Source organism: Streptosporangium nanhuense, from assembly GCF_059358815.1.
Genome location: NZ_JCADBG010000005.1, coordinates 114826 through 345511, shown reverse-complemented (window position 1 = coordinate 345511; position 230686 = coordinate 114826). Strand labels below are relative to the sequence as shown.

Genomic DNA, 230686 nt, shown 5'->3' with positions numbered 1-230686 from the left:
GCCGGGAGCCTCGCCGGGGACCTCACCGGCCGCCCCCGCGAAGCCCCCCGGGAGCCCCACCGGCGACCCCGCCGGGAACCGGGGCTCCGGTGATCGTGCCGGAGCCCCGGCCCACCATGCCCCAATTAGGAGAATCACGTGCGTATCGCCCGTATCCAACGCGCCGACGGTGCCGTGTTCGCCGCGCGGATCGACGGTGACCTGGCCGTGCCCGTCGCGGCCGAGGCGCCCCGGTTCATGGCCGACGCGGTGCGCGACCTCATCGCCGACGGCGCCGAACCGTCCGTCCTGGCCCCGGTCGCCGACCCGCTGCCCCTGTCCGAGGTCACGCTGCTCAGCTCGCTCGCGGCCCCGCAGAAGATCGTCTGCATCGGCCTCAACTACGCCGACCACATCCGCGAGACCGGCCTCGACACGCCCGAGCGCGTGCTCTCCTTCGTGAAGACCGCGCACACCCTCGCGGGGCCGTACGAGGACGTGGTGGTTCCCGAGGGGGCGACGGAGCAGCTCGACTGGGAGGCCGAGCTTGCCGTGGTGATCGGCGGGGCCGCGCGGGACGTCGGCGCCGCCGAGGCCATGGACCACGTCTTCGGATACACCGTCGTCAACGACGTGTCGGCCCGCGACGCGCAGTTCGCCGACGGCCAGTGGTTCAGGGGCAAGAACTTCGACGGCTTCTGCCCGCTCGGGCCGTGGATCACCACCCCCGGCGAGATCGCCGACCCGCACGCGCTGGCGATCTCCGCGCGGGTCAACGGCGAGACCGTGCAGGACAGCTCGACCGGAGAGATGATCTTCAAGATCCCCGAGATCATCTCCTACCTGTCGCGCTACATGACGCTCAACCCGGGCGACGTCATCGCCACCGGCACCCCGTACGGCGTGGGCATGGGCCGCACCCCGCGGCTCTGGCTCGCGGACGGCGACGTGGTCGAGGTCGAGGTCGAGGGGCTCGGCACGCTGCGCAACACGGTGAGGTTCGCGTGAGCGAGGCCCGCGCCGGCCGGTGGGGGCTCCCGGCGATCGACTTCCACTGCCACTTCCCCGGGGAGGAGCCCACCCAGGACCGCATCGACGCCGAGTACGAGCACGTCTGCGGCCCGGCCAAGCTCTCGCGGCTGCGACGGAACGCCGCCGGCTACCACGAGCGGGTCCGCCGCGCCCGCACCCTCCCTCCCACCGGCCCCGAGACCCGTTCCACCGAGGAGGTCGCCGCCGCCTGGCGCGCGGAGGCCGACGCGGCGGGCCTGGAACGCGTGGTGTTCATGAGCGGCGGGGGCAACGACCGCCTGGCCGGGGTCGTCGCCGCCCACCCGGACCGCTTCATCGGCTTCGCCAACCACCAGCCCTGCTCACCCGGCGCCGCCGCCGAGCTGCGCCGCGCGGCGACGGAGCTGGGGCTGTCGGGCTACAAGGTCATCGCGCCGTGGGTGACCGTCCCGCTCGCCGACCGGTCGCTCTGGCCGGTGTGGGAGGTCTGCGAGGAGTACGGCCTGCCCGTGGTGACGCACTTCGGGCCGGTCAACGGCGGCGGCGGGATGGGCCACGCCCCCAACATGGACCCGACCGCGCTGCACGACGTGGCCAAGGCCTTCCCCTCGGTCGACTTCGTGGTCGCCCACTTCGGCTGCGGCTACCCCGGGGAGCTGCTCCGCCTGGGCTGGGCCAACGCCAACGTGCACGTCGACACCTCCAGCAACCAGGAGTGGACCCGCTGGATGCCGTACGAGCTGACGGTCAAGGACCTGTTCCGGCGCTTCCACGAGACGTTCGGTCCCGAGCGGATCGTCTTCGGCACCGACTCGTGCGACTTCCCGTGGGGATACATCACGCAGTACGCCGACGAGCAGGTGCGCGTGATGGACGAGCTGAACCTCTCGCCCGACGACCGGCGGCTGATCATGGCGGGCAACGCCGCCCGGCTGCTCGGCCTCGACCTGCCCGGAGTGGCCACCAGCAGAAAGGACGCGGCATGAGCACCGGTACAGGCGACACCGACATCCCCGTGAGCACCGGCACGACCGTGAGCACCGGCACAGACAGCGGCACAGACAGCGGCACCGGCACCGGCATCCCCGTGGGCACCGGCACGGGCATCGCCGACGACCCCGACCGCGCGCCCGCGCGCTCCCACCTGTACGCCATGGGCCTGACCGACGAGGAGATGCGCCGCCCGGTCGTGGGCATCGCCTCCACCTGGACCGGCACCATGCCGTGCAACCTCACCCACCGCGAGCTGGCGGCGCACGTCGCCGAGGGCGTGCGGCGGGCCGGGGGCACCCCGATGGAGTTCAACACGATCGCGGTCTCCGACAACCTCACCATGGGCACGCCGGGCATGCGGGCCTCGCTGGTGAGCCGGGAGGTGATCGCCGACTCGATCGAGCTGATGGGGCGCGCCCACGACTTCGACGCGCTGGTCTGCGTCGTGGGCTGCGACAAGACCGTCCCCGCGGCGATCATGGCGATCGCCCGGCTGGACGTGCCGTCCGTGGTCCTCTACAGCGGCAGCATGATGCCCGGCCGCTGGCGCGACCGGGACGTCACCATCCAGGACATGTGGGAGGCGCTCGGCGAGCGGGCGGTGGGCCGCATGTCCGCCGAGGACGTCGACGACCTCGCGCGGCACGCCTGTCCCGGCGCCGGCACCTGCGCCGCCCAGTACACCGCGAACACCATGGCGGGCATCGCCGACTTCCTCGGCCTGGCGCCGTTCGGCGTCGGCGACATCCCCGCCGTCGCCGAGGAGAAGAACGAGGCGGCCCGGCGCGCCGGGGAGATCGCCATGGGCGCGCTCGCCCGGGGCGCCCGGCCGTCCACGGTGCTGTCGGAGGGCGCGCTGCACAACGCGCTCGTGGCGGTCGCCGCGATGGGCGGCTCGACGAACGCGGTGCTGCACCTGCTGGCGATCGCCCGCGAGGCGGGCCTGCCGCTGCGGATCGACGACATCGGGGAGGTCTGCCGCCGGGTGCCGATCGTGGCCGGTCTCAAGCCCAGCGGCTCGCACACCGCCGCCGACCTGTGGCGCGCGGGCGGCACCGCGCTGGTCGCCCGGCGGCTGCGCGAGGCCGGGCTGCTGCGCGAGGACGTCACCCTGGTCGACGGCCGCACCCTGGCCCAGGTGGCCGAGGACGCCGTCGAGACGCCGGGCCAGCGGGTGGTCGCCACCGTGGCCGAGCCGGTCAAGGGCCCGGGGGCGCTGGCGATCCTGCGCGGCTCGCTCGCCCCGGACGGCTGCGTCCTCAAGCTCGGCGGCCGCCCCGACTTCCGCCGGGAGGGCCCGGCCCGGGTGTTCGACTCCGAGGAGGAGTGCTTCGCCGCGATCCAGGAGGGCCTGATCGTCCCCGGCGACGTGGTCATCGTCCGCTACGAGGGGCCGGCCGGCGGTCCCGGGATGCGGGAGATGCTCTCGATCACCGGGGCACTCGTCGGGCAGGGGCTGGGCGACTCGGTCGCCCTGGTCACCGACGGCCGCTTCAGCGGCGTCTCCCACGGCCTGGTCATCGGGCACGTCGCCCCGGAGGCGCACCACGGCGGGCCGATCGCGCTGGTCCGCGACGGCGACACCGTCGTCGTCGACTCCGCCGCGAACCGGCTGGATCTCCAGGTCGGCGACGAGGAGCTGGCCCGCAGGCGGGCCGCCTGGCGCCGCCCGGACCGCGTCGTGGAGCGCGGGGTGCTGGCCAAGTACGCCGCCGTCGTCGGGTCGGCCTCCGACGGTGCGGTGACTTGCTGATTGGATACAGTCCAGAGGCACCGCGACAGGGGGAACCGACATGAGGGACGGCGACATCCTCGCCCACATCAACGAGTTGATCGCCGAGGAGCGGGAGCTCCGGGCGAAGCTGGGCTCGCACTCGATCTCCTCCCACGAGGAGAACAACCGGATCAAGCACCTGGAGGAGGCCCTCGACCAGGCATGGGACCTGCTCAGGCAGCGCCGGGCACGCCGCGAGTTCGGCGAGAACCCCGACTCGGCGGCCCCCCGCCCGATCGACGAGGTCGAAGACTACCGTCAGTGACCGCCCGCCCCCGCCACTCCCCCTCGTCCGGGTCCGGACTCGGACCCGGTCCCGGGCTCCGGTGACGGAGAGCCTGGAGACGGCGAGGGGGGCGGGGAAAGGGACGGCGAAGGGGACGGGCTCGGCTCCGGGGAGGCCGGATCGGCCTCCCCTGCCGGGCGGCCCTCACAGCGCGGGTCGGCCGGAGCCCGCTGCGAGACCGGGGCGAGCCAGGAGATCACACTGTGCTCGACGTACCAGCCGTGCAGGTTCGCCCACGTCCTGGGCACCTCGCCGGGGTCGGGACAGAGCACCTTCGACTGCAGGCGGTCGTTCCGGATGAACTCCACGACACCGTCGCGCTTCAGGACGGTGGTCATCTGGTCGTCGCTGGCGACCATGTAGCCCACGACCACCTCCGCGGACCTCTCCTCGACCGGCTTCTCCAGGGTGATCTGCATGGCGACCAGCGGCAGGATCGGCGCCCTCATCACGACCACGCCGACCAGGAACGGCGTGAACACCGCCATCCCGATCGCGATGCCGTGGGTCAGCACCCTGGCGGGCGCCTCGGGCACCGGGCCGGTCAGCAGCGCCGCGAACACCGGGGGCAGCGTCAGCAGGATCGCGGTCGCCATGTCCCGCGCGGTGAACGCGGAGACGATGGCCGGCCACAGCAGGACGTACGACAGCACGGCGGCGATCACCGGCAGCGCGTAGCAGAACGTGGTCCGCAGCTCCTCGTGGTCGGGGAACCGTTCGCGCACGGTCAGCCCGAGCAGGGCCAGTGACAGCATCGCCAGCGTCGGCAGGAAGCGCAGCTGCCAGGTGCACACGCCCATCGCGACGGCGAGGACCACCACCCACCCCGGCAGCCGCCGGGCGCTGTGCACCAGCCACGAGGAGCGGCCCGTGCTGATCCAGTAGAGGGTGCCGAGGAGCCTGCCGCCGACCACGACGACGGGCAGCACCCACACCGTGGTCAGCAGGACCGCGCTCAGCAGGCCCAGCGGGCTGATGGTCTGCACGAGCAGGAGCAGCGTCTGGGTGTCCTGCTTGCTGGCGTACCACAGCCGCATCACCAGCAGGACGATCGGGAACACCGGCAGCAGCGTGAGGAACCACTCCTGGTTCCTCGGCGCGTCCCTCACCCGCGCGCCGGGCTTCCAGGGATCGGGTTTCAAGGGGCGGAGGGGCAATCCTGGACGGGGAGCGTCCGCTCCCACGGCCAGCGGCGCACCTCCGGGGGAAGCGCGCACGGCTGCCGCGCCTGTGCCACGTCCACCCCGGGGTTGGCCGCCAGCAACGGCCTGATGTGCTTGTCGTACGCCTCCTCCCACCTCTTGTTGTCCGGATCGGCGTAGGAGCGGTAGAGCGCGAGGTCGACCAGGGTGCGCAGCGCGCCGTTGGAACCCGCGTTGACCGCCCACATCTCCGTCTTCTCCAGCGCGATGTCGTGGTGGCGCAGCTTCCTGCCCGGTTCCGCGACGAACCCGGCCAGCAGGGCCGCGTCGGTGGTCACCGCGTCGGCCACCCGGTTGGCCGGCAGGCCGTCCGCGAGACGGTCGACGCACTTGCTGATCAGGAGCTCGGCGATGGGGTCGACCTTGATCGCCTTCTTCAGCTCGACCAGGGAGGTCGAGGTGCCGAGCGAGCAGACCCTCTCGCCCTCGAGCTGCCCCAGGGAGGTGACGTTGTCGTCGGGGTAGTCGGCCCTGGTCACCACCGACTGCTCGGTGTAGAGGTAGGGCGTCGAGAAGCCGACGGAGGGGTCGGCCCTGCGCTCGGGCGTCACGCTGAAGGTCGCCACCACGAGGTCGACCTTGACGAACGCGCCGCCCGTGTCGCGGGCCTGCATGCGCGCCCTGTCCTCGGTCTCGATGGACAGGAAGTCGACCTGGTCGGGCCGGAAGCCCAGGTCCGCCGCGATCATGTAGGCGATGTCGATGTCGAAGCCGACGAACCCGCTCTCGCCCGGCTTGCGCAGGGCGATGCCCGGGGTGTCCTCCTTCACGCCGATCAGGAGCCTCTCCTTGTCGAGAAGCCCCGCCTTCTCCCGCAGCTCGGCCTCGGTGGGAGGCCCGCTCACCCACGCGACGGACACCCCGACCACGACCGCGGCGAGGACCAGCGCGATCCAGGCGGCCAGCCGGAAGCGGCGGAACCGGCGGCGGCGGGGCGGCCCGGGCGGCCCGGGCGGCCCGGCCGTCGGCACCCCCGGGTAGGCGTCCTCGGGGCGCGCGTCGCGGTCGTACCGGTCGTCGTCCCAGCGGTCACGCTCGTACCGCTCGTCGGGCTCGTACCGGTCGTCGTCCCGGCGGTCACGCTCGTAGGACCCGCGGGACGGCCGCCCGCGCCGGTCGTCGTCAAGCCGCCCGCGCCCGCGCCGGTCGTCGTCAAGCCGCCCGCGCCCGCGCCGGTCGTCGTCAAGCCGGTCACGTCCGCGCCGGTCGTCGTCGGGCCGGTCACGTTCGTATCGGTCACGTTCGTACCGGTCGTCGTCATGCAGGTCGTGCCGGTCGTGCCCGTGGCGGTCGTGCTCGTGCCGGTCGTCCCGGCGGGGACGCTCGTACCGCTCGCCGGACCGCCGGTAGGGCGCGTCGCCGGCCGGGCCGCCGGTCTCCTCACGAGACTCCTCACGGGAGGAGCCGGTCTCCCCGCGGGAAGACCGGCCTCGCCGCTCGGGAAACCCGGGAGACCCGGAAGACCTAGGAGACTCGGGAGACTCCGGAGGGGAGGGCACCCCCTCCGACCGCTTCTCCCCGTCCGCAGGTTCCTTCGCCATGACACCCCCGGACTCCGCTTTTCTGGGCAGGCTATGTCGTCATCACCCACGGCGGGAGCCCCTTCATCAAGAAGTGATCAAATGCAGCCTTCTTGATATGAGAAGTCCGATTCGGAGCTTTAAGGGTCAGACGGCAAGAAGGTGGTGAATTTCCTCCCCACGCAGCTCCTCGGCCGCCCCCGAGTGGACGACGTGCCCGGCGTCGAGGATGAGGAAGCGGTCGGCGAGACGGAGTGCCAGGTCCAGATACTGCTCGACCAGCAGGAGCGACAGGCCCGTGGCGTGCAGCCGCTCGATCGCCTCCTCGATCTCGATGATGATCGACGGCTGGATGCCCTCGGTGGGCTCGTCGAGGATGAGCAGCTTGGGACGGGTGACCAGGGCGCGGGCGATGGCGAGCTGCTGTTGCTGCCCGCCGGACAGGAACCCGGCACGCCGCTTGAGCAGCGGCTTCAGGCGCGGGAAGGTCTCCAGGGCCTCCTCCAGCGCCTCCTGCGGCCCCTTGGCTGCCTCCAGGGTGACCTGGAGGTTGCCGAGCACGCTGAGCTGCGGGAAGGTCTCGTGCCCCTGGGGGACGTACGCCATGCCGAGCTTGACCCGCTCGTGGGGCGGCATACGCGTCACGTCGCGGCCCTCGAAGGTGACCGACCCCGCGGTGGCGGGCAGCACGCCCATCACCGTGTTGAGCAGGGTGGTCTTGCCCACCCCGTTGCGGCCCATCACGCACATCAGCTGCCCGGGCTCCACCTCCAGGGAGACACCGAAGAGCACCCGGGCCCTGCCGTACCCGGCGTCAAGTTCCTGTACCGACAGCATCGCTGCGCTTCCTTCCGAGATAGACCTCCTGCACGCGAGGGTCGTCGCGGACCTGGTCGACCGATCCCTCGATCAGCACCTTGCCCTCGTGCAGGACGGTGACCTGCGAGGCGTACCTGCGCAGGAACTCCATGTCATGTTCGATCACGATCACCGTGTGGTCGTTCGCCACGGACGTCAGCAGCTCGCCGGTGCGCTCCCGCTCGTCCTTGGACATGCCGGCCACCGGCTCGTCCAGCAGGAGCAGCTTGGGGCTCTGGGTGAGCAGCATGCCGATCTCCAGCCACTGCCGCTGCCCGTGGGAGAGCACCCCCGCGGGCCGGTCGGCCAGCTCCTTCAGTCCGGTGGTCTCCAGTGCCTCGGCGACGGCGTCGGAGATGCCGCGCCTGCGCCGGGCCAGCGACCAGAGCGGGCGGCGGAAGGACGCCGCCAGGTCGAGGTTCTCCAGGACGCTGAGCTCCTCGAAGACCACCGACGTCTGGAAGGTCCGCCCGACCCCGAGCCGGACGATCCTGTGCTCGCGCAGGCCGACCAGGCTGTGCCCGTCGAAGACGACCTCGCCGGTGGTCGGCCGGGTGAGGCCGGTGATGACGTCGATGAGCGTGGTCTTCCCGGCCCCGTTGGGACCGATCAGGAAGCGCAGCTCCCCCTTCTCGACCGTCAGGTCGATGCCGTCGATGGCGCGGAAGCCGTCGAAGACCACCGACAGCCCGCGTACCTCGATCATCGGGCTCATCCGACCTCCTCCATGACTCTCGTACCGGGAGCCTCCGCGGGCGGCGGCGGTTCGGGGTCCGTACGGCGCCCCGACCTGCGCGCCCAGGCGTCGCGCGCGGACGCGGCGACGCCGAGGATCCCCTTGGGGGCCAGCGTCATGACGAGGATGAACAGCGCGCCCTGCAGGTAGAGCCAGCCGTCGGCGAACTGCTCGCTGAAGGACGTCTTGGCGTACCCCATGACGACCGCGCCGAGGATCGCCCCGGCCAGCGCGAACCTGCCGCCCACCGCGACCGCGACGACGAGTTCGAGGGAGGGCACCACGCCCAGCAGCGCGGGCGAGATGATGCCGACCACGGGCACGAACATGGCCCCCGCGAGCCCGGCCATGCCCGCCGACAGCGCGAAGGTGACGGTCTTGACCCTGGCCGGGTCGTAGCCGAGGAACCTGACGCGGTCCTCGCCGTCCCTGATGGCGACGAGCAGCCGCCCGAAGCGGCTGTTGACCAGCTGGCGGGCACCGAGGTAGAGCAGCCCGGTGACGATCGCGACCACGAAGTACAGGCCGCGCTGGGTGGAGTCGGCCGCCAGGTCCTGGCCGAACAGGTCGTAGAAGTTGGTGAGGCCGTTGGTGCCGCCGGTCAGGCCCTGCTGGCCGACGAGCAGGATGACGAACGCGGCGGCGAGCGCCTGGGTGAGGATCGCGAAGTACGCGCCGCGCACCCGCTGCCTGAACACCAGCAGGCCCAGCACCGTGGCGATCAGCATCGGCCCGGCGACGACCATGAACAGCGCGAACACCGGGTTGGCGAACGGTTTCCACAGGGCGGGCAGCTGCTCGACCCCGCTCCACACCATGAAGTCGGGCAGGTCGCCCTGGGCGTCCACCAGCTTCAGGTGCATGGCCATGGCGTAGCCGCCGAGCCCGAAGAACACGCCCTGGCCCAGGACGAGCATGCCGCCCTGCCCCCAGGCCAGCCCGATGCCCAGGGCGATGATCGCGAAGCAGAGATACTTGGCCAGCAGGCCGAGGCGGAAGGGCTCCAGCAGCAGCGGGGCGACCACCAGGGCCAGCACGGCCACCACCGCGAAGACCCCGGGCCCCCTGAGGCGTGCGAGGTTCATTGGAATTCCGGGGCGAAGTCCTCTGGCTCCAGCCAAAGGCAGGAGGCCCCTCCCTCCCTTCCGGTATGGTCGCTCGCAGGTTTGCGACAACCAAGCAGACCTTGAGTCGCAGAATCCTCGCCGCCGGGCTGGTGGAGAGGTGAAACGCCTGCGGAGCTGATGTAAGCCACGGCACTCGTTCTGGGTGTCTGCGGTCGGCTGTGAAACAGGAACTCCAATCTGTGAAGGTTGGAATCCCTCCGCTTCAGCCGTGGGGAGAATGTCAAGTCAGCGCCCTCGATCGGAGTACGAACAGGCCCTGCGGCCGGAACTGGAGGAAGGCGATGATCGCGGCGAACACGATGACCTTCGCCAGGCTCGCGTCGCTCCAGAACTCGGCGTAGGAGTTGAGCAGGCCGAGCCCCGCGGCGGCGATGACGGCGCCGCGCAGCTGGCCGAGCCCTCCGGCGACGACCACCAGGAACGCGTCGACGATGTAGTAGGTGCCGAGGGCGGGCCCGACGGGGCCGATGAGGGTGAGGGCCACGCCGGCGACCCCGGCCAGGCCCGAGCCGATGAAGAAGGTGCGCTGGTCCACGTGGGCGGTGTTGATGCCGCTCACCGCGGCCAGCTGCCGGTTCTGCATCACCGCCTGCATCCGCCGCCCCTGGCCGGTGCGGTTCATGTAGGCCCAGATGCCGACGACGGTGACGATGGCCAGGCCGAAGATGAACAGCCGGTTGTAGGGCAGGGAGGCGATGCCGCCCTGCAGCCAGGTGGGCGCCTGGACCTGCACGTTGGGCGCCCCGAACAGGTCGCGGGCGAGCTGCTGCAGCACGAGGCTGACGCCCCAGGTGAGCAGCAGGGTGTCGAGCGGGCGGCCGTAGAAGTGCCGGATCGCGGTCCGCTCCAGGATGAGTCCCATCAGCCCGGCGACCAGGAAGGCGACGGGCAGGGCGACGATCACGGCCATCCGGCCGGTGAGGTCCTGGAGCAGGTAGGCGGTGTACGCGCCCGCCATGATGAACTCGCCGTGGGCCATGTTGATCACGCCCATCTGGCCGAACGTGAACGTCAGGCCGAGCGCGATGAGAAGCAGCACGGCGCCGATGGACAGGCCGATCGGGAGCTGGTTGAGAAACGCCTCCACCGAAGGTCCCCTTCCTACGAGTGTTTGGCTCCGGAGCGGGCCGCGCCGCATTGTGGGTGCGTCACGGTGCTGCCCGTGATCTGGTCGCGGCCCGGTCCGGAGCCGGTCTGAGAGGGGATCAGCCGTTGGCCAGGCCGCTCGCCCAGGGGTAGCCCTTGAGGTAGGGGTCGGGCTTGATCGGCTCGCCGGAGTTCCAGACCTCCTTGATGAGGCCGTCGGGCTGGATCACGCCGATCCTGGCCGTCTTGTACATGTGCTGGTTCTCGCCGTCGATGGTGACCTTGCCCTCGGGGCGGTCCAGGGCTATGCCCCCGGCGGCCTTCCGCACGGCCTCGACCTCGACGGACCCGGCCTTCTTGGCGGCCTCGGCCCAGAGGTAGACCGCGTTGTACCCGGCCTCCATCGGGTCGGAGGTCACCTTGTCGGCGCCGTACTTGGCCTTGAACGCGGCGACGAACTTCTCGTTGGCCGGGTTCTCGGTGGTCTGGTAGTAGTTCCAGGCGACGGGGTGTCCGGCGATGTTGTCGACGCCGATGCCCTTGACCTCCTCCTCGGCGACGCTCACCGACAGGACGGGCATCTGCTCGGCGGTGACCCCGGCGCTGTTGAGCTGCTTGAAGAAGGCGACGTTGCTGTCGCCGTTGAGGGTGTTGAAGACGGCGTCCGGCTTGGCCTGGACGACCTTGTTGGTCAGCGTGCTGTACTCGGTGTGGCCGAGCGGGGTGTACTCCTCGCCGAGGATCTCCATCCCGTTCGCCGCCGCGTACGCCTTGATGATCTTGTTCGCGGTGCGCGGGAAGACGTAGTCGCTGCCGACCAGGAAGATCTTCTTCTTGCCCTGTTCCTTGAGGTAGTCGAGGCCGGGGATGATCTGCTGGTTGGTGGTCGCGCCGGTGTAGAAGATGTACGGCGAGCTCTCCAGGCCCTCGTACTGGACCGGGTACCACAGCAGGGCCTTGCTCCGCTCGAACACCGGCAGCATCGCCTTGCGGCTGGCGGAGGTCCACCCGCCGAAGGTGGTGGCGACCTTGTCCTGGCGGATGAGCTTGGTGGCCTTCTCCGCGAAGGTGGGCCAGTCGGACGCGCCGTCCTCCACCACGGGGATCAGCTTCTTGCCGAGCACGCCTCCGGCGGCGTTGATCTCCTCGATGGCGAGCAGCTCCGAGTCCCTGACGGTGACCTCGCTGATGGCCATCGTGCCGCTGAGCGAGTGCAGGATGCCGACCTTGATGCCGTCCTCACCACCGCCGGCGGAGGCCGCGTCCGTGCCCGAGGGGGCTTCGCCTCCGCAGGCGGCCAGCGCCGTGGCCAGCGCCGCGACGACGAACCCGGAGCGCCACACTGTGTTCCTCAATGACTTTCCTCCTTGCCGGTACGGCCCCCGCACCGATCTATCTGCCGTCAAGGTGACTGAGTGAGGTTTCCCGCCTAGTTCGCGATTGTTAATTGCGGTTTACGCACATTTCACCGCCGTGACAGGACGTGGCGCCGCGAAAACTAGGCACCATTAATACCGACAAATCACCAAATTTCATGACATATGCTCCGGAATGTGTCGGCATCCCGCGGGAAAGAGCGCATCGACAAGCACTTTTCCCCCGTTCGCACCACTCGCGGCACCTGGAAACCGGCACGACATCGACGTGCAACATCATGGAAACCGCCGGTTCCTATGGTCCGGGAATGCGGCTCACACCACACGAGCAGGAACGCCTGCTCATCCACGTCGCCGCCGGTGTCGCCCGCGACCGCAGGTCACGGGGCCTCCGGCTCAACCACCCCGAGGCCACCGCGATCATCGCGTCCTTCCTCATGGAGGGCGCCAGGGACGGGCGCACCGTCGCCGAGCTGATGGACGCGGGCCGCAAGGTGCTGTCCCGCGACGACGTCATGGAGGGGGTGCCGGAAATGCTGTCGTCGGTCCAGATCGAGGCCACCTTCCCCGACGGCACCAAACTCGTCACCGTTCACCAGCCCATCCCGTGAGCCCCGGCCGCCTCGCACACGCCGGGCGGTCCGCCCCCCTGCCGCACCCAGGAACGGTGAACGCCGATGACACCCGGTGAGATCCAGTACGGCGACACGCCCGTCCCGCTCAACCCGGGCCGCGAGCGCGTCACCGTCCGCGTCGTCAACACCGCCGACCGGCCGATCCAGGTCGGCTCGCACTACCACTTCGCCGCGTGCAACCCCGGCCTGGAGTTCGACCGCCAGGCCGCCTGGGGCACCCGGCTCGACGTCCCGGCCGGCACGGCGGTGCGCTTCGAGCCCGGCGTGGAGCGCGACGTGACCCTCGTGCCGATCGGCGGGCTGCGGATCGTGCCCGGCCTCCGTCCCGAGTGGGCCGGACCTCTCGACGGGAGCCCCCGTGTTCATTGAACGATCCCGCTACGCCGCGCTCTACGGCCCCACCACCGGCGACCGGATCAGGCTGGCCGACACCGACCTGCTCATCGAGGTCACCGAGGACCTGTCGATGGGCCCGTCGGGGGCGGGCGACGAGGCCGTCTTCGGCGGCGGCAAGGTCATCAGGGAGTCGATGGGCCAGGCCAGGACCACCAGGGCCGAGGGCTCGCCCGACCTGGTGATCACCGGCGCGGTGATCCTCGACCACTGGGGCGTGGTCAAGGCCGACATCGGGATCAGGGACGGCCGCATCGTCGCCCTCGGCAAGGCCGGGAACCCCGACACCATGGACGGCGTCCACCCGGACCTGGTCATCGGCCCCTCGACCGAGATCCTCGCGGGCAACGGGAAGATCCTGACCGCCGGGGCGATCGACTCCCACGTCCACCTGATCTGCCCGCAGATCCTCGACGAGGCCCTCTCCGCCGGGGTGACCACCATCGTGGGCGGCGGCACCGGGCCCGCCGAGGGCACCAAGGCGACCACCGTCACCGGCACCTGGTACCTCGCCCGGATGCTGGAGTCGCTCGACTCCTACCCGATCAACGTCGCGCTGCTCGGCAAGGGCAACACGGTCAGCAGCGAGGGCCTGCTCGAACAGCTCCGCGCCGGGGCCTCGGGCTTCAAGCTGCACGAGGACTGGGGCACCACCCCCGCCGCCATCGACGCCTGCCTGTCGGTCGCCGACGCCACCGGCACCCAGGTCACCATCCACACCGACACCCTCAACGAGGCCGGGTTCGTGGAGTCGACGCTGGCGGCGATCGGCGACCGGATGATCCACGCGTACCACACCGAGGGAGCGGGGGGCGGTCACGCGCCGGACATCATCCGGGTCGCCTCCTACGGCAACATCCTGCCGTCCTCGACCAACCCGACCCGCCCGCACACCGTCAACACGCTCGACGAGCACCTCGACATGCTGATGGTCTGCCACCACCTCAACCCGTCCATCCCCGAGGACCTGGCGTTCGCCGAGTCCCGGATCCGGCCGTCCACGATGGCGGCCGAGGACATCCTGCACGACATGGGCGCGATCTCGATGATCGGCTCGGACTCCCAGGCGATGGGACGGGTGGGCGAGACGATCATCCGTACCTGGCAGACCGCGCACGTGATGAAGCGCCGCCGGGGCGCGCTGCCCGGCGACGGCCCGGCCGACAACCTCCGCGCCCGGCGCTACGTCGCCAAGTACACGATCTGCCCGGCCGTCGCCCACGGCCTGGACGGCGAGGTCGGCTCGGTGGAGACCGGCAAGCTGGCCGACCTGGTCCTGTGGGACCCGGCCTTCTTCGGCGTCAAACCGGATCTGGTGGTCAAGGGCGGTGTCATCGCGTACGCCCAGATGGGCGACGCCAACGCCTCCATCCCGACCCCGCAGCCGGTCATGCCACGCCCGATGTTCGGCGCCGCCCCGGTCACCGCCGCCGCCACGTCGGTCCACTTCGTCGCCCCCCTCGCGATCGAGGACGGCCTCGCCGACCGCCTGGCCGTACGCAGGCGCCTGCTGCCGGTGGCCGACGTCCGCCGCAGGGGCAAGGAGAGCATGCCGCTCAACGACGCCATGCCCAGGATCGACGTCCACCCCGACACCTTCGCCGTCAGCGTCGACGGCGAGGTGATCGAACCCGCCCCCGCCGAGACCCTGCCCATGACCCAGCGCTACTTCCTGTTCTGAACGGCACCCGGCCACCACGCCGTCCCGCCCAGCAGGTCCCGTCCAGCCGAAAGGAGACCCGTAGCGCATGAACGCCGCGTTGCTGCTCCTGTCCGACTCCCGGCTGCCCGCCGGGGGCCACGGCCACTCCGGGGGCGCCGAGGAGGCGGTCAGGATCGGCGCGATCCACGACCTCCCCGGCCTCGCCGCCTTCCTGCGGGGCCGCCTGGCCACCGCGGGCCTGGTGACGGCCGCCCTCGCCGCCGCGGCCTGCGAGCTCGGCGCGGCCCACCTCGCCGCGAGCCCCCCGCCCCCGGCGGACGGCCCACCGGCGAAGACCTCCGCACACGACCCCGCGCCCGCGCCCGCGAACGGCTCCTCCCCCCAGCCGGAGACGAGCCGTTCCGAGTGGGTACGGCTGGACGCGGAGGCCGACGCCAGGATCTCCTCCCCCGCCCAGCGGGAGGCGAGCCGCACGCAGGGCAGGCTGCTGCTGCGGACCTCGCGCAGAATCTGGCCCTCCCCGGTGCTCGACACGCTGGCCGGAGCCGTGTCCCAGGGCGCCCACCACCCGCTCGCGCTCGGCGCGGTGGCGGCCGTGGCGGGCTGTTCCCCCGCCGAGGCCGCCCTCGCGGCGGCCTACACCTCCGTCACCGGACCCGCCACGGCGGCGGTGCGGCTGCTCGGCCTCGACCCGGTCGCCGTCCACCGCCTGCTCGCCGACCTCGCCCCGGCCCTGGAAAGGGTCGCGGCCACCGTCCCCACCGGGGAGTCCCGTGAACCCGCGGGGTCCCCGGAATCCTCAAGGTCGCGGGAGTCGCGGAAATCGTGGGAATCGTGGGAATCACTGCCCGCGCACGCCGCACCCGCGCTCGACCTGCTCGCCGAACAGCACATCCGCGCAGATCTGAGGCTTTTCGTCTCCTGACGACCATGACGACATCTGGAAGGACGGTGACCCCCATGGGCGCCAACCACGACGACCACCACCACGCCGCCGACCCCCACGGACGAGCGCTGCGCCTGGGCATCGGAGGGCCCGTCGGCAGCGGCAAGACCGCGCTGACCGCGGCCCTGTGCCGGACGCTCGGCCCCTCGATGCGCCTGGGCGTGGTGACCAACGACATCTACACCACCGAGGACGCCGACTTCCTGCGCAGGGCGGGCGTGCTCGACCCGGAGCGCATCGTCGCCGTGCAGACCGGGTGCTGCCCGCACACCGCCATCCGCGACGACATCGCGGCCAACCTCGATGCGGTGGAGACCCTGGAGGAACGGTTCGGCCCGCTCGACCTGGTGATCGTCGAGAGCGGCGGGGACAACCTCACCGCGACCTTCAGCAGGGGCCTGGCCGACCGGCAGATCTTCGTGCTGGACGTCTCGGGCGGCGACAAGGTCCCGCGCAAGGGCGGCCCCGGCGTGACGACGGCCGACCTGCTCGTGGTCAACAAGACCGACCTGGCCCCGATGGTCGGCGCGGACCTCACGGTCATGTCGCGCGACGCGGCGGCCGTACGGGAGGGCAGGCCCGTGCTGTTCACCTCGATCAGGGAGGACCCGAGCGCGCACGCGGTCTCCGACTGGGTCACCGGCCTGGTCTCCTCCTGGGCCCACGAGCACTCCAACGCCTGATCCCATGCCCGTCACCGACTCCGTCCCGGCTCCCGTACCCGTCCACGACGACTCCCCGCCCCCCGCACGGCCCGTGGAGCCGAGGCCGGTCGGCCGAAGGTCGATGAGGGCGCGGGCGGCGATCGTCACCCGGCGGGACTCCGGCGGCCGGACCGTCCTCGCCACGATGCGGTCCGGCCCGCCGCTCACGGTGCGGGCGACCGCGCCGGGCCGGGTGCACCTGGTGTCCACCGCGGCGGGTCCGCTGGGCGGCGACGACCTGGCCCTCGACATCGAGGTGGCGCCCGGTACCGCGCTGGAGGTGCGGTCGGTCGCCAGCACGCTGGTGCTGCCCGGCTTCACGGGGGCCGAGTCGGTGATGACGATCACCGCCAGGGTCGGCGCGGGCGCCTCGCTGCGGTTCGCGCCCGAACCGACGGTGCTCGCGGCGGGCTGCCTGCACCGCATGGTCGTCCGGCTGGACCTGGCGGAGGACGCGCGGGTGTCCTGGCGCGAGGAGATCGTCTTCGGCCGGTACGGCGAGCGGCCCGGGCGGTGCCACTCGCGCTTCGACGCCGTTCTCGGCGGGATGCCGCTGCTCCGGCAGGAGTTCGTGGTGGGCGACCCCCGGATCGACGGCAGCCCCGCCGTCTACGGCGACGCCCGCGGCGTGGGCAGCACCCTGATCACCGGGCGGGCGCCGGAGACCGTGGTCGGGGACGGCTGGGCCGTCCTTCCTCTGGCCGGTCCCGGCACCCTGGTCTCCGCGCTCGGCCGCGACGCCGTCGAGCTGCGGCGGCGGCTCCGGGACGGCGAGGAGGCGACCACCCTTGAGGGGACGGGCTCTCGGCCGTGGAACCACCCCTGAAGCGCCGTGGAACCACCCCTGAAGCCGGGCCGGTGGTCGTAGCGTCCGCCGAGGCGGTACCGGACCGTCCGTCGTGGCACCCCGAGACGGCGCGGCCGGGCCGTTTGTCGGGCACCCCTGAGGCGGGGCCGGGCCGTCAGTCGTGGCACCCTGAGGCGGTACCGGGCCGTCCGTCGTGGCACCCCTGAGGCGGGGCCGGGCCGTCAGTCGTAGAAGCCCAGGCGGCGGAGCTGCTTGGGGTCGCGCTGCCAGTCCTTGGCGACGCTGATGCGCAGGTCGAGGTAGACACGGGTGCCGAGGAGCGCCTCGATCTGCTGGCGGGCGCGGCTGCCGACGTCCTTGAGCCGGGAGCCCTTGTGCCCGATCACGATGGCCTTCTGGGACGGGCGTTCGACGAACATGTGCGCGTAGATGTCGAGGAGGTCGTCGCGGCCCTCCCTGGGCAGCATCTCGTCGACGACGACCGCGATCGAGTGCGGCAGCTCGTCGCGTACGCCCTCCAGGGCCGCCTCGCGGATCAGCTCGCCCACCAGCACCTGCTCGGGCTCGTCGGTGAGCTGGCCGCCCTCGTACAGCGGCGGGCTCTCCGGCAGGCGCCGGACCAGCACGTCGGCCAGCACGTCGAGCTGCTCACCCGACTGCGCGGAGACCGGGACGATGTCGTCGAACTCGGCGAGCTGGGAGATCGCGAGCAGCTGCGCGGCGATCTGCTCGCGGGTCGCCAGGTCGCACTTGGTCACCACGGCGACCACCGGGGTCTTCTTGATCCCCGCGAGCTTCTCCGCGATGAACCGGTCGCCCTTGCCGATGGGCTCGTTGGCGGGCACGCAGAAGCCGATCACGTCGACCTCGGTGAGGGTGGAGAGCACCAGGCTGTCGAGCCGCTCGCCCAGGAGCGTGCGGGGCCGGTGCAGGCCCGGGGTGTCGACGATGACGAGCTGGGAGTCGGGGCGGTGCACGATGCCGCGGATGGCCCGGCGGGTCGTCTGGGGCTTGGAAGAGGTGATCGCCACCTTCGTGCCGACCAACGCGTTCATCAGCGTGGACTTGCCGACGTTGGGCCGGCCGACGAAGCAGGCGAAACCGGCATGGAAATCAGCAGCTGAGGAACTCACGTCAACCATTGTCGCCGATACCGGGCTCAGCTCTGACGCGGCGTCCCGTCGGGACCGGCCACGAGCACGGTCTCGCCGCCCAGATCGCGGACCGCCCTGGTGTCGGCGTCGGAGGGACCGTCGCCCGCCGTGACCAGCGCGGCGGCCTCCAGCGACTCCGCTCCGCTGGACACGGCCATCGCCACGGCGACCTGGAGTGCCGACAGGGTCAGCGACGGCAGAGCCACATTGGTCGCCGAGTAGGTCCGGCCGGTCTCGTCCCGCACGGCGGCCCCCTCGGCGGCACCGTTGCGGGCACGGGCGGAACGGGCCAGCACGATGATCTTCTTGTCCTCGGGATCGAGGCTCGCGTCACTCACGGCACAAGGGTATTCAGCCCCCGGCCCCCACGGCGACCCGGCCTCGCCCATGCGATGACCCTCTTCGACCAGAGGCACCCCTGCGGCCTCACCCACACGGCGCTCCCCTCCGAGCGGAGGCACCCGACGGCCTCGTCCCGGCAGTTCCCGCCCGGGGCGGTGCTCCGGCGGCCCCGTCCGGGCGGCGCCTCCTCAGGACGGTGTCCCGCCGGATGTCCGCTCCCCCTCACGCGCCGACCTCGTCGACCTCGTCGACCAGCAGCCGGGCCAGCTGCCCGGTACGCGTGACGTCGACGTCCCTGACCCCGGCGTGCACCAGCGAGATCAGGGTGTGGCCGCTGAGGGCGAACACCAGGTGGATCTCGTACGGGTATCCGTTCAGCCTGCCGTTCAGCCGCCTGGCCTGCACCCCGTCGCCGATCCAGCCCAGGTCCAGGTCGGAGACCTTCAGGGCCGTGCCGCGCCCCGCGACGGGGGCCCGCGCGACCGGGCAGCCGCCCAGCGCCTCGGTGAGCTCGCCGAAGTGGAGCGCGGCGTCGTCGCCGCCGTAGGAGGCCAGGCCGAACCCGGCCAGTTCCCCCACCCCGTCGCCCTGGTAGGTCACGGCGGCCCGCGCTCCCAGCGCCCGCTTCGGCGGCCTGCCACCGGCGGTGTCCAGGACGAGCCGGCAGTCCTCGTCGACGGGCTGGAAGGGGGCGCGCCAGCCGTCGCGCGGGCGGGCCGAGAACCCGTCCGGCAGGTCCCGCGCCTCGCTGAGCACCTCCCGCAGCCGGCTCAATTCCGCGGCGCGGTCCACGACGCCCTCGGGCCCTGCCTCGTCGCCGCACCCGGCCGAAACAATTGACATAAGCCCACATAACACCGCAAAAACGACAAAATTCGTTCCCCGCGCCATGAGCATTCCCCCGATGTCATGAGCGAGGTGTCCCGTCCCCGCCGACTCGCTTTCTTCCCCGTCGGCAAAAGCGGCAATCATTCAACAAACGCCTAAGGGTGCCCTCAACCGCATTTCACGGTCGAGAACACCCTTGAGCGAGTGACGCAGAACAGCCTCGGAGCTCTGCGTGACTCTGTCTCCCCCTGGAGCCGGTCCCCCACACCGCGAACCCCTCCGGGCGCCGGGACCTTCTCCACCGGCTCCCGCGCGACCGGGTGCCGTGAGAGAAGCATCGCGCGCCCCGCTTGCAGGAGGCTTGCGGACGGCTTGGGAACCGATCGCCCGCCGGGATCACCCACTCCGGCCCGCCCACCGCGGGATCACCCACTCCGGACCACCCGCGCCGGGCGCTTGCCGGGCCGCCGTGGCGGCCCGGAGGCCCTCACTGGTCGGCGGAGGCCGAGACCGAGTCGGGCTCGGCGGGAACCGCCCTGGTGACGAGGACCGTGCCGATCCGGTTGCGGCGCCCGGCGAGGCTCTCGGCCGTCAGGCTGAGCCCCTCCACCACCGCCTGGGAACCGGCGATCGGCACCCGGCCCAGCGCGTGCGCCAGCAGCCCGCCGACGGTCTCGACGTCGTCGACCTCCAGCTCGATGCCGAACAGGTCCTCCAGGTCCCCCACCGGGAGCCTGGCGGTCACCCGGACCGCGCCGTCCTCCAGCGGCTCCACCCTGGGCGCCTCCTGGTCGTACTCGTCGGCGATCTCACCGACGATCTCCTCCAGGATGTCCTCGATGGTGACGAGCCCGGCCGTGCCGCCGTACTCGTCGATGACGATGGCCTGATGGATCTGGCGGGCCTGCATCTCGCGGAGGAGCTGGTCGATCGGCTTGCTCTCCGGCACGTAGGTGGCCGGGCGCATGAGGGACTCCACCGGCTCGGCGCGCCCGTCGTCACCGGTGTCCTGCACCCGGCGCGCGATGTCCTTGAGGTAGGCGATGCCGATGACGTCGTCCTCGTTCTCGCCGACCACCGGGATCCGCGAGAACCCGCTGCGCAGGGCGAGCGACAGGGCCTGGTTCAGCGTCTTGCCGCGCTCGATGAACACCATGTCGGTGCGGGGCACCATGACCTCGCGGACCAGGGTGTCGCCGAGCTCGAAGACCGAGTGGATCATCTCCCGCTCGTCGGGCTCGATGACCCTGCGCTCCTCGGCCAGGTCGACCAGGTCGCGCAGCTCGGCCTCGGAGGTGAAGGGCCCCTCGCGGAAGCCCTTGCCGGGCGTCACGGCGTTGCCGAGCAGGATGAGCAGCTTGGGCAGGGGCCCGAAGATCCGGGTCAGACCGTAGACCAGGGGCGCGCTGGCGAGCGCGATCGGCTCCGCGTGCTGGCGGCCCAGCGTGCGCGGGGAGACCCCGACGATCACGTAGCTGACGACGATCATGACGGCCGCCGCGGCGGTGTAGGCCCAGCCCTGGTCGCCGAGCCAGTCGATGAAGAGCAGCGTGGCGATCACCGTGGCGACCAGCTCACAGCTCAGCCGGAGCAGGAGCAGCAGGTTCAGGTAGCGGGGCGGGTCGGCGACGATGGCCTGAAGGCGCTCCGCGCCCCGGCGGCCGTCACGGACGAACTCCTCCGCGCGAACCCTTGAGATGCGGGTAAGGGCCGTCTCCGCGCTGGCGATCAGCCCGCCGACCACGACGAGGACGACGGCCGAGAACAACCACCCGTTGGCGAAGCTCACCGCTGGGGGCGCACCTCCCGCCACGACTCCAGAAGCTCGCCCTGAAGGCCGAACATCTCCTTGTGCTCCTCGGGCTCGGCGTGGTCGTAGCCGAGCAGGTGGAGGATGCCGTGCGTGCACAGCAGCTCCAGCTCGGCCTCGGTGCCGTGCCCCGCCTCGGCCCCCTGCTTGGCGGCCACCTGCGGGCAGAGCACGACGTCGCCCAGGAGCGCGGGGTCGGTGGGCGCGTCGCCCTCCTGCCTGGCCCCCGCGCCGGGACCGGGGCGCAGCTCGTCCATCGGGAAGGCGAGCACGTCCGTGGGACCCGGCTCGCCCATCCACTGCTCGTGCAGCACCGACATGGCCTCTTCGTCGACGACCAGGATCGACAGCTCGGCGAGCGGGTTGATGCCCATCCGCTCCAGCACGTGCCCCGCCAGCGAGACGATGAGCCCCTCGTCGATCTCGACGCCGGACTCGTTGTTGACCTCGACGCTCATCGTCCGTTCACCGCTCCCCGCCCGCCGCGCGACCGGTTCGTGCGACACGGCCCGATCCGCTTCCCGCGCCGGAGTCGTTCCGTGCTCATCGCTCGCCCACCGCTTCTCGACCGGCCGCCGGCCCGTCCGCTCTCATGATCTCCCCCGGGGGCGCGGCTTGACCACGCCCTTGATCTGCTCCACCGCGCTGCTCTGGCGCTGTGTCTCGTCGTAGCGCCCGTACGCGTCCACGATGTCTCCCACCAGCTTATGCCGCACCACGTCGGCACTGGTCAGGCGACTGAAGTGGATGTCGGAGATGCCCTCGAGGATGTCCTGGACGACCCTGAGGCCGCTCTGGGTGCCGTTGGGCAGGTCGACCTGGGTGACGTCGCCGGTGACGACGATCTTCGAGTTGAAGCCCAGACGCGTCAGGAACATCTTCATCTGCTCCGGCGAGGTGTTCTGCGCCTCGTCCAGGATGATGTAGGCGTCGTTGAGCGTACGGCCGCGCATGTAGGCCAGGGGGGCCACCTCGATCGTGCCCGCGGCCATCAGCCTGGGGATCGAGTCGGGGTCGAGCATGTCGTGCAGCGCGTCGTAGAGCGGGCGCAGGTAGGGATCGATCTTCTCGTAGAGCGTGCCGGGCAGGAAGCCCAGCCGCTCGCCCGCCTCGACCGCGGGACGGGTGAGGATGATCCGGTTGACCTTCTTCTCCTGGAGGGCCTTCACCGCCTTCGCCATGGCGAGGTAGGTCTTGCCCGTGCCGGCCGGCCCGATGCCGAAGACGATGGTGAACTTGTCGATCGCGTCGACGTAACGCTTCTGGTTCACGGTCTTCGGGCGGATGGTCCGGCCCCGCGAGGAGATGATGTCCAGGGAGAGAACCTCCGCGGGCCGGTCGGAGGTCATCCGCAGCATGGCGATGCTGCGCTCGACCGCGTCGGCCGTGAGCTGCGCGCCCCCGCGGACGAGCTCGGACATCTCCTCGAAGAGCCGCACCACGGTGCTGCTCTCCTCGGGACTACCGGTGACGGTGATCTCGTTGCCACGGACGTGGATGTCGGCGCGGAAGGCGCCCTCGATGACGCGCAACAGCTCGTCGCGCGAGCCCAGCAGGCTGACCATCGACTGATCGTCCGGAATAACCACCTTCGCCTGGGTCCGGCTGGCACCCCGGGACCTCGTCGGCGTTCTGCTGGAATCGTTTGTCTCGGACATGAGCGGGCCTTACGGCCTGTTCGCCTCCAGATATAGGCGCGGAACTTCAACGCCATGCTAGCCGCGATCGACAAGATCGCGCCTACCGGTTTTCAGCCGGGCGGCCACTGCAGGCCACGCCCGCCGAGAACGTGTCCGTGCACGTGGAAGACGGTCTGGCCGGCCGCGGGCCCGGTGTTGAACACCAGCCGGTAGCCCGGCTCGGCGATCCCCTCCTGCCGGGCGACCTCGTGGGCGGCCTTGATCACCTCGTCGGCCAGGCCGTGGTCGGCGGCGGCAAGGGCCGCCGCGTCCCGGTAGTGGCCTTTGGGGATCACCAGCACGTGGGTCGGCGCCTGGGGGTTGACGTCGCGGAAGGCCAGCGTTCGATCGGTCTCGTAGACGATCTCCGCGGGAATCTCCTTGGCCACGATTCTGCAGAACAGGCAGTCGGCTTCGCTCACCATGCAGGCACCATACCGCTGAGGACGTTGCGAATCGGTGATGGTTCCCGTCCGCAAACAAAGATCCACCCAGATATGGTGGGTGTGCAAAACTTCAACCACGACAGCCCTTTGCGCGCAGCAATATATGGCCGCCTGGCGAGGACACGACTGGGTCATGCCCCCTAATGAACCGGAAGAGCGTAAACCCTCTGGGAAGGCCAAGCGTCCCACTGATGTGACCACCGAGACCCTCGTGGCCGACAGGTCGCTCGGGGCGGTGCCCGTCGGATGGGATGCCGACATGGCCGTTACCGCGCTCTACAGCGCGCACTATCGGTCTCTTGTCCGTCTCGCCGTCTTACTCGTCCGCGATATGGCAACCGCGGAGGAGGTCGTGCAGGACGCGTTCGTCGCCATCCATGGCGCCTGGCGTCGACTGCGCGACACCGACAAGGCACTGGCCTACCTGCGACAGTCGGTCGTCAACCGATCACGTTCGGTGCTTCGGCACCGGGCGGTCGTCGAGAAGTACGCGCCCAAGGGCATGCCCGACGCGCCGAGCGCCGAGAACGGGGCGATCGGCGAGTTCGAGCGTTCCGCCGTCATCGAGGCGCTTCGCGGGCTGCCCGCACGCCAGCGGGAGGCCCTGGTCCTGCGTTACTACGGAGACCTGTCCGAGGCGCAGATCGCCCATGCGATGGGCATCAGCAAAGGCGCGGTCAAGAGTCACACGGCTCGCGGGATGGCCGCCCTACGAACCTCACTGGAGCAACTGTCATGACCGACTCCCCGGATGAGTACGGCGAGCTGCTTCGCCGCGCGCTCAGCGCGGAGGCGAACTCGGTCGTTCCCTCCCCGGACGGGCTGGAGGTGATCCGCGGCCGCATCGAGCGGCGCGGGATCCGCCGGCTGGTCTGGTGGCGCGCCGGAGCCTCCGTCGCGGGCGCGGTCCTCGTCGCGGCGACCGTCGTCATGGTGGTTCCCCAGTTCCGCGAGGAGGTGGGCCGTCAGGTGAGGTCCGGGGTGGTCAACTTCACCGAGTCGACCCCGCCCGTCGACGGGTCCGCCACCTCACGCCCCCCGGCGTCCGCCTCGCAGCCGCCGTCCGATCATGCCCCGCTCCCGGCCGCCACCAGGTCCGAGCCCGGCGCCACCATGCTCTCGCCGAGGCCCGCACCGTCCAGGAGCGCGGCGCCCAGCGCGCGGCCGACCTCCAGGGCGACCCGGGCGCCCGCGGCTTCCAGCCCGACGCCGACGCCGACCCCCACCTGCCCCACCCCCCTCGACAGCCCCACCGTCGAGCCCAGCGGGATCATCAGGAAGTGCGAGGAGATCGAGGCGACACCGACGCCGACGCGGACGAGGCCGGCCCCCTCGGAGAGCCCGTGCTCGCCCGACGGGTGCGCGCCCTCGGACGACGTGTCGCCCCCCCTGCCCACGGAGGTGGGCACCCCGATCCCGCTCCCCACCCAGAGCTAGCGCGGTGACCGGTCACGGCGGCCCCTGACCGGTTCTCTCGCCGCCCTCCTCGTGGGGCGTGCCCTCTCAGAAGGTCTTCTCGCCCTTTTCGCGGGACGGGTCATCGGAGGTGTCACGCGACGGATCCACCGGGACCGGCGGCCACCGGAAGGTGACCGCCGAAAGACGACGCCGGAGGGTGACCGGCCGCGCACCGGCGGGATGTCACCGGCGGGATGTCACCAGCGGCCACTGCGCGTCTGGAGCACCGCCGCGGCGACGACCCCGGCCGTCGAGGTGCGCAGCACCGTCGGCCCGAGCAGCGCCGGCACCGCCTTGGCCTCGCGGAACGCGGCGATCTCCTCCCCCGACACCCCGCCCTCGGGGCCGACCACCACGACGATGTCGCCGCCGGCCGGAAGGGACAGCCCGGACAGCGGGGCGGCGGCCTCCTCGTGCAGCACCACACCCAGCGCCGCCGCCGACAGCAGGGCGGCGACCTTCGCGGTGGACGCGAGCTCCGTCACCTCGGGCAGGTGGAAGCGGCGCGACTGCTTGCCCGCCTCGCGCGCCGTGGAACGCCAGCGGGCCAGCGACCTGGCCGCCCGCTCGCCCTTCCACTGGGTGACGCACCTGGCCGCGGACCAGGGGACGATCACGTCGACCCCCGCCTCGGTCATCATCTCCACGGCCAGCTCGCCCCGGTCGCCCTTGGGCAGGCCCTGGACCACGACCAGGCGCGGCGAGGGTACGGGAACGTCGTGGCGGCGCAGCACCTCGACCCGGAGCGAGTCCTTGCCCGCCTCGGTCACCACGCACTCGGCGACGGAGCCCGCCCCGTCGGTCAGGTCGAGCCGCTCGCCCGCCCGCAGCCGCCGTACGGCCGCCGCGTGGCGCCCCTCGGGACCGCCGAAGACGAACGCCGGCCTGGCCAGGTCGGCGGGGTCGGCCAGGAAGACCGGGACGGTCATGGGCCGTCGGGGCGGACCCGGCCGGGACGGCCCGGCCGGGCCTGTGAGCGGGCCGGTTCAGCGGCCGTCGAATCAGCGGCCATTGAAGGCGTCGCGCAGGCGGGAGAAGAAGCTCTGCTGGCCGGGGGCGAACTTGCCCGGCGGGCGCTCCTCGCCGCGGAGCCTGGCGAGCTCCTTCAGGAGCCCCTCCTGCTCGGCGTCGAGGCGGGCGGGGGTCTCCACGTTCACGTGGATCAGCAGGTCGCCGCGGCCCGTCTCGTTCAGGCGCTGCACGCCCCGCCCGTAGAGCGGGATCGTCTGCCCCGACTGCGTGCCGGGGCGGATGTCGAGCTCCTCGGCGCCGTCGAGCGTCTCCATGGTCAGGATGGTGCCGAGCGCGGCCGCGGTCATCGGGATCTGCACGGTGCAGTGCAGGTCGTCGCCGCGCCTCTCGAAGATCTCGTGGGGGCGCTCGACGATCTCCAGGAACAGGTCGCCGGGCGGGCCTCCGCCCGGGCCGATCTCGCCCTCGCCGGCGAGCTGGATGTGGGTGCCGTCCTCGACACCGGCCGGGATGCGGACCTTGATGGTCCGGCGGGTGCGGACCCGGCCGTCGCCGGAGCACTCCTGGCAGGGGTTGCGGATGATCGACCCGAAGCCGCCGCACTGGGGGCAGGGGCGGGAGGTCATGACCTGGCCGAGGAAGGACCGGGTGACCTGGGACACCTCGCCCCGGCCGTGACACATGTCACAGGTGTCGGGGTGGGTGCCGGCCGCGGCGCCGGAGCCCGTGCAGACGTCGCAGACCACGGCGGTGTCGACGACCAGCTCGCGGGTCGTGCCGAAGCCCGACTCGCGCAGGTCGAGCTCGACCCGGATGGTGGCGTTGCGCCCGCGCCGGGCACGGGAGCGGGGGCCGCGGCCACCGCCGCCACCGGCCGCGCCGAAGAAGGCGTCCATGATGTCGCTGAAGGGGAAGCCCGCGCCGAAGCCTCCGGCTCCCGCGCCGCCGCCCGAGGCGAACGGGTCGGCCCCCATGTCGTACATCTGCCGCTTGCTGGAGTCGGACAGGACCTCGTAGGCCTGGGTGATCTCCTTGAAGCGTTCCTGGGTCTCGGGGTCGGGGTTGACGTCGGGATGCAGCTCGCGCGCCAGGCGGCGGTACGCCTTCTTGATCTCCTCCGCACTGGCGTCGCGGCGCACCCCGAGGGTGCCGTAGTAGTCGCTCTTAGCCACTTTTCGTTGACCTCTTATGATGCAGCCAGGATCTGGCTGACGTAGCGTGCCACCGCGCGCACCGCGCCCATCGTGACCGGGTAGTCCATTCGCGTCGGGCCCAGCACACCGAGCCGGGCCAGTTGCTTGTCCCCCGAACCGTATCCGGCGGCGACGATGGACGTGCCCTGGAGTCCGGTGTAGGGGTTCTCCGAGCCGATCCGCACGGTCAGCGCCGAAAGGTCCGAGGTCTCACCGAGCAGTCGCATCAGCACGACCTGCTCTTCCAGGGCCTCCAGCACGTCGCGGAGGCCGACGGTGAAGTCGGCTCCCGCGAGGTTGGCGGCCCCGGCAAAAACGATCTTCTCATCATGCCGGTCCACCAGGGATTCCAGCAGCACTGACAGGATAGTGGCAGCGAGCGGCCGGTCCTCCGTGGGCAGCCGCTCCGGCAGGTCGGCGACCTTGTCGGGGACGCTGGTGAGCCCGCACCCGTCGAGGGAGGCGTTGAGCATCGCGCGCAGGTGGGCCACGCGCTGCTCGTCGACGACGCTGGACAGCTCGACCACGCGCTGCTCGACCCTGCCGGTGTTGGTGATCAGGACGAACATCAGCCGGCGCTCGCTCAGCGGCACCAGCTCGACGTGCCTGACCGTCGAGTGGGTCAGCGTGGGGTACTGCACCACGGCGACCTGCCGGGTGAGCTGGGCCAGGAGCCGTACCGTCCGCATGACGACGTCGTCGATGTCCACCGCGCCCGCGAGGAAGCTCTCGATGGCCTTGCGCTCCGCGCTCGACAGGGGTTTCACCTGCGAGAGCCTGTCGACGAAGAGCCGGTAGCCCTTGTCGGTGGGCACCCGGCCGGCGCTGGTGTGGGGCTGGGCGATGTAGCCCTGCTCCTCCAGCACCGCCATGTCGTTGCGGATCGTCGCCGGGGACACCCCGAGGTTGTGCCGGTCCGCGAGAGCCTTCGAACCCACCGGCTCGTTGGTGGACACGTAGTCCTCGACGATGGCGCGGAGCACGGCGAGCTTTCGGTCGTCGACCAACGTGGTCACCTCCCTGCCTGCGTTCAGAGGGAAACACGAGGTTTGGCACTCTGTGTTCCCGAGTGCCAAGTGTACGGCCCCGGTGCGGAAGGCGCGATAAGCAAGAGCTGCGGATGATGACGGCAAGCCGTTGTCAAGTCAACTGCTATCGCGATCCAAGCGGCACCCACCACAATTTGGGCATGTCCCAAGATTTCGGTTCTTATCCGGGCGATGCCTCCCGCAACCCCGGTCACGGCGCCCCCCAGCAGCCGTATGGCCAGCAGCAGTACGGTCAACAGCAGTACGGCCAGCAGCCCCCCTCGTACGGTTACGCGCCCCCCGGTTACGGCGCCCCGCAGGGACCGCCCCCGCCCAGCGGGAAGATCAAGCCTGGCATCGGGTGGATCGTCGGGGCATGGCTGATCGCCCTGGTCAGCATCATCGTCGGCATCGGCGGCTTCGCCGGCGGCCTCGTCGGCGCGGTCACCGACGCGGCGCCGACGCAGACGTTCGCCCCCGGCCAGGCCACGACGGTGAAGATCGATCCCGCGGACAAGCCGGCGATCTACGTCGCCACGGGCGGCCCCACCCAGTTCGAGTGCACGCTGAAGGGCGGCACGGGCACGCCCAGCCTGCAGAAGCCCGACATCCAGCAGACCGTCGCGGGGTCCGACGGCGTCACCTGGGAGATGGGCCTGCGGGTCGGCGTGGACCAGGCGGGCGACTACCAGGTCCAGTGCTCCGCCGAGCCCGCGGAGGGCACGACCTTCGGCCTGGGCAAGGAGCTGGCCGCCGACTCGCTGGTGGGCGGGGTGCTCGCCCTGTTCCTGATCCCCGCCGTCGGGATCCTGCTGGCCATCGTCGTGACGATCGTCGTGCTGGTGAAGCGGAGCAACGCCCGCAAGCGCCGGGCCGCCGCGGTGCCGGTGGGGCAGTGGGGACAGCCGGGACCCTACGGCGGGTGACGGTGGTGTTTGCTAGCGTCCCACCTGATCCCCGGGGAGAGAGGGTGGGCGGTCGGTGATGTACGAGCGTGACGTTCTGGCGGGAGACTGGCGGCGCCCGCGCAGGGGGACGATCCCCCAGGTGCCCGCGGAGCTCGACCTGGTCGTCGAGGACGCCGACGGCGGCTTCTGCGGCGCCGTGGTGGCCTGCGACAAGGAGGCCGTCACCCTGGAGGACCGGTTCGGGCGCCGCCGGGTGTTCCCGCTGGAGCCGGCCGCGTTCCTCCTGGAGGGCAAGGTGGTGACGCTCGTGCGGCCCGCCGCCGCGCCGCGCGCCCCCAGGCGGAGCGCGTCGGGCTCCATCGCGGTGGAGGGCCTGCGGGCCCAGGTCGCCAAGGAGAGCCGGATCTACGTGGAGGGCGTGCACGACGCCGCGCTCGTGGAGAAGGTGTGGGGGCACGACCTGCGGGTCGAGGGGGTGGTCGTGGAGTATCTGGAGGGCGTCGACCACCTGCCCTCGATCGTGGAGGAGTTCGGCCCGGGGCCGGGACGGCGGCTGGGCGTGCTCGTCGACCACCTGGTCCCCGGCTCCAAGGAGAGCCGGATCGCCGCGCGGGTCTCCTCGCCGCACGTGCTGGTCGTCGGGCATCCGTTCGTGGACGTCTGGCAGGCGGTCAGGCCGGATGTGCTCAAGATCCCTTCCTGGCCGTCGGTGCCGCGCGGCGTGCCCTGGAAGGAGGGCGTCGTCGCCGCGCTGGGCTGGGACGTGGAGCCCGGCGTCGCGTGGCGCCGCATTCTCGGATCGGTCACGACATACGCCGATCTGGAGCCCGAGCTCCTCGGTCCCGTCGAGGAGCTGATCGACTTCGTGACGGCTCCCGGCGAGGATGACTAGTCCGTCAATTCTTCAGGAGGGGACATGAGCGAGAACCCCGAGGACCCACCGGGCGACGACCGGACCCGGCGCATCGGCGACCCCCCGCCCGGCCACACGTGGCCCGGCCAGGGCGCCCCGCCCCCCGGCCAGGGCTACGGACAGCCGAACCAGGGCTACGGCCACCCCGATCCGGGACACGGGCAGCCCGGCCAGGGATATGGGCAGCCCGGCCAGGGCTACGGGCAGGACCAGAGGTACGGGGGCTACCCGCCGCCGCCCGCCTCCCCGTACGACGCGGGCGGCCATCAGAGCGGTTACCAGGGCGGTTACCAGCCCGGATACCCCGAGCACGGCGCGTACAACGCGTACAACTCCCACGGCGCCGCGCAGGGATACGGCTACCAGGCGCCGCCCGGCACGTACGGCCCGCGGCCCGGCAGCGACGACACCACCATGGCGATGCTCGCCCACCTGCTGGGCCTGCTGACCTCCTTCGTCGGGCCGCTGGTGCTCTATCTGGCGAAGAAGGACGAGTCGCCCTACGCGCGCGACCAGGCCGCCGAGGCGCTCAACTTCCAGCTCACGGTGTTGATCATCTACTTCGTCTCCTGGATCCTGGCGTTCGTGCTCATCGGCTTCGTGCTGATGTTCTTCCTCTGGATCGGCTCGATCGTCATGGCGATCGTCGCCGCGGTGGCGGCCAACCGGGGAGAGACGTACCGCTATCCGGTGAACATCCGCTTCGTCAGCTGACCCGGCCGGCCGCCGGGACCGGGCCTCAGGTGAGGTCGCGGACCAGGGCGTCGGCCAGCAGGCGGCCGCGCAGGGTGAGCACCGCGCGGCCCGCCTTGAACGGCTCCACCTCCAGCAGGCCGTCGGCCAGCGCGCGGGCCACCACCGGAGGGCGTTCCAGCTCCCGGAGCGGGAAGCCCTGCGCGAGACGCAGCTCCAGCATCAGCCGCTCCACCGCCCTGTCCCCCTGGCCCAGCACCTCGCGCGCGTGCGCGGGCGAGGTGCCCGCGGCCAGGCGCTGGGCGTAGGCGGCGGGGTGCTTGACGTTCCACCAGCGGGTGCCGCCGACGTGGCTGTGCGCCCCCGGGCCGACGCCCCACCAGTCGCCGCCGGTCCAGTAGAGCAGGTTGTGCCGGCAGCGCCCGGCCTCCGAGGTCGCCCAGTTGGACACCTCGTACCACTCGAACCCCGCCTCGGCCAGCATGGCGTCGGCGATCAGGTAACGGTCGGCGGCCACGTCGTCGTCGGGCATCGGGAGCTCGCCGCGCCTGATCCTGGCCGCCAGCTTCGTCCCGTCCTCGACGATCAGCGAGTACGCGGAGACGTGGTCGGGCCCCGCCTCGATCGCCGCGGCCAGCGAGGCGCGCCAGTCGTCGTCGCTCTCCCCCGGCGTGCTGTAGATCAGGTCGAGGTTGACGTGGTCGAACCCCGCCTCCCTGGCCTCTCGCACGGCCCGCGCGGGGCGGCCGGGGGTGTGGCGGCGGTCCAGCACCTGGAGCACGTGCTCGCGGGCGCTCTGCATCCCGAAGCTCATCCGGTTGAACCCGCCCGCGCGCAGCTCCGCCAGGTAGGCGGGGTCCACCGACTCGGGGTTGGCCTCGGTGCTCACCTCGGCACCGGGGGCGAGCCCGAACTCCTCGTCGATCGCCCGCAGGATCCGTACCAGGTCCCCGGCGGGGAGCAGGGTGGGGGTTCCCCCGCCGAAGAACACGGTCTCGACGGGAAGGCGCGTGGGGCCGAGATTGGCCCGCGCCCGCCGCACCTCGTCGACGGCGGTGTCCGCGTAGTCCTTCTGCGACGCGCCCGGGCCGAGCTCGGACGCCGTGTAGGTGTTGAAGTCGCAGTAACCGCACCGGGTCACGCAGAAGGGGACGTGGACGTAGAAGCCGAAGGGCCGCTCGCCGAGCCCGGCGAGCGCGCTCTCCGGCAGCTCGCCCGAGGTGGGTACGGGATCCCCGTCGGGAAGTGTGGATGGCACGCCCCAAGTCTGCCGCTTCCCCGGCGATGCGCGGTACGCCGGAGCTCAGGACCCTCCGTGACCGAATTCCGCCCCCTGCTGCGCGGTACGCCGAGCCCCGGGCACCTCAGCGACCGGCGCTCCCCCGGAACCTCTTCCCCCGCCGCGCGGTACGCCGAGGTCCGACGTGACCGGTGCTCCCGGGGGTCAGATCTCGTGCTCGTCCCGCACCGGCAGGCCGTACCGCCGGGCGAGGGGGTTCCACAGCTTCAGGAAGCCCCGCTTGGCCGTGGTCGCCTCGCCGGAGAAGGCCAGGCCCCGCCGGTAGTCCTCGTCGCCGCTCCAGGCACGGCCGCACCCGGCCTCCTGACGGGTCGCCCAGGCGAGGAACGCCTCGTCGGCGTCGAAGGAGGCGGTCAGGGCCCTGGTGAGGCGCGCCTTGACCGCGTCGCCGCCGTCGAGCTCGCCGGTGCTCAGCGCGTTGACCTGGACCACCTGCTCGCGGCGGGCGGCGGTGATCCGCTGGAGCGTGGCGAGCCCGGTGGCGGTGCCCTCGCAGGAGCGCAGCTGGTCGAGGGCCGAGCCGAGACCCGACCTGGAGCCGCCGCTGTCGGCGAGCAGGGCGTCGAGGACCCTGGCCTGGGTCTCGGCGTCCTGGGGCGCCTGGGGAGCCCGCCCCGCCGGGGGTGTCCCGGTCTCGGCCTCCGCCCGGTCGCCGCTCGTCGCCGCCCCGACGCCGCCCGCCACGGACGTGCCGCCGTCTCGCGGGACGAGCCGGAAGGCCCCGGCGGCGGCCAGCGCCGTCGCAAGGACCACGGCCGTCGCGACCAGCGGCCAGACCTTGCGATCCGCTCGGGGCGGGCGGTCCCGGCCCCGGTTCGGCGGGGGTTGCCAGGGCCGCTCGTCCCGCTGGGGAGGCCGCTCCTCCGGAGGGAGGTGCTGCTGCCAGTCGGCGGGATCCTGCCGCCACTCGCCGGGCGGGACCCGGGTCTCGCCCGGGGGAACGCCGTGCGAGGGCTGAGCCGGCGGGGACTGATTCAGCGGAGGCTGTCCCCCTGTCGACGCCCCGCACCTGGGGCATCGCGACAGCCCGCGTACAGGGGTGCCACATCGGTTGCAGAACGCCTGCTGCTCCATGCCTTACGAAGTTAGCCGAAGCACCCCGCCCTCCACCGGTCAAAACGCCGTTGGCCGTTGACGGCCAGATCACGCAGGTCTACGATCCGTGAAAACTTAAAGGAAAGTTTCCTATAAGTTACTATTCCAAGCAGTGGAGAAGCCCGTGCAGAGACTCCTCCGTAAAGTGATCGCGGCAGCCCTCGCCGCGGGTCTCGCGGCGGTGGCCTTACCGGCCCCGGCCCAGGCCCAGACCTCCCCGGGACACGGTGACCGCTACAAGCGGGTCGCCTACTTCATCCAGTGGGGCGTCTACGGTCGCAACTACCACGTCAAGGACATGGAGACCAGCGGCGCCGCCGCCAAGCTGACCCACATCAACTACGCCTTCGGCTTCGTCAACGCCGGGGGCGACTGCTACTCCCCCGACCCGTGGGCCGACTGGCAGCGCCCGGTGCCCGCCGAGCAGAGCGTGGACGGCGTCGCCGACGCCGAGGGCCAGGCGCTGAACGGCAACCTGAACCAGCTGAAGAAGCTCAAGGCCAAGCACCCCGGCCTCAAGGCGCTGATCTCCCTCGGCGGCTGGACCGGTTCGAAGTACTTCTCCGACGCGGTGCTCACCCCCGAGGGCCGCGCCAAGCTGGCCTCCTCCTGCATCGACCTGTGGCTCAAGGGCAACCTGCCCGGCACCGCGGCCGGCACCGGGGCGGGCGTGTTCGACGGCATCGACCTCGACTGGGAGTGGCCCGGTTCCTCCGGCGAGGTCGGCAACATCATCCGTCCCGAGGACAAGCGGAACTTCACCCTGTTCGTCACCGAGCTCCGCCGCCAGATGAACGAGTTCGACCGGCGCAGCGAGCTGACCGCCTTCCTGCCCGCCGCCGCCGCGAAGATCGACGCGGGCTTCGAGGTCCGCGACGTCTTCAGGCAGCTCACCTTCGCCACCGTCCAGGGCTATGACCTGCACGGATCGTGGGAGACCGTCACCGGCCACAACGGCAACCTGTTCAACGACCGGCGCGACCCCAACCCGGTGAAGTACAGCGTGGACCAGACCGTCCGCGACTACCTGACGCGCGGCGCGCCCGCCAAGAAGATCGTGGTGGGTGTGCCCGCGTACGGCCAGGGCTGGACCGGCGTCACCGGCGGCAGGAACGGCCTGTACGGCACCGCGACCGGCCCCGCTCCCGGCACCTTCGCCGCCGGAAGCGAGGACTACAAGATCCTCGTGAACAAGCCGGGCAAGCGCTACCGCGACCTGCTGACCGGGTCCGTGTGGCTCTACGACGGCAACGAGTTCTGGTCCTACGACGACCCGGCCTCGCTGCTCCAGAAGGCGGCCTACATCCGCCTGAAGGGCCTCGGCGGCTCGATGATGTGGTCCATCGACCAGGACGACAGCAAGGCGTCGCTCACCTCGGCGCTCTACAGCGTCCTGCGCTGAGCGATCCCCTCATACCGGGCGAGGCCGCAGGATCTGGGTCATCTGCGGCCTCGCCCGCACGTTCTACTTCTTGGCCTTGTCCGTGGACGACTCGGTGGACAGCGCGGCGACGAACGCCTCCTGGGGCACCTCGACGCGGCCGACCATCTTCATCCGCTTCTTGCCCTCCTTCTGCTTCTCCAGCAGCTTGCGCTTACGGGAGATGTCGCCGCCGTAGCACTTGGCGAGGACGTCCTTGCGGATGGCGCGGATGTTCTCACGGGCGATGACCCGGGCACCGATGGCCGCCTGGATCGGCACCTCGAACTGCTGCCTGGGGATGAGCTCGCGCAGCTTCTTGGCCATCTCGACCCCGTAGGCGTACGACTTCTCCCGGTGGACGATGGCGCTGAAGGCGTCCACGGCCTCGCCCTGGAGCAGGATGTCGACCTTGACCAGGTCCGACTCCTGCTCGCCCGAGGGCTCGTAGTCCAGCGAGGCGTAGCCGCGCGTACGGGACTTGAGCTGGTCGAAGAAGTCGAAGATGATCTCGCCGAGCGGCATGGTGTAGCGGATCTCGACGCGGTCCTCGGACAGGTAGTCCATGCCCTGCAGGTTGCCCCGGCGGTTCTGGCAGAGCTCCATGATGGCGCCGATGAACTCCGAGGGGACGAGCACGGTCGTCTTGACCATCGGCTCGAAGACCTTCTCCACCTTGCCGGTGGGGAACTCCGAGGGGTTGGTGACGACGACCTCCTTGCCGTCCTCCATGATCACCCGGTAGACGACGTTGGGCGCGGTGGAGATGAGCGAGAGGTTGAACTCGCGCTCCAGCCGCTCGCGGACGATCTCCATGTGCAGCAGGCCGAGGAAGCCGCAGCGGAACCCGAAGCCCAGGGCCGCGGAGGTCTCCGGCTCGTAGTCGAGGGCGGCGTCGTTGAGCTGGAGCTTGTCCAGGGCCTCGCGAAGGTCGGGGTAGTCGTCGCCGTCGATGGGATACAGGCCGGAGAAGACCATGGGCTTGGGGTGCTCGTACCCGCTGAGCGCCTTGACCGCCGGACGCGTCACGGAGGTCACCGTGTCGCCGACCCGCGACTGGCGGACGTCCTTCACGCCGGTGATCAGGTAGCCCACCTCACCGACGCCGAGCCCCTGGTCAGCGATCTTCGGCTCGGGCGAGATGACGCCGATCTCCAGCGTCTCGTGGGCCGCGGTGGTCGACATCATCAGGATGCGCTCGCGCTTGCCCAGGTGGCCGTCCATGACCCGGACGTAGGTGATCACGCCGCGGTAGGTGTCGTACACCGAGTCGAAGATCAGCGCGCGGGCGGGCGCCTCGGCGTCGCCGACCGGGGCCGGGACGTTCGCCACCACGTGGTCCAGCAGCTCGCGGACGCCGATGCCGGTCTTGCCGGAGACCTTCAGCACGTCCTCGGGCTCGCAGCCGATGAGGTGGGCGATCTCCGCGGCGTACTTCTCCGGCTGGGCGGCCGGCAGGTCGATCTTGTTGAGCACCGGGATGATCGTCATGTCGTTGTTCATGGCCAGGTAGAGGTTGGCCAGCGTCTGCGCCTCGATGCCCTGCGCGGCGTCGACCAGCAGGATCGCGCCCTCACACGCCTGGAGCGACCGGGAGACCTCGTAGGTGAAGTCGACGTGCCCGGGGGTGTCGATCATGTTGAGGACGTAGTCGGTGTCGCCGACCTTCCACGGGAGCCTGACCGCCTGCGACTTGATCGTGATGCCGCGCTCGCGCTCGATGTCCATCCGGTCGAGATACTGAGCACGCATGGAACGGTCGTCGACGACTCCGGTGATCTGCAGCATCCGATCGGCGAGCGTCGACTTGCCATGGTCGATATGCGCGATGATGCAGAAGTTGCGGAGCACAGCGGGGTCGGTCTGGCCAGGCTGAATGCGCACCGGGGTCCGTTTCAACAGATTGATGACGATCACACGGCTGGCATGCCAGCCGTCTTCCATGGTGACATGTCCGGGTGATTGCCCGGACCAGAGCACGGCGCGGCCTGCGGTTCCTCGCTATGGTGGCGGCCCTGCTCCTCGCGCTTCCAGGGGTGGCCGTGGCCACCCTCACCCTGCAGTTTACCGGGACACCCGCCCCATGGGCCAAGACGACCGGCCACGACGCCCTGTGGCTGGGCCACGCGTGGGTCGACGGCCGCAAGACGGCCGGCGACGTGCGCGCCCTCGCCGCCCGGCTGCGAAAGACCGGGATCAAGGACGTGTACGTCCACTCCGGCCCGTTCGACCCCGACGGGACACTGCCCGCCGGCAAGTACCCGAAGGCGGCCGACTTCCTGAAGTGGTGGCGCGAGGAACTTCCCAAGGTCAGGGTGTCGGCCTGGCTCGGCCAGAAGGTCGACGGCGTCCTGGACCTCGACGACGCGGCCTCCAGGCAGCGCGTGCTGGACGGCGCCCGCGCGATCACGACGCTCGGCTTCGACGGCGTCCACTACAACTTCGAGCCGATCGGCGACGGCGACACCGACTTCCTCGACCTGCTGACCCGGACCCGCGCGATCGTGGGCGACGGCCTGCTCTCCACCTCGACCCCGCAGATCGAGCCGTTCCCGCTCGTCCGCCCGGCGGCGCGCGCGGCCACCGGCCGCGACAAGTACTGGTCGCCCGGCTACTTCGGCCAGGTGGCGAAGCTCACCGACCAGGTCGCGATCATGACCTACGACTCCTACCTCCCCTTCCCCTCCGTCTACGGCGGCTACGTCGTGCGGCAGAGCTCGCTGGCGCTGGAGCTCGTCCCCGAGGGGAAGACGGTGCTGATCGGCGCCCCGGCCTATCACGACCACGGCGTGCCCTGGGCCGACGAGGCCGAGAGCGTCGAGAACGCGGCCAGGGGCGCCCGGCTGGCGTTGACCTCCTACGGCAGACCGCGCGAGCGTTTCGGCCTGGCGCTCTACGTCGACTTCGCCGCCACCAAGGAGGACTGGGCGGAGTACGAGAAGTTCTGGTTCAAGCCGTGAGGATTCCGGTCCGAGCCATCATCATCACACGCTAAACTGATCAGGCATCCTTCTGCCCGGCCCGTCGATTTGAGTGTCGACCACGGCAGTTGGTAGCCTAGTCAACTGCGTGTGGCGCGCCCTCTCTGCCCGCGCGCCCCATCCAACGACATTCACCGAGGCTTCTTCGTGGCGAACATCAAGTCCCAGATCAAGCGCAACCGGCAGAACGAGAAGGCCCGGCTGCGCAACAAGGCTGTCAAGTCTTCCCTGAAGACGGCCATCCGCAAGTTCCGCGAGGCCGCCGACCAGGGCAACGTCGAAGAGGCCGTCGTGCTGCAGCGCGCCGCCTCCCGCCAGCTGGACAAGGCTGCCAGCAAGGGCGTGATCCACCGGAACCAGGCCGCCAACCGCAAGTCGGCGATCGCCCAGCGCGCCGCCGCCCTGTCGGCCGCCAAGTAGTTCCAGATTTCGCGAACGCCGCACCCTTCGGGGATGCGGCGTTCTTGCGTCTCAGGCTCACTCTCCCCTGCACACCCGGCCCCGCCTCGCGTCTCTTCCCCGCGTGTCTGACGCCCCGTCCCGCGCGTCTCACCCCGGCTCTTCCCGATCCTCCCGGCGGCGCCTAGCGCCCCGTGCGGCTGGCGACCACGGTCTGGACCATGTGCTCCAGCGCGTACGCCGGGTCGGCTCCGCCACCCTTCACCTGGGCGTCGGCGAGGGCGGCGGCCTGGATCGCACGGGCGAGGCCCTCGGGACCCCAGCCGTTCAGCTGCCGCTGGACCCGCTCGATCTTCCATGGCGGCATGCCGAGCTGGCCGGCGAGCTGGCCGCCCCGGAGGTTGCGGGGAGCGCCTCCCACCTTGGCCAGCGAGCGCAGCCCACCGGCGAGCGCGCTCACCAGCAGGACCGGCGCCGTACCGGTCGAGAGCGCCCAGCGCAGCTGTTCCAGGGCGTCGCCCAGCCGCCCCTCGACGGCCGAGTCGGCCACGGTGAACCCGCTGACCTCGGCCCTGCCCCGGTGGTAGCGCGCGACGGCGGCCTCGTCGATCGTCTTGCCGGGGGTGTCGAAGGCGAGCTGGCTGCACGCGGCGGCCAGCTCGCGCAGGTCGTTGCCCACGGCGTCGAGGAGCGCGGCGGCGGCGTCGGCCCCGATGGTGCGGCCGGCCCGCTTCAGCTCCGCCTTGACGAACGCCAGGCGCTCGGCCGCCTTGGTCACCTTGGTGACGGAGACCACCTGGGCTCCGGCCTTCTTGAGCCCGTCGACCAGGGCCTTCCCCTTGACGCCCCCCGGGTGGACGAGGACCAGCACGGTCTCGTCCGCCGGGTGGGCCGCGTAGGAGACGACCTCGGCGATGACGTCCTTGCCGAGGTCCTGGGCCGAGCGGACGACCACCACGGACCTGTCGCCGAACAGCGAGGGCGACGTCATGCGGGTGAGCTCTCCGAGCTCCATCTTCGAACCGGGGAGATCGTGCACCTCGGCGGTCGGGTCGGCGGCCTTGGCCGCCGAGGTCACCTCGCTCACCGCGCGGTCGGCCAGGAGTTCCTCGTCGCCGAGTATCAGGATCACGGGTGCCGGATCGGTTGCCGCCATGTCGAGCAGCATGCCATGTCCCGGTGACCGGATGAGCCGCCGGCAAGTCGTTCGCAATCGGAATGCAGGTGCCGGGAGGCACCCTGAGAACAGCACAGGAGGTGAGAACCATGACAAACTCCACTATTCGCCGCCACGCCTGCCCGCGCTGCGGGACGTCCCTCGACGAGGGCCCGATCATGTACCGTTGCGCGCGCTGCAGCCGGTCGGTCTACGCCGCCGACGTGAACACCGAGTTCCGCCGTCCGGCCAGGATCGGGAGCTGACCCGCGCCTCCCGGCCAGAGCCGGGAACCGCCCCCCACCGCCCGGCCAGAGCCGGGGCCTGACCCCGCACCGGCCCCGTCCATCCGGACCGTCCGCCAGTGGGGCCCCGGGCCGCCCGCCAACGGGGCCGCGCGTCCCCGGGCGACGACGGCCAGAGCCCCCTCACGGACCACCACCGCGAGGTCGCCCGACAGATCCGTCCGGTAGGCGCGCACGCCGAGCCGGTGCAGCGCGGCCAGGGTCGACGAGGCGGGGTGGCCGTAGCCGTTGTCCGCCCCCACGCTGATCAGAGCGGCACGGGCGCCGGAGGCGGCGAGGAAGGCCGGGTCGTACCTGCCCGATCCGTGGTGCGGGACCTTGAGGATCTCGGCGGGCGGCAGGCCACGCCGGAGCAGCTCCGCCTGGGCCTCGGTCTCGATGTCGCCGCTGAGCAGAGCCGCCCCCGCCGCCCAGCGGACGTGCACCACGACGCTCGCGTTGTTGACGGCCGCCCCCTCCCCCGCTCCGGGCGGGGAGGCCTCGGCCGCCGGGCCGATGACGGTGAGCTCCGAGGGCCCGAACCGCCAGCTCGCGCCGGGCCTCGCCGCCCACTCGGCCACGTGGCGCCGGGCCAGATCAGCGCTCAGCCTCACCCCCTCGCGCTCTCCGGCACCGTGCGGGGTCACCACCACCGCTCCCACGGCGCGCCCGCGAAGGACACCGTCGAGACCGCCCACGTGGTCGAGGTGCGGATGGGTGAGGATGACCAGCGGCACCTCCCCGACCCCCATGGAGCGCAGGCAGCGGTCCACCGGCACCGGGTCCGGCCCCGCGTCCACCACCACGGCCCGCCCCGGCCCCGCCGCGACGAGCAGGGCGTCTCCCTGGCCGACGTCGCAGGCCACCAGCAGCCATCCGCGAGGCGGCCAGCGTGCCACGATCGGCACGGCCACCGTCACGGCGAGGACCAGCCCGGCCAGGGCCGCCAGGGCGATCAGTCGTGGCCGCCGGTGCCGCAGCACCAGCACGGCGAGTGGCACGGCGGCGGCCAGCAGGAGCAGCCCGGTGACGCCGCCCGGCCACGGGATCACGCCCAGCGGGAGCGCCGCGGTGTGCTCGGCCACCTCGATGATCCATCCGGTGGCCAGCCCCGCCGGACGGACCAGCAGCTGGGCGAGCCCCATGTGCAGGGGCGCGATCAACGCCACCGCGAAGCCGAGCAGGGTGGCCGGGGCCACGGCCGGGCCCGCGAGCAGGTTGGCCGGGATGGCCACCGGTGCGAGCTGCCCCGACATCAGGACCAGGACGGGGGTGACCGCGGCCTGGGCGGCGGCGGCCACGGCGGTCGCCTCGGCGAGCCATCGGGGCATGCGGGCCGAGAGCCGGTCGCGCCAGCCCGGGGCGAGGACCAGGATGCCCGCGGTGGCCGAGACCGACAGGGCGAAGCCGTAGGAGCGGGCGAGGCCGGGGACGAAGAAGACCAGCCCCAGGACCGTCGCCGACAGGGCCGCGACGCCGTCGCGCGAGCGGCCCGTGCCGAGGGCGAGGGCGGCGACCCCGCCCATCAGGAGGGCCCGCAGCACGCTGGGCGAGGGCCGGGCGACGACCGCGAAGGCGACCATGGCCGCCATCGCCAGCACCGCCCGCGCCGCGAGGGGCAGCCCGGCCGTCCTGGCCAGCGCGATCGCCGCCCCCGCCACGACGGCGAGGTTCGCGCCGGAGACCGCGAGGAGATGGCTGAGACCCGCCGCCTTGAAGTCGGCCTTGACCTGCTCGTCCATCCGGGACACATCGCCGACCACCAGGCCGGGCAACAACCCGCGCTGCGCCGGCGGCAACACGTCGGCCGCCTCCCGCAACCCCGACCTGAGCGCCCCGGCCGCGCGCTGCTCCCAGGAGGGCCCGCTCAGGACTCGTGGTGCCCCCCTGACCAGCACCACCGCCGCGAGCAGCTCTCCGGGGTCAGCCTTGCCGAAGCGCCCCCTGACCTCCACGCGCTGGCTGGGCAGCAGGGAGCGCCACTCCGCGCCGGAGGCGAACAGCACCACCGGGGCCCGCAGCGCCACCCTGCCCGCTCCCGTCCCGACCGACTCGACCCGGGCGGGCACCACGAAACCCTCTCGCGGGAAAGGCCCTCCTTTCTGCCTGGTCTCTCTGGGGTCGTCGGTCACCACCACCTCGGCCGTCGCCGAGGCGTTCCTGCCCGCGAGCTCGGCGACCGGCCCCGTGCCGACCGCGTGCACCCGGAACGCCACCGATCCCGCCACCGCGGCGGCGCACCCCAGGACCGCGATCACCGCGTTCCGCCGGCCCGTCGCCTCTCTGGCCCGGGTCAGGACGGCCACGGCCAGGGCACCCGCGGCCATGAGGCCGGCCGTCACCGCACCGGTCGCGGCCGAGCAGCCCAGCAGGACGAGAGCGGTCATCCACGAGACGGCCGCCGGCAGGACCAGCTGCGTGGCGTGCGCACGCCACCCCTTCCCGGAACCGTCAGAGTCTCCCGAGCCGCCCGGCCCGCCGGACCTTCCAGCCCGTCCGGGCTCTCCGAAGCCTCCGGACCCGCCGTGACCACCGGGGCCGTCCGAGGTGTCAGGGGCGGCGAGTGTGGTGGAGCTCGTCCTCGTGGCCGGGGCGTCAGACACGGGTCTTGTCACGCATCTCGGCGTACTTCCGGTCGCCTATCCCGCTCACGTCGCGGAGCTGCTCGACGGAGCGGAAGCCGCCGTGCGCGTCGCGGTATTCGACGATGCGCCGGGCGAGCACCTCGCCCACGCCCGGTAACTGCTCGAGCTGCTCGGGGGTGGCGGTGTTGAGGTCGACGACGGCGGTGGCGGGATCCGGGGGATTCACCGTGCCGGGCGCCGCCGCGACGGCGGCCGCGCCGGAAAGGCCGACGACGATCTGCTCGCCGTCGACGAGCCTGCGCGCGAGGTTGAGGGAACCCGTGACGGCTGTTCCACGGACACCCCCGGCCTCCTGGACCGCGTCGGCGACCCGCGAACCGCCGGGCAATGTGATCACCCCGGGGCGGCGGACCTTGCCCGTCACGTGGACGGTCAGTTCGGCGACCGGCGCGGACTGCTGCCGCGAAGCGGTGACGGGCGCCGACAGCGGGGACCCGGAAACCGGCATCGGCGGGGCCAGGGGCTCGGGCTCCGGCTGGGAGCGCCAGGCGTACACACCGCCCGCGACGGTGGCCACGAGGGCGACGAGCAGCAGGAGGCGCAGCCCTGGGCGGTCAGGACCGATCGCGGCCTTCTGGGTGGTCACGACCTTGCGAAGCGCCTCGAAGGACGGAGGGATCGGCGCCGAACGCGTACGCGCGAAGGAAGCGTCGTGAACGACCGCGTCCTTTGGCTCGGCCCGGCCGCCGGACCGCGCGTGCCTGCCCGCACACGGCGTGCCGTCCGGACGGCATGGCGGGGGCACCGGGTCGGGTGATCCGCTCCCGGTCAGGCTCCGCAGCCGCGACTCGGCTTGGAACCGCTCGGTGTTCTGGCCTGTGGTCCGCACCCGCAGGACGTTACGGAGGCGGCGGCGAGCACACTTTCACCGAATCGCGTTCTGTGGACAGCGGGCCGCACGGACCGGATCGGGTGTTCTCACAGACCGGTGAACCTCACGGATCGGCGGACACCAGGGGCTCTCCGGCGGAGACGGTGACGCCGAGCATGCCGGGGCCGACGTGTGCGCCGATCACCGGGCCGACCTCGACGACGACGACCTTGGCGAGGGAGGGAACACGCTGTCGCAGTCGTACGGCCAGAGCCTCCGCGCGGGAGCGGGCGGCGAGATGCTGGACGGCGATCTCCACCGGGTCCGTACCCGCGGCCTCGACCGCGAGGTCCTCGAGGCGGGCGATGGCGCGGCTCGCCGTACGGACCTTCTCCAGGGGGACGATCGTGCCGTCGGAGATGTGCAGGATCGGCTTGATCATCAGCGCCGAGCCGAGGAGGCTCTCCGCCGCGCCGATCCGGCCTCCCCTGCGGAGATACTCCAGGGTGTCGACGTAGAAGAAGCTGCGGACCGACTCCGCGCGGCGGCGGGCGGCGTCCGCCACCTCGGTCCGGGTCGCGCCCTTCGCGGCGGCGCTCGCGGCGGCGAGGACGGGGAACCCGAGGCCCATGGCGATGGACCTGCTGTCGACGACGTCGACCGGAACGGGGGAATGCTCCGCCGCCGCGCGGGCGGCCTCGACCGTACCGGACATCTCAGCCGACAGGTGGATGGAGACGATGCCGGCCGCGCCCCGGGCCGCCGCCTCGGCGTAGGCGTCCGTGAAGCGGCGCGGGGCGGGCATGGAGGTCGTCACCTGGCCCCGTTCCCGCAGCGCGTCGCCCACGCTCGTGCCCTCGGTCCGCGTCATGTCGTCGAGCGCCCTGCCTCCCACGATCATCTGGAGCGGCACCACGACGATTCCCCCGCGGGAGACCTCCTCCGGCGGGAGGTAGGCGGTGGAGTCCGTGACGACGGCGACCCGTGGAGACATGTCCAGAGGTTACGGGGTGGAGATCACACGAAGGAGACGGGGCCGGGTTCCTCCCCCGCGAAAACCGTGAACCTCGAAAACCGTGAACACCGCGAACCTCGAACCTCGCGAACACCGCGAGGACCGCGCGAACGGCGAGGACCGCGCGAGCGTTGAGGAACCGTGCGGGCGAGGGCGAAGGCGGATACTCCGGAAAGGGGGAGGTCTACTGGACGGGGGTGCCGCCGCGCCAGACCCGGCGGGGCTTGAGGCCGAAGGACCAGGCGAAGGCGCCCTCGTGGTCGGCGTCCCACTGGACGATGTCGGCCAGGCGGCCGGGGGCGAGAACACCGCGATCGGGAGCGCCGAGGACCGTCGCACCACCGAGGGTGGCGGCCCGGAGGGCGTCGCCGACGCTCATGCCGAAGGCCGCGACGGCGAGGCTGATGACCAGGGACATCGAGGTGATGCCGCAGTGGCCCGGGTTGTGGTCGCTGCCGAGGGCCACGGTGACCCCCTGGGCGAGCATCCGGCGGACCGGGGGCAGGCTGCCACGCTGGAGGGCGGTCCCGGGGCAGACCACGGCGGGGACGCCGTAGCGGGCCAGGATCGCGATGTCCTCGTCGGTGGTGTGGTGGAGCAGGTCGGCGGAGGCGCAGCCGAGTTCGGCGGCGAGCTGGACGGCGCCGCGCCGGGTGTAGGCGCCGGCGTGCAGGCGGGGCAGCAGGCCGACGTTGCGCCCGGAGGCCAGGACCCAGCGGGCCTCCTCCGCGGTGAAGTGGCCCTCGTCGCAGTAGACGTCGACACCGTCGGCTCCCGCCGCGGCGGCGTCGGCGCACCAGGCGCCCACGGCCTCGACGTAGTCGCGCTGGCGGCCGAAGTATTCGGGCGGGACGACGTGCGCGGCCATGAAGGTCACGTGCACCCGCGGCATCATCGGCTCTTTCTCCAGCTCGCGCAGGAGTCGCACGTCGGCCAGCTCGCCGTCACGGGTGAGGTGGTAGCCGGTCTTGGCCTCGATGGTGGTGGTGCCGCTGAGCAGCCAGTCGCGAAGTCGCTCGCGGACGCCGTTGCAGAGCGTCCAGGGGTCGGTGCCGCGGGTGACCGTCACGGTGGAACCGATGCCGCCGCCCGCCGCGGTGATCGCGGAGGGGGTGGAGCCGCTGGAGCGCATCGCCATCTCGGCGTAGCGGTTTCCCGCGTAGACCGGATGGGTGTGCGCGTCGATCAGGCCGGGAGTGACCAGCGCGCCGCCCAGGTTCTCGACATGGTCGACGTCGACGATGTCGTCGACGACGCCGGGCACGCTCTGCGGAAGATCCGCGGCGCGGCCGACCCAGGCGATCCGGTCGTTGTGGACGAGGATCGCCGCGTTGCTGAACACGTCGTTTCCGGTCCAGAGCCGGCCGATGTTGGTCAGGAGGCGGACCGTCATCGCATCACCGCCTTGTGTTCAGGGGAAGACACTCGGAGGAGGAAGGCATCCGGACGGGGCGAGCCGTTCCGGACGTCGCCGGGCACCGTGCCCTTCAAACCCACTGTGAGTCCGGACGGCATCGGGGGTCTCCTGCTCTCATCCGCTTATCTGTTGTGCGGCGACAGTATCGCCGAGATCATGATCGGGCGATTTCAGTTCAGTTACGTTATTTCACAAGTCGGCCCGCTGTACAGGCTAATTGGGAAGAACGCCGCCCCTCCGCGACCGCACCTCACCCGCCGGCTCGACGATCACGTGTGGCGTTGAGCAACTTTCCACAGCTCAGACTACTTCTTCATCGCCCGTAACAGTAGTCACCAGAGCAACTTGCGTCATAACATCTCGCTAGATTTGCCTTATGGTAGCAATCCAAACCTTGGGCGACCACTGTCACTTTTGAGGCTTTTGTACGTTTTCGCGTTCTTGTAGTGCAGCCCTCACGGGCTCCGGAACGCAAGTTTTGGCATTGAAACACCGCTCACCACCACTCTAAGCTGACGCCCGGAAGGCTCGCACCCTCTCGGCTCCCCCTCCCCCGGCCCTCCGCGCCCCCTCCGCGCCCCCTCCGCGCCCCCTCCGCGCCCCCTCCGCGCCCCCTCGGCCCGCCCCCTTCCCAGCCCTCCGCGGCCACCCGCGGCCCTCCTCGGCCCTCCGCGACCACCCGCGCCCTTCCCCGACCCGCCCTGGCCCCCCGCGGCCCCCCGGGGCCCCCGGGGCCCCCCGGTCACCCGCGATCTCCACGGGCTCCGCGCGGGTCACCTGTCCCGGAAAAGACGGATCACCTGTCCCGGAGGACACCCGCGAGGCCCGTAACGTGATACGTCCGACCCGGTCCCCCCACCCTCCTGAAGCTCTGACCACAAGCGGCCCAGCGAACCCCCAAAAAAGGTTGTAAGCAGGACGTTCCATGTAACCTTTCGTGCGAGTTGTCTCCAGGTCGTACGCATGGGAGTTGCCTTGTCCGTCCACGCGGACGCCGGTCGGCGTCGCATCGAAGAACTTTTCCAGGAGCACGAGGCGCGCATCCTCAAGCGCTGGCTTGAGATCGCCCGTTCCTCCACCGGCGGGACCGGCAATCAGGCGGATCGCGGAGGACTCGCCGACCAGTTACGCGAGCTGTACCAGGCGCTGCGCCAGTCGTTCGGCGACTCCGGCGACCTCAGCGATCTGCGCGGCCTGCTCGCCGAGCTCTCCCGGGACCGTGCCCGCCAGGGATTCACCCCGACCGAGACCGCGATCGTGGTTTTCGGCCTGAAGGAGGCGCTCTACGAGATCGTCGAGGAGGACGGCTCTCCGGAGGCCTTGCGAGGTTTCATCTGGTTCTCCCGGGTAATCGACGACCTCGGGCTCTTCACCATGGAGAGCTACGCGTCGGCCAGGGAGAAGATCATCATCGATCAGGCGGAGCAGCTGCTGGAGCTGTCCACCCCGGTGGTCAAGCTCTGGGACGGCATCGTCGCGGTGCCGCTGGTCGGCACGCTCGACTCGGCCAGGACCCAGGTCGTCATGGAGAAGCTGCTCCAGACGCTCGTCGACACTGGCTCCGAGCACGCGGTCATCGACATCACGGGCGTGCCCGCCGTCGACACCGAGGTCGCCCAGCACCTGCTCAAGACCGTGGTGGCGGCCCGGCTGATGGGCGCCGAGTGCGTGATCTCCGGCATCCGCCCGCAGATCGCCCACACCATCGTCACCCTCGGCATCGAGTTCGGCGACATCGTGACCAAGGCCACCCTCGCCGACGCGCTGGCCCACACGCTGCGGGCGAGCGGCGTCAAGTTCGTCAAGGGCGGGGAGTCTCGCATCGCGGTACGGACGGTGGAGGGCTGATGGACCGCGTCCCCATCCTCAAGCTCGGCGACATCCTGATCGTCTCCATCCAGATCGACCTGCAGGACATGAGCGTGCTCGCGCTCCAGGAGGACCTGTCGGAGAAGGTGGTCGAGACCGGCGCGCGAGGGGTGATCATCGACATCACCGCCGTGGAGATCGTCGACTCCTTCATCGGCCGGATGCTGGCCACCATCGCGGCGATCTCCCGCATGCTCGACGCCGAGACGATCGTCGTCGGCATGCGGCCGGCGGTGGCGATCACCCTCGTCGAGCTCGGCCTCTCCCTCGGCGGTGTGCGCACGGCGCTCAACCTCGAGAAGGGTGTCACGCTGCTGAACCAGATCGAAAACTCCGAGCGCTCCACGGCCGCCTGGTGACGATCGCGGAGGAGTTGCCCATCAACGTCAGCGGCGACGTCGTGCTGGTCCGCCAGCACGTCAGGACCGTCGCCGTGAACGTGGGCCTGTCCCTGGTCGACCAGACCAAGGTGGTGACCGCGGCCAGCGAGCTGGCCCGCAACGCCCTGGTCTACGCGGGAGGCGGGCAGGTGAGGGTCGAGGTCGTCCACAAAGGCGTGCGGAAGGGCCTGCGGATGGTCTTCAGCGACAACGGACCCGGCATCCCGGACATCGATCAGGCACTGACCGACGGGTGGACCAGCGGCGGAGGCCTCGGCCTCGGCCTCAGCGGCTCCCGCCGCCTGGTCGACGAGTTCGACCTGGAATCGACTCCCGGTGAGGGCACGTTGATCACGGTGACGAAATGGGCGCGCTGATCCGTTCCCAGCACGACACCTGGGTACGGGCGGAGGACGCCAGCGCGATCGGCGCCCTTCGCCGTACCGCCGTGACGCTCGCGGAGATCCGCGGGTTCAGTGAGGAGGACACCGGGCGCGTCGCCGTCGCGGTGAGCGAGGCCGCGTCGAACCTGGTCAAGCACGCGACCGAGGGGGTCATGCTGATCCGCCCTCATCCGGAGCTGGACTCGGCCGTGGAGGTCCTCGCGATCGACCGGGGGCCGGGGATGGGCGACGTCTCGCGCGCCCTGCGCGACGGCTACTCCACCACCGGCACGCTCGGCATCGGGCTGGGCGGCATCGCCCGGATGGCCAGCGGGTACGAGGTCCACTCCATCCCCAGCCGGGGCACCGTCCTCGGCATGTACTTCGTCGCGCAGGGCGCCCCCCGCCCTCCGTCCCGGGTGAGCGGCCTGACCCGCCCGATCGGCGACGAGACCGTCTGCGGCGACGCGTTCGTGGTCACCGAGGAGGGCGCCACGACGACCGTGATGCTCTGCGACGGCCTCGGCCACGGCCCCGCGGCCGCCCAGGCCTCCCAGGAGGCGGTACGGCTGTTCCTGCGGCACGCGGACCTCGCCCCGGTCACCGCCCTGGAGCGCATCCACGCCGGCCTCGGCCACACCAGGGGCGGCGCGGTCGCCGTGGCCCGCGTCGACGGCGCCGCGGGGACGGTGAGCTTCGCCGGCCTCGGCAACGTCTCCGCGTGGATCGCCCACAACGACGGCCGCCAGGGGATGATCTCCGTCCCGGGCATCGCCGGTCACAAGGCCAGGACCCTGCGCCAGTACGAGTACACCGTGCCGCCGCACAGTGTCGTCCTGCTCCACTCCGACGGCCTGACCGAACGCTGGGACATCACCTCCTACCCGGGGCTCGTCACGCGCCTGCCCTCCGTCGTCGCGGGCACGCTGCTGCGCGAGGCCGGGACCCGCAGGGACGACGCCTGTGTGGTGGTCGTCAGGCCCGGCGCATGACCGGGGACGAGTTGGTCCGGATCCATGTCCGTGACGACCAGGACGTCTTCGCCATGCGCAAGCTGGGCCGCGAGGTGGCGGAGAGCGTGGGGCTGGAGACCCAGGACCAGATCCGGGTGGCCACCGCGCTGAGCGAGATCGGCAGGGAGTTCGTCGAGGCGGGAACCGACCTCTCCGTCTCCTTCCGGCTGGTGCGGGAGGCCCTGCTCGTCGCGGTCGACTTCCCGGCGAAGGCCGACTTCCGCCCATCGGACGGCGTGACGCTGGCGGGGCGTCTCGTCGACCTCATCGAGCTCGATCCCGCAGAGGGAAGAATCAGCATGGTCAAACGGCTCCCGCAGGGCCGCCAGCCGAGACTCTCGGCAGAGGAGATCCGCGCCAAGGTCGCCGGTTCGGCACCCACCACCGCCCTCGACGAGCTTCGCAGGCAGAACCACGAGCTCGCCACGACCCTGGAGGAGGTCCTGCAGCTCAACACCGAGCTGCAGGAGACCAACCAGGGGGTGCTGGCGCTCTACAACCAGCTGTCCGAGGAGCTGGAGGAGACCAACCGCGGCGTCGTGGCGCTCTACGCCGAGCTGGACGAGAAATCCGCGCAGCTCCGGGCGGCGAGCGACGCGAAGAACAGGTTCTGGGCCACCGTCAGCCACGAGCTGCGCACCCCCCTCAACTCGATCATCGGCCTGGTCCGGCTGCTGGTGGGCCCCGGCGGGGATCCGCTCGCCACCGAGCAGCTTCACCAGATCAACCTCATCGGCTCCTCGGCGGAGACGCTGCTGTCGCTGGTGAGCGAGCTGCTGGACATGGCGAAGGCCGAGGCGGGCAGGCTCGATCCACAGCCCTCCATGGTCGACCTGGTGGCCCTGGCCGAACGGCTGCGCATGACGCTGCACCCCACCACCGGCAACGACGGGGTGACGCTCACGGTGGAGGTCTCGCAGGCGCCGCAGGAGATGCTGGTGGACGAGATGATGCTCACCCGCATCCTGCGCAACCTGCTCTCCAACGGGCTGAAGTTCACCGAGCGCGGCGAGGTCAAGCTGGCGGTGAACCTCGACGCGACCACCCAGGATCTGGTCTTCACCGTGACCGACACGGGGATAGGCGTGCCCGAGGAGCACCTGGAACGCGTCTTCGAGGAGTTCTTCCAGGTACCCGGGCCGATCCAGGTGCGGAGCAAGGGGACCGGGCTCGGCCTGCCGTACGCCCGGCGGCTGGCGGAGGCGCTGGGCGGCGCGCTGCAGCTGACCAGCGTCGCCGGGTCCGGCACCACGGTCACCCTGAGGCTTCCCTACCGGCACGACGGGGCTCCCGTCGTCGGGCGGGTGCTCGTCGTGGACGACGACGAGGAGTTCCGCGCCGGCGTACGCCGGATGCTCACCGGGTTCGCCGCGCACGTCGACGAGGCCTCCGACGGACTGATGGCACTGGAGATGATGAAGGAGAACCCACCCGACATCGCGCTGGTGGACCTGCTGATGCCCCGCCTCGACGGCACCGCGCTGATGCTGCGGATGTCGGACGACGAGCGGCTGCGGGAGATCCCGGTGGTCGTCGTGACCGTCGCCACCTCACGCCAGGTCCCCGAGCGGGCGCACATGATGATCCCCAAACAGGGGCTCCGCCGCGACATGCTGCTGGAGGCGATGGAAAGCGCCCTCGGACGCGTCGATGGGTAACAACGGGGCGACGGTGCTGGTCGTGGACGACACCCCGACCAAGCTGTACATCCTGTCGAGCTGGCTGCGGCGCTCGGGGCACCAGGTCGTGCAGGCCACCGGCGGCATGGAGGCGCTCGTCAAGGTCAGGGAGCTCCGGCCGGACCTCGTCGTCCTGGACGTACGGCTGCCCGACATCAGCGGCTACGAGGTCTGCGAGCAGATCAAGGCCGACCCGGCGACGTCCTCCATCCCGGTCATCCAGATCTCCGGGGCGGCGATCACCCCGGCCGACCGGGCACACGGACTCGAACGCGGGGCCGACGCCTATCTGGCCGAGCCGGTCGAACCGGACGAGTTCGCCGCGACGGTCGAGGCCACGCTGCGCTACTACCGCGCCCGGCAGCGGGCCGAGCTGATGGCCCTGCGGCTGGCCGCCCTCACCGAGGTCACGCTCTCGATGAACTCCGCCGAGACGTTCGACGAGCTCCTCGCCACGGCCGTCGAGGGAACCTCACGAATCCTGGGGCGGCACGCGGGCACGCTCGCCCTGCCCCCCGACGGCCGGACCCGCAGGTTCTCCGCGTTCCCGTCGGAAGGCGCCGTCGCCAAGGTCGCGGCGCCGAACACGCTGCCCGGCCTGAGCGCGATGTCCCTGGGCGGCGCCGCCGGCACCCAGGTCTTCACGGTCCCGGCCGCCGACTGGGTGAACCTGATGCCCGACTCGACCCTCGGCCGTGACGTATCGGCCGTGGTCTGCCGCACCAAGCTGGGCCGCCCTCCCGTCTACCTCGGGGTGGTGGCGGATCCGGCGCTCGACACCGACGAGTCCAACGTGCTGCGCCAGCTCGGCCAGGCCCTCGCCCTCGCCGTGGACGCGCTGCGGGCGTACGCCGAGGAGCACGCGATCGCCCTCACCCTGCAGCGCAGCCTGCTGCCGGCGCGGCTCCCCGAGACCCCCGGGGTCGCGATCAGCTGGCGGTACCAGCCGGCGGTCGACAACGTCGAGGTCGGCGGCGACTTCTACGAGGTCCTGCGGCTGGGCCACCGGGTGCTCATCGCCATCGGCGACGTGCAGGGGCACTCGCTGCTGGCCGCCACCGTCATGGCGGAGCTGCGCCACGCGCTGCGCGCCTCCGTCATCGGCACCTCGGACCTCGGCGCGTCGATGGCGCTGCTCAACGAGGTGCTGCGGCGCTACCACCCCGGCATGACCGCCACCGTGTGCCTGCTCCTGCTCGACCCGGCGACCGGGGAGATGGAGATCGCGAACGCGGGGCACATCCCGCCCCTGTTCGTCGCGGACGTCCAGGCCCGCTACCACCGCCTGGGCAACCTCCTGCTGGGGGTGGCCGAGGAGACCTACCGGGTCGACCGGGTGAGCGTCCCCGAGGGAGGCTCGGTGCTGATGTTCACCGACGGGCTGATCGAGGACCGCGACAAGCTGCTCGACGAGAGCCTGGAGATCGTACGGCATCTGGCGGAGCGGGTGGAGAAGGACCTGGAGGTCTTCTGCGACCGGCTGATCGAGCGGTTCGGCGCCAGGGAGGACGACGTGGCGCTGGTGATGTTCCGCCGCGAGGCACGTCGCTGACAGCACCGGAGCGCCAGCGGACGGCACCGGTCGGCACCGGTGCGCGGACGGACCCGACGGGCCGGGAACGGTCGTCTGAAGCGACCGGTGCCGGGCAGGCGAACGGCCACCCGGGGTGACCGGTGCCGTGTCGGCACGGCGGTCACCCCGGGTGGCCGTTGAGGATCAGACTGCGGTCTCGACCGGTTTGGCGGTCTTCTCCAGCTCGGCGAAGAGGCCGGGCAGGACCCTGGCGTGCAGGACCGTGCCGTCGCCGGTGTGCTCGACGCCGAGAACCTCCCCCTCCTTGTGCGCCCGGGAGATCAGGTCGCCGCGCTCGTACGGCACGAGAAGCCTGATCTCCTGGTCGAAGCGGGGCAGCTCCCGCTCGATCACGGCCCTCAGCTCGTCGAGCCCGGCACCGGTGCGGGCCGAGACCACGACGGTGCGGCTCTCCTTGGCGGTCAGCTGGGCCAGCACCACCGGGTCGGCGGCGTCGGCCTTGTTGATGACCACGATCTCGGGGATGTCGCGGGCGCCCTCGATGTCGCCGATCACCTCTCGCACCGCGGCGAGCTGCGAATCGGGGTCGGGGTGCGAGCCGTCGACCACGTGCAGGATCAGGTCGGCGTCGCCGACCTCCTCCAGCGTGGAGCGGAACGCCTCGACGAGCTGGTGCGGCAGGTGCCGGACGAACCCGACGGTGTCGGCCAGCGTGAACAGGCGGCCGTCGGGCGTCTGCGCCCTGCGGACCGTCGGGTCGAGCGTGGCGAACAGGGAGTCCTCGACCAGCACTCCCGCGCCGGTCAGCCGGTTCAGCAGCGAGGACTTGCCCGCGTTGGTGTATCCGGCGATGGCCACGGCGGGAACCTCGCGCTGCGTGCGCCGCGAGCGCTTGGTCACGCGGGCGGTGGTCATCCCGCCGATCTGGCGGCGCAGCTTGGCCATCCGCTCGCGGATCCGGCGGCGGTCCAGCTCGATCTTGGTCTCACCGGGACCGCGACCGCCCATGCCGACGCCGCCCGCGGCGCGGCCGCCGACCTGGCGCGACAGGTTGCCACCCCAGCCTCGCAGGCGCGGCAGCAGGTAGTTGAGCTGCGCGAGCTCGACCTGCGCCTTGCCCTCGCGGCTCTTGGCGTGCTGGGCGAAGATGTCGAGGATCAGCATGGTCCGGTCGATGACCTTGACCTTGACGATCTCCTCGAGCTGGCGGAGCTGGCCGGGGCTCAGCTCCCCGTCGCACACCACGGTGTCGGCACCGGTGGCGGAGACGATGTCGGCGAGCTCCTGTGCCTTGCCCGAACCGATGTAGGTCGCGGTGTCGGGCTTCTGCCGGCGTTGGATCAGCCCTTCGAGGACTTCCGAACCCGCGGTCTCGGCGAGAAGCTTCAGCTCCAGGAGGGAGTTCTCGGCGTCGGTCGCCGTTCCGGAGGTCCAGACGCCGACCAGGACGACCCGCTCAAGCCGCAGCTGGCGGTATTCGACCTCGGTGACGTCTTCCAGCTCCGTGGAGAGGCCCGCCACCCGGCGGAGTGCCTGGCGCTCGGCCAGGTCCATCTCACCGTTGTCGAGCAGGTCGTCGAATCGGTCGATGTCCAGCGGCTCACGAGTGTCTATGTCGTCGCTCCATTCAGATGGTTGGTGCGTATCGTTCTTCCCGTATGAGTGAACGCTCGAACACCCCGGGTCTCTTCCCCTCGATGGTGCCACGGGAACCCCCGCGCCATCACCTGGTTATCACCACTTCGTCCCCACCGGACCCCGGCACCCCCTGATCTGGGCGCCGGAGAACGCCTCGGGCCCGCGGCGTCAGGGCAGCAGGACCTGGGCGTCGCCGGAGCCCGTCCTCAGCGTGACCTTGCGGGGGGAGGCGGGGTCCTTGGTCACCTCCACGGTCTCCTCGCCGGAGCCGGTCTCGGCGGTGACGTCGTAGCCCTGCTGGGGAAGGTAGGCGACGACGTCGCCGCTCCCGGTCTCGATCCGGACTCCCTCCGGCGGGGCGGAGAACCTCGCCTCGACGTCGCCGGAGCCGGCCTCGGCGGTGAACCGCTTGGAGGTGAGGCCACCGGCCTCGATGTCGCCGGAGCCACTCGTGGCGTTCGCCTCCCCGGTCAGCCCGCGCATCGTGATGGTGCCCGAGCCGGTGTCGAGCCTGGTCGTGAGGCTCCTCGGGATCTCGACCTTGTAGTCGACCGAGCAGTTCCTCCGGCACTCGTCGCGCAGGGTGAGCGTGCCGCCGTTCACCGGGTGGCTGGGGGTGGGCTTGTCGCCGCGCCAGTGGATGGTCTCGGTCACGTGGACCGACTCCCGGTCCGACTCGGTGACCACGATGTCGCCGGAGCCGGTGGCGACGTCCAGGGCCGTCAGCTTGTCGGTGACGTCGTAGGAGACGACCTCCTGTTGCCGCTCGCGGAAGTCGAGGGCGAAGTCGCATCCCGAGAGCACGAACACCGACCCCACGACCGCCCCGGCGACCAGCATGTTCTTCCTCATGCGCTCAATCCTCGATTCCCTCGGGGAAGTCTTCGCCTCCCGTGTGCGACCGGCCCGTTCCGCCCCTCCGCGGAGGGTGCTGGTCTCACTGTGTCCGAGTACGCCTCCCAGATCATCGGGGAACTCCCCGAGCGACCCCTGAGGGAGACCCTGCCTTTGACCGGTAACCGACCCTCAAGTAGCGTCGATTCCACAATTCAGAATTACTTTTCCACCATGCGGAAATATGTGAGGAATGAGGACCCATGGACGGTGTGGAGATCGGCGGCCCCATCCAGGACCGCTTCGACGAGATCCTCACGCCGGAGGCGCTGGCCTTCGTGGCCGCCCTCCAGCGCGAGTTCGACGGCCGGCGCCTGGAGCTGCTTGAGGCCCGCCAGGCCCGCCAGGCCGAGCTGTCGGCCGGTGGCACCCTCGACTTCCTGCCCGAGACCAGGCACGTGCGCGAGTCCGAGTGGCGCGTCGCCCCGCCCGCGCCCGGCCTGGTGGACCGCCGCGTGGAGATCACCGGTCCCGTCGACCGGAAGATGACGATCAACGCGCTGAACTCGGGCGCCAAGGTCTGGCTGGCCGACTTCGAGGACGCCAACGCCCCCACCTGGGAGAACACCATCGGCGGCCAGCTCAACCTGCGCGACGCGCTCGACCGGACCCTGGACTTCTCCGCCGGGGAGAAGAGCTACGCCCTCAAGCCGGACACCGAGCTGGCCACCATCGTGGTCCGTCCCCGCGGCTGGCACCTGGACGAGAAGCACCTCACCCTCGACGGCAGGCCGTTCTCGGCCTCCCTCGTCGACTTCGGCCTCTACTTCTTCCACTCGGCGCGGCGGCAGATGGCCAAGGGCAAGGGCCCCTACTTCTACCTGCCGAAGATCGAGTCGCACCAGGAGGCCCGCCTCTGGAACGACGTCTTCGTCAGGGCGCAGGAGCTGCTCGAGATCCCCCAGGGGACGATCCGGGCCACGGTGCTCATCGAGACCTACCCGGCCGCGTTCGAGATGGAGGAGATCCTCTACGAGCTCCGCGACCACTGCGCGGGCCTCAACGCGGGCCGCTGGGACTACCTCTTCAGCGTGATCAAGAAGTTCCGCACCCGTGGCCGCGAGTTCCTGCTGCCCGAGCGCAACGCCGTGACGATGACCGCCCCGTTCATGCGCGCCTACACCGAGCTGCTGGTCAGCACCTGCCACCGGCGCGGGGCCCACGCCATCGGCGGGATGGCCGCGTTCATCCCCTCCCGGCGCGACCCCGAGGTCAACAAGGTCGCCCTGGAGAAGGTCACCGCCGACAAGACCCGCGAGTCCGGCGACGGCTTCGACGGCTCGTGGGTGGCCCACCCCGACCTCGTGCCGATCTGCCGCGACGTCTTCGACGCCGTCCTCGAGGACCGGCCGAACCAGCTCCACCGCCTGCGCGAGGACGTCTCCGTCTCCGCCGCCGACCTGCTCTCGGTCTCCAAGACCCCCGGCGACATCACCGAGGCGGGACTGCGCAACAACGTGGACGTGGCGCTGCGCTACCTGGCCGCCTGGATGGGCGGGCTGGGCGCGGTGGCGATCCACAACCTGATGGAGGACGCGGCGACCGCCGAGATCTCCCGTTCCCAGGTCTGGCAGTGGATCCACAACGGCATCGAGCTCGCCGACACCGGCGCCGTGGTGACCAGGGAGCTGGTCGAGAGGATCATCGACGAGGAGCTCGCCAAGATCGAGGCCGAGCCCGGCTACGACGAGGCCCTCTACGGTCAGGCCACCGCCCTGTTCAAGGAGGTCGCCCTGGACGACGACTTCGCGGAGTTCCTTACTCTCCCGGCGTATGCGCGTATGTCGTGACCTGACCACTCCGACGGTGAGGAATCCTCATCCCCCGGCGGGGATTCCTCACTCCGGGTGGTCGTCGAGGGCGGATGCGGGCGCCGGGCCGAGTGGATACTTTGCGTGCATGAGCGATGACAGGAACGGCGTAGGAGCCGATCGGGGCGAGTACGAAGCGCTGCTCGACGCCGTCAAGCGCGAGATCATCGGCAGCAGGGGGCGGGTGGCACTGCTCACCACCGACACCGAGCTGATCCGGCAGTACTGGCGGATCGGCCGCCACATCCTCGACCGGCAGCCCGACGACGAGTGGGGCAGGAGGGCGGTGCCCCGGCTCTCGGCCGACCTGCGCGGCGCGTTCCCCGAGGCCATGGGGTACTCACGGACCAACCTCCTCTACATGAGGGCCTTCGCGGCGGCCTGGCCCGACTCCATACCGCAGACGGCCCGGCCGATTCCCTGGGGTCACCACATCGTCCTGCTGGATATGCTGGACAGCAGGGCGACCAGGGAGTTCTACGCGCGCAAGACCGCGGACGAGGGATGGGCCAGGGGCGTCCTGATCACGATGATCAAGGGCCGGCTCCACCTGCGCATCCGCCGCTCCCCCTCGGGGCCCGCCCGCACGCCGCCCTCCCCCGCCGACTGCCGGGCATCGCAGCGGGCGGCCGGTGAGCCCCGCTTCGCCGGGCTCGTGGACGAGGGCCCGAGGCACGGCAGGAACGCCGGCGCCGCCGCGCTGAGCGAGAATTCGAGACACAGATGACGCGGACGACACGGGTGCCGTCCTCGATCGGCCGGCGCAGGCCGGAGATCACCGGCGGCGCCGGACCGCCGGGCGCGCCGGGCACGCCGGAGGAGGAACGATGTCGACGAAGACCCTGGACGAGCCGGCCCGCAGGTTCGAGGAACTCCTCGGCCCCGGGTCGGTCATCACCGATCCCGTACGGCTGCGCACCTACGAGTGCGACGGGCTGACCTACCACCGGGTCACCCCCGGCGTCGTGGTGCTGCCGGAAAGCGCCGAGCAGGTCGCGGCCGTGGTGAGGATCTGCAACGAGTACGGCCTGCCGTTCGTGGCCAGGGGCGCCGGGACCGGCCTGTCGGGCGGCGCCCTGCCCCGGGCCGACGGGGTGCTGGTGGTGACCTCGAAGATGCGGCGGATCCTCTCCGTCGACCTGCCGAACCGGCGGGCGACCGTGGAGCCGGGGGTCACCAACCTGGCGATCACCGAGGCCGTCCGCGACCTGGGCTACTACTACGCGCCCGACCCCTCCAGCCAGCAGGTCTGCACGATCGGCGGCAACGTGGCGGAGAACTCCGGCGGCGCGCACTGCCTGAAGTACGGCTTCACCGTCAACCACGTGGTCGGCCTGGAGATCGTCACCCCCGACGGCGACATCGTCGAGCTCTCCGACACCGATCCCGGCTACGACCTGCTGGGCGCGTTCGTCGGCTCGGAGGGCACCCTCGGCATCGCGACCAAGGTCGTCGTACGGCTGAGCAGGCTGCCCGAGGCCGTCACGACGCTGCTCGCGGCGTTCGAGGACATCGAGCGGGGCGGGCGGGCGGTGTCGGCGATCATCGGCGGCGGCATCGTGCCCGCCGCGGTCGAGATGATGGACGCCCTGGCCGTCGAGGCGGCCGAGGCGGCCGTGGCGTGCGCCTACCCCGAGGGCGCGGGGGCGGTGCTCATCGTGGAGCTGGACGGCCCCGCCGAGGAGGTCTCGCACCAGTTCGACGAGGTGACGCGGCTCTGCCGGGAGAGCGGCGCGTTCGAGATACGGGTCGCCGACGACCCGGCGGAGCGGGCCGCGATCTGGCGGGGCCGCAAGTCGGCGTTCGCCGCGGTGGGCCGGATCAGCCCCGCCTACATCGTCCAGGACGGCGTCGTCCCCCGGACCGCGCTGCCGGGGGTGCTGGCGAGCATCGACGCCCTCTCCCGCGAGTACGGCATCAGGGTGGCGAACGTCTTCCACGCCGGTGACGGCAACCTGCACCCGCTGGTGCTGTTCGACGACGCGGAGCCGGGCGCGGGCGAGCGGGCGGAGATCGTCTCGGGGAGGATCCTCGACCTGTGCATCGAGCACGGCGGCTCCATCACCGGCGAGCACGGCGTCGGCGTGGACAAGTCCAGATATATGCAGAAAATGTTCTCCGAGGACGATCTCAACACCATGCAGCTGGTGCGCTGCGCCTTCGACCCCCGCGGCCTGTCGAACCCGGGCAAGATCTTCCCGACCCCCCGGCTGTGCGGCGAGGTCCCCGGGGTCCGCAAGGGCGTGCACCCGCTGGTCGAGTCGGGACAGGCGGAGCACTTCTGATGGGAGCACTCTTGGAGGCGCTGCGCGAGACGGGCGTGACGATCAGGGAGGCGACCGCCGACGACGCGGTGGGCGGGGTCCCGCCGCGCTGGGTGGCCCTGCCGGAGAACACCGGGGAGGTCGCCGCGCTGATGCGCGTCTCGGCCGCCCACGACCTGGCCGTGGTCCCGGTGGGAGACGGCACCAAGCTCGACTGGGGCAACCCGCCCGAACGGTGCGACCTGCTGATCGACACCTGCTGCCTGCTCCTGGGCGACGGGTCCGGGGCCGAGCCGGGGGTCGAGTCGGGGGTCGAGCACTCCTCGGGCGACCTCGTGGCACGGGTCGGCGCGGGTCTGCCCCTCGACGTCCTCGGCGCCACGCTCGCGCGATCGCGGCAGGAACTCGCCCTGGACACCCCCCTGGGCGCCGGCACGGTCGGCGGCACGCTCGCCACCGCGGTCGCCGGGCCCCGCAGGTTCCGCTACGGCACCGCCCGCGACCTGCTGATCGGCATCACGGTCGTGCTGGCCGACGGCACGATCGCCTCCTCGGGCGGCAACGTCGTCAAGAACGTCGCGGGCTACGACCTGGGCAAGCTCTTCACCGGCTCGTACGGCACGCTCGGCGTCATCACCGAGGCCACCTTCCGCCTCCACCCGGTCCCCGCCGACCGCCGCTGGGTCACCGTGGACCTGCCGGGCCCCGCCGCGAACAACGCGCTCGCCGGGCTGGTCGCCGAGCTCGCCGCCTCGCAGGCCGAGCCGAGCGCCGTCGAGCTGGACTGGCCGGACCTCGCCGGCGGGCCTGCCGTCTCCGCGCTCGTCGAGGGGGTGGCGGCCGGCGCGCGGGCCGAGGCCGTGCGCAAGCCGATGGACGAGTACGGGAGCGCGCGGATCACCACCGAGGCGCCCGCCTGGTGGGCGGTGCCGCCCGGCGAGGAGGTGCTGCTGGAGCTGCGGGTCCCGCCCGCCGCGGCGTACCCGGCGCTGCGCGCGGTCGCCGCGCGCGGGCTGCCCGCGCGGGTGCGCGGGTCGGTCGCCTCCGCGGTGCTGCAGGTCGCGCTGCCTACGGGCGTCGGCGCGGCGGAGTTCGCCGGGTTCGTGACGGGCGTGCGCGACGACCTGCGGCGGCTCGGCTGCGCCCCCTGCGGGCTGACGGTGCTCGCCGCGCCCCCCGCCCTCGCGGGCGGGGTCGACCGCTGGGGCCCGTCGGGCGCCCTGCCGCTGATGCGACGGGTCAAGGAACGGTTCGACCCCGGCCGGAGGATGTCCCCCGGCCGGTTCGCGGGAGGGATCTGACGTGGACCCTGAGCTGATCAACGACTGCGTGCACTGCGGGTTCTGCCTGCCCTCGTGCCCGACGTACGTCCTGTGGGGCGAGGAGATGGACTCCCCGCGCGGCCGGATCCACCTGATGAAACAGCACGTCGAGGGCACCCCGCTGACGCCGGAGATGGCCGGGCACTTCGACGCGTGCCTGGGCTGCATGGCGTGCGTGACCGCCTGCCCGTCGGGGGTGAGGTACGACCGGCTGATCGAGCAGACGCGGGCCGAGGTGGAGCGGGTGCACGTGCGGGAGCCCGACGACAGGGCGCTGCGGGCACTGGTCTTCCAGCTGTTCCCCTATCCCCGGCGGCTGCGGGCGATGCGGCTGCCGCTGCGGCTCAGCGCCGGGCTGCGCCGGGCGGTCGCGCCGAGGCTGGAGCGGATCAACCCGTCCCTGGCCGCGATGGCCGACCTCGCTCCCCCGGCCGCCGACAGGGTGCGGCTGCCGGGCAGGGTCGCGGCGCGGGGGACGCGCAGGGCCACGGTCGGGATGCTCACCGGCTGCGTGCAGGGGGAGTTCTTCCCGCAGGTCAACGCGGCCACCGCCCGAGTGCTCGCGATGGAGGGCTGCGACGTGGTGATCCCGCCGTCGCAGGGCTGCTGCGGGGCGCTGTCACTGCACTCCGGCCAGGAGCGGCAGGCCCTGCGGTTCGCGAAGCGGACGATCGCCACCTTCGAGCGGGCGGGCGTCGACACGATCGTGGTCAACGCCGCCGGGTGCGGGTCGACGATGAAGGACTACGCGGAGATCCTGGAGGGCGAGGACGGCGACTGGGCCGACCGGGCACGGGCGATCAGGACCGTCGACCTGGCGGAGTATCTCGTCGCGCTCGGCCCGGCGGCCGAGCGGCACCCGCTGCCGATCACCGTGGCCTACCACGACGCCTGCCACCTGGCCCACGCCCAGGGGATACGGTCCGAGCCCAGGAAGCTCCTGGAGGGGGTGCCCGGCCTGGAGGTGAGAGAGATCGCCGAGTCGGCGATCTGCTGCGGCTCGGCGGGGACCTACAACCTGTTCCAGCCGGAGACCGCGAGGGACCTCGGCGACCGCAAGGCGGAGCGGGTGCTTGCCACCGGCGCCGACCTGCTGGTCTCGGCCAACCCCGGCTGCACCATGCAGATCGCCTCGGCGATCCGCCGCCGGGGCGAGGCCCCCCTTCCCGTGGCGCACACCGCCCAGGTCCTCGACGCCTCGCTGCGCGGGCTGGCGGGGGTGCCGTGAGCGGGGGCCTCGTGGGCGGGCGGCCCGGCCGGTACGGGACCGAGGGGGCCGCATGAGCGCGGTGCAGTCGGTCGACCGGGCGCTGGACGTGCTGGAGGCCCTGGCCGAGCGGGGCGGCGAGGCCGGGCTCTCGGAGATCGCCGCCAGGACCGGACTGCCGTACGGGACGATCCACCGGCTGCTGCGCACGCTGCTCGCGCGGGGCTACGTGCGCCAGGAGTCCGACCGCCGCTACGCCCTGGGCGGCGCGCTGGTGCGGCTCGGCGGGGTGGCCGAGCGCATGGTCGGCGTGTGGGCGCAGCCGTACCTGACGAGGCTGGTCGAGCTGTCGGGCGAGACGGCCAACCTGGCGGTGCTGGAGGGTGACTTCGTGGTCTACGTCGCCCAGGTGCCCTCGCCGAGGCGGCTGCGGATGTTCGCCGAGGTCGGCAGGCGGGTGCTGCCGCACAGCACGGCCGTGGGGAAGGTCCTGATGGCCGGCAGGGCGGACGCCGAGGTGGCCTCGCTGGTCGAGCGGACCGGCATGCCGCGCAGGACCGCCAACACGATCACCGACCTGCCGGGGATGCTCGCCGAACTGGAGCGGGTGCGGGAGCACGGGTACGCGATGGACCTGGGCGAGGAGGAGCTGGGCGTGCACTGCCTGGCGGTGGGCGTACGGGACGGGGCGCGGACGATCGCCGCGCTGTCGGTGTCCGGACCGGCCGAGCGCATCACCGCGCTCGACCGGCGCGACCTCGCCGAGGGCATGCGCAGGATCGCGCACGACTTCGGTGCCGAGCTGGGCCCGGTCATGCCCGCCGGGGCGGACGGCACGGCGTAGGAAGGCCACGGGCACGGGACCGTCCGGCGACGGCCCCCGCCCGACGGGGTTCCGGGCGGAGGGACCGACGGCCCCGGAGGCCACCGCGAACGGCGGCCCCGGGGAACGACGTCGAGGTCAGCGGGTCGGCGGCCCTGAGGGGGACGTCGAGGTCACCGGACCAGCGCCCCCGAGAGGAACGTCGAGGTCAGCGGATCAGCGGCCCGGAGGGGTGATGTTGAGGTTGCTGCCCTGCGGCACCGGGACCACGCTGACCTGCCCCTTCTGGATGGCCTGCCAGAGCACGGCGCCCTGCGGGCCGAGGACCCTGACGAGATCCTTGATCGATTCGATCTCGGTGCGGACCTTGGCGTTGCGCTGGGTCTGCGCGACGTTCTCCGCCTTGGCCGCCTGCTCCGAGGCGAGCGCGGCGACCAGGGCCTCCGGCGGCTCGGGCTTCTGGATGGTGAGGGAGATGTCACCGCACTGCCCGCTGCCCCCGTAGTTCTGGTTGCAGAAGTAGTCGCCCCCGGCCGTCGCCTTGATGAACTCCCTGGCGAGCTGGCCGACCCGCGCCTCCCACGCCTGCTTCACCTTCGGGTCGTTGAACAGCCCTCGCCACTCGAACTCCTGCGAGGCGGCGTCCATCGCGCGGTCCAGCGGCACCCGCATGTAGATGTTGAGCATCCGCCGCCAGCCGTCGGACGACTCGCCCTCCTCGTAGTAGGCGCGGAACTTCAGCCCGATCTTCTCGTGGAACTGCTGCAGCGTCCTGCAGTCGGTGTTCAGCGTGAACGTCGCCACCCCGGACACGGTCATCTCCACGTTGTCCTTCGAGACGACCGACAACGGCTTGGACTCGGCGTCGTCCGCCCCGGAGAAGTCGAAGGTCCGCTGGCCGAACGGGTAGGAGTACCCGTTGTCGCCGGGGCCCAGGAGCGTGGCGCCGCTGGAGGGGTTGATGCACTTCTCGAACTTGATGGCCTCCAGGACGCCGCCCGCGTAGTGCAGGACCACCTCGTCGGGCTGGGTGCTCACCCGCGAGCACGCGCTGAGGGCGAACCCGGAGACCACCAGCAGGGCGACCGTGAGGAGGAACCCCTTCAGCAGCAGCCGTCTGCCGCCCCCGGCCTTCTGAGCGCTCATCATCTCTCCCTTTCGCACCCGTTTCGTGAAGGCGGATCCTAGTGGCGGCCGATCACGGGCGGTGGTACCTCCGGCGACTCGACGCCCAAGGGAGACATATACATCTATGGAACCCGATACCGGTGACCGGCGGAGTAGGAGGTGAGAGCGCGGACGCGCTCCGGTAAGGATGCACCGTGACAACGACTGGACGAAGCGGGTGGTGACACTGGGTCTCCCCCAACGGGCCGACGCCCTCCCGTCGCTCCCACCCGCCGGCGACGCGACCGACGCGACGCTGATCGGCGAGTCCCTGACGGCCCCCGACAGGTTCGCCGGGCTCTTCGACCGCCACGCCGACGAGATCCACCGGTACGTGGCGCGGCGGCTGGACGACGTGACCACGGCCGACGACGTGACGGCCGAGACGTTCCTCGTCGCCTTCCGCAAGCGGGCCCGGTACGACCTCGGCCGCGCCGACGCCAGGCCCTGGCTGTACGGGATCGCCTCCAACCTGATCTCCGGCCACCGCAGGTCGGAGACCCGCAGGTTGAAGGCGCTCGCCCGGCAGGCTCCCGAGCGCGCGGCCGAGTTCGAGGACCGCAGCGCCGAGCGCGTCACCGCCGACCGGCTCAGGCCCGCCCTCGCCGCCGCGCTGGCCGGGCTCGGCGCCGCCGAACGGGACCTGCTCCTGCTGGTGGCCTGGGCCGACCTGTCCTACGAGGAGGCCGCGCAGGCGCTCGGCATCCCGATCGGGACCGTCAGGTCCCGCCTTTCCCGTACCCGGATCAAGATCCGCCGCTCCCTGGAGTCGCACAGATGAACGATGACGAGATCCAGCTGGTGGCCGCGATCCGGCCCGAGGCGCCCGCGTACGACGAGAGGGCGAGGCAGGCGGCCCGGCGGGGGCTGGCCGCGGCCGCCACGCCGCGGGCCCGGGGATGGGCCCCGCGGTGGCGCGGGCCGTACGTGATGGCGGTGGCCGGGGCGCTCGCGGTGGCGGTGGGGGCGACCGCGATCACCCTGACGGGTTCCCAAGGTGGTTCGCGGGGAGCCGTGCGGGAGGTGGTGGTGACGATGCCGGAGATCGCCGAGGTCTCGGCGAGCGAGGTGCTCGACAGGGCGGCGCGGGCCGCCGCGAAGACGGACCTGGCGCCGCGCGACGACCAGTTCGTCAAGGTCGAGTCGGAGACGATGTACGGCTCCTTCAGCGGCATGGGGACGAACGCGGAGACGGGTGAGACCGAAGGGGAGACCCGCTACCTCTACCGGACCAAGCGGGTCATCTGGCTGTCCGCCGACGGGACGAAAAACGGCTCGTTGCAGGTCGAACACCTGGAGCCCAGGGCCTACCCCGGCTGGCCGATCCCCGAGAGGGCGTACGAGCAGACCGGCGTCGAGACGCTCCCGCTGGTGAACTGCGGGAAGACCCCCGAGTACATGCGCACCGACCACGCGGCGCTCAAGAGGCTCCCCACGGACGCCGAGGGGATGCGCGCCCACCTCTACACCGGCGACCGGGGCGGCAACTCCAAGGACGAGGCGGCCTTCACCGCGGCGGGCGACATGCTCAGGGAGACCTACATGCCCCCGGCGCAGCGGGCGGCGCTGTTCAAGGCGGTGGCCACCATTCCCGGGGTCGACGTCACCAAGCGGGCCGAGGACGCGGCGGGCCGCGAGGGGATCGGCGTCGGCAGGGTCGGCGTCGACGGCGTCAGGCAGGACCTGATCTTCGACGCGAAGACGTACGAGCTGCTCGGCGAGCGCGGGATCGTGGTCGACGAGAAGGCCGCCAAGTCGCCCGGGGGCAGCCTGGTCGCCTCGACCGCCCAGCTCTCGGTCACCGTGGCCGACGAGGCTCCGGACGCGGACTCGGCGGAGGAGGAGGCGAGCCGCTGCGGCTGACGGCCGCTCCCGGACTCCCCGGGCGCGGGGTCAGCGGGGTCAGGGGGGTCAGGTCTGGACACGGTGGACGGGTGAGCCGTCGGCCGCGCAGTGGACCTCGACCTTGACCTCGTCCTCCTCGGTCTCGAACTCGACGCGGGCCCGGCTCGCGGGCCCGCGCTCGACGTCGTCGGCCTGGAACCCCTGGGCGGGGCTCCATGACCGGAGGGTGACCAGGCCGTTCTCGCAGCGGGCGATGACCTTGCCGCCCGCCGTCGTGATCAACCGGCTCTTGCCGGGCTCCGCGGCGGGCGCGGCGGGCGTGGCGGTGGCGGTGACCGTGACGGTCGGCGCGGGGGTGCCCTCGGCCGGCGGGGCCGACGGCGGGACGGACGTGGAAACGGACGGGGGGACCGAGGGCGGGACTGACGACGGAAGGGCGTTGGGCAGGGACGAGGCGAGGGCGAGCGCCTCGTCGACCTCGGCGGCGGAGAGCGGCCGCAGCCCGGTGTCCGTCAGCGGCTCGCTGAGCCGGTCGATCACCGCCACCCCCACACCGATCGCGAGGAGCCCGGTGATCAGCCATCCGGCCACGACCAGGGAGAAACGCTTGCGCATGTCCTCACTGTGCCACCGAAAACGATAAGACAACGCTAAGGAGCGGCTAACCCGCTTTTGACGCGGTACGGGAGGGGGCTAACGTGGCGGCAAATGTCGAACGTGCTGCTCATCGAGGACGACGCCGCGATCCGCACCTCCCTCACCCGGGGCCTGCGCGACCGCGGCCACGCCGTGTCGTCCGCTCCCGCCGCTCTCGACGGCCTGCGGCTGGCCGTCGAGGAACGCCCCGACCTGGTCGTCCTCGACCTCGGTCTGCCCGACATGGACGGCCTTGACCTGCTGCGGATGCTCCGGGCGGTGAGCCGGGTCCCGGTGATCGTGGCGACCGCGCGGGACGGCGACGCCGAGATGGTCAGGTTGCTGGACGCGGGCGCCGACGACTACGTGGTCAAGCCGTTCAGCGCGGCCCAGCTCGACGCGCGGATCCGGGCGGTGCTCCGGCGGATGGCCGGTGAGAGCCGCGCCGACAGCGCGGTCACCGTCGGGGGCCTGCGGATCGACCCGCGCACCCGGGAGGCCACCCTCGACGGGACGCCGCTGGATCTGAGTCCCCGGGAGTTCGACCTGCTCCACTACCTGGCGGCCCGGCCCGGCGAGGTGGTCACCAAGCGGGAGCTACTCACCCACGTCTGGCAGATCCCCTACGGCGGGGCCGACAAGACGGTGGACGTCCACCTGTCCTGGCTCCGCCGCAAGCTGGGCGAGACGTCCCAGGAACCCCGCTACCTGCAGACCGTCAGGGGTGTCGGCGTGCGACTGGCCGCCCCCGCATGAGGCGCTGGCTGACCCTGCTGGTCGCGGCGACCACCTCCCTCGTACTGATCGCGCTGCTGGTCCCGCTGGCCCTGCTGGTCCGCACGGTGGCGGTGAGCGGGGCGGTCAGCGAGGCCGAGAGCGAGGCCGAGTCGGTGGCGATCGTGGTCGGCGCGGTGGACACCGAGACCCTGCGGCTCACCGCGGAGCAGGCCGAGCACCCGGTCACCGTCTTCCTGCCCGGCGGCGAGGTGGTCGGCGACCCCGCGCCGCGCTCCACCGCCGTGGAACTCGCCTCCCGCGGCCGCAGCGTCACCGCCGCCGCTCCCGGCGGGCGGGAGATCCTGGTCGCGGTCCAGGGGGCGCCCGGGGGTACGGCGGTGGTCCGGGTGTTCCTGGACGACGGCCGCCTGACCAGGGGCGTGCCCCAGGTGTGGGCCGGGCTGGCGGCGCTCGGCCTGGCCCTGGTCGGGCTGGGCGTGCTGGTCGGCGACCGGCTGGCCCGCGCGGTGATCAGGCCGATCAGCGCGCTGGCCGGAGTCTCGCACCGGCTCGCGGCGGGCGACCTGTCCGCCAGGACGGTGCCCGACGGCCCTCCGGAGGTGCAGGCGGTCGGTGTCGCCCTCAACCACCTGGCCGAGCGCATCACCGGCCTGCTCGCGGAGGAGCGGGAGAGCGCCGCCGACCTGTCCCACCGGCTGCGCACCCCGCTGACCGGGCTGAGGCTGGAGGCGGAGTCGCTGGCCGACCCCGAGGAGTCGGCCAGGATCGAGGCGCGGGTGGACGCCCTGGAACGCGCGGTCACCTCGGTGATCACCGAGGCCAGGCGGCGGGGGCGCGAGCGGGCCGAGTGCGACGCGGCGGCGGTGACCGGGGCGCGGGTCGCGTTCTGGTCGGTGCTCGCCGAGGACCAGTCGCGGCACTTCACCCTCGACCTGGCCCCCGGCCCGCTGCCGGTCGGGGTCGCCGCGGACGACCTCGCCGCCTGCGTGGACGCCCTGCTCGGCAACGTGTTCGCGCACACGCCGGAGGGGGTCTCGTTCTCCGTACGGCTGGAGGCGACCGGTGGCGGCGCGCTGCTGACCGTGGCCGACGCCGGTCCCGGGTTCGCCACACCCGACCCGTCGCAGCGCGGCGAGAGCGGTGCCGGGTCGACCGGTCTCGGCCTCGACATCGCCCGCCGCACGGCGGAGTCGGCGGGCGGCTCGCTGTCCCTGCGGACCTCCCCCGAGGGCGGCGCGAGCGTGACCCTGTTCCTGCCCGCCGTCACGCCCTGAACCCGGGTTCGGCACCCGGCGGGTGGACGTGCCACCGGGCCGCGACGGCCCGCGATCGCCCCTCTCCCGGCGGGAGACCTCGCCGGGAAGGGCTCAGAACTCGTCCTCGTCGTCGACCAGCAGGAAGTCGGGCCGGTTCTCGCGCCATTCGGGGACGTCCATCGAGTTGAGCACGGAGATCAGCTTCTTCTCCTCGTAGATGAAGTGTGTCTGCATGATCGCCGACAGCGCCCCCACCTCCTCGCGCACCTTGGAGGCCGTGGCCGGGTCGGGTTCCTCCGGGAGGGACGCGAGCAGCTTCTGCAGGTTCCCCAGCAGCCAGTCCAGCTGGTTGTGGTCCGTACGCAGGTCGGAGAGCACCTTGCGCAGCTCGGGGAACTCCTCGGCGATCGCCGGGAACGCGCCCCTGTCCTCGCCGGTGTGGTGGCGCGTCAGCGCCGTGCAGAAGGAAAGGCAGTGGGCTCGCAGGTCCCGCGGCGGGAGCCCCCTGCCGTCGAAGTAGTCGTCGACGCTGTCCTGGAGGTCCTCCAGCATCTCGCGGAGCCAGATGTGCACTTCGAGCAGCTGTGTGCCCAGCGCGGTGAGGCGGCCGCTCGCCTCGGAACGTGCGTTCATGCTCTCCCTTCGGATGGATCACTCCGCCCAGTGTCCTCCAAGTCCCGGGGGACGCGCGCGGCGGGCTCCGGTGAATCCGCGGTGGTACGCCACCCGCGGAGCCTCCGAGGGTTCCCATGGTCTTCCGCCCGGTTCGCCCGCCCTCCCACCTCGTCCCCGCGTGTGACCTTCCGCACTTCAGATGATGAAATGTTGCAGAATCTGAAAGTTCTTCCCTACTGTTGACGGCGTGACCAGCGTTGAGAGCACGTACGAGCTCGGCCGGAGAGACCGGAAGAAGCTCGAGACCCGTGCGGCGCTGGAGCACGCCGCCCTGACGCTGGTGGCCGAGCGCGGGCTGGCGGGTGTCACGGTGGAGGACATCGCCACGGCGGTGGACCTCTCCTCGCGCACGTTCTTCAACTACTTCCCGTCCAAGGAGGACGCGCTCGTCGGAGCGAGCCCGGCCTCCGCCGCCGAGCTGTGCGAGAGGCTGGAGGCCGTGCCCGCGCGGGTGCCGGTCCTGGAGGCGCTGCGCCTGATGTCGCGGGTCGAGGCCGAACACGTCCAGCGGCAGCGCGAGCAGTGGCTGCTGCGGCTGAGGGTCCTTGAGCAGAACCCGTCGCTCCTGCCGCGACTGGTCGCCAGCGGCACCGAGACCGAGCAGGCCATATCGGCCGCCGTCGCGCGCAGGACCGGCGTCGAACCGGGGACGACCGGCTATCCCGAGCTGGTCACCGCGGTGGCCATGGCGGCCTTCCGGGCGGCGATGATGCGCTGGAGCGCCGCGGGCGGCCACCCGGCGCTGGCCGACCTGGTCGACGAGGCCTTCTCCCAGGTCGCCGCCGGCCTGCCCGACCCGTGACCGCCCCGGTCACCGTCCTTCTCCGATCGCCCCGGCGAACGTCTCCGTTCTCCCGGCGTCCGCGGAAGTCCCGCGAGGCGCCGGTCCCCGTCCGAGAAACAGAGGAAAGATGACATCCACCAGCACGCAGCCCGAGTCTGTGGCCGCGGCGCCCGCCTCCAGGAGAAAGGTCCTGCAGGCGCTGTCAGGGCTGATGGTGGGCATGTTCGTATCCATCCTGGCCTCGACCGTCGTGGCCAACGCCCTGCCCCGCATCATCACCGACCTGCAGGGCTCGCAGACCATCTACACCTGGATCGTCACCTCGGAGCTGCTGGCCATGACGGCCACGGTGCCGCTCTGGGGCAAGATGGCCGACCTCTACAACAAGAAGCTGCTGATCCAGCTCTCGCTGGGACTGTTCGTGGCGGGCTCGCTGATCGCGGGCCTCACGCCGAACGTGGAGATCCTCATCGTCAGCCGCGTCGTGCAGGGCGTCGGCGCCGGCGGCATGACCGCGCTCGCGATGATCGTGATGGCGGCCATGATCCCGCCGCGTGAGCTCGGCCGCTACGCCGGCATCTTCGGCGCCGTGTTCGGCGTCGGCACCGTGGCGGGCCCGCTCATCGGCGGTGTGCTCGTGGACACCTCCTGGCTCGGCTGGCGCTGGTGCTTCCTCATCGGCGTGCCGTTCACGATCCTGGCCATCGTCCTGCTGCAGCGCACGCTCGACCTGCCGGTGGTGCGCAGGAAGGTCAAGGTCGACTACCTGGGCGCCCTGCTGATCACGCTGGGCGTGTCCACGCTGCTGATCTGGTCGTCGCTGGCGGGCAACCAGTTCGAGTGGGGCTCCTGGTGGACCGCCGGCCTCGTGAGCGGCGCCGTGATCATCCTCGCGCTGGCGGTCTGGGTGGAGTCGCGGGCGGCCGAGCCGATCATCCCCCTCACCATCTTCAAGAACCGCACCGTCGCCCTCGCCACCGTGGCGAGCGTGCTGGTCGGCGTGGCCATGTTCGGCGGCACGGTCTTCCTGTCGCAGTACTTCCAGGTGGCGCTCGGCAAGTCGCCGACGGTCGCCGGCCTGCTGAGCCTGCCGATGATCTTCGGCCTGCTGGTCTCCTCCACCGTGGCCGGCCAGCTCATCACCAAGTGGGGCCGCTGGAAGGGCTTCCTCGTGGCCGGCGGCGTCGTCATGCTCGCCGGGATGGGCCTGCTCAGCACCATCGACGGCCAGACCGGCACGGTGCTGCTCGGGATCTACATGGCGGTGCTCGGCATCGGCGTCGGCATGCTCATGCAGAACCTGGTCCTCGCCGCCCAGAACGACGTGCCCGCCCACGACCTGGGAGTCACCACCTCGGTGCTGACCTTCTTCCGCAGCATGGGCGGCGCCGTCGGCGTCAGCGCCCTGGGCGCGGTGCTGGCCAACCGGATCACCACGCTCATGACGGAGAAGCTCGGCCCGATGGCCGCCGCCGGCGGCAACAGCGACGCCGTCCCCGACATCTCCAAGCTGCCCGCCCCCGTCGTCCGCATCATCCAGGACGTGTACGCCACCGCCACCGCCGAACTGTTCCTCATCGGCGTGCCGCTCACCGCGCTCGCGCTGGTGGCGGTCCTGTTCATCAAGGAGAAGCCGCTCAACACCCTGTCGGGCGAGGAGCGGCTGGCCCGGGAGCAGGCCGCGGCCGCCGGCCACTGAGCGGCTCCCGCCAAGACCGCGCCCGAGGCGGGGTGCGGGGCTAGTCCTGCTCCTGCTGGAGAAGGTTCATCACCATGATCACTCCGTGAGGTGACATGTCCTCGGCGTGCAGGCGGGAGAACTCGACGCTGAGCCGGGCGGGGCGTCCCCTCCGGTTCACGCCGTCCAGGGTGACTCCGTCGTCGTGGCCGTTCCCCGGCTCGGGCCCCGTCTCCAGCATCCGCTGCGCCCTGGTCAGCAGCTCCCCGACGGGAAGGCCGATGTCGAGGGAGGCGAGCCGGCAGCCGATCGCCTCGTCGGCGCGGAGCCCCCACAGCTCCTCGGCCCCCGGGCTCCAGACCAGCACCCGCAGGTCGGTGTCGATCACGGTCACGGCGTCGCCGAGGCTGCGTACCACCGAGGAGACGAGGAGGGTGGCCCGCCTGAGCTCGTCGCTGCGGGAGTTCAAAGTGTCGTTGATCTGCTGGAGCTCGTCGTTGGTCGACTGCAGCTCCTCGTTCATCGTCTCCAGCTCCTCGTTCGTGGACTGGAGCTCCTCGTTGGTGGTCTCCAGCTCCTCGTTCGTGGACTGCAGTTCCTCGTTGGTGGTCTCCAGCTCCTCGTTGGTCGACTGCAGCTCCTCGTAGGCGTGCTCCAGCTCCCGGTTCGTCTGCTCCAGCCGGTCGCGGAGCTGGCGGTAGCGCGTCACGTCGTGGAAGTTGACGCCGACGCCGACCAGCTCGCCGCCCGGTTCCATGAGCGGTACGACGGCGATGTCGAAAACGCTCGGCTCCGGCGTGTTCGGCCGGTGCCAGGTGACGTCCTGCAGCTCGGCGACGCGCAGGTCCAGCTCCACCTGATCGATCACCGAGCGGAGCTCGACCGGCCGGTAGGACACCTCCAGGTCCTGGAACGGCCGCCCGATGTCACGTGGGTTGAGGTTGAAGAGCAGCTCGGCGCGCGAGTTCGCCAGGGCGAGGTTCCTGGAGCGGTCGAGCGCGATCTGCGCGACCGGGCCGGTGGAGAGCGCCGCCGCCTGCAGCACCGTGTGCCGCACGTGCGGGCGGGCCTGCGACACCCCCGCGCCCGGGGACCAGTTGGCGCGGTTACCGGGCGGCGGCGATCCGATCTTCTTGAACAGCCTCATCCGGAGGTTCACCGGCTCGAACTTGTCACCGTGGTTCAGCAACATCTCCGCCTTGCCCAGGAAGAGGAAACCGGGGTCGGAGAGCGCGAAGTGGAACCGGCGCACGATGCTGAGCTGGGTCTCGCTGTTGAAGTACATCAGCGTGTTGCGGGCCAGCAGGAGGTCGACCCGGGAGATCGGCGCGTCTCGCGTGAGGTCGTTGCGACCGAAGATCAGCTGGCGTCGCAGGTCGCGCCGGAACGCGAAACCGGCCTCCACCTGCTCGAAGTAGGTCTCACGCAGCCCCTCCGGCAGGTCGGCGAGCTGCCGTTCGGTGTAGACGGCCGCCCGCGCCGTCTGGAGGGCCTTCTGGTCGAGGTCCGTGGCGTATATCTTCACCCGCTCGCGGAACTCGTCCATGCCGAGCTGCTCGGCCAGCACCATCGCGAGGCTGTAGGCCTCCTCGCCCGTCGCGCAGCCCGCGCTCCAGATCCGGATGACCTTGCCCGGCCCCTTGCTCGCCAGCAGGGCGGGGATCACGGTCTCGCGGAGCGTCTGCCAGGCGGCCGGATCGCGGAAGAAGGCGGTGACATTGATCAGCAGGCTGTCGAAGAGGCGGTTGAACTCCTCGGGCTCCAACTCCAGGTAGTCACGGTATTCACCGTAGTCACGGAGCTCCAGCGCAGCCAGACGCCTGCTGATGCGGCGCATGAGGGTGGTGCGCTTGTAACCCGTGAAATCGAAACCACGCGTCTCCTTCAACATGAGCAGGAGATCGTCGAATTCACGTTCGTCGCCGGGCATCACACTGCCAGCCTAGGCCCGTTACCGACCGCTACGTGAGAGCAAGGCTGTCGCCGGTGCCGTCGATGCGGCTTTGTAGCATTCGCATCGTCTCCAGCGCCTGTCTGGTCTGCTCGGCGTCCTCCATCAGGCGCTGCGACGAGTGCCGCCTTCCCTGCAGCCGCGCGCGATCCAGCATGCGCTCCAGCATGCGCAGCCGCTCCTCCAGCCGCAGGGTCGCCGTCCACAAGGCCCGCTCCACGGCCTCGGCCTGGCTCGCGGCCATGCCCTGCGGGGACCACCCGTGCCCGACCCGGCAGCCGTAGTGGGCCTCGCCCCCGCTCTTCGCCTCGTACACGGGCCCGCCGCACTCCGGGCAGCTCAATCCGGTGAGATCGCCCCCGTACGGGCCGATCTCGCCGGACAACAGGTAGAGGGCGACCTCTTTCTCGATGCTCGGATCCCTCACAACCTCGTCCCCGGCGGGCGTGCCGCTCTGCCGCACGATCCATTCGGCGATCTCCTCCACCGAGAGCGCCTCCGCGCTCCGCGTCGCGGCGAGGGCGGCGCGGGGCATCCCGTCGAACGCGCTCGCCTGAGGGTCCTGGACGGCGACCGCGCCGAGATGGCGCTCCACCACCGCGGCCCCCCTGGCCCCGTCGTCGAGCGTGCCGCTCAGCACGACGGCGAGCGTACGGGAGCCCGCGTCGAGCGCGGCGCTGAGGAACAGCGGGTCGGCGGCCGGCCGGTGACCGTTGTAGCGGGGGCCGCGCGAGAGCCGGATCTCGCCGTTCTGGATCATGAGGTGGCGGTCCGGGGGCGCCACGTAGACCCGGCCGTGCCGCAGGGACTCGCCGTCTCCCGCGGTGGCGGCCTTCAGCGGCCCGGCCCGGTCGAGGATTCCCGCGAGAGTACTCCCCGCGCGGGGGGGCAGGTGCAACACCACCAGGATGGAGGCGGCGAGGTCTCCGGGCAACCGCGCGAGCAGGGCGCGCAGAGCCTCCACACCTCCGGCCGAAGCCGCGACGACCACCACATCACGCCCGCTGGAACCTGCCACATTTAGCTTCTATCCCGTCGGGACCCATTCATACTGGGGAACCGTAGGATTGTCAGCGGGGCCTCTGAAAGACCCTTGAAGGGTATGGCCAATATGGATATGTCGGTGTATATCATTCACCAATATGGTGACACGGCACTGGTGGCCGTTATGGGCGAGATAGACGCCTTCAACTACCGACTGTTGGAGTCGGAGCTGGAGTCACTCATGCTCGGAGGCACGCGACACATCCTCGTGGACGCCGGAGAGCTGCTTTTCTGCGACGTCAGCGGGGCCAGGGCGCTGGAGCGGATCCACGAGGGCCTCCGCGCGGCCGGAGGAGAGCTGTTCGTCGTCCCCTCCCCGACCGTGGTCCGGCTGTTCACCGTGCTCTGGGGAGCGCAGGAGCCCGAGCACCCCGGCCTGGTCGACACCTCCGGCATCGACGACTTCCCCGAGGTCCCGCCGGTCCCCCGGCGGCACTCCCCGGTCATGCGGCGCATCGGCGGCAGGCGCCGCACCCACCGGGACGCCACCCGGCGCACCGGGATCCCCGCCCCGGAAGAGCTCTCCCCGCGGGACACCACCCCGCCGGAGCGCACCGCCGCCTATCCCGAAAGCACGGCCCCCCGGGAGGGCACCACCCCCGTTCCGGAGAACACGCCCTCCCGGGAGCGCACCGTTCCGGAGAACACGGCGCCCTGGGAGCGCACCGCACCCGTTCCCGTTCCGGAGAACACCGCGCCCCGGGAACGCGCCGCCCTTCTTCCCCAGCGGGACGCGGGACACCCGCCCGCCGAGCGCGCGGCGCACCCCGTGCTGGAAAGGGCCGCCCGCCTGCGACGGGAGGCCGCGGCACGCCTGGAGGTCCTCCACCTCCAGACGCAGACCACCTGCGCGACGCTGGCCGAGATCCACGACCGGATGGCCACCCTCCAGGCCGGGCTGGACGTCCACATCGCGATGCGGGCGGCGGTGAGGATGGCCTGCGACGACCACTTCCGCCGGGTGAAGGCGGATCGGGCGCGCTCGCTCGCCCCCTCGTTCCCCACCGGGTCCGGCTGAGTCGCACCGCGGCCGGATCACCGGGCGGATGATCAGGCGCCCTCGCGGTTACCCGTGACCACAGCGGAAAGCATGATGTCACGACTTTTCCGCTTCCCGGAGGGGGCGGAATCCCGCCGGGCCGCTTCAGCGGCTCCACGAAGGGCGAGCCATATGGCCGGCGATCCCGAGATCCACGACAGCCCGGACACCCTTGGCGAATCCCGGGACGAACGTCACGAGGCCCGGAGGCAGTGGGTCGAGCGCACTCGCGAGCGCATCGCCCAGGCCGGCGAGCGAGCCGGGCAGGCCGCCGAGCGCCGATCGGAACTCGCCCGCGGCGAGACCACGCCGACGTCGCCCCCGCCCCCGTCGCTCTCGGCCTCCGCCACTCCCTTGCCCGCCGCGTCGCTCGCGTCGCGCGAGCAACGGGCTGACCGGGCTGACCAGGTTGAACGGGATGAACGGACCGAACGGGCCCACGCCCAACTGGGAAAGGCGCGCCGGCGGGCCGACCAGGCCAGGGAGCGCGCGGTGGCCGGGTACAGATCGGCGGCCCAGGCTCACAGGAACGCGGCCGCGAGCCACGACCGGGCCGCGGCGGCGGGAAGCGGGGACGCGGAGACCCACCGGCTCCAGGCCCTGACACATCGCCATCAGGCCGCGGCCGACGAGCACAGGGCGTCCATGGCCGAGCGGGCGGGCCCCGACCCTGGCCCCGGCCTCGAAAGCGATTCCGGACGGACCGACCCCTGACACGGACCGACCCCTGACACGGACCGACCGTATCGGCCCATGGAAACGCGCCGGAATCCGGTGGCGAGCCGGACTCGCCCCGGATTAACGCTCCCTTAGCGCGCCCCTAGCAAAGTCTCCGCAAATCTTGACACATGACACGAATCACCAGGATTACCGTCGGAACCCTCGCAACCGCCGCTCTCCTGATCGGTGGAGGTGGTATCGCCCTCGCCGCGCAGACGGACAGCGCGGCGATCACCGCCACCGCGACCACCACGGCCACCGGCATCACCGGCACCACCGGTGCGACCGTGACCGGCGCCACGGGCACGGCCGCCGCGCCGGTCACCACCTCGGCGTACATCTCCTCCCGCAAGGCCGTGCAGATCGCCAAGAAGCGCGTTCCCGGCGCACGCGTGAGCAAGGTCGAGCGCGAGTGGGAGCACGGCCAGCGGGCCTGGAAGGTCGAGCTGCACAAGGGCGCCTGGGAGTACGACGTCTACGTGTCGGCGAAGACCGGAAAGATCATCAAGCTGAAGCGCGACTACGACGACTGATCAGCAGGATTTGAGCACGCCCTCCATGGCGTCCTTCTCCCCGGACGTCACCCACAGGTCGTACTTGACCTTCACCTTGATCTGACGCTCGACGTAGGGGCACCGGTAGGCGCGGCGCGGCGGCAGCCAGGTCGCCGCGTCTCCGGCGCCCTTCTGGCCGTTCAGCGGCCCGTCCACGGCCAGCAGGTTCAGCGGGTCGTTGGCGAGCTCCTTCCGCTTCGAGGCGGACCACTGCTGGGCGCCCTTCTGCCAGGCGTCGGCGAGCGCGATCACGTGATCGATCTGCACCGCCATGCTGGTCCGCGTCCCGCGCTCGAACTTGATGGTCTTACCGCTGTACGGGTCCTCGAGAATTCCGGACTGCACGACGCAGCCGTCCTCGCCCTTCCTGAAGACCTCTTCCTTCAGGTCGCGAATGAGAATGTCGTTGCGGGTGTCACAACCGTTCCCGTCGACGTCCGACCAGGCGGGACCGAATTCGTCGCGGTCGAACCCGGTCATCGAGGCGCGCCCCTTGACCTCGAGTTTCCTCAGATCCTTGAGCGCCTCGGACGCGGACTGCCCCCCGCCGGAGGACTGCGTCCCTTCGTCCACACCACCGTCCGGCATCGGGCCGCAGCCCGCCACCGTGAACGCGATCGTCGCGACGACCACACCTCGCACCAGCGCAGCCCGCACCATGCCACCTCTCACGCGCGTCACTCTCTGAAGCGGCAAATTACCCCAGATACCGTTCTCAATCTTAAAAGCCTCAAGCAGTCTTCGGGGGAACGATGGAATTTCCGGCCCATCAATCCACGCCTTGACGACATCTCTCACTTGACCTGCACAAAGGCCATCACGGGTGCGCCACCCGAAGACGAAGGACGCGGATCTCCCGAAAACACGCGCCCTCGAATATTCACTCAGCGCGACTATCGACTACGTAAAGTGATGGTGTTCTAATGACCAGGAGCGCTCACAGGTGGTGAGCAATTCGCTACGGAGAGGATTCGCATGAGGCAGGTCTCATCGCGTCGTCCCCACCTCGTACGAACCGTGACAGGGCTGGCCGGTGCCGCGGCCACCCTGATCCTGGTCTCCGGGTCCGGTTCCGCCGCGGCCTCCTCGGCCTCGGCGGCCCCGGCGGCCTCGGCGGCCGAACCGCGGGTGCCCGCCCCGCCCTCGCGAGTGGTCCGGCTCGACGACAGCGTCGAGTGCGCCTTCAACAGCCTCTGCCTCTACCGCGACTACGGCTTCAACGGGCCGGGATACAGCGTTCCCGCCGGTTACCCGATCGACCTGAACGAGGTGCCGATGCCGGGCACCCCCTCCTCCATCGCCGCGAACAACGTCTCGTCGTGGATCAACAACACCGGCTACTCCGTCCGGCTGATCGACCACTCCGGCACCGATCGCATACTGCCGCCCTACCACTCGCTGGAGGAGTCGCTGGAGACCGACGACACCGTCGACGCCGTCGACTGGCTCCCCTGACGCCGACGCGCCACCGGCCCCCTCCTCCCCCGCGAGGCCACGCGGCCGCGCGGCCTCGCGCCGACCCCCGGGGAGGAGGTCTCCACCACCGCCGCGGCCAGGCGAGCAGGTGATCAGGTGATCAGGATCCCGCCGTCGACCGGGATCACCGCACCGGTGACGTACGAGGCGGCGTCCGAGGCGAGGAAGATCGCGGCGGCGACGAGCTCGGCCGGGTCGCCGGCGCGCTTCATCAGCACCCGGTGCTCAAGCTGCCAGGCCAGATAGCTCTCGGCGTACTGGTCGGTCATCTCCGAGGCGAAGAAACCCGGCTCGACGCAGTTGACCCGGATGCCGCGCCGTCCCGTCCACTGCTGGGCGAGATCGCGCGTGAGGCCGACGACCCCCGCCTTGGAGGCACTGTAGGCGGCCTGCGGCAGCCCGGCGGTCGTCTCGCCCAGGATGCTCCCGACGTTGACGATCGAGGAGCCCGGCCTCATGAGCCTGGCGCAGGCCTGCGCCATCCAGTAGGTGCCGTGCAGGTTGATGTCCACGACCTGCCGGAACTGCTCGGGCGTCTCCCTCAGCGCCGGGACCGCCGAGCCCACACCCGCGTTGTTGATCAGAACGTCCACCGCGCCCAGCTCGGCCACCGCCGCCTCGGCCAGTGCCTGGCAGTCCTCCGGCCTGGTCACGTCGGTGACGAGGGCCACGCACCGCCTGCCGGTCTCCTCGACCAGGGCGCGGGTCTCCTCAAGGCGGTCCTTCCTGCGGGCACCGATCACGATGTCCGCGCCCGCCTCGGCCAGGCCCCTCGCGAACGCGACCCCCAGCCCCGAGGACGCTCCGGTGACGATCGCGACCTTGCCGTCCAGCCGGAATCGTTCCAGCATCCGGATCCTCCTTCGTCCACCCAATGCGCCGAATGAGATTCTAGTGACCGCGACGAGAATCGCCCGTGAGGGGTGTCCCTCACGGGCGACGCGGCGTCCTGTGTCCCCGGTGATCCGGACGGGCCACGGAGGGGTACGGCTTCCCGGGCCACGGGTGGCACGGGAAGCCCCTCCGGAGGGCGGACGGCGCCACGGCCCGCCGGGCGCGGCCGTGGCGAGCCCGTCCTACAGGCCGTACTCCTTGGTGATCCTCTCGTGCCGCTCCACCTCGACGTCGACGGCCTTGGCCAGGTCGAGCCAGGCCAGCGGGTGCACCCAGCGCTCGGTGGCGTCGTCGAGAAGCGCGTCGAGCTCGACCGGGCTGACGTCCGGCGGGACCGCGATCCAGCCGAACACGCCGGGCAGCGGCTCGCCCGAGGTCGGGTGGTTCACGGTGTAGTTGTCGTCGCTGTAGACCCACATCGGCCAGCCGCGCTCGGCCATGACGTCGTTGAACTCCGTCCAGTCGGCCTGGCTGGGAGCGGCGCCGTCGAAGAACCAGCTGGTGTAGCCACCCGGGCGGAGCATGCTGACCGCGGCGAAGGGCGGGACGAAGTTCTCCTGCTCCTCGGCGCTCTCCGGGATCGGCTCGAGCAGCTGCGGCTCGAAGACGACCAGGTCTCCGGCGTTGTACTCCATGCCGGGAGGCTGCGGGATGGCCAGGCGCGCGGTCGCGGGGCCGGTGCGCACGCTCAGGACCTGGCGCTGGCTGCCGTCGGGGGCGGGAAGGATGATGCGCACCAGGCCCATCTCCTCCTCGATCGGCCCCTCGCTCGACTGCAGCGGCATCCCGATCTTGGCGGCACCCAGGCGGACGGTCTCCCAGTCCTCGGCGGCCGTCGCCATGACGACCATCCGCCAGACGTCCTGCTGCTCGATCTCCCCGGAGTCGAGGAGGTCACGCAGGATGCCCGCACCCTTGGCGTTGTCGCCGAGCTGCTGCACCGCGGCCGACCACAGGCGGGCCGCCTCGATGCCGGCGCCCGCGGCGGCCGCCGCCTCGCCCTCGGCCGCCGCCTGCTCCCAGCGCTCCCGCGCGGTGTACAGGCGGCCCAGGACCAGGTGGCGCTGCGCGGCGGGCAGCCGCTCGGCCATCTGCTCCAGGCGCTCGTCCTGGCGGGCCTCGACCAGCAGGCCGCCGAGGTACGCCGCGTCCTGCGGGTCGGCGTTCTCGATGTCGCCGGACTCGACCAGCATGGTCCAGTAGATGTCGGCGCCCGTGGCCGGGTAGCCGAGGAAGCCCAGCGTGGTGGTGTGGCGCCGGGTGGCCTCCACGTCACGGCCGGACAGCGGGGCCAGCCAGCCCACCCAGCGCTCCGGGTCGGCGTTGAAGCCGTCGGCGGCGTCGAAGGCGCCGACCAGGTCGGCCTCGGGGCTCGGGGCCGCGAGCGCGGTGGTGTCGTCCGCGGCGGCGCGCAGCTCGGCGATCCGCTTGGCGACGTCACCGGGGTTCCTGAGCTCACCGGACGCCGACTCCGCCAGGTCGGCCAGGAGGCGCGCCTGCCAGACTCCCTGACGCGCGACCGCCAGGTGTCCCGCGACGAGCGCCAGCTCGACCCGTGCGCGGTAGCCGCCCATCATCGCGAAGTAGTCGATCCACTGCTTGAGCACCCGGCCCAGCTGCCAGGTGTTGGTGATCTGCGCCGTTCCGGCGAGCGCGCGGATGGCGTGCGACCACTCCACCCAGACGCGGGGGTGGTCGCCCACCACGTCGAGGTCGGGCAGGGCGTCGACGGACTCCTGCACGCGACCGAGGGTGGCGAGCACGAGCGCGCGGAGCACTCCCTCGCGGTGTTCCTTGGCCACCGGGTCGTCGGGCTTGAAACCGGTCGCGGCGTCGAGCGCGGTGAGCGCGTCCTCGGCGCGGCCGGCGGCCAGCAGCGCGCGGGCCGAGGCGGCCCCCAGCTCCCAGCTCGCCTCGCGGCCCGCGCCGCCCAGCGCCGCCACCGCGGTCTCGGCGTGCGCGACGGCCTCGTCGACACGGCCCGCGTCGACCAGCGCCGCGACGTAGTGCTCGGCGACGGAGGCGAAGGCCAGCGAGTCCGGCTCGACGTCCAGGGCCGAGAGCGCGGCCAGCCGCTCGGCGGCGTAACCGGGACCGTCGGCGTTCGCCCGCGCGATGGCCAGCGCCACGACGGCACCGGGCACGGCCGGGCACTCCCGCACGTCCTCCCGCTCGGTGAACTCCACCAGCGTCTCGGCGTCGGCGATCGCGACCGTCCCCTGCGCGCGGTCGCCGACGCGGCCGATCAGGTGCCAGTAGCGGGCGTAGAACTCCAGCCAGGGCAGCCGCAGGTTCTCCGCCTGCTGCGCGATGGCGGGCGCGAGCACGTCGAGCTGCGCGTACCGGCCTTCCAGCGCCTGCGCGGGCACATCTCCGATCGCCATAGCCAGACCGGTGTTACCTGCTTCATGCAGTTGCCGCTGGGTGTCGCCCACCCAGGCCCAGATGTCCACGTCCATGAGACGTCAGTCTGCCAGGTCGGGGAGCATGCCCCAAACAGCTTGACGATCCCGTGCAACGCCGAGGCCTCACGCTATGGCCCCGCGCACGTGCGGATGAGCGCGATCCCGCCGGACGCGAGCCCCACCGCGACACCGCGGGGGTCACGGAAGATTCACCCGTACGCCCCTGAGCGTGACCTCGGCGGACACGACGCACCCATGGCGGACACGACCCGTTCACGACGGGCACAACGCGCCCACGGCGGACACGACTCTTTCGCAACGAACACGACGCGCCCGCGGCGAGCGCGACTCGTTCACGGCGAGCGCGACTCGTTCACGGCGACACCGCGCGGGCCGCGGAGAAGCCGGGTTCCCGCGCACGGCCCGGAGCGTCACATCGCCGGACGTGACCGGAAGGAAGGCGAAGCTCCCGCACACGACTCGGGGCCTGAGCCCACCGGACGCGACCGGGAGGAGGCCCGGGTCCGACGCGCGCCTCGGGGCCTGAGCCCGCCGGACGCGACCGGGAGAGGCCCAGGTCCCGTGTACGCCTCAGAGCGTGATCTCGCCGGACGCGACCAGGACGGCCGGGCCGGCCAGGTAGCTGGTGTGCTCGTCGAGGGTGACGGTGACGGTGCCTCCGAGCACCTCCACCGCCCAGGTGCCGCTGGTCTCACCGGTCAGCCGCGCGGCCGCCACGGCCGAGGCGACCGCGCCGGTGCCGCAGGACCTGGTCTCGCCCGAGCCGCGCTCGAAGACCCGCATGACGACCCGGCGCGGGCCCACCGGATTGAGCAGCTCGATGTTGACCCCGCTGGGGAACACCTCGGGGTCGAACGCGGGCTGGTGGCTCAGGTCGAGCTGGGCCACCGGGTCGCCGATGACGCAGGCCAGGTGGGGATTGCCCATGTTGACGTGGAGGCCCTCGTACTCGTGGCCGGCGACGGTCGCGCGGCTCGAACCCAGCACCCGGGGCGGGCCCATCTCGACGGTCACGTCACCCGTCTCCGCCAGCCGCACCCGCTTGACGCCACCCCTGGTCGCGATGCCGAACTCCCCCGGCGCGGCGAGACCCGTGTCGACCAGGTAGCGGGCGAAGACCCGCGTCCCGTTGCCGCACATCTCGGCGACGCCGCCGTCGGCGTTGCGGTAGTCCATGAACCACTCGGCCTCGCCGGCCTGGTCGGACACCTCCGGGCTGAGCTTCGTCCGGGTCACGCGCAGCACGCCGTCGGCGCCGATCCCCGCACGCCGGTCGCACACCGCCGCCACGATCGTCGCGGACAACTCCAGCTCACCGTCCGGGTCGGGGAGGATGACGAAGTCGTTCTCGGTGCCGTGTCCCTTCGCGAATCGCATGGGACCAACTCTATCCAGACACTCCCGGGCCCCCGCCGCCCGCCCGTCCGCGCTCCCTGAACCACCCACCGGCCGCCGGTCCGGGGAGCGGTCAGCCGCGAATCGCGGCGAGCGCGCGGCCGAGGAGATCCGGTTCCCGCTGGGGAAGCCAGATCACGCGGGGATCGCGGCGGAACCACGACTCCTGGCGGCGGACGAACCTGCGCGTCGCCCGTACCGTCTCCTGCCTCGCCTCCTCCTCGGTGCACCCGCCGCCGAGGAAGTTCAGCACCTGCGCGTACCCGAGGGCGCGGCTGGCCGTACGGCCCTCGGCGAGCCCGCGCGCGGCCAGTTCCCTGACCTCGTCGACCAGCCCGGCCCGCCACATGTGGTCGACCCGCGACTCGACCCGGGCGTCCAGCACCTCCCTGGGCACCTCCACCCCCAGCTGGACGCTGTCGTAGACGGCGTCGTACGACGGCATCGTGGCCGAGAACGGCCGTCCGGAGATCTCGATGACCTCCAGGGCCCTGACGATCCTGCGCCCGTTGCCCGGGAGGATGGTCTCGGCGGCCTTCGGGTCGCGCTCGCGGAGCCGCTCGTACAGCGGTCCCGGGCCGCGAAGGTCGAGTTCGGACTCCAGCCGGGCGCGGACCTCCGGATCGGTGCCGGGGAACTCCAGGTCGTCCAGGGCGGCCCGCACGTACAGCCCGGATCCGCCCACCAGGATCGGCACGATCCCCTTGGCCCGCAGGCCGTCGATGATCGGCCGGGCCAGCGATTGGTACTCGGCCACGCTGGCGGCCCTGGTCACGTCCCAGATGTCCAGCAGGTGGTGGGGCACCCCCCTGCGCTCCGCCACGGAGAGTTTCGCCGTCCCGATGTCCATTCCTTGGTAAAGCTGCATGGAGTCGGTGTTGATCACCTCGCCCCCCAGTTCGAGGGCGAGATCCACGGCCAGGTCGGACTTTCCGGCCGCGGTCGGGCCGACGACGGCGATGACGGGTAGCTGAGGCACGGGGTAAGTCTGCCAACTCCCCGGGTATGGATGAGAGGCGATGCGTCCTCGCATCGGAATTGGGGGATTCACCATGTCGATCCTCGACAAGGTCAAGCACATGCTGGGCGGCAACGCCAAGACCGAAGAACTCGCCAAACAGGGCATCGACAAGGCGGAACGGATCGCCAAGCAGAAGCTGGGCGGAAAGCACGCCCGGACCGTCGAAACGGCCGCGCAGAAGGCCAGGGAGATGGCCGACAAGATCGACGAGCCGGACACCGCCCAGCCGGGCGCCACCCAGCCGGGCACGACCACCACCCAGCCGGGCACGACACACGCGCCCGGACGCTCGACGCCCTCCGGCCGGGACGACGGCACCTCCGGTCCCGGCCAGCCCGGCACCACGCCGCCGCCTTACGGACCGTAGGCGACCGGCGAGGCCGGTCCCTGTCAGTCCCAGTCGAGCATCGGCTGCAGGTAGCCCTCCAGGGTCAGCAGCCAGCGCTTCGACTCCACGCCGTCGCCACCGCTGAACCCGCCGAGCCCGTTCCCGGCGACCACCCGGTGGCACGGCACGATGACGGGGACCGGGTTGGCTCCCATGATCGACCCGATGGCCCGCGCCGGAACACCCGTCCCGCTGCGGGCCGCCAGCTCGCCGTAGGTCACCACCTTGCCGTACGGGACCGTCTCGTAGAGCGTGCCGAGCACCCTGCGCTGCACCGGCGAGGTCAGCCGCCAGTCCACCGGCGCCTCGAAGACCTTCAGCCTGCCCTCGTAGTAGTCGCCCAGCTCGCCGAGCACGGCCGCCGTCCTGCCGGGGTCGTCCGCCTCCTCCAGCCCGAGCCGATCGAGCAGGCGGGCCCTGAACCTGGACAGGTCACCCCATCCCACGCTCGCCACCCCGTCCTCGGTCACGGCGACGACCATGTCCCCCAGCCGCGTCGGAACGCTCCCGAACGCCACGCCTCCCGCCATCGCTCTCGTGCCTCCTTCGCGGGTTTCCCACCTCGACCGCCACCGTAGCCACCGCGGCGGATCACTCCGTCCAGCGGGCGGCGAAGTAGCCGACGCCGTAGGGCGCGTCGTCGTAGAGGATCTCGCCGCGCAAGGCACCTCCGCACCCGCCCAGGACCTGCAGGGCCGCGCGGCCCGCCACCCACAGCTCGGCGGCCTCCGCGGGGTCGAGCGCCGGGACCTCGGCACGGGCGAGCGCCTCGACGATCGCCCTGTCGTACGGTTTCGCGCGCGGGTCCAGGTATCCGGGGGACTTCTCGGTGAGGCAGGCCGAGCCGTCGGCCATGACGAGCATCGCCACGCGACCGGCCGTGGCCGCGAGCCGCTCCCCCAGGGCCGCGCACTCCCCCGGGGTCGCGTCGAAGGGGATCGCGTGGAATCCCGAGGCGGCCAGGCCCTCTCCTTCGAGGAGCCGGCGGCCGACCGTCAGGGACAGCGGCAGGACGGGTTCCCCCTCGCCGCTCCGGACGTCGACACCCCAGGGCGCGAGGCTCCCGGCGGCCTCGGCGCCGTACGCCGCGCTCCGGTCCGCGCCTCCCACCACCACGATCTCGTCGGCCCCGGCGTCGCGCAGCGCCCCGATCGCGGCCGAGCAGGCCGTCCTGAGGTCGTCGAGCTCCGAGGCCGCGGCCCCGGCCAGTTCGGGGACCAGCAGCGGGGGATGCGGGCACACTGCCGCGGCGACAAGCACCTCGCCAGACTAACCGAGCCCTCCCCGGGCACCGCCCCGCCGTCCCAGGGCGAGAACGGCCGCGCGGGACGAGGGCCGTACGGGATGACAGGCGTACGGGGTGCGGAAAACGCGCCGGGGCACGGTGATCCTCTCACCGTGCCCCGCGCGCCGGTCGCCTCCGGCGGATCCCGGTCAGTAACCGCCGATGGGCCCCTGGGGATGGACGTAGCCTGCGGGGTCGTCCTCGGGGGAGTCCTGCTGCGGGCCGCTCTGCGGCTGCTTCGACGGCTTGTTCTTCGAGGGCTTCCCGGCGGCCGACTCGCCTCCGGGCTCGCCCTCGTCCGTCCCGCCGGAGCCGGAACCGCCACCGGAGCCGTTACCGGCGCCGGTGTCGTCGCCTCCGGTGGAGGTGTCGTCGGCTCCGGAGGCGGCGTCCGCCCCCTTCTCCGACTCCTGTTTCCCGGGCTGCGGCGGGTTCCGGTCCGGTCCGGCCTCCTGGGAGGCTTCCTGGGCGCTGTCCGGCGCCGGCGGCACCCGGGGGTCGTCGCGTCCGGCGTTCATGAAGGCGAAGACGGCGCCTCCGCCCACGATGGCGGCGGCGAGGACGGAGAAGACGGCTATGGCCAGGCCGTTCATCCGCTGGGGCTTGCGCTTGCGAGGCTTCCTGGGCTCATCGGCGGGGCCGGTGAGGATCTCTGGTTCTCCGGGACTGCCCGGGGATGGAGGGACGTGCATGAGGAAAAACTCCCTGCGGCTCTCGGGGGGAAACCTCCACGGCTTCCGAGGGTGCCGAACCACAGTAGCCACAGCAGGGAAACGCTTGCACATCAATCACAGGCGAATCACGAAATATCATCCTTTGAGGAACCCGTGACGGCGCCGCGCGCATACCCCCTGGCAGGGACGGTGAGACCGCCGAAATCGCCGCCGCCACAAGGGATTCCAGCTGTTCGATCATGGGATGCGCCACGCGGGCAAGCGTCCTCGAACGGCTCCCGGAAAACCTCCCCCGAATCAGAGGAGAAAACCCGGGAGAGGCGTTTCCGGCGGGGCGTACGAGGGGCGGGACCTCAGGAGACGGAGCAGCCCGAGGCGTCGGGGAGCGGGGCGGGACGGCCGATCGAGGGCATGCCGAGCATGACCCCGGGACCGGCTCCGGCCGGGGCGCCCTGGCGGGCGGCCCAGGCGTCGCCCGCGCGGGTGCGGCGCAGCCTCAGCGCGGGACCGTCGGCGACCAGGTGGTGCGGCGCCGCGTACGTGACCTCGGCGCTCACCACGTCACCGGGGCGCGGGGCCTCGGCGCCGGGGGTGAAGTGCACCAGGCGGTTGTCGGGGGCCCGGCCGGACATGCGGTGGGTCGCCTCGTCCTTGCGGCCCTCGCCCTCGGCGACCAGCACGTCGAGCGTCCGGCCGACCTGCTTCTTGTTCTCCGCCCAGGAGATCTCGGTCTGCAGGGCGACGAGCCTCTCGTAGCGCTCCTGCACGACCTCCTTGGGAATCTGGTGGTCCATGGTGGCGGCGGGGGTGCCGGGCCGGATGGAGTACTGGAACGTGAAGGCGTTGGCGAACCGCGACTCGCGCACCACGTCGAGGGTGCCCTGGAAGTCCTCCTCGGTCTCGCCGGGGAAGCCCACGATGATGTCGGTGGAGATCGCCGCGTCGGGCATGGCCGCGCGGACCCGCTCGATGATGCCCAGGTAGCGCTCGGCCCGGTAGGAGCGGCGCATGGCCTTGAGGACCCGGTCGGAGCCCGACTGCAGCGGCATGTGGAGCTGGTGCATCACGTTGGGCGTCTCGGCCATGGCCGCGATGACGTCGTCGGTGAACGCCGCCGGGTGCGGGCTGGTGAAGCGGACCCGCTCCAGGCCCTCGATGTCGCCGCAGGCCCGCAGCAGCTTGCCGAAGGCGAGCCGGTCGCCGAACTCCACGCCGTAGGTGTTGACGTTCTGGCCGAGGAGGGTGATCTCCAGCACGCCCTGGTCGACCAGGGTGCGCACCTCGTTGAGGACGTCGCCGGGGCGGCGGTCCTTCTCCTTGCCGCGCAGGGCGGGCACGATGCAGAACGTGCAGGTGTTGTTGCACCCCACCGAGACCGAGACCCAGGCGGCGTAGGCGGACTCGCGCTTGGTCGGCAGCGTGCTCGGGAAGGTCTCCAGGGATTCCTTGATCTCGACCTGGGCCTCCCGCCGGACGCGCGCCCGCTCCAGCAGCACCGGCAGCGAGCCGATGTTGTGGGTGCCGAACACCACGTCCACCCAGGGCGCCCTGCGGACGATCTCCCCCTGGTCCTTCTGCGCCAGGCAGCCGCCCACGGCGATCTGCATGCCGGGGTTGCCCAGCTTCGAGGGGCGCAGGTGGCCGAGGTTGCCGTAAAGCTTGTTGTCGGCGTTCTCCCGCACGGCACAGGTGTTGAACACGACCACGTCGGCCGTCTCCCCCTGGGAGGCCGGGACGTATCCGGCGTCCTCCAGGAGGCCCGACAGGCGCTCGGAGTCGTGCACGTTCATCTGGCACCCATAGGTACGGACCTCGTACGTGCGGGCGCTCTCCACGGTGGCAGTCATCTCACGACAAGGGTAGGCGCTCCGCCGAACCTTCAGGTACGCCCTCACCCCGTCGGGCTTCGAGTAATCGTTCGGTCACCCACAGTCAATTGCTTCGCTGAGCTGGGGCCCCGAAGCCGCATGCGAGAATTAGGACTCGACCGACAGCTGAGAGTGGTGAGCCACGATGGCGATGCTCGTGCAGACCTCGGAGGCCCCGGTGAAGGCCAAGAAGCCCGCCAAGAAGCCGCGCAAGAAGCCGCGGAACACCGCGGTCCCGGCGGCGGGCATCCGGGAGACCCCCGGCGCACTCAGCGTCGACGAACGTTTCGAACTCGGCGTCGACGAATGGTTCGAGCTCAACTCCCGCGATGACGGCGGCCGCTACGAGCTCATCGACGGGAGCCTCATCGTGTCTCCTGCCCCATCCGCCCAGCACCAGTGGATCGGCGACCGGCTTCGCCGTTTCCTGGAGGACGCCGCCCCCGAGGAGTTGATGGTCGTCACCGGCACCGGGCTGCTCCTCGACTCCCGGCCGGGCGTCATCCCGGACGTCATGGTGGTGGAACGGAAACCGATCCGTGACGGCGCCCAGGTCGTCGACCCCGAATGGGCCCACCTCGTCGTGGAGATCGTCTACAGGTCCACCACGGCCATGGACCGGATCGTCAAACCGGTGAAGTACGCGGAGGCCGGGATACCCCACTTCTGGCGCGTCGAGACGAGGCCGTTCCGCGGGCAGGGCTCCGACGAACTTCCGGTGATCTTCACGTACGCCCTCGACGAGAACGACGACTATCAGCTCATTCACCGTGTCGCCACCGGAACGACCGTGAACCTGACGGAACCGTTCGCGTTCAGGGTTGACCCGGAGGCTCTGAGCAGGATTTGATGATCAAGGTGTGAGCAGGCCGTGATCTGATCGGTACCGCAGGGTTAGCCTCAGGTGCCCTTTACAGAATTACGTTGTCCACCATGACGGAGAACGGGGACAAGACTCCTCTGGTCGTGCTTGAAGGCGTCAACAAGCACTTCGGCAGCCTGCACGTCCTTCGGGACATCAACCTGACGATCTCCCGCGGTGAGGTCCTCGTCGTCATCGGCCCATCGGGCGGCGGCAAGTCGACCCTCTGCCGGACGATCAACCGGCTGGAGGCCATCGACGAGGGGACCATCACCTTCGACGGGCAGCCGCTCGCGGTGGAGGGCAAGACCCTGGCCAAGCTGAGGTCCGAGGTCGGGATGGTGTTCCAGTCCTTCAACCTGTTCGCCCACAAGACGATCCTCGAGAACGTCACCCTCGGACCGATCAAGGTCCGGGGCATCGCGAAGGGCGAGGCGGAACGGCGGGGAATGGAGTTGCTGGAGCGGGTCGGCATCGGCGCCCAGGCGTCGAAGTATCCCGCGCAGCTCTCGGGGGGCCAGCAGCAACGCGTGGCGATCGCCCGCGCCCTGGCCATGGACCCCAAGATGATCCTGTTCGACGAGCCGACCTCGGCACTCGACCCGGAGATGGTCCAGGAGGTGCTCGACGTCATGATCGGTCTCGCCCAGGAGGGCATGACGATGATGGTCGTCACCCACGAGATGGGCTTCGCCCGCCGCGCGGCGAACCGCGTGGTGTTCATGGCCGAGGGCCAGATCGTGGAGGAGAACACCCCCGAGGAGTTCTTCACCAACGCCAAGACCGGCCGGGCCAAGGACTTCCTCTCCAAGATCCTCACGCACTGACGGCTCTGCTCCATCCCTGATATGTCCCTGACGAAAGACGAGGTAGCAAGAATGCGTGTACGTCGTATTGGAGCCGTGGTGATCGCGGCCGCGGCGGCGATGGCCGGTCTGACCGCATGTGGTGACGACGCCGGCGGCGGAAGCGACAAGTTCGTCGTGGGCATCAAGGTCGACCAGCCCGGCCTCGGCCAGAAGCAGCCCGACGGCTCCTTCAAGGGCTTCGACGTCGACGTGGCCAGGTATGTCGCCAAGGAGCTCGGCTACACGGACGACAAGATTGAGTTCAAGGAGGCCATCTCGGCCAACCGCGAGTCTTTCATCCAGCAGGGCCAGGTCAACGCCGTGATCGCCACCTACTCGATCACCGACGACCGCAAGAAGAAGGTCGCCTTCGCCGGCCCGTACCTGGTCACCGGCCAGGACATCCTGACCCGGGCGGACGACACCACGATCAACAGCGTCGAGGACCTCAAGACCAAGAAGGTCTGTGGCGCCCAGGGTTCCTCCTCCCCCGCCCGCCTGGTCGAGAAGTTCGGCGACGAGTGGAAGAGCGGCTTCCTCACCGAGCAGCAGGGCTACGGCGCCTGCCTGCCGCTGCTGGAGAACAAGCAGGTCGACGCGATCTCCACCGACGCGACGATCCTGGCCGGCTTCGCCACCCAGTCCCCCGGCAAGTTCCGCCTCGTCGGCAAGCCCTTCTCCGAGGAGAAGTACGGCATCGGCCTGAAGCTGGACGACAAGGCGACCCGCGACAAGGTCAACGCGGCCGTCGAGAAGATGTTCACGGACGGCAGCTGGAAGAAGGCCATCGACGCCAACTTCGGCGAGTTCGGGAAGTTCTTCACCACCCCGCCGGCTGTCGAGCGCTACTGATCGGTCACAACCTGGGCCGGGGCGTGCGAACGCCCCGGCCTGTGACCTCTGGAGGGATGAGTGCAGGCACTCTTCGAAGAATTCCCGGTCATCCTTGACGCCTTCTGGCTGACCATCCGGCTCACCCTCGCCAGTGGGCTGGTGGCGCTCGTGCTCGGGACGATCCTCGCGGGCATGCGGGTGAGCCCGCTGCCGATCCTGCGCGGGATCGGCACGGCGTACGTGAACGTCCTGCGGAACACCCCGCTCACCCTGGTGATCGTGTTCTGCGGACTCGGCCTCGGCCTGGTCCTGGACGTCTCGTTCTCCGAGAGCCTGTCCGTCAACTACCTGTGGCTCTCCATCATCGGGCTGTCCGCCTACACGGCGGCGTTCGTCTGCGAGGCGATCCGGGCCGGGATCAACACGGTCCCGGTCGGCCAGGCGGAGGCGGCCCGCGCCATCGGGCTCACGTTCGGCCAGAACCTGAGGCTGATCGTGCTGCCCCAGGCGTTCCGCGCGGTGATCGCGCCGCTGGGCAGCATCCTGATCGCGTTGACCAAGAACACCACGATCGCCGCGGCCATCGGGGTGGGTGAGGCGTCCCTGACCATGAAGACGCTGTTCGAGGCGCACGGCGACGCGGTCATCCAGATCTTCGCCGGGTTCGCGCTGGGCTTCCTGATCCTTACCCTGCCGACCGGCCTGCTGTTCGGCTGGCTCGCCAAGCGTCTGGCGGTGGTCCGATGACCGCGGTGACCACCACCGAGCGGCCCCCGGCGCGCAAGCGGCGCGTCGAGAGCTCCGAACGCGTCAGCGTCCTGTACGACATCCCCGGCCCCAAGGCCCGGATACGCAACAACGTGCTCACCGTGCTGGTCATCCTCGCCGTGCTGTTCGCGGTGTACGTGATGGTGACCAAGCTCGGCGAGAAGAACCAGCTCAACGCCGACCTGTGGACGCCGTTCCTGCGCGGCGACGTGTGGATCAACCTGATCCTGCCCGGCCTGGTGAACACGCTCACCGCGGCCGCGGTGGCGGCACTGATCGCGGTGCCGTTCGGGTTCGTCTTCGGCATCGGCCGGCTCTCGGCGAACGCCTGGATCCGCCGTGCCTCGGGCGCGGTCGTCGAGTTCTTCCGGGCGATCCCGCTGCTGATCATGATCTTCGCGGTGATGTTCGGCGGGAGCGCGGTCTTCGGGCTCACCGTGACGCCGTTCTGGGCGGTCGTGATCGGCCTGGTCCTGTACAACGGCTCGGTGCTGGCGGAGATCGTACGGGCGGGCATCCTGTCCATCCCCCGGGGGCAGAGCGAGGCCGCGCTGGCGGTCGGCATGCGTCCGGGCCAGGTGATGCGGATGATCCTGCTGCCGCAGGCGGTCACGGTCATGATGCCGGCGATCGTGGCGCAGCTGGTGGTGCTCCTGAAGGACACCGCCCTGGGCTTCATCGTGTCGTTCGAGGACCTGCTGAACGCGGGGGCGCGCGTGCTGCCCTCCAACTTCAACAACATCATTCCCGCTGTGATCGTCATCGCGATCATCTACATCATCATCAACGTGATGGTGGGCGCCGTCGCCACCTGGCTGGAGAGGCGGAGCCGTCGCAGCAGGAAGACCACGGCGAAGCCGATCGCCCGGCCCGACTCGCCGACGGCGGTCGAGGGCGGCCTCGGAACCCCCACGACCCCGGCACCGTAGAAGCACCGTAGAAGCACCGTAGAAGCACCGCGGTCGAAGGGCGGTCACCGGATCCGGTGGCCGCCCTTTCGCGTACCGGGAAAGCCTGCCCGGTGTCCCGGAGGTCGCGGGATCGCAGACCTTCCCACCGTGAAACCAGCCCCAGATCGACCTACCGTAGAAACCGGACTAACGGCTCTCATCTCACCATTCCCTCCGATCTCACAGCTCGCACGGTTCACCGGCGGCATATCTCGGGTGACGCGAGCGTGATACCGGCGACACGCGACCGGTTATCGGGCAGGATTGCGCCATGTCCCCCGAGCAGGTCGTCCTGCCGTACGCCACCTGGCCGTCGCCGGTCTCCACCTCCGACGTCGCCCGTTCCGGGCTGCGCCTCGGATACCCGACGGTGCTCGGCGAGGAGGTCTGGTGGACCGAGGACCGTCCCGCCGAGGGCGGGCGGACCACCATCGTGCACCGGAGCGCCGACGGCGCCCAGCGCGAGCTGCTGAGCGCGCCGTGGAGCGCCAGGACCAGGGTCCACGAGTACGGCGGGCGCTCGTACGCCGTGGTGCCCGGCGAGGGCGTGGTGTTCGCCAACTTCGTCGACCAGCGGCTCTACCTGCTGCCCACCGGAGGCGAGCCCAGGCCGCTCACGCCGGAGCCCGAGGAGCCGGCGGCCCTGCGCTACGCGGACCTGGTCGTCCGGGACGGGCAGATCTGGTGCGTCAGGGAGCGCCACGACGGCGGCCGGGTGAGCCGGTCGATCGTGTCGATCCCGCTGTCCGGCGAGGGCGAGACGCGCGAGCGGGCCGGCGGGCACGACTTCTACGCCTCCCCCGCCGTCTCCCCCGACGGCGAGCACCTGGCCTTCATCTGCTGGGACCACCCCCGGATGCCGTGGAACGGCACCGAGCTGTGGATCTCCCGGCTGTCCGACGGCACCTCCTGGAAGGTAAAGGGCGGCACCTCGGAATCGGTACTCGCCCCGCAGTGGCGTGACGAGCGGAACCTCTATCTGATCTCCGACTGGTCGGGCTGGTGGAACCTCTACCTGGTCGGGATACACGGCACCTCGCCGAGGGCGCTCCACCCGGAGGAGCGGGAGTTCGCCGGGCCGCTGTGGCAGCTCGGAGCGGTGCCGTACGCGCTGATGGACGACGGAAGCCTCGCGGTCCTGCACGGGCGGGGCGACCTGCGGCTGGGGGTCCTCGACCCGGACAGCGGCGTGCTGAGCGACCTGGACGTGCCCTACGGCGGCTGGGAGGCGGTGCTCGCCACCGACGGGCAGTCCGTGGTCGGCATCGGGTACGGCCCGGCGCTGCCCCGGTCGATCGTGCGGGTCGACACCGTGACCGGGCGGGCGGAGGCGCTCCGCCGCGACATCAACGAGCTGCCCGCCCCCGGCTACCTGCCGGTCGCCAGGGCGGTGGAGTTCGTGAGCCGCTTCGGGCGCGAGGTGCACGCGTTCCTCTACCCGCCGTCCAACCCCGTGGCACGCGGCGAGGGTCCCGCGCCGTACGTCATCTTCGTGCACGGCGGGCCGACCGGGAACAGCGTCGGCGCGCTCGACCTGGAGAAGACGTTCCTCACCAGCAGGGGCATCGGCGTGCTCGACGTCAACTACGGCGGCTCCACCGGCTACGGCCGCGTCTACCGCGAGCGGCTGCGCGGCCAGTGGGGCGTGGTCGACGTCGAGGACGCGATCGCCGCGGCCGAGTGGCTGGCGGCGGAGGGGCTGGGCGACCCGGCGCGGATCGCGATCCGGGGCGGCAGCGCGGGCGGCTGGACGGTCATGGCGGCCTGCTGCGCGTCCGACGTGTTCGCCGGAGGTGTCTCCTACTACGGCGTGAGCGCGCTCGCCGACTTCAACGCGACCACCCACGACTTCGAGTCGCGCTACGTCGAGTGGCTGGTCGGCCCGGAGGACCCCGTCCTGTACGCCTCGCGCGAGCCCGTCGGCCGGGTGGCGGGGGTGAGCTGCCCCATGCTGCTCCTGCAGGGCCTGTCCGACCCTGTGGTCCCCCCGGCGCAGTCTCAGGCCTTCGTCGACGCTCTCGCCGAACGCGGCGTTCCCTGCACCTACCTCACGTTCGAGGGGGAGGCCCACGGCTTCCGCCGCGCCGAGACCCGTAGCGCGGCCCTGGCCACCGAGCTCGCCTTCTACCAGCAGATCTTCCACTCCTGAGCGAGGGACCGGGAAGACCGGTTCAGCGGGTTCGGGGGGTTCAGCGGGTTCGGGGGTTCGGCGGGTTCAGCGGGTTCAGCGGGCGAACTCGGTGGATCGCGATTCGCGGACGACCGTGATGCGGATCTGGCCGGGGTAGGTGAGCTCCTCCTCGACCTGCTTGGCGACGTCGCGGGCGATCACCTGGGCCTGGATGTCGTCGACCGCGTCGGGCTTCACCATGACCCTGATCTCCCGGCCCGCCTGCATGGCGAAGACCTTCTCGACACCCTCGTAGGAGGTGGCGATCTCCTCAAGGCGCTCCAGCCGCTTGACGTAGGCCTCCAGCGACTCGCGGCGGGCTCCGGGACGGCTGCCGCTGATCGCGTCGGCGGCCTGGGTGAGGACGGCCTCGACGGTCTTGACCTCGACCTCGTTGTGATGGGCCTCGATGGCGTGGACGACGTCCTCGTGCTCGCCGTATCTTCTGGCGATCTCGGCGCCGATGAGCGCGTGGCTGCCCTCGACCTCGTGGGTGAGTGCCTTGCCGATGTCGTGCAGGAGCGTGCAGCGCTTGAGCAGCGTCGTGTCGAGCCGCAGCTCGGCCGCCATGATGCCGGCGATGTGGGCCGACTCGATGAGGTGGCCGAGCACGTTCTGGCCGTAGGAGGTGCGGTAACGGAGCTGGCCGAGGAGGGTGACGAGCTCGGGGTGCATGTCGGTGATGCCGAGCTCCACCAGGGCGTCCTCGCCGGCGCGCACGCACAGCTCCTGGACCTCGGCCTTGCTGCGCTCGTGGGCCTCCTCGATGCGCTGCGGATGGATGCGGCCGTCGAGGACGAGCTTCTCCAGGGTGAGCCGCGCGGTCTCGCGGCGGACCGGGTCGAAGCACGACAGCAACACGGCCTCGGGCGTGTCGTCGATGATCAGATTGACGCCGGTGGTCGACTCGAAGGCCCGGATGTTGCGGCCCTCGCGGCCGATGATGCGTCCCTTCATCTCGTCACCGGGCAGGTGCAGGACGCTCACCACGGACTCGGCGGTCTGCTCGGTGGCCACCCGCTGGACCGCCAGCGTGACGATCTTGGTGGCGCGCTTCTCGCCCTCCTTGCGCGCCTCGCCCTCGATCTCCCTGATGATCAGCGCGGCCTCGCGCTTGGCCTGGTTCTCGATCTCCCTGACCAGTTCGGCCCTGGCCTGGTCGCTGGTGAAGCCGGACACCCGTTCCAGGATGGCCTTGCGCTCCTCGGCGACCCGTTCGAGATCCTCTCGGCGGTCGGCCAGCTCGGTCTCGGTCTCGGCGAGCTTGCGGGCCCGGTCGGCCTGGCGCCTGGCCTCCTCGTCGAGCCGCTGCTCACGCTCCGCCAGCCGGTTCTCCCTGCGTTCGAGGTCGGACCGGAGCTCCTTGAGCTCGTACTTCAGGATCTTGCCCTCGGCCTCGGCCTCCTTGCGCATCTCGGCCGCGGCCTCGATCGCCGTCTCCGACTTGCGCAGCAGCTCTCCGGCGTCGTCCTGGGCCTTCGCCCGGATGTCGGCGGCCTCGCGCCTGGCCTCCTCCAGGTGGGCCTGGACCTCGGCCTCCTGCTCGGGGGTGGGGCCCTTCGGAGCCCTGGCTCCACCGATGCGACGCAGCAACACGACCAGCACGGCTGTCATCACGGCGAGAGCCACAACCGTCACTGTCAACATGACGACCACGACCGGATCCATGCGCGCCTCACCTTCCTCGCGTCGCAAATATCAGGCACACGAGGGGTCACACGCACGGCACGGAAAGCTCAAGAGGCGGCACCGTCGGGACCGAAGTGAACCCAGAGGGGATCACCCACCGGCTTTTCCCGCCGGTCCGTCGTCCCGTCTTCATCCGCCAAGCCTGCTTGTCCGTATTACACCGCTATGACAATCCGCGCTGCGCGGAGTAACTCCTCACTGCCGTTGAGATTAAGCGTCAGAGAGGTAACGAGCAAGCAAAGACCCGCTGTCAAGCTGCTTTGGACTAGTCGAGTTGATAGCCCTGATCCTCCGTGAATGGCGATGTTTCCGCCCCTTCGTCCTCCAGCACTTCGCGGATCACGCGAAAGGCCAGGCCGGGACCGTATCCCTTGCGGGCGAGCATGCCGGCCAGCCTGCGGGTCCTGACCGCGGGCTCCAGGCCCCGGGTCGAGGAGAGCTTGCGCCGCACGAGACGGCGGGCGGTCTCCGCCTCCTCCTCGGGGTCGAGCCGATCCACCGCTTCCTTCACGGTCTCCTCGTCCACCCCTCGGTGGCGAAGCTCCGAGGCGAGGGCCTTTCTGGCGAGACCCCGCCCGGCGTGGCGCGAGCTCACCCATGCCGCGGCGAACGCCTCGTCGTCGATGAGCCCGACCTCGGAGAAGCGCTCCAGCACGGCGTCCGCCGCCTCCTGGGGCACCTCTCGCTTGCGCAGCGCCTCCGCGAGCTGGGCCCGGGTGCGCGGCGCCATGGTCAGCAGCCGCAGGCAGATGCCCCGCGCCACCGCCTGCGGGTCGGCTCCGGCCCCCCGGCTCGCGCGAGCCCCCTCACCCGGCCCGTCGGACCTGTCACGCCCGCCCGACCGACCGCGCCCTCCGGACCTGCCGCGTCGCCTACCGGACCCGTCGGATCCATCGAATCCGTCAGACCCGGCTGGGCCGTCGAACCCCTCGGATCCATCAGGGCCGTCGAAGCCGTCAGGGCCGTCGGAGGGAAAGCCCGGGGTGGCGCCCCCGGACCACCGTCCGCGTCGTGAGGCACGCCTCTTCCGGCCTCGTGGCCCGTCACCCGCCGGGTCCGCGGACTCCTCGCGAAAGCCTTCCTCCGGGACGGGCGGAGCGTGGTCGCGCCCGCGCCGGCCCGGTGAGCCCGCCCGAGGTTCGTCGGGCCAGGCACCCCAGTCTCTCGGCCCGACCTCGCCGGCCGGACCGGAGTCAGGTCCCGTGGTCATCGATCAGCCCGGATTCAGGCGTCACCCGGCTTGGGAGCGGCGGCGGCCTTGGCGCCGCGACCGGACGCGGCGGAGGCCGAAGCGGCACCGGCGCGGCCCGACGCGGCGGCCGGAGCCGAGGCCGCGGGAGCGGGGGCCGGGGTGGCCGGGCTGTCGACGCGCGGGCCGACGCCGAGCTTCTCCTTGATCTTCTTCTCGATCTCGTTCGCCATGTCCGGGTGGGTCTTGAGGAAGTTTCGCGCGTTCTCCTTGCCCTGGCCGAGCTGGTCGCCCTCGTAGGTGTACCAGGCGCCGGACTTGCGGACGAAGCCGTGCTCGACGCCCATGTCGATCAGGCCACCCTCGCGGGAGATGCCGACGCCGTAGAGGATGTCGAAGTCGGCCACGCGGAAGGGCGGGGCCATCTTGTTCTTGACGACCTTCACCCGGGTGCGGTTGCCGACCGCCTCGGTGCCGTCCTTCAGCGTCTCGATGCGGCGGATGTCGAGACGGACCGAGGCGTAGAACTTCAGCGCCTTTCCACCGGTCGTGGTCTCGGGCGAGCCGAACATGACGCCGATCTTCTCGCGGAGCTGGTTGATGAAGATCGCGGTGGTGCCGGTGTTGTTGAGCGCGCCGGCGACCTTGCGCAGCGCCTGGGACATCAGGCGGGCCTGGAGGCCGACGTGGCTGTCGCCCATCTCGCCCTCGATCTCGGCCTTGGGCACCAGGGCCGCGACCGAGTCGATGACCAGCAGGTCGACGGCGCCGGACCGGATCAGCATGTCGGCGATCTCCAGCGCCTGCTCACCGGTGTCGGGCTGGGAGACGAGCAGCGCGTCGGTGTCGACGCCCAGCTTCTGGGCGTACTCCGGGTCGAGGGCGTGCTCGGCGTCGATGAACGCGGCGATGCCGCCGCTGCGCTGGGCGTTGGCCACCGCGTGCAGGGCGACCGTGGTCTTACCGGACGACTCGGGACCGTAGACCTCGACGATGCGGCCGCGCGGGAAGCCTCCGATGCCGAGCGCCACGTCGAGCGCGATGGAGCCGGTGGGAATCACCTCGATGGGCGCCCGGGTCTCGTCGCCCAGGCGCATGATCGAGCCCTTGCCGAACTGCCGCTCGATCTGAGCGAGCGCGGTCTCAAGCGCCTTCTCGCGGTCGTTAGCTGCCATGGGAGCCCCCTGAAGGGTCGCGGGTTGGATCGGTTGCCAGAAAGCTACGGGGTGCCGCCGACAATTTCGGGAGGGCACGCCAGGAGTGGTGGCCTGTTCAATATAGCCGAACGACTGTTCGATCGCCGCCCGTTGGCACCATACGTTGCTGGAGTCGCGAACCACCACGAAACGCCCCCGCGCACAGCCGGGCGCAGTCGTCCGCGAACAGCCGGTCACGGCCCCGAGGGTGCGGAACCCATCCGGGAAGAGACATTTCCAAGAATTGAACCGGACCTGTTGTAACCGGGCTGACCTGGGGTGATCCTGAGGGGAAACGACCCGAGGTGCCCGACGTGCCCAACGCGTTCACGCAGCAACGCCTAGCCCATCTCGATTCCCTGGCCACCGAACTGCGACAACGAGGGCTGGCGAGCCGCACCCTCGGAGGCACCGCCCCGGTGCTGTGGGTGTGGCATCCGGACAGCCACCGGCAGACCATCGTCTTCGCCACCCCGGTCAGGGACGGCTGGATGTTCCTGTGGTCGCCGGACGGCGAGGAGAGCGCCGACGATCCCGCGCTGGCGGCCGACTCGGTGGAGAGGCTTCTCGCCCCGCTCACGGAACCGCCCTGACCGGTCCTTCCCCGGCCCTCACTTCCCCGGAGCCCCTCGGAGTCCCTCTGAGCCTCCCGGAGCCCCTCGGGACCGGCCACCGCCTCGGGCCTTGGCGCCTGTCCCTCGGCCCCTCCGGGCCTTCACCGTGCTCCCGGGCTTCCACGTGTCCCCGGGCCCTCCACGCCCTCCGCGCTCGGCCCCTACGCTCGCCGGCCCTCAGCGGAGCTTGGGCGAGACGTCGGTCACCCCGCACACGGCATGCCAGACCTCCTTGGCCCCCACGCCCTCGGCCAGTGCCTGGATCACGGTCCTGCCGCCGAGGTCGGCGATGACGTAGTCGTGGGCCCACGACTCGGCGTACTGGTCGCCGAAGTGTGACTTCATCCGCTTCCAGAACTCCGACAGGCGCATGTTCCAAGTATGGATCCACTCCGGTACGCCGTGAGCCGCCCGGCACCTCACCGGCCGCGAGCACCCGCGTCCCGAGCCCCCGCCCACGCTGGCCGGGGCGGGCCGGGGTGGGGCGAGCGGGAAAAGGATCCTCGCGGGCGGGAGCGCACACGGCCGAGGCGGCCGGGAGACAGATCGTCACAGGCCGGAGGGCGGGCCACCGGGTCGGGGGACGAGGGCGTCAGAGCACGCGGGAGCCGTACATCTCGCCGAGGGGGTCGGCGAGCAGTTCCAGGCGGGCCCCGTCGGGGTCGGAGAAGTAGATGGACGCGCCGCTCTCGACCTGGTGCGGGACGCCCGCCGCCTCCAGCTTGCCCCGCAGGCGCTCCCACGTGGAGGGATCGACGGAGATCGCGACGTGGTGGAGCCCGCCGAGGACCTCCCCGTAGGGGCCGAGGTCCAGGCCGGGGAAGTCGAAGAAGGCCAGCAGGTTGCCGTTGCCGATGTCGAAGAAGAAGTGGTTCGAGCCCCGGTAGTCGCGGTTCTCGAAGATCTCCGTCAGCGGGAACTCCAGGAGGTCCTGGTAGAACGCGATCGTCGTCTCGACGTCGGAGGAGATCATCGCGAAGTGGTGCAAGCCCCTCGCGCTGCTCGGCGGGCGGTGCGCCCTGAGGTGCTCCGCCTTGATCCGCTCGCGTGTCGCCTCGATGGCCTGATGGTCGATGCTCACCGTTAGCTCACCACTCAATGCGTCGTGTGTTCGTCAAAGCCATGTCCGTGACGACCGGGAGCCAACCTATCCCGGACGTCACGTCATGGTGGCGAACGGCCTCCGCCGGGGATACCCCGAGGGTGGGGTCGCCCCGCGGTCCGGCCGCGGCACCGGCGGGCCGTGTATCCGCAGGTGGCGCGCGAGCCGTCCGTTCCCGTCCGGCACCCGCTCGCCGGGCGGGCGGTGACGGGTTCTGTCGGTGGGGCCGTGCAGTATGGGCGGTGACCCGGTTCGTCTGCCTGACCGGGAGCTAGGGGGCGGCGATGAGCGAGACGACGGGGGCGGGCGGGGCGCTCGATCACTTCACCCGGATGACCAGGGAATGGTTCGCCGGGGCGTTCGCCGCGCCGACCGCCGCGCAGGACGGGGCGTGGGCGGCGATCGCCCGGGGCGACAACACCCTGGTGGTCGCGCCCACCGGATCCGGCAAGACGCTCGCCGCCTTCCTGTGGTCGCTCGACCGGCTCGCCTCCTCCGCTCCCGCCTCCCCTCCGGCCGACGGGCCGTCCGCCACGGGCCCGGAGAACGGCAAGGGCGGCAAGAGCGGCAAGAGCGGTGCGAGCGCCCGGGGCGGGCGGGGGCGTTCGCGGGGGGACGAGGAGCCGGTGAGGCGGTGCCGGGTCCTGTACGTGTCGCCGCTCAAGGCCCTGGCGGTCGACGTCGAGCGCAACCTCCGGGCACCGCTGGCCGGGCTGGGGCAGACCGCGCGGCGGCTCGGCCTCCCGGTGCCGGAGATCTCGGTGGCGATCCGGTCGGGCGACACCTCCCCCGAGGAGCGGCGCCGGTTCGCCACCAGGCCGTCCGACATCCTGATCACCACCCCCGAGTCGCTGTTCCTGCTGCTCACCAGCCAGGCCCGCGAGGCGTTGCGGGGCGTGGAGACGGTCATCGTCGACGAGGTGCACGCGGTGGCGGCCACCAAGCGCGGCGCGCACCTGGCCCTCAGCCTGGAGCGGCTCGACTCCCTCCTGCCCCGGCCCGCCCAGCGGATCGGGCTGTCGGCGACCGTCCGGCCGGTGAGCGAGGTGGCCGCCTTCCTGGGCGGGTCGCGCCCGGCGACCGTGGTCCAGCCGCCCTCCGACAAGGAGATCGAGGTCGAGGTGGTCGTCCCGATCGAGGACATGACCGAGCTCGACACGCCCCCCGCCCCGCCCTCCCCCGACGACGACCGCTGGCTGACCGAGACCCCGGCCAGGCGGTCGATCTGGCCGCACGTGGAGGAGCGGCTGTTCGAGCTGATCGGGAGCCACAGCTCCACGATCGTGTTCGCCAACTCCCGGCGGCTGGCCGAGAGGCTGTGCACCCGTCTCAACGAGCTGGCGTGGGAGCGGCGGGAGGGCGGCGAGGAGCCGGGCGGGGAGACGTCCGGTGAGGGGTCGGAGCCGGTGCACTGGGCCGAGGGCTTCCCCGTGCCCCCTGCCTCCCTGTCCACCCCGGCGGCGACGATGGCGCAGGCCGGGGCGGCCAAGGGGGTGGTCCCGGAGATCGTGAGGGCCCACCACGGTTCGGTGTCGAAGGAGGAGCGCTCCCAGATCGAGGACGCGCTGAAGTCGGGGCGGCTGCCCGCCGTGGTCGCGACCTCCAGCCTGGAGCTCGGCATCGACATGGGCGCGGTCGACCTGGTGGCCTGCGTCGGGGCGCCGCCGAGCGTGGCGAGCGGCCTGCAGCGGATCGGCCGGGCCGGGCACCAGGTGGGGGCCGTCTCACGTGGCGTGATCTTTCCCAAGTACCGCGGGGACCTGGTCCAGACGGCCGTGGTGGCCGAGCGGATGAGGAGCGGGGAGATCGAGGACCTGCGCTACCCGCGCAACCCGCTCGACGTGCTCGCCCAGCAGATCGTGGCGATGACCGCGATGGACGAGTGGACGGTCGACGAGCTTGAGGGGGTCGTGCGGCGGGCCGCCCCCTACCGGACGCTGCCCAGGAGCGCGCTGGAGGCGACACTCGACATGCTCGCCGGGCGCTACCCGAGCGAGGAGTTCGCCGAACTGCGGCCGCGCATCGTCTGGGACCGGGTGACCGGCACCCTGCGGGGCCGTCCCGGAGCCCAGCGGCTGGCGGTCACCAACGGCGGCACGATCCCCGACAGGGGGTTGTTCGGCGTGTTCCTGGTCGGGGAGAAGTCCTCCCGGGTCGGCGAGCTGGACGAGGAGATGGTCTACGAGTCGCGGGCCGGGGACGTTTTCGTGCTGGGCGCGACCTCCTGGCGGATCGAGGAGATCACGGCCGATCGGGTGCTGGTCACGCCCGCCCCCGGCCAGCCCGGGAAGCTCCCCTTCTGGCACGGCGACACCGCCGGGCGACCGGCGGAGCTGGGGAGGGCCATCGGCGCGTTCCTCCGCGAGATGTCGGCGGCGGGCGCGGACGCCGAGACGGGCGGCGAAGGTGCCCGAGGCGCGGGGACGAAGACGGAGCCGGGGAAGGCGGGAGCGGGAAACGGGCGGGCGGGGGACGCGAAAGCGGGAGGCGCGAAAGCCGGGGGCACGGCGCGGGAGGGGGCGCTGGCGAGGATCAGGGCGGCGGGGCTGGACGAGTTCGCCGCCGCCAACCTGCTCTCCTACCTGGCCGAGCAGCGGCAGGCGACCGGCTACGTGCCGGACGACAGGACGCTGCTGGTCGAGCGGTTCCACGACGAGCTGGGCGACTGGCGGGTGGTGGTGCACTCCCCGTACGGGGCGCGGGTGCACGCGCCGTGGGCGCTGGCGATCGGGCGGCGGCTGCGGGAGCGCTACGGCGTCGACGTGCAGGCCGTGCACTCCGACGACGGGATCGTGCTGCGCATCCCCGACACGCTCTCCGACCCCCCGTCCGATGTCGCGATCTTCGACGCGGACGAGATCGAGCGGATCGTCACCGAGGAGCTGGGCGGCTCGGCGCTGTTCGCGGCGCGGTTCCGCGAGTGCGCGGGGCGGTCCCTGCTGCTGCCGCGCCGCGTGCCGGGCAGGCGGTCGCCGCTCTGGCAGCAGCGGCAGCGCGCCTCGCACCTGCTGAACGTGGCCGGCCGCTACGGGTCGTTCCCCGTGGTGCTGGAGACGATGCGCGAGTGCCTCCAGGACGTGTTCGACGTGCCGGGGCTGGTCCGGCTGATGCGCGACATCGAGGCGCGGCGGATCCGGATGGTGGAGGTCGAGACCGACAAGGCGTCGCCGTTCGCGGCGTCGCTGCTGTTCAACTACATCGGCGCGTTCATGTACGAGGGGGACGCCCCGCTGGCCGAGCGCCGCGCCCAGGCGCTCGCGCTCGACACGAGCCTGCTGGCCGAGCTGCTGGGCCAGGCGGACCTGCGCGAGCTGCTCGACCTCGATGTGATCACCGACGCCGAGCGGGAGCTGGCCCGGCTGGACCGGCCGCTGCGCGACGCCGAGGACCTGGCCGACCTGCTCCGCTCCCACGGCCCCCTGGTGGCCGAGGACGTCGGCGTGCGCGAGGGCGACCCGGCGTGGCTGACGGTGCTGGAGGGCGCCCGGCGGGCCATCAGGGTGCGGGTGGCGGGGCAGGAGCGGTGGGCGGCGATCGAGGACGCCGCCAGGTTGCGCGACGCGCTCGGCGTGCCGCTGCCCGTGGGGGTGCCGCACGCGTTCCTGGAGCCGGTCGACGACCCGCTGGGCGACCTGCTGGCCCGGCACGCCCGTACGCGCACCCCCTTCCTCGCGGGCACGGCCGCTGACAGGTTCGGTCTCGGCGCCGCGGTCGTCACCGACGCGCTGCGCCGCCTGGCCGCCTCGGGGCGGGTGGTGAGCGGGGAGTTCCGGCCCGGCGGGCGGGGTGAGGAGTGGTGCGACGCGGGGGTGCTGCGGATGCTGCGCCGCAGGTCCCTGGCCAGGCTCCGCAAGGAGGTGGAGCCGGTCCCCCCGGAGACGCTGGCCTCCTTCGCGCCCGCCTGGCACGGCATCACCGGCTCGCCGCAGCGAGGCAGGCCGCCGATCGACGCGCTGGTGGCCGCGATCGAGCAGTTGCAGGGCGCGGCGGTGCCCGCGTCGGCGCTGGAGACGCTGATCCTGCCCTCGCGGGTGCCCGGGTACGACCCGTCGTTCCTGGACGAGCTGACGGCCTCCGGCGAGGTGATCTGGGCGGGGCAGGGGTCCCTGCCGGGCGGCGACGGCTGGGTCTCGCTCTACTTCGCCGACACCGCGCCGCTGCTGATGTCCGGCCCCGCCGACGTCACCATGACGCCGGTGCACGAGGCGGTGCTCGAGGTTCTGGGCGGCGGAGGGGCGCTGTTCTTCCGCGAGCTGGGCGGCCGGGTCGCCACCCTCCTGGCCGATGCCGTCCCGGACGACCGCGCCCTGTCCGCCGCGGTGTGGGACCTGGTGTGGTCGGGCCGGATCACCGGTGACACGCTGGCGCCGCTGCGGGCCGTCCTCGGGACGGGACGCCCCGCGCACCGCCCGGCCCCGACCCGGCGGCGGCGGGCGGTGCTGCCGACCAGGAGCGGCCCGCCCACGGTGGGCGGGCGCTGGTGGGCGCTGCCCGCCCTCGCGGAGGACGCCACCCAGCGCGCCCACGCCCAGGCCGAGGTGCTGCTGGAGCGGCACGGCGTGGTGACCAGGGGCGCGGTGACCGCCGAGCGGCTGCCGGGCGGGTTCGCCGCCGTCTACCAGGTGCTCCGCGCCTTCGAGGAGAGCGGCCGGTGCCGCAGGGGCTACTTCGTGGAAGGGCTGGGCGGCGCCCAGTTCGCCCTGCCCGGTGCCGTCGACCGGATGCGCGCCGCGTCCCCCCCGCCCGCCCGCCCGGACGCGGCACCGGCGCCCGACCCGTGGAGCACGCGCAAGCCGGAGAGGGCGGAGGGGAACGCGCGGCGGGCGGTGGTGCTGGCGTCCGCCGACCCGGCCAGCCCGTACGGGGCGGCCCTGCCGTGGCCCGCCCATCCCGGGGAGGTGTCCCACAAGCCCGGCAGGAAGGCCGGGGCCCTGGTCGTGCTCGTCGACGGGCACCTGATCCTCTACGTCGAGCGCGGCGGCAAGACCCTGCTGTCCTTCTCCGCCGACGAGCGCCTCCAGCCCGCCGTCGACGCCCTCGCGCTCGCCGTGCGCGACGGCGCGCTGGGCAAGCTGACCGTCGAGCGGGCGGACGGCACCGCCATCAACGACTCCCCGCTGGGCGCGGCCCTGGAGTCCGCGGGGTTCCACCCGACCCCCAGGGGGCTGCGCCTGCGCGCCTGAAGGGCCGCACGGTGCGGCGAACCCGCCGAACCCGCTCCCGGGAGCGCCGCGGCCGTCACGTGCGGACGGGCCCCACCGCCCGCGGTGAGACGCTGGTCGATCCGCTGGTGTGAGGCCGGCCCCCGGGGGCCGGACGCGGGATTGCAGCCGGCTACCACTGGCTCGCAACCGTGGGCTGCGACATTCGTCATGTTGTTGGATCGAGAGGGGAGACAACCATGGCGAAGGCCAAGCCGGAGCTGTCCGCGCTGTCCGGGATCGGCACCGAGCTGGACGAGAGCCAGCTCGCGCAGGTCAACGGCGGTTACTACTGGGACTTCTACCACTGGGAGGACTTCGCTCCCGGTGGCTGGGCCTACCGTCCCTGACACCGGGCGCGTAGCCGGATAGACGTGGGAAGACGGGGTGCGGCCACCGGCCGCACCCCGTCCGTGTTCTCAACTTCGTTCGCCCACGCCCCCCCCGGGGGTCCCCCGGCCTCCCCGAGGTCCTTGCCCCGGGGTTCTCCCGGCCCCTCCGGGCGGAGCGGCGGACGGGACGGGGTCACCTCCGGATCGAGATCACCTCCGCGACCGGCTCGTCGCGCTCACGCTCGTCACGTCCGCCTCCCTCACGCTCACGTTCCTGGCGCTCGCGCTCCTGGCGCCGCTGGATGGCCTGGAACCCGACCAGGTCGTCCGGGAGCGCGTCGGGGACGTTCGCGTCGAACCCGGACAGCGTGCGGGTCCGCATCGCGACCAGCACCGTGACCGCGATGGCGACCGCGAACAGCACGTACATCAGGCCGACGCCCCGGCCCCCGCCGGTGCCGAGCACGAGGCCGACCGTGTCGGCCAGCGGCCCCCCGGGGAGCAGCAGCGGCTCGAACAGCGCGCTGCCGTACGGGGCGACCAGTCCGAAGCCGATCGGCAGGGTGGACCAGGCGATGAGCGTGTTGAGCGCGATGACGCGGCCGTGGAAGCGTTGCGGCACCTTGACCTGGATGATCGTGGCGTAGACGCCGTTGAGCATGGTCAGCCAGAACGACATCCCGAAGGCGCCGATCGCGATCAGGATCAGGTTCTGCTGCAGGCCGATGACCAGGCAGAACAGGCTCAGCACGAGGGTGGAGAGCATGACGCCGCGCAGCCGGTGCCGTCGCGGGCCTCCCCAGACGGTCATGGTCAGGCCGCCGAGGAAGACCCCAAGGCCGCCGAAGAAGGAGATCCGGCCGACGTCGTCCAGGGTGGCGAAGCCCAGGACCAGCGGCGAGATGAGCAGGAACAGCGGGGACAGGAAGACGTTCAGCACCGCGAAGAAGAAGAGCATGCCGCGGAAGCCCCGGTGGCCCCAGGAGAACTTCCAGCCCTCGATCATCTCGGCGAGCAGCGACTCCCTGCGCTTCCACGCCATGGTCTTCGGGAAGCGGACGAAGAGCAGCACCCCGATCGCGAAGACGTACGAGATCACGTCCAGGACGAGGATGCCCTCCAGCCCGACCACGGCCATCAGGCCGACCGCGCCCAGCGGGACGACCAGCTGGGCGGTACCGGTGACCATCTGGACCACGCCGTTGGCGTGGCCGAGGAAGCGCTTGGGGACCAGCTGCGGGATGGCGGAGTTGTAGGCGAGGCGCTGGAAGGTGAGCGCGACCGACAGCAGCACCAGGAGCGGGTAGATGTGCCAGATCTCCAGGTTGCCGGTCCACAGCAGCACGCCCAGCGTCAGCTGGGTGCCGAACGCGCCGATGTCTCCGGCGAGCATGACCCCGCGCCGGTCGTGGCGGTCGACGAGGGCACCGGCCAGGGGGGACACCACCATGCCGGGGACCAGCGCGAGGACGGCGAACAGGGCCATCATGGGGAGCGAGTCGGTGGTGATGTAGATCCACAGCGGGATGGCGAACTCGGTCAGCGACGACCCGACGATCGAGACGAGCTGTCCGGCCGCCACGGCGGCGAACCGCTTCATGCTCGGCGGCGGGCCGGAGCTCGCCGGAGGATCCGTCGCGACCGGGTGTCCCGTTCCCGGTGGCGCGCCGCCCGTGCCGGAACCGGGCGGAGTGCCGGGAGCGGTGAGAGCCCGCGTGCGCGCCTCCGGACCGGCGGCCGGTCCCGCACCGGTGACCGCGGGGGCCGCCGTCGCCGGGGCGGTCTCCGCGGGGGCCGGGCCCGCGGTGGCGTCCTGGGTGGAGACGCCGCCGAGCCACCAGGTGGACCGGTCGGTACGGGCCAGCTTGGCCGTGTCGCCGGAGGTGATGGCCCGGTGGGTGCCGGTGACGATGGTGGCCAGCTCTTCCGCCCGATATTTCAGGAAAAAGTGCCCAGCCTCGTCGAGGACGACCACCGCCGTGGAGTCGCTCAGGAGATGCCACTCGCGGTAGCGCTCCTGGTGGAACTCGGTGGCCGGGTCGCGGTCGCCCACCACCGAGATGATCGGCGCCCTGAGCGGCTCGACGCCCTCCTCGAACAGGCGGGTGAAGTAGCGTTCCGCCTCCCTGGTGCCCTTGCGACGGTTGTCGATCACCAGTTTGAGCTGGTCGGGCTCCAGGTCGTCCACCTCCAGACCCGCGGCCCGCAGGGCGTTGGCCCAGATCTGGTCGCTGCGCAGGCGGTCGGTCAGGTTCGACAGCTTGGCCAGCGCCGAGGCGGGACGGGCGAAGGGGAAGACACCGCCGAAGTAGATGGCCTCGATCGGACGGCCCGCCGCCTCGAGGCGGCGGGCGATCTCCACGATCAGCATGACGCCGAGCCCGCAGTGCCCGTACAGCGCGAGGGGGCCGCGGACCTCCTTGAGGATCTCCTCCACGCAGTCCCGCGCGACCTCCCCCACCGGCCGGGTCGCCTCGATCAGCCCCATCTCCTGGCCGGGGACGGCGACCGCGTGCAGCGCCCAGTTCCGCGGCAGCGCGTCGGCCAGCGGCTGGTAGATGGCCGCGCTGCCGCCGCCGTACGGCACGCAGACCATCGTCGAGGTGGCCGTGCGGGCCGGGGTGAGCCGGTGCAAAAGCATGCGCGGGCCGTCGTCGGCCGTCTCGGCGAGCCGCGCGAGCTCGCGGACGGTCCGGTGCTTGAACAGGTCCAGGATCGTGACCTGGCGCCCGCCTTCGGGAATGGCTTTCCGAAGGCGGGCGACCACCTGTGCGGCGAGCAGCGAATGACCGCCCAGGTCGAAGAAGTCGTCCAGCACGCCGACCTGGACCAGTCCGAGCACCTTCGCCCACACCGCCGCGATCGCCTCTTCGAGGGGCGTCTCGGGCGGGACGAACCCGGCCTCCTGGTCGGGCCGCGCCTCGTCGGGTTCGGGGAGCCTGGCCCGGTCGACCTTGCCGTGCGACTTCAGGGGCAGTTCGTCCAGCCAGACGAACCGCCCGGGGATCATGTACTCGGGGAGCCGCTCGCCGAGCCGCGCCCGCAGCTCGCTGACGCTGACCTGCTCCCCGGCGACCTCGCCGACCAGGTACGCGACCAGCCGGTCCGCGCGCAGCTCGACGACGGCGTGCGCGATTCCCGGCTCGCCGGAGAGCACCGACTCGATCTCCGACAGCTCCACCCGGTAGCCCCTGACCTTGACCTGCAGGTCGCGGCGGCCGAGGAAGCACAGGTCGCCGGAGGGCAGCCACCGGCCGAGGTCGCCGGTCCGGTACATGCGGGCGCCGGGCCCGCCGTAGGGGTCGGGCAGGAACCTCTCGGCCGTCAGGCCGGGGCGTCCGAGGTACCCGCGGGCGAGCCGGTCGCCGCCGAGGTAGATCTCGCCGGTCATGCCGGGCGGGACCAGCCGCAGGTGCTCGTCGAGCACGTAGACCGCGGCGCCGGGCAGCGGCCTGCCGATCGGCAGGTTCAGCGCCCGCTCGTGCTCGCCGGTGACGGCGTGGGTGGAGATGCCGACCGTGGCCTCGGTGGGGCCGTAGTGGTTGACCACCGTGGTGTGCGCGGTCAGCTCGCGCGCCCAGCTCCAGCGGGAGGCCTCGCCGCCGAGGACGAGGAGCTTGCGCGGGAGCAGCTCGGCGGGGTCGTCGACCGCGGCGAGCAGCGAGGCGAGGTGGGAGGGGGTCATCTTCAGGTAGTCGGTGCCGCTCAGCAGCCCGGCGAGCTCCTCGGCGGGGGCCTGCGGGTCGGCCAGGTGCAGCTCCCCGCCGGTCATGAGCGACAGGTAGAAGATCGTCACCCCGAAGTCGAACGAGAGCGACTGCAGCAGCGTGTAGACCCCGCCGGGCTCGACCTCGAAGCGCTCCCCGACCCCGGCGAGGTAGTTGAGCACCTGCCGGTGCTGCACCCCGACGCCCTTCGGCCGCCCGGTGGTGCCCGAGGTGTAGATCACGTACGCGAGGTGGCCGGGCGAGACCTCCGGGGGCTCGAACCCGGTCTCGTCCAGCGCCTCGGCGTCCAGGCAGATCGTCGGGACGTCCGGAACCAGCTCGCGCAGCGCGGTGGTGGTCAGGACGGCGACGGCCCCGGCGTCGGCGAGCATGTACGCCAGCCGGTCGCGGGGCTGCTTGGGGTCGAGGGGCACGTAGGCGCCGCCGGCCTTGAGCACGCCGATGACGGCCGCCGCCAGGTCGGTGGACTGTTCGAGGAAGACGCCGACCCTGGTGTCGGGGCCCACGCCGTGCCGGTTCCTCAGCAGGGCGGCGATCCTGGTGGAACGCTCGTCGAGCTCGGCGTACGTCAGCGAGCCACCACGCATCCCGGACTCCGTACCGGACGCGGGCGAGCCCTCGTGGACCACGGCCGTCGCGCCGGGGGTGAGCGCGGCCCGCGCGGTGACGAGGTCGTGCAGCAGGTCGTGCCCGGACGGCCGCGGGGCGGGTCCGGAGCCGAAGCCCAGGACCAGGTCCCGCTCCTCCCCGGAGAGCAGCGACAGCTCCCCCACCCGCGTGTCCGGGTCCGCCACGATCGAGCGCAGCAGCGTCTCGAAGCGGGCCGCGAGCAGCTCCACGGTCTCCGGGTCGAACAGGGCGGTGCTGTAGGAGAGGTGGCCGACCAGCCCGTCGGGGCTCTCGAACAGGTAGAGGCCGAGGTCGAAGCGGGTGGTCCTGGCCGGGAGCGTGAGGTAGGAGACGCGCCCGTCCTCCTCGCCCGCCTTGAAGTTCTGCAGCGCGAACGTGACCTGCGCGAGCGGAGACCGGCTCACGTCGCGGACCACGTTCAGCTCGTTGACCAGCTGGTCGAACGGGAGCTCCTGGTGCGCGTACGCGTCCAGCGCGGCCTCGCGCGTCCTGGCCAGGAAGGTGGTGAACGACGGGTCGTCGGCCAGGTCGGCGCGCAGGACGAGGGTGTTGACGAACATGCCGACGACCCCGTCCAGCTCGGGCAGCCCGCGCCCGGCGACCGGGGAGCCGACCGCGAAGTCCGTCTGCCCCGAGTAGCGGGCCAGCAGGACCTGGAAGGCGGCCAGCAGCGTCATGTACGGCGTGGCACCGGCCGCGGCGCCCAGCTCGGCGAGCCGCCGGGTGAGGTCGGCGTCCACCCGGACGTCGAGGGCGGCCCCCTCGTGGCGCTGCTCGGCGGGGCGCGGCCGGTCGGCGGGCAGCTCGATGGCGGGCAGCCCGGCGAGCCGGTCACGCCAGTGGTCGATGTCGCGGCGGTGGTCGCGGCCCCGCTGCCAGAGGGCGTAGTCGCCGTAGCCGACCGGCACGGGCGGCGGGGTGACGCCGTCGTGCAGGGCGAGCAGCTCTCGGACGATCAGGTCGCTGGACCAGCCGTCGATGACGGTGTGGTGGGCGGCGATGAGGAGGACGTGGTCGTCGGGCGCGATCCTGACCAGCACGGTGCGCAGGAGCGGGCCGTGCTCCAGGTCGAACGGGACCGCGAGGTCGGCGTCGAGCAGCTCGATCGCGGCGTCCACGTCGTCCGCCTCGGCGACACGCAGCGCGGCGGGCCCCGGCTCGTCGATGACGAGCTCGGGGGTGCCGTCCTCGGTGGTGAGGAACCGCGTCCGCAGGGCCTCGTGGCGCGCGACGATCTCGTCCAGCGCCCGGCGCAGCGCGTCGGCGTCCAGGTCCCCGCGCAGGCGCACCGCGACGGGGACGGTGTAGGTGGTGGTGCCCGGCCGGTACTGCTCCAGGAACCACAGGCGTTCCTGGGCGTGGGACAGGGGCGGTACGGTCCCCGGGGCGCGGCGGGCGACGGCGGCCCGCGCCTCTCCCCGGTTCTTCAGCCGCTTGGCCAGAAGCGCCTTCTTGGCGTCCGACAGCGTTGTCTCGGTCACGCGTGTAACTCCATCCGGAGGGCCGCGAGGAAGAGCGCGGCGTCCCGTCCGTTGATAAGCCGGTGGTCGTAGGCGAGGCCGATGTTGGCGACGGTCCTCGCGGTCACCGTGCCGTCCTCGGCGAGGGTCAGCTCGGGCTGCGGCGAGGTGATCGCGAGGGCGCAGACCGTACCGGGGAAGATGAGGGGGATCGCGAGGACGACGTCGGCGTCGGTGTGCAGGGTGACGGCGATGTTGGCACCGGTGAGGTCCTTCTCGCGGAAGTCGCCCTCGGTGGCGGCGAGCCGGTAGCGCATGAGCGCGTCGGCGATGGCCTTGAGCGAACCGGTGTCGTGGACGACCGGCACGTACAGGCCCTCGCCCATGTCGAACGTGACGCCGACGCGCGGGGCGTCGGCCGGGCGCGCCAGGTCGCCGTCGACCGAGGCGAAGAACAGCGGGAAGGCGGGGTGCAGCGCGGCCACGGCCTGGACGAACAGCTCGGCCAGCCCGACCGGCCTGCGCACCTCCCTGCTCAGCCCCCTGGCCCGCTCCAGCAGCGGGCCCACCTCGAACCTCACGACGGTGTACGCGGCGGGGATGGTGGCGTGCGAGGTGGTGACGGCGCGCGCGACGGCCCGCTGCACCCGCGAGAGGCGGTGCGCGCCCGCGTCCGCGACGGGTCGCGGCACGTCTTCGAGGACGTCTCCCGGCACGCCTTCGCGCGTGTCCTCGCCCGTGTCTTTGCGCACGTCGGAGGCCGCCTGGCCGGTACGGCGGGAGGCCAGGGCCTCCACGTCGCTCCTGCGGATGACGGTCAGCCCCAGGGACACGATCTCGGCGTGGGAGACGCCGAGCTCCTCCATGGCCGCGCGGGCGGGGGCGGTGACGACCGGCTCGGCCACCGGGACGTCCTCCTGCCCCGCCGCGTCCTCCGGGGCGACCTGCTCGGCCTCGAGCACATCGGACACCGGGGCGGGCGGCGGGGCCGCCTCGGGGGTGACGCGGGCGAGGAGCGCGCCGGGAGCGATCCAGGAGTTGAGGGCGGCGGCGTGGTGCAGGTAGCCGGTCTCCTCGGCCTCCAGCTCGTCGGCCGCCTTGGAGGTCTCCAGGACGGCGATCGGCTCCCCGGCGATGACGGGCTTGCCGTTCCCCACCAGCCACTCGACGATCTGGTACTCGGTGTCGTTGTTGTTGAGCTTGGGGACGTGGATGTCAGCCACGCAGAGCCTCCCGTACGGCGTGGTGGATCGTGGACTCCCCGACCAGGACCTCGTTCTCCAGGTGCGCGGCGGTGGGGATGACGGAGGCGCGCGAGTGGACGAGGCGGACGGGGCCGCGCAGGCGGCCCCAGAGGCGGGCGTGCAGCAGGTGGGCGACCTCGCTTCCCCAGGTGCCTCCTGCGGTGCTCTCCTCCGCGACCAGGACGACGTCCCCGAGGTGGGGCAGGAGCGCGTCGGCGTCCAGCGGGTGGAGCCGGGAGGGGACCAGCAGCCGGACCGCGATCTCCTCCTCCATCATCAGGGAGCGCATCGCGCCCAGCACCCGGTGGACCATCCCGCCGGGAGCGATGACCACGCAGTCGGGGCGGTCGCCCGCGTCGCGGACGTCCACCACCGCCAGGTCCCCGTCGCGGCGCATCAGGAACAGCGGGTCCACCCGCTCCATCTGCCGGGTGTAGAGGACCTTGTCCTCGAAGAACACGCACGGCTCGCCCCGTTCCAGCATCGCCGCGAACGCCGCGCGGTTGTCGTGGAAGGGGGACATCTCGTACAGCGACAGCCCCGGCATGCCGACGAAGTGCTTCTGCAGGCTCTGGCTGTGCGTGGGGCCGTAGCCCCGGCCGCCACCGGTCGGGCAGCGCACCACCATCCGCAGCGGGAGCTTCTTGCCGTACATCGACACCGACTTGCTCGCGAAGTTGCACAGCTGGTCGAAGGCGAGCGCCACGAAGTCGCCGAACATGATCTCAGCCACGGCCGTGTTGCCGGTGAGCGCCAGCCCCGCCGCGACGCCGGTCAGCGCGCCCTCGCTGATCGGGGTGCCGATCACGCGCTCGGGGAAGCGGGTGGACAGCCCCTTGGTGACCTTGAAGGCGCCGCCGTACGGGTCGAGGATGTCCTCGCCGAGCACGTAGGCGGTGGGGTCGTCGTCCAGCAGCCCGTGCAGGGCGGCGTTGAGGTTCTCCGCTACGCGCACGGTCCCTCCCAGTGGGAGAGCGGGCGCGCGGCCACCTCGTCGGCGACGGCCTCGACCTCGGCCCTGACGGCGTCGTCGAACCGGTAGAAGTGCTCGGGGTGGTCGTGGGCGTAGCGGGCGTACCAGTCGTTGTCCCTGGCGGCCCGTACGACGTCGGCCGGGCGGATGTCGTCGCCCTTGCTGTGCGGCCCGAGGCGATGGGTGACGAACTCGACCACCAGCGGCTGCCCCTCGCGCACCCGCGCGATCTCGCGTTCCAGCGACAGGCGGATCTCGTTGACGTCGGTGGAGACGACCAGCCGGTGCGGGATGCCGAAGGCCGCCGCCCGGCCGGCCACCGTACCGGCCATCTGCGCGGCGGTCGGGGTGGACTGGGCGATGCCGTTGTTCTCCACCACGACGAGCAGCGGGAGCCGCCAGAGCGCGGCGAGGTTCAGAGCCTCGTAGACCGCGCCCTCGCCCCAGGTGCCGTCGCCGATGTGCACGCAGGCCAGGGTGCCGGGCTCGGAGCGCTTGAGGTGGAGCGCGACACCGGCGGCGACCGGCATGCTCTCGCCCTGCACGCCGGTGGACATGTAGCGGTCGCGGTGGATGTGCTGGCTGCCGCCGACTCCCCCGCAGACCGCGCCCTGCCTGCCCATGATCTCGGCGAGCAGGCCGTGCGGGTCGCGGAACCTGGCCAGGTAGTGGCCGTGTCCCCGGTGGTTGCTGAAGACGTGGTCGGCCGGGCCGAGCAGGGAGCGCAGCGCGACCGGGACGTACTCCTGGCCCAGGCAGGTGTGCGTGGTGCCGTTGAGGTCGCCCCTGCCGTACAGCTCCAGGAGCTTGAGCTCGAAGTGCCGGACCAGCAGCAGGAGCTCCAGGTCCTCGTCGGTGAGGGGGGAGAGACGGAGCCCGTCGAGGGTCTCAGTCATCGGTTATCTCCAGGGTAGGAACCTTGGTCTTCGGATCGGGGGAGACATGACACGTCGCGGTGCGACGGATTCTCGAAATCCTGAGCGAGCCCGTCCTGGGAATCGTTACTGTGTGTGATGTGACGCAGACCGTGAAGCGGGCGTTCAAGTTCCGTTTCTATCCAACCGACGAGCAGGCGGTAGAGCTTGCCCGTACGTTCGGCTGCGTACGTCTCGTCTACAACAAGGCCCTTGAGGAGCGCAGTCGCGCCTACGCATTGGAAGGACGCAGGCTTTCCTATGCACAGTCGTCGGCCGCACTCACCGAGTGGAAGAAAACCACAGAACTCGCCTTTTTGAACGAGGTGTCCAGCGTTCCGTTGCAGCAGGCACTGCGTCATCTGCAGACAGCCTTCACCAACTTCTTTACCCGGCGAGCCGGATATCCGGTGTTCAAGTCCCGCAAGAAGTCTCGGTTGTCGGCCGAGTACACCCGTTCGGCGTTCCGATGGCGAGAAGGCAGGCTGACGTTGGCGAAGATGGGTGAGCCGCTGGCCATCACATGGTCGCGTCCGCTGCCTGAGGAAGCCAACCCGTCCACGGTGACGGTAAGCAGGGACGCGGCTGGACGCTGGTTCGTCTCCATCTTGTGCGAAGACACGATTCGCCCATTGGCACCGGCCACCGCCGTAGTTGGAGTGGACGTCGGCATTACCGCCTTGGCAACGCTGTCGACCGGAGAAAAGATCGCCAATCCTCGCTATGAGCGTGCCGACCGGCGCAAACTGGCCAAGGCCCAGCGCAACCTCACCCGTAAGGAGAAAGGTTCGGCCAACCGGGAGAAGGCGAAACGCATCGTCGCCCGGATCCATGCCCGGATCGCCGACCGGCGCCGGGATCGTCTGCACAAGGTCACCACTCGGCTTGTTCACGAGAACCAAGTGATCGTCGTAGAAGACCTCACCGTGCGTAACCTGGCCACAAACCGCAAACTGGCTCGTGCCGTCTCCGATGCCTCCTGGCGGCTGCTGCGCTCCATGCTGGAGTACAAGGCCGCCTGGTACGGACGGGAAGTGCTGGTGGTGGACCGTTGGTTCCCCTCCTCCAAACTGTGCTCGGCCTGCGGAACTATCGCCCCGCCCATTCCGCTGAGCGTCCGTGATTGGGTGTGCGCTTGCGGTGCGGCTCATGATCGGGATATCAACGCCGCGAGAAACATCCTCGCCGCCGGGCTGGCGGAGAGGTAAAACGCCTGTGGAGCTGGTGTAAGACCTCAAGGGAGTTCTCTCCTGGCGGGCAACCGGCGGTGAAGCAGGAACTCTCACGGGCGACCGTGGGACTCCCCCTCGTTCACGAGGGAGGGGAAGTCAACGCCGAGTGAATCTACGATCCCGGCGATCGTCGGGTTGTCGAAGAAGGCGTCCAGGGAGACCTCGATGTCCAGGCGCTTGCGCATGCGCGCGATGATCTGCGTGATGGTCAGGGAGTGGCCGCCCAGATCGAAGATGTCGTCGTCATCGGCGATCGGTGAGATGCCCAGTACTTCCTCCCAGATCTCGCGCACCTGGTCGGTCAGCGTGGTGACGGAACCCATCTCGTTCTCCAGAATTTCGTGCAGTGACAGGTCAGGGTCATGCATGGCGCGTTCCAGAAGGAGACGCAGGTCGTCGGCGACCCGGGCGGCGTCGGGCACCGTCTCGGGATCGTGACGCAGGCTGATCTCCAGCCCGCCGGGACCGTCCACGCACTGCAGGTGCAGCGCGCCGCGTACCGCGTGGTTGAAGACGGTCCACTCCACCGACGCGTCGAGCCCGGCGAACACCGGGTCGGCGTCGCGGCGGGTGCGGTAGCTGACGGAGACGGGGACCAGCGCGGCGTGCGGCCGGAGGCGGGGCATCGCCCGGGAGAGCGGTACCTGGCGGAACCGGTAGACCTCCCGCAGCTCGGCGCGCAGCGTGCCGGCGAACTCCCGGAAGGTCGCCTCCGGGGACGGGCTGGAGGCGACCGGGAGCTCGTTGACGAACAGGCCGACGTGCCCGGCGGCCTCGGGAGGCCGGGTGGACAGGTCGACGGCGGTGGTCACGGCGGCGTTGCCGTAACCGAGGAGCAGGGTGTGCAGCGCGGCGAGCAGCACCTCGAACCGGGTGAGGGCGGGACCCGGCGTGTCCGGGGAGGAGGGGGCCGGGATCGACGGGTCGACGGTGAACCGCAGCACCCTTCCCTCCCCCGCCCGCCGGGACTCCAGCGCGCGGCCGAGCACGACGGTCTGGCCCGGATCGCGCCAGCGGGGCTTCCAGAACTCCCGCGCGCCGGGAAGCAGGGCGGCCACCCGATCGCGCTCGGCCCGGCCGTGGTCGACGAAGGGCAGCGGGGGCGGCGGCTCGCCGTTGTAGAGGGCGGCCAGGTCGCGTACCAGGATGTCCTTCGACTGGCCGTCGAAGACCAGGTGGTGGGCGACGAAGAGCAGCAGGTGCCGTCCGGGTCCGGCCCCGAACAGGGTGAACCTGGCCAGCGGGCCCTTCTCCAGGTCGAACGCGCGCAGGATCTCCTCCCGCACCGCCTCCAGCACGGCCTCCCCGTACCGTTCACCGATCCCGGCGCTCTCGACGCCGGGGGAGGCGGTGCCGGAGGAGTCGGTGTCGGAGGAGTCGGTGTCGGAGGAGTCGGTGTCGAGAGAGTCGGTGTCGAGAGAGTCGGTGTCTGGGGAGTCGGTGGAGATCGACACCTCACGGACCGGGACCTCCGCGCCCGGCACCAGCCGCAGCTCGTTGTCCACCTCCGCCACCACGCTGCCCAGCATCGGGTGCCGGGCGGCCACCGCCGCGCAGGCCGCCAGGAGCGTGCCGGTGTCCAGGTCGCCGGCCAGGTGGACGAGTATCGGCATGTGGTAGGCGGCGCCCCCGCCAACGGTCTGCTCGGTCACCCACATCCCCTGCTGGGTGAACGTGACCTGCGGCAGGCCCGCGGGCACCGGGCCGGAGGCGCCCTCCCCCGGCGATCCGGAGGTGTCCCGGGACATCACGCGCTCTCCGTCGTACGGCGCAGGGCCTTCTTGTCGACCTTGCCTCCGGCGTTGCGCGGCAGGGCGTCGACCGTGACGACGCGCGCGGGCAGCTCGTGCGGGGCCAGGCGGTCCTTGAGGAAGAGACGCAGGTCCTCGGGCGCGAGGGGTTCCCTGGTGGCGAGGGCCACGGTGACGACGGTTCCGAGCACGGGGTGCGGGACCCCGAACGCGGCGGCCTCGATCACGGCCGGATGCTGGTAGACGACCTCCTCGACGTGGATCGTGGAGACCTTGAAGGCCCCGGACTTCACCACGTCGCTCTCGCGGTCGACCAGGTAGAGGTAGCCCTCGGCGTCGATGTAGCCGAGGTCGCCCATCCGCACCCAGCCGTCGCGGAAGGTCCCGCTGTCGGGGTCGCCGTAGTAGGCGCGCGGCGCGGCGGGGGATCGCATCCAGACCTCCCCGGTCTCCCCCGGTGCCAGCGGCTCCCCCTCCGCGGTGGCGATCCTGACCCGTCCCCCGGCGATGGCGCGGCCGACGCTTCCCGGCCGCTCCGGGTCGAACATCATGATCGTCTGGGCCGGGGCGGCCTCGGTCGAGGTGTAGTAGTTGGTGATCGTCGCGTTGGGGAAGGCCGTGGTCAGCTGCTGGGCGACGGCCGAGGGCAGCGGCGCGGCGGCCGAGCCGAGCAGCAGCACGCTGGACAGGTCGTGCCGGTCGGCCACCTTCGCGTTGATCAGCTCGATGGCCATCGCGGGGACCAGGAAGACCGTCCCCGCGCGGTAGGACTCGATCAGCGAGGCGAAGCGGGCCGGGGTGAAGCGCGGCAGCGTCACGACGGCCGGCCGGGCGTCGAGCGCGTTGATCAGCATCGCCTGCCCGGCGTTGGTACCGATCGGGAAGGCGTGGACGAGATGCCGGGAGTGCGCGAACGGACGCCGTTTGGCACCGCAGCCGTAGGCCAGATTGGCATGGGTGGCCGAGACGCCCTTGGGACGGCCGGTCGTGCCGGAGGTGTAGAGGATCTGGGCGAGATCCCCGGGCGCCGGGGGCACCAGGGGCACCGGGGGATCTGAGGGCGCTGAGGGCGCGATATCGGCCATCTCATAGGACGTTTCGACGTTCAGATCGTCGACCGTGGCGCTCCAGCCGATCTCGGGCACGGCGAGGCCCGCCGCGTGGACGACGCCGGTCGCGCGGCAGTTCTCCAGCATGAAGCGCAGGTCGTCGAGGGTGAGGCGGTCGGAGAGCGGCACGGCCACCGCTCCGGCCGCCAGGACCCCGCAGAAGGCCACGGCGTAGTCGGCCCAGTCCGCGGCCCCGAACACCAGGCCCACCCGGTCGCCCCGGCCGACACCGCGCGTGACCAGGCCGTTCGCGAGCGCGACGGAGCGCTCGTGCCACTGGCGGTAGGTGAGCTGGGCCGAGCCGTGCACGATCAGCGCGACCCCGTCGGGGTCGGTGAGGGCCCGGTCTCCGAGCAGCTGGGGGACGGTCAGGTTCACCAAGTGAACCTCCCACTAAAGATCGGATGTATGTGCCTTCGGTGTGTGCGAGCACCCTTGGCACTACAGGAAAGAATCTTTACTATTTAAAATCGAGCGTCAGTCTTACATGATCGTAAGGGGTTCGCAAGACTTTGGGGAGAGGTTCACGGAGGCAACAAAACCCACGCGAAAGTGACCCTTGCGCCCTCAGGGCGAAGGTGTAACACTGACGACCGCAGAACTAACTGAAAGGTTTCTTTCCAGAAAGAGACCCTTCCCGATGCCCGCCCAACTGGTCAAATGTGCACAGAGCGGGCCTTTTGCGTACTAACCTCCAGCGCGATTGCGTGAACTAACGGGCCCGCGGCCGAAAAAGGAGCCCTGCGTGTTCTCACCGGAGACCGTTCCGACCGGCCAATCGGGGATGGAATACCCCCTGTCGCACGGCCAGCAGCGGCTTTGGTTTCTCCATCGGCTCGATCCGGGTGACTCCACTTACAACACCTCCTATGTTTACAGGTTGAAAGGTCGCCTTGACAAGATCGCCCTGGAGGCCGCTTTCACCGCGGTGGCGGCACGGCACGAGAGCCTGCGGACCCGGTTCCGCGAGGTGGCCGGGGAGGCCGTGGCGGTCGTCGAGCCGCCGTCGCCGGTGACGGTCGACCGGCTCCTCGCCCAGGGCGAGCAGGAGGTCGCGGCCCTGGTCTCCACGCTCACCAACACGGCCTTCGACCTGGCCGCCGCACCGCCGTTCCGCGTCTCGCTGATCGAGCTCGGCCCCGCCGAGCACGTGCTCTGCGTCGTCCTGCACCACATCAACGGCGACGGCTGGTCGCTGAACGTGCTCCGCTCAGAGGTCGCCACCCACTACGGGAGCCGGGGCACCGCCCCGCTGCCCGAGCTGCCCCTGCAGTACGGCGAGTACGCGCGCGCCCTGAGCCCCGCGGACTCCGAGCTCCGCTGGTGGACCGAGCGGCTGGCCGGGGTGCCTGCCCTGGAGCTCCCGGCGGACCGGCCGCGCCCGGCCCGGCGGACCGGCGCGGGCGCCGAGGTCGAGTTCCGGATCACCTCCGGCGTGGCCGACTCGATCGGCGCCCTCGCCCGCCGCGCCCGGTGCACGCCGTTCATGGTGCTGCTCTCCGCCTACCAGGTCCTGCTGCACCGGCACACCGGCCAGACCGACTTCTGCGTGGGCACCCCCTCGGCCGGCCGCGGCAGCACCGAGCTGGAGACCATGATCGGTTTCCTCTCGACCACGCTGGCCCTGCGCTGCGACCTGTCCGGCGACCCCACCTTCGAGGAGCTGCTCAAGCGCACCCGCCGGGTCGTGCTGGACGGGCTCTCGCGACAGGACGTCCCCTTCGAGCGCCTCGTGGTGGAGCTCGACGTGGAGCGGGACCTGAGCCGCACGCCCCTGTTCCAGACCCTGTTCGCCTTCCACACCCACGGCGACCTGGCCGATCCGCTTCCCGGCCTCGACGTCACGGACTTCCCCAACGGCTGGGCCCGCGCCAGGCTCGACCTGTCGGTGGACATCTACCACGGCGACGACGGCGAGCTGCACGGCACCGCCATCTACAGCACCGACCTGTTCGACCGCGAGACCGTGGAACGTTTCGTCGCCCGCTTCCAGGAGCTGCTCGCGGCCGTCGTGGCGGATCCCGCCTCCCCGGTGAGCGCGCTGCGGATGCTGCCGGACGCGGAGCTCGGCCTGCTGCGGGAGTGGAACGACACCGCGGCCGAGCTGCCCGAGGTCACCCTCGTCGACCTGCTGCTCGACCAGGCCGCCGCGACCCCCGGCGCGGTCGCGGTGCGCGCCCCGGCCAACGGGTCCGGTGCCGTCGAGGAGCTGACGTACGCGGAACTGGCCGGGCGGGCCGCCGAGCTGGCCGGGCGGCTGGGCGCGGCCGGGATCGGGCGCGGCTCGCTGGTCGCGGTCCGGATGGAGCGCGGCGCCGACATGCTCGTCGCCCTGCTGGGCGTGGCGATGAGCGGCGCGGCCTACCTCCCCGTCGACCCCGACTACCCCGAGGCACGCGTCTCGTACGTGATCGAGGACTCCGCGGCGGCGCTGGTGCTGACCGGCCTCGACGACCTCCCCCCGGCGACCGGCCTTCCCCCGGCGACCGGCGCGAGGGCACTCACCCGCCCGCTGCCCGGCGACACCGCGTACGTGCTCTACACCTCGGGCTCCACCGGACGGCCGAAGGGGGTGGTGGTGCCCCACCGGGCGCTGACCAACTTCCTGCTGGCGATGCGCGACCTGGTGCGGTCCTCGCCGCGGGACGTGTGGCTGGCGCTGACGTCGCTGTCGTTCGACATCTCCGCCCTGGAGCTCTACCTGCCGCTGGTGACGGGCGGGCGGGTGGTCGTCGCCGACGCGGAGACGGCCCGCGACGGGGTGCGGCTCGCGCGCCTGGTCGGGGACGAGGGCGTGACCCACGTCCAGGCGACGCCCTCGGGGTGGCGCGTCCTGCTCGCCGGGGACCTGCCGCGCGTGGTGGGCCTCACCGGCGGCGAGCCGCTCGCCCCCCGGCTCGCCCGCGAGCTGCGTCCCCGGGTCGACCGGCTCGTCAACGTCTACGGCCCGACCGAGACCACCATCTGGTCCACGGCCTGGGACGTCCCCGAGGACCCGGACGAGATCGTCATCGGCCGCCCGATCGCCAACACCGTCGTCCGCGTCGCCGACCCCGCCGGCGGGCCGTGCCCGATCGGGGTGGCCGGAGAGCTGCTCATCGGCGGCGAGGGGGTCGCCACCGGCTACCTCGGCCGCCCGGCCCTGACCGCGGAGCGCTTCGTCCCCGGCCCCGGGGGCTCGCGGCACTACCGGACCGGAGACCGCGTCCGCCTGCGCAACGACGGCACCCTGGAGTTCCTCGGCCGGACCGACAACCAGGTCAAGCTCCGGGGGCACCGCATCGAGCTGGGCGAGATCGAGGCCGTGCTGGACGCCTGTCCCGGCGTGCGGCAGGCGGTCGTCGCGGTGCGCGGGGACCGGCTGGTGGCCTTCGTCGTACCAGCCCCGGTACCGGAAACGGACGCGGAGACGGACGGCGAGGGAGTGCTCGACGGGCTCGGGGAGCGCGCGGCGCGCGAGCTGCCCGGCTACATGGTGCCCAGCGTGTTCGTCGAGGTGGCGGCGTTGCCGCTCACCCCCAACGGGAAGATCGACCGTAACGCGCTGCCCGACGTGGACCCGGCGCCCGCGCGGGACGCGGTCGCTCCCCGCACCCCGGCCGAGCGAATGGTCGCGCAGGTCTTCGCCGAGGTGCTCGGGACGGCGGACGTCGGGGCGCACGACGACTTCTTCACCCTCGGCGGGCACTCGCTGCTGGCCACCATGGTCACCGCGCGGCTGGCGGCGCTGTCCGGGACGGAGGTGCCCGTCCGGGAGGTGTTCACCCGGCCGACGGTCGCCGGGCTGGCGGAGCTGGTCGCCACCGCGTCCGGCGGCAGGAGCGACGGGCCGCGGCCGAGGCCCGAGGGCACCGTGCCGCCGCTCTCCTTCGGCCAGGAGCGGCTCTGGTTCCTCAACCGGCTCGACCCGGACGACGCGTCGTACAACATGTGCCTGGTCAGGCGGTTGCACGGGCCGCTGGACCGGGACGCGCTCGCCGAGGCTCTGGCCGGGACCGTCGCCAGGCACGAGAGCCTGCGCACCCGCTTCCCCGAGGTGGACGGCGTGCCGGTCGTGGTCGTCGACCCGCCGGGCCCTGTGACCGTCGAGGAGGTGGGCGCGGCGGGCGAGGCCGGGGCGCTGGAGCTGGTCGCGGCCCTGACCAACGCGCCCTTCGAGCTGGGCGCCAGGCCGCCGCTGCGCGTCACGCTGATCGAGATCGCCGAGGACGACCACGTCCTGTGCGTCGTGCTGCACCACATCCTGGGCGACGGCTGGTCGCTCAACCTCATCTTCGACGAGGTGTCGCGGCTGTACTCCGGCGCGACCGCCCTGCCGCCGGTCCCGCTCCAGTTCGGCGACGTCGCCCTCTGGCAGCGCGGGCGCGACCTCGGCGACCTGCTCGGCTACTGGCGGGACAGGCTCGCCGACCCCACGCCGCTGGACCTGCCGGTCGACCGGCCGCGCACCGCCGGGGCCGCCAGGCGCGGCGACGTGGCGAGTGTCCGGCTGGACGCGGCGGAGGCCGCCGCCCTGGCCAGGCTGGGCAGGGAGCACGGCGCCACCATGTTCATGGTCCTGCTCGCCGCCTACGAGGTCCTGCTGTCGCGGCACACCGGGCACGACGACATCCTGGTCGGCACGGCCACCGCGGGCCGGGACCGGGTCCAGCTCGAACCGGTCGTCGGCTACCTCAGCGACACCCTGGTCATGCGCGGCGACCTGTCGGCCGACCCCACCTTCGCCGACCTGCTCCGCGAGACCCAGATCGGCGTCCTGGACGCCTTCTCCCACCAGGGCGTGCCGTTCGAGGAGCTGGTGACGGCCCTGAGGGTCGAGCGCGACCTGACCCGCACGCCGCTGTTCCAGACCATGCTCATCCTGCACACGCAGGACTTCGCGCAGGCCCCCGACGCCTTCGCGGGGCTCACCACGACGGTGTTCGAGCACGGCATGCGGCAGGCCAAGCTCGAACTGATGCTGGAGGCCTGGCACAACGAGCACGAGCTGGCGCTCAGCTTCGTCTACGACGCCGAGCTGTTCGACCGGACCACGATCGAGGCGCTGGCCGCGCGGTTCCGCCTGCTGCTCACCGCGCTGCCGGGCGCGTCCGGCGCCCGGGTCTCCGAGCTGCCGCTGCGCACCGAGAACGACGACGACCTGCTGCGGCGCCTCTCGCGGGGACCCGCCCTGCCGTCCGCCCCCTCGGTGCCTGAGCTGTTCGCGGCGGCCGTACGGGAGACGCCGGACGCGGTGGCGATCGGATGCGGGGGCGCCACGCTCACCTACGCCGGGCTGGACGCCCGCGCGGACGAGCTGGCGGCGCTGCTGCGGGGGCGGGGCGTCGCCGGTGGCGACGTGGTCGGCGTCTGCCTGGACAGGTCGCCCGACGCCGTCGCGGCCCTGCTCGCCGTGTGGCGGGCGGGGGCGGCCTACCTGCCGCTCGACCCGGAGCACCCCGCGGAGCGGCTCGCCTTCATGCTGGAGGACAGCGCCGCCTCCCTCGTCCTCACCTCGGCGGACCTGGGCGACCGGTTGCCGCCCGGCACGCCGCGCGTGCACGCGGACGAGCGTCCCCCGGTCCCGGTGGGCGCCCCGGTCCCTGGCTCCTCGGCCTACGTGATCTACACCTCCGGGTCCACCGGAACGCCCAAGGGGGTCGTGGTCTCGCACTCCGGCCTGGCCTCCCGCGTCGGGTGGATGCGCGAGGCGTACGGGCTGGGGCCCGGCGACCGGGTGGTCCAGTTCGCCTCGCTGAGCTTCGACACCCACGCCGAGGAGATCTACCCGGCGCTGGCCGCCGGGGCCCGGCTGGAGCTGCTGCCCGAGGGCGGCGTCACCCTGCCCGACCACCTCGACCGGGTCACGGTGCTCGACCTGCCCACGGCGTACTGGCACGCGCTCGTCGACGACATCGGCGAGATCGCCTGGCCGAAGACCCTGCGGCTGGTGATCCTCGGCGGCGAGCAGGTGCACGAGGCGGCCGTGGCCCGCTGGCGGGAGCGCTTCGGCGACCGGGTGCGGCTGGTCAACACTTACGGCCCCACCGAGGCGACGATCATCGCCACCGCCGCCGAGCTGGACGGCTCCCCCGGGCGACCGCCCATCGGCGTCCCGATCGCCGACACCTCGATCCTGCTCCTGGACGGCTCGGGCGAGGCCGTGCCGCCGGGGGCGCCGGGCGAGCTGTGCGTCGGCGGGGCCGGGGTGGCGGTCGGCTACCTGGGCAGGCCGGACCTCACGGCCGAGCGCTTCCCCACCCTCGGTGTCCCCGGCGACTCCGGCGGGGAGCGGATCTACCGGACCGGCGACCTGGCGCGCTGGCGGGCCGACGGGCGGCTGGAGTTCCTCGGCCGCCTCGACGACCAGGTCAAGGTGCGCGGCTTCCGGATCGAGCCGGGCGAGATCGAGGCGCGGCTGCTGGCCCACCCCGGCGTCGGCCAGGCGGCGGTGGCCGTGCACAGGGAGACGCTGGTCGGCTACGTCGTCGGCACGGCCACCGGGGACGAGCTGGCCGGGTACCTGGCCGGGACGCTGCCCGCGTACATGGTCCCCGCGCTCTGGGTGAGCCTCACCGCGCTGCCGCTGACCGCGAACGGCAAGCTCGACCGGGCCGCGCTGCCCGCGCCCGAGGCCGGACCCCGGACGAGGACCGCCCCGCGCGGCGACGCCGAGGAGCTGGTGGCCGAGATCTTCGGCGAGGTGCTGGGCATCGAGGAGATCGGCGCCTTCGACGACTTCTTCGCGCTGGGCGGGCACTCGCTGCTCGCCACCCGCGCCGTCGCCAGGCTCCGCGCCGCCGTCGAGGTGGAGGTGCCGATCCGCACCCTGTTCGCCCGCAGCACCGTGGCCGACCTCGCGGCGGCGGTGGAGGAGCTGCTCGTCGCCGAGCTGGCCGAGATGTCCGACGAGGAGGCCGAGCGCCTCATGGAAAGCGGGAGCTGAGATGGATTACCGCGTCGTGGTCAACCACGAGGAGCAGTACTCGATCTGGCCGGACGGCCGGGACCTGCCGGACGGCTGGCGCGAGGAGGGCGTCTCCGGCACCAAGGAGGACTGCCTCGCCCACATCGACCGCGTCTGGACCGACCTGCGCCCGCTCAGCGTGAGAGGGGCGTGAGATGCGCGGTGACCGGATCCGGATCCCGGCGAGCGGCGCCGGAGACCGTACGAGAGGGGCTGGCAATGGTTAGGGAGCGGCTGGCGGCGATGGTGGCCTCGGCCTCCGACGGGGCCGTCACGGCCAAGGAGGCACTGGCCGCCACGGTCCCGCTGTCCGCGCTGGGGGTCACCTCCCTGGCGCAGATGCGGCTGATCGACGCGGTGGAGACCGAGTTCGGGGTGGAGATCGACCTGTCGGGCGACGGGTTCGACCTGCTGGACGACCTCGACGCGCTGGAACGCCACATCAACGAGGCGCTGCGCGCGCATTCCTGAAAGCATTTCCGAACGGGGGAAGCACATGAACATCCGGTTCTCGGGGAGCCGATCGGAGACGGCGCCGCTGACCTGGGGGCAGCGGGCCATCTGGGACACGATCCGGAAGACGGCACCGGACGACCACTACTTCAACTTCGGCCGCGTGCTCGCCGTGCCCAGGCGGGCCAGGCCGCTCACCGTGGCGGGGGCCGCCGAGGTCCTCCGCACGCTGGTGGAACGGCACGAGTCCCTGCGCACCAGGCTGGGCGAGGCGCCGGGCAAAAGGACCGTCCGCGCGAGCGGCACCGAACCGTACGGGAAGATCGTCCGCGCGAGCGGCGCGGAACCGTACGGGAAGGTCGTCCACACGAGCGGCGCGGAACCGTACGGGAAGGTCGTCCGGACCAGCGGCGCGGAACCGTACGGGAGCGGCGCCTGGGAGGACGACGGCGCGGAGCCGTGGCAGGTGCTGGCGACCGGCGGCTCCATCCCGGTCACCGTGTCGGAGGGCGACCCCGAGCGGCTGCGCGACGCGCTGGAGGAGACCGCGTTCGACTACGGGAACGAGTGGCCGCTCAGGGTCGGGCTCGTCGTCGACCGCGACGAGGTCACCCACATCGTGCTCGTCTTCTGCCACCTGGCCGCCGACGGTCTCGGGGCCGAGGTGGCGGTCACGGACCTGCGGCTGCTCCTGCTGCGCGGCTCCGTACCCGGGCCGCCCCCGCCCTCGCCGCTGGAGCTGGCCCGCTGGCAGTGCTCCGAGCAGGGCCTGAAGGTCGCGGCGGTGGCCGCGGAGCACTGGGAGAGCGAGTACCGGCGCATCCCCCCGACCATGTTCGACCGGCGGGCGGGCGCTCCCTCGGATCCGCCGATCTGGCGGGCGCACCTCGTCTCCCGGGCGATGGACCTGGCCGTGCGGCGGATCGCCGCGCTGAGCGGCGCGAGCACCTCGACCGTCCTGCTGACCGCCGCGTCCGTGCTGGCCGGGAGGGTGACCGGCCACGACCTGAGCGTGATGCTGCCGATCGTGGGCAACCGCTTCCGCGGCGACACCGTCAACGCGGTCACCACGCTCTCCCAGGAGGGCCTGTTCGTGCTGGACCTGCGCGAGGGCGGCTTCACCGAGCTGCTGCGCGCGGCCAAGCCCGCCGCGCTGCGCGCCTACCGGTCCGCCTACCACGACCCGGACGACCGCGACCGGCTCACCGAGCGGGCCGGCCGGGAGCGGGGCGTGCCGATCCACCCGTACTGCTGCTTCAACGACATGCGCTTCACCGACCGGGTGGACGCCTCCCCCGACGAGCCGAGCGTGCGGCGGGCACTGGACGAGACGACGCTCACCTGGCCGCTCAGCCAGGAGCGGCTCAACTGCCGGTTCTGCCTGCACGTGACCGGCGAGCCCGGCGGGCTGGGCGTCTCGCTCACCGCCGACACCGGCTACCTTCCCCGTCCCGCCATGGAGCGCTACCTGCTCGACCTGGAGTCGCTGCTGGTCGAGGCCGCGTTCCGCGAGGTGCTGGAGCCGGTCGGTTGAGGGCCTTCCCGGTGAGCGCCCTTCCGTTGAGCACCTTTCCGTTGAGCGCCCTTCCTGCGACCGGAGAAATCCGGGGGCAGCGCGCCGGAGGTGTCCGATGACGGTCCACGCCTACGCCGAGTCGACGTCCTGCGTCCAGGGCGGCGCGCTCCGCTTCCACCTCGCCCGCGCCTCCCGCGCCCCGCTGCGCGGCTCGGTGCTGGTCGAGGACGTCGCCACCGACCTGGCCGTACTCGACGGGGAGTTCACCGGCCCGGTGTGGACGCTCGACGTCTCCCCCGGCTGGCACAGCTCCCTGTACCGCGCGGTCTTCACCGCCGACGAGGAGAGCAGCGAGGTCTACTTCGTCGTACGGGCCGCCCGTCCCGGCTCGCCGATCCTGCTGTCGATCCCGTTCCCGACCTGGCAGGCCTACAACCGGGCGGGCATCCCCGGCGAGTCCATCTACTGGAGCGAGCAGCCGACCCGCGCCTCGCGCGTCTCCTTCGACCGGCCCGGCGGCGGGCCGCCGCCCGAGCGCTGGGAGGAGGGCATGATCCGCTGGCTGGGCCCGGCCGGGTACGACGTCGACTACTGCTCGGCCCTGGACCTGCACGAGGGGCGCGAGCTGCTCTCCGGCTACCGGCTGCTCATGGTCAGCGGGCACGACGAGTACTGGTCGGCGGGGATGCGCGACAGCGTCGAGGAGTTCGTCCGCCGGGGCGGCAACCTGGCCGTCTTCTCCGGCAACACCTGCTGGTGGCAGTTCCGGCTGGAGGACGACGGGCGCACCATGGTCTGCTACCGCGACGCGATCGCCGACCCGATGGCCGCCGTGGACCCGGCCCTCACCACGGTCGAGTGGTCCAGCGCGCCGGTGAACCGCCCGGAGAACGGCCTGACCGGGGTCAGCTTCCGGCGCGGCGCCGGGACCTGGGGCCCGTACATGCAGCTCATGCACGAGGAGTCCTACACCGTCCGCTTCCCCGAGCACTGGGTGTTCGAGGGCACCAAGCTGGGCGAGGGCGACACGTTCGGCAAGGGCGCGATCGGCTACGAGACGGACGCCTGCGACTTCGTCGAGCAGGACGGCGTGCCGCTGGCCACCGGGCGCGACGGCACCCCGCCGTCCTTCGTCATCCTGGCCACCGCCGACCTGCGGCACTGGCACCGGTACGGCCAGGGCGGCATGGCCACCATGGGCGTCTTCGGCCTCGGCGCCGGCACGGTGTTCACCGCATCCACCGTGAACTGGGGCAACACCCTGCACGACCCGGCGGTGGACCGGATCACCCGCAACGTGCTGAACCGGCTGTCGGCGCGTACGGGCGGCTGGGAGACCGTCGGCGGCGCGGACGAGGTCGGCGCGCTGACCGTGTTCGACTCCCTGCTGTACGGCGCCACCTCCGGCGGCTCGCTGCTCACCCGCGAGATCTCCGACCAGAACCTGCGCTGGCGCCTCGCGGGAACCGCCCCCGCGCTGGTCGCCCTGGCCACCCCCAGGGAGGCCACCGCCGTCCACCCGATCGGCCTGTACGGCCTCACCGCCGACGACCGGCTCGTCTTCCGCGACCCCGAGCACGGCTGGACCACCCTCGCCGACGGGCCGCGCGGCGGGGTCGGCCTGGGCATGGTGAACGGCGAGCTGTTCGCCGCCGCCGCGGAGGGCCTGTGGCTGTTCGACCCGGAGACCTCCGCCTGGAGCCTGGTCGAGGCCGCCGCCGGAGCCGGGGCCGTGGCGCTGGCGGCGATGAACGGCCGGCTCTACATGGCGGACGCGGACGGCCGGATCCGCACGCGGCTGCCGGTGGCGACCCCGGCCGGCTGGACCGACCTGTGCGACGCGGGCGGCTGCACCGTGCTGACCGGCCACGCGGGCACCCTGATCGGCACCGCCCCCGGCCGCCCGCTGCTCCGGCGCGCGAACTTCCTGGCGGACATGGTCCTCGCCGAGGACGTGTCCCTCCCGGGAAAGGCGGCGCCCGCGCCGTGACCTGTTCCGGGGAGGGACGGCTTTCCCGGGAGGGACGGCTTTCCGGGGAGAAACGGCGCCAAGGTCGCGGCGGAGGTCCCGGTGAGCGCCGGGTGGCCCCTGGAGCGGCGGGGGGCGCTCATGAACCCGCCGCGACACGGCTCCGACACCCCTGCCCGTGACGGCCGGCGGCAGGAGGCCTACCGCAGTGGTCTGACCTGGGGAGACAGGGCTTGGCGTCACCTTTCGCCCCGATGTTCCCCGACCCCCGGGACCGGTGGGGCGTCCCGCCCCCGCGTTCGACGGGCCAAGGGGTCCAGCGTCCGCTGGACGATGAAGTACTCGGCCACGAGGACGTTGCCCAGGATGGACGCCCATACGGCGGCGGCGTAGATCGCCTCGAACCCCGCCGAGAGCGGCAGTTGCAGGCCGAGGAGCAGGTAGGCGCGCAGGGTGACCGCGGCGAACGTCAGGGCGTAGTTACGGATCATCCAGATCCGGTGCAGTCGCACCTCGCCGCGGCGATGCTCCGGTAGGCCATGACCAGGGTGTACAGCCACGCCGCCACGAGGATGAGGAACGCGACCTGGACCGCGAAGCCGCTGATCGTGACCGCGGCGTTGACCGCGGCCGCGACGGACGCGATCACGGCCAGCGTCAGAGATTCCGCCAGGCGATCTCGCATGATGGCGACGCTCGCCCGGACGGCGGCGTGCTCGGGACCGGGCAGACGCACGTCCCTGCCGAGGGTCAGCACGTGAGCCGAGAGGAACGCGGCGGCGGACTCCGCGTACAGGTCGCCGGCGCCGCCGGTGCCCGGCAGCGCGCGAAGGAGCTGCTCGACGACCGGATCTCCCGCCCGGAGGGCGGCGGACAGCCCCTCGAAGTCGGGCTCACGACCGCTCAGCGCCCCGGCGGCCTCCCGGACGGCCGACGAGGGGATGTGCACCTGGACGGTCCGCAACCTGGACGTCGCCCGATAGGTGAAGGAGGTGGCGCGCCCGGGAACCATGAGCTCCAGGTGGCCCGGCACCCACCGCCGCGCGAAGGGCTTCCCGCCGGCGTACAGCCGAACGTCCGCGTCGCCCGCCACGCACAGCACGAGATGCAGGTCGGACACCGCGGGCAGCGGGAGATGCTCGGCTTCGGACGCGTGGTCGAAACTCTGCACCAGCAGCGACCGCCAACCGGCCTCATCCCAGCTGTTGTACGTGTGCCGCACATAGGCCGGTGTGTCGAAATCGGCATAAGACGATGTATCGAAGTCAAGCGAATCGAACACACCACGAGCTTAATCGGCGGTCGGATGCCTGGCACGGCTCCAGAACCCGCGCTGCCCGGCGGCACGCGGAGCCCGCCCGTGCGAGCCGGCCGACGGCGAAGGTGAGCGCGGCGGGGGCGGCACCCGCCACCGCCGCCGGACCGCTCGCCGCCATCGGGCCCCGGACGATGAGGCACGACAGGCGGCGGACGACGCGCGCCGATCAGTTCGATCGTTGACAGTTAGAATTCTAACAGTTAGAGTCCTGACCATGGAAGCACCGAACCTCACCAGCACCCTCGGACTGGCCCGCTGGGTCGTGTGGGCCCAGCGAAAAACCGCCGAGGACTGGATCCGGGACCGCGAGCTCAGCCACGAGCAGGGCTTCGCGCTCGGCTATCTGGTCCAGAACCCCGGCGCGATCCAGCGCGACATCGCGCAGATGACGCGCACGAGCGCGGCGAGCGTCTCGAGCCTGCTGCAGGGCCTCGAACGCCGCGGCCTCGTCGAGCGCCGCACGGAGGACGGCAACGAGCGCAGTAAACGCGTCTACGCGACGCCGGCCGGCGCCGAGCTCGTCTCCGGGTTCGACACCGCGATGGCCGCCGCCGACGAGACGATCCTCGCCCCCCTGGACGAGGCCGAGCGGGCCACCCTGCACGCCCTGCTCACGAAGATCACCGCGGAGCTGCCGCAACCGACCCGGTCGTAACCGCGAACGTGCGGCCCGTCCGCGCGTTCGGAACACCCCGGCCGGCCCCGTCGAAGACGTCTTCGGCCGCCTCACCCAGAGCCCTCGGCTCGACGTCTCCCTCTCAGCGGCCGGCGCCCGCGTCCGCGCACGACGGCGACGCCTGACGGCACGGTCCGGACAACGCCGCCCTCGCCCCGGCGGATGAACGCGCGGTGCCGGAACTCGCGCGGACCCCGTGCGAGGCCGACGCCACCGAACGTCCGATCGCCGCCCAGGCCCCGCCCCCGCACGCCCCCGCACGCCCCCGAACGACGACGGCGTTGCCGCCGCCGACGCCGTCACCGAGATCCGCGCCGCCCGCCGCCGACCGGCACCTGCCCCGGCCCACGGCCCGGTCCCGCCGCCGACCGGCACCTGACCCAACCCACGGCCCGGTCCCGCAGCCGACCGGCACCTGACCCAACCCACGGCCCGGTCCCGCCGCCGACCGGCACCTGACCCAACCCACGGCCCGGTCCCGCAGCCGACCGGTACCTGACCCGGCTCGCGGCCGTTCCCGCCGCGTTCCGGCGGCATCCCCGAACACGCGGCCCGGCCGCACACCCAGAACATCCCCTCGCCGCGCCGGCGCCCGCCGGCGCGCGCTCCAACCTGCCCGGAAAACCCGAACCTGCCCAAAGAAGGAGCAGCGCCATGAACACCACGAACCCCGGATCCCCCGCGAAGGCCGACGCCGTCGGCACCAACCGCTGGTACCTCTCGACCGCGCCGATCGTCCGCGCCCTCGTGCACCTCTGCGTGCCGATGGCCGCCGCGATGATCGTCGGCGCCGTGTACAACCTCGTCAACGCCGGTTTCATCGGCTCGCTCCACGACACCGCGCTGCTCGCCGCGATCACGTTCGGCACGCCGGTGCTCGGCCTGGTCATGGCGGTCGGCGGCGTGTTCGGCGTCGGCGGCGGCACGCTGATCTCACGGCTGCTCGGCGCGGCCGAGCACGAGCCCGCGAGGGCCGGTGAGATCAAGCACGTCTCCTCGTTCGCCGTCTGGGGCTCGGTGATCGCCGGGGTCGTGTTCGGCGGCGTCGGGCTGCTGCTGTTGCACCCGCTCGTGTCGTTGCTCGGCGCGGACGCCGCCGCCGTACCCGCGACGAGCTCCTACGTCGCCGTCATGCTCGCCTTCGTTCCCGTGCTCGCCGCGGCGTTCTGTCTCGAACAGCTCGTACGGGCGGAGGGTGCCGCGCGCCAGGTGATGATCGGGGTCATCGCGTCCGCGGTCGCGAACGTCGTGTTCGACGTCCTGTTCATCCTCGTGCTGCACTGGGGCGTCGCCGGTGCGGCGCTGTCGACGGGCCTCGCGAACCTCGGCGTCGTCGCCTACTTCGCCGTCTGGCTGCGGCGCCACAGCGAGCACGTGAGCCTCGCGCCGCGCTGGTTCACGCTCTCGCCCGCCGTGTTGAGGCCCGTCTTCGGCGTGGGCGTCGGCGAGCTGTTCCAGGCCTCCTTCCTGATCGTCACCACGCTGGTGCTCAACAACCTCGCGGCCGCCTACGGCGACGGCGCGCTCGCGGCCATGGGCGTCGCGGTCCGCATCGCGCAGGTGCCGGAGTTCCTGGTGATGGGCGTCACGCTCGGCGTGCTGCCGCTCCTCGCCTACTCGTACGGCAAGGGCGACCGGAGTCGCCTCACGTCGGCGCTGCGCGTGTCCGCGATCACGGTGGGCGGCATCGTCCTGATCTTCTCGACGACGGTGTTCGTGTTCCGCGAGCAGGTGTTCTCCGCGTTCTCGGCGGACCACTCGGTCCTCGCGATCGGCGTCACGGTCCTCACGGCGCAGCTCGTGGCGATGATCGTGAACGGATTCGCGGGCCTCGTCACGTCGCTGTTCCAGGCGGCGGGGCGGTCGGTGGCGGCGATCGTGATGTCGGTGGCGCACGGCGTGTTGTTCATCCCGATCGTGCTCCTCGGCGACCTCTGGTTCGGGCTCGCGGGCATCATCTGGGCGCTGACCGTCACCGAGGGCATCGTGTTCCTCGTCGGAGTCGTGATGTGGCTCGCGTCCCGCCGCGCGATCGACCGCGGCCTCGCCGAGGGCAGCCCGGAGCGCGCCGAGGAGGTGCTCGAGCAGGTCGAGGCCTGATCCCCCCGTCCGCGACGCAGCCCGGCTCCCGCCGGGCGGCGTCTTCGCGCCCGGGGCAAAGTGTTCGCGGACGGCCCGCTCCTCGTGAGCGCGGATGTCGGTGACGAACCCGGGCGCGGCCCGTCCATGACGCCTTCGGCCGCCCGCCGGACCGCCGGTGGTGGTCAGCCGGCCAGTGGCATCCGCAACTGCTCACGGTGCGCCCGGTTCGTGGCCATCAGCCCGTCGAGCGCGTCGCGGGTGCGGATGAGGTCGCCGATGTGCGCGGAGAGCCGGTCACGCTCCTGTGCCATCCGTTCCAGGGCGGCGTCGGAGTTCTCCTCGCTGGGCGACTCGATGCACGGGAGCAGCTCGGCGATGGTGCGGCTGGACAGACCCGCGGCGTACAGGCGCTGGACGAACGTGACCCGCTCGACCTCGTAGTCCGTGTAGTGCCGCTGCCCGCTGGAGCTGCGGGTGCTGGTGAGCAGCCCCTGCTCCTCGTAGTAGCGCAGCGACCGGACACTGACCCCGGTCCGTGACGCGAGCTCGCCGATGCGCACGTCGCCCTCCCAATGTGATCTGCGACACAAGACTTGCCTCTGACATGGATGTGAGCTTCTAGCGTACTCGCCGTACCCGCGATCCGGGACCGACGACCATGGAGGACGACGTGACGACCCTTTTCGACAGCTACCGGCTCGGTGACCTGACGCTGCCCAACCGGATGGTGATGGCCCCGATGACGCGCATCCGGGCCACCGCCGACGGGCTGGCGACGCCGTCGATGGCGACGTACTACGCCCAGCGCGCGACGGCCGGGCTGATCGTCACCGAGGGAGTGCAGCCGAGCCTGATCGGGCAGTCCAGCCCGGGCACGCCGGGACTGCACACCGACGAGCAGGTCTCCGCGTGGCGCCCGGTGACCGCCGCCGTGCACTCCAGCGGCGGGCGGATCTTCGCCCAGCTCATGCACGGCGGACGGGTCTCCCACCCCGACACCACCGGTGCGCAGCCGGTCGGGCCCTCGGCGGTCCCGGCCGTCGGCGACGTGTTCACCCCGTCCGGGCCCCGGCCCGCGCCGACGCCGCGCGCCCTGGACACCGCCGAGGTGCCCGAGCACGCCGAGTCGTACGGCCGGGCCGCCCGCCGGGCCGTCGAGGCCGGCTTCGACGGCGTGGAGCTGCACGGCGCGAACGGCTACCTGATCTCGCAGTTCCTCTCGACGAACGCCAACCTTCGCACGGACCGCTACGGAGGCTCGGTGGCCAACCGGATCCGATTCGCCGTCGAGGCGGTGTCCGCGACCGCCGAAGCCGTCGGCGGGGCCAGGACCGGGATCCGCCTCTCCCCGGGCGTGACGTTCTGGGGTGTGGAGGAGACCGACGTCCCGGAGCTGTACGCCGCGCTGCTGACCGAGCTGGCCCGCCTCGACCTGGCCTACATCCATCTCGAGGCCACCGCCGACGAAGAGGTGCTGGTCGGGCTGCGCCGCGCGTGGCCGGGCACCCTCATCACGAATCCGGTGCTGCCGATGGGCCCGAAGCAGACCGGGCGGGCCGAGGCCGACCACTGGCTCGGGCTGGGCGCCGACCTCATCAGCTTCGGCCGCGGCTTCCTCGCCAACCCCGACCTGGTCGAGCGGCTGCGTACCGGCCTCCCCGTCGCCCCCGTCGACGAGGCTACGTACTACCAGGGCGGCGACGCGGGCTACCTGACCTACCCGGCGTACCAGCACACCGCCTGATAACGGGTGGCCTTTCCCGTGCGGCCGGGCTCATCCTGTCCGTCATGGAAGAACCGAGGCACGGGATCCGGGCGGTCCACAGCGCGTCCACGATCACCGTCTACCAGGCCTACGCCCCGGAGATCGGTCTCCCCGCCGCTCGTCTCGGCCGCTTCCCGGCCACCTGGAAACGAGACCGGATGACGTGGGTCAAGCCGTCGTTCCTGTGGATGATGTACCGCTGCGGCTGGGGCACCAAGGAGAGGCAGGAGACCGTCCTGGCCATCGAGATCACCCGCGAGGGGTTCGAATGGGCCCTGCGCCACGCGTGCCTGTCGCACTACAAGCCGGGGCTTCACCTCGACCGGGCCACCTGGAAGCGGGAGCTGCGGCAGGCACCGGTCCGGGTGCAGTGGGACCCCGAACGCGATCTCCACCTGCGACCGCTGTCCCACCGCTCGTTGCAACTCGGCCTCTCGGGTGAGGGCGCGCGCCGGTACGCGGACGAGTGGACGGTCGCCGTCACCGACGTCACCCCGCTCGTCCACGAGATCCACGCACTCCTGCGCGAGGGCGAGCCGGACGCCGCGACCCGGCTGCTGCCCGAGGAGCGTCCCTACCCCGCCGAGGACGAACTTCTGGCCCACCTGCGCGGGTAGGCGGCTCCCGGCAGGCGCGACGGCGCGGGGCCCCGCGGCACGCCCCGGACCGGTGTCGGTTCCCGCGCGGTTCCTCAGCGCGGGGTCAGCACTCCGATTCGCCACCCGCGGGCGGTCTTGAGCAGCTGGTACACCAGGCGTTCGGCGGGGGCCGCGCCGCCGTAGTCCCAGCTGACATCGGCCCAGATACTGTGCTCGGTGGCATCCATCACCGTGATCGACGGGACGGCCTCCTCCACTCCGTCGTACTGGCCGATCGCGTTCTTGAAGAACTCGCGCGTCTGGGAAGGGTCGGTGACGGCTCGGATCTGATCGGGAAACGCGATCAGGACGTCGTGGTGGTAGGAGTCGGCGATGCGCTCCACGTCGCGCGACAGCAGCGCGTCGCGGTAGTCCTGAAAGAAGGCCCGGGCGTTCTCGTCGGCGTGCGTGAGTGCGTTCATGTGCCCCACGCTAGGCTGAGATCCCGTCACGCTGGTGGCGGGATCTCAGATGGATCGTGATGAGTCAGTCCGTGGCCCTCGCCGCCGCCTCGCGCGACGCGCTCCTCACCCTGCGCAGAGTCGAGCGCCAGCAGCGACTCGTCGAGATCCTCGTCGCCCGCCGTGGCGTCCCGATCCCGACCGGCGAGCTCGCACGCACTGTCGGAGCGTCACGGCGCAGCATCGAGCGCGACCTGGCTCGGCTGCGCGACTCCGGTGTCCCGGTACGCTCCCGTCGCGGACCCGGGGGCGGGACGTGGCTCGCGCTGACGAGCGAAGCCGCGCCGCTCACCCTGGACGTGGCGGAACTCGCCGTCCTCATCTCCAGCCTCGTCGCCCTGGGCCCGACGACGACCGCCGGCGCCGGCTCCGCGATGAACAAACTCCTGTCGGCCCTCGCGACCTGCGCGCCCTCCGCCTGACACGCGGTCCCCGGGGGGCCGGGGCCGTACGACGTCAGATGGAGACCGGGCCGTAGAGGGCGACCGGGGCGCCGGTGGTCATGGCCCAGTAGCGGTCGCCGTAGGACCAGTGCCACCACTCGGTGGGGTAGTTGACCAGTCCGGCCGCCTCCAGGGCGACGCCGAGGAGCTTGCGGTGGTGGCGGGCCTCGGGGGACAGGCCGGGGGCGTCGGTGTAGCAGGCGCCGTCGCTCTCCTCGGGGGTGGCGTTGAGCCGGGTGCCCATGTCGAGCTCGGTGCCGTCCTCGGTGGCCAGGGTCAGGTCGACCGCCGCTCCGGCGGTGTGCGGGGCGATCTCGACGGGCGACACGTAGCGGCTCGCCGCGGCGCGCAGCTCCGCCGGTGACATGTCCGGATACAGCGCCCGCAGCTCCGCCGAGTAGCCGTCGAAGATCTCCTTCTGCGTCGCCGGCGGCCGGTACCCCTCTACGACGAGCAGCCGGTATCCCCCGGGAAGCTGCGCCTGCGCCTCCTCCAGCCGGGTCAGCAGCCCGAGCCTGAGGTGGGCGAAGGCACCCTCGGGGTCGGCGAGCCGATCGTCCGTCCGCAGCCGTCCCCGCACGTCGGCCAGCGGCTCTCCCGACTCCTCGACGGGGATCGCGGCGACTCGGGCATCGGAGATCAGAACGATGTCAGGCATGGTGGCAATTCTTCCTCAAGAGCCACAGTGCGCAGACCTCGCTCACGAGGAACGGGAGCACCGGACCGTGCCCGTGCCCGTGCCCGGAAGGAGACACCCGTTCGCGGTACGCCGGTCCGGCACCCGCCCCGTCGCGAGGGACATCGAGCCTGCGTTTCGACCTTGTCGGGCTGCGGACCGTGTGCGGGGCGCATCCGCCGAGGCATCCGGTACGTGGGAGTGATCCGACGGCATAAAAGCGGAAATAACATCCGAACAGCCGCTCTGTGGCGAGAATTTGGGCGCATCGCTTGCGGTTCCAGTGGGTGGAAGGTGCAGATTCGAGTCATGAGCGACGCGACGGATCTCTACACGATCGGGCAGCTTGCCCGGCGCACCGGGTTGCGGGCGCGCACGATCCGCTTCTGGTCCGACAGTGGCGTCGTCCCCCCGGCCCGCAGATCGAGCGGGGGATATCGGCTTTACGACGCGGAGGCGATCGCGCGGCTGGACCTGGTCCGGACCCTTCGCGATCTCGGGCTCAGTCTTGACGCCGTCCAGCGGATCCTGGAGAAGCCGGCCACGCTGAGGGAGGTGGCGGAGACGCACGTCAAAGCGCTCGACGCGGAGATCCGCACCCTGAAGACACAGCGTGCCGTCCTGCGTGTTCTCGCCGAACGTGACAGCACCACAGAGGAGATCACCTTGATGCACGCGCTAGCCCGGTTGTCGGCGCGGGAACGCCAGCAGATCATCGACGAGTTCGTCGGCGGGGTGTTCGCCGACATCGTCGACGAGGACGCCGCCCTCGTCGCGGAATGGATGCGCGACATCCCCTCCGAGCTTCCCGAAGACCCGACGTCCGAGCAGGTGAACGCCTGGATGGAGCTGGCCGAACTGGTCGCCGACGAGAGCTTCCGGCACACGGTCCGGCGGATGGTCCTGAGCGGAGAACAGGACAATCGCCTTGAGTTCGGGCTCGACATCCGGCCCCTGGTCCTCGAGCACGCGGCCGACGCCCTCGGAAAGGGAATCCCACCGGAGTCGCCCGGCGCGAAGGTGATTCTGGACCGGATCATCCCCATGGAGCTTCCCGCCGAGGAAACCGTCTCCCTGGCGGACTGGCTGGAACTGGTCGCCGAGCCTCGGGTGGAGCGGTACTGGCAGCTTCTGAGCCTCCTCCGGGGCCTGCCGCCGGACCCGCCGGCGGTGCCGGCTTTCCAGTGGCTGCTCGCCGCGCTGCGCGCCCACCGCTGACCCCGCCCCCTTCTTCCTCCCCACCGCACACCGGCTCCCCGACCCAGACCGTACTCCCGGCCTGACCTGGGGAGAGGTGACCGACGCCCCCGACCGCCGGACGCGATCCCGAAGGGTGCAGAACAAGATCAGACCGTGTCCGAGAACACCTGCTCACGGGCCTGCTGCAGCGCCGACACCAGGGCGCCGCGCAGTACGGGGTTTCCCCTGACCCGCGAGACCACGACCTTGGGCTGGCTCGGGCAGACTCGGGCCACCGCGTCCTGCACCCTGGTGGCGAGCGCCTCTCCCCCGGCCCTGCCGACGTCGCCGCTGAGCACGATGAGTCCGGGGTCCAGGACCACCGCGACGGCGGCGACGCCGACGGCCAGCCGCCCGGCCAGCTCGTCCAGGAACGCCTCGGCGCCCTCCGTGACGGCCGTACGGACGAGGTCTCCTACGGAACCGGCGTCGGGATCGGCTTCCGAAGCCCCCGAAGCCCCCGGAATCCCCGGAATCCCCGGGCCTCCGGAGACCCCCGAGGCCCCGGAGACGGAGAAGGAGACGGAGGAGCCGATGCCGTGGGCGTTCGCGAGCCCGGTCACGGCGTCGCCGCCGACCAGGCGCTGGAACGAGCCCGACTGGGGCTCGCCCACCTCGGTGGGGAGCGGCTCGCCGGGAACGGGGAGCCAGCCGATCTCGCCCGCGCCGCCGGTGAAGCCGCGGTGCAGCCGCCCGCCCAGCATGACGCCGAGCCCCTGCCCGACCCCCGCCCAGACGAGCACGAAGTCGTCGACGCCCAGCGCGGCCCCGTACGCGCGCTCGGCCAGCGCGGCGAGGTTCACGTCGTTCTCTATCGTCACCGGGACGCCGAGGTCGCGGCGGAGCTCTGCGAGCACGCCGTTGTGCCAGGAGGGCAGGTCGAAGGAGAAGCGCACGTCACCGGTGCAGGGGTCGACGACGCCCCGGGTGCCGATCACGAAGGCGCGCAGCCGGTCGACGCCGATGCCGGCCGACTCGCACGCCTGGCCGACCGCGCTGCGCACCAGCCGTACCGGGTCGTCGTGCCCGCTGGGGTCGGCGGAGACCTCGGCGACGATGGTGCCGGTGATGTCGGCGACCCCGGCGCTGATCCGGTCGGGCAGCACGTCGAGCCCGACCACGTACGCGCAGGAGGGCACCACCCCGTAGAGCGCGGCGTTGGGGCCGCGCCCGCCCGCCTGCTCGCCGACCACCGTGACGAGGTCGCGCTCCTCCAGCCTGGAGAGCAGCTGACCGGCGGTCACCTTGGAGAGCCCGGTGTGTTCTCCCAGCTCGGCCCGGGTGAGGGGGCCGCTGGACAGTAGGAGTTCCAGCGCCGCGCGATCGTTGAGCTGGCGCAGCAGCCGGGGTGTCCCCGGGCGTGTGGGCAAGGTCGTCCTCCCCGTCACGATCCGCTAACGATCGTTTCTTTTAAGAAAGTTTCTTGTTAGTTTAACCCTAGTCAGCCCGCAGGCAAGCGATCGGAACCGCGGGTTGCGGTAGTTCCGACCGCTCCCAGTGAGTGCAGAGGGTCGCGGGGGACCCCGGCCATAACAGAGCGCAAACCCTGGCGAAAGCCTGAAAGGGAGAACTCCAGTGAAGTTCGCGAGAATCGCCACCACGACGGCCACCACCGCCGCCCTCGCCCTGGGGCTCGCCGCGTGTGGAAGCAGCGAGCCGACACCGGCCGCCGACAACCAGGCGTCGGCGCCGGCCGCGTCCGGTCCCAAATTCGCAGGTCAGACGCTGACCGTCTGGCGCCTCGGCGCTCCCGACGAGAAGCAGAACAAGCTGATGGCCGACCTGAACGCCAAGTTCAAGGAGACCACCGGCGCCGACGTCAACCTCCAGTGGGTGCCCTGGCCCGACGCGCAGGCCAAGTGGACCGCGGCGCTCGCCGGCGGCGAGGGCCCCGACGTCACCGAGTTCGGCAACGACCAGGTGGCCGCGTGGGTCGCGCAGGACGCGCTGACCGACATCACCGACGTCGTCAAGGCCACGCCCGACTTCCAGCAGATCCCGCAGAACCTGTGGGGCTACGAGACGGTGGACGGCAAGATCTACGCCGCCCCGTGGGGCGGCGGCACCCGCGCCGTCCTCTACCGCAAGGACTGGTTCGAGGACCTGAAGATCGAGGTGCCCAAGACCTGGGAGGACCTCGTCGCGGCGGGCAAGAAGGTCGTCGCCGAGAAGGGCAAGGACGTCGACGGCTTCGCCTTCAACGGCGGCTCCGACGCCAACATGTCGCTGTCGCCGTTCGTCTGGTCGGCCGGTGGCGACTTCGCCGCCTTCGAGGGCGGCAAGTGGACCGGCAAGCTGACGGAGCCCGGCTTCAAGGAGGGCTTCCAGTACTACACCGACCTGGTGACCAAGCACGGCGTCTCGCGCAAGTCCGCCCTCACCCAGAACTCGGTGGACATCGCGACCCGCTTCGCCAACGGCAAGGTCGGCATGTACGTGACCGGTGGCTGGGACATCACCACCATCAAGGAGCAGAGCGGCGGCAAGATCGACGACGCGAAGATGGCCTTCTTCTCGCTCCCGGCCAAGGACGGCAGCGGCCCGGCCCCGGCCTTCCAGGGCGGCAACGACATCGCCATCTGGAAGGACACCAAGAACGTCGAGCTGTCCGCCGAGTACGTCAAGCTCGCCGCCGGCAAGGAGTTCGGCACCCGCTACGCCAAGGAGGGCGGCCTGCTCCCGCTCTACCCGGAGGCTCTGACCGAGTACGCGGCCGACCCGGTGCAGGCGCCGTTCGCCGAGACCTTCAAGGTCGCCAAGGGCTTCCCGAACGACACCAACTGGGCCGAGGCGAACGACACCAAGGCGGTCCTGCAGAGCGCGGCCCGCTCGGTCATCGAGGGCAAGAAGGACGTCGACACCGCGCTGGCCGACGCCAACAAGGAACTCGAAGAGATCCTGAACCAGTAACCATGGCGAACACCTCAACCATCGCCCGGGACGGGGGCACCCCCTCCGTCCCGGCGCGGGGGCCCCGAGGCGCCACGCCCCCGCGCGGATCCAGGGGTCTGCCCGCCTGGGTCGTCCCCTACGCGCTGCTCGTCCCCGGCCTGCTCGTCATCGCCGGCCTGCTGCTCTACCCGCTGTACCAGATGGTCGTCATGTCCTTCCAGAACGTGGGACTGCGGCAGATCCGGGGGGTGCCGGCCGAGTCCGTCGGCTTCGAGAACTACCAGAAGCTGATCGAGTCCGAGCTGTTCTGGTCGTCGCTCCGAAACACCGTCGTCTTCGCCGTCGTCACGGTGGCGGGCACCCTGATCCTCGGCACGCTGGTCGGCCTGCTCCTGCACAAGCTGGGCAAGAAGATGTCGACCTTCCTGATCATCGGCATCATGGCCGCCTGGGCCACCCCGCAGATCGCCACCGCCATCATCTGGCGCTGGCTGTTCGACGCGGAGGCCGGCGTCATCAACTGGCTGCTGAACGCGCTGCCCGACTGGTTCTCCTCGCTGCTGTTCGGCCGCTCCGACTGGACCGGGGAGCCGTGGCTGAACGACGCGTTCACCATCTACATCGTGCTGATCATCGCGGTGGTCTGGGCGTCGTTCCCGTTCATCGCGGTCTCGATCCTGGCCGGGCTGAAGAGCATCTCCCAGGAGCTGTACGAGGCCGCGAGGGTGGACGGCGCCTCCGCGTGGCGGATCTTCTGGAAGATCACCTTCCCGCTGCTGAAGCCGGTCTTCGCGGTGCTGACGGTCCTCTCGGTGATCTGGGACTTCAAGGTCTTCACCCAGCTGTTCGTGCTGGCGGGCGGCACGTCCAACCGGGAGGCCTACAACCTGTCGCTGTTCGCCTTCACCCAGGCCTTCAGCGCGCCACCCAAGATGGGCATGGGCGCGGCCATCGCGGTGGTGCTGACGCTGATCCTGCTCGTCATCACCTTCTTCTACGTCCGCCAGATCGTGAAGACGGAGGACGTGCGATGACCACCTACGACACGCGGGCTCCGCGAAAGGCCCCCCGGGGAAACCCGAGAACGCGCAAGCGGCTCGGCAGGATCGGCCTGAACACCACGGCCGTCGTGGTGTTCCTGCTCTCGGTGTTCCCCGTCTACTGGATGGTGAGCACGGCCTTCAAGAGCCGCGAGCAGATCTTCACGACGGACTTCATCCCGTTCCCCACCGACCCCACGCTCGAACACGTGAAGCGGGTCTTCACCGAGGGCATCGCGGGCCACTCCATCTGGCAGTACCTGCTCAACAGCTCCGTCGTGGCCCTCGGCACCGTGCTCATCGGCGCGGTGTTCTCCCTGCTGGCGGCGACCGCGGTGGCCCGCTTCCGGTTCCGCTTCCGCACCTCGTTCCTGATCCTGCTGCTCATCGTGCAGATGGTCCCCGGCGAGGCGCTGCTCATCCCGCTGTTCCTGATGCTCAGGCGGGCCGGGCTGTACGACCAGCTCCTCGGCCTCATCGTGGTGAACGTCGCCATGACGCTGCCGTTCGCCATCTGGATGCTGCGCACCTTCGTCGCGGCGGTGCCCAAGGAGCTGGAGGAGGCCGCCTGGATCGACGGAGCCAGCCGGTTCGCCACCTTCTGGAAGGTGCTGTTCCCGCTGGTGGCCCCCGGGCTGGTGGCGACCAGCATCTTCTCGTTCATCACCGCGTGGAACGAGTTCGTGTTCGCGCTGACGCTCATCAGCGACCAGGGCAACTACACGATGCCCGTCGCGCTGCGCTACTTCGTCAGCCAGCGGTCGGTCGACTGGGGCGCCATCATGGCCGCCTCCACCCTGATGACCATCCCGGTCATCGTCTTCTTCCTCCTGGTGCAGCGGCGGATGGTCTCCGGACTCGTCGCGGGTGCCGTCAAGGGCTGACCCCATCGGTGCTGGTACGGCACGCACCCACAAGGCGCGGGCCGTACCAGCCCTGTTCTGTTTTCTCTGTTTACATCCATGTCCGACACCCCCCTACATCTCAGGTAAGGAACATCTACCGCCATGTCTGAGTTCATCGCGGATCGCGGCGATCAGGGGCTGCGTCGTCTCGCGGCCGGCACGCTGCTCGCCGCGTTCCAGGGCACCGAGGCACCCGAGTGGGTCCTGCGGGAGCTGGAGAACGGTCTCGGCGGCGTCACGCTCTTCGGTTTCAACGTCGCCGACGCCGCCCAGCTGTCCGCTCTCACCTCCCGGCTGCGCGAGGCCGCCGATCCGGTCATATCCCTGGACGAGGAGGGGGGCGACGTCACCCGGCTCGCCTACCACGTCGGCAGCCCGTACCCCGGCAACGCCGCCCTCGGCGCCGTGGACGACGTCGAGCTCACCCGGCGGGTCTACCGGTCCATCGGCGACGACCTGGCCCGCTGCGGCGTCAACCTGGACATGGCACCGTCCGCGGACGTCAACACCGCCGACGACAACCCGGTGATCGGCACCCGCTCGTTCGGGGCGGAGAGCGCGCTCGTGGCCCGGCACACCGTCGCCGCGGTGCACGGCCTGCAGTCGGCGGGGGTGGCCGCCTGCGTCAAGCACTTCCCCGGCCACGGCGCGACCCGGCAGGACTCCCACCTGGAGGTCCCGCTCGTCGACGCCTCCGTGGAGCTGCTGCGCGAGCGCGAGCTGGTGCCCTTCCGCGCCGCGATCGAGGCCGGGACCAGGTCCATCATGACCGCGCACGTCCGCGTGCCCGCCGTCACCGGCGCGCTGCCCGCGACGCTCTCCCCCGCGGCCCTGACCGGCCTGCTCCGCGGTGAGATGGGCTACGAGGGTGTGATCATCACCGACGCCCTCGACATGAAGGCCGTCACCGCCGCCTACGGCCTCGCCGGGGGTTCGGTGCTCTCCCTGGCCGCCGGGGCCGACCTGCTCTGCCTCGGCCCGATCCCCACCGAGGACGACGTCCGCCGCATCGTGGACGAGATCGTCGCGGCCGTCCACGACGGGCGGCTGCCCGTGGCCCGCCTGGAGGCGGCGGCCGAGCGGGCCGCCGCCCTGCGCGCCTGGTTCGGCACGCCCCGCACCGGCGAGGCCGAGCGGGACGTGATCGGCCTCACCGCCGCCCGCCGCGCGGTCAGCCTCACCGGCTCGGCGTCCCCCCTGGTCGACCCGCTGGTGGTCGAGGTGGACACCCCGCCGACCATCGCGGTCGGCGACGTGCCGTGGGGCTTCACGCCGCTGCTGCTGCCGCAGGCGGAGGTGCTGCGGGTCAAGCCGGAGGCGGCCGACGTGGCGGACATCCTGGCGCGCGCCTCGGGCCGCTCCCTGATCGTCGTCGTCAAGGACGCCCACCGCTACGAGGCCAGCCAGTCGGTGGTCTCCGCGCTGCTGGCCGCCCGTCCGGACGCCACGGTGGTCGAGATGGGCCTGCCGATCTGGCGTCCGGAGGGGGTCACCTACCTGGCCACCTACGGCGCCGCCCGCGCCAACGCCCAGGCCGCCGCCGAACTCCTCGGCGTCTGACGGCACCGGCCGCGCCCGGCCGCCCGGCCGTCCGGCCGCTCCCCGCGACGAAACGGCCCGCCCCCGCGAGAACCGCGAGGGCGGGCCTTTCGTCGTGCGCGTTCTTATGTCGTGCGCGTTCCTACAAGGACCCGGTCAGGGACGGCGCGCAGGACGTGCTCGCGGGCACCAGCCCGTAGCGGCCCGCGACGGCCTGGATCTCCGCCCTGAGGGCGGCGGGCGGGCGGTCGCCGAAACGTTCCAGGTACGCCGCGACCTGCGCGGGGTCGTCGCGCAGGAACGGGAAGTCGGTGGCGACCATGTGCCGGATCGCCAGCAGCGGCACCGGGCTGCCCAGCGGGAGGAAGGCGGGGTTCCACAGTCCCGCCTTGGGCGGCGGGCCGGGGTAGAACTCCCCGATCATCAGCCCTTCCGAGACGTACCGCGACTTGAGCGCCCCCTGGGCGTGGTCGATCACCGCCGCCGCCTCGGCCTCGGGCAGGTCGGGGAAGAGCACCAGGATCGTGCGGTACTGCGCGGACACCCCCGGCGTGGCGGGCAGTCTGGGGAACCAGTCGCGGTAGCCCGCGAGGGTCTCGGCCGCCTCGGGCCCGCCGGGCCGCCCGGGGCGGACCGCCAGGTAGAAGGTGCCCCGGTCCAGCGCCGTCTGGGCGTACGGGCAGACGGGCCCCTTCCTGCCCAGTTCCTCGTGGGGGCGGCAGAGATACTCTCGTGCCCAGGTGACGATCTCCCTGAGCGGGGTGCGGTAGCGCAGGACCAGATCGTGGTCACCGGCCAGATCGGCGGTCTCCAGGAGGACGCGAGAGGGGTCCGCGGGATCGGTCAGCATGGTGGTTCGCCCTTCCGGGTGTTTCGCTGTGCGAGGCGTGCGCGACGTGCGAAGCGCGTGAGGCGTACGAGACGTGCGAAGACGGCGCGGCGCGCGGAGCCGGCACCGCGTACGACGGGTGCGGCGTGTGCGGCGCCGGCGGCGCGTACGGCGGGCGTGAGACCGGCACCGGCCGGGGAGCGGCCGGGACCGCGTACGAGACGGCGGACGGCCGGAGCCGCGGCGAGCAGCCCTGCGACGGCCACCGCGGCCCCGGCCCGGCGCAGGAGCGCGTCCTGCCGCCGGGCGCGGGCGAGCGCGTCCGCGTACGGGACGGTGGTGTGGGAGATCATCGTGTAGAGCGGGACCCACCGGCCGGGGAGCGCCCGGGCCAGCAGCAGGTCCGCCTTCTTGCGCAGCAGGTGCAGCGGGGAGCGGAGCCGGTCGCGCAGCTCCACGAAGTTCTGCTTGGACAGCTCGTCGAGCACGTCGGTGTGCGGTTTGCGCAGCCGCTGGTACTCGGCGAAGGCGGCCCCGAGGTCCCCGGGGTGCTCGCCCACGCAACGGTCGAGGACCGTGCAGTCCTCCAGCGCCGAGTTCATGCCCTGGCCGTAGAAGGGGTAGACGGCGTGGCAGGCGTCGCCGATGAGCGCCACCCGGTCCCGGTGGTGCCACGGCGAGGTGCGGATCGACACCAGGTGCCCCACCGGGTGCTCGGCGTACTCCTTGGCCAGGTGGGGCATGAGGTCGAGCGTGTCCGGGAAGCGTTCCCCGAGGAACTCCTCGGGGTCGGTGATCTCGCCGAACCGTTCGACGGGCAGGAAGAGCGTGCCGGTGAGCGAGTTGTCGCGGTTGGGGTGGGCGACGATGAGGGCGTCCTCGCCGGGCCAGACGTGCAGGGCCTCCAGCCTGGTCCTGGCCGACCCGTCGTCGGCGGCGGGGATGGTGAGTTCCTTGTAGCCCCACTCCAGGGTCTCCCGGTGGTGCTCGGCCCGCAGCCCGTGGTGCATGTGCGTCCGCACCTGCGAGAACGCGCCGTCCGCGCCGATCACCGCGTCGCCCTCGACGGTGCTCGCGGCCCCTGTCTCCTCGTGGACGAGGCGCGCGGCGGCCGTCTCGCGGTCCAGGCCGACCAGCCGGTGCCGGAAGTGGAAGCTCACCCCCGGCTGGGCCTCGGCGTGGTCGACGAGCGTGGTGATCAGGTCGCGGCGCAGGACCGAGTGGAGGATCTCCCCCTCGTGCGCGCCGTAGGGCTGGAACGGCACCGCGCCGCCGGGCAGGTGGATGGCCCGGCCGCGCATCGGGACGGTGAGCGGCCACAGGGTGTCCATCAGGCCGATGTCGGTGAGCGCCGCGATGCCCCTGGCCGACAGGCCGAGGTTGATCGACCTGCTCTCGTCCTCGTCGAGCAGCCGGGGGTCGGCCCGCCGCTCGTAGACCTCGACCCGGAAGCCGCGCCTGGCCAGGTAGCAGGCGAGGAGGGTGCCCGCGGGACCGGCTCCGACGACAGTGATCTTCATGCGGTCTCCAGGCGGGTCTCCAGGCGGGCGACGAGCAGTTCGTTGGGGCCGTCGACGTGACGCCGCTCGATCCGGCCGAATCCGGCGTCGGACAGCCAGGCGGCGACGTCGGCGAAGGAGTGGATCCCGCCGCCCTGGGTGGTGGCGAGGTTGAGGCCGAAGGCGCGGATGAACGCCTCGACGGTCGCGGGCGTGCCCTCGGGCAGGTCGGCGAAGGTCTCCAGCACGACCACCGCGCCACCGGGGCGCAGCGCGCCCGCCACCCTTTTGAACAGCGCGCGGTTGCCCGCCTCGCCGAACCCGTGGCAGAGGTTGAACAGCAACGCCGTGTCGTGCCCGGCACCGAGATCGGCGCCGGGGTCGGCCAGGTCGCCGGGGAGCAGGGTGACGCGGTCGCCCAGCCCGGCCGCCTCGACCCTGGCCCGGCCGCCCTCCAGGGCGTTCGGCAGGTCGACGATCGTCGCGGTGAGCCCGGGGTGCGCCTGGCAGAACGCGACGCTGTGGCGGGCGTGCCCGCCGCCGACGTCGAGCAGGCGCCTGCCGGGGTGGGGCGCGCTCGCGGCGACCAGCGGGGCGAGCCCGGCGGCCATCCCGTCGAGCATGCTCTGGAACTCCGCCAGCGTCCCCGGCCGCTCCTCCAGCCAGGCGTAGAAGTCGACCTGGGGGGTGCCGGTGCGCACCGACTCCTCCAGGCCGTCCCAGAGCTCGGCCAGCACGTCCTGCCAGAAGGCCAGCGCGGGGGCGTAGCTCCACGGGCTTCGCCGGTCCAGGGTGTCCGCGACCATCGGGCTGTTGCCGTACACCCGGCCCGGCGCCCGTTCGAGATAGCCGAGGGAGGCGAGCGCCTCCAGCAGCACGGCGAGCCCGGCCGGGTCGGTGCCCGTCCTGGCCGCCAGCTCCGCCACGGGCAGCGGGCCGGGCATGAGCGCCTCGAAGACCCCCAGCCGCTGGGCGGCCCCCGCCGCCCGGAACGCCATCGCGCCGATCAGGTCGAGGTGGGCGCCCGGCGCCCCGCGAAGTTCCTCAGGGTCGAGATAGAGCGGCATCGCTGTCTCCTTGCGCTCCTCGCGCTTCCTGCGCTTCCTGCGCGACGTCGGTTCCCAGGTCGGCCTCACCGCGTTCCGGGACAGGTTCCGGAACGGACTCCGGAGGGGCGTGCACGTCCTCGGCGTCGGGCAGCTCGGACTCCACCTTCCGCAGGCGCGGCTGGAGGTAGGCGAGCGGCCCGAGCAGCACCAGGCACAGGCCGGTGATCAGGAAGATCGCCGCGATGCCCCGCCCCCCGCCCGTGCCGATCACGGCGCCCAGGGTCGCGGAGAGCGCCCCGCCGGGGGCGAGCATCGGCTCGAAGACCCGGTCGGCCAGCGGCCCCGCGGCCAGGTAGGTGAGCACCGTGGCGGTCTGGGTGAGCGCGCGGACCGTGCTGAGCACCCGGCCCAGCGCCGCGGGGTCGGTCTTGATCTGCAGCACGGTCATCCCGGTGCCCTGCACGAACGGCAGCGTGAACAGGAAGGCGGGCGCCACCACCGCGATCAGCCAGGGCGAGGGCGCGAGGCTGTGCAGGGCGAGCAGCACCCCTCCCAGCGCGACGAACACCGCGACACCGCGCACCCGCCGTCTCGGACCGCCCCACGCGCTCAGCACCAGCCCCCCGGCGAAGACCCCCGCGCCGCCCGCGAACATCAGCGCCCCCAGCACCGCGGCCGACCCGAACGACAGGATCAGCGGCTGGACCAGCACCCCCGACATCCCGAAGAACAGGTTGTACGCGGCCAGCACCATGACGAGCTGGAACAGCCCCCGCCTGGCCCTCAGGTGACGCCAGCCGAACAGCAGGTCCCCGCGCAGCGGCTCCGGCGCGGCCGAGGACCCGGGACGGGTGACCTCGCGCGGCAGCCGCACGGCGAACATGACCACCCTGGTGACCAGGAAGGTGACCAGGTCGATCACGACCACGCCGGTGACGCCGACCGTGACCAGGAGCGTTCCCGCCAGCAGCGGGGCCGCGATCCGCACCGAGTCGGCGACCTGCATCAGGCCGTTGGCCCTGCCCAGGTGCCGCTGCGGCATGATCAGCGGCATCATCGCGTGGTAGGCGGCCATGTGGAAGGTCCCGAAGACGGCCCCCGCCACCGTGATCACGTAGACGTGCCAGACCTGCAGCGACCCGAGGGCGAGCAGCAGCGCGAGGGCGCCGGTGACCACGGCGGCCCCGGCGTCGGCGGCCATGAGCATCCGCCTGCGGTCCCACCGGTCGGCCAGTGACCCGGCGAGCGGGGAGAGCAGCACCTCGGGCAGCACCGCGCACAGCATGATCAGCACGAACTCGGTGGCCGAGCCGTTGCGCTGGTAGACCCAGACGCCCAGCACGAACCCCGTCAGGCTCGACCCGATGATCGACAGCAGCTGCGCCGCCCAGATGACGACGAACCGGCGTATCCCGTCATGCACGGCTGTCTCCCATGTGGTCACCGAGATAGAGGTCGAGCAGCTTCCCGTCCGCCGGAGGGCAGACCAGCCCGGCGGCGGCGAGGAGGCTCTCGGTGGCCGAGCAGTCGAAGGAGGGGCCGGGCAGCGCGCCGTACTCGGCGAAGAACGCCGGGTAGGGGGCGATCGGCAGGTCGTCGCCGAGTTCCAGCCGGTCGCGGACCAGCCGCCGCCACCGGTCCCCCGGCATGAGCCGTACCGGGGAGCCGTGCTCGCGCAGGCCCTCGGCCAGTTCCTCCGAGGTCAGCACGCGCGGGTTGTAGTAGTGGAAGTCACCGGTGGCCCGGCTCGTCGCCAGGTGCACGATCGCCGAGGCGACGTGGTCGACCGGGGCCATGTCGATCCGCTCCCCCTCGGGCACCGCGCCGAGGCGGGCGCAGGTGGCGAAGAGGCGACCGAGGAAGTCACCGGGCACCGACCGGCCGGTGCGGCTGTCGGCGGAGACCCGGGCCGGGCGGTGGATCGCGATCGGCAGCCCGGTCTCCCTGGCGGCGCCCGCGAGCCGGTCGGCGACCCACTTGCTCTGGTCGTAGCCCAGGTGCAGCGGGCCGGGGTCGGGCAGCGGGTCGTCCTCCCTGACCGTGCGCTCCCCGGGGGTCAGGTGCACGCCGAGCGTCGAGACCAGGTGGACGGGGGTGGTGACGCGGCCGGACGCGGCCAGCCGCAGGACCTCCAGGACGGCGTCCACGTTCGCCCGGCGCAGCCGCCGGTAGGGCAGCGCGAAGTTGACCAGGGCCCCGTTGTGCAGGATCAGGTCGATCGAGTCCGCCAGCGCGGCGAACTCCCCGGCGGCCAGGCCGAGGCCCGGCAGGTCGAGGTCCCCGGCGTGCGGGACGATCCGGCCGTCGAAGCGCCCGTCCCAAAGCCCGTACCTGTCCAGGTTCTCGCGCAGCCTCTCGGCGGGCGTGTCACCCCTGACCAGGCAGTGGACCTCGGCCCCGGTGGTGCGCAACAGCCCGGCGAGCAGGTACGCGCCGAGGAAGCCGGTGGCGCCGGTGAGCAGCACCCGGCGCGGCGGCCCCTGGGGGACCGGCGCCCCGGTGTACGCGATGTCGCCGGGCAGCACCGCCTCCGCGTACAGGTCCACGGCGGCCGGGGTCCAGCCGCCCGCGTCCCCGCCCGCCCGAGCGGCCCCGGCCTGAGGGAGCCCCCCGCTCGCCCCGGGATCCGGGAGGCCGATCCGCTCGTCCACCGCGGCGGCCAGCCCGGCCAGGTCGGTCGCGGCGAAGAGCGCGGTCATCGGGACCGGTACCCCCAGCTCCGCGCCGATCCTGGAGACGATCTGCGGGGCCAGCAGCGAGTGCCCGCCCAGGTCGAAGAAGTTGTCCCCGCGACCTGGCTCCACCTTGAGCACGTCGGCCCAGATCGCGGCGACGACCCGCTCGGTCCCCTCCCTCGGCGGCTCGTACGCCGGGGCCTGCCCGTCCGCGTCCGGCTCGGGCAGCGCCCGCAGGTCGACCTTGCCGTGCGAGGTCAGCGGGAGCGCGGGCAGCGTGACGACCGCGCCGGGGAGCATGTAGCCCGGAAGCCGTCCGGACAGGAAGGCGCGCAGCTCGGCGACGGTGATCCGGTCCCCCACCAGGTAGGCGATCAGCCGCCGCGCGTCGGCGGTGACCACGGCCTCGCGGACGCCGGGATGGGCCAGGCAGGCCGCCTCGACCTCTCCCGGCTCGATCCGGTTGCCGTGGAGCTTCACCTGCCGGTCGGTGCGCCCCAGGAACTCCAGGTTCCCCTCCGGCCGGTACCTGCCCAGGTCACCCGTGGCGTACATCCGCGCCCCCGGCCGGGCCGAGAACGGGTCGGGCAGGAAGCTCCCTGCGGTCCGCCCGGGACGGCCCAGATAGCCGCGCGCCAGGCACTCGCCGCCGATGTGGATCTCGCCCGGCACCCCGATCGGGGCCGGCTCGCCGTGCCGGTCGAGCACGTAGACGCGGGTGTGCGGCAGCGCGGCGCCGATCGGCAGGTGCGTGGCCGCGCCCAGCTCGGCGCCGTCGACCGTGCGGTACGAGGTGGCGCAGACGGTCGCCTCGGTCGGGCCGTAGTGGTTGTGGAACGCGACCCGGCCGCCGGTCAGCGCGGCCCAGGCGCGCAGGCGTTCCACCGGCACGCCCTCGCCGCCGACCATCATCGTGGTGATCGGGGCGGTGACCTCCTCCAGTTCCTCGACCCACTGCTGCCAGAGCGCCGAGGCGGTGTCGACCATGGTGACCGAGTGCTCCGCGCACAGGGCGTCGAGGGCGGGGCCGGTCAGCGAGGCGGGCGCGGGGTGCAGCACCAGCGCGGCACCGCTGATCAGGGCGGGGAAGACGTCCCCCACCGAGGCGTCGAAGCTGAGCGGCGGGACCATCAGCACCCGCTCCCCCGGCCCGAACCCGTGCAGGTCCCGGAACGACCTGGCCAGGTGGGAGAGCGTGCGGTGACCGACGACGACCCCCTTGGGCCGCCCGGTGGACCCGGAGGTGTAGATCACATACGCGGCCCGGTCGGGGTGCCCCGCACCCGGCTCGAACGCCGCCGCTTTCTCAACCGCCGCGCCGTCACCGGCACGCGGCCCCTCGAGGTCGCCGGATTCGCGCGCCCCGCTCTCCCCCCCTCCCTCAGGATCGACGTCCGTCCAGCGGGCGAGGTCGGCCCGGCCGACGACCGGCCCGGTGAACCCGGCGAGCTCCGCCCCGTCCGCGACCACCGCGCACGCGCCGGAGTCGGCCAGCAGGTACGCCAGCCGCTCGGCGGGCTGCGCCGGATCCAGCGGCAGGTAGGCGGCGCCCGCCTTGAGGATCCCCAGCAGCGCCACGATCGCCTCGGGCCCCGCGGGCAGCGCCAGCGCGACCAGCGCCTCCCCGCCCCCGGTGGACGACCGCTCCAGCAGCGGCCGGAGCCGACCGGCCACGGCGTCGGAGGCCCGGTCGAGCTCCCCGTACGTGAGAACGGCGCTCCCCGCCCCCGGAGCGGCGGGAGTGATCACGGCGGGGGCGCCGGGGGTACGGGCGGCCTGCCGGGCGATCAGCCGATCGAGGAACTCCCCCTCCCCCGCCCCGCGAACCGGCCGCGCCGACGACCGCGCCGGCTCGTCCACGAGCACGTCCCCCGAACCCCACCCCGCCCCGCCCGGGACCTCGTCCGAGAGCACGTCCGAGAGCACGTCCCCCGGATCCGGCACCCGGCCGTCCCCGAGCACGATCGCGCGTTCGGCGGCGGGCAGGATCTCCAGCCGCGACAGGCGGCGGCCCGGGTCGGAGACGACCGAGCGGAACAGCGTCTCCAGCTGGGCGCCCATCCGCTCCACCGTGGACCGGTCGAACAGCCCCGTGTCGTAGGCGAACATCAGCTGGACGTGCGTGGGATAGACGATCACGTCCAGGGAGAGGTCGAACTTGGCCACGGCCAGGCCCGACGCCACCGGCTCGGTGCGGATGCCGTCGAGGTCGAGCGATCCGGCGTCCGGGTTGCCCAGCATCAGCATCGTCTGGAACACCGGGGTCCTGGCCGGGTCGCGGTCGACGCGCAACTCGCTCACCACGTGCTCGAACGGGACCGAGGCGTGGCCGTACATCGTGAAGGCCCGCCGCCGCACCCGCTTGAGCGTCTCGCGGAAGGTCGGGTCGCCCGCCAGGTCGGCGCGGAGGGCGAGGGTGTTGATGAAGACGCCGAAGACCCGCTCGAACTCCTCCTCGGAGCGGCCCGCGACGGGGGTGCCGACGCAGAAGTCGTCCTGGCCGGTGTAGCGGGAGAGCAGCACCTGGTAGGCGGCGAGCACCGCCATGAACGGCGTGCACCGCTCGGCCCGCGCCATCCCGGTGATCCCCCGCCACAGCTCCAGCGGGATCCTGCGGACCACCAGGCCGCCCTCGGTGGTCCGCACGGCCTGGCGCGGCCGGTCGGTGGGCAACTCCAGCACCGGGACGCCGTCGAGCTCGCGCACCACGTCGGAGACGTCCACCGGCCGCCCGCGCTGCCCGCGCACGTAGTCGGCGTACTGCAGCGCGGGCGGCGGGAGGGGGGACGGCAGCCCGAGGGTGAAGGCGGTGTACAGCGACGCCAGCTCCGCGAACATGACCTGCTCGATCGACCAGGCGTCCCCGGCGATGTGGTGCACGACGACCAGCAGGACGTGCTCGTCGAACCCGGTGCGCACCAGGGTCGCCCGCAGCAGCGGCCCTTCGACCAGGTCGAACGGGCGGTTGCTCCGCTCGGCGAGCAGCGCCTCCAGCGCCCGCTCCCGCGACACCCCCTCCGGCGGGCCGTCCGGCGGCTCGCCGGTCAGGTCGATCCTCTCCATGACCAGCGGCCCGGGTTCCAGGACCACCGCGGACGGGGAGCCCCCGACCTCGGGGAAGACGGTCCGCAGCGCCTCGTGCCTGGCCACCACCTCGCCCAGCGCCCGTTCCAGGGCGGCGGCGTCGAGCGACCCGATGAGCCGCTCGCAGACGACCATGTTGTACGTCCCGTCCCCGGGGGTGAGCCGGTCCAGGAACCACAGGCGCTCCTGGGCGTACGAGAGCGTGCTCACGCGACCTCGCCCCGCAGACGCGTGACCTCCTCGGCGACGCCGGCGATGGTGGGGTTGTCGAAGAAGACGTCCAGGGACACCTCCACGCCGAGCCTGCGGCGGGTCCTGGCGATGATCTGGGTGATGGTCAGCGAGTGCCCGCCGAGGTCGTAGAGGTCCTCGTCCAGCCCGATGTCGTCGAGGCGGAGGATCTCCTGCCAGATCTCCCTCACCTGCGCGGTGACCGGGTCCTCCCCGGCGGGAGGTTCCGTCACGTTGTCGGGGGCCGGGACGAACAGCTCGGTCACGGAAGGCTCCTCTTGGGGCGTGGGGTGGGGTGGTTCCGACAGATCCGCGACCTTCGCGCGGGGTTCCGCGGAGATGGCGCGCAGCAGCGCGCGCAGGTGACCCGCGATCCCGGACACGTCGTCCTGGCCGATCGCGGCGGGGTTGAAGCGGAGGGCGAGGGTGAGGCTCGGCCCGGCGTCCACGGCCTGGATGTGCAGCGCGCCGTGGGCGGCCCCGTTGAAGACCGTCCACTCCACGCCCGCCCCGACACCGGGGAACTCCGGGACGGCCGCCCTCCTGCGGTAGCTGAGCAGGACCGGCGAGGAGGGCGGGTCCGGCGGCGCGTGCCGGAACCGGTACATGGCGTGCAGCTCGGCCCGGACCGTGCGCAGGTGGTCGGGAAACCGCTCGTCGGGCGAGGGGTGCGGGACGAACGGCACCCGCGCCACGAACGGCCCGATGCGGTCGCGCGTCTCGCGGGTGCGGGTGCCGAGGTCGAGGGCGAGCGGCGACGCGGAGGTGCCGTACCCGCGCAGCAGCACCCCCACGGCCGCCAGCAACAGCTCGAACCTGGTGGCGCCGAGCACCGCGGCGGCCTCGGTGAGGGCCCCGGACTCCGCGCCGCCGAGCACCATCTCGACGACCTCCCCCGGCCCGGTGCCGTGCGGTACGGCGCGCAGGCCGGGCAGGACGAGCTCTGCGGGCGCGTGCTCGCGCTCCTTCCAGAACTCCGCGGCGCCGTCGGGCGGCGCCGGGAGGAGCTCGGCGCCCGCACCGGACCCGCCACGCCGATCCGCCCGCGCGGACGGTGAGCCGGGCGAGGAGCCGTACGGCCGCGGCACCGGGACGGACGGCGACGCCGCGCCCGGCAGGGTGGCCCGCGCGAAGTAGGCGTCGGCCAGCTCGCGGACCAGGATGTCCTTGGAGCCCGCGTCGAACACCCGCCCGTGCGCCGTGAAGAGCAGCCTGACGCGCTCGGGCCCCACCGTGACCAGCGTGAAGCGGGCGAGCGGGCCGCGCTCCAGGTCGAACGGGCGGGTCGCCTCGGCCGTGGCGACCCCGGGATAGCGCTCCGGGGTCGACTCCGCGCGGGTGACCCTGACGCGGCCGAGCACCGGGTGCCTGCCGGCCACGACGGCGCACGCGCCCAGCAGCGCCGGAACGTCGACGGGACCGTTCAGGTGAAGCGCCAGCGGGATTCCCCGCAGGTCGAAAGAGGCGTGCGACATCCTGTCCGTCTCCCTCGTGGGTGACTCACTTCGGGCAGGCGCCGGGGGCTGCGTCGCCCCTGACATGCGGTCCTGACAAACAATTATTAGGAAAGTTTCTTGTCTATTTACGCAACCCGAATGCTACACATGTGGTACGCCTGAGACAAGCGACTTGCCACGACCGACCTGGAGGCGTTGATGATCGTTCGCAGTGGCCGTACGAGCGGCCCGAACGGCGTGAGCCCCGAACTGGCCGGGCTTGCCGACACCGTGTTACAGCCCGGGTTCGTGGGCGTGGAGGTGCCCGACTGGCTGCGGAGACGGCTCGCGGAAGGGCTCGGAGGAGTTGCGCTCTACTCCCGGAATCTTGTAGACAGCGAGCAGATCAGGGCCCTGACCGCCGCCTTGCGCGCGGAGAACCCGGACGTGGTGATCGCCACCGACGAGGAGGCGGGCGACGTCACCCGGCTGGAGGCGCTCACCGGCAGCTCGCGTCCCGGCAACCTCGCGCTCGGCGCGGTGGACGACCCCGGGCTGACCGGGCGGGTCGCCCGCGAGATCGGGCTGGACATGGCCGCGGCGGGCATCACCCTCAACTACGCCCCCGTGGTCGACGTCAACTCCGACCTGGACAACCCCGTCGTCGGCACCCGCGCGTTCGGCGCCGACCCCCGGCTGGTCGCCCGGCACGCCCGTGCCTGGGTCACCGGCCTGCAGTCGGCGGGGGTGGCCGCCTGCGCCAAGCACTTCCCCGGCCACGGCGCCACCGCCGTCGACTCGCACGACGACCTGCCGACCGTCGCCTACTCGGCCGAGGAGCTCGCCGCCACCACGCTCCCGCCCTACCGTGCCGCCATCGAGGCCGGGGTGCGTGCCGTGATGACCGGCCACCTGCTCGTCCCCGCCTACGACCCCGACCACCCCGCCACCATGAGCGGCCGCATCCTGACCGGGCTGCTCAGGCGGGAGCTGGGCTTCGACGGGCTGATCGTGACCGACGGCGTGGAGATGCCCTCGGTGGCCGAGCGGTACGGCGTGACCGGGGCGGCGGTCCGCGCCCTCGCCGCCGGGGCCGACGCGATCTGCGTGGGCGGCGAGCGCAAGGGCCCCGGGGTGGTCGGGTTCATGCGCAACGCCATCATGAACGCGGTGGCCGACGGCACCCTCCCCGGGGAACGCCTGGCCGAGGCCGCCTCCCGGGTCCGCCGCCTGGCCGCCTGGTCGGCGGAGCGGCGGCGGGCGGGCGGCGAGACGGGCCCGGTCGGTGAGCCCGCGGGACTCGACGCGGCCAGGCGGGCGCTGCGGGTGCGCGGCGACGGGCTCCCGCTGCCCGCCGCGCCCCAGGTGATCGAGTTCGTCTCCGAGACGAACATCGCCGTCGACCGCGCCACCCCGTGGGGCGTCGCCGCGCCGCTGGCCGCGCTGCTGCCGGGCACGACGGCCCTGCGGCTCGGCTCCGGCGACCCGGTCCCGCCGCCCCCCGAGGGGCGCCCGCTGGTGATCGTGGTGCGCGACGCCCACCGGCACGCCTGGGTCTCCGACCGCCTGGGCGCCCTGCTGTCACGACGCCCCGACGCGATCGTGGTGGAGATGGGCCTGCCGGGCCCGGCCACCCCGGGCGCCGTCCACATCACCACCCACGGCGCGACCACCGCCTCGGGCCGGGCCGCCGCCGAACTCCTCTCGGGCCACCGCCCGTTCCCGGGCCACTGACCCCCGGTCAGCCGTCGAGGACCCACACCAGCTCGTGCTGGAGGGGGCCCGGCATCGCGAGGAACTCCCCGTGGTCGCAGGCGAGCGGCGCGATCTGCGAGGCGTACGCCAGGACCGCGCGCCGCTTGAGCGTCCACGCCCCCCCCTCCAGGCGCGAGCTCGTCCTCGCCCCGAGGCGGTACCGCTCGGCGAGCGCGCGGACCGCCGGCCCGGCCTCCAGGGCCCGCCCGGCCTCGGGGCTCCCCCACTCGCGTACGGCGGCGGCGTAGGGCAGGTCGGCGTAGGCCCAGCGCTCCAGGCTCCCGACCTTGTCCAGCACGTCGAGCGCCCGGTCCCGCACGGCCTCGTGGTCGGCGTTGCCGATACCCATCGGGACCAGCACGCGCGTGCTCGGGGTGACGTGCTCGGCGAGGAACGCCTCCAGGTCGTCCAGCGGGAGCCGGGCCGCTGGCACGTCCGGATTGTCCAGCACCACCTGGTCGACCCCGAGGATCTCGCACGCCCGCGCGTCCTCGGCCCGCCGCTCCCGCGACGTCTCCTCCGCCGAGGCGAACCCGCACAGCCGGTCCCAGGCCGAGGGCGCCTCCCCGGGCGCGCCGCCCAGCACCGTGACGATCACCGCGCCCCCCTCGCGGCGGGCGAGCAGCCCGGCCGCCGACAGCACCGCGTCGTCGAAGTGCGGCGAGACCACGACCGTCTCCCAGCTCATCGCCGCCACCCCGCCCTGGCCAGGACGAGGCCGCGGCTGCCCCGCTTGCGCAGGTAGGCGAGGCCGTCGCAGACGGACTCCAGGGTCGGCGGGGCGAGCTCGACGCGCTCGGCGACCCTCCAGGTGGACTGCTCGCGCAGCCAGGGCCAGACCCGCTCGTTGAGCTGGCCGGTCTCCAGCGCGACGAGGACCAGGTCGGTCGGCAGCCGGTCGAGGAGCGTCAGATCCTGGTCGTAGTAGAGCATCTCGACGAGCAGGTACGCCGCCGCCTGGCGCTCCCCGTGGTCGGCGAGATCCTCCAGGCTGTCCGGGAGCACCTCCACGCCCTGCTCCGCCCGCTCGGCCAGGCGGGCGCGGAAACCCGCGTTGGGCTCGGTCGCCTGGACCCGGTAGCCCTTGCCCGCCAGCCGCCGGGTGAGCTCGCCCTGGCACGCCCCGACCTCCACGATCGGCCCGTCCTGCGGGGAGCACCAGCGGGTGGTCCACGCGGCGGTCGCGTCCAGCCTGGCGGCCTCGTAGGCCGAGCGCCCGAACTCCCACGGGTCGTCGGCCACCGCGGCGTCGTCCCCCAGGCTGGAGATCAGCGCGTACAGGCGGTTGGCCTGCGCGGCGCTCGCGGTGAAGAACCTCTCGACGGCCGGGACCCGGTCGGTGGTGACGAGCCGGTCGGCCACCCGGCTGCGCAGCAGCTCACCGGCACGCCGGTTGATGAAGTCGATCTTCGCCTCGGCCTCGGCTCCGGTGATCGCGGTCGCCGTGGCGGGGATCGTCTGCAGGAAGGGGTTGTCGCCCACCGAGCAGGTCACGGCCGGCAGGGACAGCGAGGAGGGCGAGCCCGACGAGCCCGACGAGCCCGACGAGGGGGACGACGCCGCCGGGAACGGCGACACGGCGCGGGAGACGATCCAGCCGAACCTGGCCCGGCGGATGCGGTGGTCGGCGGGCGAGTGGGTCCAGATCTCGCCGGGCTCCGGCGCCTCCCCGATCAGGGCGGCCACCTCGGCGGGGACGGGCAGCTCGGCGGTGTTGCCCCCGGGCTCCACCAGGGGGCCGAGCAGCTCCAGGCGCTCCCGCAGGGACAATCCCGCCGGCAGCGTCACGCTCGTCCTCGCCTGCCCGACGACCACCAGGACGTCCTGGCCGGCGTGGTCCCGCAGGACGGAGACGAACTCCAGGGCGACGTCCTCGGCGTGCAGCACAGCGATGACAGCCGTCATTTGTCCCCATCCCCAATCACGGAAAGATGTCTTTTTCATGACATTTCCGCGCCAGCATAGAGGATCTTGCCCGCCGCGCAACGGCCGTTCGCCGAGAAGAATCCCCTCATCTCACCGGACATCGGGAATTCCGGACCGGAACCCGAGACGTCAGGGGCCGGGACCCGGAGCCCCCAAGGACCCAGAGCCCCGAAGGACCCGGAGCCCCGAAGCAGGTGGCCCACCCCGAAAACTCCAGACTCAGAATCGACGACTCGGAACCGACGACTCGGGGCTCGGAGCTCAGGGCTCAGAACTCGGCGTTCGACGCCCGGAGCCCGGCGTTCGAGGCTCGGAACTCAGGAGAGGCCCGGAGTTCAGGAGGTGAAGATCTCCTCCCTGGCCTGGTCCAGGGCGGCGATGACGGCCCCGCGCAGCACCGGGTTGCCGCCCACCTCGCTGGCCACCACCTGCGGCCGGACCGGGCAGCTCCTGGCCACCGCCTCCTCGATCCTGGTGGTGAGCTCGTCGCCCCCGGCCCTGCTGACCTCCCCCGCGAGCACCACGAGCCCCGGGTCGAGCACGACGCACACCGACGCCACCCCCAGCGCCAGCCGCCCCGCGATGTCGTCGATCAGGGGCTCTCCCCGCTCGCCCGCCGCGACCGCCGCCGCGACACACTCGGCGGCACTCTCCCCCTCGAAGCCGTACGTCGCGGCGAGCTCGGCGACCGCCTCGGCGCTGACCAGGGACTGCAGGCCCCCGGCGAGCGACGGCAGCCTGCCCGGCACGGCCCGTACGTCCTCGGCCAGCGGCACCCCCGGCACCGGCAGGTAGCCGATCTCGCCCGCGCTGCCGGAGCGGCCCCGGTGCAGCCGCCCGCCGAGCACGACGCCGAGGCCGATGCCGCGCCCCACCCACAGCAGCACGAAGTCGTCGACCTCGCGGGCGGCGCCGAGGGTGCGCTCGGCGATGGCGACGAGGTTCACGTCGTTCTCTATCCGGACGTCGCGGCGCAGGTCACGCGCGAGAGCCTCGTGGATGCCCTCGTGCCAGCCGGGCAGGTCGAAGGAGAACCGCACGTCGCCGGTGCGGGGGTCGACCACGCCCGGGGTGCCGATGACGACCGAGCGCAGCTTGGAGAGCGCGACCTTGGCCGACCGGCACGCCTTGACCACCGCGTTGTGCACGAGGGCCACCGGATCGTCGTGCCCGCTCGGTGCCACCCGCACCTCGGCCACGATCTCCCCGTGGATATCGGCGATGGCGGTCGTGACGAATTCCGGGCCGACATCCAGACCCGCCACATAGGCGGAAGAGGAAATAATCCCATAAAGCGCGGCATTGGGCCCGCGGCCCCCCGCCTGCTCCCCCGCGACCTCCACCAGCCCGCGCCCCTCCAGGCGGGCAAGCGTCTGCGACGCCGTCACCTTGGACAGGCCGGTGAGCTCGCCGATCTGCCCCCGCGTCAGCGGTCCGGAAGCGAGCAGCAGCTCCAGGGCGGCCCTGTCGTTGATCTCCCGCAATAGCCTGGGCACGCCAGGACGTCGCTCCATACGCATGCTCTCTTGTTCGCCGTTTCCCCGTCGCGATTACTTTCATCAAGAATAACGGTTCTATTCTTAATAAGGCTTCCTGATAGTTTAGCCCCGCCCGGGCGCCGGGGCGGGCCGCCGGGGGTGTCCCGGCCGCGTCGCGCCCCTGCTCATCGCCGTTTCGCCGCCGCCGCTCCCCCGCCCACCACCGCGACGCCCGGAAATCAAGGGCTTGCGACGTCGGCCCGGCGCGTGGAACACTCCCGAAAACGGTAAAGGTTCTTTTCAGTAAGACCCTTGCCGTCGGGTGGCGAGGCAGGTTTCGACATGGACACCGTCATCACGATCGCAGCCGAATACGCCGGTTCGCGGATCCGGCAGGGGCCCATGACCATGGGCCAGGCCAACATGGCGCGTTGCGTGCTCCGCGACCCGCCGCTCCACATGAACTTCCGCGTCACCAAGCGCCTCCCCGAGGGAACGCCCCTGTCCGCCGTCACCGAGGCGGTCGGGCGCCTGCTCTCCCGGCACGAGGGACTGCGGGCCACCATCCACTCCGACGTCCAGGTCGTCAACGGTTCCGGCTTCCTGCCCGTCGAGGTGCACGACGCGGGGAGCGGCCTCCCCGACGAGGTCGCCGAGGAGGTGGGCCTGCGGATGCAGGGCACCCGGTTCGACCTGCCGGCCGAGCTTCCGATCAGGGTCGCCGTGATCACCGAGGGGGAGACGCCTCGCCTGGCGGTCTTCGTCCTGCCCCACACCTCGGTCGACGCCATCGGGCTGGCCACCGTCATGAGGGAGTGGGAGCGCCTGATCCGGGGGGTCGCCGTACCGCCGCCGTGCCCGACGCAGCCGCTGGACCTCGCGACCGCCGAGGGCACCCCGGCCGCCCTGCGCCGGACCGAGGCGGCCCTGCGGCACTGGGAGAACGGGCTCAGGCGGGCGCCGCAGTCGATGTTCGCGATCGACGAGGCGGCCAGGGCCGACGCCGACGCGATCCGGCCCCGCCTGCGGGTCCGCTCGGCGGTGGCGGCCAGGGCGCTGGAGGCCGTCGCGAGCCGTACGGGCGCCAGCCGCTCGGCGATCACGCTCGCCGCCCTGGGGGTCCTCGTCGGCCTGCGCAACACCCAGCGGTCCTGCGTGATCGCGTCGCTGGCGAGCAACCGGGTACGGCCCGAGCTGCGCGACTACGTCGGACCGCTGGCCCAGGACGCGCTGATGGTCGCGGACCTCGGCGCCCCCACCTTCGACGAGGCCGTCCGCCGCTTCCGCACCGCGTCCCTGTCCGGATACCAGCACAGCCGTTTCGACTCCGTCGCGCTCTGGGAGGTGATCGGGGCCGTCAACGCCGAGCGCGGGGTGGACTTCGCCCGCGACTGCGTCTTCAACGACATGAGCGGCGTCACCGTCCCCGGACCCGAGCCCGAGCCGTCCGCCGAGATCGAGTGCGACTGGCTCCCGGCGGCCTCGCTCCCCGCGCACCTCGCGCTCTGGGCCAACCGGCTGGAGGACGTGGTGGACCTGACGCTCTGGATCGATCCACGGGTGATGAGCCGGACGGAGGCGGAGGGCTTCGGGACCGGGATCGTCCGGCTGCTGGTCGCGGCCGGGGACGGGGACGTCCAGACTCCTGACATTTCAGAAATATCAGGAATTTCACCTATTGAGCGCGGCCCGGAGTGGATCTACACCGATTCCTGCTGGGTAAACCTCGGCGCGGTGGAGCGACTCGTCGGTGAAGCGGTTCAGGGGCGTCCTCACCAAGTGACGCACGACCCGGAAGGGCGTCTGACCTGCCACGTCACCTCCGGAACCCCCGAGGAGATCCACGCCGCCTGCCTCGCCCTGCTGCCGGGCCGCACCTCCGCGATGGCACCTCACCACTACGTCGTACACGCGGCGGGACTCACCGGCGCGTCGCTCCACGGCCCCGTCGTCACCGAGGGCGACGGGCGCCACTCCATCTCCGTCGGCCCCGCACGCGTAAGTAACCAATAGCAGGCGGGATAATCGGTTACATGCGCCTATCCGCTCGTGTCGACTATGCCCTCCGCGCCGCCGCCGAACTCGCCGCCGCGGGTGACGGCCCTACCACGGTGGGTGAGCTGGCCAAGGAGCAGGACATGCCTCCCAAGTATCTTGAGAACATCCTGCTCCAGATGCGCCGTGCCGGACTGGTGCGCGGCCAGCGCGGCCCCGAGGGGGGCTACGTCCTCGCCCGCCCGCCCGCGGAGATCAGCCTCGCCGACGTGATCCGCGCCGTTGACGGCCCGCTCGCCAACGTCAGGGGGGAGCGGCCCGAGCATGTCGGCTACCGCGGCCCCGCCGAGTCGCTGCAGCAGGTCTGGATCGCGCTGCGCGCCAGCGAACGGGCGATCCTGGAGGAGGTCACGCTGGAGAACGTGGCCACCGGAGCCCTCCCCGAGCGGGTCCGCAGCCTGTCGGCCGACCCCGCGGCCTGGGACTGACCGTGCCGGCGCGGCCGCTCGCAGGGGCCCTGCCCGCACGAGCCCGGCCCACCCCCCGTCGCCGGCCCACCCCCCGTCATCGGCCCATGCCCGGAAACCGGCCTGCCGTCCGGAATCGACCCGCGTCCCGGGACGGCCGCCGTGCCCGAAGGTGACGTCATACGTCTCTCCGCCCTGAAGCTCGGCCGGGCGCTCGACGGGCGGGTGCTGATCCGCTCGGACTTCCGCGTACCGCGCCACTCCACGGCCGACCTGACCGGCAGAACGGTGCTGGAGACCGTCTCACGCGGCAAGCACCTGCTCACCAGGGTCGAGGGAGGACTGACCGTCCACACCCACCTGCGGATGGACGGCACGTGGCACATCTCACCGACGGGACGGGGGCTGCCCGGGGGCGACGTCGTCCGCCTGGTGCTGGCCAACGAGAAATGGCAGGCGGCGGGGGTGCGGCTGGGGATGGTCGACCTGATCCCCACCGGGGAGGAGGGACGGCTCGTCGGGCATCTCGGACCCGACCTGCTCGGGGAGGACTGGGACGAGGCGGAGGCCGTACGGCGGCTGACACGACAGCCCGAAACAAGCATCGGGGTCGCGCTGCTCGATCAGCGCAACCTGGCGGGAATCGGCACCATCTATCGCGCCGAGACGCTTTTCCTCGCCGGAGTGTCACCGTGGCGACCGGTGGGGGCGGTTGAGGACCTGGGCGCGATCCTGTCGATCGCGTGGCGGCTGATGGACGCCAACAAGGAACGCCCGAGCAGGACGACGACAGGCGACCTCCGTCCGGGACGGAGCACCTGGGTCTACGGCAGGGCCGGGCGGCCTTGCCTACGCTGCGGGCATCGGATCAGTCGTGGGGAGATGGGCGCACAGCCGCAGGAACGGCTGATCGTCTGGTGCCGTCACTGCCAGCCGGAAGGACCGACCGGCTAGGCGGCAACCATGTCGTTGACGTCGGGAAACACAGAATCGGGCACGGTTTCGGGAATCGGCAGACGCTCCCGTTCCGGGACATCGCCCGCCAGGACCGGAGCATGCTGCAGCTCGGCCAGGGCGAATTGATCGGAAACCTCACGGAGAACCTGTGAAAGCGGCACGCCCAAGGCACCGCAGATCGACGCGAGCAGCTCTGAAGAGGCCTCCTTCTGACCACGCTCCACCTCGGAAAGATATCCGAGGGAAACCCGAGCCAGTGTGGACACCTCACGCAGGGTGCGACTCTGCCGCACCCTCAGCCGCCGCAGCACGTCACCGAGCAGCTGACGCAGCAGGACCATCTGTCGCTCCCTCCCCGGCGCGGATGCCTTCACGACACTCCGCGCTATCGGTTCGTGCCGCCCGTTCTTCGAACGCGACCCTTGGTACATACTCCTCGCCGTCATCATCGCTTGACCTTTACCTCACTCACCGTTCCACCGTACCCGTATGGACCGACAACGCGGCAGACCATGTGGAGCATGTTCGCTGGGGACGTAACGCGGTAATCATCCTGAATGTTCCCTCACGTTAGTCTCCAGCACACCTCGAAGGAGGTCTACGGCCTCATTCACCGTCGACTCCCGGATCTGGTCGCGCGTCCCGGCGAGTCGCGGATCCCGGTGCCATACCCGCCCGTCCGGTCCGCTAACGGCGAGATGCACGGTGCCCACCGGTTTACCGTCCTGCGGATCCGGGCCGGCCACCCCGGTGACCGCCAGCCCGTACGTGGAACCGGTCAGGCGGCGCACCCCGTCGGCCATCGCGGCGGCGACCTGCGGATGGACCGCCCCCTCGCGGGCGAGCAGGTCCGAGGGGACGTTCAGCAGCCGGTGCTTGAGCTCGGTGGCGTAGGAGACGACCCCGCCCAGGAAGGCCGCGGAGGCCCCGGGAGGGCCGGTGAGGGACGCGCAGATCAGCCCGGCGGTCAGCGACTCGGCCACCGCCACCGTCTCGCCCTTGCGGACGAGAAGGGAGAGGACCTCGGTGGCCGCGAGCAGGCTCCGGCTCATACGGCCCACCCCACACGGCCGGCCCGCCCCGCACGGCGTATTCCCCGCCTCATATGGCCCGCGCCCGTTTCGCGACCTGCCGCAGCTTGATCGCCCGGATCACGTAGTCGAGACCGGTGGCGACGGTGACCAGGGCCGCCGCGCCCATGACGATCCAGCGGATCAGATCGGGCACGCCCGGCCAGATGTAGGAGACGATCGCGGCGATCTGCAGGACGGTCTTCACCTTCCCGCCGTAGCTGGCCGGGATGACGCCGTGCCGGATGACCGCGAACCTCAGCGCGGTGACGCCCAGCTCCCTGCCCAGGATCACCACGGTGACCCACCAGGGCAGCTCCCCCAGCACCGAGAGGCTGATCAGGGCGGCGCCGATGAGGGCCTTGTCGGCGATCGGGTCGGCGATCTTCCCGAAGTCGGTGATCAGGCCGTAGCGGCGGGCCAGTTCGCCGTCGAGCAGGTCGGTGAGCGAGGCCACCAGGAAGACCACCAGCGCCGCGGCCCGCCAGCCGGATCCCGGCAGGAAGAGGCAGGCCGCGAAGAACGGAACCATCGCCAGCCGTATCACCGTCACGACGTTGGCGATGTTCCAGGCGCTCACCTTGGGGCGCGCGGATGCCGGGGTCGAGTCGGTGCCGGTCTCTGGCGTGTTGGTCATACGCTCTCCCGGCCCGGCGGCGCGTTCACGGGGCCGCCTTGATGCGGGCGATCAGGTCGACGCCCTCCGAGTCGACCACGACGGCCCGCACGATCTGGCCGGGGACCAGCCCGATGCCCTGGACCGTTACAGAACCGTCGACCTCGGGCCCCTGGTGGGCGGCGCGGCCCTCGTAGCCGCCGTCGCCCAGGTCCTCCTCGATCAGGACGTCGACCTCGGTGCCGATCCGCTCCTCGGCGCGCTGGGCCATGAGCTCCTCGGCCAGCTCGGTGAGCGTGGACACGCGGGCGTCGACGACCTCCTGGTCGAGCTTGCCGGGCAGCGAGGCCGCCTCGGTGCCGTCCTCGTCGGAGTAGCCGAAGATGCCGATCACGTCGAGCCTGGCCTCCTCCAGGAAGCCCACCAGCTCGCCGAACTCCTCCTCGGTCTCGCCGGGGAAGCCCACGATGAAGTTGGAGCGCACGCCCGCCTCGGGGGCGTGGGCGCGGATCGACTCCAGGAGGTCCAGGAAGCGCCGGGGGTCGCCGAAGCGCCGCATCCGGCGCAGCACCGGGCCGCTGGCGTGCTGGAAGGACAGGTCGAAGTAGGGGGCCACGCCCTCGGTCGAGGCGATGATCTCCAGCAGCCCCGGGCGGAGCTCGGCGGGCTGCAGGTAGCTGACGCGCACCCGCTCGACGCCCTCGGTGGCGGCCAGGGAGGGCAGCAGCTTCTCCAGCGCCCTCAGGTCGCCCAGGTCCTTGCCGTAGGAGGTGGAGTTCTCGCTGACCAGCACCAGCTCCTTGACGCCCTGCTCGGCCAGCCAGGCGGCCTCGCCCAGGAGTTCCTCGGCGCCACGTGAGACGTACGCCCCGCGGAAGGCCGGGATGGCGCAGAACGTGCAGCGCCGGTCGCAGCCGGAGGCGAGCTTCAGCGAGGCCACCGGGCCGTCGCCCAGGCGCTTGCGGAGCGGCCGGGGGCCGCTGGCGGGGGCCAGGCCCTCGGGCAGCTCTCCGTGGCCGGGAATGGCGGTCTTGGGGGCGGCGGCGCGTTCCACCGGCGAGATGGGCAGCAGGGTCCTGCGGTCGCGGGGACTGTGCGGGACGAGCGACCTGCCCGCCAGCACGTCGTCGAGGCGCGTGCCGATGTCGGTGTAGTCGTCGAAGGAGATGACCGCGGCGGCCTCGGGCAGCGCGTCGGCGAGCTGGTCACCGTATCGCTCCGCCATGCAGCCCGCGGCGACCACCTTGGCCCCGGAGTCGGCCGCGGCGAGCAGCGTGTCGATGGAGTCCTTTTTCGCCGAGTCGATGAAGCCGCACGTGTTGACGACGACGACGTCGGGGTCGTCGTCGCCCAGCTGCCAACCGGCAGCCTCAAGACGAGCGGCGAGTTCCTCGGAGTCGACCTCGTTGCGTGCGCAACCAAGCGTGATCAGCGATGCGGTTCGGCGGGATGACATGGTGAACACTACGGTATCGGGAGTTGGCCACTACCCGATGCACCTCCCCCCATTCAGGCGCCCCCGCACCCCCCGCCCAGCCCCGGACACGCCGCCGCCGGGACCGCCCGGGCGCCCGGCCGGAGTCCGGCGACGAGGACGCCCGGAGGGTGCTCCGTACGGCGTGACCTAGCGCTTCTTGGTGGCCGGGGCCTCGTAGGAGCGGTTGACGACCTGCCCCCGGCGGCCCGGGGCGCCCAGGTTCTTGCCGTTCACCTTCAGCGAGACGGCTCCCCCGTCGCCGAAGGTGACCCTCATCCCGGTCTTCGCCTTCCAGGTCGAGGTCTTGCCCGCCGCGAGCGTTCCCGAGAAGAGCCGCTTGCCGTCCGCGCCCTGCACGTCGAGCCAGGAGGTGCGCTTCGCCTTGACCTGGAGGACGACGATGTCGCGCCGCCTCTCCTCGGCCAGCGACGACGCCCGGCGCGGCGAGCCGGGGTTGGAACCGGCCGGGGGCGGTGGCTGCGCGGCGGGCACCGGCATCGGGCGCAGGTCCGCCACCGGGGTGTCGCCCCCGCCCATGGTCCGCACCACGCCGAAGATGACCACGATGCCCAGGGCCACCGCCATCGCCGTCGTCCAGTTGGGCGAGCGGCGCTCACGGATCTTCAACGGCATGTCGGCCTGGAAGACGCTGGAGGCCCGCACCGGCAGCGGCACGCCCCCGTGCTGCTCGTCGTAGCGGTGCACCAGCGCCTCGGGATCGAGGTTGACGATCTTGGCGATGTTTCTTATATGGCCCCGCGCGTAGAAATCTCCCCCGCATTGGGAGAAATCATTCCTCTCGATTGCCTGGATGAGCACCTCGCGAATGCGTGTCCGCGCGCTCAACTGCCCGACGGTCATCCCCATCGACCGCCTGGCATCCGCCAGATCGCTTCCAATGCCCATGGCGCACGCCTCTCAGCCCCCGACGTTGCGTAGCGATACCTATTCAATCAGTAACCGTGCGAAGGATGCGCGGCGGGGGTGCCATTCCTGTACGGCGCCGTCATCCCCGGGCGGGCCGGTCGGGGGGTGGTATTCCCTGATATGTACCGGCACCCCCCGGTGCGGGCCGGCCGGAGCCTCCCGCACGGCACCGCCGGTCCCCCGCGCGGGTCGGCCAGGGCTCCCCGTACGGCACCGCCGGTCCCCCGCGCGAGTCGGCCAGGGCTCCCCGTACGGCACCGCCGAACCTCGCGCGGATCGGCCGGAACTTCTTCGTGCGAGGCCTTCGCGCGGCCCCCGTACGGGGGCCCGCCGCCCCCCGCGCGGATCGGCGGGAGCCCCTCCGCGCGGGGCCTTCACGGCCCCCGCGCGGCGCCGTCAGCCCCCGCGCAGGTCGGCGAGCAGGCCTGGGAGCTCGTCCGGCTTGACCATGACCTCGCGCGCCTTCGACCCCTCGCTGGGCCCGACGACGTTCCTGCTCTCCAGCAGGTCCATCAGGCGGCCCGCCTTGGCGAAGCCGACCCGCAGCTTGCGCTGGAGCATCGAGGTCGAGCCGAACTGGGTGGTCACGATGAGCTCGGCCGCCTGGACCAGCAGGTCGAGGTCGTCGCCGATGTCCTCGTCGATCTCCTTCTTGGCGGCCGTCACGGCGGAGACGTCTTCGCGGTACTCGGCCGCCATCTGGGCCTTGCAGTGCCCGACGATCTCGCCGATCTCCTTCTCGGAGACGAAGGCGTTCTGCAGCCGCATGGGCTTGCTGGCGCCCATCGGCAGGAAGAGCGAGTCGCCCTGCCCGACGAGCTTCTCGGCGCCCGGCTGGTCCAGGATGACCCGGGAGTCGGCGAGCGAGGAGGTGGCGAAGGCGAGCCGGGAGGGCACGTTGGCCTTGATCAGGCCGGTGACCACGTCCACGCTGGGACGCTGGGTGGCGATGACCAGGTGGATGCCGGCGGCGCGGGCGAGCTGGGTGATGCGGACGATGGAGTCCTCGACGTCGCGCGGGGCGACCATCATCAGGTCGGCGAGCTCGTCGACGATCACCAGCAGGTAGGGGTAGGGCTGGTAGACCCGCTCGCTGCCCGGCGGCGGCACCAGCTTGCCGGCGCGGACCGCCTTGTTGAAGTCGTCGACGTGCCGGAAGCCGCTGGCGGCCAGGTCGTCGTAGCGGCGGTCCATCTCCCCGACGACCCACTCCAGGGCCTCGGCGGCCTTCTTGGGGTTGGTGATGATCGGCGTGATGAGGTGCGGGATGCCCTCGTAGACGCTGAGCTCGACCCGCTTGGGGTCGACCAGGACCATGCGGACCTCGTCGGGGGTGGCCCGCATCAGGATCGAGGTGATCAGCCCGTTGACGCAGACCGACTTTCCCGCGCCGGTGGCGCCCGCGATGAGCAGGTGCGGCATCTTGGCCAGGTTGGCCACTATCGTGCGCCCCTCGACGTCCTTGCCCAGCCCGACGATCATCGGGTGGTGGTCGGCCTGGGCCACCGGGGAGCGCAGGATGTCGCCGAGGGAGACGAGGTCCTTGTCGGTGTTGGGGATCTCGACCCCGATCGCCGACTTGCCGGGGATCGGGGACAAAATCCGGACATCGGCTGACTTGACCGCGTACGCGATGTTCTTGGTGAGCGCGGTGACCTTCTCGACCTTGACCGCCGGGCCGAGCTCGATCTCGTAGCGCGTCACCGTCGGCCCCCGGGTGAAGCCGATCACCTGGGCGTCGATGGCGAACTGCTCCATCACGCTGGTCAACGCGTTGACGACGACGGTGTTGGCCTTCGTCTGCGGCTTGGGCGCGGTGCCGGGGCGCAGGAGCTGCGACTCGGGCAGGGTGTACGGGCCGGCCTGGGGCGACAGGACGAGCTGCTCGACCTTGCGCGGGGCCGGGGTCGGCGAGGGGGGTGCGGAAGGCTCAGCCCGGACTCCTTCACCCGCCTCCTCGTCCACCAGGCCGGGCACGATCTCCGGGGAGTGTTCCGGGGTGCCGCCGGGCGTCTCGGCGACCAGGGGCGTGTCGTAGGGCTTGACGTGGTCGCCCAGCTCGGCGCCCTCGGGCTCCGCCTTCTTGCGCGTGGAGGGCTTCCTCCTGGAGACGCGCGGCGTGGGGGGCTGGTCGCGGTTGAAGAGCATGTGCCGGATCTCGGCCAGCCGCTCGGGGACCCGGTGCACCGGCGTCGCGGTGATCACCAGGATGCCGAAGCCCGACATGATCAGCAGCAGCGGGATGGTGATGAAGGACGGCAGGATGCTCGCCGGGGGCGCCGAGACGATGAAGCCGATCATGCCCCCGGCGGCCGACACCTTGTCCATGCCGTCGGAGCTGCCCCCCGAGGGGTAGGGCGTGCCGTGGACGACGTGCACGACGCCGAGCACCCCGATGGTCAGGGCGGACCAGCCGATGATCATACGGCCGGTGTCGGCGTTCTGGTCGGGGTGACGCAGCAGCCGCCAGGCCAGCAGCATGAGAAGGATCGGGATCACCCAGGTCAGCGAGCCGAAGACGCCGCGCATGACGCTGTCGACCACGGTGGAGACCGTGCCGGTGTTCTTGCGCCAGGTCATCGCGGCCAGCACGATCGCCCCGGCGAACACCGTCAGGCCGAGCCCGTCGCGGCGGTGCACCGGGTCGAGCTCGCGCGCGTTCTGCCCCAGGGCCCGCGCGGCGCTGCCGACGCCCCCGGCCAGGAGCATCCAGATGCCCATGAACAGCTTGCCGATCATGATGAGCACCCAGCTGATCGGGTCGTGCTGGGGTGAGGGCTTGCGGGCCTGGCCCGCGCTCCTCGCCCGGCCGGCGGGTGCCCGCCTGGCGGGGGCCGTACGGGCCTGGGAGGCGCCCGAACGGCCGGAGGACCCCTTGCCGGGGGGCTTTCCTGCGGAGCCTTTAGACGTACGGGTGGCCATGCTAGGGAGGTTAACGAGACGGGTGGTGGATTGCGCGCCGACTCGCCGGACCGCCCGGCCCTCGCCGACGTTTCACAAGATCGGTCGATACTTCGTGAACAGTGATTGAGGGCGCTAAAAGTCCCATTTACCCCTTGGAAAGCGTCTTCCATTCCATGTATTGACATTGCGTTTCATGTAGTAGAACCTCCTGACCAACAGGGCGTTGGGAGGAGACACATGTCCGCACTCGACTGGTCCGTTCTGGGCGCGTACTTCCTTGTCATGATCGGTATCGGCGTGTGGTCGAAGCGCCGCATCAAAACCGTGATCGACTTCTTCACCGCCGGGGGCCGTATCCCCTGGTGGCTGTCCGGCATCTCGCACCACATGTCGGGATACAGCGCGATCATGTTCGTGGCGTTCGCGGCCGTGGCCTACAACTACGGGCTCGCGATGTACGTCTGGTGGGCGCTGACGATCGGCCTCGGCATCGGGATCGGCGCCTTCGTGTGGGCCGCCCGCTGGAACCGGCTGCGTTCCAAGCACGGCGTGGTCTCCCCGCTGGAGTACCTGGCCCGGCGCTACAACCTGCCGACCCAGCAGGTGCTGGCCTACAGCGGCGCGCTGCTGAAGGTCGTGGACATCGCGGCCAAGTGGGTGGCGATCGCCATCCTGCTCAGGGGCTTCGCGGGCATCCCGATCCAGTGGGGCATCCTGATCACCGGGGCCGTCACGCTGGTCTACATCACCGCCGGAGGGCTGTGGGCGGACGTGCTCACCGACTTCGGCCAGTTCGTCATCCAGGGCGTCGCGGGCATCGCCATGTTCGTCGCGATCATGGCCCAGCTGGACGGCGTCTCCACCCTCTGGACCATGTGGGACAGGCTGCCCCCCGGCCACGGCGACCCGTTCGCCGGGCCCTACACCACGACGTTCTTCCTCGCCATGCTCTTCATCAAGACCTTCGAGTACAACGGCGGCATGTGGAACCTGGCCCAGCGCTACATGGCCTCGCCCTCGGGCTCGGCCGCCAAGCGCTCGGCGCTGCTGTCCAGCGCGCTGTGGCTGGTCTGGCCGCTGATCCTGTTCATCCCGATGTTCGCCGCGCCGCTCATCGTGCCGGGCCTGGCCAACGCCGAGGAGGCCTACGTACGGCTGGCGCAGACCCTGCTGCCGCAGGGCCTGATCGGGCTGGTGCTCGCGGGCTTCTTCTCGCACACCATGGCCATGGTCGCCTCCGACGCCAACGTGATCTCCTCGGTCATCACCAGGGACATCGCCCCGGTGATCGTCCGCAAGGTGCGCGAGCTGTCGGCGCGGGCCGAGCTGACCTTCGCCCGGGTGACCACGTTCACCTTCGTCCTGATCAGCATGGTGATCGCGATCTCGACCGAGGGCCAGGGCGTCGTCCTGAAGATCGTCGTCGACCTGGTCGCGGCGACGATGGGGCCGATCTCGATCCCGCTGATGCTCGGCATGCTGCCGTGGTTCAAGCGGAGCGGCCCGACCGCGGCCATCGTCTCCTGGGCGGCGGGGCTGGGCGTCTGGGCGTACGTCAAGTGGATCATCGAGTCCAAGGACACGGCGATGGTCGTCGGCGTGCCGCTGGTCACCTCGCTGATCCTGTACGTGGCGATCGGCTTCCTGAAGCCGGAGAACCGCGAGGACCGCGACGCGCTCGTCGACTCCCTGTCCACCGAGCCCGGGTCCACCGACCCCGAGCAGCAGCAGCGGGCCGGGGCGGTCGGCTGACGGCCGCCCTCCCCGGCACGGCGTGGGCCCCCACAGCGTGGTGGGGGCCTTCACGCATGGATGGCCCCGCGGCGCCGCGGGCGTTCACGGCACGGCGGGCCTCCACGGCGTGGCGGAGGTCTCCGGGCGTGGGCTCCGGACGCGGCCCTCGGCGTGGGGCTCCGGGCGTGGCCCTCGGCGTGGGGCTCCGGGCGTGGCCCTCGGCGTGGGGCTCCGGGCGTGGCCCTCGGCGCGGGGCTCCAGGCGCGGCGTGACCGGCGGCCACGCGGCCGTCCCCGGGCGTGGCGGGCTCCAGGATCCGCCCGCCCGGGGACATGCTTCTTCCACCGGAAGGGGAGAGGAAACACGCGGACCGGGAATTCGGCCGGCCGAGGAGTCCGGTTCTCACCGGACCGCTTGCCGGACTCCGGCCACTTGACGGACTTCACTCACCCGACCGGACCCCGCTCGCCCCCGGCCTGCCGGGGTCCGGCCGCTCGCCGGACCCCGGCTCCCTGGATCTCGGCTACTTGTCCGACTCCAGGACGCCGCCGTTGGCCACGTCCGACTTCTCGATCTCGGTGAAGAGGATGCGGACCGCCTCGCGGCGCGCCTTCAGGATGTCCACGGCCGCCTCGGTCAGCGCCGCCGCGAACTCGCGGCGCTGGTCGAGGGTCCTGCCGGACAGGAGTTCCACGGTGATGTTCGGCATGCTGAGTCCTCCAGGTCAGGTTGTTGCATAACATGACATCACATTCCATTACATGGAACAACTGGAGACCGTAACCGACCCAGGAAGCGGGAGACGATCGGCTCAGCCGTTGAGCGCCGGGGCGGCGGGAGCGCCTGGGGCGCCGAGGGCGGCGGAGACCTCGCGGGCCGCGGCGACGACGTCGGGCGCGAACCGCTCCAGGTCGTCGTGGCCCATGTCCATCGCCAGGGCGGAGATGGAGATGCCGCCGAGCACCTGGCCGGTGTGGTCGAAGACCGGGGCGCCGACGCAGAGGATGCCGGGCAGGTTCTCCTCGTTGTCGAGCGAGTAGCCGCGGGACCGTACCAGCTCGAGGTCGGCCAGCAGGGCCTCCGGCGTCGCCAGCGTGGTGGGGGTGGGGGCGGGCATGCCCGTACGGGCGCAGATGGCGCGGACCTCGTCGGCGCCGAGCTGGGCCAGGACCGCCTTGCCGATCGCGGTGCAGTGCAGGCGCAGGCTCATCCCGATGCGGGAGGGCATCTGGTAGGGCCGCCGCCCCTCCAGCTTGTCGACGTAGACGGCCTCGTCCCCGCTGCGGATCGCGAAGTGCGTGGTGTAGCCGATCCGCTCGTGCAGCGCGTTGAGCGCGCCGGAGGCCTGGCGGGCCGGGTCGAAGCGGTTCATGACCCGGCCGGCCAGCGTGAGGATCCGGGGGCCCGGCTCGTAGCCGCCGCTGCCGTCGGCCCGCGCGAACCCCCACTCGACGAGCGACTGGAGGATGCGATGGACGGTCGACTTGGACACGCCCGTCGCGGCGGCTATGTCGGTCACGCGGTGGTGCTCGGCGATCGCCTCCAGCACCGCCAGCGCCTTGTCGATGGAACTGCCTTCCCTGACCACGATCGTGAGCCTACTGGTCAGCGTGCCAACCAGCCTCCGTCGACCGCCAGCAGGTGCCCGTTGACGTAGTCGGAGGCGTCCGACGCCAGGAAGACGGCGGCGCCCACGAGATCCTCCGGCCTGCCCCAGCGCCCGGCCGGGATGCGGCCCCTGATCTCGGCCTCGCGCGCCGGGTCGTCCCAGAGCCGCTCGGTGTTGCCGGTCCTGATGTAGCCGGGGGCGATCGCGTTGACCTGCACCCCCGAGCCCGCCCACTCGCAGGCCAGCGCCCGCGTGAGCCCGGCGACGCCGTGCTTGGCCGCGGTGTAGCCGACGACGTTGACGCCGCCCTGGAAGGACAGCATGGAGGCGATCATGATGATCTTCCCGGAGCCCCGGGCGAGCATCCTCGCCCCGAGGACCTGGCTGAGCATGAAGACCGCGTCCAGGTTGACGTCGAGCACCTCCCGGAAGGACTCGTGGGAATGCTCGGCCGCCGGGGCCCTGCGGATGATCCCGGCGTTGTTGACCAGCACGTCGACCGGGCCCAGCCGCCCGGCCGCCTCGGGGACGGCCCGCGGGTCCGAAAGGTCGAGGACCCACCGGGAGGCCTGCCTGCCGGTCTTGCGGACCTCCGCCTCGACCTCGTCCAGGTCGTCGTCGCGACCGTGCAGCACGATGTCGGCCCCCGCCGCCGCCAGGCCCACGGCGAGGGCCCGGCCGATCCCGGTCCGCGCGCCGGTGACCAGCGCGGTCCTGCCCTCCAGAGAGAACATCAGCGCAGCTCGCCGATCTCGACCTGCTCCATGTCCTCGAAGGCCTGGTTCTCCCCGCCCATCGCCCAGACGAAGGAGTAGCTCCTCGTGCCGAAGCCGCAGTGCACCGACCAGGACGGGGAGACGACCGCCTGCCGGTCGGCGACGACGAGGTTGCGCGTCTCGTCGGGCCGTCCCATCAGGTGGATCACCCGCTCACCGGGCGGCAGGTCGAAGTAGAGATAGACCTCGGTCCTGCGCTCGTGGGTGTGGCAGGGCATGGTGTTCCACATGCTGCCGGGCTCCAGCACGGTCACGCCCAGCACGAGCTGGCAGCTCTGGATGCCCTTGGCGTGGATGTACTTGTAGATCGTCCGGTCGTTGGAACCGTCCTGACCGCCCAGCCGTACCGGCTCGGCGTCCTCCAGGGTCGCGGCGGCCGTCGGGAGGGTGGCGTGCGCGGGGGTGGAGACCAGATAGAAGGCGCCCCCCTCGAAGACCACCTCGCGGGCTCCCCTGCCGACGTAGAGGCACTCCTTGGAGGCCAGGGGGTACGCGGTGCCGTCGACGGTCACCGTGCCCGGCTCGCCGATGTTGACCACGCCGAGCTCACGGCGCTCCAGGAAGTACTCCGACCTGAGCGGGTCGGGACAGTGCAGTCTCAGCGGCCCGTCGCCCGGCAGGGCCCCGCCGACCACGATGCGGTCCTCGTGGGAGTAGAGCAGCCGGACCTCCCCCGGCACGAAGAGCTGCTCCACCAGGAACCGGCGGCGCAGCCAGTCGGTGGTCGCCCCGGTGACCTGGTCGGGTGCCGTGGCGTGCCGTACCTCCATCGCCCCTCCATGTTCTATTACATGAAATCGTAAGCTGCTACATAGAACACTGTGAGCATACAACGGCCCCCTTCCCAGCGCACTCACCGCGATTCCCGTTACGCGCGGGCGCCCGGAAAACGATCGCCGGAGTGAGAACCTTTCCCGCCGGAACCGGGTCTCACATATGGAGCATTTCCAAACGGACGGGGAACAAAGATGACGACCGGCATGGCACGCACGACGATCCGGCTGGTGGCGGCGGGCACGGTCGCGGGCACGCTCCTCGCGACCGCCCTCATGGGCGGCACCGCCCTCGCCGAGACGGACGGGGCGGGAAAGACCACCGCGGGGATCCCGAGGAACTTCCTGCTGCACGAGCCCCAGGCCCGCAAGCCGGTGAGGTATCCGGGCGAGGAGAAGTGGACCATCAGCGGCAGGCTGGGCGCGAACCTGGAGATCAACCCGTGCGGCCTGCGCCGCCCCGCCGACCGCGACCGGGTGGCCATGCGGACCGTCGACTACCAGGCCCCCGAGTACCACTCCGGCGAGCAGCTGGTGATCTACCGCTCCACGGCCGCCGCGCGCAGGGCGCTGGCCGGGCTCCTCGCGCAGGTCGAGCGGTGCGCCCGCGTCAAGTCCGAGGGCACGGTCACCAAGACCTGGGCCGAACCCGTCAGGGCCGGGGACCGGGCCGTGCGGATCGCCCTCCAGGGCTACGACGCCAAGGGCGTGCGTCCGGTCATCGGCGGGCAGCGGGCCGTCGTCGTCCGCGAGGGCCGGGCCGTCGCGATCTACCTGCTGGCGGGCGAGTACGGCAAGGTGCGCGGCTCCGACTTCACCAAGCAGCTGGGGGACGCCAGGAAGATGGCGGCCAAGGTCTGCTCCCTGCGCGGCGTCTGCTGACCGCCACGGGAAAACCCGCCGGACATCGCGAGAAGGGCCTTGCGTGGGAAGGGCCTTGCGCGAGAAGGGCCTTATGTGGGGAAGGCCCGGAAGGCCGGCGCCGGCGCCCGCAGCCCGTACGGCGGCGGGCGCGGCAGGGCGGAGGATCCGGGCGCCCGGTGGCCCGTACGGCGGCCGGTGAAGCCGCCGTACGGTGCGGGGGTCAGACCTCGACCACCACGGGGATGATCATCGGGCGGCGGCGGTAGGTGTCGCTCACCCAGCGCCCCACGGTCCTGCGGACCACGCGGCGGACCTGCTGGATGTCCACCACCCCGTCGGCCGCGTTGTCCTGCAGGGCCCTCTCGACCTGCGGCAGGATGTCGTCGAACATGGCCGGGTCGATGCCGGATCCCCTGGCGTGGATCTCCGGGCCCCCGGCGAGCTTGCCGGTGGCGGTGTCGACCACGATGACGATGGAGATGAAGCCCTCCTCGCCCAGGATGCGACGGTCCTTCAGCGCGAAGTCGGTGACGTCGCCCACCGAGGTGCCGTCCACGTAGACGTACCCGGCGGGAACCGCGCCCACGATCTTGGCCCGGCCGTCGACCAGGTCCACCACGACGCCGTCCTCGGCGATCACGATGTGGTCGTCCGGCACCCCGGTCAGCGCGGCCAGCTTGGCGTGCGCCCGCAGGTGACGCCACTCGCCGTGCACCGGCATGAAGTTGGACGGCCGCGTCAGGTTGAGCACGTACAGCAGCTCGCCGGCGGCGGCGTGCCCGGAGACGTGCACCTTCGCGTTGCCCTTGTGGACCACGCGGGCGCCCCAGCGCGACAACCCGTTGATCACGTTGTTGACCGCGGTCTCGTTGCCCGGCACCAGCGAGGAGGCCAGCAGGACCGTGTCGCCCTCGGCGATGCGGATCGGGTGGTCGCGGTTGGCCATGCGCGACAGCGCCGCCATCGGCTCGCCCTGGGACCCGGTGCAGATCAGCACCACGTCCTCCGGCGGCCAGCCCTCGATCTCCTTGGCGTCGACGATCAGGCCCGGCGAGACCCTCAGGTAGCCCAGGTCGCGGGCGACGCCCATGTTGCGCACCATCGAGCGCCCGACCAGCGCGACCTTGCGGCCGTGCTTCTCCGCCGAGTCGATGACCTGCTGGACGCGGTGGATGTGGGAGGCGAAGCTCGCCACGATCACGCGCTTGCTCGCGGTGCGGACGACCTCGTCGATGACCGGCGCGATCTCCCGCTCGCTGGTGACGAAGCCCGGCACCTCGGCGTTGGTCGAGTCGGACATCAGCAGGTCGACGCCCTCGGCGCCGAGCCTGGCGAACCCGCCCAGGTCGGTCAGCCGCCCGTCGCTGGGCAGCTGGTCCATCCTGAAGTCGCCGGTGTGCAGGACGATGCCCGCAGGCGTCCTGATCGCGACGGCCAGCGCGTCGGGGATGGAGTGGTTGACGGCGAGGAACTCGCACTCGAACGGCCCGAACCGGTGCCGCTCCCCCTCCACGACCTCGCGCTTGGTCGGCTGGATGCGGTGCTCGGTGAGCTTGGCCTCAATCAGCGCCAGCGTCAGCTTGGATCCCACGATCGGGATGTCGCGGCGCTCGCGCAGCAGGTAGGGCACGGCACCGATGTGGTCCTCGTGCGCGTGGGTCAGGACCACCGCCTCGACGTCGTCCAGGCGGTCCCGGATGTATTCGAAGTCGGGCAGGATCAGGTCGATGCCGGGCTGGTCGGGCTCGGGGAACAGCACCCCGCAGTCGACGATCAGCAGACGGCCTTCGTACTCGAACACGGCCATGTTGCGGCCGATCTCGCCGAGACCGCCCAGCGCGACGATGCGCAGGGCACCCTCGGGCAGCGCGGGCGGCAGCCCGAGTTCGGGGTGGGGGTGACTCATCCGGCCACACCTCTCTCAGAGGTCTCACATGCGACGGAGGCCCTCGTGGGCAGCAGGACTACTCCCTCGCCGAGCACTCCGTCCCCCAGCGGACCGTTGTGTCTTCTTTCTCGCAAACTCTCGTTCCTCCCGAATGCGGCCGGTGAGGGCCGCGGTGTTTTAACTCATGTCACAACTTCGTCGGACAGCTTCACACCGCCCGCGATCAAGTCTTCGCGCAGCTTCGCGAGCTGCTCCCGGGTCGCCTCCACGAGGGGCGGCCTCATCGGCCCCGCGGGCTGTCCGACCAGGGACAACGCCGCCTTCGCCATGATCGCTCCACCGGCCTGCATCATGATCGCGGAGACCACGGGGAGCAGCCTGCGGTGGACGGCGAGCGCGCCCGCGACGTCTCCTGCGTGGTACGCCTCGATCATCGCGGCGATCTCCGCGCCCACGACGTGGCCGATCACGCTGACGCACCCCACGGCCCCCACCGAGAGCCAGGGCAGGTTGAGCGTGTCGTCACCCGAGTAGTAGGCCAGGCCGGTGGACGCGATGACCTGCGACCCCTCGAACAGGTCGGCCTTGGCGTCCTTCACCGCGACGATCCGCTCGTGCCCGGCGAGCCGCGCCAGCGTCTCGCCCTGGATCGGCACGCCGCTCCGGCCGGGGATGTCGTAGAGCATCACCGGCAGGGCCGTCGCGTCCGCCACCGTGGTGAAGTGGCGGTAGATCCCTTCCTGGGGGGGCTTGCTGTAGTACGGCGTCACCAGCAGGAGACCGTGGGCTCCGGCGCGCTCGGCGGCTTTGGCCAGCCCCACGCTGTGGTGGGTGTCGTAGGTCCCGGCTCCGGCGACGACCGTGGCGCGGTCGCCGACCGCCTCGACGACGGCGCGCACGAGGCGCTCCTTCTCGTCGTCGGTGGTCGTCGGGGACTCCCCCGTCGTACCGCTCACGACGATTCCGTCGTTACGCTGCTCGTCCACCAGGTAGGTGGCGATGCGCCCCGCTGTCTCGTAGTCGACCGCTCCGTCACTCGTGAACGGTGTGACCATCGCGGTCAGCATGCGGCCGAAGGGGGCGTCGGAGGTTCCAGTTGGCGCTGCCATAGACCGAACGCTACCTGGATCCGCTGAAACGGTGGACCCCGCCACCCCGCCTAACCTCCGTCCACCGATGGGCCCAAGAGTGAACATCCCCCCGAGGTGCCCGCTGCACACCGTACACGCGGATATACACCGCCGCGGCGACGGACCCCGGCCGGAGCCCTCCGAGGGCCGTCCCAGGTCGCCACGCGAGGGCACGGAACGGCGACCGGGCAGGGCGTCACGGGCGGGCGGGACGGCCGGGGTCACCGGGACGCGGGTCCGGACGGTCTCCGCCGGAGGCCGAAAAGGGGAGGCCGGCCATCGTCGAGGGAGCGAGGCGGCCGGAAAACGACATCCACCGAGCCTGCGCCCGGTTACGTGAAATAACTAGAACTTTGTCCGTTTTATCAACGGCAAAGGCATCCTTGAACGAGAAAGAGGCCGCCGATATGTGCTCGGGGGTACACACATCGACGACCTCTACCGTTGAATCGGTGCTCCTTACGCGGGCGTTACAGGGTCTCTGAGATATTTTTGGCCACTTCTGGGAGCGGCGGTAAAGTTGGAGCTCCAAATCGGAGCCATTACCCTGCGTTGTGCATTGAATACGACAGGATGGGACAACGCCCCAGACCCCCAGGGATGGACACGTGGCAAGCTCCGATCCTGTCTACCTGCGCGTCGTCGCCGACATCCGGCGCCAGATCGTCGACGGCTCCCTTCTCCCCGGCGCCTCGATCCCCTCGCGCGCCCAGCTGACCAGAAAATACGGCGTGGGCGAGACGGCCGCCCGGCACGCGCTGCGCGTACTCGTCGCCGAGGGCCTGATCGTCGGCCGTGTCGGTTCCGGTCACTACGTACGAGAACGGCCGGTGCTGCTCCCCCTGCACCGATGGCGTTTCCACGACCACCACGCCCCCTTCGGCGCCGACATCCAGTCGCAGGGCACCCGGGCCACCTGGGACTGGCGGGCCGAGCCCGCCGGAGCCACCCCGGACATCGCCCACCGCCTCCGGCTGGACGAGTCGGCCCCCGTCACCCGCACCCAGTACGTCTTCCGCGGTGACGGCAAGCCGATCCAGCTGGCCACCTCCTACGAGCCCGCCGAGTTCGGCGAGACCGCCGAGGAGAGTCCCCGGAGCCTGATCGCCCGCCTGTCGGCCATCGGCGTCAAGGTCACCGAGATCGTCGAGCAGGTCTACACCCGCGTCCCGCAACCGGCCGAGAGCGACGCCCTCGCCCTGCCCGCGGGCGTGCAGGTCCTGCACGTCGAGCGCACCCACTGGGCCGGAGACCGCCCGGTGGAGACCAGCGACATCGTCATCCCCGGCGACCGCTTCCGCCTCGTCTACACCCACCCCCTGCACCCCTGACACCGCTTTCCCCCACACCCTGACGCCCCGGCCCGAAGGCCCGCACGGCCGGGGGCGGATCCTCCCCCTCTCGTAGCGCTCGTGGCGCGGCCACCCGCGTGCCACCCGCGTGCCACCCGTCGCGGCGCCCCGGAGGCCGTCACCCCGGCGAGGAAACGGTCATAAAGCTTTAAAACTCTCTTCAGCCCCAATATCCCCTCTGGCCTCACGTGTGACTGACCATGATCCGGTCACCTGACAGATCAGCCACGAAGAGGGACAACAGATGCGTAGATGGCGTGCGGCCGCAGTGATCGCGACGATCGGTGTCGCGATGGGGACACTGTCCGGGACGGCGTTCGCCGACGGGGACGGCGATGGCGACAGGCACCACCGCCGCGCCTTCGACCTGCAGGCCCACCGGGGCGGGCTGGGACTGGTCGTGGAGAGCACCCTCGCCTCGTTCGCCAACGGGCTGGAGCTCGGGGTCAGCACGCTCGAACTCGACGTGCAGATCACCGAGGACGGCAAGGCGGTCGTGACCCACGACCGGCAGATCAACGGCAAGAAGTGCCGGGACACCGCCCCCGCGTCCGACGGCGACCCCGAGTTCCCCTATGTCGGCAAGTTCATCAACACGCTGACCCTGGCGCAGGTCAGGACCATGGACTGCGGCAGCCAGACGCTGCCGGAGTTCCCCGGCCAGCGGCCGTCCCCCGGAGCCCGGATGCCCCTGCTGAGCGAGGTGTTCGACCTGGTCAAGCGCTACCACGCGCACGACGTCATGCTCAACGTCGAGACCAAGGTCGAGGCCGGGGCGCCGCAGCAGACGGCCCCCAGGGAGCAGTTCGTCCAGGTCACCGCGGCCGAGATCCGCAAGGCCGGGATGCGGCGCCAGGTCACGATCCAGAGCTTCGACTGGGGCTCCCTGATGCGGATGCGCCAGGTCGACCGGAAGCTGCCTCTCGTCGCCCTGACCAACAAGGACTTCCTCCAGACCGGACAGCCCGGCGCGTCCCCCTGGCTCGGCGGGATCGACATCGACGACTTCGGCGGCGACCCGCTCATGGCGATCAAGTCCTTCGGCGCGACCGCCTTCTCCCCCGTGCACGGCACCCCGCAGAACGGGAAGATCACCGACCCCGGCTACCAGCCCTACGTCACCAAGGAGATGGTCGACCAGGCGCACCGCCTCGGCATCAAGGTGATCCCGTGGACCGTCGACGACGAGCCGACGCTGAACAAGCTCATCGACGACGGCGTCGACGGCATCATCACCGACTACCCCGACCGCCTGCGGAAGGTGATGTCGGAGCGCGGGTTCAAGCTCCCCCGGCAGTACTCCCTCAGGTAGCCCCCGGCCGGGGTTCCCGCGCCGGCTTCCAGGCCGTCCCGACCGGGGCACCGCGCCGGTCTCGCGACCACACCGCCCCTCCTGGTGCCGGGTGGGCGGGGCGCTTGCGGAAAGGAGACGCTCCCCGGGCCGCTGTACGGCGGTCCCGCGCCGGTCCCCTCCGACCGATGCGGGACCGCCGCCCGCCCTCTCGCCGTCCGGCCGGAATGTCGGCGCCACCTGGTAGAACCGACCTGGTTTCCCGAGCCGGAGGTGCCGATTGCGCGTCAAGGACATGCCCGCCAACGACCAGCCGCGCGAGCGCCTCCTGGCCGGCGGGGCGACCGCGCTGGCCGACCGGGAGCTGCTCGCCCTGCTGATCGGCTCCGGCAGCCGGGGCACCAACGCGATGGAGCTCGCCTCCCACCTGATCGCCCACTGCGGCGACCTGCACGGCCTGGCCCGCTCCGACGCCCACCGCCTGATGCGGGTGCCCGGCATCGGCCCCGCGAAGGCCGCCCGGGTCATCGCCGCCTTCCATCTCGTACGGCAGGCGCAGGCGGAGCCCGAACGCCGCCGCGTCACCTGCTCCGGGGACCTGGCCGCCGTGGCGGCCCCGCTCCTGCGCGGCCTCAGCCACGAGCGGGTGGTGGTCGTGGTGTGCGACCCGAGCGGCGCGGTGACCCGCAGGGCGATCGTGAGCGAGGGCGGCAGCGACCACGCGCCCGCCCCGGTCCGCGAGATCATGAGCACCGTCCTCACCTCCGGCGGCTCCTCCTTCGGCCTGGCCCACAACCATCCCAGCGGCTCCCTCGACGCCAGCCCGGCGGACCTGGAGGTCACCGCCCGCCTGCGCGACGCCGCCGAGACCGTCGGCCTGCGTTTCCTCGACCACCTCGTCGTCACCGACACCGCCTGGCGCCGCGTCCCCCCGTGAGACCCGACGCGTTCCCGCGTGAGACCCGACGCGTTCCCGCGTGACAGGAGAGCCCGTGACGAGAGACGGAGCCCGGCAGGTGAGTGTGGGAAGGGACGCCTGCCGGGCCGCTGTCCGGCGGTCCCGCACCGGACCCTCCGACCGATGCGGGACCACCGCCCGACCTCCCTGGACGACATGGCCTCCTTCAGGGGGTCGGGGGCTCTTCGCGGGCGCCGGTCCGGGGTCGTCCCCCTCCCGGCGCCCGATCGTCAGTGGGCGGCGCCCATCAGGAGCCGAAGCCACAACTCCTGTGTCCGCTTGGCGACCACCCAGGGCGACTCGTGCACGACCACTCCCTTTCTCGCCCGTTCCGTTCGCCGTACGAACATCAGCCCGCCCGCCTGACAGAGCTCGTAGAAGGTGGGCAGGCAGTCACAGGTGTGCTCCTTGATCCGCGACCGGTCGGCCCTCGGCCGCTCGGGCCTCCAGTCGATCGGCTCGTAACCCACCTGCAACGGCGCCGCGTGATGCCCGTGATGCCGCCCGACCGGCACCCCCGCCACCACGAGGACTCCCATCCCCCACGTGCTCACCGAACAACCATAGTTCATGCGCTCACTAGTGGTCTAGAACACCTATGCATTGGTTGAGCAGGTGTCTAGTTTGTGGGTATACGTACCTTACGGTCTATGATGCGGGCATGCTTGACCGCGAAGGCCCCGTCCCGGTTTACAAACAGGTCGCCGAGATGATCCGTGCGCGTATCGAGACGGGCGATCTCGGCCTTGGTGAGGCCGTGCCCAGCGAGACGGAACTCGAAGTCGAGTACGGCATCGCCAGGACGACGGCACGTCGCGTCGCGAGGGAGTTGCGCGAGCAGGGCCTGGCATACACGGTCCAGGGAGAAGGAACCTTCGTCGGGGAGCCCGGAACTCCACGGCCGGAGGACCAGATCCCCGTATATCAGCAGATCGCAGCCAATATACGGCGTCAGATCCAGGCGGGCGAGCTACGCCCGAACCGGCGGGTGCCCAGCGAGAAAGAACTCATGCAGAAGCATGGTGTCGCCAAGGCCACCGTGCGCCAGGCGATGGCGTTCCTGCGCGACCAGGGATGGGTCTTCACCGTGTCGTATCGCGGCACATACGTGACGCCTGTCGAAGACTGGCCCGAGGCGACAAAGTAACAACTTTGCCCACAAACTCATCTCTGTAGGTCTAGCACTCATAGCGCCTGGTTACATCGGTCACCCCGCTCAGTTTCTCGAACTAGCGTATGGCCGTGCTGGATCACGAGGGTGACACCCACCTCTACGTTCAATTGGCCGAGCTCATACGACTGTCCATCGCGAACGGGCGTCTGTCGCCGGGCGATCCCGTGCCGAGCGAGGCAGATCTCCAAGACGAGTTCGGTTATTGCCAGGACCACGGCTCGACGAGCCGTCAAGCTCCTCCGTGATGACGGTCTCGTCCATACCGTGCAGGGTCACGGCACATTTGTCGGCTTACCGGGCGAAGTACACCGCCGACCACGGAAAACCCCTCGCTACCGGAATGTCGCGAACGATTTGCTCGACCGCATCCGCCAAGGCGAGTTCAAACCACGTCGTCCGCTTCCAAGTGAAAGCACTTTGACGAAGCAACACAACGTCGCCCGGGAGACGGTTCGTCGCGCGATCGCTGTCCTGAGGGAACAGGGATGGGTCTACACCGTCCCTCAACGCGGCACCTACGTGTCACAGCCCGAGAAATGGCCCCGGGAGCAGGAGAGCCCCTGAAGTCAGGGGTGGGGGCGGGAGCGGAGGGCTTCGAGGGCTCGGTCGGCGTGGGCCTCCATGGAGGACTCGCTGTGGATCACTTCCAGGAGACGGCGGTCCACGTCGATGACGAAGGTCATCCGGCGGGTGAGGAGAACGAACCCACCGCGCCGGCCACGGCGGGCGCCGAAGCGCGGGCCGCTGGTCACCGGACCCGGCCGGGCGTCATCGGAGTTCGTAGACCAGGGACGTTTTCCCGGGGCCGTCGCCGTGCTGGGCGTGGACCCACAGGTGGGTGGTGCCGGGCGCCGGAGCGATGTCCACGATGCGGGCGGGCGGATCGCCTCGCGGAAGAGCAGACCTCCTCCATTCGCCGTCGCGCAGGTTGAGCACGTAGGGCGTTCCGTCGGCGGGATTGGCGGCGATCCACACACCGCCGACGGGGTCGGTGCGCACAGCCGTCAGTCCTGTGTGGTGGTCCACATCGAGTCTCACCTGGTTCCACGCCGCGCCGTTCCAGTGGAGGACGACCGGACGGGCACCGTCGGCCCAACCGGGGCCGACCGCCCACGCGTCGTTCCCCGGCCCCGCCGCCAGACCGCTCAACCGGCCGAGGAAGGGACGTCCATGGCAACCGGGCCGGGTGAGAGCCGGAGTGCACGGTAGTGGGGTCACGCTCCATCGCTCGCCGTCCCAGTGCAGCGTTCTGGGCCAGCCCCTGTCGTCGACCACCCACACGTCGTCGGGGCCGACCGCCACCATGACCAGGTCCGTCGCCTCCGGGGGTGTTTTCCGGCGCAGATCCGTGCCGTCCCAATGAGCCATGTCCGGAGGAGGTCCCTCGGGGCCGCCTCCCTGCGCGAGCCATACGTCGTTCTCGTCGACGACGGCGAAGTCGCCGGTCCAGTCCAGGTGGCGGGGACGATGATGCGTCCAGCGGCCACCGGAGAACTGCCAGAGGTGCTGGGTCGAATCATCCCATTCGTTCGGCACGTGGTTGATCACCAACACCGCGTCGCCGGACGCGGAGGCGCCGACGTCGATGTATCCGGCCTTTTTCAGTTGGCCGGGCAGGCTGCCGACGGGATTCCAGCCGGAGGTGTTCCAGTGCAGCAACGACGTGCCGGGGCGCCCTTCGTCGGTGACGAACAGCCATGCCTGGTTTCCCGCGAGGGGAACGACCCGGTGCGTGGTGCCGGCCGCCGCGGGTTCGGCCGCGTGTCTCAGGTGCCAGCGGGAGGTCAGCTCACCGATCCGCTGCACGTCGGCCGGGCCGCCCCGGCCCGACGCGTCTCCCGTCAGCAGGCCCGCGATCAACAGAGCGGAGAGCGCTATCCGCCATCCCGATTCATTGCTCATGACTCAGATCTTCGTGCGACACCCGTGTTCGCGGGACCTCAACATGGGAGATCACGAAGTGCCGCCGGAGCGTCAGGGGGCTTTCGCGCGCTCCGGTCACGGGTGCGGGCGGGAGCGGAGGGCTTCCAGTGCCCGGTCGGCGTGGGCCTCCATGGAGCTCTCGCTGTGGATCACTTCCAGGACGCGGCGGTCCACGTCGATGACGAAGGTCATCCGGCGGGTGAGGAAGGGGCCCACCGCGACGGCGCGGCGGACGCCGAAGCGCCGGGCGACGGTGCCGTCGGGGTCGGAGAGCAGGGGATAGCCCAATTGGTTGACCTGGGCGAACTTCGCCTGACGGTCGACCCGGTCGCGGCTGATCCCGATCCTGGTCGCCCCCACGGCGGCGAAGTCGGCCGCCAGGTCGCGGAAGTGGCAGCTCTCGGCCGTGCATCCGGAGGTCATGGCCGCCGGATAGAAGAAGAGCACCACCGGCCCCTTGGCCAGGAACTCACTGAGCCGCCTCCGCGTGCCCGTCTCGTCGAGGAGCTCGAAGTCCTCGACCGCATCTCCCACCGAGAGGCTCACGCCCACGAGTCATCTCCTTATGTCATCGGAGGATCTCCGCTCGCCCCTGGCCGTCGCGATCGGGCGAGAGTGGAAGTCGGAGTCCCAACCTCATTTCTAAGCGATTCACCGGCCAAGCGACAGGCCCATAACCGACCCACCCTGGAATATCCGTTCTCATCCCTCAGAAACCCCACGAATCACTGCTGCCCCCTCAGTCCCCGCTCCGGCCCCGCCCTCTGCGCACGTGCGGGTGCACGACGGCGAGCGCGAGAAGTGTGAAGACCGGGGCGGCCACACCGGCCCAGGGCGGCGCGAGACGCAGGAGCAGGGACGAGCAGAGGGCACCGAGGACGAGGGCGACGACGATGGCGGCGCGACGCCGGTTGTCGGTGGACCAGCCCGACGCCGAGGTCTCGAACAGCGAGGTGAGGGTGCCCGTGACGAACGTGGCCGTGATGCCGGCGAGGTTGACCCTGCGGGCCGCGGCGGCCTGCATGCCCATGGCGCAGGATCCCGCCCCGATCAGCGCGAGGATCACCTCCGGGCCGGGTGCGCCCCCGCTGAGAGCCCAGCCGGACAGGAAGGCGACCTGGAGGGCCAGGCCGGCCCACAGGAGCCTGACGACGGCCGACGGCCACAACGCGTTCCGCTTTTCCCGCCCCGGCATCGTGAAGCCGACGAGAAGGCCCACGCAGAACCCCACGCAGGCGAGTCCGGACCGCAGCGCGTGAAGCCCCCAGTCCTCGCGGCCGGCCAGGGCGAAGAGGATGAGATTGCCGGTCATGTTCGCGGTGAAGACACCGCCGAGCCCGAGAAAGGCGATCGCGTCCGTCGCCCCCGCCGCCAGCGTCAGCAGCACGAGAGCGACATGACTCCGCCGCTGGACGGACCTCGTCCCAGGCGTCCGTATCGAACCGGACGCGGAAGGCGGGCCGACGGGTGTCGAGGGGTCTTCTCCCTCACCGCGAGTCATGGGGCTGATCGGACATCTGCCGTCCTCCGGGGTCATGCGGTTACCAGCGCATGATGCATTTTCCCAGCTCGGAGCGTTTTCACCCGGCTTCTCACCTTCGGACGTGGTTGACGCGACGCTTCTTTCCAAGTCGACCTCACGCTCGCGGAGGATCGTCCTATCCTGGTCGCATGCCGTACATCGAGGATCGGATCGACACCGTCGAAGCCGATATCACCGAGATCAAGAACCGTCTCGGCGTGCTGGAACGTTCGACCGGCAACATCGAGAAGAACACCGCCGTGATGCGAGGTGACATCGCCGAACTCAAAGCCGGGCAGATCGAGATCCGCGACCTGCTCGCCCGTGTCGTCGCGCGACCGGAGAACGTGGCCTCGTGATCCGTACGAGGTCCGGACGGCAATGAGCCCCGGCCCGGGGAAGGCCGGGGCTTTCGTGTGCCACCGGCCAGGCGTTCAGAACACCGGGATGATGTCCTCCGGGTCGAGGGCGTCGACCCGGACGCCGTCGATGTCGAGTTCGGGGATGGCGGGGAACTCGATGCCCCAGCGTTCGACGATGGCGCGGATCCTGGCCATGGCCACCCGCCAGTTGTCGGCCTGTTCCTCGTACGAGAGCACGCCGAGGCCCGCGTCGCGGGCGTGGTCCATCAGGACGCGGTGGTTGTGCAGGAAGTACGGCGGCAGCTCCCAGAAGCCGCCGGGAGGCTCCCAGAGGATCATGGAGAGGAAGACGAAGCCCGCGCGCAGCTGGCGGGTGATCAGGGAGCGGGTGTCGTCGGTGAGGCCCGGCCACTCGTTCTCCAGGATGGTCATGCAGATCTGCAGGTGGCGCGACTCGTCGCGGCCGATGCGGTGGAACATGTCGCCGAAGACGGGGTGCCTGGTCGCGGTGGCCATCCCCCGGAACAGGGTGGACGCGGCCATCTCCCCCATCATGAAGCTGGTGAACAGCACCGGCAGGCTGTACCTGCCGACGGCTCCGCTGTAGCCCGTCCAGTAGCGGCCGCCGTTGTGGTAGAGCCAGCCGATGTTGTTGTGGGCGGCCTTCTCCAGGTCGCCGGCCGGGGTCCAGTCGAGCGGCCCGCCCGGCCAGAGCTTGGCGATGGTGCGCTGGCAGCACTCCTCGTGGTTCATCTCGTCACGGGTGATCGAGAAGAAGCACTTCCTGACCGGGTCCTCCTCGTGCTTCTCGAACGCCTGGATGGTGGCGCGGGCGAAGACGGCCGGGCCCGAGGCGTCGAAGTTGGCGAGCACCGAGAACCAGTACATGATCCCGAGCCGCTGCTCGTGGGTGAAGTCGCTCGCCCGCAGATCGTCCCAGGGCAGGTCGGCCGGGTTCCAGACCGTACGCTTGGACTTCTCGTAGATGGCGGCGAGTTTCTCGGTCTCGACCCGCCACTCCATCGGGTAGATGTTCGGCTGAGGGATCTCGGGGGCGGGCCAGAAACCGCCCTCGGGAATCGTCAGGTCCGCCATGGCCGCACCCCCTGTGACAGCTTCGTTTCACATCTTGCGCCCGTATGTCACGTCTTTCAAGGACGCCCGGGGCCCGGCGCGCCCACAGGCTCAGGAGCGGGCCCGCTGCGTCAGGGCGACGCACGCGAGGACGGCCAGCGCCGCCGCGATGGTGACCGGGCCGAAGAGCTCGCCGAGCAGCAGCCAGGCCCACAGCAGCGTCAGCAGCGGCTGGGCGAGCTGGGTCTGCCCGGCGCGGGCGATGCCACCCATGGCCAGGCCCGCGTACCAGGGGATGAAGCCGAGGAACATCGAGACCAGGCCGACGTACGCGAATCCGGCCAGGGAGGCGGCGGTGGGCAGCGGGTCGGTGGTGAGCGCGAGCGCGACGGCGATCGGGACGGTCAGCGGGGCGGCGAGGACGAGGGTGTGGGAGATCACCCGCCAGCCGGGGGTCTCGCGGGCCAGGCGCCCGCCCTCGGTGTAGCCGACCGCGGCCGACAGCAGCGCGCCGACGAGCAGCAGGTCGGCCCCGGTGACGCGGCCGCCGCCCATGCTGAGGGTGAAGGCGGTGATCGACACGGCCCCGAGGCCGCAGGACACCCAGAACAGCGCCCTGGGCCACTCCCCCGCCCGCAGCACCGCGCAGGCGGCGGTGGCCGCGGGCAGCAGCCCGATCACCACGGCGGCGTGCGAGGTGGAGGCCCCGGCGTGGAGCGCCAGGCCGCTGAAGAGGGGGAAGCCGAACACCACACCCGCCACGATGACCCCGTACGACCGCAGCTGGGACCTGGGCGGCAGCAGCGGCACCCTGGCCGCGAGCAGGAAGGCCGCCGCCGCGACGGCCGCGACGGCGGCCCGGCCGACCGCCACCAGGTAGGGGTCGAAGCCCTCCATCGCGAAGACCGTCGCCGGGAACGACCCCGAGAACGCCAGCACCCCGAGCCCGGCCAGCAGGGTGCCCCGCCACGCCCTGCCGCGCGCCTCGGGCGGCACCGCGCCGGCGGGCCGCCGGTCGTGCCGCGCCTCTCTCGGGGACACCACCCGCACCGGCGAGACCGTACCCGCCGCTATCCGATTTGGCACGATAGCGCTACTCTTTTCACTCATGAACGACGATAGCAGTATCGTCCGGCTCACCGCCACGCTCCGTGATGAGGTGTCGCGGCTCCGTCCGGGCGACCGGCTGCCGTCGAGCCGGGAGCTGGTCCGGCTGCACAACGTGAGCCCGGTGACCGTGTCGCGCGCGATCGGCAGGCTCACCGCCGAGGGGCGAGTGATCACCAGGCCGGGCAGCGGGGCCTACGTGGCTCCGGCGATCACGCGGGGCGCCGACAGCGCCGACATGTCGTGGCAGACGGTGGCGCTCGGCGACCGGGTGGTGGACGACAGCGAGGTCAGCGGCCTGCTCACCTCGCCGCCCGAGGGAGTCATCCCGCTCACCGGCGGCTACCTCAACCCGGCGCTGCGCCCCTCCAGGGCCCTGTCGGCCGCCGCCTCCCGGGCGCTGCGCCGCCCCGACGTCTGGGCGATGCCGCCGCTGACCGGCCTCCCCGAGCTGCGCAGATGGTTCGCCCAGGAGCTGGGCGGCGACGTCACCCCGTCGGACGTGCTGGTCGTCAGCGGCGGGCAGGCGGCGCTCGTCCACGCCTTCCGCGCCCTCGCGGCCCCCGGCACGCCCGTGCTCGTCGAGACCCCCACCTACCCGGGCGCGCTCGCGGCGGCGCGGGCCGCCGGGCTGCGCGCGACGGCCGTACCCATGGACCGCGACGGGGTACGGCCCGAACTCCTCGCGGAGGCGTTCGCCGTGACCGGCGCGCGGGTCTTCCTCTGCCAGCCGACCCTGCACAACCCCACCGGCGCGACCCTGCCCCTGGAGCGGCGCGAGCAGGTGCTGGCGATCGCCCGTGCCGCCGGGGCGTTCGTGATCGAGGACGACTACGCCCGCTACTTCACCACCGCCCCCGTACCTCCGCCGATGGTCGCGCTGGACGCCCACGGCACGGTCGTGCACGTCAACTCGCTGACCAAGGTCCTGTCGCCGAGCCTGCGGGTGGCCGGGGTCGTCGCCCGGGGCCCCGCCGCCCGGCGGCTCCGGGCGAGCCAGCTCGTGGAGTCGTTCTTCGTGGCCAGGCCGCTCCAGGAGACGGCGCTGGAGTTCGTCGGCTCACCCGCCTGGCGGCGCCACCTGGCCGCGCTGGGCACCGAGCTGGCGCTGCGCAGGGACACCCTCGCCGCCGCCCTGACCGCCCGCGTGCCCGGCGCCGGGATCCACCTCGTCCCCCGCGGCGGCCTGCACCTGTGGGTACGGCTCCCCGAGGACCGGGACGAGGAGGCCGTGGTGGAGGCGGCCGGGAGGGCGGGCGCGCTGGTGAGTCCCGGGCGCATCTACTACCCGGCCGAGCCGCCGGGGCCGCGCATCAGGGTGACCCACTCGGCGGCCGTCCACACGGCCGAGCTGGTCGAGGGCGTCCGCAGGCTGGCGACGGCCCTGGAGTCCCCCGACCGCCCCTGACCTGTCCCCTACGTGACACCGTGACCAAGGAGCTGGAGCTCCTGAAGATCTGGGTCGAAACCTGACCCGTCCCTTACGTGACACCACGACTCCGGCCGTCCTCTCGCGGGGGGCCGGGGACGCCCCCTGCCCCCGAACCCCCGCGAGAGGGCGGTCAGGTGGCCGCGAAGACCTCGTGGTGGGTGACGGTGAGCTCGCGCTCGACCAGGAAGCGGTCGTCCTCGTCGTAGAAGACGGCGCGCGACGGATCGTCCCCGGCGAAGGCCGTGATCGCCTCCCACGACTCCCAGAGCGAGGTCAGCAGGAACTCGGCCCGCTCCCCCACGTCGCGGCGGGTGAAGCACACCCCCCGGTTGCCCTCGGTCGAGGTGTAGCCGACGTATCCGGTGGCCAGCAGGTAGCTCTCATAGGCGGCGGCGTCCTCGGCGCGGGTCCAGCCTCTCCACACCCTCATGATCATGGTCTCTCCTCCGATCCGACGGGGACGACGCACGCCTGCCGGTCTCCTTGAACGCGAGATAGGCCAGGTACCACACGACAACCTCCTTAGAACACCACCTATCAACCTATGACGGTGTCGCAGCGAACACAACCCCCTAATGACGTACAGTGGTTGCGAAGAGGGAAGAGGTGAGCGAACGACATGAACGACCCCTCCGAACTGGTGATCGACTTCGTGAACACGTACGACGTCGAGGAGGAGAGCGACTCGATCCCCTCCCCCGCCGCGCTGACTGCCTGGCTGAGCAGGCGAGAGCTGATCGGCCCGGAGGACGCGGCCGACGAGCGGGACCTGGCGACGGCCGTCGATCTCCGCGAGGCCCTCCGCGAGGCCCTCCGCCACAACCACGACCGCCCCGCCGGGACCGGCACGGAACACGGCGCCCCTGAGACCGGGCTGTCGCGGCCCTTCGCCGCCCTCCCGCTGCGTGTCGCGCTGACGGCCGGGGGGCCGGTGCTCGAACCGGTCTCGACGGGGGTCCCCGGCGGGCTGGCCGGGATCGCCGCCGCCGTGATGAGCGCCCGTTCCGAGGGGATGTGGCCGCGCCTGAAGGTCTGTACCGAGAGCACCTGCCAGTGGGCGTTCGTCGACTCGTCCAAGAATCGTTCGCGGTCGTGGTGTTCCATGAGGGTCTGCGGCAACCGCACGAAGACAAGGGCATATCGGGCCCGACGGCAGATGGAGCCGGGTTCACGTCATCTCTGAGTCGGATTCCCCGATACGGTGTAAGAGCCTGCCTCACGGATCCACCCGCCTGATGCCCGCTCGCGTGGCACGAGATCCACGAGACAGCGCGTTCCGAGGCGACGGCAGACGGCAGAGAAGGAGCGGGCCGAGATGGCAGACGTAGGCGTGCGGGCGGCTCGGCACGAGGATGTCGCCGCGGTGACGGGCACCCAGATCCGCGCGTGGAAGTACGGCTACCGGGATTTCCTTCCCGAAGGACCGCTGGAGCAGATGACCGGCCCGGCGGCCGAGAACATGTGGCGCCAGCAGTGGGACGACGCGATCACCTCGCCGCCCAGCCGCCGGCACCGCGTGCTGGTGGCCGTGGAGCAGGTCGTCCTCGACACCGACGCCTTCCCGGCGCTCGGTCCCGGCGGCATCGAGGCGATGGCCGCGCTGCAGGGCGCGGAGAAGGTCGCCGGTCTGGCCTCACACGCCCCGGCCGAGGACCCCGACCTCGACCCGACCACCGCCGGGGAGATGCTCACCTTCCTGATCGACCCCGACCACGTCCGGCGCGGCCACGGCAGCCGGCTGCTGAACGCCACGGTCGACTACCTCCGTGACGACGGCTACCACACCATCGTGACCTGGGTCTTCGCCGACAACTACGCGGTGCTCGGCTTCCTGGAGTCCGCCGGGTGGGGCGCCGACGGGGCCGAGCGGGTCATCGACATGGGCCGTACGGTGCGGATGATCCGCCTGGCGACCGACATCAGCTAGAACCCGAGAGGAACCCCGCAGCACCATGGCCACCCCGAGCCAGTGGATCGCCGGAGCACGTCCGCGCACCCTTCCCGCCGCCGTCGTCCCCGTCGCCATAGGCACCGGGGTCGCGATCGGATACGGCGGAGGGGTGTGGTGGCGGGCCCTGCTGGCCCTGTTCGTGGCCCTCGCCCTTCAGGTGGGCGTCAACTACGCCAACGACTACAGCGACGGGGTGCGCGGCACCGACGAGGACCGGGTCGGCCCGATGCGCCTGGTCGGCTCGCGCGCCGCCTCACCCCGCCAGGTCCTCACCGCGGCCCTCGCCTGCTTCCTGGCCGCCGCGGTGGCCGGGCTGGTGCTCGTCGTGGCCACCGGGGCCTGGTGGCTGCTGCTGGTCGGGGCCCTGGCGATCGCCGCGGCCTGGTTCTACACCGGCGGCTCCAGCCCGTACGGCTACCGGGCGCTCGGCGAGGTCTCGGTCTTCGTGTTCTTCGGCCTGGTGGCGGTGGCGGGGACCACGTACGTCCAGCTCGAACACCTGCCCTGGCTCGCGGTGGCGGCGGCCGTGCCCGCGGGCCTGCTGGCCTGCGCGATGCTCGTGGTCAACAACCTGCGCGACATCGTGACCGACGGACCGGCGGGCAAGCGCACCATGGCCGTGGTGCTCGGCGACCGCCGCACCCGCGTCCTCTACACCCTCTGCCTGGTCCTGCCCCTGGTGATCGCGCCGGTGCTGGCGCTGTGGCAGCCGTTCGCGGCGCTGGCGCTGCTCGCCGCCCCGCTCGCCGTCCCCCCGGTGAAGGCCGTACGGGCGGGCGCGACCGGTCCCGCGCTCATCGCCACGCTCCAGCAGACGGGCCGCTTCCAGCTCGTGTACGGCCTGCTGCTCACCATCGGCCTCGCCCTCTGAGCCTGGCGCTCTCCGAGCCCAGCCCCCTGGCCCAGCCACTCTGAAGCCCAGCCACTCCAAGCCCGGCTCCCTGAACCCGACCTCCGAGTCCGCCGCCGAGGCCCGGCTGCCCGATTCCCGGTAGATCACGACATCGACCGGGAAGCCGCGTGACCATTCCCGCCCGGATCTCGGGTTCCGGCCCCGCCGATCACGCGGCGGGGCCGGAACCCAAGATCTTCATCCGTCTTCTAGGCGCGCGGCCGGACCACACCGGTCTCGTAGGCGTACACCACCGCCTGGACCCGGTCCCGCAGTTCGAGCTTCGTCAGCACCCGGCTCACGTGGGTCTTCACCGTTCCCTCCGACAGGAAGAGGTGGTCGGCTATCTCCGCGTTGGACATTCCGCAGGCGATCAGCGTCAGCACCTCCCGTTCCCGCTCGGTCAGGACACCGGGATCCGGTACCTCGGGCGCCGGAGACCCGCTCCCCACCGGGAGGTAGCGCTCCAACAGGCGGCGGGTCGTGCTCGGCGCCACCACCGCGTCGCCGGCCGCCACCACGCGGATCGCGGAGAGCAGGTCGGCGGCGAGCGTGTCCTTCAGCAGGAACCCGCTCGCCCCGGCCCGCAGTGCGGCGTACACGTACTCGTCGAGATCGAACGTGGTCAGGATCAGTACCCGCGTCGGGCCGCCGTCCGCGTGGATCCGCCGGGTCGCCTCGACGCCGTCCATCCCCGGCATCCGGACGTCCATCAGCACCACGTCCGGCCGCAGTTCGCGGGTCATCGACGCCGCCTGTGAGCCGTCAGCCGCCTCACCGACCACGGAGACGCCGGGCGCCTGCTGCAGGATGAGCCGGAAGCCCATCCGGACAAGTGCCTGGTCGTCCGCGAGCAGCACCCGGATCATGCGTGTGATGCTTCGGTCGGCAGCGTGGCGCGTACCTCGAAGCCTCCACCCGGAAGGGGGCCGGCCCTGAAGTGCCCGCCCAGCAGGCGGACCCGCTCCCGCATGCCGCCGATCCCGTTGCCCGGCCGGGGCATACGGACGGGAACCGCCACGCCGTCGTCGACCACCCGGATGTCGAGCGCCGATGCGGCGTACGCCAGCACGACGGAGGCGGATGCGCCGGGTCCGGCATGTTTCATCACGTTGGTCAACGCCTCCTGCACGATGCGGTATGCCGAGAGGTCGAGCGGTGCGGGCAGCGACACCGCGACGCCCTCGATGTCGAGCCGTACGCCGGTACCGGTTCGCCGTACCCGGTCCACGAGGGCGGGCAGGTGCGCGAGTCCGGGCTGCGGGTGCCAGGCGTCGCCGACCTCGCCCAGTGCGCCGAGCACGCGGCGCATGTCGGCGAGCGACTCGCGGCCGGTGTGCACGATCGCCGCGAGCGCCGCCCGGGTCTCGGCCGGCTCGACGTCCAGCGCCGCCGCCCCGCCCTGGGCCTGGATCACGATGAGCGACAGGCCGTGCGCCACGACGTCGTGCAGTTCCCGGCTGATCCGACCGCGCTCGGCGGCGACGGCGAGGGCGCCCGACTGCTCGCGCTCGCGCTCGAGGTCCCGCGCCCGCGCGGCGAGCTGGTCGAGATACGCGCGCCGGGTGCGGGTCCCGGAGCCGGCCGCCCACCCGGCGACCAGCAACGAGCCGAGCACCACCGGGCCGCTCCACCGGGCCGCGCCGCCAGGACGGTCACCGGCGACGAACTCGACCCGGCCGGGAGCCGAGTGGGTGACCTGGAAGGCGAGCACCGGAAGGCCGGGCACCAGCCGTCCGCGCAGCGCGTACGCGCCGCTCCAGCAGGCGAGGGCCAGCAGCAGGCCGGCGAGGGCGGCCGCCGACACCTTCCGCGACCGATGGACGCCCACCGCGTACAGCACGATGAGCAGGCAGCCGTCGACGACTCCGACGGGCCGGCCCTGGAACAGGTGCGCGGCCGTCGAGAGCGTGCAGACCACCAGCATCGCCACCGGCCATCGGTTGCGCAGGCCCACCGCGACCACGGCCGCGAGGGTGGCGGCCCACCAGGGCACACCGTGCTCCGGCGACCGGCCGGACAGCAACGCCACGGCGAGCAGGCCGGCAGCGGGTGCCGCCTGGTGTACCGCCCACCGCGCCTTTTCTCCCATGACCATCCGAGGGTACGGTCTCTTGACCGGGCGGCGCGTCTGTCGCCCGACGGAGTCCGCGTACCTCCCGCGACAGACCGAAGTCGCGACCCGGCGCCGATGCCGGCGGCGGATCGCGAACCGCAGGCTTGCCCGCATGAGCACACATCGAACCTCGCGGCGCGCCGCGCTCGGACTGATCGGCGCGAGCGGACTGCTCGCCGTGAACGCCATGCCCAAGGCCGCCGAAGCCGGTGACAGGGCGCCCGGGAAGCCGGTGCCCGCCGACCTGCTCCCGGGCGGGGCGCTCGACAGGCTGATCGCACAGCGGGCGGCCGCCGACCAGTACTCCGGCACGTACCTGCTTCTGCGCAACGGCCGCCCGGTGCTGTCGCGCAGCTACGGCATGGCCGACAGGAGCCGCTCGCTGCCCAACAAGCCGGACACGATCTTCGGGCTCGGCTCGATCACCAAGATGTTCACCGGCATCGCCGTCTCACAGCTCGTCCAGCAGGGCAAGGTCGCGTACCACGAGAAGCTCGGAACCTACCTGGACGGCTTCCCCGCCGAGGTCGCCGGCACCGTCACGGTGCACCAGCTCCTCACCCACACCTCGGGCATGGGCGACATCTACGGCCCGGTCAACGGCCCGGTCATCCAGGGCTGGTCCAGCGAGGCGGAGGTGACCGCCGGGCTGCTGCGCCTGGTCCGCAAGGCCCCGCTCGGTTTCCCGCCCGGCACCTCGCATGTGTACAGCAACGCCGGCTACGTCACGCTGCAGTTCATCGTCGCGGCCGTCTCCGGCCAGACCTTCTACGACTTCGTACGGCGGCATGTCTTCCGGGCGGCCGGCATGACGGGTACCGACTTCTACGACCGCGACCAGTGCCGGAGCAGCCGGCGGATCGCCCATCCGTACGCCCCGCAGGACCCTCGGGCGGGCGGGCCACGCGTCGACAACCTCGAACGCGTGGAGTTCCTCGGCAACGGCGCGGGCGGCGCCTACTCGACCGCGGCGGATCTGGTCGCCTTCATGACGGCGCTGACCGGAAACAAGCTGCTCGACGCCCGGCACACCTGGCTGGCGACGAGCCCGAAGAACCCCGTGCCACCGCAGGGGCCGCCGCCGGCCGGAAAGCCCCCGCAGTTCCTGTTCGGATGCTACGGGCCCAGCGCCACCCTGACCGACGGCCACTGGATCCTCGGCCACAACGGCGGCAGCAGCAACGGCGTCTCCACCGACCTGGCCTGGTACCCGGACGACGGTTACCTGGCCATCGACCTGTGCAACTACGAGGGCGGCGTCACGAGGGACATCGAGAGCCTCTGCAAGCAGCTGATCACCCGGTAGCCGCGATCGTACGGGCCGCCGGCCGTGCCGACGGGTTCCGGTGTCAGGTATCGGCGCGGCGAGGTCTTCGAGATGCCGATCTCGGCGGCGATCGCGCCGAGGCCGGCGCCTTGGACCTTGAGCGGCCGGACGACGTCATGTCCCCGGTGACCGTCCGAAGAAGCAGGGAAGCGACGCGAGCACCGCGACGTCGGCCGGCGGAAACCGGTGCGGAGGACCGACGGAACCCTCCTCGTTCGCACGCAGGTGCCGGTCGACGAAGCGTTGCGTCCTGCGAAGGACCGTGGCGCACTGAGCGGCTGTGATCTGGCCCCCGCAAAGGGCGTCGGCGAGCTCGTCGAGGTCCAGGACGTGGTAACGATCAGCGCCGGGTGGCACCAGGAAGTCGACGTAGAGGTCATGGACGACAAGGCCGACCTCGGTCGGTTCGACCTCGACCAGGTCGATGTACCACCAACCCTCCACCTGGCCCTCGAACGCGACGGGCCTGGTCAACTGGATGCCCTGGTCGAGCAGCAGGAAGCTGCGATCGACGGTCGGCCGTCCGGCCACTTGATACTCGGGCAAGAGGCGCGCGTCGTAGGCGACGACCTCCCCGATCCGCCGGCCGGGGCACCGCTGACCTGTTCGGTGAAGGACCCAGACATTCTCGACGAGCGGCGTCGCGGTCACCTCGCGACCCTCCTGGTGAGCCGGCGAGGTTCGGCCGTCATAGATGACCTCCGACCGCCCGGATGAGGTTGAGGGGAGCGATGGCGTGTTCGTCCTCGCGGATGGCCCGCGGGGGCTCGACCCGGCCGGCGACGATGCGGCAGAAGAAACATGAGCGGCATGATCACAGTTCACCGGCCCGGCGCGCAAAGGCGTTTCCGCTGATGATTCCGGTCATCCATCTCGCACCTGACGACGGAGTTCCACGCCCTTCGCGGCGGCTGCGGCGTGATGACCTGCCGGCACGTGAAGCGGAAGCGGGCCGGGGCTCGTCCGGCAGAGCGAAGCCCACGTACCTGACGACCGCCCGTCATCGCGTCCATGGACGATCGGACACCTTCGCCAAGCCTGGCGGTCGACGGCCGACGGCCCTTCACCGGACGCAGACTCATGGTCGCCCGGACCGAGCCTCGGCCCTCCGTCGGCCACGGGCGGCGCCGAGGCCCGGCTCTCCGGTCCGCCGGACCGGCCTCGTCACAGGACGCGGCGCATCACCACGCGGGGGGCGACCTCGATGCCCAGCTCGCGCTCGTGGCGTACCAGCTTGACCATCTCCGGCCCCCACTCGGCGGGGTCGAGCACGGAGAAGCCGCGCCGGGCGTACCAGGGCGCGTTCCAGGACACGTCGCGGTAGGTCGTCAGCGTCACGGCGGCGAAGCCGGTCGAGGCCGCGTGCTCGCAGACAGCCTCCAGCAGGCTCCCACCGGCCCCCCTGCGCCCGTGGTCGGGGTGGACGGCGAGCTGGTCGAGGTGGACCTGCCCGTCGACCAGGCCGAACAGGGCGAACCCGATCGGCGGGTCGCCCGCGACGAGCACCCGTGAGGGGTCGTCGGCCTCCTCGACCATCGTGGTCCCCGGCGGGAAGACGATCCCGACCTGGGCGAAGACCCCGTCGGCCGCGAGCTCCACCGCGGCCAGCCCGGCCAGCTCCTCCGGCCGCGCCCAGCGGACCTCGGTCGAAGTCGAAGACGGAGTGCTTGTCATAGAACTGGAGGATATAGCGGCACCGTTCGCAGATCATCAGGGTTGATCGGTGCGAGGTGACGCCCCAGCGGCTGTCGAGCCTGCCCTGCTCCTGCCGGAACTCGGTGCCGTGACAGAGCGGGCAGGCGAGCTCGGGAGGTGTCATGGCCGATCAACGAGCGGCGCCGGGCCCGGGGTTCCGGAGACGACCGGACCCCGGGCCCGGCGAAGCGACACCCATGCCGTCAGCGGGCCCGGCGAGATCACGCGCCGGGCTGGTCTCCGGCGAAGTGACGCCGATGCCGTCGGCGGGCCCGGCGAGACCACGTGCTAGAGGTCGAGAAGGTGCTCCAGGCCGACGGTGAGGCCGGGGAGTTCGCGCACCCTGCGCACGCCCAGGAGCACGCCCGGGGTGAACGACGAGCGGTTCATGGTGTCGTGGCGGATGGTGAGAATCTCGCCGTCGCCGCCCAGGATGACCTCCTGGTGGGCGATGAGCCCGGCCAGCCGCACCGCGTGCACGCGGACCCCGTCGACGTCGGCGCCGCGCGCCCCGTCGAGCTCCGTGCTGGTGGCGTCGGGCATCGGCGCCGACCCCGCCTTGCGCCGGGCCTCGGCGACCAGCTCGGCCGTACGGCGGGCGGTGCCCGAGGGCGCGTCGGCCTTGTTGGGGTGGTGCAGCTCGACGATCTCGGCCGACTCGAAGTAGCGGGCCGCCTGCTGGGCGAAGTGCATCATGAGCACGGCCGCGATGCCGAAGTTGGGGGCGATCAGCGCGTTGACGCCGGGGTTGGCGTCCAGCCAGCCCTTCAAGGTCGCCAGCCTTCCCGCGTCGAAGCCGGTGGTGCCGACCACCGGGTGGATGCCGTGGGAGACACACCATTCGAGGTTTTTCATGACGACGTCGGGGTGCGTGAAGTCGACCACCACCTCGGCGCCTTCCAGCTCCTCGATCGGGTCTCCCTGGTCGACGGCCGCGACCAGCTCCAGATCGTCCGCCGCCTCGACGGCCTTGCACACTTCGACACCGACGCGCCCTCGGGCGCCGAGTACTCCAACCCTGATCACGGGCCCAAGGCTATACCGAAGGCCCCCGGAACGAAGGACGGCCCCGGCGGGGGACGCGCCACGGCCCCTCTTACGGAGACCCGGGACGGCGAGCGACCCCGGTACGGGACGCGCCGCGGCCTCTCGTGCGGGGACGCGGAACGATGAGCGGCCCCGGCGCGGGATGCGCCGGGGCCGCTCGTACGTCGAACAGGGAGGGACCGTCAGCCGGTGACGACCGCGCTGAAGTCCCTGTCCTCCTTGTAGGGGCCGATGACCGCGAGGGACATCGGGCGGGTGAGGACGTCCTGGGCCACCTCGGTGATCTGCTCCGGGGTCACCGCGTCGATCCTGCCGAGCAGGTCGTCGACCGAGAGCAGCTCGTCGAAGACCAGGTCGCCCTTGCCGATCCTGGACATCCGGGAACCGGTGTCCTCAAGGCCGAGCACGAGGCCGCCGCGCATCTGGCCCTTGCCGCGGACGATCTCCTCCTCGGTGATGCCGTCGGCGACCACGCGGAGCACCTCCTCGCGGCAGATCTTCAGCACGTCGTCGATCTTCGACGGCAGGCAGCCGACGTAGATGCCGAACTGGCCGGTGTCGGCCAGGGCGGAGGTGTAGGAGTAGGCCGAGTAGGCCAGGCCCCTCTTCTCCCTGATCTCCTGGAACAGCCGCGAGGACATCCCGCCGCCCAGCGCCGCGTTCAGCACGCCGAGCGCGAAGCGGCGCTCGTCGGTGCGGGTCAGCGCGGTCGTGCCGAGGACCAGGTTGGCCTGCTCGGTCGGCCGGTGCACCACCCGCGTGCCGGAGCGGAGCTCGACGCCGGGCCCCGACACGCGCGGGGGCACCGGCGAGGCGTCCCCGCCCAGGGCCCCGGCCCGCTCGTAGGCCGCGGCGACCAGGGCCACCACCTGCTCGTGGTCGACGTTGCCCGCCACCGACACCACGGTGTGGGTGGGCAGGTAGTAACGCCGGTAGTACTCGGCGATCCGGTCGCGGGTGACCGCGGTGATCGAGTCGACCGTGCCGAGGATCGGCCTGCCGACCGGCGTGTCACCGTACAGCTCGGCGGAGAACTGCTCGTGCACCACGTCCGAGGGGTCGTCGTCGTGCATGGCGATCTCCTCCAGGATCACACCACGCTCGGCCTCGACGTCCTCGGCGCTGATGATCGAGGAGGTCACCACGTCGGAGAGCACGTCGATCGCCACCCGCAGGTCCTCGTCGAGGACCCGCGCGTAGTAACAGGTGTACTCCTTGGCGGTGAACGCGTTGATCTCACCGCCGATGCCCTCGATGGCCGCGGAGATCTCCAGGGCGTCCCGCGTGGGCGTGCCCTTGAACAAGAGGTGCTCAAGGAAGTGGGAGGAGCCCATGTGCTGGGGGGACTCGTCTCTCGACCCGATGCCGACCCACATGCCGACCGCGACGGAACGCACGGTCGGCATGGACTCGGTCACCACCCGGAGCCCACCGGGAAGGACGGTGCGCTTCACGACCCCGGCGCCGTCCCTGCCGGGGTGCAGAGTGGTGGTGATCACGAGTTGCGGTCTTCCCCTCCGCCGCCACCGCGGTTACCGCCGCCGCCGCCGCCGTTGCTGCTGCGGGTGCGGGTGCGGCGGGGCCGCTCCTCGCGGGGCCGCTCCTCGGCCGCGGACGCCTCGGCCGCCGGGGCGGCCGGCGCCGCCGACGTCTCGGTGTCGCCGGACTCGGCCCTGGCCGCGGCCTCCTTCTCGATGACCTCGACGGGCACCAGGGAGAGCTTGCCGCGCGAGTCGATCTCGGCGATCTCCACCTGGACCTTCTCGCCGACGTTCATGACGTCCTCGACGTTCTCGATGCGCTTGCCGCCGTGCAGCTTGCGGATCTGGGAGACGTGCAGGAGGCCGTCCTTGCCCGGCATGAGGGAGATGAAGGCGCCGAAGGCCGCGATCTTGACGACCGTACCCAGGTAGCGCTCGCCGACCTCCGGCATGTGCGGGTTCGCGATGGCGTTGATCGCCGACCTGGCCGCCTCGGCGGACGGGCCGTCGGTGGCGCCGATGTAGATGGTTCCGTCGTCTTCCAGGGTGATCTCGGCGCCGGTGTCGTCCTGGATCTGGTTGATCATCTTGCCCTTCGGGCCGATGACCTCTCCGATCTTGTCCACCGGGATCTTGATCGTGATGATGCGCGGGGCCGTCGCGTTCATCTCCGCCGGGGAGTCGATCGCCTCCTGCATCACGTCGATGATCGCGAGGCGGGCGCCCTTGGCCTGCTTCAGCGCGGCGGCCAGCACGGAGGCGGGGATGCCGTCCAGCTTGGTGTCGAGCTGCAGGGCGGTGATGACGTCCTTGGTGCCGGCGACCTTGAAGTCCATGTCGCCCATGGCGTCCTCGGCACCGAGGATGTCGGTGAGCGTGACGTACTGGTCGCCCTCGTTGATGAGGCCCATCGCGATGCCCGCGACGATGCCCTTCAGCGGGACGCCCGCGTCGAGCAGCGCCATCGTCGAGGCGCAGACCGAGCCCATGGAGGTCGAGCCGTTGGAGCTCAGCGCCTCGGAGACCTGGCGGATCGCGTACGGGAACTCCTCGCGCAGCGGCAGCACCGGCAGGAGCGCCCGCTCGGCAAGCGCGCCGTGGCCGATCTCGCGCCGCTTGGGCGAGCCCACCCGGCCGGTCTCACCGGTGGAGTAGGGCGGGAAGTTGTAGTTGTGCATGTAGCGCTTGGTGCGCTCGGGGTTGAGCGTGTCGATCATCTGCTCCATGCGGAGCATGTTGAGCGTGGTGATGCCCAGGATCTGGGTCTCGCCGCGCTCGAACAGGGCCGAGCCGTGCACGCGGGGCACGATGTGGACCTCGGCGCTGAGCTGCCGGATGTCCTTGACGCCACGGCCGTCGATGCGGACGCCCTCGGCGATGACGCGCTCGCGCATGAGCTTCTTGGTCAGCGACCGGAACGCGGCGCCGATCTCCTTCTCGCGGCCCTCGAAGTCGGGGCCGACCTTCTCCAGCACCAGGGCCTTGACCCGGTCGAGCTCGGTCTCGCGCTCCTGCTTGCCGGCGATGGTCAGCGCGGAGGCGAGCTCGCTCTTCACCGCGCCGGTCACGGCCTCCAGGACGTCGTCCTGGTAGTCGAGGAACAGGGGGTACTCGGCGGTCTCCTTGGCGGCGACCTTCGCGACCTTGGACTGCGCCTCGCACAGCACCTTGATGAACGGCTTGGCGGCCTCGAGGCCCTGGGCCACGGTCTCCTCGGTCGGCGCCACGGCACCCTCGGCGACCAGCTTGAGCGTGTCGCGGGTGGACTCGGCCTCGACCATCATGATCGCGACGTCGCCGTCGGCCAGGACGCGGCCCGCGACCACCATGTCGAAGGTGGCGCTGGCCAGCTCGGTGTTGGTCGGGAAGGCGATCCACTGGCCCTCGATCAGCGCGACGCGGACGCCGCCGATCGGGCCGGAGAACGGCAGCCCGGCGAGCTGGGTGGAGAGGGACGCGGCGTTGATCGCCACGACGTCGTACAGGTGCTCGGGGTGGAGCGCCATGACGGTGGCGACCACCTGGATCTCGTTGCGCAGACCCTTGACGAACGAGGGGCGCAGCGGCCGGTCGATCAGGCGGCAGGTGAGGATGGCGTCCTCGGAGGGACGGCCCTCGCGCCGGAAGAACGAGCCGGGGATGCGGCCCGCGGCGTACATCCGCTCCTCGACGTCCACCGTGAGGGGGAAGAAGTCGAGGTTCTCCTTGGGGTTCTTGGACGCGGTGGTCGCGGAGAGGACCATCGTGTCGTCGTCGAGATAGACGACGGCGGAACCCGCCGCCTGGCGCGCGAGCCGCCCGGTCTCGAACCGGATGGTACGCGTGCCGAATGAGCCGTTGTCGATGACGGCTTCGCTGCTGTGGACACCCTCCACGGGGGACCTCCTTGTGGGTCGGTCGCCCGCGTCCGGCCAGACGCACGTGTCGCGCCTGGTTCGTCGTGTTGCCGGCTCCCCGTAGGTGCAGCGCCGGTCTTCGATCGAAGCGCCCGGTTCCGTATGGCTTGTGCCATGATGACCGGGGGCCACTACCGAGGACCGGCCCTCCGACGCCGTGGGGCGCGCTTGCTTGCGGACGCGGGGCACTGTCTCGGCTATTCAGTTTGCTCACTGGGGCGGCGTCTTCGTGGCGCGACGCGCCGACACCGCCCCATATGAGATGAGGGAGCGGCGCGAACGCCACCCCCCCATGACACTATCGGCGCAGGCCGAGGCGCTCGATGAGCGAGCGGTAGCGCGTGATGTCCTTGCTCTGCAGGTACTTCAGCAGCCGGCGACGGCGGCCGACGAGCAGCAGCAGGCCACGACGGCTGTGGTGGTCGTGCTTGTGCACCTTCAGGTGCTCGGTGAGCTCGCTGATGCGCTTGCTGAGCAGCGCGATCTGCACCTCGGGGGAACCGGTGTCGGTCTCACCCTTGGCGTAGTCACCGATGATCTGCTTCTTTGCTGCGGTGTCGAGCGACACGTTTCTCCTTGAACCTCTGCGGGCACGCGCAATTCCGGCTCCCCGAACGACCGTGCGTGCCTACAGTCGCCGTGGCGAGATCAGCACCGGGATCATGAGACACCGGTTACAGAGCTGACATGCCAGGTTACCACCGGGTTCGACGCCCCCGCACATCGTACGAGAGCCCGGCGCGCCCCTCCCGGGAACCCCGGCGAGAGCGGGGATGGAAGGGCAGCAGGGGCCTCGTGGCGCGGTGGGCGTGTGGCGGGTGGGACCGGACGGGAGAGATCAGCTCGTCAGGCGCCGTACCTCGTCCACGTCGGCGTGGATCTGCGCGACGAGCGCCTCGATCGAGTCGAACCTGGTGTTGCCGCGCAGCCTCGGCCCGAAGTCCACGGCCACGTGGGCGCCGTAGAGGTCGAGGTCGTCGCGGTCGAGCGCGTACGCCTCGACCGTGCGGGGCACGCCCTCGAAGGTCGGGTTGGTGCCCACCGAGATCGCCGCGGGCCAGCGCTCGCCGCCGTAGACGGCGGGCAGGTTCCCGGTCGAGACCCCCTGCAGCCAGCCGGCGTAGACGCCGTCGGCGGGGATGGCGGTGAACTCCGGCGACTCCAGGTTGGCCGTCGGGAAACCGAGCTGCCGGCCACGCTGGTAGCCGCGCACGACCACGCCCTCGACCCGGTGCGGGCGGCCGAGCGTCTGGGTGACCGCCTCCATGTCCCCGGCGGCGATCTGCTCGCGGATCAGGGTGGAGGAGATCGTCTCCCCGTCGCTGACCAGCGGGACCGCCTCGGCCACGAAGTCGTACTTCTCCCCGAGGGTGCGCAGCGTCTCGACGTCGCCGGAGGCCTTGTGGCCGAAGCGGAAGTTCTCCCCCACCACGACCCCGGCGGCGTGCAGCCGGTCGACGAGCACGGTCTGCACGAACTCGTCCGGGCTCATCCTGGAGAACTCCAGCGTGAACGGCAGGACGCACACCGCGTCGACGCCCAGCCCCGCGAGCAGCTCGGTGCGGTGCCTGGCCGTCGTCAGCCTCGGCGGGTGCGTGCCGGGCCGCACGACCTCCTCCGGATGCGGGTCGAAGGTCACCACCACCGAGGAAACCCCGAGACGCGCGGCCATCGCGACGGCACGGGCCACCATCTGCTGATGCCCGCGATGAACGCCGTCGAAGACGCCGATCGTGACGACGGACCTGCCCCAGTCTCCGGGCACGTCGTCCAATCCGTGCCAGCCTCGCACCGCAGCCTCTTCCCTCGTAGCGGATGAACCCCTAAAGCCTGCCATGCTCCCGGCGCTTCTCCCCAATCGGGGAGCCCCTTGGCCGCGACCCGCCGCCGACCACGGGATCCGCGGCACTTTTCCCGACGAACCGGACAGATATTAAAGAGCAGGCCCTCAGGGGACGAAAACCGCCAGGGACCTGGCGATCCGGTCGTGCTCCTCCACCAGCGCCACCAGGGTGCCGTCGGGGCCGAACACGCCGATCGGCCCGCTCCCCAGGCCCAGCGCGGGCAGCCGCCCCCCGTGCGCGACGGAGGCCGCCTCCTCGGCGGTCACGTCCCGGCGGGGGAAGGCCGCCGCGACCGCGTCGGCCATCGGCAGGATCACGCACTCGGCCGCGAGCCGCTCCAGGGTGTGGGCCCCCGACAGGTCGTAGGGGCCCACCCGGGTACGGCGCAGGGCGGTCAGGTGGCCGCCGACCCCCAGGTCGGCGCCCAGGTCGCGGGCGAGAGCGCGGATGTAGGTGCCGCTGGAGCACGACACCGAGGCGTCGACGTCGACGAGGTCACCGTGCCGGCGCACGGCGGTGATCTCGAAGCCCGAGACGGTCACCGGACGGGCCTTCAGCTCGACCTCCTCGCCCGCCCTGGCCCGCTTGTAGGCCCGCTCGCCGTTCACCTTGATGGCGCTGACCTGCGGCGGGATCTGCATGATCGGGCCGGTGAGCGCGGCGACGCCCTTCCTGATCCCCTCTTCGGCGACCTGTGCCGCCGACGCCGTGGCGATGATCTCGCCCTCGGCGTCGTCGGTGTTGGTGGACTGGCCGAGGCGGATCGTGGCGTCGTAGCCCTTCTCGGTGAGCGCGAGGTGGCCGAGCAGGCGGGTGGCCTTCTCGACGCCGACCACCAGCACGCCGGTGGCCATCGGGTCGAGGGTGCCGGCGTGGCCGACCTTGCGGGTGCCCGCGATGCCGCGGAGCTTGGCCACGACGTCGTGCGAGGTCCACTCGGCGGGCTTGTCAACGATGATCAGTCCGCTCGGCGGCGGGGTGCGCTTGGCGCGAGCCGTACTCATTTCGATCCTTACAGGCGTACCGGGAAGGTTTTACAGCAGTGCCCGGAGACTCGCGATCGTCTCCTCGACGGGCTGGTGGGAGGTGAAACCCGCCGCCTTGGCGTGCCCGCCGCCCCCCAGCGCGGCGCTGACGCGCGAAACGTCCACCCCGCCCTTGGAGCGCATGGAGACCTGCCAGACGCCGTCGTCGTCCTCCTTGAGGATCGTGGCGACATCCGCCTCGTCGGTGCGCCGGATCACGTCGATGATCCCCTCGATCTCGTCGTACGGCAGCCCGTACGCGGCGCGGTCGGCGCGGGTGACGAACGTCCAGACCAGGCCGCCGCCCACCTCGGGCTCCAGCCGCACCCTGCCGAGCACGACGCCGAGCACCTTCAGGTATCCGGACGGGGAACGGTCCCACAGCTCGCGGGCGATCTTCTCCGGGTCGAGCCCGACGGCCAGCAGCCGGGCGGCCATGGCGTGCGCCTCGGGAGTGGTGGAGGAGTGCCTGAAGGAGCCGGTGTCGGTGACGAGCCCGACGTACAGGCAGGTCGCGATGTCCTTGTCGACCGGCAGGCCGAGCCGGTGGATCAGCTCCTCGGCGAGCACGGCGGTGGCCGCGGCGCCGGGGTCGACCAGGTTGAGGGTGCCGAACCCGGTGTTGGAGGGGTGGTGGTCCAGCACGACCAGCTCCTGCGCCTTGACCGTGTTGCCGGCCAGCACGCCGAGACGCCCGACGGTGGGGACGTCGAAGGTGACCATCACCTCGGGCGACGCGGGGTAGTGCGCGGGGGCGGCCAGCAGGTCCTGCCCCGGCAGGAAGCGCAGCAGCCTGGGCACCGTGAAGCGCCGGTCGCCGAAGGAGGCGGTGACCCGCTTGCCCGCCGCGCGCAGCGCGAGCCCGACGCCCAGCATGGAGCCGAGCGCGTCGCCGTCGGGCGAGACGTGGCAGGCCAGCGCGATCTCGTCCGCGGCGGAGATGAGCTCGACGGCCCGGGCCCAGTCCTGACCGGACACCGGGCCCGCCGAGTCGTCACGCAGGTCGGGCGTCACGTCGCGGAGTGTCCCGCGCGTTCCGAGGACTCGTCTTCCTCGCCGTCGCCGTCTTCCCGCTCCTCGGGCTTGCGGTAGGGATCGGCGTCCCCGGCGTGCGCGGCGCCCTCGGCCCGCTTGGCGATCTCCACGTCCCTGGCCTTCGCCTCGGCGAGCAGGTCCTCCAGGTGACGGGCGTTGTCGGGGAGCGGGTCGTGGGTGAACGTCAGCGTCGGCGTGTGGCGCAGGCCCGTCTGGCGGCCCACCTCCGAGCGGATGAGCCCCTTGGCGCTCTCCAGGGCGACGGCGGAGTCGGCCCGCTCGGCCTCGGAGCCGAACACGGTGTAGAACACCGTGGCCTCACCCAGGTCGTTGGTGATGCGCGTGTCCGTGACGGTCACGAACCCCAGCCTGGGGTCCTTGATCCGGCGCTCCAGCATCTCCGCCACGATCTGCTGGATCCGGTCGGCGATCTTGCGTGCGCGTGCGGCGTCCATAGCTCCCCCCTTCTCACGGGGACGGCCGGTGGCGGTAGGGGTGCTTCCGCCGACCGGCCGTCTCCGTATCTAGTCCTCGTCCTCGTTGTAGAGCCGGTGCCTGGCGGACAGCAGCTCGATCTCCGGGTGGAAGGCGATCAGTCGCTCGCAGTCGTCCAGCACCGCGCCGCAGTTGGCGGCGGTGGCGGAGACGACCGCGATCCCGATCTCGGTACGGCGGTGCAGATCGAGGTGGCCGGTCTCCGCGACGGCCACACCCGGGAACCGTCGCTGCACCTCGGCGACGATGGGACGCACCACCGAGCGCTTCTGCTTCAGCGAGTGGACGTCGCCGAGCAGGATGTCCAGTGTCAGAGCACCTACATACATGGTGGGTCACTCGCCACGATCGTCGTCGTGCCACGGGGCGCGGGCCCCGCCCACCGGCCGCGCCCCCGAGGGGCGCGGCCGGCGGAACGGTTCCTTCGCCTGCCGAGGCATCAGACGCGCGGCTTCTCCCGCATCTCGAAGGTCTCGATGACGTCATCGATCTTGATGTCGCTGTAGCCGACACCGATACCGCACTCGAACCCTTCGCGGACCTCGGTCGCGTCGTCCTTGAAACGGCGCAGCGAGGAGACGGTGAGGTTGTCGGAGATGACGACCCCGCCGCGGATGATCCGGGCCTTGCTGTTGCGGACGATCGTGCCCGAGCGGACCAGCGCACCGGCGATGTTGCCGATCTTCGGCACCTTGAAGACCTCGCGGACTTCGGCGGTGCCCATCTGGACCTCTTCGAACTCCGGCTTGAGCATGCCCTTCAGGGCCGCCTCGATCTCCTCGATCGCCTGGTAGATGACCGAGTAGTAGCGGATGTCGACGCCCTCGCGCTCGGCCAGATCGCGCGCCCTGACCTCGGGACGCACGTTGAAGCCGATGATGACGGCGTTGTCGTCGGCGACCGCCAGGTTGACGTCGTACTCGGTGATCGCACCGACGGCGCGGTGGAGCACCCGCAGGCGCACCTCGTCGCCGACGTCGATCTTGAGCAGCGCGTCCTCGAGAGCCTCGACGGAACCGGAGACGTCACCCTTGATGATGAGCTTGAGCTCGTCGACCTGGCCCTTCTCCATCTCGCTGAAGAGCTCTTCGAGGGTGCGGCGCCGGCCGGACTTGGCCATGTCCGCGATGCGCTTGCGCGCGGCGCGCTGCTGGGCGATCTGGCGAGCCATCCGGTCGTCGGTGACGACGATGAAGTTGTCACCGGCTCCCGGCGTCGCGGTCAGACCGAGCACCTGCACCGGACGGGACGGGTCGGCCTCCGGGATCGCCTCGCCCTTGTCGTCGAGCATCGCCCGGACGCGGCCGAAGGCCTCGCCACAGACGATCGAGTCGCCGACGCGGAGCGTGCCGCGCTGGACCAGCACGGTCGCGACCGGGCCGCGGCCCTTGTCGAGGTGCGCCTCGATGGCGACGCCCTGGGCGTCCATCGTGGCGTTGGCCCGCAGGTCGAGCTCGGCGTCCGCGGTGAGCAGGATGGCCTCGAGCAGCTGCTCGATGCCGATCCCGTTCTTGGCGGAGATGTCGACGAACATCGTGGTGCCGCCGTACTCCTCGGCGACCAGGCCGTACTCGGTGAGCTGGGCCCGGACCTTGCCCGGGTCGGCGCCCTCCTTGTCGACCTTGTTGACCGCGACGACGATCGGCACGTCGGCCGCCTGGGCGTGGTTGAGCGCCTCGACGGTCTGCGGCTTCACGCCGTCGTCGGCCGCGACGACCAGGACGGCGATGTCGGTCACCTTGGCACCGCGGGCACGCATGGCGGTGAACGCCTCGTGACCCGGGGTGTCGATGAAGGTGATCTTCCGGTCCTCGTCCTCGTGGACGGTGGAGATCTGGTAGGCACCGATGTGCTGGGTGATGCCACCGGCCTCCCGCGCCACCTCGTTGGTGTTGCGGATGGCGTCGAGCAGCTTGGTCTTACCGTGGTCGACGTGACCCATGACGGTCACCACCGGCGGGCGCGCGACCAGGTCGGACTCGTCGCCCTCGTCCTCGCCGAACTCGATGTCGAAGGTCTCCAGGAGCTCGCGGTCCTCCTCCTCCGGGCTGACCACAAGCAGGTTGTAGTCGAGCTCGGCGGCCAGGAGCTGGAGCGTCTCCTCGTTGACCGACTGCGTGGCGGTCACCATCTCGCCCAGGTGCAGCATGATCTGCACCAGGGACGCCGGGATCGCGCCGATCTTGTCGGCGAAGTCCGACAGGGAGGCGCCGCGCGACAGGCGGATCGTCTGCCCGTTGCCGCGGGGGGCCTGCACGCCGCCGATCGCCGGGGCCTGCATGTTGTCGAACTCTTGACGCCTCTGGCGCTTGGACTTGCGACCGCGGGTCGGGCGTCCTCCGGGACGGCCGAACGCGCCCGCGGTGCCTCCACCGCGACCACGGCCACCGCCACCGGGACGACCGGCGAAACCGCCGCCACCGCCACCGGGACCACCGGTTCCGGTGCCGGGACGGCCTGCGCCGCCACCGCCACCCGGGCGACCGGCGAAACCGCCGCCGCCACCGGGACGACCGCCACCGCCGCCGGGACGGCCGGCGCCGCCACCGGGACGACCGGCACCCGCGCCGCCGCCGGGACGGCCTGCGCCGCCACCACCGCCACCGGGACCGGCGGGCCGGCCCTGGGGCATCATCATCGGGCTGGGACGCGGACCACCGGGACGCGGGCCGCCGGGGCCACCCGCACCGCCACCGGGACGCGGACCGCCGGCACCGGGACCCGGACGCGGGCCACCGGATCCGGGCGGGCCGGAACGGGCGCCGGGCGGACGGGGACCGGCGTTGTCGCGGTCCTGACGGGGACCGCGGTCCTCGCGGGGACCGGGACGCGGCCCCCTGTCGCCGGGACCACCGTCACGGCCGGGACCACCGGGGCCACCGGGACCGCCGGCGCGCGGCGGACGGGCCTGGCCCATGCCGCTGGCGTTGGACGAGAACGGGTTGTTGCCGGGGCGCGGGCCACGCGGGCCCGGACGCGGACCGGGCTTGGGCGCACCGGCACCGGGGGCACCGGCACCGGGCCTGGGGCCCGAAGGCGCTCCACCGGGACCGCCCGCGGGACGACCGCCCTCGGGACGCGCCTCGGGGCGCTGGGCCGGACCCGGACGCGGAGCGGGCCTGGGACCCGGCTTGGGGCCGGGGCCGGAGGCCGCCGGGCGGCCGCTGTCGGTGCGGGGTGCCTCGAACCGCGGGGCCTGCACCTGCGGCGGCTGCTGACGCGGCGGCTGCGGGGGCTGGACCGGCGGAGCCGGGGGGACGACCGGCGGGGCCGCCTGCGGCGCGGGGGCCGCGGGGCGAGCCGGTGCGGGACCCGGACGAGGACCCGGCCTGGGGGCCGGTCCCGGCTTGGGGATGGATGTCGACGCCGCGGGGGCGCCGTTTGGCTGGCCGTCTCCCGGCCGAGGTGCCGCCTGAGGCGGCCTGGGGCCTCTGCCCCTGTCGGACGAGCCCTTACTGGGGCCGCCCAAAGCTTCCGTGAGCCTGCGGACTACCGGTGCTTCGATAGTCGAGGACGCCGAACGCACGAACTCGCCCATCTCCTGGAGCTTGGCCATGACGACCTTGCTCTCCACACCGAACTCCTTGGCGAGCTCGTATACCCGGACCTTCGCCACTGCACTCCCTTGTCTCGGCCCGGGAGGCAGTGCCGCCGGACCGTCGTTACGTTGACGTACTCATCGCCGCATGCTCATCAGGCGCTCATAGCTATCTGACCAGCCCATCAAATCGGCGTCCTACATGACAGTCGGTAACCATTTCACCCGATCCTTTCAGCGTGTCGCTCTTCCAGGTGGCCACGCAGCCGCGACAGGTCGAGTGATTCCGCGACGCGAAAAGCACGCGGAAACGCTCGGCGACGCTCTGCGAGTTCGAGACAGCTCAAGGTGGGATGCAGTGAAGCACCACGACCTTGGAGCCGTCTTCGCAGGTCAGGGACGATAACGCCCTCGACCACCACCAGGCGGAGCAGCTCGGAGGAAACCGTGCGAACCCGGCACCCCACACATGTTCTCAGTGGGGCAGCCTGGCCACCATATTCCAGCTTACCGTGTGGGCGCATCTGCGGGACCGGCCGCGTCCCCCGGCTGGGTGTCGGGACGGATGTCGATCCGCCAGCCGGTGAGGCGGGCGGCCAGCCGGGCGTTCTGCCCCTCCTTGCCGATGGCCAGGGAGAGCTGGTAGTCCGGCACGGTCACGCGCGCGGCGCGGCCGTCGAAGTCGATCACCTCTACGTGGGAAACACGGGCCGGCGACAGTGCATTCCCCACGAAATCCGCGGGATCCTCCGACCAGTCGATGATGTCGATCTTCTCGCCGTGCAGTTCCGTCATCACGTTGCGTACCCGCGAGCCCATCGGGCCGATGCAGGCGCCCTTGGCGTTCACCCCCGGGCGCCGCGACCTGACCGCGAGCTTGGTGCGGTGACCGGCCTCGCGGGCGACGGCGGCGATCTCGACCGTGCCGTCGGCGATCTCGGGCACCTCCAGCGCGAAGAGCTTCTTCACCAGGCCGGGGTGGGTGCGCGACAGGGTCACCGAGGGGCCCTTGTGGCCCTTCTTGACCTGCACCACGTAGCAGCGGATGCGGTCGCCGTGGACGTACTCCTCGCCCGGGACCTGCTCGCTGTGCGGCAGCACCGCCTCGATCTTGCCCAGGTCGACCAGGACCACCCTCGGGTCCTTGCCCTGCTGGATGACTCCCGCCACCAGCTCGCCCTCGCGGCTGGCGAACTCGCCGAAGTTGATCTCGTCCTCGGCGTCGCGCAGCTGCTGCAGGATGACCTGCTTGGCGGTGGTCGCGGCGATGCGGCTGAAGTTGCCCGGGGTGTCGTCGAACTCCCTGAGCACCTCCCCGCTCTCGTCGTCGAGCTCGGCGGCGAAGATTGTCACGTGCCCGGACTTGCGGTCGAGCTCGGCGCGCGCCTTGGCCGCCGCTCCCTCGCTCCGGAAATATGCGATCAGCAGCGCGTCCTCGATCGCCTTGACGACCAGGTCGAAGGAGATGTCCTTCTCCCGCTCCAGGCTGCGCAGGACGCTCATGTCGATGTCCACGAGGCTTCCCCCTTAGCCCTCGTCGCCGTCTTCGCCGTCGTCTTCGGCGTCGTCGAGCCGGCGGAATTCCACCTGCACCCGTCCTCGGGTCAGGTCCTCATAGTCGATGCGGCGCGGCGCGCCGTCGACGTCCAGCTCCACGCCGGTCTCGTCGGTGGCGACGATCCGGCCCTCCACGGCACTGCCGTCCCTCAGGTCGGCCTTGACCAGCCTCTTCACCGCGCGGCGCCAGTGGCGCGGCTCGGTGAGGGGGCGGTCGACCCCCGGAGAGGAGACCTCCAGCACGTACGGGGTGGACCCCATCGCCTCGTCGGCGTCCAGCGTCGCGGAGACGGCGTGGCTGACCTCCGCGACGTCGTCGAGGCTCACGCCTCCGTCACGATCGACCACGACACGCAGCAGCCGCCGCTTGCCCGCGGGGGTGACCGTGACGTCCTCCAAGTCGAGCCCCTCGGCTCCGACGACAGGTTCCAGAAGCTCTATCAGGCGGTCGCGGGATGTGGCGCTGCCCATGCCGACCTCCCATTGTCACGATCTCAGCCGGGCGGACCTCGCCCATGCGATTAACCAGCCTATCCACACCAGGGCGTGGAAACAGCGCCACTCGGTGTGGCGATGCCGCCCGAGAAGCGAGGTGAGTGCCATTATTCCAAGCCCGTACGATGCTAAGTGCGTCAGCTGCCGACACAGAACCGGAGGTCGTCGTGCGTTCCGTCTCCCGGCGCGCCCTGCTGCGGGGTGGCGCCCTCGGGGTAGCGGCCGTGACGGCCGCGGGATGCGCCTCCGAGGAGCCCGTGCCCCCCGTGGCCGCGCCGCCCGACCCCGAGACCCTGCTCCTGCGTGAGCTGATCGCGGGCAAGGAGCGAACCGTCGCCCTGTACGCCTCGGCGGCCTCGGCCCGGCTCGAACCCTTCAGGCAGCGCCACGAGACCCATCTGGCCGAGCTGCGCCGCCGCCTCCCGCCCGCACCGCCCGCACCACCGGCTTCGACGCCCGTGCCGTCGCCCACCCCCTCGCCGTCGGGGAGCGCGGCCCAGGGCGGCCGCGCGTCGGTGCGGACCCTGCGGGACCTGGAACGCAGGGCCGCGGCGCTGCGCACCCGCCAGATCGAGGGGGTGTCGCCCCCGCTGGCCCAGTTGCTCGCCTCCATCGGCGCCTGCGAGGCCGCGCACGCCCTGGCCCTGTCGAGGTCGCTGTGAGGGGCGGCGCCTCGGGGGCCGGGACCGGGGCCGACCAGGGGCTCGGCACGGCGCTGGCGGCCGAGCACGCCGCCGTGTACGCCTACGGGGTCATCGCGGCCAGGACCACCGGCAGGCTGCGCACGACGACGACGGCGGCCTACAACGCCCACCGCGCCCGGCGCGACCGGCTCCGCACCATGATCATCGCCGCGGGCGGCACGCCCACGGAGCCGAAGGCGGCCTACGAGCTCCCCGTCACGCCGTCGAGCGCGGCACAGGCGGTGGAGCTGGCCGTGCTGGTCGAGCGGGGGGTGACCGGCGCCTACCTGGAGCTGGCGGCGTCCCCGGACCCGGCCCTGCGCAGGATGGCCGCGCTGGCCATGCAGGAGTGCGTCGTCCGCTCCTACGGCCTGCGCCCCGAGATCGAGGCCTTCCCCGGCATGCCGCCCCGGACGGCGCCCGAACCCACCGTCATTCCCACGGCCACCCCCGCGGTGCCCCCGTCCCAGTGACGTTTTCCGTGGTTTTTCCCGGATGACCACCTTCCGGCGGAAGGACGGGAACCGGGCTGGTCAGCGCGCAAAACGATCTTCAGCCGGGTTCCCGGGTTCGCGAATCATGATTCAGACGCGCTTTCGAACATGTTTGCACCGCGTCTGCCGGGTAGCTGGATTTCGCTGAACACGCCTAAGGAGGAAGCAATGGGCTGGGGATACCGGAAATCCATGAAGTTCGGTCCGTTCCGTCTTAACCTTTCGCGCGGCGGAGTGGGTCACAGCTGGGGGAACCGCGCCTTCAGGGTCACCAAGACGGCCGATGGGCGCCGCACGCTGAGCGTCAACCTTCCCGGCGGCTTCCACTGGCGCAAGACGCTCAGTAGCAACAGCAGCCGTCGCTGATGGGCATCACCCGGGAACCCTTCGCGAACGCCGCTCGTTCTCATGACACGACGCGAGATTTCGGGGAGTCCGGGGAGAGGGCAATGGGCTGGGGATACAGAAAGTCGATCAAAGTCGGTCCCTTCAGGATCGACCTGTCCCCGCGAGGGATCGGCCACAGCTTCGGCAACCGCCGGTTCCACGTCAGCAGGACTCCTGACGGTCGCAGGTACGTGACCGTCAACCTGCCCGGCGGTTTCCACGTGGGCAAGGCGATCGGCCGGAGCTCCCGGCGTCACCACTACCACTACTGACGCGGGGCCATATACGTGAGAGAGCGGCCCGCCCCCTTCGAAGGGGGCGGGCCGCTCTTCGCGCTTTCCGGGTCATCTTCGCGCTTTCCGGGTCACACGCCTTGCGACGGCGTCCGGGACCGCCTTCGGCGGGGCGGCCCGGGGCGGCCCGGTCTCAGGGGCGGACGGCCCGGCGACGCCCGTGATCGCCTTCGGCGGGGGGCGGAGCCGGGATCATTCCCGGCAGGCCGCCACGACGCGCTCCACGGCCTCGGCGAGGGGGATCTCCTCCTTGGTGCCGGTGGCGCGGTCGCGCAGCTCCCCGACGCCCTGGGTGAGCCCGCGGCCGACGATCAGGATCGTCGGCATGCCGAGCAGCTCGGCGTCCTTGAACTTCACTCCCGGCGAGACGCCGGGGCGGTCGTCCACCAGGACGCGCAGCCCGCGGCCCTCCAGCTCCTCGGCGATCCGGGTGGCGGCCTCGACCTGGCCGTCCTTGCCGGTGCCCACGATGTGGACGTCGGCGGGGGCGATCTCGCGGGGCCAGACCAGCCCGAGCTCGTCGTGCCGCTGCTCGGCCAGCACCGCCACGGCCCGGGAGACACCGATGCCGTAGGAGCCCATCGTGACGCGGACCGGCTTGCCGTCGGGGCCGAGGGCGTCGAGCTTCGCGGCGTCGGCGTACTTGCGGCCGAGCTGGAAGATGTGGCCGATCTCGATGCCGCGGTCGATGGACAGGCCGGAGCCGCAGACCGGGCAGTCGTCGCCCGCGCGGACCTCGGCGGCCTCGATGGTGCCGTCGGCGACGAAGTCACGGCCGGCGACGACGTCCGCGGCGTGCTTGCCGGGCTCGTTGGCGCCGGTCACCCAGGCGCTGCCGTCGACCACGCGGGGGTCGACGAGGTAGCGGACGCCCAGTTCCTTGAGGACCTGGGGACCGATGTAGCCGCGGACCAGGCCGGGGTGTTTCGCGAAGTCCTCGGCCTCGAAAATGGCGGGCTCGCCGGGGGCCAGGGAGGCCTCCAGCCGCTTGAAGTCGACCTCGCGGTCGCCGGGGACGCCGACGATCAGGGTCTCGGTCTTGCCCGAGCCGGGGACGGTCACCTTGACCACGATGTTCTTGAGCGTCTGGGCGGCGGTGACGCCGAGGCCGTGGTGCTCGTTGACGTGGTCGACCAGCGACTCGATGGTCGGGGTGTCGGGGGTGTCGAGCACCCGCATGACGGGCCGCTCGCCGGTGATCGCGGGCGGCGCGGGGGTGACGACGGCCTCGGCGTTGGCCGCGTAGCCGCAGTTGTGGCAGGCCACGAAGGTGTCCTCGCCGGTTTCGGCGGGGGCGAGGAACTCCTCGGAGGCCGAGCCGCCCATCGCCCCGGAGGTGGCGAAACAGATCTTGTACGTGATGCCGAGCCGGTCGAAGGTCTTGATGTAGGTCTCGCGGTGGCGCTCGTAGGAGCGCTTGAGACCGTCGTCGTCGAGGTCGAAGGAGTAGGAGTCCTTCATGACGAACTCGCGCCCGCGCAGGATGCCGGCCCGGGGACGGGCCTCGTCGCGATACTTGGTCTGGATCTGGTAGAGGGTCACCGGATAGTCCTTGTAGGAGGCGTACTCCCCCTTGACCATGTCGGTGAACATCTCCTCGTGGGTGGGACCGAGGAGATAGTCGGCGCCCTTGCGGTCCTTGAGGCGGAAGAGCGTGTCGCCGTACTCGGTCCAGCGGCCGGTCGCCTCGTAGTATTCGCGGGGCAGCAGGGCGGGGAAGAGCACCTCCTGGCCGCCCATGCGGTTCATCTCCTCGCGCACGACGCGCGTGACGTTCTCCAGGACCGTCTTGCCGAGCGGCAGCCAGGAGTAGACGCCGGGTGCGACACGGCGGACGTAACCGGCGCGGACGAGCAGCTTGTGGCTCGGGACTTCCGCGTCTGCCGGGTCGTCCCTCAGCGTTCGAAGAAACAGCGACGACATGCGCAGCAGCACGGCTACTCCTAGCTAGCGAGGTTCGATGTTCTACAGGCTATCGAGTCCCGCAAGCCGATTGTCTGTGGTTGGCCGCTTCCAGGCCCGCTTCCGGGTCCGGTGGCGGGGCCTCAGAGGCCGGTGAGGAAAACGAAGTACGAGGCGCCGAGGACCAGCGCGATCAGCGCGGAGCAGGCCCGGTCGCACCCGCGGCCCAGCGAGACCAGCATCCCCAGCGCGATCGCGACCACCACCACCACGCCCCACGGCCAGAAGCCGGCGACGTGCTCGGGCCCGCCGGGCATGGCCTTGTCGATCCCGTCGAACAGGGCCAGCCCGGCCGCGCCGCCGGCCGCGAGGTCGCCCCAGCGGTCGTAGCGCTTGGCGAGGTAGGACAGGACGCCGATGGCGACGAGGTTCGCGATCATGAGGTTCATCGAGGCGCCGTCGCCGCCGAGGCTCACCAGCCAGGCGTTCTTCGCGAAGATCGTGGCGACCAGCATCGAGAGGATCGGGCCGAACGCGGCCAGAACGCTGGAGAGGACCGCCCAGCCCAGGCCCGCCGCCGTCCGGCCCATGACGACGACGAAGAGGAGGTATGCGTACGGATGGTAAAGCGCGTACAGCAGCTCGGGCCCGTAGGCCAGCAGCGCTCCGACGCCCCCGAGCAGCATCCCCACGAAAAGGGAGAGGACCATATGCCGGAGAATTGCGCGATCCCGGCGGTCTCCCGCTACGAAGTCAAGCGTGTAGTTACGTTCCACCAAAGCCACTGATCCCCCGATCACATTTGCTAGTGGCTATCAGCAGTGTATCTGACCTGGGGAAACATCTCGAACGTGTCAAGTTTACAAAGCGGCCGGCGCTTGATCACGATAAAACTCGGCGAGCGCTCGATCGCGTTTTCGCCGCGAGCCTTTCCATGATTCTCTCCGGGGGGCGGCCGGATCTCCGCGACGCCGTCCGCCCCTTTCCCGCCCGGAATCCGGATTCCCGTGGCCGTCACGGAGAACCGGGAAACCGCAGGGGCGCGTCCCGCCCGTCGCCCGCAGGGCGGCCCGCGCGCGAGGCGGCGTCACCGGCTCGGCCGTCCGGGGGCGTCAGCCACCGAGAAGGATCTCCCAGGGGTGGCGGGACGTGGTCCTGCGGGTGGTGTCGAGCGCCTCTCCGAGGCGGCGCAGCCCGGCCCTGCCGGGGAAGCGCTCGCGGCGCACGGGGTCGACGGCGCGCAGGACGAACGGAACGCCCATGACGTCCAGGGTGGCGTCCCCCGCCGTGGCGGGGCCGGAGCGGGTGACCAGCGCGCCGGGACAGCCCGGATCATGGACGTGCCTGGCCAGGACGGCGGCGATGTCGGCGGCGCCGGGACCGTCGCGCCACTCGATGTGCCAGCCGTGGTCGGCCCCGCGCCACCAGGTCAGGTCGCGGCAGGACTCCATGAGCTCCGACTCTCCCGCGAGCGCGGCCATCACCCGCCCGAACGCCTCGTACGGGAGCCCGCATGGCGGTCGGCTCTCACCGAAGACGCCGGAAGCCCCGGAAGCCCCGGAAGCGTCGAGAGTGCCGGAGGAGGTGGCAGGGCGTCCTGGCCGGTGTGGTCCTCTCGCGTCCTGGAGCGGACCGTCCTTCGGACGCCGGGCACTCGCTTTGCGGCGCTTCTCCGCTCCTGAACTCACGAGAACCAACTGTGATCCGCCGGGCTTGTCCCCGCAAGTGCTGATTCGGTACCCGGACTCACGCCACGGGGGAGGCCGAACCGGCCGGGACCTCGGAGTCGCTCCGGACCTCGGCCGGAACCCCGGGGTCGCCCGGCGCCCCGACCGGCGTCCCGGCCGGCACGACGGCGTCGCGCCGCGCCCTGGCCGCCAGGGCCGCGTTGCGCCGCGCCTCGGCGAGCACGGCGCGGAAGAAGTCGGCGTAGCCGCGCTGCACGAACGCCCCGTACCGCTGGACCTCCGGGTGCCGCTCGCGCAGCCGGTGAAGGGGGACGTTCATCGCCGCGTGGTGCTCGATGTGCAGGTTGTTGCCGTTGGTGTACCAGGTGCTGAACCAGCCTCCGGTGATCGACCGGGTGTTGCGGAGCACGTCGGTGGTGTCGTTGTCGCACAGCACGTGCTCGGGGAGCTCGACCAGGAAGTGCAGCGGTACCGCGACCAGCAGCAGGGGCAGCAGCCACAGCCGCGCCACGATCCCGGCGTGCCCGCCGGCCGCCAGGGCCACGACCGCGAGCACGAGCAGGCCCAGCCCCACGTGCTCGGCCACGATGCGGCGACGCATCCTGGGCGCGATCGAGCCGAAGGCGTAGCGCCACCTGCCGCTCGCGGCGCGCACGCAGTCGCCGAGCACGTCGGCGATCCGCCGGTAGTCGAACGTGCCCCGCAGCAGCAGGCCCGGGGTCAGCGGCGCCCGGGTGTCGAAGCCGAAGAACTCGGTGTCCCCCGGCGTCCCCAGGGCGCGGTGGTGCTGCAGGTGCCTGATCCGGTAGTGGCTGTAGACCACCAGCAGCGGGAGCCCCAGGGGCACCCCGACGATCCGGTGCAGGCGCGCGCTCCGGAAGGCCGCGTGGTGCAGGCACTGGTGCTGCAGCTCGACCGCGTGGGTGAACATGGCGCCCAGCAGCACGATCCCGGCCACCACCGCCAGCGGGTGGTCCGAGAGCGCCAGCCATCCTCCGCACCCGGTCAGGGCGGCGAGCAGGGCAAGCTTGCCCCAGAAGATCCACTCGTCGCGCCGGCCGACCGAGCTCCTCCGGTAGAGCAGCACCGGCCCCGGGAGCGGTGTCTCGGCTACTTCAGTCATCAGGTCCATCTCCAAGAATCGATCGTGGTCATCACGGCCCGTCCGCCCGCGCGGCGGAGGGGTCAGCGGCCGCTGAGCACGACGACGTGGGTGCCGCCGGCCGCGAGGGTCTCCGCCCGGCCCAGCAGCCCGGCCAGCGCCACCGCTCCCGCCGCCGTGGGCGTGGGGCCGTGGACGGCCAGGGCGTCCCGCGCCCGGAGCAGTTCCGCGTCGCTCGCGCCGAGCACCTCGCCGCCGCAGAGCCGGATCGCGTCCATCGCCGCGGCGCCCTGCAACGCGTGCCAGTTGACCAGCGGCTGGTTGTGGTCCGTCGTGGAGACCGCCTCCGGCGCCAGCGGCAGGTACTCCCCCGGCCAGCTGGTCACGATCGGGTTGTTGCCGGCCGAGCCGACGCCCACGATCCGGGTGGGCCAGCCCAGCGCGACCAGGCGCCGGTGTACGGCGATCGCCGTGGTGCCGTTGCCGACCGGCAGCCAGATGGTGTGCGGGGGCTCGTCCAGCCCGGCGGCGAGGGCGTCGACGACCTCGCCGTGGCCCGCCAGCACCTGGGGCTCGCAGGGGCCGTCGACGTTGCCGTCGAGCGCCCCCCTCTCGGCGGCGATCCTCCGTGAGGCGTCCACCGCCTCCTCGTAACTGCCGTCGACGAGGACCACCCGGGCACCCAGGGCGCGCATGGCGGCGCCGCCGTCGCTCCAGCCGGAGGGGAGCACGACGGTGACGGCGAGCCCGGCGGCGGCACCCGCGGCGGCCGCCGCGCGACCGTAGTTCCCGCAGGTGGCGACCACCACGTCCCGGTATCCGGCTTCCAGCGCGTGGCGGACGACGGCGCGGGCGGCCGGCTCCTTGTGGCTGCCGGAGGCGTAGCGGGTCTCGTCCTTGACCAGGACGCGGACGCCGGGGACGAGCCCGTACGCCTCGACCAGCGGGGTCTCCCCGGCGTGCTGGGGGAACGGCTTGGAGAGGGCGGCGGGCGGGGAGGTGATGCTGTCGAGCGTCACGGGGGATCCTTCGTGCGGGTGGGCGTGCGGGCGGGGCGGGACGGCGGGCGGGACGTGAGGATTCGGCGCGGCGTGATCGACCGGGCCTGTCCGGGCGGGGATCCCCGCCCGGACAGGTGACGGCGTGTCAGGGACGTGTGGTGGCCAGCAGCTCGTCGGCGTGGCGCTGCATGGTGTCCCGGTCGCCGAGCCTGGCGGGCGGCAGGGCGTCGGGAAGCTCGTCCTCCAGGAACCGCAGCCGCCGGTGGAACCAGCCGCGTACCGCCCAGGCCAGCTGGACGAGCCCGCTGACGACGATCAGCAGCGCGAGGCCTCGGCCGGGCCCGGTGCCCAGCAGCGGGCCGACGGAGCCCGCGAGCGCGCCCCCGGATTCCAGCAGGGGCCGGAACACGTGGTCGGCGAGCGGCCCCACCACCAGGAAGCCCAGCGGCATGGTCAGCATCATCACCGTGATGAAGATCGACAGCACCCGGCCCTGCAGCTCCAGGCCGACCTTGGTCTGCAGCAGCGCGATCCAGTGCCCGTTGATGAGGGACTCGGTGAAGGAGAGGACGAACATGCCCGCGACCGCGAACCAAGGGGCCGTGCCGAGGCCGACGAAGGCCATCGCGACGCTCGCGACCCCCATGAAGAAGATCATTCCCTCGGTACGGCGGCGGGTGCCGCCCCACAGGCTCATGGTGAGCGCCCCCAGCAGGCCGCCCACCCCGCCCGCGGACAGCACCAGCCCGAGAGCCTGCTCGGACTGCTCGATCAGGATCATCGGCGTGATCACCGCGAAGCCCAGCGTGTAGAAGAGGTGGTCGATGACGAAGAAGCGCAGCGCGATCCGCAGGCCCGGCCTGCGGGCGACGTAGCGCCAGCCGTTGGCGATCTCCGTCCCGAACGACTCCTCGCGCCTGCGGAACATCCGGTCGGGGAACCGCACGGCCAGCAGGGTGCCCGCCCCGACCAGGAAGGTCGCCGCGTCCACCAGCAGCACGCCCCGGACCCCGATGACGCCGATCAGGCCCGCCCCGAGCATCGGGGCGAACACCGCCCCGGCGCCGGTGCCCAGCTGGGCGATGCCGTTGGCGTGGCCGAGATAGCGTTTGGGGACGATCTGGGCCACCGCGGCCAGGTAGGCCGGGCGCTGGAAGGCGCCCGCCAGCGAGGTCAGCGCGAGTGCGACGTACACCTGCCACATCTCCAGCCGGCCGCTGAAGAGCAGGACGGCCAGTACGGCGGTGGCCAGACCCGACGCCGAGTCGGCCGCCAGCATGACGCGCCGCCGGTCCCAGCGGTCCGCGACGGCGCCCGCGACCGGGCCGGCGAGGATTCCCGGCAGCAGTCCCACCGCGGACATCACCCCGAACGCGGTGACGTCGCCGGTGCGCTGGTAGACCCAGATGCTGAGGACCAGCGTGCTCAGGCCGCTGCCCACCAGGGAGACGAACTGGCCGAGCGCGACGAGGGCGAATATCCCCAGGCTGGGGGCCGCGGCACCGCCGCGCCCCGCGCCACCGGCACCCCGGCCGGTGTCCTCGGCACCCCGGCCGGTGCCCTCGGCACCCCGGCCGGTGCCCTCGGTGCCCCGTCGCGGGTCGTCGGTGTCGTCGGCCTCGCCCGGGACTTCACGAGGAGAAAGGGGTACGGGCTCCAGCCAGCGCCGGGCGGCGGTGTCGATCACCTCGGCGACCTCGGGGGCCTGGTGCTTGACGAAGAAGTGGCCGCCGCCGGGGAGCACGGAGAGCTCGACGCTCTCAGAGAAGTGCGCCCACTCCCGGTGGCGTTCCTGGTAGAGCTCGGTCACCCGGTCGCGCTCCCCCACCAGGCTGAGGATCGGCGAGCGCAGCCTGCGGTACCCGGTCCCGGTGAACGCGGCGGTGAAGTACTCCTCCGCGTCCCGGGCGTCGTGCCGCACGTTGCGCAGGGCGAACGCCTGCTCGGCCGGGTCCTGGAGCTCGGTGAAGCCGCCCCGGGCCCGCAGGAAGGACAGGTACTCGCGGTCGGAGGTGAGGCGGTCGACGGGCAGCACCCGGTAGACCCAGTCGAAGAACCGGCCGGGCAGCCGGGCCGTGGGGAAGCTCGCGCCGAGCACCGTGCCGAGCACCCGCACCCCGGCCTCCTCCGCCTGCCGGGCCACCTCGACGGTGAGCGCCGTGCCCATGCAGTGCCCGTACAGCACGACCGGGCCGGGGATCTCGCGCATCTCGGCCACCACGAGGGCCGCGAGCTCCTCGCACGGCAGCAGCGGCTCGTCCGGGCGGCTGATGTCGTGGCCGGGCAGCTCCACGGCGTACAGGACGCTGTCCTTCGGCAGTGCCTCGGCCAGCGGGTGGTAACTGACGGCCTGCCCGCCCGAGTAGGGGACGCAGACCGCGGTGAAGGCCACGTCGCCCGGCGCGGGGTCGCCGGACAGGCGGCGCAGCAGGCGGCCCGCGTCCGCGGGGCCGGTTCCCTCCGCGCGGGCGTCGAGCAGGGCGGCGAGCTGGGCGACGGTCGGGTTCTGGTACAGGTCGATCACGCGCAGCGCCGGGTCGATCCGCCGGACCAGGCGCAGGGCGCTGAAGGAGTCGCCGCCCAGGGCGAAGAAGGTGTCGTTCCCGCCCACCCGCTCGACCTGGAGGACCTCCGACCACACCTCGGCGATCCGGATCTCGGTGGGCGTGGCGGGCCGGACGTGGCGGGAGGCGTCGGCGCCCTCCGGCGGGGCGGGCAGGGCGCGGCGGTCGAGCTTGCCGTTGGGGGTGAGCGGCAGCGAGGTCAGGGAGACGATGCGGGCGGGCACCATGTGGGCGGGCAGGACCTCCGCGAGGTCACGGCGCAGGCCCGCCTCGTCGGTCACCTCGCCCGGCCCGGTCGTCACGTACCCGATCAGCTGGGCGGTCCCGCCGGCGAGGTCGTGCACGGCGGCCGCGCAGGCGAGGACGCCGGGGCGGGCCCCGAGAGCCGCCTCCACCTCGCCCAGCTCGATCCGGTAGCCGTTGACCTTGACCTGGTCGTCGAGGCGGCCCAGGAACTCCAGCGTCCCGTCGGCGCGGTACCTGGCGCCGTCCCCGGTCCGGTACATGCGCGCGCCCGGCACGAAGGGGTCGTCGAGGAAGCGTTCCGCGGTCAGCTCGGGCCGGCCGTGGTAGCCGGCGGCCACGCCGTCGCCGCCCAGGTACAGCTCGCCGACGACACCGGGCGGCACCGGCGAACGCCCGGCGTCCAGCACGTACGCCCGGTTGTTGGCGAAGGGCCTGCCGATGGGCAGGGGCGCCTCGGCGGGCATGCCGTCCGTGTCGCCGTCGAAGTACACGTTGTCGACGGTGACCTCGGTGACGCCGTACGCGTTCACCACCCTGCCCCCGGGCCCGACGAGGCGCCGCGCCTGCCGGTACTCGCGCACGTGCCACTTCTCGCCGCCGCCGATGAGGAGCCGGACGAAGTCCAGCGTGGCGCCGACGGCCTCCGCGTGGGAGAGCAGCCCGCGCAGGACGGCGGGGACGAGCTCGGTGCACCGCACGTTCTCGCGGCGCATGAGGTCCAGCAGCGCGGCCGGTTCCAGGAGCGCCTCCCGGGGGACCACGACGAGCCGCCCTCCCGTGCACAGGGCGCGCAGCGTCTCGCCGACGAACATGTCGAAGGAGAAGCTGGCCGCCTGCTGGTAGGTCCACTCGGGGCTCAGGTGGTAGTCGTGCCGCCACATGTGCACGGCGTGCACCAGATGGCGGTGCGTCACCACCACGCCCTTGGCGCGGCCGGTGGAACCGGAGGTGTAGATGACGTACGCCGGGTCGTCGGGACCGCAGGAGGGGGCGAGGTCGGTGTCCGGGAGCAGGGAGATCGCCGTGTCCTCGGTGTCCAGGGTGAGGACCCGCGGCCATGCCCCGTCTTCGGGTTCGCCGGATGACGGCGGGGCGAGGCCGGTGCGGGTGAGCAGGACGGCGGCGCCGCTGTCCCGGAGCATGTAGCGCAGCCGCTCGGCCGGGTAGGCGGGGTCCAGCGGGACGTAGGCCGCGCCGGACTTGAGGACGGCCCACATCGCGACGAACAGCTCCACCCCCCGGTCCAGGCAGATGGCGACCAGGGAACCCGGACCGGCGCCGCGCTCCCCCAGGGCGCGGGCCAGGCGGTTGGCGCGGGCGTTGAGCTCGCCGTAGGTGACGGTGGTCCCGTCGTGGGTCAGCGCGGGCGCCTCGGGGGTCGCCGAGGCGTGCGCCTCGAAGAGGCGGTGCACCGGCAGGCCGGTGGGCCGCTCCACGCGGAAGTCGTTCCACGTGTGGAGGATCCGGTGGCGTTCGGCGCCGGACAGCAGCGGCAGTTCCTCGACGCAGCGGTCCGCGGACCGGGCGGCGGCGTCCAGGAGGGTGAGGAGCTGGTCCAGCAGGCGGTCCACGGTCGCCGGGTCGAACAGCTCGGTGGCGAAGTCCGCGTTGAGCACCGGGCCGTCGGCCGGGAAGTCCAGCCCGATCGACAGGTCGACCATCCCGGCCGCGGGCGCGGTGTCACCCGCGTACCGCCAGCGCACCCCGGCCTCCTCCACACCGCCCGAGGGGGTGTTGTGGACCGTGAGCATCACGGGGCCGAACGGGTTGCGGTTGAGCGCGGGCGCGAGCCCCAGCAGGGCGGGCAGGGCGGGGAGCGGCAGCTCCTGGTGGTCCAGGTCGGAGACGGTGTCGCGCCGTACCGCCGCCAGCAGTTCCGCGAAGGTGGTGCGCGCGGAGAGGTCGCCGCGCAGCGGGAGGATGTTGAGCAGCGGGCCGACGGCCCTCTCCTCGTCCAGGCTGCCACGGCAGGCCACCGGCGCGAGAACGGTGATGTCCTCGCGGCCCGTGACACGCCACACCAGGGTCCGCACACCGGCGAGCAGGACCATGAACAGGCTCGCGCCGTGGTCGCGGCCGACGGTCTCCAGCCGTTCCAGGAGCCCCTCGGGCAGCGGGCGGGCGACCCGGTCGGTGCGGTAGGTCCGGGTGGCGGGGCGGGGGCGGTCCGCGGGCAGCTCGACCCCGAGATCGGCTCCCTCCAGGCGGCGGCGCCAGTACGCGGCGAGCGAGGGCCGGGCCTCCCGCCCGGCGCGGGCGGCCGCCAGGCTGGAGAAGTCCGCCCCCGGGGCGGGGAGGCGGGCCGGGGTGCCGGTGCGGGCCGCGCGGTACAGCTCGGCGAGGTCGGTGAGCACCACCCCGGCCGACCAGCCGTCGAAGGCCGTGTGGTGGACGACGAGCAGCAGTTCGTGGCGGTCTTCGGCCGTCCGCAGGAGGGTGGCGCGAAGCAGCGGTCCCCTCGCGAGGTCGAACGGCTCGGCGACGGCCCGGCGGCGGATCGCCTCCGCCTCGTCCCCGTCCCCGTCCCCGTCCGGCGCGTCGGCCTCGTCGAGCCTCACGGGGCCCGCGAGGTTCGGCGGGTCGATGACGGTGACCGGCCGGCCGTCCTCGCCGACCGGGTACCGGGAGCGCAGGATCGCGTGCCGTACGGTGAGCGCGTCCAGCGCGGCACGCAGCGCGGCGATGTCCAGCGGGCCGGTCAGGCGGTAGCGGATGCCGAGGTTGTGGACCGGGTTCTCGCCGTAGAGCTGCTCCGCCATCCAGAAGTCGGCCTGCAGGGGGTGGGCGCCGTTTCCCTGCCTTCCCTGCCTTCCCTGCCTTCCCTGTCTTCCACCTCGCCGTTCACCGGCGAGCGGTCCTCGTTCGCGGGGTGCCCGCCACCCGAGGCGGAGTTCGCGGGGTGCCCGTCCCCCGAGGCGAGGAGCTCCCGGGCGACGGCGGCCACGAGTCCGGAGACGGTGGGGGCCGCGTAGAAGTCGGCGAGGGTGAGCTCGACACGGTGAACGCCGCGAAGCCTGGTGAGCACCCGCACGGCGGCGAGCGAGTCGCCGCCCAGCGAGAAGAAGTCCCGGTCGCCGCCGATGTCGTGACGGCCGAGGACCTCCGCCCAGATCGCGGTGACGGCGCCGGGGAGTCCCCGCCCGCCGCCTTCCCCGCTGCTTTCAGCGTCGCGGGAGGTCGCGGGGTCTCCTCCGGGGAGCGTGCCGGGCCCGCTCACCGCGGGGGTCGCCCCGCCGATCAGCGCCGCCCGGTCCACCTTGCCCTGGACGGTGACCGGGAAGGAGGGGTGGAAGGTGAAGGAGGCGGGCACCATGTGCGCCGGCAGCGACCGCCCGAGCTCCCTCCGGAGGAACTCGGCGGACGGCACCTCTCCAGGCACCTCCCCGGGCGCCCCCGACGCCAGGTCGGCGGTCTCCGTGAGCAGGTGGGCCGCGAGCCTCGGCGCTCCGGGGATCCGCTCGTCGAGCCCCACCACGGCGTCGCGGACCCCCGGCAGGCCGCACAGGGCGGACTCGATCTCGCCGAGCTCGACCCGGAAGCCACGGATCTTGACCTGGTGGTCGTCGCGGCCCAGGAACACCAGCGAGCCGTCGTCGCCCCGCCGTACACGGTCGCCGGTGCGGTACCAGGCCGTCTGACGCCCGGCGAGCTCGCCGGAGGTCCGGCCCGGGTGAAAGCGTTCGGCGGTGGCCTCCGGACGGCCGAGATAGCCGAGTGCCACCGTGGGGCCGCCGATGTGCAGCTCCCCCTCCGCGCCCGGGGGGACGGGGGCGCCGTCGGGCCCGGCGACCAGGCACAGCACGCCCGGGATCGGGAAGCCGATGGGCACCGGCCCCTCCCCGTCCCAGTGGCCGAGGTCGGCGACCGTGGCGACCACGGTGGTCTCGGTGGGCCCGTAGGTGTTCAGCAGGCGGGCCCCCGCGCCGGGACCGCACCGCCAGGCCCGTACCGCCTCGGGCCGCGCCCGCTCGCCACCGATGATCACGAGGCGCAGGGCGGGCGGCCACCGCAGGCCCGGATCGGGCAGGGCCTCGACGAGTTCGTGCCAGTACGCGGTGGGCAGGTCGAGCACGGTGACGCCGAGCTCGCGGCAGCGCTCGAGCAGCAGGTCGGGGCGGCTGATCATGTCGTCGTCGCGTACCACCACGGTCGCGCCGCGGGTGAGCGCGGGGAAGATCTCCTCCACGCTGGCGTCGAAGCCGAGCGAGGCGAACTGCAGGATCCGGTCGGCGCCGGTGAGGCCGTACGTCTCCACGGCGGCCTCGCAGAAGTGGGCCAGGGCCCGGCCGGGCACCGCGACGCCCTTGGGCCGGCCGGTGGAGCCCGAGGTGAAGATGACGTAGGCGGCGTCCTCGGGACGATCGGCCCGGGACTCGTCCCCCGGTTCCTCACCGGTGACGTCGGTGACGTCGATGTCGTCGGTGACGTCGATGTCGTCGGTGACGTCGGTGACGTCGGTGTCGAGGAACAGCGGGTGCGCGGCGGGGGGCAGCGCCGCTCGCAGCGAGGTGGTGGTGACCGTGACCCGCAGCCCCGCCTCCTCGGCCATGACGGCCAGGCGCTCGGCGGGATAGGCCGGGTCGAGGGGTACGTAACCGGCTCCCGCCCCCAGGATCCCGAGCATCGCGACGATCGCGTCCGCTCCCCGGGGCAGCAGGAGGCCGACCAGATCGCCCTCGCCGACCCCGGCGGAGCCGCGGAGCCGACGGGCGAGCGCGCCGGCCCGGCCGACCAGCCCGGCGTAGCTCAGCGTGCCCGACGCGTCCACGACGGCGGGCGCGTCAGGGGCCTGGCGGGCTCTCGCCTCGACGGCCTCCAGGATCCACCGCGCGCCTCGCGAATCGGACGGGTGGGGGCGAGGGGCGTGGGATGCGGCGGGGACGGCGTCGTCCCGGACCGGGGAGAGCATGAGTGGGGGCGGCCTCTCGTGACAGAACTTGACCGTCCGCTTACACAGGAGTGATCACAGGCGGTAACGCAGCAGCGATCCTGCTCTCGCCCGATGAACAGGAAAGGTCACAAACGTGATGTTCCAGCCGACACCGCATGACATTTGGATCAAGCGCCCGTCGTTCCCCGGCGGACGATTCGATCATGTCGGCGCGTGAGTCTGGCGGGCCGCCCCCGGGTGATACAGAATCGAGCAGGGCATCGCGTTCATGACATCCAACGCCGAGGAGGCGACATGTCACTGCGAGTCGCGATCGTGGGGTCAGGACCCGCCGGGATCTACACCGCCGAGGCCCTGACGAAGCAGGCCACCGTGCCTCTCGGGGTGGACGTCCTGGAGCGCCTGCCGACGCCGTACGGGCTGGTGCGCTACGGGGTGGCTCCCGACCACACCTCGATCAAGTCGATA

At 71.6% G+C, this 230686-nt stretch carries 198 protein-coding genes and 2 pseudogenes (1 of these 200 cut by a window edge); 89 read left to right on the top strand and 111 right to left on the bottom strand.

From position 1 onward, the window contains the following. The first annotated feature begins 138 nt into the window (after window positions 1–138). The 4 genes from AC5L38_RS13235 to AC5L38_RS13220 are packed head-to-tail and all read left to right on the top strand — an operon-like array spanning window position 139 to window position 4022. A complete protein-coding gene (locus tag AC5L38_RS13235; protein WP_495243059.1) occupies window positions 139–987 on the top strand; it encodes a fumarylacetoacetate hydrolase family protein in 849 nt (282 codons plus the stop codon). Then, a complete protein-coding gene (locus AC5L38_RS13230; RefSeq protein WP_495243058.1) occupies window positions 984–1976 on the top strand; it encodes an amidohydrolase family protein in 993 nt (330 codons plus the stop codon). Before AC5L38_RS13235 ends, AC5L38_RS13230 begins: the two co-directional genes overlap by 4 nt. Next, the gene (gene ilvD / locus AC5L38_RS13225; RefSeq protein WP_495243057.1) at window positions 1973–3736 is read left to right on the top strand and encodes a dihydroxy-acid dehydratase; all 1764 of its coding nucleotides are present in this window, start codon (window positions 1973–1975) and stop codon (window positions 3734–3736) included. The genes AC5L38_RS13230 and ilvD overlap by 4 nt, the downstream gene beginning before the upstream one ends. A gap of 40 nt (window positions 3737–3776) precedes the next feature. Further along, window positions 3777–4022: a DUF2630 family protein gene (locus tag AC5L38_RS13220; protein ID WP_495243056.1), complete on the top strand. Its 246-nt coding sequence runs from the start codon at window positions 3777–3779 to the stop codon at window positions 4020–4022. Here the strand turns inward: AC5L38_RS13220 and AC5L38_RS13215 are convergent. From AC5L38_RS13215 to urtA, 7 genes are all read right to left on the bottom strand, one after another. Further along, complete coding sequence (locus AC5L38_RS13215) at window positions 4016–5185, bottom strand: hypothetical protein (RefSeq protein ID WP_495243055.1); 1170 nt, start codon at window positions 5183–5185, stop codon at window positions 4016–4018. The two genes, AC5L38_RS13220 and AC5L38_RS13215, sit on opposite strands and share 7 nt — an antisense overlap. After that, window positions 5182–6786, bottom strand: coding sequence for a transporter substrate-binding domain-containing protein (locus tag AC5L38_RS13210; protein ID WP_495243054.1), 1605 nt, complete (start codon window positions 6784–6786; stop codon window positions 5182–5184). Before AC5L38_RS13210 ends, AC5L38_RS13215 begins: the two co-directional genes overlap by 4 nt. A 126-nt stretch (window positions 6787–6912) precedes the next feature. Next, the gene (urtE, locus tag AC5L38_RS13205; protein ID WP_495243053.1) at window positions 6913–7602 is read right to left on the bottom strand and encodes an urea ABC transporter ATP-binding subunit UrtE; all 690 of its coding nucleotides are present in this window, start codon (window positions 7600–7602) and stop codon (window positions 6913–6915) included. Next, entirely contained in the window at window positions 7580–8338 is a 759-nt protein-coding gene (urtD, locus tag AC5L38_RS13200) for an urea ABC transporter ATP-binding protein UrtD (RefSeq protein ID WP_495243052.1), read from the bottom strand. Before urtD ends, urtE begins: the two co-directional genes overlap by 23 nt. Further along, window positions 8335–9444, bottom strand: coding sequence for an urea ABC transporter permease subunit UrtC (urtC, locus tag AC5L38_RS13195; protein ID WP_495243051.1), 1110 nt, complete (start codon window positions 9442–9444; stop codon window positions 8335–8337). The genes urtD and urtC overlap by 4 nt, the downstream gene beginning before the upstream one ends. Before the next feature lie 262 nt (window positions 9445–9706). Continuing rightward, complete coding sequence (gene urtB, locus AC5L38_RS13190) at window positions 9707–10573, bottom strand: urea ABC transporter permease subunit UrtB (RefSeq protein WP_344920758.1); 867 nt, start codon at window positions 10571–10573, stop codon at window positions 9707–9709. Between the two features lie 118 nt (window positions 10574–10691). Next, entirely contained in the window at window positions 10692–11927 is a 1236-nt protein-coding gene (urtA, locus tag AC5L38_RS13185) for an urea ABC transporter substrate-binding protein (protein WP_495243050.1), read from the bottom strand. A gap of 329 nt (window positions 11928–12256) precedes the next feature. Between urtA and AC5L38_RS13180 the strand changes: the two genes are divergently transcribed. The 6 genes from AC5L38_RS13180 to AC5L38_RS13155 all read left to right on the top strand — a co-directional run bounded on the left by AC5L38_RS13180 (window position 12257) and on the right by AC5L38_RS13155 (window position 17115). Then, window positions 12257–12559: an urease subunit gamma gene (locus AC5L38_RS13180; protein WP_495243049.1), complete on the top strand. Its 303-nt coding sequence runs from the start codon at window positions 12257–12259 to the stop codon at window positions 12557–12559. A gap of 66 nt (window positions 12560–12625) precedes the next feature. After that, complete coding sequence (locus tag AC5L38_RS13175; protein WP_495243048.1) at window positions 12626–12952, top strand: urease subunit beta; 327 nt, start codon at window positions 12626–12628, stop codon at window positions 12950–12952. After that, window positions 12942–14657 (top strand): urease subunit alpha, encoded by a 1716-nt coding sequence (locus tag AC5L38_RS13170; RefSeq protein ID WP_495243047.1) that lies wholly within the window; start codon window positions 12942–12944, stop codon window positions 14655–14657. Before AC5L38_RS13175 ends, AC5L38_RS13170 begins: the two co-directional genes overlap by 11 nt. 67 nt (window positions 14658–14724) lie before the next feature. Continuing rightward, window positions 14725–15564, top strand: a complete 840-nt coding sequence (locus AC5L38_RS13165) for an urease accessory protein UreF (RefSeq protein WP_495243046.1) — start codon at window positions 14725–14727, stop codon at window positions 15562–15564. 35 nt (window positions 15565–15599) lie between these two features. Further along, the gene (gene ureG / locus AC5L38_RS13160) at window positions 15600–16268 is read left to right on the top strand and encodes an urease accessory protein UreG (protein WP_495243121.1); all 669 of its coding nucleotides are present in this window, start codon (window positions 15600–15602) and stop codon (window positions 16266–16268) included. Between the two features lie 4 nt (window positions 16269–16272). After that, window positions 16273–17115, top strand: coding sequence for an urease accessory protein UreD (locus AC5L38_RS13155; RefSeq protein ID WP_495243045.1), 843 nt, complete (start codon window positions 16273–16275; stop codon window positions 17113–17115). Window positions 17116–17318: 203 nt separating this feature from the next. Here the strand turns inward: AC5L38_RS13155 and era are convergent, their stop codons facing one another. The 7 genes from era to AC5L38_RS13120 all read right to left on the bottom strand — a co-directional run bounded on the left by era (window position 17319) and on the right by AC5L38_RS13120 (window position 23332). Beyond that, complete coding sequence (gene era, locus AC5L38_RS13150) at window positions 17319–18239, bottom strand: GTPase Era (RefSeq protein WP_495243044.1); 921 nt, start codon at window positions 18237–18239, stop codon at window positions 17319–17321. Window positions 18240–18256: 17 nt separating this feature from the next. Next, the gene (locus AC5L38_RS13145; protein WP_495243043.1) at window positions 18257–18589 is read right to left on the bottom strand and encodes a cytidine deaminase-like protein; all 333 of its coding nucleotides are present in this window, start codon (window positions 18587–18589) and stop codon (window positions 18257–18259) included. A 226-nt stretch (window positions 18590–18815) separates the two neighbouring features. Beyond that, window positions 18816–19436 (bottom strand): hypothetical protein, encoded by a 621-nt coding sequence (locus AC5L38_RS13140; RefSeq protein ID WP_495243042.1) that lies wholly within the window; start codon window positions 19434–19436, stop codon window positions 18816–18818. Between the two features lie 472 nt (window positions 19437–19908). Continuing rightward, window positions 19909–21210 carry a hemolysin family protein gene (locus AC5L38_RS13135; RefSeq protein WP_495243041.1) on the bottom strand — a complete coding sequence of 434 codons (1302 nt, stop codon included), beginning with the start codon at window positions 21208–21210 and terminating at the stop codon, window positions 19909–19911. After that, entirely contained in the window at window positions 21207–21689 is a 483-nt protein-coding gene (ybeY, locus tag AC5L38_RS13130) for an rRNA maturation RNase YbeY (protein ID WP_344742683.1), read from the bottom strand. Before ybeY ends, AC5L38_RS13135 begins: the two co-directional genes overlap by 4 nt. 132 nt (window positions 21690–21821) lie before the next feature. Beyond that, window positions 21822–22889, bottom strand: coding sequence for a PhoH family protein (locus tag AC5L38_RS13125; protein WP_495243040.1), 1068 nt, complete (start codon window positions 22887–22889; stop codon window positions 21822–21824). Window positions 22890–22981: 92 nt separating this feature from the next. Continuing rightward, window positions 22982–23332, bottom strand: a complete 351-nt coding sequence (locus AC5L38_RS13120; protein WP_495243120.1) for a histidine triad nucleotide-binding protein — start codon at window positions 23330–23332, stop codon at window positions 22982–22984. 283 nt (window positions 23333–23615) lie between these two features. Here AC5L38_RS13120 and AC5L38_RS13115 point away from each other — a divergent pair, with 283 nt between their 5' ends. Together AC5L38_RS13115 and AC5L38_RS13110 are read left to right on the top strand one after the other, a co-directional pair. After that, window positions 23616–24095 (top strand): SigE family RNA polymerase sigma factor, encoded by a 480-nt coding sequence (locus AC5L38_RS13115; RefSeq protein ID WP_043655278.1) that lies wholly within the window; start codon window positions 23616–23618, stop codon window positions 24093–24095. Next, complete coding sequence (locus AC5L38_RS13110; RefSeq protein WP_495243039.1) at window positions 24092–24793, top strand: hypothetical protein; 702 nt, start codon at window positions 24092–24094, stop codon at window positions 24791–24793. Before AC5L38_RS13115 ends, AC5L38_RS13110 begins: the two co-directional genes overlap by 4 nt. Window positions 24794–25011: 218 nt before the next feature. On the opposite strand, the gene AC5L38_RS13105 is transcribed toward AC5L38_RS13110, so the two are convergent. The 3 genes from AC5L38_RS13105 to hrcA all read right to left on the bottom strand — a co-directional run bounded on the left by AC5L38_RS13105 (window position 25012) and on the right by hrcA (window position 27986). Further along, on the bottom strand, window positions 25012–25743 hold the full coding sequence (locus AC5L38_RS13105; protein WP_495243038.1) for a 16S rRNA (uracil(1498)-N(3))-methyltransferase: 732 nt from the start codon (window positions 25741–25743) through the stop codon (window positions 25012–25014). A 72-nt stretch (window positions 25744–25815) separates the two neighbouring features. Further along, on the bottom strand, window positions 25816–26958 hold the full coding sequence (dnaJ, locus tag AC5L38_RS13100) for a molecular chaperone DnaJ (protein WP_495243037.1): 1143 nt from the start codon (window positions 26956–26958) through the stop codon (window positions 25816–25818). Window positions 26959–26972: 14 nt separating this feature from the next. After that, complete coding sequence (gene hrcA, locus AC5L38_RS13095) at window positions 26973–27986, bottom strand: heat-inducible transcriptional repressor HrcA (RefSeq protein ID WP_389912045.1); 1014 nt, start codon at window positions 27984–27986, stop codon at window positions 26973–26975. Window positions 27987–28168: 182 nt separating this feature from the next. Here hrcA and AC5L38_RS13090 point away from each other — a divergent pair, with 182 nt between their 5' ends. The 3 genes from AC5L38_RS13090 to AC5L38_RS13080 are packed head-to-tail and all read left to right on the top strand — an operon-like array spanning window position 28169 to window position 30542. Continuing rightward, window positions 28169–28933, top strand: a complete 765-nt coding sequence (locus AC5L38_RS13090; protein WP_495243036.1) for a hypothetical protein — start codon at window positions 28169–28171, stop codon at window positions 28931–28933. A 58-nt stretch (window positions 28934–28991) separates the two neighbouring features. After that, window positions 28992–29807: a DUF3097 domain-containing protein gene (locus AC5L38_RS13085; protein ID WP_495243035.1), complete on the top strand. Its 816-nt coding sequence runs from the start codon at window positions 28992–28994 to the stop codon at window positions 29805–29807. A 24-nt stretch (window positions 29808–29831) separates the two neighbouring features. Beyond that, window positions 29832–30542 (top strand): DUF4870 domain-containing protein, encoded by a 711-nt coding sequence (locus tag AC5L38_RS13080; RefSeq protein WP_495243034.1) that lies wholly within the window; start codon window positions 29832–29834, stop codon window positions 30540–30542. Between the two features lie 25 nt (window positions 30543–30567). Here AC5L38_RS13080 and hemW read toward each other — a convergent pair whose 3' ends face one another. Both hemW and AC5L38_RS13070 read right to left on the bottom strand, forming a co-directional pair. Next, window positions 30568–31779, bottom strand: coding sequence for a radical SAM family heme chaperone HemW (gene hemW, locus AC5L38_RS13075; RefSeq protein ID WP_495243033.1), 1212 nt, complete (start codon window positions 31777–31779; stop codon window positions 30568–30570). Window positions 31780–31965: 186 nt separating this feature from the next. After that, the gene (locus AC5L38_RS13070; RefSeq protein ID WP_495243032.1) at window positions 31966–32895 is read right to left on the bottom strand and encodes a hypothetical protein; all 930 of its coding nucleotides are present in this window, start codon (window positions 32893–32895) and stop codon (window positions 31966–31968) included. A 145-nt stretch (window positions 32896–33040) separates the two neighbouring features. On the opposite strand from AC5L38_RS13070, the gene AC5L38_RS13065 reads away from it, so the two are divergent. Beyond that, window positions 33041–34318: a glycoside hydrolase family 18 protein gene (locus AC5L38_RS13065; RefSeq protein WP_495243031.1), complete on the top strand. Its 1278-nt coding sequence runs from the start codon at window positions 33041–33043 to the stop codon at window positions 34316–34318. A 63-nt stretch (window positions 34319–34381) separates the two neighbouring features. Here AC5L38_RS13065 and lepA read toward each other — a convergent pair whose 3' ends face one another. Further along, window positions 34382–36220 carry a translation elongation factor 4 gene (gene lepA, locus AC5L38_RS13060; RefSeq protein ID WP_495243030.1) on the bottom strand — a complete coding sequence of 613 codons (1839 nt, stop codon included), beginning with the start codon at window positions 36218–36220 and terminating at the stop codon, window positions 34382–34384. 74 nt (window positions 36221–36294) lie between these two features. Here lepA and AC5L38_RS13055 point away from each other — a divergent pair, with 74 nt between their 5' ends. Together AC5L38_RS13055 and rpsT are read left to right on the top strand one after the other, a co-directional pair. After that, window positions 36295–37296 carry a hypothetical protein gene (locus AC5L38_RS13055; protein ID WP_495243029.1) on the top strand — a complete coding sequence of 334 codons (1002 nt, stop codon included), beginning with the start codon at window positions 36295–36297 and terminating at the stop codon, window positions 37294–37296. A gap of 168 nt (window positions 37297–37464) precedes the next feature. Next, on the top strand, window positions 37465–37737 hold the full coding sequence (gene rpsT / locus AC5L38_RS13050; protein ID WP_389912078.1) for a 30S ribosomal protein S20: 273 nt from the start codon (window positions 37465–37467) through the stop codon (window positions 37735–37737). A gap of 163 nt (window positions 37738–37900) precedes the next feature. Here the strand turns inward: rpsT and holA are convergent, their stop codons facing one another. The 5 genes from holA to hutI all read right to left on the bottom strand — a co-directional run bounded on the left by holA (window position 37901) and on the right by hutI (window position 45020). Continuing rightward, entirely contained in the window at window positions 37901–38872 is a 972-nt protein-coding gene (gene holA / locus AC5L38_RS13045; RefSeq protein ID WP_495243028.1) for a DNA polymerase III subunit delta, read from the bottom strand. A 211-nt stretch (window positions 38873–39083) separates the two neighbouring features. Next, the gene (locus AC5L38_RS13040) at window positions 39084–41543 is read right to left on the bottom strand and encodes a ComEC/Rec2 family competence protein (RefSeq protein WP_495243027.1); all 2460 of its coding nucleotides are present in this window, start codon (window positions 41541–41543) and stop codon (window positions 39084–39086) included. 208 nt (window positions 41544–41751) lie between these two features. Further along, complete coding sequence (locus tag AC5L38_RS13035) at window positions 41752–42630, bottom strand: ComEA family DNA-binding protein (RefSeq protein WP_495243026.1); 879 nt, start codon at window positions 42628–42630, stop codon at window positions 41752–41754. A 106-nt stretch (window positions 42631–42736) separates the two neighbouring features. After that, window positions 42737–43606 (bottom strand): DegV family protein, encoded by an 870-nt coding sequence (locus AC5L38_RS13030; protein ID WP_495243025.1) that lies wholly within the window; start codon window positions 43604–43606, stop codon window positions 42737–42739. Window positions 43607–43811: 205 nt separating this feature from the next. Beyond that, window positions 43812–45020, bottom strand: coding sequence for an imidazolonepropionase (gene hutI / locus AC5L38_RS13025; RefSeq protein ID WP_495243024.1), 1209 nt, complete (start codon window positions 45018–45020; stop codon window positions 43812–43814). Window positions 45021–46007: 987 nt separating this feature from the next. Between hutI and AC5L38_RS13020 the strand changes: the two genes are divergently transcribed. The 6 genes from AC5L38_RS13020 to AC5L38_RS12995 are packed head-to-tail and all read left to right on the top strand — an operon-like array spanning window position 46008 to window position 51920. Then, entirely contained in the window at window positions 46008–46892 is an 885-nt protein-coding gene (locus tag AC5L38_RS13020) for an STAS domain-containing protein (protein WP_495243023.1), read from the top strand. Continuing rightward, window positions 46892–47272 (top strand): STAS domain-containing protein, encoded by a 381-nt coding sequence (locus AC5L38_RS13015; RefSeq protein ID WP_495243022.1) that lies wholly within the window; start codon window positions 46892–46894, stop codon window positions 47270–47272. The genes AC5L38_RS13020 and AC5L38_RS13015 overlap by 1 nt, the downstream gene beginning before the upstream one ends. Further along, window positions 47269–47670 carry an anti-sigma regulatory factor gene (locus tag AC5L38_RS13010; RefSeq protein WP_495243021.1) on the top strand — a complete coding sequence of 134 codons (402 nt, stop codon included), beginning with the start codon at window positions 47269–47271 and terminating at the stop codon, window positions 47668–47670. Before AC5L38_RS13015 ends, AC5L38_RS13010 begins: the two co-directional genes overlap by 4 nt. Further along, window positions 47658–48668: an ATP-binding protein gene (locus AC5L38_RS13005; protein ID WP_495243020.1), complete on the top strand. Its 1011-nt coding sequence runs from the start codon at window positions 47658–47660 to the stop codon at window positions 48666–48668. The genes AC5L38_RS13010 and AC5L38_RS13005 overlap by 13 nt, the downstream gene beginning before the upstream one ends. After that, window positions 48665–50347 (top strand): ATP-binding response regulator, encoded by a 1683-nt coding sequence (locus tag AC5L38_RS13000; RefSeq protein WP_495243019.1) that lies wholly within the window; start codon window positions 48665–48667, stop codon window positions 50345–50347. Before AC5L38_RS13005 ends, AC5L38_RS13000 begins: the two co-directional genes overlap by 4 nt. Further along, window positions 50340–51920, top strand: coding sequence for a SpoIIE family protein phosphatase (locus AC5L38_RS12995; protein WP_495243018.1), 1581 nt, complete (start codon window positions 50340–50342; stop codon window positions 51918–51920). Before AC5L38_RS13000 ends, AC5L38_RS12995 begins: the two co-directional genes overlap by 8 nt. A gap of 165 nt (window positions 51921–52085) precedes the next feature. Here AC5L38_RS12995 and hflX read toward each other — a convergent pair whose 3' ends face one another. Together hflX and AC5L38_RS12985 are read right to left on the bottom strand one after the other, a co-directional pair. Further along, entirely contained in the window at window positions 52086–53456 is a 1371-nt protein-coding gene (gene hflX / locus AC5L38_RS12990) for a GTPase HflX (protein ID WP_495243017.1), read from the bottom strand. A gap of 252 nt (window positions 53457–53708) precedes the next feature. Next, the gene (locus AC5L38_RS12985; RefSeq protein WP_495243016.1) at window positions 53709–54392 is read right to left on the bottom strand and encodes a DUF4097 family beta strand repeat-containing protein; all 684 of its coding nucleotides are present in this window, start codon (window positions 54390–54392) and stop codon (window positions 53709–53711) included. 245 nt (window positions 54393–54637) lie between these two features. On the opposite strand from AC5L38_RS12985, the gene aceB reads away from it, so the two are divergent. From aceB to AC5L38_RS12955, 6 genes are all read left to right on the top strand, one after another. Further along, window positions 54638–56224, top strand: a complete 1587-nt coding sequence (gene aceB, locus AC5L38_RS12980) for a malate synthase A (RefSeq protein ID WP_495243015.1) — start codon at window positions 54638–54640, stop codon at window positions 56222–56224. Window positions 56225–56333: 109 nt separating this feature from the next. Then, window positions 56334–56972, top strand: coding sequence for a DUF1016 N-terminal domain-containing protein (locus AC5L38_RS12975; RefSeq protein WP_495243014.1), 639 nt, complete (start codon window positions 56334–56336; stop codon window positions 56970–56972). A 100-nt stretch (window positions 56973–57072) separates the two neighbouring features. Then, complete coding sequence (locus tag AC5L38_RS12970) at window positions 57073–58530, top strand: FAD-binding oxidoreductase (RefSeq protein ID WP_495243013.1); 1458 nt, start codon at window positions 57073–57075, stop codon at window positions 58528–58530. Then, complete coding sequence (locus AC5L38_RS12965) at window positions 58530–59810, top strand: FAD-binding oxidoreductase (RefSeq protein WP_495243012.1); 1281 nt, start codon at window positions 58530–58532, stop codon at window positions 59808–59810. The genes AC5L38_RS12970 and AC5L38_RS12965 overlap by 1 nt, the downstream gene beginning before the upstream one ends. Window position 59811: 1 nt before the next feature. Then, complete coding sequence (locus AC5L38_RS12960) at window positions 59812–61059, top strand: (Fe-S)-binding protein (RefSeq protein ID WP_495243011.1); 1248 nt, start codon at window positions 59812–59814, stop codon at window positions 61057–61059. A 52-nt stretch (window positions 61060–61111) separates the two neighbouring features. Next, window positions 61112–61882: an IclR family transcriptional regulator gene (locus tag AC5L38_RS12955; protein WP_495243010.1), complete on the top strand. Its 771-nt coding sequence runs from the start codon at window positions 61112–61114 to the stop codon at window positions 61880–61882. 195 nt (window positions 61883–62077) lie between these two features. Here AC5L38_RS12955 and AC5L38_RS12950 read toward each other — a convergent pair whose 3' ends face one another. Further along, window positions 62078–63007 (bottom strand): SPFH domain-containing protein, encoded by a 930-nt coding sequence (locus AC5L38_RS12950; RefSeq protein ID WP_495243009.1) that lies wholly within the window; start codon window positions 63005–63007, stop codon window positions 62078–62080. 169 nt (window positions 63008–63176) lie between these two features. On the opposite strand from AC5L38_RS12950, the gene AC5L38_RS12945 reads away from it, so the two are divergent. After that, window positions 63177–63809: an RNA polymerase sigma factor gene (locus AC5L38_RS12945; protein ID WP_495243008.1), complete on the top strand. Its 633-nt coding sequence runs from the start codon at window positions 63177–63179 to the stop codon at window positions 63807–63809. Beyond that, window positions 63806–64891, top strand: a complete 1086-nt coding sequence (locus AC5L38_RS12940) for a CU044_5270 family protein (RefSeq protein ID WP_495243007.1) — start codon at window positions 63806–63808, stop codon at window positions 64889–64891. Before AC5L38_RS12945 ends, AC5L38_RS12940 begins: the two co-directional genes overlap by 4 nt. A gap of 48 nt (window positions 64892–64939) precedes the next feature. On the opposite strand, the gene AC5L38_RS12935 is transcribed toward AC5L38_RS12940, so the two are convergent. Continuing rightward, complete coding sequence (locus AC5L38_RS12935; RefSeq protein WP_495243006.1) at window positions 64940–65488, bottom strand: hypothetical protein; 549 nt, start codon at window positions 65486–65488, stop codon at window positions 64940–64942. 93 nt (window positions 65489–65581) lie between these two features. On the opposite strand from AC5L38_RS12935, the gene AC5L38_RS12930 reads away from it, so the two are divergent. Together AC5L38_RS12930 and AC5L38_RS12925 are read left to right on the top strand one after the other, a co-directional pair. Next, window positions 65582–66265 (top strand): response regulator transcription factor, encoded by a 684-nt coding sequence (locus AC5L38_RS12930; protein ID WP_329091950.1) that lies wholly within the window; start codon window positions 65582–65584, stop codon window positions 66263–66265. Further along, window positions 66262–67521: a HAMP domain-containing sensor histidine kinase gene (locus AC5L38_RS12925; RefSeq protein ID WP_495243005.1), complete on the top strand. Its 1260-nt coding sequence runs from the start codon at window positions 66262–66264 to the stop codon at window positions 67519–67521. The genes AC5L38_RS12930 and AC5L38_RS12925 overlap by 4 nt, the downstream gene beginning before the upstream one ends. Before the next feature lie 93 nt (window positions 67522–67614). Here the strand turns inward: AC5L38_RS12925 and AC5L38_RS12920 are convergent, their stop codons facing one another. Next, window positions 67615–68136 (bottom strand): hemerythrin domain-containing protein, encoded by a 522-nt coding sequence (locus AC5L38_RS12920; RefSeq protein WP_495243004.1) that lies wholly within the window; start codon window positions 68134–68136, stop codon window positions 67615–67617. Window positions 68137–68365: 229 nt separating this feature from the next. Between AC5L38_RS12920 and AC5L38_RS12915 the strand changes: the two genes are divergently transcribed. Together AC5L38_RS12915 and AC5L38_RS12910 are read left to right on the top strand one after the other, a co-directional pair. After that, window positions 68366–68980 carry an acyl-CoA-like ligand-binding transcription factor gene (locus tag AC5L38_RS12915; RefSeq protein ID WP_495243003.1) on the top strand — a complete coding sequence of 205 codons (615 nt, stop codon included), beginning with the start codon at window positions 68366–68368 and terminating at the stop codon, window positions 68978–68980. 109 nt (window positions 68981–69089) lie between these two features. After that, window positions 69090–70661 (top strand): MDR family MFS transporter, encoded by a 1572-nt coding sequence (locus tag AC5L38_RS12910; RefSeq protein WP_495243002.1) that lies wholly within the window; start codon window positions 69090–69092, stop codon window positions 70659–70661. A 40-nt stretch (window positions 70662–70701) separates the two neighbouring features. Here the strand turns inward: AC5L38_RS12910 and AC5L38_RS12905 are convergent, their stop codons facing one another. Further along, entirely contained in the window at window positions 70702–72570 is a 1869-nt protein-coding gene (locus tag AC5L38_RS12905; protein ID WP_495243001.1) for a CheR family methyltransferase, read from the bottom strand. A 31-nt stretch (window positions 72571–72601) separates the two neighbouring features. Further along, complete coding sequence (locus AC5L38_RS12900; RefSeq protein WP_495243000.1) at window positions 72602–73609, bottom strand: chemotaxis protein CheB; 1008 nt, start codon at window positions 73607–73609, stop codon at window positions 72602–72604. Between the two features lie 84 nt (window positions 73610–73693). Between AC5L38_RS12900 and AC5L38_RS12895 the strand changes: the two genes are divergently transcribed. The 3 genes from AC5L38_RS12895 to AC5L38_RS12885 all read left to right on the top strand — a co-directional run bounded on the left by AC5L38_RS12895 (window position 73694) and on the right by AC5L38_RS12885 (window position 75927). Further along, window positions 73694–74653, top strand: a complete 960-nt coding sequence (locus AC5L38_RS12895) for an STAS domain-containing protein (protein ID WP_495242999.1) — start codon at window positions 73694–73696, stop codon at window positions 74651–74653. Between the two features lie 153 nt (window positions 74654–74806). Next, window positions 74807–75388 carry a hypothetical protein gene (locus AC5L38_RS12890; RefSeq protein ID WP_495242998.1) on the top strand — a complete coding sequence of 194 codons (582 nt, stop codon included), beginning with the start codon at window positions 74807–74809 and terminating at the stop codon, window positions 75386–75388. 134 nt (window positions 75389–75522) lie between these two features. Continuing rightward, entirely contained in the window at window positions 75523–75927 is a 405-nt protein-coding gene (locus AC5L38_RS12885) for a PepSY domain-containing protein (protein WP_495242997.1), read from the top strand. Here AC5L38_RS12885 and AC5L38_RS12880 read toward each other — a convergent pair whose 3' ends face one another. Further along, window positions 75928–76620, bottom strand: a complete 693-nt coding sequence (locus AC5L38_RS12880) for an HNH endonuclease family protein (protein WP_495242996.1) — start codon at window positions 76618–76620, stop codon at window positions 75928–75930. Between the two features lie 303 nt (window positions 76621–76923). Here AC5L38_RS12880 and AC5L38_RS12875 point away from each other — a divergent pair, with 303 nt between their 5' ends. Further along, window positions 76924–77403: a peptidase inhibitor family I36 protein gene (locus AC5L38_RS12875; protein ID WP_495242995.1), complete on the top strand. Its 480-nt coding sequence runs from the start codon at window positions 76924–76926 to the stop codon at window positions 77401–77403. A 113-nt stretch (window positions 77404–77516) separates the two neighbouring features. On the opposite strand, the gene AC5L38_RS12870 is transcribed toward AC5L38_RS12875, so the two are convergent. From AC5L38_RS12870 to miaA, 4 genes are all read right to left on the bottom strand, one after another. Then, window positions 77517–78275: an SDR family NAD(P)-dependent oxidoreductase gene (locus AC5L38_RS12870; RefSeq protein WP_495242994.1), complete on the bottom strand. Its 759-nt coding sequence runs from the start codon at window positions 78273–78275 to the stop codon at window positions 77517–77519. A 225-nt stretch (window positions 78276–78500) separates the two neighbouring features. Continuing rightward, complete coding sequence (locus AC5L38_RS12865) at window positions 78501–80777, bottom strand: tetratricopeptide repeat protein (protein ID WP_495242993.1); 2277 nt, start codon at window positions 80775–80777, stop codon at window positions 78501–78503. A gap of 537 nt (window positions 80778–81314) precedes the next feature. Continuing rightward, window positions 81315–82121 (bottom strand): diaminopimelate epimerase, encoded by an 807-nt coding sequence (gene dapF, locus AC5L38_RS12860; protein ID WP_495242992.1) that lies wholly within the window; start codon window positions 82119–82121, stop codon window positions 81315–81317. A gap of 91 nt (window positions 82122–82212) precedes the next feature. Beyond that, window positions 82213–83118 (bottom strand): tRNA (adenosine(37)-N6)-dimethylallyltransferase MiaA, encoded by a 906-nt coding sequence (miaA, locus tag AC5L38_RS12855; RefSeq protein ID WP_495242991.1) that lies wholly within the window; start codon window positions 83116–83118, stop codon window positions 82213–82215. Window positions 83119–83191: 73 nt separating this feature from the next. Here miaA and AC5L38_RS12850 point away from each other — a divergent pair, with 73 nt between their 5' ends. Then, on the top strand, window positions 83192–83527 hold the full coding sequence (locus tag AC5L38_RS12850; RefSeq protein ID WP_495242990.1) for an antitoxin: 336 nt from the start codon (window positions 83192–83194) through the stop codon (window positions 83525–83527). A gap of 23 nt (window positions 83528–83550) precedes the next feature. On the opposite strand, the gene AC5L38_RS12845 is transcribed toward AC5L38_RS12850, so the two are convergent. From AC5L38_RS12845 to miaB, 4 genes are all read right to left on the bottom strand, one after another. Beyond that, entirely contained in the window at window positions 83551–84078 is a 528-nt protein-coding gene (locus AC5L38_RS12845; RefSeq protein ID WP_495242989.1) for a methylated-DNA--[protein]-cysteine S-methyltransferase, read from the bottom strand. A 61-nt stretch (window positions 84079–84139) separates the two neighbouring features. Further along, on the bottom strand, window positions 84140–84808 hold the full coding sequence (locus AC5L38_RS12840; protein ID WP_495242988.1) for a class III extradiol dioxygenase subunit B-like domain-containing protein: 669 nt from the start codon (window positions 84806–84808) through the stop codon (window positions 84140–84142). Window positions 84809–84982: 174 nt separating this feature from the next. Next, window positions 84983–85525, bottom strand: coding sequence for a hypothetical protein (locus AC5L38_RS12835; RefSeq protein WP_495242987.1), 543 nt, complete (start codon window positions 85523–85525; stop codon window positions 84983–84985). Between the two features lie 335 nt (window positions 85526–85860). Beyond that, on the bottom strand, window positions 85861–87354 hold the full coding sequence (gene miaB / locus AC5L38_RS12830) for a tRNA (N6-isopentenyl adenosine(37)-C2)-methylthiotransferase MiaB (RefSeq protein WP_495242986.1): 1494 nt from the start codon (window positions 87352–87354) through the stop codon (window positions 85861–85863). A gap of 166 nt (window positions 87355–87520) precedes the next feature. On the opposite strand from miaB, the gene AC5L38_RS12825 reads away from it, so the two are divergent. The 6 genes from AC5L38_RS12825 (at window position 87521) to AC5L38_RS12800 (ending at window position 93786) form a co-directional block, all read left to right on the top strand. Then, window positions 87521–88225, top strand: coding sequence for a Uma2 family endonuclease (locus AC5L38_RS12825; RefSeq protein ID WP_495242985.1), 705 nt, complete (start codon window positions 87521–87523; stop codon window positions 88223–88225). A gap of 83 nt (window positions 88226–88308) precedes the next feature. Beyond that, window positions 88309–89064 (top strand): amino acid ABC transporter ATP-binding protein, encoded by a 756-nt coding sequence (locus AC5L38_RS12820; protein WP_495242984.1) that lies wholly within the window; start codon window positions 88309–88311, stop codon window positions 89062–89064. A gap of 51 nt (window positions 89065–89115) precedes the next feature. Further along, a complete protein-coding gene (locus AC5L38_RS12815; protein ID WP_495242983.1) occupies window positions 89116–89937 on the top strand; it encodes a glutamate ABC transporter substrate-binding protein in 822 nt (273 codons plus the stop codon). 60 nt (window positions 89938–89997) lie between these two features. Continuing rightward, a complete protein-coding gene (locus tag AC5L38_RS12810; protein WP_389912205.1) occupies window positions 89998–90666 on the top strand; it encodes an amino acid ABC transporter permease in 669 nt (222 codons plus the stop codon). Beyond that, entirely contained in the window at window positions 90663–91616 is a 954-nt protein-coding gene (locus AC5L38_RS12805; RefSeq protein ID WP_495242982.1) for an amino acid ABC transporter permease, read from the top strand. Before AC5L38_RS12810 ends, AC5L38_RS12805 begins: the two co-directional genes overlap by 4 nt. A gap of 292 nt (window positions 91617–91908) precedes the next feature. Then, the gene (locus AC5L38_RS12800) at window positions 91909–93786 is read left to right on the top strand and encodes a S9 family peptidase (protein ID WP_495242981.1); all 1878 of its coding nucleotides are present in this window, start codon (window positions 91909–91911) and stop codon (window positions 93784–93786) included. A 75-nt stretch (window positions 93787–93861) separates the two neighbouring features. Here the strand turns inward: AC5L38_RS12800 and rny are convergent, their stop codons facing one another. The 3 genes from rny to recA all read right to left on the bottom strand — a co-directional run bounded on the left by rny (window position 93862) and on the right by recA (window position 97860). After that, a complete protein-coding gene (gene rny, locus AC5L38_RS12795; protein WP_495242980.1) occupies window positions 93862–95475 on the bottom strand; it encodes a ribonuclease Y in 1614 nt (537 codons plus the stop codon). A gap of 286 nt (window positions 95476–95761) precedes the next feature. Beyond that, the gene (gene recX, locus AC5L38_RS12790) at window positions 95762–96706 is read right to left on the bottom strand and encodes a recombination regulator RecX (RefSeq protein WP_495242979.1); all 945 of its coding nucleotides are present in this window, start codon (window positions 96704–96706) and stop codon (window positions 95762–95764) included. Window positions 96707–96720: 14 nt separating this feature from the next. Further along, a complete protein-coding gene (recA, locus tag AC5L38_RS12785; protein ID WP_495242978.1) occupies window positions 96721–97860 on the bottom strand; it encodes a recombinase RecA in 1140 nt (379 codons plus the stop codon). A gap of 335 nt (window positions 97861–98195) precedes the next feature. Between recA and AC5L38_RS12780 the strand changes: the two genes are divergently transcribed. Beyond that, window positions 98196–98474 (top strand): hypothetical protein, encoded by a 279-nt coding sequence (locus tag AC5L38_RS12780; protein ID WP_495242977.1) that lies wholly within the window; start codon window positions 98196–98198, stop codon window positions 98472–98474. A 198-nt stretch (window positions 98475–98672) separates the two neighbouring features. On the opposite strand, the gene AC5L38_RS12775 is transcribed toward AC5L38_RS12780, so the two are convergent. Next, the gene (locus AC5L38_RS12775; protein ID WP_389912225.1) at window positions 98673–98867 is read right to left on the bottom strand and encodes a DUF3046 domain-containing protein; all 195 of its coding nucleotides are present in this window, start codon (window positions 98865–98867) and stop codon (window positions 98673–98675) included. A gap of 220 nt (window positions 98868–99087) precedes the next feature. Beyond that, on the bottom strand, window positions 99088–99576 hold the full coding sequence (locus AC5L38_RS12770) for a VOC family protein (protein WP_495242976.1): 489 nt from the start codon (window positions 99574–99576) through the stop codon (window positions 99088–99090). Between the two features lie 305 nt (window positions 99577–99881). On the opposite strand from AC5L38_RS12770, the gene AC5L38_RS12765 reads away from it, so the two are divergent. Together AC5L38_RS12765 and AC5L38_RS12760 are read left to right on the top strand one after the other, a co-directional pair. After that, complete coding sequence (locus tag AC5L38_RS12765; protein WP_495242975.1) at window positions 99882–104780, top strand: ATP-dependent helicase; 4899 nt, start codon at window positions 99882–99884, stop codon at window positions 104778–104780. A 218-nt stretch (window positions 104781–104998) separates the two neighbouring features. Next, the gene (locus AC5L38_RS12760) at window positions 104999–105148 is read left to right on the top strand and encodes a hypothetical protein (protein ID WP_495242974.1); all 150 of its coding nucleotides are present in this window, start codon (window positions 104999–105001) and stop codon (window positions 105146–105148) included. Window positions 105149–105323: 175 nt separating this feature from the next. Here the strand turns inward: AC5L38_RS12760 and AC5L38_RS12755 are convergent, their stop codons facing one another. Genes AC5L38_RS12755 through AC5L38_RS12740 form a run of 4 tightly spaced genes read right to left on the bottom strand, consistent with a single transcriptional unit; the run spans window position 105324 to window position 114061 of the window. Beyond that, on the bottom strand, window positions 105324–110969 hold the full coding sequence (locus tag AC5L38_RS12755; RefSeq protein WP_495242973.1) for an amino acid adenylation domain-containing protein: 5646 nt from the start codon (window positions 110967–110969) through the stop codon (window positions 105324–105326). Beyond that, window positions 110966–112171, bottom strand: coding sequence for a 2-oxo acid dehydrogenase subunit E2 (locus AC5L38_RS12750; protein WP_495242972.1), 1206 nt, complete (start codon window positions 112169–112171; stop codon window positions 110966–110968). Before AC5L38_RS12750 ends, AC5L38_RS12755 begins: the two co-directional genes overlap by 4 nt. Continuing rightward, window positions 112164–113147 (bottom strand): alpha-ketoacid dehydrogenase subunit beta, encoded by a 984-nt coding sequence (locus AC5L38_RS12745; RefSeq protein ID WP_495242971.1) that lies wholly within the window; start codon window positions 113145–113147, stop codon window positions 112164–112166. The genes AC5L38_RS12750 and AC5L38_RS12745 overlap by 8 nt, the downstream gene beginning before the upstream one ends. After that, window positions 113138–114061, bottom strand: coding sequence for a thiamine pyrophosphate-dependent dehydrogenase E1 component subunit alpha (locus AC5L38_RS12740; protein ID WP_495242970.1), 924 nt, complete (start codon window positions 114059–114061; stop codon window positions 113138–113140). The genes AC5L38_RS12745 and AC5L38_RS12740 overlap by 10 nt, the downstream gene beginning before the upstream one ends. A gap of 119 nt (window positions 114062–114180) precedes the next feature. On the opposite strand from AC5L38_RS12740, the pseudogene AC5L38_RS12735 reads away from it, so the two are divergent. Then, window positions 114181–115421, top strand: a pseudogene (locus AC5L38_RS12735) (RNA-guided endonuclease InsQ/TnpB family protein). Here AC5L38_RS12735 and AC5L38_RS12730 read toward each other — a convergent pair. Continuing rightward, window positions 115362–117059, bottom strand: a complete 1698-nt coding sequence (locus tag AC5L38_RS12730; protein ID WP_495242969.1) for a condensation domain-containing protein — start codon at window positions 117057–117059, stop codon at window positions 115362–115364. The pseudogene AC5L38_RS12735 and the gene AC5L38_RS12730 overlap by 60 nt on opposite strands. Continuing rightward, window positions 117059–118549, bottom strand: a complete 1491-nt coding sequence (locus tag AC5L38_RS12725; RefSeq protein ID WP_495242968.1) for a class I adenylate-forming enzyme family protein — start codon at window positions 118547–118549, stop codon at window positions 117059–117061. The genes AC5L38_RS12730 and AC5L38_RS12725 overlap by 1 nt, the downstream gene beginning before the upstream one ends. Window positions 118550–118955: 406 nt before the next feature. Between AC5L38_RS12725 and AC5L38_RS12720 the strand changes: the two genes are divergently transcribed. The 5 genes from AC5L38_RS12720 to AC5L38_RS12700 all read left to right on the top strand — a co-directional run bounded on the left by AC5L38_RS12720 (window position 118956) and on the right by AC5L38_RS12700 (window position 129076). Beyond that, window positions 118956–125096 (top strand): amino acid adenylation domain-containing protein, encoded by a 6141-nt coding sequence (locus AC5L38_RS12720; protein WP_495243119.1) that lies wholly within the window; start codon window positions 118956–118958, stop codon window positions 125094–125096. A gap of 1 nt (window position 125097) precedes the next feature. After that, window positions 125098–125271 carry an MbtH family protein gene (locus AC5L38_RS12715; protein WP_495242967.1) on the top strand — a complete coding sequence of 58 codons (174 nt, stop codon included), beginning with the start codon at window positions 125098–125100 and terminating at the stop codon, window positions 125269–125271. A gap of 65 nt (window positions 125272–125336) precedes the next feature. Then, window positions 125337–125588, top strand: coding sequence for an acyl carrier protein (locus AC5L38_RS12710; protein ID WP_389912257.1), 252 nt, complete (start codon window positions 125337–125339; stop codon window positions 125586–125588). A gap of 25 nt (window positions 125589–125613) precedes the next feature. Next, window positions 125614–127104 (top strand): condensation domain-containing protein, encoded by a 1491-nt coding sequence (locus AC5L38_RS12705; RefSeq protein WP_495242966.1) that lies wholly within the window; start codon window positions 125614–125616, stop codon window positions 127102–127104. A gap of 97 nt (window positions 127105–127201) precedes the next feature. After that, window positions 127202–129076 carry a N,N-dimethylformamidase beta subunit family domain-containing protein gene (locus AC5L38_RS12700; protein WP_495242965.1) on the top strand — a complete coding sequence of 625 codons (1875 nt, stop codon included), beginning with the start codon at window positions 127202–127204 and terminating at the stop codon, window positions 129074–129076. Between the two features lie 218 nt (window positions 129077–129294). Here the strand turns inward: AC5L38_RS12700 and AC5L38_RS12695 are convergent, their stop codons facing one another. Both AC5L38_RS12695 and AC5L38_RS12690 read right to left on the bottom strand, forming a co-directional pair. After that, window positions 129295–129546, bottom strand: coding sequence for a DUF2306 domain-containing protein (locus tag AC5L38_RS12695; protein WP_495242964.1), 252 nt, complete (start codon window positions 129544–129546; stop codon window positions 129295–129297). Then, window positions 129543–130277: a hypothetical protein gene (locus tag AC5L38_RS12690; RefSeq protein ID WP_495242963.1), complete on the bottom strand. Its 735-nt coding sequence runs from the start codon at window positions 130275–130277 to the stop codon at window positions 129543–129545. The genes AC5L38_RS12695 and AC5L38_RS12690 overlap by 4 nt, the downstream gene beginning before the upstream one ends. A 310-nt stretch (window positions 130278–130587) precedes the next feature. On the opposite strand from AC5L38_RS12690, the gene AC5L38_RS12685 reads away from it, so the two are divergent. Then, window positions 130588–131028 (top strand): MarR family winged helix-turn-helix transcriptional regulator, encoded by a 441-nt coding sequence (locus tag AC5L38_RS12685; protein WP_495242962.1) that lies wholly within the window; start codon window positions 130588–130590, stop codon window positions 131026–131028. A 675-nt stretch (window positions 131029–131703) separates the two neighbouring features. Further along, window positions 131704–133149, top strand: a complete 1446-nt coding sequence (locus AC5L38_RS12680) for an MATE family efflux transporter (protein WP_495242961.1) — start codon at window positions 131704–131706, stop codon at window positions 133147–133149. Window positions 133150–133313: 164 nt separating this feature from the next. Here AC5L38_RS12680 and AC5L38_RS12675 read toward each other — a convergent pair whose 3' ends face one another. Further along, on the bottom strand, window positions 133314–133691 hold the full coding sequence (locus tag AC5L38_RS12675; RefSeq protein WP_495242960.1) for a MerR family transcriptional regulator: 378 nt from the start codon (window positions 133689–133691) through the stop codon (window positions 133314–133316). A gap of 110 nt (window positions 133692–133801) precedes the next feature. Here AC5L38_RS12675 and AC5L38_RS12670 point away from each other — a divergent pair, with 110 nt between their 5' ends. After that, the gene (locus AC5L38_RS12670; RefSeq protein WP_495242959.1) at window positions 133802–134875 is read left to right on the top strand and encodes an alkene reductase; all 1074 of its coding nucleotides are present in this window, start codon (window positions 133802–133804) and stop codon (window positions 134873–134875) included. A gap of 44 nt (window positions 134876–134919) precedes the next feature. Then, entirely contained in the window at window positions 134920–135513 is a 594-nt protein-coding gene (locus AC5L38_RS12665) for a DUF4291 domain-containing protein (RefSeq protein WP_495242958.1), read from the top strand. A gap of 74 nt (window positions 135514–135587) precedes the next feature. Here AC5L38_RS12665 and AC5L38_RS12660 read toward each other — a convergent pair whose 3' ends face one another. After that, window positions 135588–135956 carry a DUF6841 family protein gene (locus AC5L38_RS12660; RefSeq protein WP_495242957.1) on the bottom strand — a complete coding sequence of 123 codons (369 nt, stop codon included), beginning with the start codon at window positions 135954–135956 and terminating at the stop codon, window positions 135588–135590. Between the two features lie 59 nt (window positions 135957–136015). Between AC5L38_RS12660 and AC5L38_RS12655 the strand changes: the two genes are divergently transcribed. Then, complete coding sequence (locus AC5L38_RS12655) at window positions 136016–136417, top strand: helix-turn-helix transcriptional regulator (protein WP_495242956.1); 402 nt, start codon at window positions 136016–136018, stop codon at window positions 136415–136417. Between the two features lie 34 nt (window positions 136418–136451). On the opposite strand, the gene AC5L38_RS12650 is transcribed toward AC5L38_RS12655, so the two are convergent. Next, window positions 136452–137096, bottom strand: coding sequence for a M15 family metallopeptidase (locus tag AC5L38_RS12650; RefSeq protein WP_495242955.1), 645 nt, complete (start codon window positions 137094–137096; stop codon window positions 136452–136454). A 327-nt stretch (window positions 137097–137423) separates the two neighbouring features. Here AC5L38_RS12650 and AC5L38_RS12645 point away from each other — a divergent pair, with 327 nt between their 5' ends. Then, window positions 137424–138332 carry a helix-turn-helix domain-containing protein gene (locus tag AC5L38_RS12645; RefSeq protein WP_495242954.1) on the top strand — a complete coding sequence of 303 codons (909 nt, stop codon included), beginning with the start codon at window positions 137424–137426 and terminating at the stop codon, window positions 138330–138332. 128 nt (window positions 138333–138460) lie between these two features. On the opposite strand, the gene AC5L38_RS12640 is transcribed toward AC5L38_RS12645, so the two are convergent. Continuing rightward, window positions 138461–139723: an ROK family protein gene (locus AC5L38_RS12640; protein WP_495242953.1), complete on the bottom strand. Its 1263-nt coding sequence runs from the start codon at window positions 139721–139723 to the stop codon at window positions 138461–138463. A 205-nt stretch (window positions 139724–139928) separates the two neighbouring features. Between AC5L38_RS12640 and AC5L38_RS12635 the strand changes: the two genes are divergently transcribed. The 4 genes from AC5L38_RS12635 (at window position 139929) to AC5L38_RS12620 (ending at window position 144750) form a co-directional block, all read left to right on the top strand. After that, on the top strand, window positions 139929–141263 hold the full coding sequence (locus AC5L38_RS12635) for an extracellular solute-binding protein (RefSeq protein WP_495242952.1): 1335 nt from the start codon (window positions 139929–139931) through the stop codon (window positions 141261–141263). 2 nt (window positions 141264–141265) lie between these two features. After that, the gene (locus AC5L38_RS12630) at window positions 141266–142279 is read left to right on the top strand and encodes a carbohydrate ABC transporter permease (RefSeq protein ID WP_495242951.1); all 1014 of its coding nucleotides are present in this window, start codon (window positions 141266–141268) and stop codon (window positions 142277–142279) included. Beyond that, window positions 142276–143169: a carbohydrate ABC transporter permease gene (locus AC5L38_RS12625; protein WP_495242950.1), complete on the top strand. Its 894-nt coding sequence runs from the start codon at window positions 142276–142278 to the stop codon at window positions 143167–143169. Before AC5L38_RS12630 ends, AC5L38_RS12625 begins: the two co-directional genes overlap by 4 nt. A gap of 123 nt (window positions 143170–143292) precedes the next feature. Beyond that, entirely contained in the window at window positions 143293–144750 is a 1458-nt protein-coding gene (locus AC5L38_RS12620) for a glycoside hydrolase family 3 protein (protein ID WP_495242949.1), read from the top strand. Between the two features lie 121 nt (window positions 144751–144871). Here AC5L38_RS12620 and AC5L38_RS12615 read toward each other — a convergent pair whose 3' ends face one another. Genes AC5L38_RS12615 through AC5L38_RS12590 form a run of 6 tightly spaced genes read right to left on the bottom strand, consistent with a single transcriptional unit; the run spans window position 144872 to window position 155571 of the window. Next, complete coding sequence (locus tag AC5L38_RS12615) at window positions 144872–145579, bottom strand: DUF6875 domain-containing protein (protein WP_495242948.1); 708 nt, start codon at window positions 145577–145579, stop codon at window positions 144872–144874. Then, a complete protein-coding gene (locus AC5L38_RS12610; RefSeq protein ID WP_495242947.1) occupies window positions 145573–147078 on the bottom strand; it encodes an FAD-dependent oxidoreductase in 1506 nt (501 codons plus the stop codon). The genes AC5L38_RS12615 and AC5L38_RS12610 overlap by 7 nt, the downstream gene beginning before the upstream one ends. Then, the gene (locus tag AC5L38_RS12605; protein ID WP_495242946.1) at window positions 147075–148124 is read right to left on the bottom strand and encodes a class I SAM-dependent methyltransferase; all 1050 of its coding nucleotides are present in this window, start codon (window positions 148122–148124) and stop codon (window positions 147075–147077) included. Before AC5L38_RS12605 ends, AC5L38_RS12610 begins: the two co-directional genes overlap by 4 nt. Next, window positions 148102–149529 (bottom strand): MFS transporter, encoded by a 1428-nt coding sequence (locus tag AC5L38_RS12600; RefSeq protein WP_495242945.1) that lies wholly within the window; start codon window positions 149527–149529, stop codon window positions 148102–148104. Before AC5L38_RS12600 ends, AC5L38_RS12605 begins: the two co-directional genes overlap by 23 nt. Further along, window positions 149522–154075 (bottom strand): non-ribosomal peptide synthetase, encoded by a 4554-nt coding sequence (locus AC5L38_RS12595; RefSeq protein ID WP_495242944.1) that lies wholly within the window; start codon window positions 154073–154075, stop codon window positions 149522–149524. Before AC5L38_RS12595 ends, AC5L38_RS12600 begins: the two co-directional genes overlap by 8 nt. Then, window positions 154072–155571: a condensation domain-containing protein gene (locus tag AC5L38_RS12590; protein WP_495242943.1), complete on the bottom strand. Its 1500-nt coding sequence runs from the start codon at window positions 155569–155571 to the stop codon at window positions 154072–154074. Before AC5L38_RS12590 ends, AC5L38_RS12595 begins: the two co-directional genes overlap by 4 nt. 180 nt (window positions 155572–155751) lie before the next feature. On the opposite strand from AC5L38_RS12590, the gene AC5L38_RS12585 reads away from it, so the two are divergent. After that, window positions 155752–157266 carry a glycoside hydrolase family 3 protein gene (locus tag AC5L38_RS12585; protein WP_495242942.1) on the top strand — a complete coding sequence of 505 codons (1515 nt, stop codon included), beginning with the start codon at window positions 155752–155754 and terminating at the stop codon, window positions 157264–157266. A gap of 7 nt (window positions 157267–157273) precedes the next feature. On the opposite strand, the gene AC5L38_RS12580 is transcribed toward AC5L38_RS12585, so the two are convergent. The 3 genes from AC5L38_RS12580 to AC5L38_RS12570 all read right to left on the bottom strand — a co-directional run bounded on the left by AC5L38_RS12580 (window position 157274) and on the right by AC5L38_RS12570 (window position 160727). Beyond that, a complete protein-coding gene (locus tag AC5L38_RS12580; protein WP_495242941.1) occupies window positions 157274–157975 on the bottom strand; it encodes a PIG-L deacetylase family protein in 702 nt (233 codons plus the stop codon). Then, the gene (locus AC5L38_RS12575) at window positions 157972–159192 is read right to left on the bottom strand and encodes a class I SAM-dependent methyltransferase (protein WP_495242940.1); all 1221 of its coding nucleotides are present in this window, start codon (window positions 159190–159192) and stop codon (window positions 157972–157974) included. The genes AC5L38_RS12580 and AC5L38_RS12575 overlap by 4 nt, the downstream gene beginning before the upstream one ends. 356 nt (window positions 159193–159548) lie before the next feature. Further along, entirely contained in the window at window positions 159549–160727 is a 1179-nt protein-coding gene (locus tag AC5L38_RS12570; protein WP_495242939.1) for an ROK family protein, read from the bottom strand. Window positions 160728–161033: 306 nt separating this feature from the next. On the opposite strand from AC5L38_RS12570, the gene AC5L38_RS12565 reads away from it, so the two are divergent. The 3 genes from AC5L38_RS12565 to AC5L38_RS12555 all read left to right on the top strand — a co-directional run bounded on the left by AC5L38_RS12565 (window position 161034) and on the right by AC5L38_RS12555 (window position 164107). Then, window positions 161034–162704: a condensation domain-containing protein gene (locus tag AC5L38_RS12565; RefSeq protein ID WP_495242938.1), complete on the top strand. Its 1671-nt coding sequence runs from the start codon at window positions 161034–161036 to the stop codon at window positions 162702–162704. A 20-nt stretch (window positions 162705–162724) separates the two neighbouring features. After that, window positions 162725–163174, top strand: a complete 450-nt coding sequence (locus AC5L38_RS12560; RefSeq protein WP_326637143.1) for an RrF2 family transcriptional regulator — start codon at window positions 162725–162727, stop codon at window positions 163172–163174. 141 nt (window positions 163175–163315) lie between these two features. Beyond that, the gene (locus AC5L38_RS12555; protein ID WP_495242937.1) at window positions 163316–164107 is read left to right on the top strand and encodes a DNA-formamidopyrimidine glycosylase family protein; all 792 of its coding nucleotides are present in this window, start codon (window positions 163316–163318) and stop codon (window positions 164105–164107) included. Here the strand turns inward: AC5L38_RS12555 and AC5L38_RS12550 are convergent. From AC5L38_RS12550 to AC5L38_RS12525, 6 genes are all read right to left on the bottom strand, one after another. Further along, a complete protein-coding gene (locus AC5L38_RS12550; protein ID WP_495242936.1) occupies window positions 164104–164451 on the bottom strand; it encodes a helix-turn-helix domain-containing protein in 348 nt (115 codons plus the stop codon). The two genes, AC5L38_RS12555 and AC5L38_RS12550, sit on opposite strands and share 4 nt — an antisense overlap. 207 nt (window positions 164452–164658) lie before the next feature. Beyond that, window positions 164659–165162 carry a CinA family protein gene (locus AC5L38_RS12545; RefSeq protein ID WP_495242935.1) on the bottom strand — a complete coding sequence of 168 codons (504 nt, stop codon included), beginning with the start codon at window positions 165160–165162 and terminating at the stop codon, window positions 164659–164661. Between the two features lie 49 nt (window positions 165163–165211). Next, entirely contained in the window at window positions 165212–165817 is a 606-nt protein-coding gene (pgsA, locus tag AC5L38_RS12540) for a CDP-diacylglycerol--glycerol-3-phosphate 3-phosphatidyltransferase (RefSeq protein WP_495242934.1), read from the bottom strand. Between the two features lie 25 nt (window positions 165818–165842). Beyond that, entirely contained in the window at window positions 165843–167252 is a 1410-nt protein-coding gene (rimO, locus tag AC5L38_RS12535; RefSeq protein ID WP_495242933.1) for a 30S ribosomal protein S12 methylthiotransferase RimO, read from the bottom strand. A 168-nt stretch (window positions 167253–167420) separates the two neighbouring features. Further along, window positions 167421–168179, bottom strand: a complete 759-nt coding sequence (locus AC5L38_RS12530) for a helix-turn-helix domain-containing protein (RefSeq protein WP_495242932.1) — start codon at window positions 168177–168179, stop codon at window positions 167421–167423. A 417-nt stretch (window positions 168180–168596) separates the two neighbouring features. Further along, the gene (locus tag AC5L38_RS12525) at window positions 168597–171122 is read right to left on the bottom strand and encodes a DNA translocase FtsK (protein WP_495242931.1); all 2526 of its coding nucleotides are present in this window, start codon (window positions 171120–171122) and stop codon (window positions 168597–168599) included. Window positions 171123–171341: 219 nt separating this feature from the next. On the opposite strand from AC5L38_RS12525, the gene AC5L38_RS12520 reads away from it, so the two are divergent. Continuing rightward, a complete protein-coding gene (locus AC5L38_RS12520; protein WP_495242930.1) occupies window positions 171342–172856 on the top strand; it encodes a sodium:solute symporter family protein in 1515 nt (504 codons plus the stop codon). 505 nt (window positions 172857–173361) lie between these two features. Here AC5L38_RS12520 and AC5L38_RS12515 read toward each other — a convergent pair. The 4 genes from AC5L38_RS12515 to kduI form a co-directional block, all read right to left on the bottom strand. Further along, a complete protein-coding gene (locus tag AC5L38_RS12515; protein ID WP_389912358.1) occupies window positions 173362–173547 on the bottom strand; it encodes a tautomerase family protein in 186 nt (61 codons plus the stop codon). Between the two features lie 102 nt (window positions 173548–173649). Beyond that, entirely contained in the window at window positions 173650–174426 is a 777-nt protein-coding gene (locus tag AC5L38_RS12510; RefSeq protein ID WP_495242929.1) for an IclR family transcriptional regulator, read from the bottom strand. Between the two features lie 17 nt (window positions 174427–174443). Next, window positions 174444–175181: an SDR family oxidoreductase gene (locus tag AC5L38_RS12505; RefSeq protein WP_495242928.1), complete on the bottom strand. Its 738-nt coding sequence runs from the start codon at window positions 175179–175181 to the stop codon at window positions 174444–174446. Next, window positions 175181–175993 carry a 5-dehydro-4-deoxy-D-glucuronate isomerase gene (kduI, locus tag AC5L38_RS12500; RefSeq protein WP_495242927.1) on the bottom strand — a complete coding sequence of 271 codons (813 nt, stop codon included), beginning with the start codon at window positions 175991–175993 and terminating at the stop codon, window positions 175181–175183. The genes AC5L38_RS12505 and kduI overlap by 1 nt, the downstream gene beginning before the upstream one ends. A gap of 210 nt (window positions 175994–176203) precedes the next feature. Between kduI and AC5L38_RS12495 the strand changes: the two genes are divergently transcribed. Then, window positions 176204–176878, top strand: coding sequence for a hypothetical protein (locus tag AC5L38_RS12495; protein ID WP_495242926.1), 675 nt, complete (start codon window positions 176204–176206; stop codon window positions 176876–176878). Between the two features lie 202 nt (window positions 176879–177080). On the opposite strand, the gene AC5L38_RS12490 is transcribed toward AC5L38_RS12495, so the two are convergent. Both AC5L38_RS12490 and dapA read right to left on the bottom strand, forming a co-directional pair. Next, window positions 177081–178766 carry a ribonuclease J gene (locus AC5L38_RS12490; RefSeq protein ID WP_495242925.1) on the bottom strand — a complete coding sequence of 562 codons (1686 nt, stop codon included), beginning with the start codon at window positions 178764–178766 and terminating at the stop codon, window positions 177081–177083. A gap of 164 nt (window positions 178767–178930) precedes the next feature. After that, on the bottom strand, window positions 178931–179857 hold the full coding sequence (dapA, locus tag AC5L38_RS12485; RefSeq protein ID WP_495242924.1) for a 4-hydroxy-tetrahydrodipicolinate synthase: 927 nt from the start codon (window positions 179855–179857) through the stop codon (window positions 178931–178933). Window positions 179858–180486: 629 nt separating this feature from the next. Here dapA and AC5L38_RS12480 point away from each other — a divergent pair. From AC5L38_RS12480 to AC5L38_RS12470, 3 genes are all read left to right on the top strand, one after another. Further along, the gene (locus AC5L38_RS12480) at window positions 180487–181209 is read left to right on the top strand and encodes a GntR family transcriptional regulator (protein ID WP_495242923.1); all 723 of its coding nucleotides are present in this window, start codon (window positions 180487–180489) and stop codon (window positions 181207–181209) included. Window positions 181210–181474: 265 nt separating this feature from the next. Next, a complete protein-coding gene (locus AC5L38_RS12475) occupies window positions 181475–182542 on the top strand; it encodes a glycerophosphodiester phosphodiesterase family protein (protein WP_495242922.1) in 1068 nt (355 codons plus the stop codon). 259 nt (window positions 182543–182801) lie between these two features. Next, complete coding sequence (locus AC5L38_RS12470; protein WP_495242921.1) at window positions 182802–183458, top strand: JAB domain-containing protein; 657 nt, start codon at window positions 182802–182804, stop codon at window positions 183456–183458. Window positions 183459–183709: 251 nt separating this feature from the next. On the opposite strand, the gene AC5L38_RS12465 is transcribed toward AC5L38_RS12470, so the two are convergent. Next, a complete protein-coding gene (locus AC5L38_RS12465; RefSeq protein ID WP_362677585.1) occupies window positions 183710–184033 on the bottom strand; it encodes a hypothetical protein in 324 nt (107 codons plus the stop codon). A 107-nt stretch (window positions 184034–184140) separates the two neighbouring features. Between AC5L38_RS12465 and AC5L38_RS12460 the strand changes: the two genes are divergently transcribed. From AC5L38_RS12460 to AC5L38_RS12450, 3 genes are all read left to right on the top strand, one after another. Next, on the top strand, window positions 184141–184626 hold the full coding sequence (locus AC5L38_RS12460; protein ID WP_495242920.1) for a GntR family transcriptional regulator: 486 nt from the start codon (window positions 184141–184143) through the stop codon (window positions 184624–184626). 95 nt (window positions 184627–184721) lie between these two features. After that, a complete protein-coding gene (locus tag AC5L38_RS12455) occupies window positions 184722–184898 on the top strand; it encodes a GntR family transcriptional regulator (RefSeq protein ID WP_495242919.1) in 177 nt (58 codons plus the stop codon). A gap of 19 nt (window positions 184899–184917) precedes the next feature. Then, a complete protein-coding gene (locus AC5L38_RS12450) occupies window positions 184918–185217 on the top strand; it encodes a GntR family transcriptional regulator (RefSeq protein WP_495242918.1) in 300 nt (99 codons plus the stop codon). A 204-nt stretch (window positions 185218–185421) separates the two neighbouring features. Here the strand turns inward: AC5L38_RS12450 and AC5L38_RS12445 are convergent, their stop codons facing one another. The 3 genes from AC5L38_RS12445 to AC5L38_RS12435 form a co-directional block, all read right to left on the bottom strand. Beyond that, window positions 185422–186555, bottom strand: coding sequence for a hypothetical protein (locus AC5L38_RS12445; RefSeq protein ID WP_495242917.1), 1134 nt, complete (start codon window positions 186553–186555; stop codon window positions 185422–185424). Window positions 186556–186651: 96 nt separating this feature from the next. Beyond that, on the bottom strand, window positions 186652–187128 hold the full coding sequence (locus AC5L38_RS12440) for a peroxiredoxin (RefSeq protein WP_495242916.1): 477 nt from the start codon (window positions 187126–187128) through the stop codon (window positions 186652–186654). Between the two features lie 187 nt (window positions 187129–187315). Further along, window positions 187316–187963, bottom strand: a complete 648-nt coding sequence (locus tag AC5L38_RS12435) for a YoaK family protein (RefSeq protein WP_495242915.1) — start codon at window positions 187961–187963, stop codon at window positions 187316–187318. Between the two features lie 284 nt (window positions 187964–188247). Between AC5L38_RS12435 and AC5L38_RS12430 the strand changes: the two genes are divergently transcribed. Continuing rightward, complete coding sequence (locus AC5L38_RS12430; RefSeq protein WP_495242914.1) at window positions 188248–188457, top strand: hypothetical protein; 210 nt, start codon at window positions 188248–188250, stop codon at window positions 188455–188457. A gap of 75 nt (window positions 188458–188532) precedes the next feature. Here the strand turns inward: AC5L38_RS12430 and AC5L38_RS12425 are convergent, their stop codons facing one another. Together AC5L38_RS12425 and AC5L38_RS12420 are read right to left on the bottom strand one after the other, a co-directional pair. Then, window positions 188533–189555, bottom strand: coding sequence for a hypothetical protein (locus AC5L38_RS12425; RefSeq protein WP_495242913.1), 1023 nt, complete (start codon window positions 189553–189555; stop codon window positions 188533–188535). A gap of 90 nt (window positions 189556–189645) precedes the next feature. Continuing rightward, window positions 189646–190620 (bottom strand): DMT family transporter, encoded by a 975-nt coding sequence (locus tag AC5L38_RS12420; protein WP_495242912.1) that lies wholly within the window; start codon window positions 190618–190620, stop codon window positions 189646–189648. Window positions 190621–190642: 22 nt separating this feature from the next. Here AC5L38_RS12420 and AC5L38_RS12415 point away from each other — a divergent pair, with 22 nt between their 5' ends. Then, a complete protein-coding gene (locus tag AC5L38_RS12415; protein ID WP_495242911.1) occupies window positions 190643–192049 on the top strand; it encodes an aminotransferase-like domain-containing protein in 1407 nt (468 codons plus the stop codon). A 154-nt stretch (window positions 192050–192203) separates the two neighbouring features. On the opposite strand, the gene AC5L38_RS12410 is transcribed toward AC5L38_RS12415, so the two are convergent. Further along, a complete protein-coding gene (locus AC5L38_RS12410) occupies window positions 192204–192509 on the bottom strand; it encodes a hypothetical protein (RefSeq protein WP_495242910.1) in 306 nt (101 codons plus the stop codon). A 183-nt stretch (window positions 192510–192692) separates the two neighbouring features. On the opposite strand from AC5L38_RS12410, the gene AC5L38_RS12405 reads away from it, so the two are divergent. From AC5L38_RS12405 to AC5L38_RS12395, 3 genes are all read left to right on the top strand, one after another. Continuing rightward, a complete protein-coding gene (locus tag AC5L38_RS12405) occupies window positions 192693–193256 on the top strand; it encodes a CGNR zinc finger domain-containing protein (protein WP_495242909.1) in 564 nt (187 codons plus the stop codon). Between the two features lie 132 nt (window positions 193257–193388). Next, the gene (locus tag AC5L38_RS12400; protein ID WP_389912422.1) at window positions 193389–194000 is read left to right on the top strand and encodes a GNAT family N-acetyltransferase; all 612 of its coding nucleotides are present in this window, start codon (window positions 193389–193391) and stop codon (window positions 193998–194000) included. A 25-nt stretch (window positions 194001–194025) separates the two neighbouring features. Further along, window positions 194026–194895 (top strand): 1,4-dihydroxy-2-naphthoate polyprenyltransferase, encoded by an 870-nt coding sequence (locus tag AC5L38_RS12395; RefSeq protein ID WP_495242908.1) that lies wholly within the window; start codon window positions 194026–194028, stop codon window positions 194893–194895. Between the two features lie 230 nt (window positions 194896–195125). Here AC5L38_RS12395 and AC5L38_RS12390 read toward each other — a convergent pair whose 3' ends face one another. Together AC5L38_RS12390 and AC5L38_RS12385 are read right to left on the bottom strand one after the other, a co-directional pair. Further along, the gene (locus AC5L38_RS12390) at window positions 195126–195785 is read right to left on the bottom strand and encodes a response regulator (RefSeq protein ID WP_495242907.1); all 660 of its coding nucleotides are present in this window, start codon (window positions 195783–195785) and stop codon (window positions 195126–195128) included. Further along, window positions 195782–197008, bottom strand: coding sequence for a sensor histidine kinase (locus tag AC5L38_RS12385; protein ID WP_495242906.1), 1227 nt, complete (start codon window positions 197006–197008; stop codon window positions 195782–195784). The genes AC5L38_RS12390 and AC5L38_RS12385 overlap by 4 nt, the downstream gene beginning before the upstream one ends. A gap of 136 nt (window positions 197009–197144) precedes the next feature. On the opposite strand from AC5L38_RS12385, the gene AC5L38_RS12380 reads away from it, so the two are divergent. Beyond that, window positions 197145–198338 carry a serine hydrolase domain-containing protein gene (locus AC5L38_RS12380; protein ID WP_495242905.1) on the top strand — a complete coding sequence of 398 codons (1194 nt, stop codon included), beginning with the start codon at window positions 197145–197147 and terminating at the stop codon, window positions 198336–198338. A gap of 135 nt (window positions 198339–198473) precedes the next feature. Here AC5L38_RS12380 and AC5L38_RS12375 read toward each other — a convergent pair whose 3' ends face one another. The 16 genes and pseudogenes from AC5L38_RS12375 to rimP form a co-directional block, all read right to left on the bottom strand. Beyond that, window positions 198474–199010 (bottom strand): DUF402 domain-containing protein, encoded by a 537-nt coding sequence (locus AC5L38_RS12375; RefSeq protein ID WP_495242904.1) that lies wholly within the window; start codon window positions 199008–199010, stop codon window positions 198474–198476. Window positions 199011–199523: 513 nt separating this feature from the next. Further along, entirely contained in the window at window positions 199524–200033 is a 510-nt protein-coding gene (locus AC5L38_RS12370) for a GNAT family N-acetyltransferase (RefSeq protein WP_495242903.1), read from the bottom strand. Between the two features lie 37 nt (window positions 200034–200070). Continuing rightward, a pseudogene (locus AC5L38_RS12365) lies at window positions 200071–200178 on the bottom strand (hypothetical protein); the annotation flags it as partial. A 164-nt stretch (window positions 200179–200342) separates the two neighbouring features. After that, a complete protein-coding gene (gene dapB, locus AC5L38_RS12360; protein WP_495242902.1) occupies window positions 200343–201080 on the bottom strand; it encodes a 4-hydroxy-tetrahydrodipicolinate reductase in 738 nt (245 codons plus the stop codon). Between the two features lie 203 nt (window positions 201081–201283). Beyond that, window positions 201284–202597, bottom strand: coding sequence for a M16 family metallopeptidase (locus tag AC5L38_RS12355; RefSeq protein ID WP_495243118.1), 1314 nt, complete (start codon window positions 202595–202597; stop codon window positions 201284–201286). Next, on the bottom strand, window positions 202597–204957 hold the full coding sequence (locus AC5L38_RS12350; protein WP_495242901.1) for a polyribonucleotide nucleotidyltransferase: 2361 nt from the start codon (window positions 204955–204957) through the stop codon (window positions 202597–202599). Before AC5L38_RS12350 ends, AC5L38_RS12355 begins: the two co-directional genes overlap by 1 nt. A 319-nt stretch (window positions 204958–205276) precedes the next feature. Then, complete coding sequence (gene rpsO, locus AC5L38_RS12345) at window positions 205277–205546, bottom strand: 30S ribosomal protein S15 (protein ID WP_389912439.1); 270 nt, start codon at window positions 205544–205546, stop codon at window positions 205277–205279. A 270-nt stretch (window positions 205547–205816) separates the two neighbouring features. Continuing rightward, entirely contained in the window at window positions 205817–206770 is a 954-nt protein-coding gene (locus AC5L38_RS12340; RefSeq protein ID WP_495242900.1) for a bifunctional riboflavin kinase/FAD synthetase, read from the bottom strand. A 156-nt stretch (window positions 206771–206926) separates the two neighbouring features. After that, window positions 206927–207826: a tRNA pseudouridine(55) synthase TruB gene (truB, locus tag AC5L38_RS12335; protein WP_495242899.1), complete on the bottom strand. Its 900-nt coding sequence runs from the start codon at window positions 207824–207826 to the stop codon at window positions 206927–206929. Window positions 207827–207856: 30 nt separating this feature from the next. After that, on the bottom strand, window positions 207857–208861 hold the full coding sequence (locus AC5L38_RS12330) for a DHH family phosphoesterase (protein WP_495242898.1): 1005 nt from the start codon (window positions 208859–208861) through the stop codon (window positions 207857–207859). Beyond that, entirely contained in the window at window positions 208858–209337 is a 480-nt protein-coding gene (gene rbfA, locus AC5L38_RS12325; RefSeq protein WP_495242897.1) for a 30S ribosome-binding factor RbfA, read from the bottom strand. Before rbfA ends, AC5L38_RS12330 begins: the two co-directional genes overlap by 4 nt. Before the next feature lie 69 nt (window positions 209338–209406). Next, a complete protein-coding gene (locus AC5L38_RS12320) occupies window positions 209407–209706 on the bottom strand; it encodes a DUF503 domain-containing protein (protein ID WP_344920595.1) in 300 nt (99 codons plus the stop codon). Window positions 209707–209816: 110 nt separating this feature from the next. Next, window positions 209817–212993 carry a translation initiation factor IF-2 gene (gene infB, locus AC5L38_RS12315; protein WP_495242896.1) on the bottom strand — a complete coding sequence of 1059 codons (3177 nt, stop codon included), beginning with the start codon at window positions 212991–212993 and terminating at the stop codon, window positions 209817–209819. A 143-nt stretch (window positions 212994–213136) separates the two neighbouring features. Beyond that, window positions 213137–213439: a YlxR family protein gene (locus AC5L38_RS12310; protein ID WP_386158602.1), complete on the bottom strand. Its 303-nt coding sequence runs from the start codon at window positions 213437–213439 to the stop codon at window positions 213137–213139. Next, window positions 213423–214418 carry a transcription termination factor NusA gene (gene nusA / locus AC5L38_RS12305; RefSeq protein WP_350972934.1) on the bottom strand — a complete coding sequence of 332 codons (996 nt, stop codon included), beginning with the start codon at window positions 214416–214418 and terminating at the stop codon, window positions 213423–213425. Before nusA ends, AC5L38_RS12310 begins: the two co-directional genes overlap by 17 nt. Window positions 214419–214442: 24 nt before the next feature. Next, the gene (gene rimP / locus AC5L38_RS12300; RefSeq protein WP_389912457.1) at window positions 214443–214943 is read right to left on the bottom strand and encodes a ribosome maturation factor RimP; all 501 of its coding nucleotides are present in this window, start codon (window positions 214941–214943) and stop codon (window positions 214443–214445) included. Between the two features lie 191 nt (window positions 214944–215134). On the opposite strand from rimP, the gene AC5L38_RS12295 reads away from it, so the two are divergent. The 4 genes from AC5L38_RS12295 to AC5L38_RS12280 all read left to right on the top strand — a co-directional run bounded on the left by AC5L38_RS12295 (window position 215135) and on the right by AC5L38_RS12280 (window position 216803). Next, window positions 215135–215629 (top strand): hypothetical protein, encoded by a 495-nt coding sequence (locus AC5L38_RS12295; protein ID WP_495242895.1) that lies wholly within the window; start codon window positions 215135–215137, stop codon window positions 215627–215629. Then, window positions 215626–216123: a ferritin-like domain-containing protein gene (locus AC5L38_RS12290; RefSeq protein ID WP_495242894.1), complete on the top strand. Its 498-nt coding sequence runs from the start codon at window positions 215626–215628 to the stop codon at window positions 216121–216123. Before AC5L38_RS12295 ends, AC5L38_RS12290 begins: the two co-directional genes overlap by 4 nt. A gap of 189 nt (window positions 216124–216312) precedes the next feature. Beyond that, window positions 216313–216510, top strand: coding sequence for a DUF4236 domain-containing protein (locus AC5L38_RS12285; RefSeq protein WP_350972795.1), 198 nt, complete (start codon window positions 216313–216315; stop codon window positions 216508–216510). An 83-nt stretch (window positions 216511–216593) separates the two neighbouring features. Further along, window positions 216594–216803: a DUF4236 domain-containing protein gene (locus tag AC5L38_RS12280; RefSeq protein WP_389912465.1), complete on the top strand. Its 210-nt coding sequence runs from the start codon at window positions 216594–216596 to the stop codon at window positions 216801–216803. 213 nt (window positions 216804–217016) lie between these two features. Here AC5L38_RS12280 and AC5L38_RS12275 read toward each other — a convergent pair whose 3' ends face one another. From AC5L38_RS12275 to AC5L38_RS12245, 7 genes are all read right to left on the bottom strand, one after another. Then, window positions 217017–218759 carry a proline--tRNA ligase gene (locus AC5L38_RS12275; RefSeq protein WP_495242893.1) on the bottom strand — a complete coding sequence of 581 codons (1743 nt, stop codon included), beginning with the start codon at window positions 218757–218759 and terminating at the stop codon, window positions 217017–217019. A 110-nt stretch (window positions 218760–218869) separates the two neighbouring features. Continuing rightward, the gene (locus AC5L38_RS12270; protein WP_495242892.1) at window positions 218870–219436 is read right to left on the bottom strand and encodes a hypothetical protein; all 567 of its coding nucleotides are present in this window, start codon (window positions 219434–219436) and stop codon (window positions 218870–218872) included. A gap of 402 nt (window positions 219437–219838) precedes the next feature. Beyond that, a complete protein-coding gene (locus tag AC5L38_RS12265; RefSeq protein WP_495242891.1) occupies window positions 219839–220207 on the bottom strand; it encodes a hypothetical protein in 369 nt (122 codons plus the stop codon). Between the two features lie 265 nt (window positions 220208–220472). Next, window positions 220473–221537, bottom strand: coding sequence for a fatty acid desaturase family protein (locus AC5L38_RS12260; protein ID WP_495242890.1), 1065 nt, complete (start codon window positions 221535–221537; stop codon window positions 220473–220475). A gap of 62 nt (window positions 221538–221599) precedes the next feature. After that, a complete protein-coding gene (locus tag AC5L38_RS12255; RefSeq protein ID WP_495242889.1) occupies window positions 221600–222535 on the bottom strand; it encodes a pyridoxal-phosphate dependent enzyme in 936 nt (311 codons plus the stop codon). A 127-nt stretch (window positions 222536–222662) separates the two neighbouring features. Then, window positions 222663–228086 carry a non-ribosomal peptide synthetase/MFS transporter gene (locus AC5L38_RS12250; RefSeq protein ID WP_495242888.1) on the bottom strand — a complete coding sequence of 1808 codons (5424 nt, stop codon included), beginning with the start codon at window positions 228084–228086 and terminating at the stop codon, window positions 222663–222665. Continuing rightward, window positions 228026–230236, bottom strand: coding sequence for a non-ribosomal peptide synthetase (locus AC5L38_RS12245; protein ID WP_495242887.1), 2211 nt, complete (start codon window positions 230234–230236; stop codon window positions 228026–228028). Before AC5L38_RS12245 ends, AC5L38_RS12250 begins: the two co-directional genes overlap by 61 nt. A gap of 276 nt (window positions 230237–230512) precedes the next feature. Here AC5L38_RS12245 and AC5L38_RS12240 point away from each other — a divergent pair, with 276 nt between their 5' ends. Beyond that, window positions 230513–230686 carry the 5' portion of an FAD-dependent oxidoreductase gene (locus AC5L38_RS12240; RefSeq protein ID WP_495242886.1) on the top strand. 1158 nt of this gene lie beyond the right edge of the window, so only the first 174 of its 1332 coding nucleotides appear in the window; it begins with the start codon at window positions 230513–230515; the stop codon falls past the right edge of the window.

Coding starts and splice junctions, on each gene's coding strand:
- ilvD (WP_495243057.1), top strand. CDS start 1,973: ATGAGCACCGGTACAGGCGACACCGACATCCCCGTGAGCACCGGCACG.
- AC5L38_RS13220 (WP_495243056.1), top strand. CDS start 3,777: ATGAGGGACGGCGACATCCTCGCCCACATCAACGAGTTGATCGCCGAG.
- AC5L38_RS13210 (WP_495243054.1), bottom strand. CDS start 6,786: ATGGCGAAGGAACCTGCGGACGGGGAGAAGCGGTCGGAGGGGGTGCCC.
- urtE (WP_495243053.1), bottom strand. CDS start 7,602: ATGCTGTCGGTACAGGAACTTGACGCCGGGTACGGCAGGGCCCGGGTG.
- urtD (WP_495243052.1), bottom strand. CDS start 8,338: ATGAGCCCGATGATCGAGGTACGCGGGCTGTCGGTGGTCTTCGACGGC.
- urtC (WP_495243051.1), bottom strand. CDS start 9,444: ATGAACCTCGCACGCCTCAGGGGGCCCGGGGTCTTCGCGGTGGTGGCC.
- AC5L38_RS13180 (WP_495243049.1), top strand. CDS start 12,257: ATGCGGCTCACACCACACGAGCAGGAACGCCTGCTCATCCACGTCGCC.
- AC5L38_RS13175 (WP_495243048.1), top strand. CDS start 12,626: ATGACACCCGGTGAGATCCAGTACGGCGACACGCCCGTCCCGCTCAAC.
- AC5L38_RS13165 (WP_495243046.1), top strand. CDS start 14,725: ATGAACGCCGCGTTGCTGCTCCTGTCCGACTCCCGGCTGCCCGCCGGG.
- ureG (WP_495243121.1), top strand. CDS start 15,600: ATGGGCGCCAACCACGACGACCACCACCACGCCGCCGACCCCCACGGA.
- AC5L38_RS13155 (WP_495243045.1), top strand. CDS start 16,273: ATGCCCGTCACCGACTCCGTCCCGGCTCCCGTACCCGTCCACGACGAC.
- era (WP_495243044.1), bottom strand. CDS start 18,239: ATGGTTGACGTGAGTTCCTCAGCTGCTGATTTCCATGCCGGTTTCGCC.
- AC5L38_RS13140 (WP_495243042.1), bottom strand. CDS start 19,436: ATGTCAATTGTTTCGGCCGGGTGCGGCGACGAGGCAGGGCCCGAGGGC.
- ybeY (WP_344742683.1), bottom strand. CDS start 21,689: ATGAGCGTCGAGGTCAACAACGAGTCCGGCGTCGAGATCGACGAGGGG.
- AC5L38_RS13125 (WP_495243040.1), bottom strand. CDS start 22,889: ATGTCCGAGACAAACGATTCCAGCAGAACGCCGACGAGGTCCCGGGGT.
- AC5L38_RS13115 (WP_043655278.1), top strand. CDS start 23,616: ATGGCCGTTACCGCGCTCTACAGCGCGCACTATCGGTCTCTTGTCCGT.
- AC5L38_RS13110 (WP_495243039.1), top strand. CDS start 24,092: ATGACCGACTCCCCGGATGAGTACGGCGAGCTGCTTCGCCGCGCGCTC.
- AC5L38_RS13105 (WP_495243038.1), bottom strand. CDS start 25,743: ATGACCGTCCCGGTCTTCCTGGCCGACCCCGCCGACCTGGCCAGGCCG.
- AC5L38_RS13090 (WP_495243036.1), top strand. CDS start 28,169: ATGTCCCAAGATTTCGGTTCTTATCCGGGCGATGCCTCCCGCAACCCC.
- AC5L38_RS13085 (WP_495243035.1), top strand. CDS start 28,992: ATGTACGAGCGTGACGTTCTGGCGGGAGACTGGCGGCGCCCGCGCAGG.
- AC5L38_RS13080 (WP_495243034.1), top strand. CDS start 29,832: ATGAGCGAGAACCCCGAGGACCCACCGGGCGACGACCGGACCCGGCGC.
- AC5L38_RS13070 (WP_495243032.1), bottom strand. CDS start 32,895: ATGGAGCAGCAGGCGTTCTGCAACCGATGTGGCACCCCTGTACGCGGG.
- holA (WP_495243028.1), bottom strand. CDS start 38,872: ATGGCGGCAACCGATCCGGCACCCGTGATCCTGATACTCGGCGACGAG.
- AC5L38_RS13040 (WP_495243027.1), bottom strand. CDS start 41,543: ATGACCGCTCTCGTCCTGCTGGGCTGCTCGGCCGCGACCGGTGCGGTG.
- AC5L38_RS13030 (WP_495243025.1), bottom strand. CDS start 43,606: ATGTCTCCACGGGTCGCCGTCGTCACGGACTCCACCGCCTACCTCCCG.
- hutI (WP_495243024.1), bottom strand. CDS start 45,020: ATGACGGTCCGCCTCCTGACCAACATCGGCCGGCTCTGGACCGGAAAC.
- AC5L38_RS13020 (WP_495243023.1), top strand. CDS start 46,008: ATGGGAGTTGCCTTGTCCGTCCACGCGGACGCCGGTCGGCGTCGCATC.
- AC5L38_RS13015 (WP_495243022.1), top strand. CDS start 46,892: ATGGACCGCGTCCCCATCCTCAAGCTCGGCGACATCCTGATCGTCTCC.
- AC5L38_RS13005 (WP_495243020.1), top strand. CDS start 47,658: ATGGGCGCGCTGATCCGTTCCCAGCACGACACCTGGGTACGGGCGGAG.
- AC5L38_RS13000 (WP_495243019.1), top strand. CDS start 48,665: ATGACCGGGGACGAGTTGGTCCGGATCCATGTCCGTGACGACCAGGAC.
- AC5L38_RS12995 (WP_495243018.1), top strand. CDS start 50,340: ATGGGTAACAACGGGGCGACGGTGCTGGTCGTGGACGACACCCCGACC.
- hflX (WP_495243017.1), bottom strand. CDS start 53,456: ATGGACCTGGCCGAGCGCCAGGCACTCCGCCGGGTGGCGGGCCTCTCC.
- AC5L38_RS12985 (WP_495243016.1), bottom strand. CDS start 54,392: ATGAGGAAGAACATGCTGGTCGCCGGGGCGGTCGTGGGGTCGGTGTTC.
- aceB (WP_495243015.1), top strand. CDS start 54,638: ATGGACGGTGTGGAGATCGGCGGCCCCATCCAGGACCGCTTCGACGAG.
- AC5L38_RS12975 (WP_495243014.1), top strand. CDS start 56,334: ATGAGCGATGACAGGAACGGCGTAGGAGCCGATCGGGGCGAGTACGAA.
- AC5L38_RS12970 (WP_495243013.1), top strand. CDS start 57,073: ATGTCGACGAAGACCCTGGACGAGCCGGCCCGCAGGTTCGAGGAACTC.
- AC5L38_RS12965 (WP_495243012.1), top strand. CDS start 58,530: ATGGGAGCACTCTTGGAGGCGCTGCGCGAGACGGGCGTGACGATCAGG.
- AC5L38_RS12955 (WP_495243010.1), top strand. CDS start 61,112: ATGAGCGCGGTGCAGTCGGTCGACCGGGCGCTGGACGTGCTGGAGGCC.
- AC5L38_RS12950 (WP_495243009.1), bottom strand. CDS start 63,007: ATGAGCGCTCAGAAGGCCGGGGGCGGCAGACGGCTGCTGCTGAAGGGG.
- AC5L38_RS12945 (WP_495243008.1), top strand. CDS start 63,177: ATGCACCGTGACAACGACTGGACGAAGCGGGTGGTGACACTGGGTCTC.
- AC5L38_RS12940 (WP_495243007.1), top strand. CDS start 63,806: ATGAACGATGACGAGATCCAGCTGGTGGCCGCGATCCGGCCCGAGGCG.
- AC5L38_RS12935 (WP_495243006.1), bottom strand. CDS start 65,488: ATGCGCAAGCGTTTCTCCCTGGTCGTGGCCGGATGGCTGATCACCGGG.
- AC5L38_RS12930 (WP_329091950.1), top strand. CDS start 65,582: ATGTCGAACGTGCTGCTCATCGAGGACGACGCCGCGATCCGCACCTCC.
- AC5L38_RS12925 (WP_495243005.1), top strand. CDS start 66,262: ATGAGGCGCTGGCTGACCCTGCTGGTCGCGGCGACCACCTCCCTCGTA.
- AC5L38_RS12920 (WP_495243004.1), bottom strand. CDS start 68,136: ATGAACGCACGTTCCGAGGCGAGCGGCCGCCTCACCGCGCTGGGCACA.
- AC5L38_RS12910 (WP_495243002.1), top strand. CDS start 69,090: ATGACATCCACCAGCACGCAGCCCGAGTCTGTGGCCGCGGCGCCCGCC.
- AC5L38_RS12905 (WP_495243001.1), bottom strand. CDS start 72,570: ATGCCCGGCGACGAACGTGAATTCGACGATCTCCTGCTCATGTTGAAG.
- AC5L38_RS12895 (WP_495242999.1), top strand. CDS start 73,694: ATGGCCAATATGGATATGTCGGTGTATATCATTCACCAATATGGTGAC.
- AC5L38_RS12890 (WP_495242998.1), top strand. CDS start 74,807: ATGGCCGGCGATCCCGAGATCCACGACAGCCCGGACACCCTTGGCGAA.
- AC5L38_RS12885 (WP_495242997.1), top strand. CDS start 75,523: ATGACACGAATCACCAGGATTACCGTCGGAACCCTCGCAACCGCCGCT.
- AC5L38_RS12875 (WP_495242995.1), top strand. CDS start 76,924: ATGAGGCAGGTCTCATCGCGTCGTCCCCACCTCGTACGAACCGTGACA.
- AC5L38_RS12870 (WP_495242994.1), bottom strand. CDS start 78,275: ATGCTGGAACGATTCCGGCTGGACGGCAAGGTCGCGATCGTCACCGGA.
- AC5L38_RS12865 (WP_495242993.1), bottom strand. CDS start 80,777: ATGGACGTGGACATCTGGGCCTGGGTGGGCGACACCCAGCGGCAACTG.
- dapF (WP_495242992.1), bottom strand. CDS start 82,121: ATGCGATTCGCGAAGGGACACGGCACCGAGAACGACTTCGTCATCCTC.
- AC5L38_RS12850 (WP_495242990.1), top strand. CDS start 83,192: ATGTCGATCCTCGACAAGGTCAAGCACATGCTGGGCGGCAACGCCAAG.
- AC5L38_RS12845 (WP_495242989.1), bottom strand. CDS start 84,078: ATGGCGGGAGGCGTGGCGTTCGGGAGCGTTCCGACGCGGCTGGGGGAC.
- AC5L38_RS12835 (WP_495242987.1), bottom strand. CDS start 85,525: ATGCACGTCCCTCCATCCCCGGGCAGTCCCGGAGAACCAGAGATCCTC.
- miaB (WP_495242986.1), bottom strand. CDS start 87,354: ATGACTGCCACCGTGGAGAGCGCCCGCACGTACGAGGTCCGTACCTAT.
- AC5L38_RS12825 (WP_495242985.1), top strand. CDS start 87,521: ATGGCGATGCTCGTGCAGACCTCGGAGGCCCCGGTGAAGGCCAAGAAG.
- AC5L38_RS12820 (WP_495242984.1), top strand. CDS start 88,309: ATGACGGAGAACGGGGACAAGACTCCTCTGGTCGTGCTTGAAGGCGTC.
- AC5L38_RS12815 (WP_495242983.1), top strand. CDS start 89,116: ATGCGTGTACGTCGTATTGGAGCCGTGGTGATCGCGGCCGCGGCGGCG.
- AC5L38_RS12805 (WP_495242982.1), top strand. CDS start 90,663: ATGACCGCGGTGACCACCACCGAGCGGCCCCCGGCGCGCAAGCGGCGC.
- AC5L38_RS12800 (WP_495242981.1), top strand. CDS start 91,909: ATGTCCCCCGAGCAGGTCGTCCTGCCGTACGCCACCTGGCCGTCGCCG.
- rny (WP_495242980.1), bottom strand. CDS start 95,475: ATGGATCCGGTCGTGGTCGTCATGTTGACAGTGACGGTTGTGGCTCTC.
- recX (WP_495242979.1), bottom strand. CDS start 96,706: ATGACCACGGGACCTGACTCCGGTCCGGCCGGCGAGGTCGGGCCGAGA.
- recA (WP_495242978.1), bottom strand. CDS start 97,860: ATGGCAGCTAACGACCGCGAGAAGGCGCTTGAGACCGCGCTCGCTCAG.
- AC5L38_RS12775 (WP_389912225.1), bottom strand. CDS start 98,867: ATGCGCCTGTCGGAGTTCTGGAAGCGGATGAAGTCACACTTCGGCGAC.
- AC5L38_RS12765 (WP_495242975.1), top strand. CDS start 99,882: ATGAGCGAGACGACGGGGGCGGGCGGGGCGCTCGATCACTTCACCCGG.
- AC5L38_RS12760 (WP_495242974.1), top strand. CDS start 104,999: ATGGCGAAGGCCAAGCCGGAGCTGTCCGCGCTGTCCGGGATCGGCACC.
- AC5L38_RS12740 (WP_495242970.1), bottom strand. CDS start 114,061: ATGACTGAGACCCTCGACGGGCTCCGTCTCTCCCCCCTCACCGACGAG.
- AC5L38_RS12730 (WP_495242969.1), bottom strand. CDS start 117,059: ATGTCCCGGGACACCTCCGGATCGCCGGGGGAGGGCGCCTCCGGCCCG.
- AC5L38_RS12720 (WP_495243119.1), top strand. CDS start 118,956: ATGGAATACCCCCTGTCGCACGGCCAGCAGCGGCTTTGGTTTCTCCAT.
- AC5L38_RS12715 (WP_495242967.1), top strand. CDS start 125,098: ATGGATTACCGCGTCGTGGTCAACCACGAGGAGCAGTACTCGATCTGG.
- AC5L38_RS12710 (WP_389912257.1), top strand. CDS start 125,337: ATGGTTAGGGAGCGGCTGGCGGCGATGGTGGCCTCGGCCTCCGACGGG.
- AC5L38_RS12705 (WP_495242966.1), top strand. CDS start 125,614: ATGAACATCCGGTTCTCGGGGAGCCGATCGGAGACGGCGCCGCTGACC.
- AC5L38_RS12700 (WP_495242965.1), top strand. CDS start 127,202: ATGACGGTCCACGCCTACGCCGAGTCGACGTCCTGCGTCCAGGGCGGC.
- AC5L38_RS12695 (WP_495242964.1), bottom strand. CDS start 129,546: ATGATCCGTAACTACGCCCTGACGTTCGCCGCGGTCACCCTGCGCGCC.
- AC5L38_RS12685 (WP_495242962.1), top strand. CDS start 130,588: ATGGAAGCACCGAACCTCACCAGCACCCTCGGACTGGCCCGCTGGGTC.
- AC5L38_RS12680 (WP_495242961.1), top strand. CDS start 131,704: ATGAACACCACGAACCCCGGATCCCCCGCGAAGGCCGACGCCGTCGGC.
- AC5L38_RS12665 (WP_495242958.1), top strand. CDS start 134,920: ATGGAAGAACCGAGGCACGGGATCCGGGCGGTCCACAGCGCGTCCACG.
- AC5L38_RS12660 (WP_495242957.1), bottom strand. CDS start 135,956: ATGAACGCACTCACGCACGCCGACGAGAACGCCCGGGCCTTCTTTCAG.
- AC5L38_RS12655 (WP_495242956.1), top strand. CDS start 136,016: ATGAGTCAGTCCGTGGCCCTCGCCGCCGCCTCGCGCGACGCGCTCCTC.
- AC5L38_RS12650 (WP_495242955.1), bottom strand. CDS start 137,096: ATGCCTGACATCGTTCTGATCTCCGATGCCCGAGTCGCCGCGATCCCC.
- AC5L38_RS12645 (WP_495242954.1), top strand. CDS start 137,424: ATGAGCGACGCGACGGATCTCTACACGATCGGGCAGCTTGCCCGGCGC.
- AC5L38_RS12630 (WP_495242951.1), top strand. CDS start 141,266: ATGGCGAACACCTCAACCATCGCCCGGGACGGGGGCACCCCCTCCGTC.
- AC5L38_RS12625 (WP_495242950.1), top strand. CDS start 142,276: ATGACCACCTACGACACGCGGGCTCCGCGAAAGGCCCCCCGGGGAAAC.
- AC5L38_RS12620 (WP_495242949.1), top strand. CDS start 143,293: ATGTCTGAGTTCATCGCGGATCGCGGCGATCAGGGGCTGCGTCGTCTC.
- AC5L38_RS12615 (WP_495242948.1), bottom strand. CDS start 145,579: ATGCTGACCGATCCCGCGGACCCCTCTCGCGTCCTCCTGGAGACCGCC.
- AC5L38_RS12610 (WP_495242947.1), bottom strand. CDS start 147,078: ATGAAGATCACTGTCGTCGGAGCCGGTCCCGCGGGCACCCTCCTCGCC.
- AC5L38_RS12605 (WP_495242946.1), bottom strand. CDS start 148,124: ATGCCGCTCTATCTCGACCCTGAGGAACTTCGCGGGGCGCCGGGCGCC.
- AC5L38_RS12590 (WP_495242943.1), bottom strand. CDS start 155,571: ATGTCGCACGCCTCTTTCGACCTGCGGGGAATCCCGCTGGCGCTTCAC.
- AC5L38_RS12585 (WP_495242942.1), top strand. CDS start 155,752: ATGATCGTTCGCAGTGGCCGTACGAGCGGCCCGAACGGCGTGAGCCCC.
- AC5L38_RS12580 (WP_495242941.1), bottom strand. CDS start 157,975: ATGAGCTGGGAGACGGTCGTGGTCTCGCCGCACTTCGACGACGCGGTG.
- AC5L38_RS12575 (WP_495242940.1), bottom strand. CDS start 159,192: ATGACGGCTGTCATCGCTGTGCTGCACGCCGAGGACGTCGCCCTGGAG.
- AC5L38_RS12570 (WP_495242939.1), bottom strand. CDS start 160,727: ATGGAGCGACGTCCTGGCGTGCCCAGGCTATTGCGGGAGATCAACGAC.
- AC5L38_RS12565 (WP_495242938.1), top strand. CDS start 161,034: ATGGACACCGTCATCACGATCGCAGCCGAATACGCCGGTTCGCGGATC.
- AC5L38_RS12560 (WP_326637143.1), top strand. CDS start 162,725: ATGCGCCTATCCGCTCGTGTCGACTATGCCCTCCGCGCCGCCGCCGAA.
- AC5L38_RS12550 (WP_495242936.1), bottom strand. CDS start 164,451: ATGGTCCTGCTGCGTCAGCTGCTCGGTGACGTGCTGCGGCGGCTGAGG.
- AC5L38_RS12545 (WP_495242935.1), bottom strand. CDS start 165,162: ATGAGCCGGAGCCTGCTCGCGGCCACCGAGGTCCTCTCCCTTCTCGTC.
- pgsA (WP_495242934.1), bottom strand. CDS start 165,817: ATGACCAACACGCCAGAGACCGGCACCGACTCGACCCCGGCATCCGCG.
- rimO (WP_495242933.1), bottom strand. CDS start 167,252: ATGTCATCCCGCCGAACCGCATCGCTGATCACGCTTGGTTGCGCACGC.
- AC5L38_RS12530 (WP_495242932.1), bottom strand. CDS start 168,179: ATGGGCATTGGAAGCGATCTGGCGGATGCCAGGCGGTCGATGGGGATG.
- AC5L38_RS12525 (WP_495242931.1), bottom strand. CDS start 171,122: ATGGCCACCCGTACGTCTAAAGGCTCCGCAGGAAAGCCCCCCGGCAAG.
- AC5L38_RS12520 (WP_495242930.1), top strand. CDS start 171,342: ATGTCCGCACTCGACTGGTCCGTTCTGGGCGCGTACTTCCTTGTCATG.
- AC5L38_RS12515 (WP_389912358.1), bottom strand. CDS start 173,547: ATGCCGAACATCACCGTGGAACTCCTGTCCGGCAGGACCCTCGACCAG.
- AC5L38_RS12505 (WP_495242928.1), bottom strand. CDS start 175,181: ATGTTCTCTCTGGAGGGCAGGACCGCGCTGGTCACCGGCGCGCGGACC.
- kduI (WP_495242927.1), bottom strand. CDS start 175,993: ATGGAGGTACGGCACGCCACGGCACCCGACCAGGTCACCGGGGCGACC.
- AC5L38_RS12495 (WP_495242926.1), top strand. CDS start 176,204: ATGGCACGCACGACGATCCGGCTGGTGGCGGCGGGCACGGTCGCGGGC.
- AC5L38_RS12490 (WP_495242925.1), bottom strand. CDS start 178,766: ATGAGTCACCCCCACCCCGAACTCGGGCTGCCGCCCGCGCTGCCCGAG.
- dapA (WP_495242924.1), bottom strand. CDS start 179,857: ATGGCAGCGCCAACTGGAACCTCCGACGCCCCCTTCGGCCGCATGCTG.
- AC5L38_RS12475 (WP_495242922.1), top strand. CDS start 181,475: ATGCGTAGATGGCGTGCGGCCGCAGTGATCGCGACGATCGGTGTCGCG.
- AC5L38_RS12460 (WP_495242920.1), top strand. CDS start 184,141: ATGCTTGACCGCGAAGGCCCCGTCCCGGTTTACAAACAGGTCGCCGAG.
- AC5L38_RS12445 (WP_495242917.1), bottom strand. CDS start 186,555: ATGAGCAATGAATCGGGATGGCGGATAGCGCTCTCCGCTCTGTTGATC.
- AC5L38_RS12430 (WP_495242914.1), top strand. CDS start 188,248: ATGCCGTACATCGAGGATCGGATCGACACCGTCGAAGCCGATATCACC.
- AC5L38_RS12425 (WP_495242913.1), bottom strand. CDS start 189,555: ATGGCGGACCTGACGATTCCCGAGGGCGGTTTCTGGCCCGCCCCCGAG.
- AC5L38_RS12415 (WP_495242911.1), top strand. CDS start 190,643: ATGAACGACGATAGCAGTATCGTCCGGCTCACCGCCACGCTCCGTGAT.
- AC5L38_RS12410 (WP_495242910.1), bottom strand. CDS start 192,509: ATGATCATGAGGGTGTGGAGAGGCTGGACCCGCGCCGAGGACGCCGCC.
- AC5L38_RS12405 (WP_495242909.1), top strand. CDS start 192,693: ATGAACGACCCCTCCGAACTGGTGATCGACTTCGTGAACACGTACGAC.
- AC5L38_RS12400 (WP_389912422.1), top strand. CDS start 193,389: ATGGCAGACGTAGGCGTGCGGGCGGCTCGGCACGAGGATGTCGCCGCG.
- AC5L38_RS12395 (WP_495242908.1), top strand. CDS start 194,026: ATGGCCACCCCGAGCCAGTGGATCGCCGGAGCACGTCCGCGCACCCTT.
- AC5L38_RS12390 (WP_495242907.1), bottom strand. CDS start 195,785: ATGATCCGGGTGCTGCTCGCGGACGACCAGGCACTTGTCCGGATGGGC.
- AC5L38_RS12385 (WP_495242906.1), bottom strand. CDS start 197,008: ATGGGAGAAAAGGCGCGGTGGGCGGTACACCAGGCGGCACCCGCTGCC.
- AC5L38_RS12380 (WP_495242905.1), top strand. CDS start 197,145: ATGAGCACACATCGAACCTCGCGGCGCGCCGCGCTCGGACTGATCGGC.
- AC5L38_RS12370 (WP_495242903.1), bottom strand. CDS start 200,033: ATGACAAGCACTCCGTCTTCGACTTCGACCGAGGTCCGCTGGGCGCGG.
- truB (WP_495242899.1), bottom strand. CDS start 207,826: ATGAGTACGGCTCGCGCCAAGCGCACCCCGCCGCCGAGCGGACTGATC.
- rbfA (WP_495242897.1), bottom strand. CDS start 209,337: ATGGACGCCGCACGCGCACGCAAGATCGCCGACCGGATCCAGCAGATC.
- AC5L38_RS12320 (WP_344920595.1), bottom strand. CDS start 209,706: ATGTATGTAGGTGCTCTGACACTGGACATCCTGCTCGGCGACGTCCAC.
- AC5L38_RS12310 (WP_386158602.1), bottom strand. CDS start 213,439: ATGCGCCCACACGGTAAGCTGGAATATGGTGGCCAGGCTGCCCCACTG.
- nusA (WP_350972934.1), bottom strand. CDS start 214,418: ATGAGCGTCCTGCGCAGCCTGGAGCGGGAGAAGGACATCTCCTTCGAC.
- rimP (WP_389912457.1), bottom strand. CDS start 214,943: ATGGGCAGCGCCACATCCCGCGACCGCCTGATAGAGCTTCTGGAACCT.
- AC5L38_RS12285 (WP_350972795.1), top strand. CDS start 216,313: ATGGGCTGGGGATACCGGAAATCCATGAAGTTCGGTCCGTTCCGTCTT.
- AC5L38_RS12280 (WP_389912465.1), top strand. CDS start 216,594: ATGGGCTGGGGATACAGAAAGTCGATCAAAGTCGGTCCCTTCAGGATC.
- AC5L38_RS12270 (WP_495242892.1), bottom strand. CDS start 219,436: ATGGTCCTCTCCCTTTTCGTGGGGATGCTGCTCGGGGGCGTCGGAGCG.
- AC5L38_RS12265 (WP_495242891.1), bottom strand. CDS start 220,207: ATGGCCGCGCTCGCGGGAGAGTCGGAGCTCATGGAGTCCTGCCGCGAC.
- AC5L38_RS12260 (WP_495242890.1), bottom strand. CDS start 221,537: ATGACTGAAGTAGCCGAGACACCGCTCCCGGGGCCGGTGCTGCTCTAC.
- AC5L38_RS12250 (WP_495242888.1), bottom strand. CDS start 228,086: ATGGCGGAGCAGCTCTACGGCGAGAACCCGGTCCACAACCTCGGCATC.
- AC5L38_RS12245 (WP_495242887.1), bottom strand. CDS start 230,236: ATGCTCTCCCCGGTCCGGGACGACGCCGTCCCCGCCGCATCCCACGCC.